Source organism: Phytohabitans flavus (genome assembly GCF_011764545.1).
Lineage (GTDB): Bacteria > Actinomycetota > Actinomycetes > Mycobacteriales > Micromonosporaceae > Phytohabitans > Phytohabitans flavus.
The window spans coordinates 8,110,403-8,340,241 of sequence record NZ_AP022870.1; the positions used below are offsets into that span (position 1 = coordinate 8,110,403).

A 229,839-nucleotide genomic window follows, 5' to 3' on the forward strand; every position below is an offset into this window, starting at 1 on the left:
TCATGGGGCGACGGCCCTCGTGCATCAGCATCTTCGGCCAGAGATGCCAGAGCATCGAGGATGCGACGAACTCGCCCGCGGCTTCCCGGGTCCGTTCGTCGCCGGCCTCATCCGCCCACGTAGTGCCCAGATCGGCGGCTACGACGACGATGTCCGTGCCTTTGCGGCCGTCGTCGAACCCCGGCAGCCCGAGCTCTGCAGACATTTGCGCTGCGGCGGCGCCGGTGAGCGGGTCGGGGATGTCGTCGTCCGCCACGGTTCCCCACCAGTGGCGGCCCGTGTACCGTCGGTCCGACTCGTCGTACCAGCTCTGTCCTAGGGCGGCACCCATCAAGCGACGTGAAGTCGGTCCATCACCGACGGTCTGGGTATCCATGAGGATCGTGGTCACGCGGCTGAGCCGGAAGAAGATTCCTTTTCCGAAACCGTAGGTGCCCCGCCGAACTCGTGGTCGCTGGGCTCGCCGACGTTGCGGATGAACTGGACGAAATCTGGCCGTTCGGAGTCGGACGGACGCTGACCTGCGCGCAGCGGTCCGCCCAGCCCCACCGTTCCACGGTCGGACACGACCAGCAGGGTGGTGTCCGGATTCAGGCTCGGGCTCAGATCGATCGCAGAGTTCGGGTGCGGGGAGGGAGAAGGAGACGCCGCCAGGCATGAAGGTCCTCACCGATACGGCGGATGCTGACCTGAAACTGCAGCGGCACGTCGTCGTCTCGACTACGGGCATCCCAGCTGTTTTGTGCCGCTTCGCGGACGAGCACGGTCAGCGGGTCGAGCGTCGGTGCACCCAGCTGCCTGGCGATGCCCTCGGCAGCCGCCGAACCCTCTGGCGCAAACTTTTGTGACCACCATCGAGGTTCCGGCCTCACGCGGCATCGCCTGCCAGCCGTTCCATGGACACGGTCCTGCCGTGTTCCAGGACGAGGTCTCGTGAGATCCGGTAGGACAGGTGGGACAGCCCTTGTGGGAGCGAGCCGAGGACCAGCGAGCCGCGGACGAGCTTTGGGAAGGACGTGTCGACCGCCACTCGGACGGCCTCGGTCACAGTCAACGCCTCGACATCCGGTTGTCCGGGGAGCGGCGCCCAGCCGGTGGTGTCGAGTAGTTCGTCGAAACCGGCAGGATCTGCTGCAAGTTCTCGGACCTGCCGTGTCAGCTCCGTGAGCGTGGTGCCGTCAGGATCCTCCACGACCTCAAGGACGACGAGATCGAGCGGTCGGCCATCATGGTGGGCCATTTGTTCGATACCGTGCACGACGACGTGGTCGCTTGCCCTGCCGACCGCTTTGACCTCGATACAACGTCGAAATGCCTCGAAGTCGTGCGGCGCGCGGAGCGGTCCGGTCCATGTGCCCACCGTCCGAGGGTCGACCTTTAGCAGGGAGCGGAGCACGGTCAGCTCGGCGAAGAGCGCCCGCCGCGCTTCGGTACCCATGCCCCGTAGGGACTGTGTGCGGAACAGTCGTCGCCATCGGTCGATCACCCCGAGCGCAGCGATCCCGGGTTGCTCAGATCTCTCGATCTCCTGCAACACGTCCGCGATCAGGCCGTCGAACTCTGCATTGAGCTCTGGTTCGGCGCACCAGACGTCGATGTAGCAGTGTCTCTGTCCCCCGAACACCAACCAACGTACGGCGGCCCGTAGGTTCGAGGGCCGTGTGTCGCCGGCCAGTTGCTCGTCCTGAACCGGAACGAGCAGATGGCGCAGGGCGTTGGTGTCCACCGCGACCCTGCAGTCGGCCCCATGCAGGATGAGTTCCAACGGGTACGACGCCAGCTCCGAGTCCTTGGGCGGACGCAGGACCGCCCAAGCGCGCTGAAGCTCGCCCGGCATCTCGTCAGCCGTCATTCGGCTGCCTGCTCGGTGTCGTTGTCCAGCGCGTCATCGATGTCGGTCCGTTCGACGTCGGTGAGATCGACGGACACGTACGTCGCCCGGACACGGTTCTTGGTCTCGGCGGCGCCGGGGAAGACGATGCCCATGCCGATGACCACGTCCTCGGCGTTGAGCGGAACGCGTGCAGGGTCTGGCTTGGCGTCCCTGGAGCGCTGGACCGGCTCGCTCTTGGCGTTGATCGGATACAGCACGAGAAGACCCCGGTCCCGGTGGACCTTGTCCTCGTTCCGCTTGCGCACGAGCGTCGCCTCGGTCGCGCTGGCTAGTTCGTCCGGCGCGAGCCGTAGGTCCAACCCTCGGTCCCGCCGGCTCATGAGGGTCTTGATGTCCGCAGGGTTGATGCCGGCACGCGCGAGTCGGGATCGAATCACGGTCCCGACAGAGAGACCTCCGAGATCGACAGGTACTTCGCCGCCGCCGACGATGGCCACCGACCAGTATCGAAGTGACGGCGTATCGCTGTCCAGCCGTTCCTGGATGTACTTCAGCATCAACTTGCGGTCGAGGTCCGGCGAGTCCTTGTGCATCTCGTATCGCGACAAGAACGACTGGATGCTCGCGACCGGCACGTCGCGGAACAGCCGCACATCACCTTCCTGTCCGAAGGATCCGTTCCGCTGTGCGTCCTGGACGAGGTTGGCGGCGGCCTGCAGGTTCCCGGCCAGCCAGTCTGCATTCCCGACCAAAAAGTACCGCGTCTGCAGACGACGACCCGCGAACGAGATGTACGAAGGTTGCGCGGCACCCATCTTCGCGGTAATCCGCAGGACTGGATGGGTTCGGATACGGACCGCGATGTCGGTCGGGGTCAAATTTTCGCGCTGGTACCTGTCGATGTCGTCCCGCATCTCGTATTCCACCGTGGCGAGATGGCGGAATGCCGACTCCAGCGACGGTGTCGTCCAAATCCTGGGCAAATCCTCGAATCCGGTCCGGAAGCCGAACCACCGCCCCATCTGCAGCAGTGTGTCGTATGCCGTTGCGCCACGCACGAAGAAACTCGAAATGAGTCCTTCGAGGGTCAGGCCACGGGACAGAGTGTTCCCGCCGACTGCGATCGCCGTCACGGTTCCCTTGGTGTAGTCCAACCGGTCCGTGCTTTTGTAGTTGTCGAGGATGACCTGCGTACCTTCGACCACGTCCTTGAGGTGGGGAAGAAGTTCGTGGAATTCGTTCTGCTTGCGCCCCCAGTCCTCGGACGGAACCGCTCCCGACTCGCGCTCCCACAACTCGGCCCACCTGCTCGACGCCGGCTCCTCGCCGTCGAGCTCGTCGAGCGACCTGCGTCGGAGTCCGTCGAGAACGGGTTTGAACGCCTCGTGCACCTCGGTCTTGACGGAGGTGTGGATGAGCATCGTGCTGTGGCCGAGGTCGCCGCGGGCGCGGCGGGCGGCGGTGGCTAACCAGAACCAGAGGATCGAGTCTTCGAGCTCGTCCGTCAACGTGGGGACGAACCCGGCTGCCGCGGCCTTTCCTGCGGGCCTGAACAGGGAGAGATCCGCCTCGGGGACCGTCCGGATCATGTCGTAGCCGTCCGGTGCGGTTTCCGGGTCCTCTCCCTCGACCAGGTTGCGGCCGAACAGCTTCTCCGGCCCGAAGTATCCGTCCGGTATCGGCAGGTTGAGGATGAAATCCTTCGGATAAAGATCCTGTTCGTCGGACGGGTCGATGAACACGTTGGCAAACGGTGTAGCTGTGTACCCGATGTAGGTGCATCGTGGCATCAACCGGAGCAGTCTGTTGATCAGCGGGTTGATACGGCCCGTGGCGACCGATGCCTGGTCCGCCTCGTCGTCGATCACCAGGACCCGAGCGTTCTGCAGCTCCCGGCGACCGTTGTCCCGTTCCAACCATTTGATCAGGCGGGTCAGGACCGTCGCGTTCTTCTTGACGACCGCGAGCACCGCTTTGTCGGAGGTCAACGATGCCGACGGTTCGTGCGAAGGTATCCTGAAGTCCTCTGACTCGTCGGTCAGGGCCCACCACCGGTCCGGGTTCAGGTTCTTCAGCTGCTGATTCAGTCTGATCTGCGTCTGCTTGCGCAGGCCGTTGTGGATCCCGGACAGGATAATGATCAAACGGTAGTCCTCGTCGGCGAGCTTCGCGGCGACGGAGGTGAAGTTCGTCGTCTTGCCGCTCTGGACGTAGCCGACCACGAGCCCACGAGAGGACCATTTCTTCCTCGAGGGTCTCGGCGTGTGTGCGACGACGATGCTCGACGCGTTGTTCAGCGATCGGACGACGTCATCGCTCATCCGGGCTTCGCGTACCAGCTCCTGGCGCAACGCTGGCCAGTACCAGTCGTCGATCCCCGGGCCGGAGTACCATTCATCGCGGCCAGCGGCGATGATGGGCGGGCCGCCGTTTGTGATCTTTTCCATGTCGTTCACGAACTGCTGTCTGTATTCCTCGACGAGCTCCGTCGGCAACTGCTCGGAGAACCGCTTGACGGCCGCGTCGAGGTCGTACTTCTTCGCCCATCCGGCGAACACGTCATAGAAGCTCATGGGCCCTCTCCCGCCACTCCCTCGGGAGGTTACCGGAGATACATGCCGTGACCGAGGCACTCGGGGCACATCCTCTACCCGATCCGCTCGACCGACCGGGTAGGTTGGCGGATGTGTCGACCCCGACCATGGTCCCGAGTTCGACCGGTGTCTCATCCCGGATGAGCCGACAGCGTCGGCGCGACACCGGACCGGAGCTTGCCATTCGTAAGCTTCTGCACGCCAGAGGTTTCCGCTACCGAGTCGCGTGGCCCATACCGGACATGCGTCGCCGCACGATCGACATCGCGTTCACACGGGCTCGTGTCGCCGTCTTCATCGACGGCTGCTTCTGGCATGGGTGCCCTCAGCACAGGACCCTGCCCGCCTCCAATACGGAGTGGTGGTCGCGCAAGCTCGCGACCAACACTGCTCGTGACGCGGTCACCGCTGCCCACCTGGCGGACCTCGGCTGGACGGTGGTACGGGTGTGGGAGCACGAGAGTGCAGTCGAGGCGGTGGAGCGAATCGTTGCGCGTATGAGATCGGTAGCCGCCTCGGCCGAACGTGTGTCCGAAGGCAGCGGCGCGCCTGAACAACGCCCACTTGCGTGACCCGTACGATGATCGCGACCAGACCCCCTGGCACCGATCGATCTCGCAGGAGGAAACGTGGCCGGCTGGGACAGCGGCAAGACCACCGACCTCTCTCCAGCTGATGCCCTCCGGCTAATAGACTTATTCGCAGGTTGTGGCGGACTCACCGCCGGTTTCCACGCGACTGGCCACTACAAATCCGTGGCGGCCGTCGAGAACGACTTCGCAGCCGCGTGCACGTACGCCGCAAACTTCGGCGAGGAAAACATACATTGGGGCGACATCGCCGAATGGGTTCGGGGCGATCTGCCGGCGGCGGATGTTGTCGTCGGTGGCCCTCCATGCCAAGGATTCTCCAGCCTGGGATCGCGACGCATGGACGACCCGCGTAATGAACTTTGGCGGCATTACGTCGACACGCTCGTCCAGGTGCAACCAAAAGCATTCGTCCTGGAAAACGTTCCTCAGTTCGAGCAGTCAGCCCAGTTCAACTCGTTTTGCAAGGAGACCCGATCGCGCGGGCGGCTGCGGAACTACGTGCTGCACCGTGCCGTGGTCAAGGCGACGGACTTCGGCGCACCACAACTACGCCGGCGTCTAATCGTCATCGGCACCCGTACGGACCTGGCCCCGATCGAGGTCCCATCGCCACGCGTCGCCGAGAAGGACTGGAAGACCGTTCGTCATGCGATCGGCGACCTCGTCGGGAGCGTCGACCCAGAACAAACCTCTCTGCCCGGCACGGCCGAGACGTTCTTCGGTCGTAGCGTGAGCGGGATTTACAAGGCGACGGACCTGGACTTCGCTCGCAACTACACAAAGCTCTCACAGGATCGCATGAAACACATCCCAGAGGGCGGCAACCGGTTCAACCTTCCCGACCGGCTCAAAGCGCCGTGCTGGATCGGCCATGCCCGCGGTTCACACGACGTCTTCGGCAGGCTGCGATGGGAACGGCCCTCGGTGACGATCCGAACGGAGTTTTTCAAGCCCGAGAAGGGGCGCTATCTGCATCCGACGGAGAATCGTGCGTTGAGCCATCACGAGGCGGCGCGCTTACAGGGATTTGACGACGATTTCGTATGGTGCGGGTCGAAGATCGAGATCGCTTGCCAGATCGGTAACGCAGTTCCGGTTCAACTTGCACGCGCACTCGCGGATCACATCTCGGAATCCCTGGATGAGTCTGCTTGATGCCAAGTAGGAGGCCGCCTCTAGGAGCAATGCCGTTCAGATAAGGCCGTCTGGGCAGGCCAGTAACGGTGTCGGTGGGCCGGGGTGACGAGTGATTCGGTCGGTGGGACGTTTGACTCGGTAGGAGTTGTGTCGGGCGCGTTTGATGACGCGGGGGCAGGTCCGGTTGCGGCGGGGCGGGTTGGGCTGGCTGCGGATTTCGGTGAGCGCGTCGGTCAGGGCGTCGGAAAGGTGTTCAGGGGTGATGGCCGCCTGGTCGGTGACCTGGCGGCGCACAACGCGTAGACCTTTGACGAATGACATCCGGTCCGGGTCGTAGCCGGCGGGGTCGGCGGCATCCAGGAGCAGCGCGCGGATGGCGTAGTGCGCCAGCAGCAGGCCCCACATTTGTTGTTCGGCCAGGTCCGGGGTCTTCGAGCGGAGGACCTCACCGCGACCGCGTAGGTCGGTCTTCAGTTCGTCCAGCGCGGATTCTTCCTCCCAGCGCTGGTGATACGCCTCGGCCAGTTCCACGGCGGGCACCTCGTGCGGGTCGGTGATGGTGGTGACCACGACGATCAGGTCGCCGTCGGGGTTGCGGTCCGGGACGGTGTACTCGACCACCCGGACCAGCCGGGCCAGGTCGCCGGGAACATCGTGGCCGGCTCTGGCCTGCTCGACCAGCCGGGCCCGCCGGGCGGCGCTCAGACCGGGAGCGTAGATCAGCGCCTGGTAGGAGCCGTCGGCCAGCCAGCGCAGGTGCCCGACGGACACCGACGCGCCGATCCGCCAGGCCAGATCGGCACCAGTAGCGGCGAACGCCTGGAACAGTTCGTAGGAGTACAGGCCGGCGTCGGCCATGACCAGCATGCCAGGACCGACCGCTGCGGCAAGGTCGGCGGCCAGGGTGCGTTCCCCTGTCCGGCAGCCGCCCAACACCGCGCCGACGATGGCGTGACTGCCGCACTCCGCGAGCGCGGCGACGTGCAGCTTCGGATACGCCGACGCTTTCGGCCCGGACCCCATCCGACCGAACCGTTCCACATTCTCCGCGGTGTCGGCCACGTCGAAGCTGGTCGCGTCGATCGCCATCAACCGGCGCCGGCCAAGCCAGGCGCCTTTCGTGCCGGCCATGGCCAGCGGCACCGCGGCCCGCTCGAACAACGCTTTCACCGGCTCTGGCCCGAGTCGCTGCCGGGCCTGCGTGATCGCCGACTTCGTCGGGACCTGCCAGCCGTCGTCCCAGGAACCGAGTTTGCGCAGATTACCGACCAGCCGACGCATCACCTCGTCATACGACTCCGCGAAAAACAACCCCATCGCGATCACGTAGCGGATCATCACGTGCGCCGGCAGCCGCCGCGACCGCTGCTCCCGCCGAGACGTGCGATTGAGAACCTCCTCAAGCAGGTCACGGCTGAACCGGGCCGACACCACACCCAGTCCGACATGATCGGTCAACCGACCCCACGCCTGCGTTTGCCCCACCGATGACGTCACGGCCAGCCACCGTACCGGCCTCCACAATCGACCCCAGCTCAGCACCCTCACCTCGACTGAAGCCCTATCTGAACGGCATTGCCTCATGGCTCATTCCCGGGCTCTGAGCTTGTTCTTTAACCTCCGACGCCGTCGATGGTTGATCGTGTCCTTTGTGGACTTCGGCGTGTCGGTGCTCGACGTGGAACGGCCACCGTCCGATGATCTTTCGGTTCCCTGGCAGGACACGAAAGAGCGGATGGTGGCCGTGGCCACGATTGTGGACTACCTCGGTGGGCTGGTGTTACCCGACACGCCCGCAACGCCGCTGCCGGCAGCGTTGGCGCCGGCAGCGCGGCTGGCAGCGTTCCGCCGGGGTTTCTCCCAGTGCCTGAGGGCGCGGACGGATGCGTTGTTCGAGCTGACTGACGCCGTGTTGTGCGCGGACGGGCCGGTCACCAGTCTGGTCGAGCTGTCGCTGACGGCCGAGCACCGACGCGGTCACGGCGCTCTGTATGACGGCCTGAACTGGGGTGACATCGACATCGCCCGGCTCCGTAGAACGCTGGCCGGGCTGCCGCTGCCACGCACCAACGACGGCCGGATCGTGCTGGCGGTCGATGTCAGCAACTGGCTGCGCCCGGAGGCGGTCACCTCGCCGGACCGGCTGTTCTGCCACGTCTACGGCCGGGCCAAGGGCCAGGCGCAGATGATCCCGGGCTGGCCGTACTCGTTCGTGGCCGCGTTGGAGTCCGGCCGCACCTCGTGGACCGCGGTGCTGGACGCGCAGCGGCTCGGCCCGGTCGACGACGCCACCGCGGTCACCGCCGCCCAGCTCCGCGACGTCGTAAACCGGCTCATCGAGGCCGGGCACTGGCGCCAAGGTGACCCGCAGATTCTGATCGTCGCGGACACCGGCTACGACACCGCCCGGCTCGCGTTCGTGCTGGCCGACCTGCCCGTGCAGTTGCTCGGCCGGCTCCGCGCCGACCGGGTACTCCGGCTGCCCAAGCCGCCCTCGCGGCCGGGCAGCGTCGGTCGTCCACGCAAACACGGGCCAGAGTTCCGGCTGGACACCCCGCACACCTGGCCGGCAGCGCAGCACCAGACGACCACCGCCACCACCCGCTACGGCACCGCCGTAGCGGCCAGCTGGAACCGGCTACACCCACGCCTGACCCGCCGCACCTGCTGGATCGACCACGAGCAGGACTTACCAGTCATCGAGGGCACCCTCATCCGGCTCCAGGTCGAACATCTGCCCGGCGACCGCGACCCCAAACCACTCTGGTTGTGGTGCTCCGCCGTCAACGCCACCGCCGCCGACCTCGACCGCTGGTGGCAGTCGTTCCTACGCAGATTCGACCTGGAACACACCTTCCGCCTGTTCAAACAAACCCTCGGCTGGACCCGCCCGAAACTACGCACCCCACAAGCGGCAGACCGCTGGATCTGGCTGATCATCGCCGCACACACCCAACTACGCCTGGCCCGACCACTAGCCGCAGATCTACGCCGCCCCTGGGAACGACCAGCCGCACCCGACCGACTCACCCCAGCCCGCGTCCGCCGCGGGTTTCGGAACATCCGCCCGAACACAGCCCTACCAGCCAGCGCACCGAAACCCACCCGCCCCGGCCCGGGCCGCCCGTCCGGCTCACGAAACCGACGACCCGCACCCCGCCACGACGTCGGGAAAACGGTCAAACGCGACCTGACCATCACCGCCCACAAGCAGCGCACAGGTTAAAGAACAAGCTGAGATCGCAGGCATCGAGGCGTGGACAGTCCGATACGCACAACGCTTGAGCGGTTCGTGGGTCTGGCAGCGCTGGCCGACCCGGGTCGGCCAGCCCGAACTCCTGGCTCGACGCGAGGGTCTCACCGGCATGCTCAGGCACCACTCGTAGAAGCGTTCGCCGTTGCTTCAGCGGCGGCCTGTCGACCACGCTCATCGCTCAACAGGGGAGAAGATCTCGGTCGAAGGGTGGTACCGCCAACCGATGCGACCGAACACCATGTGCCGGTGAATCACGCGCGCCTCGTTCCGATGCTCAAGACCATGCGCTACGCCCAAGGCGCGAGCAGGGTCGATGTCGAGCTGGACGGCCATCTCAACTATCACTTCGTCACCACCTCACCCGCCGCCGCGCACGGTCGGAAGCTGATGCTTGAGGCTGGTATCAATGCGGCGGCCATAGTCGAAACTGCTGACGGGCCTCGTCGACCTGTGATCAGCCTGCGGTCAAGTCCATGGAAAGCGGGCCATGCCACCAATCCCTGGCATGACGAGTTCGACCTCGACCACGGTCACGTTCGCTACTACGGCGACCATAAACCGTCCACCATGGGACTTCCTGGCGCGACAGCGGGCAACCGGGCTCTGCTTGACGCATGGACGCTGCACGCCGCTACCGACCCGCGTGGGCGTCTCCAAGCACCACCGCTGCTGATCTATCGGTCCATCACGGTCAACCGGGACGGTCGCAGTCTTGTCAAGGGCCATATTGAGTTCTGTGGTGCCGCGATCATCGAAAGGCTCGAACACGTCGTGCAACGTGACCCGGAGTCAGGGCGCAGCTTCCCCAACCTCGTACTGGACCTGGCAGTCATAGACCTTGTCGACACAGGTGACGCTCTCGACATGCGCTGGATCGACGACCGACGTAATCCAGAACTCGACGCGGAGCGGGCCGCTCGGCACGCGCCCGCATCGTGGCGGCGCTGGATCAGAGACGGCAAAGCCGCGATCCCTCGCGTGCGACGGCGTGTCGTGTCATCCCGTGTCCGACCGGCGGAGGACCAGCTTCCAACTCCCGGTTCCACCGAGGCAGAACTCTTGCAGCGCCTCTACACCTACTTCGATGGACGCAAGCACGCCTTCGAAATGCTCGCGGCTCGGGTCAGTGCCCAGATCCTTAGTGGATCCGGCGCCCGCTACCACGACGGATGGCTCACCCGGCCTGGCGGTGACGGCGGCGTGGACTTCGTGGGGCGGCTCGACGTCGGCACACCTGCGAACAACACGCCTCTCGTCGTCCTCGGGCAAGCGAAGTGCATAACCCCTACCTCATCAATCAGTCCTGACCAGGTCGCGCGGGTCGTCGCACGCCTACGACGCGGGTGGATCGGTGTGTTCGTCACGACCGGGGTTTTCACGAAGCAGGCACAGATCGAAGTGATCGACGACCAGTACCCTCTCGTTCTGGTCGACGGGAAGACGCTCGCTGAACAAGTACTACGGATGGCGGCTGCGGACCACAACGGTGACCTCGACGCGCTCCTCACATCGGTCACGGCGGACTACGACATTGCTATCACGTACCGACGACCCAACGAGATTCTGCTCGGATAGCCCGCAGCGGTGCACATGGCGAACCAGAGGCTGTGCCACGCCGTTCGGTATCCGTCCATACTGATCAGGGGCGCGTGCCGCAGCCGTTCGCCGTCACGACAGGGTTCCAGCCCGCCGACACGAAATGCCAGGCGACCGGCCCACGGTACGGATCACCGCACTGGTCGACTCGACACACCAGGCAGGCGCTAAGATGTCGGGCTCAGTACTCGTCGCCGACGTCCGGCCGTGGGAACCAGCTGTCGATCGGGACGCGCCCAAGATAGGTGTAGCTGACGACGTCCGTGCCGACCGGCGCGAAGAGCTCGCGAGCCTCGTTGATGTAGATGCTGCCTCCTGCCCTCTTGTACCTGGACCACCCACGCACGACCTCGCTGGCGGACGCCAGATAGTCGGACAGGTACTCGTCGCGCACTCGCCCGGGACGGATCTGTCGGCGGCAGTAAACATCGTCGCCGGTGGCATTCAACGTGTACTTGACGCCGACGCGAGGGCCGGTCCAACGGTCGCCCGGTGAAAGATGACCGGACGCGATGGGGGAAATCCTCGTCCCGTCGAGATCGAACTCCAGGAACGGGTCGTAGCGGCCCGCGTACCAGGTCCCACCTCCCGCCTTGACAAGTACATGTCGCCACTCGTTGATGTAGAAGACGCCGGAGGGCGGCTCACTACGCTCGCTCTTGGCTTGGGCGACCAGCTTGACGAGTCGCGGATGCTGATCCGTCGTCAGCAGTGCCCGTTCCCGTCTGTCGACGACGTAGACGAGTCGGATCTGCCCGTCGGCGGTCACCCGGTACTTGGCGTCGGTCTTCGTGGAGCTCGGCTCAATCCAGGGGTATGCCTGCCGCTGGTGTGACACCACTATTGCCACCCTCAGTTCTGGTTCGGACAAGGAATCAGGGCTGACTCGGCCATGCGAAGCCGCCGGGCACGCGGGCGAGGAAGCGGATCTGGCCCCCGCTCGTGTAGTAGGCGTCCCCAGCCTCGTTGACGTGGAATTGCAGACCGCTTTCGCCCGTGTGGCGCCACGCGTTCAGCACACGAACGGCGTTGTCGACCAGATCTGCCGGACCATCAGACGGGTCGACCACCGCCCACTCGCGGCCGCCGGCGACTCGTCGCTCGATGACACCTCCCGACTTCTGTCTGAGGTGGTAACTGCCGCCCCCCGGTCGTTGGGACCGCTGTACAGAACGCCAGGTTCGGGCGCATCAGCCGGTGCAACACTTGGCGTATCGACGTCCGCCGCCGGTACGGGCTTGAACGGCTCGACGAGCTGTCCGACCAGCCAGGCTCGCATCGCACCGCCGTCGAAATCAGGAACCACGACGAGTCGGTGGCGACTCGAAACGCGGAACCGTCCGCCGCCGCCTTTGACTGCGGCGACCAGCCGAGCGACGTCCTGCGGGTTGGCCACTAGCTCGCCGGTGACCGTCGTGACGGAGCCGCGGGAATCAAGGCGCCATTCCGAAGCCGGCAGATCGGGTGTCCATGGCACGGGCTCCGAGGGCAAGGTCCGGCCGAGGCTCTGCCAGAACTGGTCCTCCGTCGGTCTCGGCGTCCTGGGTGGTCCTTCGCGGTCCTCCGGCTCCGTGGCACCGGCCCGCCATAGCCGGTACCGGTTGACGGCCTCGCCTGTCAGGTCGGACCAGTCCTCCTTGGCGTAGATGGCCTCGTCGACGGTGTCGTGGAGGTAGACGATGTGCATCTCGGCGTTCTTGCTGACTCCGTCGAATCGCCGTCGCAAAACTCGACCAAGGGCCTGGACTCGCTGCCTGACGCTGGAAGAGGAGGCCACAGAGATGCCGACGTCGGCGTCGGGCACGTCGATGCCCTCGATCAGCGACTTGACACTGACTAGGACGGGCGTCGAGCCTCCGGCGAAGCGTGCGAGAGCCTCCCGGCGGTCGGCCTCGGGCAGCCGCGAGTGCTCGAGGCCGACAGGGAACCCCAGACCGACCTGGGTCAAGCGGTGATGCAACTCGACCGCCTCGTCGATGCGTTCGTGGAACAACAATGCGCGGGGCGTGTCGGCCCGCCGGGCGAGACCGCTCAATATCTTCGTCACGACACGCGCGCGTTCGCTCGCGCGATACAGCAGGTCCTTCCGCTGGGCCACCATGCCCACGTAGGTGCGTGCCAGCGCGCCTATGTCGCCTGGCCGTCCGGTCGCCTGACGTGCCAGAGCGCCCGGGACGCCCAGGTCGTTCAGCCGGTCCACCAGGTCGTCGATACGTCTGGTCAGATGTTCGTAACGGCGGCGCTCCTCCGACGTCAGCTCCACCGCGTGGTGGTGCACCGTGTAGTCCGGGAGCCATCCGACCTCCCGGGCCGCCCGGAGGTCGAAGCGGTAGACCAACGGACCGAGTTTCTCACCGAGGACGTGATCGTCGTACTCGATCGGCCGCCCGTCGTCGTCGACATCGTCACGCTCAGCAGTTGCGCTGAGGCCCAGCCGGAAACGCCCTTTCGTGCCCAACACACGGCTGAATCGAGGCGCGCCTGCGCGGTGACACTCGTCGACGACGAGCATGATCGGGGCCACAGCAGCGGTCGCCAGGTCGGGGAGCCGTTCTGCTGCTGTGTTTAGAACGCTGATCAAGATCCTTTTTGATTGCAGTTCGTCCTTGTGATCGCCGTCGAGGCGACCCACATCCTGCGGTTCCAACCTCGTGTGGCGCAGCACCACGTCGCGCCATTGGCGGGCGAGAGCGACCGTCGGCACCACGATGGCCACACGAAGTTCCGGTTCGACCAGGGCTGCCCGGCGGATGCACTCCAGGGCGATGAGGGATTTGCCTCCGCCTGTAAAGATCTCCAACGTTCCGCGGTAGGCGGACGCCTGCCGGTGCGCGCCAGCCCATGTGTCTACGGCCTCGATCTGCCAGGGTGCCAGCTCCACGCGTCGTGGATCGGCCAGGCGGTACACCGACCCGTCCGGCTCGCCGTCTCGGCAGTCGCCCTTCGAAGGGTTTTCCGGCGTGCTCATATCCGCTCCGCCGACGCGGTACGAAGCGCGTCGACGACATCGCCGAAAAGTCCCGGAGTCGTGTCGTCGCCGACCACCAGCACGCGGTCGAGCAGTACGTTCGAACGCTCGCAGGACGTTTCGGCGACCAAGCAGCAGCCGTGGCAGCCAGCGAGGTTCAAGCTGCCCAATCCCTGCCCTCGGCTCTCTCGGCACACAGGGTCTGCGGAGCACCAGGACGCTTCTTCGAGTGCTGACAGCAGCGTCTGCGCAAGGCGGGGCGGCTCGCCCTGTCGCACAAGTCCACCGAGGGTACCTTCAGCATCGCCAGCGGCCGTATAGATCAGAAACCCGGCTTCCGGATCCGGGCCGACGGCGGAGTAGACGCGTTCACGGAGGGACGCCGCCGAATAGCCGCAGGAGAAGGCCAACCGCCGGATCAACAGGTGCGCGAGGGTGTGCAGAAGCACGGACCTGGGTGACACCTCGACGAACCGTGATCCGATGTGGCTGTCGCGCCGGCGCCGCTCCAGGATCTTCGCACGGGCCACAACGGTGTCATTCTGCTCCCATGAGCTCAACCGCTGCTCGGCGAGGGAGAGGAAGATCCCCTCGCCGAACGACTCGACCGCCGGCAGCCAACGCGCGCGACCGCGACGTCCGAGGTGGACAGGAACCACGTCCGCAGCAAGATCGTATCGGCGGTACCCGTGCAGGACCCGGACCTCCCGTAGGCGGTGGACCAACACGACATCCCGGACCGTGTCGGCGAGCAAGCTGTGCACGCGATCGCCACCACCGACTACGAGCTGGGTGGAGGACACGACGAAGTTCGGGCTTCCGGTCGGTTCTCCGCGTGCGGCTGTGGCCTGCATGAAGGCCTGCCACTCGTCGTTCAGCAGCCCTGCTCCGATTCGGCGGGCGTCCGCCCCGGCGTCGCCACCACCATCGGCGACGCCACGAGCGACCCGCAACACGAGGTCCTCGGTCACGCCGAGGTCCTCCGCGATCAGGCCGATCAGTATCGAAGCGCGCGGCCCATCGGGAGCAGTACGAACGTCGTCGAAGTTGCGGTGCTGCCGGATCTCGGCCTCGACGTTGCGGGTGGAAACGGATGGCTCAGGGATGTCCAGCGCGGTGGTCGTTTCCGGAAGTGTGACGTTGGTGGCTCCGCGCTGGAGTACCTCGAGCCGTTCGTCGCACGAGAAGCTGCCCTGTTGCCATGGTTGGGATCCGGAGCATCGCACGCCGATTCGCTTCAGGGAGTCCCGGCTCGGCAATTCGCCGAGGTGCCGGGACGCCCGGCAGGTCATGCAATGGACCACCAGGCTGGACAGTCCTTCGGACCCGCCGCTTCTTGTGTCGAAGCGTAGCTCAGGTCGGCGGCACCGCCGCTGATCCTCGGTGTCCGCCTGCGAATGCGCCCACCGGTCCCAGGGAACGTCCATGGCATGTCCGCGTCGTGCACAGACCGCGATGAACCGCATGGGCACCATGTGCCCACCGCAATGTGCGCATTTCGGCGCCTCGCCGATCTCCTCATGGCCACGGGCGAAGCGCATGCGTCGACACTCCTGGCAGAAGATCCAACGTGGAAATCGTTGGTAGGGAATCCCGGGCGTGTGCTTGGACGGGTAGGAGGGGACGCTGGGTGGCGAGCGCAGCTCCTTGACGCCGAGAGCCTCTTCCAGCCGCCGTGACTCGACCCTTCTGGTCTTGGCGTAGGGCCATTCGCTGATGTCGACGCCCATCAGGGACTCTCCCAAGACGTCGAAGACGGAGCCCACCCCGAACGGGGAGACCACTTGGCTGAGTCTGACGGTCCTCATGTTGGACCCGCCCCCTTGTTCACAGCGACTCCCCCACGGCCACCACGCGGACCTGCCGGTCGACCGATCGCATCGAGTGCATCAGCTCCCATCCGTCCCGCTGCTCCCCAAAGTCTTTGAGCAGCGCCGGGCCGTCCTTCGACTCGTACTTCAGCCGCTCGCCAAGTGACTCGGCTTGCCGGCTGCGGTGTTCCCATTCGCCGACGAGTCGATGCACCTCGGCCTCGGCCTGCTCGGCCTCATCGGGATCGGCCTTGCGTGCGACCGCGCAGAGCTTTGCCATGGCTGCCTTCGCGAGTGGGTCATCGGCCCGGAAATCACCGGCTTCGTCATTGCCGCGTAGACCCACGCCGTGCCTGACGAGGAGAACGAGCGCCGCCCGAAGGGACCTGTTGCGCGAGGCGAGTGACCAAGGGGTGACGCTCGTCGGCTCTACGTGGCGATAGAGCGCCTGGTGGTATGCGCGGAACGCCTCGTAGTGAGAACGGTCACGAGGCTTGCTCGCTCGCAGCAACGTCACCACTAGTCCGGGCACGTTTGCCCGTCCGACACGGCTTGTCGCCTGGATGTACTCGGATGTGGTCTTGGGTTGTCCGTTCATCAACATCATCCCGAGCCGGCTGATGTCGATACCGACCGACAGCATGTTGGTCGTCGCGATGAGGTCGACGGCCTCGGGGTGCTGGACCGGTCGTTCGAGCCGCGCCAGGAGCTTGGGGAGCTGATTGGCGTGCACGTTGCTCGTCAGCTCCACGATCCCGCCCCGACGCAGGCTGCGCGACGGGCGGTCCTCGCTGTCCCGGGCGCGAAGCATGCTCTCGACGTCGTCCCGGGCGATGGTGACGGTGCGGCCGAGTTCACGCAGGCTGTTGTGGTAGGCCACGACGGTCCAGTACGCGTCCAGCGCATCACCCTCCAGACCGAGATAGCGGGGCCCCTGCAGCAGTCCGACGCAGGTGAGGACGGTGGCGAAGGCCTGTGTGTGTGCCTGGGGCATGAGACCGACGTAGAGCCTGCCCGGAGCGTCGTGATCCGTCTCTGCAAAGAAGCTGTTGTCGGCGGTGAGGCCGCTCGGCGGGAAGAGCGCCACGTCGGAACCGAAGAGGCCACGCACCTGATCATTCGCCGCCCGGATCGTCGCGGTGGACGCCACGATCTTGGGTCGCGATCCCTGCCATCCGATCAAGCTCTGGACGGCGGATTCATAGAGCGCGACCGTGGTGCCCAACGGTCCGGACAGCAGATGCAACTCGTCTTGAATCACCAGACTGGGCGGGTCGTAGGGCACGCTGTCGAGGCCGAACAGCGACCCCGCGTCCTTCACCCAGGGAAGCCGTGCCAGCTTGTCCACCGTCGCGACGAGCAGTGTCGGGGGATCCTGAAACATCTGCTCGTCGACGACACTCACGGGGAGCAGGTCGTGGAAAGGGCACTCGTCGTGCGGGCAGAACAGTTCGAAGCTGTGCTTGTTCGACCGCACACCGTATGCGCCGGCGTCGTGCTGTCGATTGCGCGGGAAAAGTGGGGTGCCACACCAGGGACAGGACTGGATCTGGAAAGGGCTCTCCGGTTCTTGTGCCTTCCTGAGTTCCGTCGTGGCCTGGTGGGCGTCCTGAAAGCTGTTGGGCGTGGTTTCGCCCCCGACCCAGAGGCCGATGCTGAACGGCGGTGTGTCCCGAAGTTCCGACCTCCTCTCGCGCAGCTGCTCCAAGGCACACATCAGCGTCGCGGCGCGTTGGAACTGCTGGGCGGTCAGCAGCCGCAGGGTGTACCGCGTGAGGACCGCGGTTCCGCCGCCGCGGATGCCGCCGTACAGGCGGCGTCGGATCATCTCGAATGCGGCGAGGCCGAGGTACGCCTCGGTTTTACCCCCACCGGTGGGGAACCAGATCAAGTCGACCGTCTCGCGGTCGTGGTGCGTGTCCAGGGCCGTCGACGCAAGCGACAACAGCTGAAACCCGAGCTGGAACGGGTGCCAGGCAGGTTCTTCGACGGGAAGCTGTCGTGCCGCCAGCGGAGCACCCCGACTGCCCGGCAACCTCCTCGCGTGGCTGCTCTGCAGCATCTGCTCGCGCATGGCGAAGTTTGCGAGCCTGAAGGCGAGCAACGGGCGTCCGTCGTTGTCGTCGCCCAGCAGGTCGATGCCCTCCCTCATTCGGTCGGCCGCGCGCTGCATCCGTCTTAGCAAGCGATCGGCGGCCGGCTGGTGTCGTTCCTCGAGGCTTTTCGCCTCCGTCCCACGTTCGCCGATCCACTCCTCATAGGCGAGGACGAATTCGTCCAGTTCGGCGCAGAGCAGTTCGACCGGCAAGGTCTCGTCGGCCAGACGCGCCAGGCTGAGGATCGGCAGATTCAGCCCTTTGGCCCTGACAGCGGGGACGATGGTAGCCGGGAGCATGTCCGTCGATACGGCGGTGACGGAGCTGTCGGAGCCCGACTCCCAGGTCACCGAGCACCCGTGGCCGACGCCGTACGCGCGGCGCTCGCGATAGAGCAGGCGGAGTTCCTCGTCTTCCTCCTCGGCGCTGAGCTCCTCGCTGGTGGGGTAGGGCAGGATGCTTCCTCCGATGGCCTCACACCGGACGCCGACCTGGAAGAGGCAACGATCGGTGGCAGGCGGGGAGTCCGCCTCGTCCTGTATCGCGAGATTCTCCAACGCGACGGTCACGAGCCACCGGTCGCCGGCAGGTCTCCATACCGCCACGAGTCGGGCACGGTTCTCCAGGACGTCGTGTCTCTGAACCTGCTGTTGACCATCGCTGGCCGAGAAGGTGACCGGCGCCTGCACTAGCTGTCGCCGCCGCCAGCGATCCGTGTCGATCCCGCCCGTAGATCTTTCCGCTTCGTAGACCGCTGCTGTGACCGTGCACTCTAAGGCGACGGCATCGCACAGGAACGAGACTCCTGCTGAGGCGGGGTGCCAGGCGTTGGCGAGCTCGACGGGCTCGTCCAATTCGTCGTCGTGTGGGGCGTCGCCCAGAACGCTGCCGTCGAGCGCTTCTGCCGAACCGCCCCGGGGATAGAGGGTGCCGACGAGGTAGATGCGATCGGGCCAGCCCTGGACGACCTCCTCCTCACCGCCCGCGGGCCCGAGGTACTGCTGTCGTAGGTAGTGCACCAGGTCGTCTCTGGTCGCAACCAGCTCGTGGTCCTGCATCAGTTCGGTCCTCCTGGGGCCGGCCCCTCTGCAATCTGTCGCCAAGCTCGATCCGAAACCGCCAGCCAGAGGCTGATCCGTGGTCGGGTCATTGCCACGTACAGTCGTGCTTTGGACAGGGGATCGTGAGTGTCGTCCACGTCCACCACGCAGACGTGAGCGGCTTCCAGTCCCTTGATTTCCGCGGCGGTGACGAGCCGTGCGGCGCTCACTGCCGGGCCGATGCCTCCGGCGGCTGCAACGAGTCGTCCGTCCCTGTAGGCCTTGGTAGCCGTCGCCGTACTGTCGGATGCCTGGTCGCACATGGTCACGACGGCGACGTCGGCCATGTCGACGTCTTCTCTCCGCAACCGCTTTAGTTGGGCGTCGAGCGCGAGTGCGGCTGCGCTCCTGTCTGGACAGCGCTTGTACTCCACCGGCGGTCCTTCGCCGGCGCGGGCGACCCCGAGGTCCGCGGCTGTGACTGTCTGCGTCTGGTGAACGACGGTCGCGGTGTTCCGGCAGTTGAACGGCAGTTCGACCACCGATGAGAGCGCCGCCAACTCGTCGAAGCACCCACGGTCGAACGTCCCGTCCACGTTCGCCTGATTGTTGGGGTCGCAGAACGCGCGCCATCGTCCTGATGACCAGCCGCCGACAATCAGGGCGTCCAGTTGCAGCAGGGACTCGACGTTCAGGATGTCCTGCGCCTCGTCGACGACGAGTACGTCCACAGGGTCGCTGTCGAGTGCTGCGTCGAACGGGACGAACATGACGTCCGTACCGCGGAGCTGGTCCCTGAGCGCCGTTACAAGCGGTTCGGAGCGACAGGTGAGCATGACGCGATGGCCTTGCCGCGCGGCACGCCGGGCCGTTTCGGCGGCCAACAGGGTCTTGCCCGAACCGGCTCCGCCGATGCAAAGGATCCGTGGGTTGCGCTCGGCGCCCAGCAACAAGTCGTACTGGCGATCGGCCAGCCGGACGTACTCGTTCTCGAGGCCGACGACGCTGGTTCGGAGGGTCGGGACGCGGTCGAAATCGGGCCGGAGCACTCTCAGCAGGTCGCGGTACGCTCCTCCGCGGACGGGTCGACCAACCTTCTTCTTCCAGAATCGGCGCGTTTCCTCGAGGGCTTTCTCAATGCCCGTCACGCTCATCGAACGGACACCGGCGTGCTGCTGGGGTTCCCACTCGAAATCGTCACCGAGTTCCTGGTCGGGCGTCACGACGAGGTACCCGAATGCGACGTCCAGGGCGGGAAGCCGGCCCTGCAGCCGCGATTCGAGTGCGAACATCGCGGAGCGTGCCTGCTCGAACGGGCCCTCGCGTTTCTCGGTCATCTCGCCGTAGCGGTCAGTCACGGTCCACATTCCGCCGTGTCGGCCCAGCCGACCGCCCTTGACCTCGACGACCAGGACCGCGTCGTCCCATACGACCAGGAAGTCTACCTCCGACATCCGCTTGTACTCATGTACAGGTAGATGCACCGAGTAGAGACACGTTGCCGGCTCCGGCAGCTCGGCCTGTGCGAGCAGCTTGCCGACGCGGAGCTCGGCGGTGCTTCCGATACCGGCGAGCCGGTCGAGGTTGGGAATCAACCTCACCTGAGTCGACTCCCCTGCCGCTCCCAAAGATAGTCGAACTTCTGGTATGCCAGGCGTTCGCCGAACTGCCCGAAGGTGTCTTCGACGTTGACGATCAAGCACTCCTTTTTGCCGCCGTTCGCCGGCCCACGCAAGCCTCGACCGACCATCTGCAGATAAGCGTTCGGGCTGAACGTCGGCCGGGCGATGTACAGGGCCCGAACGCTTGGCGCGTCGAAGCCCTGGGTGAGCACGTTGCAGTTGGTCAAGACCCTGATGCTGCCTGCGCGGAAGGCCTCGATGCTGCGACGTCGCTCCTGGATCCGGGTCGCGCCGCTCACGGCTGCCGTGTCGATGCCGCGCACCCGCAGCAGTGCGGCGAGCACCTGTGCCGACAGCACGGATGAGGTGAAGACAAGCACGGGCCAGTCGTCGCGCAACGAGGCGATGTCGTCCAGCAGCCGCAGTGTCCGGGCTTCGTCTCTGCCCAGCCGGTCCAACGCACCCTGTGGCAGCTGGCCGGTCTTGCGCGCATACTCGGTTTCGGTCGCGTCGAGTTCCACGTTCGCACCGTCAAGGACACGGTGCTCGACCCGCGACAGGACGCCTTGAGCTTGCAAGATGCCGTACGGGTCATCTCCCAGGGCGTCCAGCAAGCGGTTGTTGAAGCGCGCCGCGAGTCGTTTGTTCGCTTCTTCGCCTGTGCCCTTGAACGGGGTGGCCGTCAGGCCGAGGAGCGGACGAGTGGTCTTGCGCGAGTCGAGGCCGAGCCATCTCAAGGTGGCCGTGTAATCCTTGCCGGTCGCCTCATGGGCCTCGTCGATGACGACCACGGACGGATCGCTCAGCCATTCGTAGTCGTCCTTGTCCCGGCAGACGTCGAGCTTGGCGTTCGTCGCGATCACCACCATAACCTCGTCGTCGCTGGATGCGACCTCGTTCCGGCTCCAGAGCCGGCACAGCCGGAGCGGCCTGCGATCTCCGAATTGCCTCCAGACCGCGCTCCACGTCTGGACCGCCTGTTCACAGAGCTCCTCCCGCTGCGCGATCCACAACAGCGGTCCGGTCAGGCCGTCCTCGACGAAGGCGTGCACCAAGGCTTGAACGGTGACGCGGGTCTTCCCAGCGCCCGTCGGCAGGAACAGCAGCGCACGGTTCGGATGCTTGATGAGCTCCCGAATGTCTTGAGCCAGTTTCTCCTGGTAGGGGTGCAAGCGATTCAAGTCGGGGGCCCGGGAACGGTGAGGTCGGCTTCCAACTGCTGCCCTCGCTCCCCTGCGTACTCGGCGGGAAAGCCGAGTTGCCGGACGAAGCTGACCGCCGGTGGAGAACCTGCCCATTGGGTCGGTACAGGGAACCCGGCTTCCTCCAGTTCGTGGCGGAGCTCGCGCAGCACGTCATACCCATGTACATGGAGCAAGAGCTCCGCCAGTTGGTGGTCGCCTCCGTCCTCTCCGATGCGTCGAACGGCCTGGAGCAGGCCGGCGGGCAACTTCGACTCGATGGTGCGCGTGTCGACAAGCCTCAGGAGTTTCTTGGCAGGATCACGCTCGACGCGGCATGTCGCGATGCGTGACTTGATCTGCTCATCCTGCGCGTCGCTGAGAATGCGTGTGATGCTGGGGTTGGAGAGCTGGAGTTGGAACTCCTCGGCGAGTCGAACCAAGAGGTCCTCGTCCTCGAGGCTCGCCAGGTAGTAGACAGTATTCCCGTCTTGCGCGAGGTCGACGGGTTCCCGGTCGATGCCGCCTGTGGCCGTCACCTCCCTCGCCAAGCCTTGACACTCCACGAGCTCGAGCCCGTCTAGGCGCCCGCTAGCAAGGGGGCGGAGCCCTCGGAACCGGTCGAGGAGGATCACCGGCCCTCCCGGCGTCTCCGGAACGATCTCGACCCTGAGTTGCGCGGAAGCTTCCCGGCAACCCCAATTGTCGATGAGCAGTTGTGCAGCCTCGGGGTTGTCCACGGCGACGTACGGCAAGCGCCGTCCCGACAAGGCTCGAAGTTCCTCCTCCGCATGCACAAGGAGAACTTCTTCTGGCGCCGCCAGCACTCCTGACGTTCCGGACAATGCTGGTATCTGCGCGGGGGTCTCCTCGAGAAGGGAGCGTGCGGCAGCGGTCAGCAGTTGTCCGAGCCGCCACGCGTCGGCTTGGACAGGTACACGGGTCATGAACTCGCGCCAGACGCTGGTCGGCACAGCATCGAGCGTCTTCGGCAGGGCAAGCTTCTCGGCCGCTGCGCACTGTGCGACCGGGAGCAGGGGGGAGTACTCGATGAGTGCTCTACCAAGGGCCTCCTTCGCTGGGCGCGACCCCCAATCCGTGGCCAACAGACCGTACGTGCTCGCGGCCCAGAGGTGAGGCGCCCGTACCTCTCGGACGAACGGGAAAAGGCGACGGTTGGAATGTCCCAGCCGAACCCGCTCCGGTGCCTCCGCCTCGAGAAGCGCATGCGTCCATGCCTGCCTCGACGCAGGGTCCTGGGTATCCGCAAAGCGTCGAAGCAGATGCAGCGGTCCAACGGCCTCAGCAGCGTCGAAGTGAAGCAGCTCGAGGTCGGGACGGCCGCGAGGCGGCATATCGCGCAGATACAGGTCTCGCACGATACGCAGGTACTCCAAGTATGTGGGGTCGTGCAGCGTGGCGTGGGCAACAGCCGGTCGAGCGACCACGCCTACCGCACGAAGAAGTGCCGTATGCAATTTGTGAAACTCGGTGTCCACCGTAAGCGAGGCGCTGCGGGGCTCGACGACCTCAGGGATGACGACGTTCCCTACGGTGTGCCAGGACTTGTCCATGCAACGAACACAGAGGCGACGGCCGAGGGTGACGTGGTTCTCGAGCAAGCTCTGTGCTTCCCCCACGGAAACGTCGTCGACGAGCTTCCAGAATGCGGTCCATGCGTGGTCACCCCAGCCCCGGTCCACCTTCTGCAGGAGCTTCCTGAGCTGCAGTGCTGGCTCCACATTCCGGAACCCGAGGCTCCGCAAGGCGTCCTCTGTATCGTGGCCGTCCAAGAACGACGCGCGGACCAAGCTGAGGCCAGCGGTGGAACTCAGGACATCGCCTCGCAGGAAGACGTCGTCTGTGCGGTCGAGTCGCTGCAGATCGCCTGAGCTGTCCGGCAGGACGCGGGCGGCCAGCATGTCCTGCCGGGTCAGGTCGTCCCGAACGGTCGCCACGATCTGCAGTGCTGACCAGCACTGCTCGTCGGTGCCGTTCGGCACCACCATTTCGAGCCATCCGGCGGCGCCAACCTCAGACTCTGAGGCTCTGTTGTCCTCGACCCGTACGAGCGAGCGCAGGCGTGCTCGGCGTGTCGGTGTTTGGTAGCACGACCAATGCGGCACATGCGTCGGTCGGCCGGGAGCCGCGTGCCATGCGCGATGCGTGGCCGGCTCGAGACGCAGATCGAAGTGAGGCACACGCAGGCTTGTCGGGGGTTGTAGCTGCCCTTCGGCGTCCGGAACGCACCGCGTCTGTGCGGCTATGCGCGGGACTCGATCGGTCAGGTACCGATCGGCGTGATTGTGGGCCTCCCGCCCCCGCGCAGGGAGGTAGTCGAAGTGTCTGGCAGGGTCATCGCGCGTCGCAAGCGTGGTCACTCCGGCAACGATCAACTCTGCGGCGACCTCGCAAAGCTCCTTGTTGAAGACTCCGGTGAGCAGGTTCGTGCGGTCGTCGTTGACCCTCCATGGCGCGTTCAGGATGCCGCGTGCAGACGTCTCATCCGCCAGCGGGAAGTAGGCCCAGAAGCGGCCGAGTTGCTGCGAGTCGGCCAACGGAACGGCGTACGAAACTCGAATCTCCTCGCGTCGAATCGCCTCGCTGACCTCGGCCAATGCCTCGTCCGAGGGACGGTAGGTACGGTGCCACACCCGCCAGTCGGCTTGCTGATCGGCCTCACCCTCGAGACGCAGATCGCCGGACGGCTGCTCCACGCATCTGTGCTCGATCTCGAACCGTGAGTCGGTGTCTCCGTCGATCGTCAGGCGTAGGGCGGACACGTTCGGCACGAACAGTAGAAACTCGCGCGGGAAGTCGCGCAGCTCCTGCTCGAGACGCGGGCGGTCGTTCGACAGCGGAAGGCGGACCACCGTCTGCGCCCAGGAGGCAAGCTCCCGCAGGATCTCGTCCGTCTTCATCTCGTAGTCGATGTCGACGAGCGATGGAAGGCGCAGGACGGGGAACCGCCGGGCGTCCGGCGCGACGGCAAGGAGGTCAAGCCGTGACCTTTCGGCGTCGAAGTGGAAGCAGACCGACCTACTGAAGACGGCGGGGTGGTGGCTTACCCCGAGGACGGACTTGAAACCTAGACCGAACCGGCCGATCTCTTCGCCGCGCTTCGGACTCAGGAAGGCGTGGCTAACGGCCTCGAGACCGGCCTGCGTGAAAGGCTCGCCTTCGTTGGCGCAGTACAGCGTGTCGTCCGTCAAACGCAGTTCGACGCGTCCCCGTACGCCGCTGCGATGCAGCGCATCTGCGGCGTTCTGGACCAGTTCCAGCAGCTGCCGCTCCGCATACCCGCCGGTTCGATAGCTGTCTTCCTGGTTGGCGTGCTCTGCGACCAGCAGGGGGTTGGCCCGGTATGCCTCAAGAACCCGCCGCCGATGGTCCTCGATCCAATGCACAAGAGCGGGATCGGACTGTCCCCATCTCCGGTCCTCACTCATTGCCACTCTCCCGGGCCGAGAGGACCGCTGCAAGAGAAGTGTCTGAAGGTTTCATCGTAGTCCTGCGCCACAATCGCCCAGCATTTCCAGCAGTCCTATTTTGCATCGACTAGTAGCTCATGAGGCTATCGATGGTGACGATGCTCAAGAAGCAACCCAAAGACGGTGATTCCGTCACATGGCTCATTGTCCACTGCGAACGACCGAGGCCATATCGTCCGGACGTGCCTAGATGTCGAGCTGGTTCCCAACGAATACGAGGGCCTCGGCCTCTACCTCCGGTCGATCACCGGTATTGACCGCGAGGCAGCCAGCGCCGCCCTCGACCGGTTCCAGCGGGGCGCAAACCTGAACGCCAGCCAGCTACACTTCCTCAACCTGCTCACCGACTTCCTCGCCCGGAACGGCCTCGTCAACGCCAGCCAGCTCTACGAAGCCCCCTTCAGCGCGTGGTCAGCGGCGGGCCGGAAGACCTGTTCCCCGAGGAGGATGTGGACGCGATCGTCGCGATGCTTCGTGACGTGCGGTCGACAGCCGTACCTGTCGCGGATGCAGTCTGAGCACAGTAGGTCGCCGGCGAAGTGAGTGCTGCCGTGCAGCCATCCGCATCGGATGAGAGCACACCATCGGGCTCGCGTAGTCGGCGCGGTTGCGGACGGCTTGAGGAGCTAGGCGTGTGTGCGGGCGAACACGGCTGCCTCGGCGATCAGCGAGGGCAGTTCCGGTGGTGTGGCGAGCGCGGCGATGTCGGCGACGGCGACCCAGGTGCAGCCGCCGACCTCCTCGGCTTGATGGGTGACCTCGGTCGTCAGCGCCCGGCAGACGTAGACCATGTCGATGTGCTCGTGTGCGCCGACCTTCCGATCAGTCACGGGCATCGTGATGATCGTGAACGGTGACGCGACGGACCCCACTGCCGGGTGCCGGAACGGTTCCTCCGTGATGATTTCTACGTCGATGCCGGCTTCCTCGCGGACCTCTCGGACTGCGGCTTGGGCTGGGTCTTCGTTGGGGTCGACGTGCCCGCCGGGGTACAGCCAGAGGCCGATCTTATTGTGGTGTACCAGGAGTACCCGGTCGGCGTAGTCGAAGACGACGGCGGAGGCCGTGAAGTGCCGGATCTCGGTCACGGTGACTCGCTTTCGCGCTGGGCGATGGCGGCGACGCATTCGGCGATCCACCTTAGTGCGGCAGCGTGCAGTCCTGGGTGTACCGGGAGCTGGATCGTGGTCGTGGCGAGGTGTTCGGCGTTGGGGCACGGCCTGGCGTACGGGGCGAATAAGGGCTGCTGGTAGAGCGGCCGGTAGCCGTAGCGGATCGAGTCTGGCGGGAGGCCGGCGTCGGCGAACCGGTGTGCGACCTGCGTGCCGGGCCCGTCGGTGGTCAGCACCAGGTTGTAGTAGTTCGGCTGGTCTCCGTTCGGGTAGGTCAGCTCGGTAAGCCGTCCGCCTTCGGGTAGCTGGTCCAGGATCTGGTGGGCGTTGGCGTGGCGGGTGGCGAGCTGTTCGGGTAGGCGGGCGAGGCGGAGTAGACCGATCGCGGCGAGCGGGCCGGCGAGCTTGTAGTTCACGCCGTGGGTATTGCCGCGCAGGTGCCCGAGCCGGGTGTAGTGCTCGATCCGTTCGTATAGATCGGCCCGATCGGTGAGCACGAATCCGCCCTCGCCTGTGGACAGCAGCTTCCGGTCGTGGGTGGAAAAGCAGCCGATCGTGCCAGTGGTGCCGGCGTACCGGCCGCCGGTGATAGTGCCGTGGGCCTGGGCGGCGTCCTCGACCACCGGCACGCCCGCGTCGGTGAGCAGTGCTCGGGCGTCGGTGTCGTCGGTCGGGTAGCCCCATAGCGGAACCGTGATGGCCGCTTTGGTGCGTGCGGTGAGTATCCCGCTTACATCGTCGGGGTCGAGTGCCAGTGACCCAGGGAGCACGTCCACGATGACCGGGGTGGCTCCGCAGGTCAGGATCGGCATCGCGGTGGGGATCGGCGCCACGGCCGGCACGATCACCTCCGTTCCCGGACCTATTCCGAGCGCGACCAGCGCGGTAGGCAGGGCGGAGCTGCCCGAGTTGACCGCGACGGCGTAGCCGACATCGAAGAAGTCACGCAGCGCGTTCTCGTAGGCTTCGACCTCTGGCGCGCCGCCGGAGAGCGTTCCGCCGTCGAATAGCTCGGCGAGCGCGGCCAGTTCGGCTGACTCGACCGGCGTGTACCGGTCATTGACCGGGTGCGTGGCGTCGAAGGCGGCCGGCTCGTGCAGGTCAGTTGTCATAGGTCAGCACCACCTTGATCGTGTCCTGTGGGTTGTCGCGGATGAGTGCGTAGGCGTCACCTGCCGAGCTGAACGGCACCCGGTGCGTGATCAGGCCATCCACGTGGAGCGCGCCGGAGCTGACCAGGTCGCGGGCGGTCCGGTTGAGCCGGTCCAGGTCCCACAGGGGGTGCTGGCGGTGGGCGCAGCCGTTGACCGTCATGGACGAGATCAGGGTGATCCGGTTGCGGTGGTACTCCTCGCCGAGCCGGAGCCCGGGCTGCTCGCCGTGGTATGACGCCACGGTGGCCACGCGCCCGCCGGGGGCGAGGGAGCGGATCGCCTCGTGCAGGCCGCGGTAGGAGCCGGACGCCTCGATCGCCGCGTCCGCGCCGGCAGGCCCAGCGATACGCCGAACCTCGGCCGCGACATCGGTAGTTCTCGCGTCGACCGCGTACGCGCCCAGGGACAGGGCGGTCTGCAAGCGCAGCGGATGCTGGTCAACCCCGATGACCTTTGCCGCCCCTGCTCGCTGTACGAACTGGACGGTCAACAGGCCGACCGTGCCGAGGCCGGTGGCGACGACTGTGTCGCCGAGTTGGATCGCCGCGTCGTGCACGCCGCCGAGGGCCACCCGGGCCAGTGGCCAGAACACCGCCCATTCGACCGGCACATCTGCCGGCACCAGCCCGGCACGGGCAACGTTGCTGGCGACGATGTGCCCGTCCGCGTGTGGCCGGTCCAGATACACCGCGTCCCCGACCTTCACGTCGGTAACGTTCGAGCCGATCTCGGCCACCTTGGCGACCGTCTCGTATCCGGGCGCGACCGGATAGTCCCGCCCCGCGCCGTCCAGGTACACCCGCCGATCGGCATCCCAGGTACGGTGCTGCGCTGCTGCCTCGCCCCGCAGCCAGGCCATCTCGGTGCCGTGGCTGACACCGGACAGCACCGTGCGCGCGTACACCTCATCCGCGCCCAGCGCTGGCAGCCGTTCTTCGATGACCTCCACCCGGCCAGGCCCGGCGAATAGCAGCCGCCGGCAGGCGGCGCCGCGGTCCAGGGACGGTGCCTGAGTCACTGGTTCTGCGCTGACCACAGCCGTTCTCCTCTGCTGTCCAATGCCTCAAATACGTGATCTGCCAGTTGCGCGACCACGGCGTCGTCGAAGACGTCGAGACCCGCAGCGTCCACGGCCAGGACCGGCGTGCCGCAGCCGGGCAACACCGCGTCGAACGCTGCCGAAAGCGCCGCGAAGTACTCCTCGGTCAGGTCGCGTTCCATCTGCCGTCCCCGCCCCGCAACGCGGGATGCCAACGTCACGGGGTCGGCGCGCAGATGGATCAGCAAGTCGGGTGTGGGGAGGTCGCTGGCCCACAACGCGCACGTGCGCGCCACCCGTTCTTGATCGGCCGGCTCAAGCGTGGCCGCGGCAAACGCGGTGGTCTTCACCATCGACCAGTCGGCAAGTATCGAGCCTCCGGCCGCGAGGTGTGAGCGGATCTCGCGGAGCTGGACCACCCGCAACGCGACGAAAGTCAACTCGGTCAGCAGACCATGCCTGCTCGCCTCCTCTGAAGTCGCAGCGGCGTACAAGCGTGGCAGGAACGGGTTGGCCTCAAACGGATCGAAGAACGGCTTTGCGGAGACCAGCTCGGAGAGTCGGCTGACCAACGTGGTCTTGCCGACACCGGTCGGTCCTTCCACCGCGACGAAGAACGGTGATCTGCCCGCCCCCACCGGGTTGGCCGCACCGTTTCTGGGGTGGGGTACCAACCTCAAGCCCTCGCTAACCATCGAATCCACATAGGACATATGGCCGCTCCTATCTTGCCTTGTGTAGCTCCCGTCCCGAGTTAGGGCGCGGCGGGGTCGTAGCGCACGCCGATGGGTAGGTGGTCGGATGCCCGGCGCGCTGCTGGGGTGTTGATGGCGTAGTAGTCGTGGATGGCGTCGAGCATGCGTGGGGTGGCCAGGATGGCTCGATGGGCTAGCCGTTGTGGAGTTGGTCGGGCCAGTGTTCGGTGCTGACCGGTCGTGGCTGGTCGAGCACGGTCGATGGGTCGTGCAGGCCGCCTTGGGTGAGGATGTCGGCGGTATCGCGGTTGGCTAGGACCAGCTCTGTTGGTTCGTCGTGGTCCCAGTGGGGTTCGGGCCGGACCAGTTCGCTGCCGCACCGGTCGGTGTAGTGGTGGGGGTTGTTCCAGTCGGCTCCGACCAGCCCCATCGACCCGGTCACCGCCTTGACCAGCCGTGCGGCTTCGTCGGGGCGTTCCAGCCCGCCATCGCGGGGCGGGGCGTGGTAGCTGCGTGCCGGATCCGGTGGCCGTCGCCGACGTTCAGTTCGACGCTGATCAGCGCGTGCCACCAGTCCGGCCCTTCATGGACGTGCAGGCTCGCTGGTGTGGCCAACAGCGGGGCCGCCACATCAGCCCGACAGCGAGGTCGCCATGGCTGCCTCGGACCGCCGCGATGTGGCCCGTGCGGTCTTTGCCGAGGGTGCAGACCATGCCGGTCGCGGCGGCCAGCCGCTTCAACGTCAACTTCGGCGTCCGACCGGACAGTCCCTGGACGACGACGGGGGCGGCGTCCCGGATCACCTGCTCCACCAGCCGGTACCGCGGCTGCTCCTCTGAGCTGTCGTCGAGCTGGTAGTGGCGCACGTTTGTAGGTGATGAAGGTGATCGCGAGCCTGTCTCTCATCAAGGCAGCAGTCACCTGCTGCTCAGCTCCTCGGTCTTGACGTGCCGGGCGGGACCGCGGTGTGGGGCGATGATGCGGCCGTTGGGCAGGATCTCGCCGGTGTCCTCGAACACGACCAAGCCGTTGCACAGCAGACTCCAGCCCTGCTCGGGAAACGAGGCGATGATCCGGGCCGCTTCCCGGTCGGTCGCATCAACCGATGGGCAGGCGGGCTGGTGTAAACACATTGGACGGTCCCCCAAGTGCCGGTTGGTGGAATGGGCTGCGTTCTGCCCGGTGGTCGCTTTCGTGGCGCATCCGGGACGTGCGTCAGACAGCTCGAATCGTCAGGTTGAAGGGATGTTGGGCCGGCCAGGCGCGCCGCGAGCCAGGTTGAGCGGGGGCAGGGATCCCACATCCTGCGGCGCGCCTGCCGGATCACCCGGCGGCACGGAGACCCAGGTCGCGTGCGACCGAGGAGATCCTTGTACGCGTTGGCGGAGGTAGCCGGAGCCGCCTACGCCGAGGTGCCTTCGGTAGCAGTCAGTCGGTGGGCCTGGCGTCGGTCGGTGCGGAGCTATGGCTCAGGCCGGCGAAGAACACCTGGTAGACGTGTACGAGGTTGTCAGCGAGTTCCTCGCACTGAGCCTGGTCGATCTGGATCTGGTTACGGTCGGCGTAGGCGGCGATCCGCTGCGCCGCGACAGCGACGACCGTCTTCGCGGCGTCGGAGTTGATCGGGAGCATCACGCTGCAGCCCCCTGCCCCTCTGGGTTGGTCGACCGGCGGCCGCCGGCGAGGTCGTCGGCGGTCTCCTGCATAAGTTCGATGGAGCGGGTCGGTTCCAGGGTGGTCTGCTTGAGCTTGTCGAAGGTGTCGAGGTAGCGGTCGGCGTCGTCGGCCTCGATCACCAGCCGGCCGGTGAAGTGCTCCACGATCGCGACCGGTGGATAGGGGCGCAGCATTTTGCAGACGGTGAAGGGGCCGTCCAGGCCGGGATGCCAGCCCCAATTTGCAGGCAGGACCCGTATGTCGACGTGCGGCCGTTCCACCGTCTGGGTCAGGAACTCCAACTGCTGCTGCAACACCAACCGACCGCCGACCGTCCGGTGCAGGACCTGCTCTTCCAGCAGGACGCTCAACCGGGTACGCGGCTGGTCCTCCAGCTGCTGCTGCCGGCCTACCAGTCGGGCGACGATCTGGTCGACGCGGCGCCCGTCCGGCACCGTTTGCCGGACGATCGTCTCGGCGTAGTCCCTCGTCTGCACCACATCCGGCACCAACAGCGGGGCGTAGATACACAGCTCTTCGGCCTTGGCCTGCAGCCACCACGGATCGATCGGCAAGAACCCCCTGCCCTCGTCCGGCAGCAGGCTGTCGTAGCGGCCGCCGGTGGGCTCCCACTGGTTGATCTGCCACGCCGACTGCGCCAACTCGATCAGCTGCGACCGCTGCACCTCGTCGTAGACGCCGTACACGTCCAGCAGGGCGATGACGTGGTCTCGGCGGAACGGCCACTCCGCCCGCTCATAGCGGGCGAGGGTGGAGAATTCGACGCCGAGATGGGCGGCGATGTATTTCAGTGTCAGTCCACGGTTTTCCCGCAAGCCCCGCATCCGCTCACCCAGATACTGGGCGCGGATGGTCTGCACGAACTGTTCCCGTTTCGTCGGCACGACCGTGCTCCTCCTTCATCTCAACTGGTCGAATCGATAGCAACGTCATAGGCGCGGCGGCCGATCACCGCCGCCGACTCAGCCGGCCCCAACGCGGCACCCCAAAGCTGGTCGAACAAGGCTGCGTACTGCTCGGCTACTGGGCCTTCGTGGATGGCCACGCTGCGCTGCTGTCCGGTGCAGGCCACCTGCCGCGGATAGGGCTCGGGCAGCCCGAACACGGTGAACCAGCCGTCTGCCCATGGCACATAGGCGGCCTCTGCCGGCAGCACCCGCATCTGGACGCGGTCACCACCGTCCAGCTTGGCCAGGTGTTCGAGCTGGCCCGGCAATGTGCCAGCCGGGCCGCCGACCGGTCGCCGGAACACTGACTCGGCCAGCACGGTTCGGACCCTCGTCACCCCACCGTCCAAGGCCTGCTGCCGCTCCCGGTGGGTGCGCACCCACCAACCCAACTGCGTGTCCGAGACCGGCTCGCACTCGCGGCGGACGACCGCCTCCGCATACTCCGCAGTCCGCAGCAGAGGCGGCACCAACACCGGGCCGTAGCAGCTGATCTGCTGCGCGATCGACTCCAGCCACAGGAAGTCCAACATGGACACGTCAAGGTCAGGGCCAGCGAAGTCGTCCTGCCACTGTGGCAACCGAAACACGAACCGCGCCAACCCCAACAGATGATCCCGCTCGACCCGGTCGAGAACCCCGTACAGGTCCAGGAGCGCGGCCACCTTGTCGAACTGGAACACCCGCCGCCCATGCTCAAGATGCGCAAGCTCCGCGTAATCAACGCCCAGATACGAGGCGGCGTACTTCAGCGTCAGACCACGATCCTCACGAAGCTCACGCAACCGACCACCCAGCCACCGCGACCGCAGCGACGACACATCACGATCACGACGCGACGGCATGCCGACCTCCACACCAGACCGCCACTGCATGCCAGCCCGACTTGGCGTTTCCACAACAGAGCCGACTGCGGCGCCGCGGATCGGGGCGCGCATCGTCTGTCGTCATCGCGGCGGCGGTGATAACGTCCCGCGCCAGCATGGCCACCTCCATTCAGGAGATCATCGGTTGGACATCCGTGGCAACCGCTGGGCAACAGCGTGCCGGCGAACAAAGCGCCCCCTCCATGCCAGACATCCGCCGATCCAGTGCCATTGATGCGACACACCGCGACCACCGGCGCTTCAAATGGCTGAGCCCCAGGACCGTCGCCCGGCCTGCGGCGTGCATCATCGGCCCAGCCATCTGGGCCCGACAGCCAACTTCGACTGGCTACGGTGCCGGTCACCGAATCGCCTTCCATAACGGCGGCTCGATATGCGCCCCAAGGCACGAACATGGCCCCGGCGTTTACGATCCCGCTGCGACGGCAGCACCGAAGAGGGGTCAGCTGCCTTTGGCATGACATCTGCCTGCCATTTGTTCGCGTCACGCCGTTGCCGTGTCGCGTTCGTTCGCTGGCTGGCCTAATGTCGAAACGTGGCTGTGCTGCCCCACCGAACTCTTTTGGAGAAGCTCGTCCGGGAAAACCGCTGGACGATCGACGAAACGTGTCACGCCTTCGAGAAGAAGGCTTACGACCTTGGCGAGCAGGCGAGCCTGTCACCCCGTCAGCTGGCCCGCTGGATGGGCGGCCAGGTCGACCGCCCCCGGCCAGTGATGCAGCGGGTCGCAGAAGAGTTCTGGGGACACGACTTCGCCGTGCTACTGGGTCCACCTGACACCGCGGATCTCGCAGCTGGCCGGCCCTCAAATACCCCGGGCGAACCGACGCTATCGAACCCCTAGGCCATGACGCCCCGACCGCCGCTGTGGCGCTCGGGCAAGCTGCGGGCAGCGATCCCGACCGCGGCTATGGCACGACGTGGGAGGCGGCAGAGCGGCCCGGCCACGTTGTCGGATGGCAGCGGACGCCGGAGCCCATCCGCCGCACAGTCGGCGTTTGGGGGCTCGACGCCAACGCTTTGGTCACCGGCCGGTCGGTGTCGGCTAGTCTCGATGGACTAGCGGAGGGTGACGGGCTGGAGAGCAGCGTGCAGCGGCGGATCTTGCTTCAGCAGGTGCTGGCCACGCTCGCCGTTGGTCCTGGGCATGCTGTCGACGCGGTCCGCGAGGGCCTTGCCGCTTCGCTGCCGGAGCGTCCCGCCGGCGAGTTGGACGTCGCCGAGTGGGCTTCGGTTGCGCAGGACTACGAGCACGCCTACTACAACCAAAGCCCGCGCGCCTTGGTCCTCGACCTGGCTGCCGACCTTGCCGATCTACAACGCGACCTCGGCGCAGCCGCCGAACCGGTCCGACCGGAGTTGTCGCGTATCGCGGCCCTGCTGACTACCTTGATGGCCATGTCGCTGGTCAATCTGGGCCAGTTCCGATCGGCCCGTCGCTGGTGGCGCACAGCGCGACACGCCGCGGACTCCTCCACCGACACTGCGATCCGGGTCTTGGTGCGAAGCCATGACGCAACGCACGCCATCTATGAGCAACGCCCCCTCAGACTTGCCCTGCATCGAGCCGACGAAGCGATCGCCATCAGCGGCAGATCCGTCCACCCCGGCACTGCCGAAGCCCTGGGCGCACGGGCCCAAATGCTGGCACTGCTGGGCCGGGCCGGCGAGGCACGGGACGCCATCGAACATCTCAACCAGGCGTTCAATCGTCTACCAACGGCCGTGACCAGCACGGCCACCATCCTGTCCGGCTGGCCGCAACGCCGGCTCTGGCACACCACCAGCTACGTCCATACTCACCTCGGCGACGTCAACGAGGCCGCGACAGCCCAGGAACAGGCGCTAGCTCTCATCCCAGGCACGGCACCGCGGTCACGGGCACAGATCCAGCTCCACGCCGCCCGTCGCCTCATTCAGGCCGGCCACATCACCGACGGCACGCGGCACGCCCAGGCCATCCTCACCGCGCTCCCGACACCTCAACGCACCGCCCTGGTCACGGGGGTGGCTCGTCAGGTGCTCGACGCTGTACCTGGCAAGGAGCGATCACGACCAGCCGTCAAAGAACTCGACGAACTGCTGAGGCCGGTGGGCCAACCGAGGATCCACCCATGACCAGCCGCGAAGGCAGCCAGCTGCGACGGCACGACCCGGCCGAGGTCGACCGCCTCCTAGACCCGATCGTCGAACTCTACAGCGAGGTATACGCCGAGCCGCCGTACAACGGCGGGCCACTGTTCAGCCGCGAACGCTTCCTCGATCGCACCAACCGTCAGAAGGACAACGACGGGTTCACCTTGGTGACCGCCCATACCGGCAGCGAACTGGACGGCTTCGCTTTCGGATTCCCTTTCCCAGCCGGCGGCTGGTGGCGGGGCGCCACAACACCACAGCCGCCAACGGAGATCCTCCACGTTCCCAAGTTCGCCGTCATCGAACTCGTAGTACGCAAGACGCGACGCGGCCACGGCCTGGGCCATTTCCTCATGAACGCGCTGCTTGACGGTCGCCCGGAACCCTACGCCATGCTGCTGGCCGAACCAGACGCACCTGCCCGCACCATGTACCAACGTTGGGGCTGGCAACAAGTCGCCGCCGTACAACCCGCCGACGACGCCCCATGGCTAGCCGCGCTAGTCATACCCCTGCCGCATTGAGCCCCGCCAAGGTTGTGGGCTGGGTCAGTTGGGCGCGCAACACACTCTTGGGGCTTCGTCTAGGACGGCGATGCGAATGACCATGGACGAGCTGACTCAGCTCCTGCGACAGATCGAGCGGTCCGCGTTCCGGCTGGAGACACGCAGTGAGTACAACGCGCCCGGCGAGGCCGCACTGTTTCGCGCCTTCTTCGAAGGGAAGGCACTGCCTCCGCGAAACCCGGAAACCGATCCCTGGCTACGGATGACAGCCGACAGCGTCAACGCGGGACGAATCTGGCGCCGTGTACACGTCGTGCAGCGGCCCCTGTCGCGCTACTTACAGTTCGAGCTGATCGGATACCTGGGCAACCAGCTCGCCGGCGAGGACATCCGGATCGCCAGCCGCGACGACCAGCCCGGACCGCTCGACGAGCTCAACCTCGACTTCTGGATGCTCGACGACGGCACCGTCTTCGTCATGCACTACGACCAGGACAACCGACTCGTCGACATCGAACCCGCAACAACAAACGCCGACGCCTTCCGCAAGCAGCGAGACCTGGCCCTGGCCCACTCCATTCCGCTCGCCGACTACCTGCCAACCGCCCGCGACGAGCTGCTTAGATCCTCCTGGTGACTGCCCCCGACCGCGCGAGCTAGCAACCCGACTGCGCGCAAGGCCGCCGGCCTGTCCGCCACGCAGCTTGCAGCCCAGCTCGGTTGGTCACAGTCCAAAGTCTCCAAGATCGAGAATGGGCGTACCAAGCCAGGTCGCCGACGTCAACGCCTGGCTCGCCGCGGTCGACGCTCCCACTGGCCAGCGTCCCGAGCTGCTCGACATGTTCGTCGTCGCCGAGGCCGCCCTGCGCTTCCGTCCCGGCGATCCGAGCATGCTCGTCGTCCAGTACGACAAGATCCTCTCGACCTGCACACTCCCGCAATCGACCTTGCAATCCTCCCAATCGGGACGTCGTCCTCGACGCTCTACGCCACCCGTTCGTCATCTACAAACTCCCCGACGACACGGCCGCCGTCACGATCGAGACGTACACGCGCGAGCTGACACTGACAGACCAAGAGGAGGTCAGCTCATACGAACACGTGTACCGCACTCCAAGCCGATGCGCTCCAGGGTGGAGAAGCCCAGCGCTTCCTCGCGTCACTGCGCGATGAAGCCGCAGCTAACCTGCCCGCCCGTCCGTCATGATCAATTAAGTCGGAACAATGGTGAGGCAGAAACTGCTCAGACGGTTGTAGCCGCCCTCACCCGGAGCCGTGGGGCTCGCTGCGGCGGTACATGCTGGCTTTGCACCTTCTGATCAGCAGTTCCTCGCCGTGGCATCCGGTGACCGCCCAGCGTAGATCGTGGTGTCCACGAACCTGCCTGCTGTGGCCATGCCGTGCGCCGTGCGAGTGGTCGAGCCAGGCCAGGTGCGGTTCGATCCGGCGTGGGGTCGGTCATCCTTGGGCGCATGGTTGATGCGGTCGAGCGTACTGCGGTCTGCTACCCGTTCGCGGAGCGCCTGGACCTGGTCGAGGAGCTGCACGGGCATCCGGTGGCCGATCCGTATCGGTGGCTGGAGGACATGGATCATCCGCGAACGGCCACTTGGTCGGCCGCGCAGGACGAGTTTGTTCGAGGCTCACCGGGCGGCCTGGCCGGCGCGGGAGAATCTGCGTGGCAGGCTGGCGGAGCTGCTGTCGGTGGGCATGGTGTCCGCGGCGGTGTGGCGGGGCGGTCGCGGGTTCTTCCTACGCCGCCGCGGGGACCAGGAGCACGCGGTGCTGCTCGCCGTAGAGCCGGACGGCGCCGAGCGGGTGCTGGTGGATCCGATGGAGGTGGACCCGTCCGGCATGACCACGCTCGACTACTGGTGCCCGTCGCCGGACGGCACCCGGCTGGCGTACACGTGCTCGACCGGCGGCAACGAGGACTCCGAGCTGTGGGTGGTCGACGTCGCGTCCAATGCGCTGATCGAGGGGCCGATCGACCGGGTCCGCTTCTCCACGGTGGCGTGGCTGCCCGACGGAGAGTCCTTCTATTACACCCGCTACCTCGGCCCGGGCTCGGTGGACGGCGACGACCCGCGGCTGCACCGGCGGGTGTACCTGCACCAGGTAGGCAGCGACCCGGCTGAGGATGTGCTGATCGCGGGGGAGGTGCGCTGCGTGGTCGGTACTTCTACGCAGACGTGTCGGCCGACGGGCGGTGGCTGGTGGTGACCGCGTCACAGGGCACCGACCCGCGTAACGACGTCTGGATCGCCGACCTGGCCGCCTCGCCGGCCGACGCGCCGGACCTGCGGGTGCTGCAGGAGGGCGTAGACGCCGCCACCGCCCCGGTGTTCCGGAACGGACGGCTGTACGTGTGGACAAACCGGGATGCGCCACGTGGCCGGCTGTGCGTCGTCCCAACCGACGACTTCTCGTACTCGTCCTGGCAGGATCTGATCCCCGAGGACCCGGAGATCGTCCTGAGTGGCTTCGCGTTCCTGGACGGCGTCGAACTGGACCCGCCGACGCTACTGGTCGCGCACACCCGGCACGCGGTTAGCGAGCTGGCTCTGCACGATCTGGGCAGCGGTGAACGTCGCGGCCCGGTGGCGCTGCCCGGTATGGGCAGCGTGGTCGAACTGCGGGATCGTCGCGACGGCGGCTGCGAGGTGTGGTTCACCTACACCGACTTCACCTCACCGGCCACGGTGTACCGCTTCGACGGCCGCGATGGCGGCGTCACAGCGTGGGCCCGGCCGCCGGGCGCGGTCACCATGCCGGCGCTTGCCACGCGCCAGGTCGAGTACGTGTCGAAGGACGGCACGACAGTCCGGATGTTTCTTCTCTCTCGCGCCGACCTGCCCGCCGGCCCACACCCCACGGTGCTGTACGGCTACGGCGGCTTCAACGTCTCCCAGACGCCGTACTTCTCCGCGACCGCCGTCGCGTGGGTGGAGACCGGGGGCGTGTGGGCGGTGGCGAACTTGCGCGGCGGCGGCGAGGAGGGCGAGCAGTGGCACCGCGCCGGGATGCTGGCCAACAAGCAGAACGTGTTCGACGACTTCCACGCGGCCGCCGACTGGCTTGTCGACAACGCAGTCACCTCGCCGGAGCTGCTCTCAATCATGGGTGGCTCCAACGGTGGCCTGCTCGTCGGGGCGGCGCTGACGCAGCGGCCCGAGGCGTACGCGGCGGTGGTGTGCTCGGCGCCGCTGCTGGACATGGTGCGTTACGAGCGGTTCGGCCTCGGTCCTACCTGGGCCGGCGAGTACGGCACCGTCGAGGACCCCGAGCAACTCGGGTGGCTGCTGGGCTATTCGCCCTATCACCACGTCCGCGAGGGTGCCCCGTATCCGGCGGTCCTGTTCACCGTGTTCGACGGTGACACCCGGGTGGATCCGCTGCATGCCCGTAAGTCCGCCGCGGCCCTGCAACACACCAGCACCGGCAGCGGCGCGATCCTGCTGCGCCGCGAGCGCGACGTCGGGCATTCCGCCAGATCCGTCTCCCGCACCATCGCGCTCTATGCCGACGAACTGGCGTTCCTGGCCGCAGCCACCCATCTCTAGCACCGCGGGGTTGTCACATTCGATCGGGCGTGGCGATAACCGGCAGGTGCGGGCCTTGACGCAGGACTCAGGTGGTGAGGTCGCATAGGGCCAGGCGGCAGCCCAACGACGCGAGCCTGATCGCCCGCACTGATTTGTTCGCAAGGCCTCCGACTTCATCTACCAACCGGGGTTCGTCAGACGTGGCGAACACTTCCCAATCTGACAGACGTCTGACACGCGGATCTTCGAGGGCTCGGCGGCGGTGGACCGCCACGCGCAGCGACACAGGCTGGCGTGGGGGCGTTCTTGGCCGGGTCCACCGTCGCTCGTAGTCCTTCGAGGAAGCCGGTGAGGATTTCGGCGTCGGCGTCGACCGGGTCGCCGCGGTAGCCGGTGGCCAGTTTGTCCGGCCATCGCGAGCAGTGCCGGCATGGCCATGCTGACCGCCGCGATCACCCACTCGGGCCTGCCGTGGCGGGCGCGGCGGATCAGCTCCCGCCACATGGTGTCACGCACCGTGTAGGCCGACGGGTGTGCTATCAGCCGGTCCCGAAGTGCCGGCAACGGCACGGCACCCGCCGGCACTTCAAGATCAGGGCCGGCATCCTTCGGTGTGCCGGCACTGCCAGCCGGTGCGCGCGGCATTGTGCCGGCAGTGCCGGCGGGGAATGTGCCGGATGCGCCGGCGCCGGCGAGGATGGCGGCACAGTCGAGGGTCAGGGTCAGTCGTGCCCGGGTCGACGGTCAACGCCGCGAAGGCGCGGTCGGCGGCCTGCCGCGGTGAGGCCGGCCAATCGTCGAGGCGGTCGGACGCGCTCATGTCGAAGACTCCAAACACGGAAGGGCGCAGGGCAGGGTGCCGTGGACGCGGCGGCGAGGTGCGCCCAGTGCGCCACAGCCGTCTGACAAGGGTCTGACAGTGCAGGTCAGTGCCGGTTTTCGCACCCCCTTTGCCGCCGCCGGCCCGGTCTGACAAGACATCGACTGTCAGCACTGAAAATCTGACAAGCCATCGACTGCCAGAAATGTTCTGGATCTGACAAACCAGCATTGACCTGCACTGTCAGGTCGCCGGGAGGCTAGGAACGCACCCGCGACCGCTCGGGCTTCGGGTCACCGTCGTCGGACCTAACCGGACCGCTTGGCCACCCGGGCGGGGTGATCGCAGATCTGGGAGGTGTCTGACAACGACGCCGTTGTCGGATCCATTGGCCGCCGTGAGCAGCTCGTGGCCATACCGATCGGCCCAGCTGCCACGCGTCCGTTGACACCGGCGGCACTGGCCACCGCGGCACCCGTTATGCTGCACCGCCGACCGGCTCGGCACTGCCGGCACACCGCCCCGGCGTACGGCGATGCCGTGATGCCGGCACCGTGGCACAGCCGCCACCCGTCCTGTCGTTGCCCTGCTGCCGCAGTGCCGGTAGGGCTATCCGAGGCCCGGCTCGGCGAGTGTCGGGCCGGCATGCCGCGGTTGTACCGGCGCGCGGCGGCCGGCCGGCGCGGCTGTGCCGGCACGCTGCGGCATGTGTCAGCGCTTGAGTGCCGGACACGTAGCGTGACCGTCGATCGGTGCCCCGCGGTGGACTGGCGGAGCCTGATGACGGCGCGCTGGCGCACCTGCGCGGCGGCGCCGGGCGAGGATGCCGACGCCACGGAGGGCCGGCGCTGCGCAGCCGGGAACCGGCGCATCCGGCGCGCCAGCCGACAGTGATGTCACGCTCTGCTGCCGCCTGAATGGGGTTCAGCCCGTGACCTGCTCTGACAGGAGGGGACCGCCGCGCTGTCAGACACGCAACGTGTCTGACAGCGGGATTTGTTTGCGCAGGGGTTGTGTTTGTCAGATCGCTGTGAGATTGGGAAGTGTTCGCCACGTCTGACAAACCCCGGTTGGTAGGTGCAGGCGTCATCGGCCGTCGATCGATGACCGGCGGCGCTCGCCGGCCGGGGGTGAGGCTCGGCCGGCACGGGTGGGCGTCCGATGGCGCCACGGGCGGACGGCGGCGTACTCCCGGGCCGCTGACGGCGACTGGTCCGGACCGGTGGTGCTGGGTGCGATGTCCGTCGGCGTCGGGGGCGTTGAGGCCGGCGCGCCGGCCCTGGACGTGAGTGGCCAGCGGCGGTCGCTGTGCCGGCATTGCCGGCACGTATCCCCCGTGCCCGTCGGACGGCGTTAGGCCGCTGCAGTGCCAGCACATTGCGCCAGCGTCACATCGGGCGGCAGTGCCGCTGGCCAAGGGAACGCCGCGGCGCCGCGCCCGTTGTCGGCGCTGCGCCGCAGCTACCCGGCCGGTGCGGTGCCCGAGCATCCCCCGATTTCGCTGGTGCCGGATGGTGGCAGGTCGGGTCGGGTTGGGGTCGGTGCGGCCGTCAGTGCTGCGGTCCCTTTCCGGGTCAGTCTTCAGACTGACCCCGACACGGACCCGTCGCCTTCTGTCAATGCAGGCAAGGCGGCTGCGACAGATTCCCGTCCTGCTCAGAAAGACCTCTCGGGTCTTCTCCCACAGGGGGCCACATTTCCATGTCCACCCCCTGTTTCGTATCGACAGAATTGAGAGTCCTGCTGTGCCTGACCATGTTCTGCGCGCGCAGTCCCTGCTGACCGCCCGCGACCATCTGCTGCTGGAATGGTTGTACGACCACGGCGTGCTGACCACGTTCCAGATCACCCACGCCCTGTTCCCGTCCCTGGACTTCGCCCAACGCCGCCTCACCCGCCTGACTGGCCTTAGTGTGGTGGACCGGTTCCGGCCGTTCAAACCTGACGGCGGCTCCTTCCCGTACCACTATGTGATCGACCAGTTGGGCGCGGAAGTCGTCGCCGCGCAACGCGACGAACCACCACCGCGGCCCGGCTACGGCCGGGCCCGCCGCCGGCGGTGGACGTCCGCCCGGACCATGGCGCACCGGCTCGGGGTCAACGGGTTCTTCACCGACCTGGCCGGCTATGCCCGCACCCATCCCGGCCATGCGCTGGTGCGGTGGTGGCCGGAGTCGCGATGCGCCCGGCCGGGCGCGTTCACCCGCCGCGACGACCCGACCGACCTCAAGGCCCGGCCGACACCGGTGCACCCCGACGGGCACGGCATCTGGCAGATCGGCGACCGGCAGGTGCCGTTCTTTCTGGAGTTCGACACCGGCACCGAGCCGATCACCGAGCTCGGCCGCAAGCTCGTCAGCTACTGCACCCTGATGGTGCGGGGCGGGCCGGCTTGGCCGGTGCTGTTCTGGCTGCACGCCACCGACCGCGCCCTGCACCTGCACCAGGAAATCGCCGAACTGGACCTGCCCGACCTGCCGGTGGCCACCGGCACCCGCGACCACGCCACCGCGGCTGGGTTGGGCCCGGCCGGCCGGGTGTGGTGGCTGCACGGCCACCCCGGCCTGCTCACCCTGGCCGACCTCGCCACCGCCATCGCCCACCTGGAGGACGAAGGCGAAGACGCCGAAACCCGCTAGCCCGCGCCCTAAAGCCCCAGCGCACCACACCTGCTGCCGCCGACCGCATCGTCGGGCGGCGGCAGTCCCTGTCCAGCGCCACCCCGTCTGGCGGCACCGACGCCGCCGGGCGGCACCCCATCCGCCGCGCTGCATGAGTGCGGTAGCTACCTGGAGGTACCGGTCGTGACGACCACCCACCCCAACCCGTTCACCGTCCCCTCGCCCAAACCCGTCCCCGCCGACCTGTTCCTCGAGGAGGTCGGGCGGACCACCGGCCGGGACCGCTGGGCGACCTTGATGATCGCCGAGCACCGCATCCTGACCACCGCCCAACTCACCGCGCTCGGCTTCCACCCCGACCCGGCCGGCACCGAACGCCGGCTGCGTATCCTTTCCCGCCGCGGCTGGCTGGCCCGCTTCTCGATCGGCCCCACTCGCACCAACACCATCGAGACGGTGTGGTGCCTCGGACCGCTCGGCGCCGTCCTGGCCACACCACCGGCCGACCCGATCCCCAGCCCGGCCCGCACCTACCGGCAGCAGCAGCGCCTGTGGGCGCATCCGCACCTGGCCGAGCTGTGGGACGTCAACCAGTTCTTCGTCAACCTCGCCACCCACGCCCGCAGGAACGCCGAGACTGATCTGCGGGCCTGGTGGTCACCACGCACCTGCCACGGCGTACTCACCCCCAGCCGCCACCCCGCCTGGCACGGCGAGTACATCCACCACCAGCAACGGCACGGGTTCTGGCTCGAACCCGACCCCGGCGACACCCCCATCCCTACCCTGGCGAACCGGGTCCACCGCTACCCGCCCATCGCCGAACGCACCGGCCTGGCCACCCTGCTGTACCGGGCAGCCGACCCGGACCGGGAAGCCGCCCTGCACAGGCAGCTGGCCCGGCTCAACCTGCACCAGCTGACCGTCGCCACCACCCACCCCGACGCCGGCCACCCCGCCGACACGGTGTGGCAGCCAGTCGGGGCAGGGCAGCGGGTGGCGTTGCACCAGTTACCGCACACAGAGCAGCTGGAGCACCCCAACGACGAGGCGCTGTTCCTCGACGCGGCGAACCTCGCCGAACACCCCATCCACGACCCGAACCGACCCGGTGACGAGTCCATCGTCGACGGCGGATACAGCTACACCCGGCAGCCGTAACACCCACCGCTCGGGCCTGTCCGCCATCAAACGCGCACAGGCCCGACCGCGTGGACACAGCTCGCTGTGCCATACCGGATTCCCGCCCTGCCGGCCGGCAGCAAAAGTGGACGAGACGGCCAGAGGCGCTCGTCGACCCTATCGGCCGCTGTGCCCCGCAGGCAGCACCTCGCATGTACGACGGGCCGGAGCTGCGGGATCGGAGCCCGACGGCCACGCCTTCGACGGCCAATGCTGCTGAGACGACACCAACATCGCCCAAAGCACAAGGAGCCACGTTGAGTAACAACCGACGAAGCCGGACCAGCCGCCGCGCTCGTCCCGAACCGGGCGGCGAGGTGACCTGGACGCCGGAGGCGATCCGCGCCCTCGGCGCGTCCACCAACCTGCACACCGCTGCACAGATCTTCGGCCTCGCGATGAGCACCGCCTACCTACTGGCCAAACGCGGCCAGTTCCCCGTTCCAGTCATTCGCGCCGGCACCCAGTACCGGGTACCGGTCCAGCCCATCCTCGCCGCCCTACGCCTCGAACCCGGACCCGACCATCCTCCGTGATCGCCCCGGTTGCGTGCCGGCGCGCCGACCTACCGCCGCGGCGACCTGCACACCCGCACGCGTGGTGCGCCGCGACTTGATCGTCTCGGCGAGGCACGCGTGGATGTCAATCGACAAATCCGCTGCCCCCCGTGGGTAGCGCCAACCCCATGTTGAGCAGGAGAAAGCCCGATGTCGGAAGGATCCATCTCCAAGCGCTGCGGCTGCCGCGACCCCGGCAGCGGCAAGCTGCTGGGCAACACCTGCCCGAAACTGCGCCGCCCCAACGGGACGTGGAGCCCTGACCACGGGCTGTGGCAGTACCAGCTTGAGCTTCCCGTTACTGCTACCGGCGGGCGGCGGCAGCTACGCCGCGGCAGCTTCGACAGCTACCGCGCCGCCGCCGACGAACTCGACCACGCCCGGCAGCTACTCGCCCTCGCCGGCCGCGACCGCGACCGACGTCTTGAGGTCGCCGACCTGATGCAAGCCGCCGCCAAAGCCAGGCAGCCGCTGCCCGACCTGGACAGCATCCGGATACGGCTACGCGCCAACGCCGCCCTGACCGAAGCGCCGACCGTGGCCACCTACCTCACCGAATGGCTCACCGGCCTGACCATCGACGACAACACCCTGCGCGGGTACGCGTCACACGTGCGCGTCCACCTCATCCCGCACCTCGGCGACATCCGCCTGGACAAGCTCAAGGCCCGCCACATCAAGGCTATGTTCACCGCGATCGAAGCCCGCAACAACGAGATCCGCGCCGCCAAGACCAGCGACGACCCGCAGATCCGGAACAGCGTGCGCGGTGTGCGACCGACCGGGCCGGCCACCCGCCACGGCATTCGCGCCACCCTGCGCAAGGCCATCAACGACGCCCTCGCGGAGGAGCTCATCGCCGGGATCACGAACCCGGCCACCCTTGTCAAAACCCCGGCCGAGCGGACTAGGCCGATCGTGTGGGAGCCCGAACGCGTCGCCCGCTGGCAACAGACCGGTCAGGTTCCCGGCCCGGTCATGGTGTGGACCGACGAGCTGCTTGTCCAGTTCTTGGACTACGCCGCCGAACACGACCCGGATCTGCACCCGATGTACCACGTCATGGCCTACCGCGGACCACGCCGTGGCGAAGCCTGCGGCCTGCTCGACGCCGAGGTCCGCCTGGCCAAGAAAGAGGTGACGATCAACAACCAGATCGCCACCCACGGCCGGACCACGAAACAGAAACCCCGAAAAGCGACGCCGGGAACCGGGACCTCGTCCTCGACGACGACACCGTCAAAGTCCTCACCGCCTACAAGGCCCGCCGCGCCGCCTGGAAACTCGCCGCCGGCGCCGACTGGCCCGACACCGGACTGTTCTTCGTCCGCCCCGACGGCCGGGCATGGCATCCCAACCTGGTCACCCAACGCTTCCGCCGACTGCTCCGCAAAGCTGGGCTACCACCCATCCGGCCGCACGACCTGCGCCACGGCGCCGCCACCATGGCCCTCGACGCCGGCATCGACATCAAGGTCGTCTCCGAACAACTCGGCCATAGCACCACCACGCTCACCCTCGACACCTACACCAGCGTCGTCAAACGCCTCCACCACGAAGCCGCCAACGCCGTCGCCAACAAAATCAAACAACGGCGTGACAAGACCGCCTGAGACGCGTTGCGTCCGGAGCATGGCGCCACGCGAACGCGCAACGAACACAACGGGCCCGTCCAGGACACACCTGGACGGGCCCATTTCGTGTTCGCCAAGCCCACTTGAGACGCCTAGCAGACGTCCGCCGGACGCGGGGCCCGTAGGAGGCATGAGGCTTAGGCCATGATCTCCAGGGCCGCGACGAGCAGGTCGTCTTTCTCGGCGCGGGCGTGGACCAGAAGCTCGTGAGGGTGGGGCGTGGTTACTTCCAGCTGCGCGGCAAGTTCGTTCAACCGTGCGGTCAACTCGTCGCGGCGGCGGATGCCGCCGGCCCGTACGATCGCTCCGGCCCGCACCAGGACGGCCCGCCGCCGGACTGCGGCGTCGTCACACCAGAGCTGCAGGAACGTATGTTTACGAGTCTCGAACGAGCCGAGTTTCGCCCACCCGAACTGGTCCCCGAACAAGCGCGCAGGCAGTGTGGCCCGCAGTGTGCCGTTCGGCAGCCGGTGTGTTGAAACATCGTGGAAGCCCGTCCCATCGAGCCACTCACGCCATACCCGCTCGGCGTCAGCCGGTACCTCGGCGGCCAGCACGTCTTGTAGGATCGGGGCCAGAACGCGCGACAGTAGCGGGTCCGGTCCGTCTAGCGCCTTGATGAACACCAGCGGCGACTGCACGCATTCCACGACGTACACCGGCAGCCACTCCTTCGTCACCTCCAGTGGCGCGGCGTCGGTCAGTGTGAGCGGGACGTTGAAGTCCTCGCGGTCCGGCCGCCGCAGGAGCTGGTCGAGAGAGTCCGGCCGGAATGGCGCCGGGCTGTTGATGACGTGAAATTCGGTGCGCCCGTTGAGCTTTAGCTCCGGGGAGTCGAGCCAAACGGTGCCGGTGTAGTGGGTACGGGGCATGGGCGCACCGGTGAATCCGTCGAAGTAGAGCCGCTGCCGGTCCTCCTTGAGGACGTAGCGGCAACCGTCGGCGACGGACCGGTGGCCTAGGTCGGTCAGCGTCAGCTGCTCTCCGGCGCGCTGCGCGTGGCCGATCGTGGTCAGGAACGCGACGCCCCGCTCGACCAGTGCGGGCTCAACACCGAAGAAGCCGGCCAGGGAGGGTAGGTCGTTCAGGCCCGCCTCCGCGATCGCGCGGGACAGGTACTGGTCGAACACCTCGTATGGCTGCGCCTCCCGGATGGTTGTCTTGATCTCCACGCCCCATACCGGCAACAGCAGTGGGAAGATTCTGAGCGGCTGTACGCCGGGCAAGGCATTGACCCGTTCGACGACGCGATTCTGGGGCACGTGCGCGTCCGGCGTGGGCGCCCGGCGAGGCGGCTGACTCACGGCAACCGGTCCCTGAGCTGGCGGGAGGGGACGACGTCGCCGTGGCGTTGCACGTAGGCGAGCAGGTTGCTGGCCAACACTCGGAAGCCGGGATCCTGGGCCCGAACGAGCGTGCTGAAGTCGCCGATCAGGATCAGCTGTTCGCGGGCGCGGGTGACAGCGACGTTGAGCCGGCGCAGCTCGCTCAGGAAGCCAACCCGGCCAGCGTCGTTGCTGCGGGTGAAGCTGTAGAGAACGATGTCGCACTCCCTGCCCTGGAAGGTGTCGACGGTGCCGATTCGGTCGACGATCGCCGTCTCGCCCAGCATCGCTCGCAGCCGCTGGGCAAGCAGCGCGACCTGGGCCTTGTACGGTGCGATGACCGCCCACTCTCGGCCGTGCCGCGCGTACCACTGCACCAGGTCCAGAACGAGGTTCGCTTCGGCCACGTTGTCGCACCCGGCCACCTGCCACGTCTCTGACCTGCTTCGGCGACGCTCGGTCCGTTCCCTGGGCGGAAGGTCCGCGGTGTCGATCAGGGCGAGTGGGCTACGGAAGACCGGCGACGGCGGGCCGGGCTTCGTATCCGTGCCGAGCTTGCCCTCGTAGAACTGCGCCGAGACGAAGTCGGCAAGCACCTGCGGCATCCGACGCTGCCGGTCGAGCAGCACCTGGTGGGCCGCCGGGGCGCGGGTGATGAGCCGTTCGAACGCGCTGCGAGTCAGCAGGTCGGTGAGCTGCGCGGGATCCCCGCCGGAGGTGGCTGGATCGCGGCGCTGGAGCCACTGGCGGACCTCGTCGTCTACGAACGGCGGCAGCTGGCGGTGATCTCCCACCAGCACTGCACGCCGCGCATGCACCAGCGGCACGAGGGTCGAGGCGAGCGGTATCTGTCCCGCCTCATCGATGATCACCAGGTCGAACTCCAGGTCGCTGATCAAGTTTTTCTGGACGCCGACGCCGATGCAGGTCGCGCCGATCACGTCGGCGTAGCGGATCAACTCCGCGTGTAGCTGTTCGGACGGCTCGGTGAGCTTCTGCCGCCAGTCCTGCAGCAGCCTTGCCCGGTTCTGCAGCATCGGGTGTAGCCGCCGGCACCAATCAGCGAAGGCCAACAGCTCGTCGATGCCCTCGGGCACCGGAGGAACGGGCACCACGCCGGCGAGCAGCCTGGCGTACCGCCGTGCCGGCTCGGACGCACCGTCCTGGGCACGGCTTAGAATGTCCGTCGCGGCGGTGACCTGCCCGGCAGCGTGCCGCACCGCCGGATCCTCGGTGACGGCCCGCCGCAGCTCGGCGGTCCGGCTGGTGAACGTCTGATGAGCCTGAGCGAGCACAGCGCGTGCCTGGTCGGCCCGCGGCGTCAACTCCGCGAGCCGTTTCTGACGCCGGCCGGCCCGCCACCTGTACACGAAGCCAAGCAGCCCTGTCACTCGATCCTGGTCGCGCTGAAGCTGCGTCGTGAGCTTTTGCACCTGCGCCGAAAGCGTCGCCTCCTCCTTCCTGGCCACGTCCCACGCCAGTCGACTCTGCTCCACGAGTGGCGCAAATCGGTTCTCTACGCCGGTTACCGCGGCCTGGTGGCTCTCGACCGCAGCGGCATGTGCGGACCGCGCATTCGCTGCGGCGGTCAGCGCATCATCCAGCCGGCGGAGCCAGCCCGTCGCGGGTGAAGGCTCGGACGACCAGGGCGCAAGCCGCTGTGCCATGGCGTCGGATTTGGACAGCACCCGCTTCTGCAGGGCAACTGCGGCGGAGGCCAGCGTCTTGTGCATGACGGCATTGCCGATGCGTTCCTCGTTGCCGACTCGGATGACGGTGAGCACGGCAGGCAGCTTCTCGACTACGTTGTCCACCGCCGTGTTTCCCTGCGAGGCGACCAGCACCCGCTCACCGCGCGCAGCCGCGGCTCGGGCGATTTCCACGATGGTGCGGGTCTTGCCTGTGCCCGGCGGGCCTAGCACGAGCAGCATGTCCGGCACGGACAGGGCCCGTCTGAACGCCTCCAACTGGCCGTCGTTCAGGTCTTCGACCGGCTGCGCTGCGGCGGTCTCACCTCGCGGCCCCGGGTACGGCACGAAGGCCAGATCCGCCATCAGCGCAAGCAAGCGTGGATTGGGCGTTTGCCCGGCCCGCAGCTTGGCGATGGCGTCGCGCTGGATGCGGGGGATGAGATCACTGCCGCTGACCACCAGCTCTCCCTGGGCCGGGATGCGACGCCGGTCCACAGCCATGTCGAAGCGAACAGTCAGACGTTCGCCGTCAACCGTCTGCACCCTGCCGCGCAAGTCGGGCGCCTGGCGCAGCTCCACCATGGCACCGCGCTCGACCTGAGCCGGTAGAGAAGTCAGGAACACGTATATGCCGGCGCCCGAGCGGCGGGACTCGGCGGCACTCTTGACCTCGTAGTACGCCATCAGCGGCCGCGCCTGGTCCTTGGCCACGTCGATCTGGCGGCCGCCTTCCACGACGGTCTCCAGCGCGTCGCAGAACGCGTCGTGCGTCGACGGCCGCCGCTCGGTCGTGGGCTGTCCCGGCTGGCCGCGCAGCTGCTGCCAGGCGTCTCGGATCTGTCGGTCGGGCGCCAGACAGCCAGGCGGCACGCCGTTCAACATTGGGCTGTAAATCCACCCGCGCGGCGCGATGCGCAGCGCGCTGCGGGCCAGACGGCCATGGTTTTGGAGGTTCATCGGCTCGATGAACTCGAGGAAGAACACGTCCCCGTGCTGCGACGGCCGCACGGCGATGCAGCAGCGCCGGGCGTAGAACCTGATCCAGCCGCCTTTTCCGCCCCGCGGCTGGTCGACGCTGACCGGGACGCCGCCAGCCGGTACCAGCTGGTTCAGCTCCGCGACCAGCGGCACCACATCGGGCAGGAACGGGAACCGTTGCCGGGTCTCCGCGTACTTGGTGGCGAACGTCCGGCCCGGGGTCAGCGCGATAGGCGCGGGTGGAACGAGGACCACCGGCTCGCCGCTCAGCACACGACCGCCCCACCTGACCGCAGCACGACACCGAATCCACCAACCAGCTCCTTTGCCGTGAGCCGCTGGGCGGGTATGGGCGCGAGGCCGGCCAACAACGGCTCGTCGAGGGTGGGCGACAGCTCGGGCCGCAACAGGCTCGGCGGTGCCGGATCCGGCACCGCCGGCTGGCCGACCGCCAGGTGGTAGACAATCGCCGCCAGCTGGTACACGTCGGTCGCCGGCCCCGGCGGCTGCAGCACCGGCCGCTCCTGCTCGGGTGCCCGGTAGTCGGGCCAGCCCTCGCCCGCGGCTGGTGGCACCGCAGCCAAGCCGACATCGCGCAGCCGCAACTGCCCGTCCACAGTGATCAGCACGTCAGGGTGCAGCGCCCGGTGCGCGAGGCCGAGGCGGTGCAGACCGCCGAGCGTGCGGACCACTCCTGGCAACGCACCCAGCAGCGCGTCCAGCGCAAATCCAGGGAACGGCGCAAGCCCGTACGCGGCATGCAGTGGCGCCCCCTGCGGCTGCTCGAAGATGAACGTCAACTGGTGCGCGTCGGTGTGCTGGCTGAGGCAGCGAGGCAGGCCCGGTAGAGCGGACTGCAGGTGCTCCTCCCGTACCAGTTGTTCCCTTCGCGTCTCCGCAACCTGGCCAGGCCGCAGTACGTCGAGGCGGACCAGCCGGACTCCTTGCCCCGGTGACCCGAGCTGTCGCCCGATCGCCCGTTGCTCCCGGTACGAACGGTCCGCCGGCTCACTCACCTGCACCGGTTCGTGGACGAGGTACCGATCGGTGCCGAGCCGAACCTCGTCTCCCCCTGCCATCTCTCGTCCTCCCTAATGGGCTCTCTGACCGATGGTGCTCTCGCATGCAGCAGCCGCGGCATCCGACCGGCGTACTCCGCGTGCGTGCGCAGCACCAGATCGCGGAGATCGCCAATCAATAGCGTCTGTTCTTCGAGTCGCGGCGCCGACCTCTCGGTGACCATGCGAAGGGTGCCGGTCAACCGGCCGATCCGCTCCTCGGGTGTCGGCGGCTCCTCAGTGGCGACCGCTCCGATGCGGTTTACGAGTGTGCGATAGCACTCCTCGGCGTACCGAGGATCCCGGTCCAATAACGACAGGGCGCCCTCCATGTCCCTGACCCCGACCGCAGTGATCTCAGCTCGTCTGGGCAGCGGCGGATCGGGCATCGCCAGCACCCGCTGAAACCGCGCTACCTCGTCCACATCCGCGTCGATGTAGTCACCGAGCTTGTGTGCCAGTTTGGTGGCCGCATCCGAGCTGATCGCAGCGTTGGAAGCGAAGGCACAACGGCACCGTTCGCCCTCCTCGCGCCACACCATGTGCAGATCCCGCACGACCTCCCTGAGCTGGCTCATCTGCCACTCGCCCTGGCCGGGATCGCGGTGCTTGATCGACACCAGCTCGGGCACGCCATCGCGCGGAACTGCGACGTAGTCGGTCGACCACTCCACGACGACCGCGTGCACTTCTTCCGACAGTAGGTTGTGGATGCACCGGAGGGCGACGCATTCGTCCTGGTAGCGGAAGCGCGCACGGGTTGGGCGGGCGGTGTTGCGGGCGTCGTAGAAAAGATCATCGGGCTTGCCGGGGATGGCGCCACTCGACCACCCTAGATGTACACATCGACATTAGGCAATCACCCTGAGCGATCTCTTGGTGGAGCATCAGGACTGGCGACTTAGGCCTTGGGCGTAGCAGTTTGCCATGCGGCGGCCCGTGAATGTGGGCGCCTTGAGCGCCTTCTTGACGAAGAGCAGTTACCCGGTCGGCGAGGTGCGCAGCTGCTGCTCATGATCTTAGCGAGTTGCCACATGCAGGCCGATCTCCTCGACCAGGCCGGACCTGCCGTCCAACTGCGTGCTGTGTCGACGGCAATGGGTCGTGAAGGGTCGGGTACGCGGCGGTAGCGGGATCGGTATGGCGCCACTTTCCAGAACCTACGCCAGGTCGGGAGGAGCGGCCGCAGTGGTAACGCTATGTGGTGAGCTGACGGGGCTGCCGTGGCGCCTACCGCGCCTGCTTGGAGCGGCAGGCGCGCGCCTGTGTCGGACTCTGCAGTCTCGGAACCTGCGCGGGGAGGTTGTAGGTTTTGTGCGTGCCACAGGAGAATGTCATCCAAGCAGGCAGAGGACCCAGACCGACCGAGGTCCCCGCCCCCGCCCGCTGCACCCATCTTCGGCGCGATCCCCGTGGATATCCGATCATCGCAGCCATCCCGCAGGAACCGAGCAAAGAGGACTACGGGGCACTATCCGAGCAGCGTAAGCTTGTCGTTGCGACCTTCGACCTATGTGCGATATGCACTATGCCGTTTCGCGACGAGCTGCGTTGGCAAGTCACCTTCGACGACCAGTTGCAGCACATGGGCGAGACCCCCACGTTCAACGAAGCGCCGGTGCACGAAGTGTGCGCGCTCTACGCGGCCCAGGTGTGCCCGTTCGTCTCCTCGCCCCACGCTAGGCTAGGCGACGCATTCCGCAAGGGCCAGCGACGCCCCGAAACACTCGTGCTGACCGGCTTCGACCGCACCGCGGCGGTGTTCGGCCGCGACAGCGAACTCCAGGTGGGCAAAGCCATTCTCATGTTCGAGATGGCCGGGCTGCACCGCACGTACCACTTGACCGGCGCCGGTGATGCCCGCGACGCGTACGAGGCCGCGTTGCGCGATGAGACCCGAATCGAACTCGACGATTCCGAGCGGCGCATCGTCGACATCCTGTGCGCACCAACTCCGGAGGGTGAGGACTCCGGCGCCGTCATGGCCGGTGCCGCGTTGTTCATCGGGGCAGCGTTCTGCCCGCAGATCCGCCGGGTTCAGGCGATGAAGAAGTTCACGCAGGCCCGAGACGACTTCTACTTCCAGCTCGCAGCGAACTTCCTTTTCCAGCCCGACATGATGGCCAAGTTTGAAGACGGGGAGGATCCCTCGACCGCAGCGGCCACGTCCTGGTTCCGCACACGCGAGAGCCTGCCTGTCGTCCTGCAACAATGGCGAACCGACGGCGCACGCCGAGTCCGAGACGTCACAGGTCGGCGCCCGCGCCTTCCCGGCACGACCCCTGCTGCGCCTCGCGACGAGGCCGCGATCCGTCGACGCAAGGAGGCCGAGGCGGCTCTACGAAAGGCTCGGCGGAAGAAGCGATGACGGTCGTGCGCGGCAGCCCGTTCGCTCCTGCATGGCCGTGCCGAGGTCGAGCCGCGGGAGCGGAGATGATCGGTCCTTGGACAGGTGCAGCAGTGGGCTCGGTTGACGGCTACCCGGCTGAAACCTCATCGAGCTGCACTGCCGGGTGTTACACCTCCAGCGCGGCTATTTCGAGGCACAGTCCTTCCAGCGCCGCGTCGTACCGCCGGCGCTCAAATCGGAAGGGCCCAAAGCCCGCGTAGTCGCGGGTCGGCCGGTGTGGCTGCTCGAACGCGTCCCAGGTCACCGACCGTTCGGTGACCGCGATCCTGGCCGTGAGCGGCCAGCATCCCCACTCGCCACACTCACAGCCGAGCAGTGGAGTCTTCGGTCCCATCGTGCTGGTGGACCGGCCGTGGAAGTGCTTGTCGAGCGGACCGAACCGGAAGAACGCAGGGATCAATCCGCCGTAGGCAGCGCCCGCCGGCTGCATCCCGGCCGCAAGCTCGAACACGTCCACAAGGTCGGTCAGCAACGCCCCGTCAACCGCCGGAACGACCTCATGGACGTTCAGGTCATCGCGGACCCGAATCAGGAACTGGACCCTACCCACCCGGTGCGCCTCTCGCATCAGGCAGAGCCGTCCGATCGCACTACAGCGGCCGGCTCCAGTCGCACGTCATGCCAGCTCACCCAGCAGTCCGACTGCTCGGTCGCGATCTCGCTGCCGCAGTTGCCGCACACGAGATTCGGACCATCGAGGCCATCGAGCCTGCAACAGCCGTTGCGGCGGCTGCGGTCTGGATGGAGCACGAGGCCACGGACATCGCCAGGGTTGACCAGGATCGTGCCCGTCGGCCCGTCGGCCCGTCGGCCCGTCGGCCCGTCGGCCCGTCGGCCCGTCGGCCCGTCGGCCCGTCGGACACCAGCACCTGCGGATCGTTTGGTGTCGGCACGTACTGCGGCCCGAACCGTTCCAGATCAATAGCGAACTGACCCGGAGGGATCTGCGGCACGGGCTCGCCGTCCTCCTTGTCGACCGGCACCGGCGGATCGTCCAACAGCGCTGTCTCCATGACGTCGCCGGTCACGATCGCTCCGCAAGTCCGGCAGCCAAACACCACCACTCCATGATCGCACCCCTACGCCTCCGTGGCCTGCGTGGCGCCTCAGACTCCTGCACCTCCCTTGAGTCGAGAACGCCCGACTCTTCGCCGCCCGAACGCGCGACCCGTTGCCCAGCTCGTAGGCGGCCTCGGCCACGCCGACACCCGCACGCAGCAGTCGACGTGCCCAACCGATCCCGCGCTGAACCTGGCCGTCGATCAGATACGGGCTGAGCTGATCGAGCATCTCGACCGCCGGTGGGCGGGTGCCGGACAGGCGCGCCGCAGCGGCATTGGCGGCGCGCTCCGCGACCGCGCCGACGATGCCTTCCGAGTGGGCGTGGGTGACCTCTGCCGAGGCCAACGCCTGCCGGGCCGCCCGGCGCGGCTGATCAGCGTGGTAGGCCCCGAGCGGGGCGACCCACATGGCCCCGTTGCCGCACGACCCCTGCCCGCCGAAGGCTGACCCGGCTGCCTGCCGCCAGGGCAGACCGGCGCGGACCTCGTGCAGGATCACCACCGCCCCGGCGCCGTAGTCGCGACACGGCTCGCGCCGATCGGCGAACTGCGCGGCCAGCCGATCCTGCTCGATGTCGCCGTGTTCACGCAGCTTGGCGACGATCGTGCAGGCCATCTCGGTGTCGTCGGTCCATTCCCACCGACCGGCCGGCGAGCGATCGGCGACCAACTCCGGCAACGACCGGCCGACCACGAAGAACTGAGCGCCGAGCGCATCACCGACCGACAAGCCCTGCATGCTGTCATAGCAGAGATCGACCCGCACGGGCTGTACAACACCGTCGCATCCCGACCCGATCATGCCCGACAGGCCTCGCCACCACCAGCACCCGCGCCTCCACCCAGCTCCAACGGCGACGCCCTCAAAGCGCGCCAGCCGCGGCATGAACGCGCATCCGATCATGTGCACGATCGGCCGCAAACAGGATGCGAGGTGGGTACAAACCTGGCGATCATCATGGCGTGGGATCGGAGTTCGAAGCGGACGGCCCGCGCAGGCGGTTCGAGGACAGATTGCATGACCTGCGCGGCCGGCGTCTGACGGCGGTCGACTACTGGGACGTCCACAACTTCGGTCCGGAGCCCGCGCCATGGGACTACGGCGACTGGCACCACGCCGTCATGGGCGTTGAACTCGGCACCAGTCTCGGATTCATCACGGTGACCTGGACCAGCACGTTCCATCCTTACGGGGTGGAGGTCTTCCTCGAGCCAATCGAAAACCACCTTGTTCTGGGCACACCTTGCCCGCAGCGGGTCGGCCCCGACGCCGGCGCCATGGGCCCCTGGGCTCCGCTGCTCGGATCACCGATTTGCGGCGCTGCCGTCCACTGGGAGCGGATCCAGATCGGGTCGAGCCGTCGGGCGGACGGCAGCATCGCGGCGCCGTCATACGCGGTCGACGTGCCCGTCGCCCTGCGTCTGGACTTTGCCGCCGCAGCGGTCTGGTTCGTTGCAGGCATCCCGCAGCTGCCCGACCTCCGAACCGTCTTCATCCCCGGCGACGAGATCATGGTCGTCTTCTCCGACGAGAAGATGCGCGACATCGGCCTATACGACCCCATGTTCCTTCAAGCACCCGCTGACCAGACCGGCCCGAACGAGGCCTGAGCGTCCAACCCTGATCAAGAGCGCATGGCTCTCGCAGCGCACGACCGGCGGCAGATGAGGACGCCGCCGCGACTGACGATAACTCCGCAGCCGGCAGTGTGCTCAGAAGCCTCGGAAGACGCCGTCCTGACCAACCGAACGCGCGAACTCGAAGAAGTCCATGTTTGCGATCGACAGGTTGTTTCGATTGACTGGACCTGCCGGGGCGGTGTTCTGAATGGTCCTGACTGGTCCCTCGCGTTCAGATTGACGGCCAGCAGGGGACGCTCTGGCAGCGAGAAGGTAACGGCATCGACGACGAACAGGACCGGATGCCTGTACTGGTGCGGGTAGGCGCGAGGGTAACGCGCTGTGATCGCCCTCTCGTTCAGGCTGGTGAGCGCTGGAGTCCTCGACGAACTCGACGTTGGCCAGGAAACCCTCTTCCGTGGCTGACGATCTCTTCCTTGAGCTGCTCCCAGCCTTCGTCGTCGGAGAAGTCCGCACGTACGACAGGAACGCACCACGTGCCCGGCAGGTCGACCACGGCCACAGCGTAGCGGGAATTGGGCACCTTCCATCACGACCGGGCACACGCTGCCGGCAGATGCGCACACCTCATCTGGTACGCGGGTGAGGTCAGGGATGGCGCGCGGCACGATTGTTCGCGAGTGAAACGCAGTCTATTCTCGGCGCGTCTGAACTTGGGGCGTCGAGCCGTACACTCTCCGGCATCGAGCGCCAACGACGGTCTGGCCGTTGCGCGCCCGCGCCGGGGAGGAGATCGCGTGCAAGACCCTTCGGACTCGATGGAGCGCGCCGTGCCTGAGGAGAACGGTCAGCGCAAAGCCGTCGACTCGCCTGTTGTGGACAAACCGGCACCCGACTCGGACATCGACTCAACGACGGCATCGACGGTCCTAGCGGAGGTGCTCCCAGGAGTTGCTGTCGTCTTCGGTGAGGTCCCGGCGGTGCTCAAACTCGAATTGATTGACTTCGGGCTCGTGTCGGCCGCCGACCGCACGCAGATCTCCACGTTTCTCGCCTCGATCGGCAACACGGCTACCGTGGCCGGCAACCTGGGGAACGCATTCGCCAGCGCACAGGGACTCTACCGGCTCAGCAGCACGACACAGGCCCTACTGAAGGCTGGCGGAACGCTCGCGGTCAAGGACGGCGCGAACCTCGGCGCGATTTTCGCCAACGGCAAGATCGTCGGTTAGGCCCGGCTCATCCCCGTGTCTGCGGTGGGCGCGGCGCAGCTCGCGGCTACGATCGGGCCGGCACTGGCCATGATCGCCTTGCAGATGCAGCTGAGTGAGGTCGCCGGTCTTGCCAGGACCAACATCGCGCTGACAAACCAGGTACTCACGACCATCCGCCACGAGCAGTGGGCCGAACTGACGGCGCTTGTCGCTAGCATCGATCGCGCGGTCGACCGGGCGCGAGAGATCAAATCGGTCCCCACCTCTTTGTGGAACAGCGTTGCGGGCACTGAACCGGCTCTGCGTAAGCAGCGTGACCTGTACCGGCTGAATGTCAGCGATCACATCCGGCAGATCCGTCACAACACACAGGGCCGCCGTGTTTATCTCGGGACGAACGCCGAGGCGATCCTCTTCGACGCACACGCCCTGCTGTCTTCACTTAAGGCATGGACCGGATATCAGGCGCTCCACGCCGCGCGGGCTAGGGCCGCTGGAGCCGATGACCTCGACGAGGCATGCCTCGTCGAGGTCATCGCGCGCGACACCCGCACGGCGCTCGACTCCGCTCTGTCCGAGGTGACCAGCCTCGTCGAGGCGCTGACCCGGGAACTACGCATCATCGTTGAGCTTCCCGGACGCGGCACACTGCCGCTGTCGGGCAAGCGGAAGGACTCGACCGCGGTCCGCCAAACCTCCGCCGGTCTGCTGGAGGCGATCCAGCCGCTCGCCAATGCCCTCCGTCCGCCGGCCCCTCCGCTGGAGGTACTGGACGCCGTCTGCGCACCCGAATCGCTGGATCTCGAACCGTATCTCCGCGTTCTGCGGTGGTTCCTCGATGACGGTGAGACCCTCCGCGTCCTCGGCTTCCCCGATCAGCCCGAAGCTTCCGATCCCCTTTCATCGATCCTGAATGGAGCGATGGGGAAGCTGGCAGCCGCGAGGGACAAGGCGCCGGCAAAGACACTTGTCGCCGTCACCGATCGCCGGATCATCACGGCCAAGACGAACACATTCCTCGAGCAGGGCGAGATCCGTCAGGAAATCCCGATCGAACGGGTGCGATACGTCCGAGCAGCGACCAGCCGGGACAAAAGCTCACGCTCGGCGATCGACCTCATCACCCGCGACGAGAACATCCGATGGCACTTCCAGGTCGACATCGAAAACACTCAGGTGGACACGCTTGCCGCCGTGCTCGCCGAGTCGATGACTATCCCGGACATCGAACGCGAAGAGCTTCAACGGCGGAGCCACGCTGCCATCGGGGCGGGCAGTAAGGGCGAAATCGTCGGCACGACGTCTACGGAGCCGACTGGATCCGAGGCGACGACCGGCATCGCCGAGTAGGCCTCAAGCCCAACTGACGAGGATCCGCCCCGTCCGCACGTACCGGGCCTGGTCGCGTGCGGTGGTGGGCATGGGTGCCCGGTGCGGGCACGATGAATGGAGCGGGTGAGCAGCGTTCCAGTGTGATCGATGTTCATCCGCTCCATCCGGTGCAGTGGTGGCGGCTGACCGACGCAGACATCGGCGCTACCTCATGGATCAGGTCGGCACCTGGCTCCAGGAAGGCCCCGAATGCCCGCTCATCGACTATATGCGTACCTGATTCTGGCGGCTGACTCTTGCTCAGGTAACACGGAGTAGGCGCCAAGCGAGCCTTCGATGGTTGCGCGAGCAGTCGGCCTGGCACTGCCGACGATCTTGGTGACGACTGCTGCTGTCAATAGGTGACAGCTGCCGTTGTCCGCCAGAGCCGCCGAGCGCGCCCGGACGGATCGAGCGCAGCGGGCAACTTGACCTTGCGGGGAAAGGTGGGGCGTCGATAGGTGCGGTCACCACCCGGCTGGCCCGTAGGACGAAGTCTTCCAGGCCCTGGGGCCGTCGTTCAGGGTGGTGACCCCAGCCAGCCGCTGGCGTCTACGAAGGCTGGCCGCGCTGGCCTCGCCAGCGAAACGTGCCCCTCGTTCGCCGGCTGAGCTGGCCCGGGAGCGTCACGCGGCGCGCTCTCCCATCGAAAGCAACGATTTTACATGTGCGCTCGGATGTGGCAGCAATGGAGTTCAGCGCCGGTCGGCGGCTGTCGGTGACGATCAGCAGCGATCGGCACGGCACAAGATCATGTCTGGCTGTGCGATCGGGTTGTGCTCCGCCGGTCGGGGTTGGGACGGTCGGTGGCCGTCGGGGCTCCCCGGCGCCCGTCGGTAACCGCTGGCGGGTACCCTGGGTTGCCGCGCCCTCGTAGCTCAGGGGATAGAGCATCGGTTTCCTAAACCGTGTGTCGCAAGTTCGAATCTTGCCGGGGGCACCACCTCTTCAGCGTTCATAGTCAGCTCTTGGTGGGCGAACGCGAACACGGGGACTCGCTGACGTGGGATGGCACACTCTGCGGCATGACGTTCACCATGGTGACCGGCGATCTCTTCCAGCTCGGCCTTCCCGCCGTCGGGCACGGTTGTAACTGTGCGGGGGCGATGGGGGCGGGCATCGCGGTTGAGTTTCGGCGGCGGTTTCCGGACATGTACGAGGAGTACCGGGAGCTTTGCCAGAACGGTGACTTCCAGCTTGGCGACATCTTCGTCTGGGAGGCGCCCGACGTCGTGGTCTACAACCTCGCTACCCAGCCGATCCCGCGGCCCTCGGCCACCCTCGACGCGATCGACACCAGCATCCGGGCGGCGCTGTCCGACGCTGCCAGCCGGGGGTTGCCGCGGCTTGGCGTTCCCCGGATCGGTGCGGGGCTGGGCGGGTTGAAGTGGGTCGACGTCGCCGAGGTCCTGGCCAACGCCGGGGAGGAGAGCCCGGTCGAGCTGGTCGCGGTGTCACTGCCAACGCCGTCTTAGGGAGGGGCCTCCACGGCCGGATCGGCCTCACGGCGGCGAGCGGCTTTCGTTGCAGGGCGGGAAGCGAGAGCGGCCTCCACCTCAGCAGGCGCCCGCGCTGGCGAGTGGCCTTCGCCTCGGGCGCGGACCTGCCTCAGGACCGGCCAGCACGTGAGGACGAGGCTGCGAGCGCGAATGCGCGCACCATCGGGTGGGCGTCGGCTAGCTCGGGCTGAAACAGTGTGATCAGGAAGAACGGGTGCTCCGGTAGCTCGGCCACCCTCACATCGCCTTCCTCGTCCCAGCCGGTGAAATGCATTCCGCCGGCGCGTAGCGCCTCCAGCCTTGACGGGGCCAGGCCGTACCCGCAGAAGTATCGCTCCACCGTCCTTGTCGTGCCGAGTAGGCGGCCGGCCAGAGAGTTGGGCTCCACGCGCACCGATGCCTCGTGGCCGGCCAGCGAGCAGGCGAGCGGCACGATCAACACGTCGTCCGACGTGGGGTTGGTCTCGCCGTGTTGGGCGGTGGTCATGCCGCAAACGTCCCGCGCGAATTCCAGCAGTGCGTGCTGGAAGCCGCCGCATGTGCCCAGAAACGGGATGCCTCGCTCGCGGGCCGTGCGTACCGCGGTCAGCGCGCCTTCCTCACTCCGGTACGGGCTGCCGGGCAGCAGCCAAACGCCGTCGAAGCCGGCGATCGTCTCCTCGTCCACCTCGTCGGTGGGAATCCAGTACGCGTCGAGGTCGATGTGGTCGCGGGCGCGCAGCGCCGCGAGCAGCTTGGGGATGCGGACATGCGAGCGAACGTGCGGCGAGCGGTCGCCGACCAGCGCGAGGCGGGTGGTCATGCCAGCATCTTTCATCGGGTACGGCGTTAAGCGCCAACGATGATTTGCGCACTCTCGATAAGCGATACTGATGTCGTGGACCCGCACCTTCTCCGCACGTTCGTGGTGGTGGCGGAGCGTGCGTCGTTCTCGGCGGCGGCGCGGCACCTCGGCTACACCCAGTCGGCCGTGTCGCAGCACATCGCCGCGCTTGAGGACGACCTCGGCGCGACCCTGCTGCACCGCCGGCCCGTCACGCCGACCGAGGCGGGTGCGCGCCTGCTGGAGCACGCCGCCCCGATCCTGTTGCGCCTCGAGGCGGCGCGGGCGGACGTGCGCCGTACCGCTGAGGAGCCGGCCGGGGTGCTGCGGGTCGGGGTTTCCGCGCTCGCGGCGTACCACGTGGGGTCCGCTCTTGACGAGGTGCGGAGGGCGCGGCCCGGTCTCGACCTGGTGCTCCGCGTGGCCGGGCGGGACGCGGTGGTGGCGGGTGTCGCGGCGGGTGACCTCGACGCCGGCCTTGTTGACGGGGTGGCGGCGCCGAGCGATCCGCTGCGGCTGGGAGACGTGGGGGTGCTGACGACCGTGGCGGTCGCCGAGGAGCCGTGCGCGGTGCTGCTGCCGGCCGGTCATCCGCTGGCGAGGCGGGCTGGGCTGCGGCTCGACGACCTGGTCGACGCGCGGTGGATCGACGCGCCGGACGTGGGCGCGCCGCTCGCCGACCTGCGCGCGGCGGTGGGGAGCGACGGCCTACGCGGCGGCGTGCGTTACGAGGGGGCTGACGTCGAAACGCTGGTCGCGCTGGTCGCCGCCGATCATGGGCTTGCGATCTTGCCAGCGCGCCCGACAAAGCAGCCAGCAGCCCAAGCGCCAGCGCGCCCGACAAAGCAGCCAGCAGCCCAAGCGCCAGCGCACCCGACAGAGCAGCCGGCAGCGCAGGCCCCAGAGCGGCCACCAGCGCGGACGCCTGAGCGCCCGACAGAGCAGATACCAGAGCGCCAGGCAGCACAAGTAGCCCCGGTGCCGCTCACCAGTCCCCGGCTTGTCTATCGCACCGAGCTTGTCCACGGGCACCTCGCCGGAGCGGCTGCCGATTTCGCCGCCGCCTTGACCGGATCGTTCCGCATCCGGGCATGATGGTGCCTTCTGGCTGGCCCTCCCGCGAGGTCAGGATCGGAGTATGAAGAGCGCACTCATCGTGATCGACGTCCAGGAGTCGTTCCGGCAGCGGCCCAACTGGGCGGCCACCAACCGCCCGGACATCGCCGACCAGGTCGACCGCCTCGTCTCGGCCGCCCGCGGCCGCGGCGAGCTGGTGGTCTGGGTGCTGCACAGCGAGCCTGGCACGGGCGACGTGTTCGACCCGGCGCTCGGCTTCGTGCGGCTGATGGACGGGCTCAAGCCCGACGAGGGCGAGCCGACGCTGACCAAGACCTCGCACAACGCGTTCACCACGACAAACCTCCAGCAGCTGCTCACCACCCGCGGGATCGGTACGCTCACCATCTGCGGCATCCGCACCGAGCAGTGCTGCGAGACCACCGCGCGGGTGGCGTCCGACTTCGGGTACGAGGTGATGTTCGTGATCGACGCGACCGCGACCACCCCGATCGAGCACTGGGACGCGCCGGCCGGGCGTTCGCTAGTAGAGATCCTGGCCGACCCGTTGACGCTGGGCGTCGAGGAGATCGTGGAGCGTACGGAGTACGCGCTCGCCGGCCGCTTTGCCACGATCAAGACGGTGGACGAGCTGACCACATCGTGACCCACGTCGTCTTCCTGCTCGTCCCGGACGTGCACCTGCTCGACCTCGCCGGTCCGGCGCAGGTCTTCCACACCGCGGCAGAGGACGTCGGGTACGACTACCGCCTGACCTACCTGGCCGAGCAGGAGGATGTGCCGACCGCGCAGGGCGTACCGCTGCGGGCGAGCGTGGAGTGGCCCGAGCTGGGGCCGGACGACCTGATCGTGGTACCGGGGTGGCGCGCGATGGCCCTCGAAGGCACCGGGCGACTGGCGGCGGCGACGCTGGACCGCCTGGTCGCCCATCACCGCGCGGGCGGCACGGTCGCGAGCGTGTGCGCGGGTGCCGACGCGCTGGGGCGGGTGGGGCTGCTCGACGGCCGCCGCTGCACCACCCACCACCACCTCCAGGACGAGCTGGCCCGCCGCTACCCGCGGGCGGCTGTGGTGCGGGACGTCCTGTACGTGGTGGACGACCGCGTGGTCACCTCCGCCGGTATCGCCAGCGGCATCGACCTCGCGCTGCACCTCATCGCGATGCGGCACGGGCCGGGGGTCGCCGCGCGGGTGGCCCGGGAGATGGTCGTGTACGCCCGGCGCAACGGCCACGAGCAGCAGTCCAGCGCCATGCTCCGGCACCGGGCGCACCTCAGCGAGGTTGTGCACCGGGTGCAGGACCTGATCGACGCCCGCTTCGCGGACCGGCTCTCGCTGGCCGACCTGGCCGCCGCGTCGGGCGTCAGCGAGCGCACGCTCACCCGCGTCTTCGGGCAGGCGACCGGCACCACCCCGCTGCGCTACCAGCAGCTGCTGCGGGTCGAGCGGGCCGAACACCTCATCGGCCACGGCTCGACGGTGGAGTCCGCGGCCCGCGCGGTGGGCTTCCAGGACGCCCGCATGCTGCGAAGACTCAGGAGCAGGGAAACCCCATAGAAAGCCCTGTGGAAAACCGCAACGCTAGCCTCGCCATGTGGTCTGGACGTGGGTGCGGGTGGGCATCGGCGTACTGCTCGGCGCCGTCACTGGGCTCGTCGAGCTCGTCTACCTGATCTGGGCCGGCATCATCCTCATCCCCGCGTGGCCGCAGCCGCGTACCCGCCGGGCTGCCGTGCAGCGCATCCAGGCCGGCGCCCGCAACCTGGCCGAGGTGGAGCGGTGGCGGCTTGCCGCGTTCCTGCGCGCGGAGAACGCCAGCGACTACACCGGCGCCCGCGCCGTCGAGTACCTCGCGCTGCGGTGGGCGGCCGGCCTGCTCGGCGGCGTACTCCTGCTGCTCTTCCTCTACGGCGTCGCGGTGTGCATCATCTGGGCCCGCGACGTGTTCGTCGGCCGCAGCACGCTGCTGCTGGTCGGGGCCCAGGTGGTGCTGGGCGTGGTGGGGCTGTTCCTCAGCGTGCAGGGGTTCCTCGGGATCGCCGCGATCGAGCGGCGCCTGGCCCGGCGCCTCCTCGGCCCGAGCGCGCGTGAGGTGCTGGAGCGGCGGATCACCGAGCTGTCCACCAGCCGTGCCGGCGTGGTTGCGGCCGTCGACACCGAGCGCCGGCGGATCGAACGCGACCTCCACGACGGCGTACAGCAGCGTCTCGTCGCGCTCGGCATGCTGCTGGGACGGGCCCGTCGCGCGCCGGACAGCACCGAGCTGCTGGCCCAGGCGCACGAGGAGACCCAGCACATCCTGGACGAGTTGCGGGACGTGGCGTGGCGGGCGTACCCGGCGGCGCTGGACAACCTCGGCCTCCACGAGGCACTGCTGCGGGTGGCCGAGCGCGCCGGCATCCCTGTGCGGCTCCACTACGAGCTGGGTGAGCGCCCGCCCACCGCAGTCGAGACCGCCGCGTACTTCGTGGTCTCCGAAGCCGTCACCAACGCGGCCAAGCACGCCTACGCCCAGGAGGTCGTCGTCGACATCGCACGCACTGACAAGCTCACCGTCCGGGTACGGGACGACGGCGTGGGCGGCGCCGATCCGAGCGGGAGCGGCCTGTCCGGTCTTGCCCGGCGGGTGGCCGCACTGGATGGGGAGTTCACTGTGGACAGTCCGGCCGGCGGGCCGACCGTGATTATGGCGGAGCTGCCATGCGGGTGACGCTTGCCGAAGACTCCACGCTGCTCCGCGAGGGCCTGGTGCGGCTGCTCGCCGAGGAGGGGCACGAGGTGGTGGCCGCGGTGGGCGACGGTGACGCGCTCCTCGCCGCCGTCGCCGCCGACCAGCCGGATGTGGTGGTGGTCGACGTACGCATGCCGCCCACCCACACCGACGAGGGCCTCCGCGCCGCGCTCGAGATCCGGGGCGGTGGCCGGGCGTGGGTGTGCTGGTGCTGTCCCAGTACGTGGAGAAGCGCTACGCCGTCGACCTGCTCACCGGCCAGCCCGAGGGAGTCGGCTACCTGCTCAAAGACCGCGTGGCCCAGGTGGGGGAGTTTCTCGACGCGCTGGTACGGGTGGGCGGCGGCGGTGCCGCGTTCGACCCGGAGGTGGTGCGGCAGCTGCTGGCCCGTACCACCCACACCGACCCGATCAGCCGCCTCACCGAGCGTGAGCGCACGGTGCTCGACCACATGGCGCAGGGCCACACCAACGCCACGATCGCCGAACAGCTGCACGTGTCGCAGAGCGCCGTCGAGAAGCATGTCAATGCGATCTTCGACAAGCTGGATCTGTCGCACATCACCGGGTACAGCCGGCGCGTGCTCGCGGTACTCAGGTACCTCGGCTCCTGATCTTCCGGACGCGGCCCGTGACGAACCACGCCACCGCGACAACGACGGCGGCGACCACCACCCACTGCAACCAGCTCGCGTAGGTCTCGACCCGCTGCCAGTTTTCGCCGAGCAGGTAGCCGGAGAGGATGAAGACCGAGTTCCAGATCGCGCTGCCCAGCGCGGTGAGCACGACAAACGAGGGCAGCGGCATGCGCGAGACCCCGGCCGGGATGGAGATGAAGCTCCGAAACAGCGGGAGCATCCGCCCGAAGAACACCGCCTTGGTGCCATGCCGTCCAAACCACGCTTCGCTGCGATCGACGTCCGATACGTCGATCAGCGGAATGCGAGCGGCGATCGCCCGCATGCGCTCGCGGCCGAGCAGCGCGCCCAGCCCGTAGAGCGCCAGCGCGCCGGTGAGCGAGCCGATGGTGGTCCACACGATCGCGGCGACCAGGTTGATCTCGCCCTGGCTCGCGGTGAACCCGGCGAGCGGCAGGATCAGCTCGCTGGGCAGCGGCGGGAAGAGGTTTTCCACCGCCACGGCGAGGCCCGCGCCGGGCGCGCCAAGGGTCTCCATCAGCCCGACGGCCCAGCCCGCGATGCCGCCGGGCTCACTTTGCTCGATCATGATCCTGCTGTAATTACCGCTCGACGCCACTTCCATGCTTGGCCCGCGCGTACTTCGGCGCCCGCCGAAACTTCCGGCGCGCATGATGGGGTGCGTGACACCACCCCTGGCCAGGCTCGCAGGGCTGCTCGCCGACGGCACGCGGGCCACGTTCTGCACGGCTCTGCTCGACGGCCGGGCCTGGACGGCGGGCGAGCTTGCCCGCTACGCGGGCGTCGCCGCATCCACCGCCAGCGAACACATCACCCTCCTCGTCGCTGGCGGCCTCCTGGCCGAGGAACACCAGGGCCGCCACCGCTACGTCCGCCTGGCCACGCCCAGGGTGGCTGAGCTGATCGAGGAGATGTCCGTGTACGCGGACGCGGGCTCGCCCGCACCCCCGAAGTCCCTGCGCGGCGCGGTCGCGAGCGAGGCGATGGCCAGGGCCCGCACCTGCTACGACCACCTGGCCGGGCGGCTGGGCGTGCGGGTGACGGAGGCGATGGCCGCCCGCGGCCTCCTGAGCGTGGAGGCGGGTTTCGCGCTGACCGACAGCGGCCGTGAGTGGCTGGAGTCCGAGGTGGGAGCCACGCTGGGCGGCGGCCGTCGCCCACTCGTGCGCGCCTGCCTCGACTGGACCGAACGCCGCCCCCACCTGGCAGGCGCCGCCGGCGCGGCACTGTGCCAGCGCCTCCACGAGCGCGGCTGGCTGGTGCGTATCGGCACCCAACGCGCAGTGCGGGTGACCCCGATGGCGAGGTCGGCCTGCGCGACTTGCTGGGGCTATCGGCCGCCGACCTGACCTAAGCTGCGCCGACTAGGATCGTGACGCGATGAAGCTGAAGCTGGACTTGCACGAGATCTTCAACCGCGGCCAGGACATCGACCGCGCGCTGCGCGGCATCATCGACGAGGCCGTGGCGAAGAAGGCCACCCTGGTCGAGATCATCCCGGGGAAGGGCTCCGGCCAGCTCAAGAAGCGCGTCCTGCGGTTCCTGGATCAGAAAGAGATCAAGGAGCTGTACCACCGGGTCGAAAAGGACTCAAAGAACTTTGGCCGCCTTTTCGTCCACTTTCGCTGGAAATAACCAAGATTTGAGCTACCGCGACGCTCGTCGTGGTCCAGACCGCTGCTCCCGCGGCCTCACCCTCCGCGCTTCAAGACCCAACCCCGGCCGCCTCCGGCCGGACGCTATCTAGCAGATCTTGGTACTTACCGGCCCCGGTGGAGCCTGTCGCAGAATCGCCAGATTCGCTTGAAATGAGGGTCTTGTTGACCCTCGCCGGCCGCCGTTCGGCGGCCAGCGGCGGACACAGCCGTGTTTTTCTCGACACACGCTGTAGTCGGGCAATTTTGCGACAGGCTCGGTGGGGCAGTCACGTACCACGATCGCCGGCGTGATCCGACCCTTCACGCAAGGACGTCGATCTTGGTCGATGACTGCGGAATTCCTTGATCGGCGTACATAGTGTCGTGTCGCGCTGCGAGCGTGGCGAAAAGTTTCCCCTCCAGGGGCAAAGAATCGCCACGGACGGCCAGAGTACCCGCCGATCAAGGCCACGCCCTTTCCCCGACAGCGCCGGCCATTCGCGACCATCGCCCTGGTCGGGGCGATGGGATCAGAGCACGCGGCGATCGTGGTCCTTAGCTGTGGCTTAGTCGCAGTTAAATGTCGCAATCGCTGGCGTGCTCCGACCCCGACGTGCCGATCAACGCTTTTGAAGCCTGCGACATGCGGACAAACTAGCCAAGCGCCATGCCCAAGGTGCCGCTGTGGCCAAGCCCGCGAGATCTAGTCGACTTCCTGTCGTCCTGGCGGCAGAAAGTCGACTAGATCCAGAGTTTCCGTCGGGAGTGCGCAGACTCGGCGCCGGAAACCATTCCGGGGAAAGTTGTGGTCGCTATGGCAGCAACAGATTTCCCCAAAGCCCGACCGGCCCTCAACGACCCGACCCAACCCGGCACTCCGCGCAGCCCCCGCACAACGCCCAAGTCATCGCCTCGACCAAACTAGGCTGAGTGGCATTGACGGCACGCGTCGCGGTAGCTCACATCTTATTGGGCAATGAATGTGAAGCCACCATTGTGGACGGAACCGATGACCGCGACTCCGAAAAGATCTCTAGATCGGTTTGTCGGGCGTGGTTGGGTGCGCGGCGATCTGGTGCAAGTGTGGGCAGATCGTGATGGTTGGGGTGACGCTGGTCAATTCACCAGCCCGAGGTGGCGGATGTGTCCGCAAGGAGGAGATCGGTCCATTGACACGTCTGAAACACGTTGACAACATGGAGCGATGGTTGGGAGCGCTCCCATCTGCCGATGCCCCACCCATCGGAAGGATCAACGTGACCAGACCCATTGGACGGCTCGCCATAGCCGTTGCGGGCGCCTTGCTCGCCACCGGCCTCACGGCCTCCGCCGCGCAGGCTGAGGGGCCCGAACAGATTGTCAACGGCACCTTCGACAATGGGCATGCCCCCTGGTGGGGGACTGCCAACATCACCCTCGACTCGAGCAGTGGCCAGCTCTGCGCCGGCGTGCCGGGCGGTACCACGAACCCGTGGGACGTGATCATCGGGCAGGACAACGTGCCCCTGGTCAGCGGGGAGACGTACGCCTACACCTTCTTCGCCACCGCCACCCCTGCCAAGGTGGCCAAAGCGCTCATCCAGCTGCCCGTCGACCCGTGGTCGCAGTACCTGAGCGCGAACCCGGAGCTGAGCGTCTCCGGTAACCAGTACACGTACACCTTCACCTCTCCCGTGGATCTGCCGAACGCGCAGGTCGCCTTCCAGATCGGCGGGAGTGCGGATCCGTGGCGGTTCTGCCTCGACAACGTCTCGCTGACCGGCGGCGCCGTGCAGGAGCCGTACGAGCCGGACACCGGACCTCGGGTGCGCGTCAACCAGGTCGGCTACCTCCCCAAGGGGCCCAAGAACGCCACCCTCGTCACCGAGGCGACCGCGGCCCTGCCCTGGCAGCTGAAGAACTCGGCCGGCAAGGTGGTCGCGTCCGGGCGCACTGCGCCGCGCGGTGTGGACGTCTCGTCGGGGCAGAATGTGCACAGCCTCGACTTCGGTCGCTACACCAAGGCGGGCACCGGCTACACCATCGTGGCGGACGGGGAGACAAGCCACCCGTTCGACATCGGTGAGGGTTTCTGGCAGAAGCTGCGCACCGACGCGCTGAAGTTCTACTACACCCAGCGCAGCGGCATCGAGATCCTCGACAGCCTGCGCCCTGGGTACGGCCGCCCGGCGGGCCACGCCGGCGTCGCGCCCAACCAGGGTGACACCAACGTGCCGTGCCAGCCCGGCGTCTGCGACTACACGCTGGACGTCTCCGGTGGCTGGTACGACGCTGGCGACCACGGCAAGTACGTCGTCAACGGCGGCATCTCCGTGCACCAGCTGATGAGCGAGTACGAGCGCTCCCGCGAGCCGTGGACCCTGCGCGACGGCACGCTCGACATCCCGGAGAGCCGCAACCGCGTGCCGGACATCCTCGACGAGGCGCGGTGGGAGCAGGAGTTCCTGCTGAGCATGCAGGTGCCGGCCGGCAAGCCGCTCGCGGGCATGGCCCACCACAAGATCCATGACCAGACCTGGACCGGGCTGCCGCTGCTGCCGCACGTCGACGACCGCCTGCGCGAGCTGCACCCGCCGTCGACCGCGGCGACGCTCAACCTGGCGGCCACCTCGGCACAGGCCGCGCGGGTCTTCAAGCCGTACGACCGGGCGTTCGCCCAGCGCAACCTCGCGGCCGCGAAGACCGCGTGGGCCGCCGCCAAGGCACACCCGGGCGTCATCGCCGACCCGGCCGACGGCAACGGCGGTGGTACGTACAGCGACCCGGACGTGAGCGACGAGTTCTACTGGGCGGCCGCCGAGCTGTACATCACGACCGGCGACCGCGAGTTCAAGGACTTCGTGCTCGCCTCGCCGCACCACACCGCGGACATCTGGCGGGAGCGCGGCTTCGACTGGGGCAACACCGCCCAGCTCGGCCGGATCGACCTGGCCACCCGCCCCAACCACCTGCCCGACCGGCACCGCGTACGGGCGTCGGTGGTGCAGGGCGCCGAGAAGTACCTGGCGACCCAGAAGGCGCACCCGTACGGCATCCCGTACGCGCCGAGCGACAACGTGTACGACTGGGGCTCCAACAACCTCGTCATCAACAACCTGGCGGTTCTCGCGACCGCGTACGACCTGACGGGCAAGGAGCGCTACCTCGACGGCGTGCTCCAGGGGATGGACTACATCTTCGGCCGCAACGCGCTCAACCAGTCCTACGTGACCGGGTACGGCGAGGTGGCGTCGAAGAACCAGCACAGCCGCTGGTACGCCCGGCAGCTCAACCCCGACCTGCCCAACCCGCCGGTCGGCACGCTCTCCGGCGGCCCGAACTCGTCGATCCAGGACCCGGTCGCGCAGCAGAAGCTCCAGGGGTGTGCCCCGCAGTTCTGCTACATCGACGACATCGAGTCATGGTCGACGAACGAGCTGACCATCAACTGGAACGCCCCGCTCGCCTGGATCTCCGCGTTCATCGCGGACCAGGACCGGGGCTAGACAGGCACGGTCGTGGCTACCGCCACCAGCTCGCTGGTGTGGAATCCCGCGATTCCCACATCCGGCGGACGGGGGCGGTAGCCCGGCAGTCCGGTGAGCCCGTCGCTGCCGTCCATCACCCGCAGGCTCACCCGGCCCGCCGGGCCGCTGGACGGGCGCAGCACCAACTCCACCTCCACGCCCTCGGGCGGCGGGGCGTGGAAGACCATTCCGAACGACCAGCGTTCGCCCTCACGGCCGACCGGTGCCGGCTGGCCGGCGACCCGGGCCGAGACGACCGTGGCGGTCGCGGCGTCCACGTGCAGCGAGAGCAGCCGTACGGGGCGCTGCGGCCGCACGCGGAGGCGTAGGTGCCGCTCGCCCGAGGCGCCGGGCAGCGGCTCGACGTCCACTGTGGGCGGTTGCAGCGGGGCCACCTCCGCAGGTCCGGTGCGGAAGTCGTCGTCGCCGAGCCCGGGGAAGTCGGGCAGGGGCGCGGGATCACCGGAGACGTACTGCGACGTCCACTCCTGCTTCGTGCTTTCCTCGCTGAGCCACACCGCCTTGCCGGTACCGGTGTCCAGCGCGTACATGAGCTGGGTCGGCGACGGGTGCCGCGCGTCGAAGCCGTCCACCGACAGGCCCACGACCGTGAACACCACCACGGCCAGCCCGCCGGCCACTCCCGGGTACATCGCGCGCCGCCGGGCCAGCATCGCGGGCATTCCGAGCTGCCCGCTGGCCTCGGCGAAGAGCAGGTCGACCACCGGCAGCGCGGCCAGCCCGAGCAGCACCGCGAAGAGCGCGCCCACGCCGCCCATCGCCAGCCCCAGGGCGGGGAAGAGCAGGACGACGGTGGGTACCAGGATCACGGTGGCCACGGCCGCGCCGGCGGCGAGCGCCACGACACCGATCCGGGGAACCGCGAGCGCGAGCAGGCCACCTGCCGCGGTGGCGAGGGCGGGGAGTGTGGCCAGGTACGCGCCACCGGGCGCCACGAACGCCAGCAGGAGGCCGAACACCACCAGCCAGCCGAGGCCGCCGATCGCCAGGGACGCGGGACCGACGCGGCGACGCAGCAACGCGTACCAGGTGAAAATGACCGCGGCGGAGAGCGAGATCATCGCGAGCCGGAACCACAGCGGACGGTACGGATCGGTCATTTCGGTGTATCCGGGCCGCACCGCCGCGACGATCACCCACAGCACCTGGGCCAACACCGGTGCGAGCAGTACCGGGATGAGGCCCAGGGCGAATCCGCCCAGCACCCTCGGCCACGTGGTGCGCCCGCGGCGGCGGGCGAGCCAGGCGAGCGCCGCGGTCGCGACAAGCGCGGCGAGCGCCAGCGGCCAGGTCAGCCAGCCCGGGTAGCGGACCAGGCCACCGGGGACCGGGAAGTACGTGGCGTCGCCGTCGGCCTCCACAGTGGACAGGTCGAGTCGCCCGAACTCGCGGGCCAGCGCGAGCGCGTTGTCACCGTGCTGCTGGAGGCTCGCCCGGTTCATCGTGGCGGGCGTGTCCTGCGGCGTGTGGTAGACCGCCGCGCCGTCGATGTACGCGGAGTTGAGGCCGGCGAACCCCTTGTCGAGGAACGCGGTGAAGTCGGTGTCGTTCGGCAGCAGCCGGTACACCTCGACCGCGAACGACGTGCCCACGGGGTGGGGCGCGGCCCGGCCGAAGACGCTCACCAGCGCGGCGTTGCGGCGGGACGTCTCGAACGTGATGACCGGCCCGCTGCTGCCGCGCGCTTCGAGGTTGAGCACCACCCCGCCGTTGGCGGCCAGCGGGTGCGACGAGACGAACGCGGAGGCGCCGCAGAGGCATGCCTCCTCGGCGTCGGTCAGCACGAACACCACGTCGTTGCGCGGCCGTGGGCCGCTGGTCAGGGCCCGCGCCACCTCCAGGATCGTGGCCACGCCGGCGCCGTCGTCGTTGCCGCCCGGTCCTATTTGTACCGAGTCGTAGTGCGCGACGAGGAAGACCCGACCGGTGGACGCGGTACCGCGCAGCGTGGCCACCACGTTCCGCACGTGGGCGAACGTCGCGCCACCCGCACCGCCGGAGAGTTGCCCCGCCTCGGTACCCACCGTGTCCTGCACTGCCGGTGACAGGCCGAGGTCGCGGAGCGTGGCCACGATGCGCTCGCGATTGGCGTCGTTCGCGGCGCTGCCGGCCACATGCGTACGCGCACCGAGCGCCTCGACATGCGTGTACGCGCGGCCGGCGCTGAACTCCTCGGCTGGCGCGTCCGCGTCCCGTGGACCCGGTGGCCGGATGTCGAGCAGGGTGATCGCACCCACGGCGACCAGCGCGGCAACGGCCGCCAGTGCGGCCAGCCCACGGCGGTGGGGCGGATGAGTGCGCGGTCCGCGCGGGGCACTAGATCCACGGCCATGGCTGACATCATGCGTCCCGAACGCCATCCCGGCACCCTCCAAGCACGGCGGGTCGCCGGTACCGCCATACGTGGCCTAGCGTGTTGGCATGGCTCTCGCCCGCGTGCACATATCGCGCTCCCCAGGGGTGCGGCGATGACCGTTGTGCCGCCGCGGGCGTATCCCTACGGAGGGGGCGATCCGGGCGCGAGCGTGCCGAATGGTGAGCGCCTGCGCGTCCTCCTGGTGGAAGACGACGAGGCCGACGCGTTTCTCGTCGGCGAGCTGCTCGCGGAGGCTGACGCCAAGGTGGACCTCGCCGTGGCCACGAGCCTCACCGAGGCGCGCGACCGGATCGGCGGCATCGACTGCATCGTGCTCGACCTCGGCCTGCCCGACGCGCAGGGGCTCGACGGGCTGCGCGAGGTGCTGGCGCTGACCGACCAGGCCGCGGTCGTGGTGTTGACCGGCCGCCAGGACGAGCACCTCGGCGTCGGCGCGGTGGCCGAGGGCGCCCAGGACTACCTGCTCAAGGGCCAGGTCGACGGGGTTCTGCTGACCCGCGCGCTGCGCTACGCGGTGGAGCGCAAGCGGGCCGACGACAATGCGCGGCGGCTGCGCGAGGTGGAGCTGCGCGCGGAGGAGTCGGCCCGACTTGAGCGGGGCCTGCTGCCGCAGCCGTTGATGACCACCGAGCTTGTCCAGACGCACCCCTTCTACCAGCCGGGGCGGCACGCGGCCGTGATCGGCGGCGACTTCTACGACGTGGTGCAGGCCGGCGACCGCCTGCACCTGATCGTGGGCGACGTCTGCGGCCACGGTGCCGACGAGGCGGCGCTCGGCGTCGAGCTGCGGGTGGCCTGGCGGGCCCTGATCCTCGCCGGTGTCCCGGACGACGCCGTGCTGCCGGCGCTGGAGCAGGTGCTGATGAGCGAGCGCAGGGCCCGCGAGATATTCGCGACCGTCGCCACGGTGACGCTCGATCTGCCGGCCAACCGCGCTACTGTTCGGCTCGCCGGGCACCCGCCGCCGCTGCTGCTCTCCAGTGGCAAGGTGGAGCCCGTGCCCGCGCCGCACGGGCTGCTGCTCGGCGTGCAGCCCCGGCCGCCCCGTCCATACGACCTGGAGTTCGACGGTGAGGACTGGTCTCTGCTGATGTATACGGACGGCCTCATCGAGGGTCGGGTCGGCCGAGGCAACGAGCGTCTCGACGTCGGCGGCCTGTGCGCCCTGCTCGCCGAGCCGGAGGCCCGCGACGTGGCGCTGCCCGCGCTGCCACAGTGGCTGATCGGACGGGCCGAGGACGCCAATGACGGTCCGCTCGTCGATGACGTCGCGATGCTGCTGGTGACGAGGGGTTCGGGTCGGTGAAGGGATCCTGGAGCCTGCGGCGCAGGGTTACCGCGCTCTGTGCCGTGGTCGGGGGGCTGCTCGCGCTGGTCGCCATCGTCGCGTCGGGTACCGCGGCCGCGTCCCGCTCGCAGGTCGACACGCTGGCCAACCGTGCCACCCCGCTCCGCAGCGCGTCGGAGGCGCTGCTCACCGCGCTCGTCGACCAGGAGACCGCGGTACGTGGCTTCGCGCTCAGCGGAAACGACATGGACCTCCAGCCGTACACCAACGGTATTGCCGAGGAGCGCCGGCTGACGGATGCCATGACGGCCCTGATCGGCGACGAGCAGGGCATCCGGGAGCGCTTGGCGCGGGTGACCACGGCGGCGGCGGAGTGGCGTCGCGAGGTCGCCGAGCCGGTGGTCGCGGCGGTGCGCGACGAGGGCACCGCGACCGCCCAGGCGCTCATCAACGACGCGTCGCGGCAGCGTTTCGACAACGTGCGGGCCACGGTGGAGGACCTACAGGGCGAAATTCGCACGTTCCGCAACGAAACGGCCGACCAAGCGAAGACAAGCAGCACCATCCTCGTGGTACTGCTGATCGCGGCCACGGTGATCGTGCTGCTCGCCGGCATCGCGCTGCTCGTCTCGCTGCGCCGGCTGGTGATCGAGCCGTTGACCAGCCTCGCCGAGCAGGTCCGCGCGGTGGCCGGTGGGCAGTACGACCAGGCGATCGAGACCAACGGCCCGCCCGAGCTCGCCACGCTCGCCGCCGACGTCGACGGCATGCGTCGCAAAATCGCGTCCGACCTCGCCGAGGTGCGGGAGGCGCGGGAGCGGATCGAGTGGGTCAACGGCCAGCTCCAGAGCCAGGCCGAGGAGCTGATGCGCTCCAACCGCGACCTGGAGCAGTTCGCGTACGTGGCTTCGCACGATCTCCAGGAGCCGCTGCGCAAGGTGGCCAGCTTCTGCCAGCTGCTCCAGCGGCGGTACGCGGGCCAGCTCGACGAGCGCGCCGACCAGTACATCGCCTTCGCGGTGGACGGTGCGCAGCGGATGCAGCGGCTGATCAACGACCTGCTCGCCTTCTCCCGGATCGGGCGGATGACCTCAGGCTTCACCGACGTCGACCTCAACGCGCTGATGGCCGACGTGGCCAGCCAGACCGAGTCCGCCCGCAACTACGCCAAGGGTGAGCTGACCTGGGACGATCTCCCCACTGTCATGGGCGAGCAGGCGCTGCTCACCACCCTGCTGGCCAACCTGGTGAGCAACTCGATCAAGTTCCGCCACCCCGACCGCCCGCCCAAGGTGCACGTCTCGGCGGAGCGGGTCGGCGCGGAGTGGGAGATCAGCTGCCGGGACAACGGGATCGGCGTCGAGCAGGAGTTCGCCGACAAGATCTTCGTGATCTTCCAGCGGCTGCACGCCAAGGACTCGTACCCGGGCACCGGCATCGGGCTCGCGATCGCAAAGAAGATCGTCGAATACCATGCCGGCCGGATCTGGGTCGCCCCCGATGTCACCGAGGGTACGGTGATCAGGTTCACGCTGCCGGTGCTTGCCGGGAGTGAGGAGGAGCCGGCGGGCGAGAATGAGCCGGTGCGAGACAGCGAGGTGAACGCGTGACGGTGCCCGCCGACGGGAGGAGCCCGATCGAGGTCCTGCTGGTCGAGGACGACCCCGGCGACGTCCTGATGACGCAGGAGGCCTTCGAGGAGCACAAGCTCCGCAACAAGCTCACCGTGGTCACCGACGGCGACGCCGCTCTCGCATACCTGCGCCGCGAGGGTGAGTACAAGGACGCGGTACCGCCGGACCTCATCCTGCTCGACCTCAACCTCCCTCGCCGCGACGGGCGCGAGGTGCTCGCCGAGATCAAGAAGGACGAGAAGCTCGGGCGCATCCCAGTCGTCGTGCTCACCACCTCGCAGGCCGACGAGGACATCATGCGCAGCTATGAGCTGCACGCGAATGCGTATGTCACCAAGCCCGTCGACTTCGACCGCTTCATCGCGGTGGTCCGCCAGATCGACGAGTTCTTCGTCAGCGTGGTGAAGCTGCCGCCTCGTGGCTGACCTGATCGACTCGGTCGGGCTGCTGCTGCGCGAGGCGGCCGCCACTGTGGTGCTGCCGTCGTTTCAGCACCTCGCCGAGGGTGACGTCGAGGAGAAAGCGCCCGGCGAGGTTGTCACCGTCGCCGACCGGCGCGCCGAGAGGCTGATCGCTGACGGCCTCCGGGCGCTCCTGCCCGACTCCGTCGTGGTCGGCGAGGAGGGCGTCGCCGCCGACCCTTCGGTGCTGGATCTGCTTCGCGAGCCCGGCCTGGTGTGGATAGTCGACCCGATCGACGGCACCGGAAACTTCGCGGCCGGCCACGGCCCGTTCGCCATCATGGCCGCCCTTGTCCGCGGCGGCGCGCCCGTCGGCGCCTGGATCCTCGACCCGCTCGCCGGCACGCTGGCGGTGGCCGAGGCCGGCTCCGGCGCGTACGTCGACGGGGTCCGCGTCACCCTCTCCGCCGAGACCTCCCAGCCGCTGCGCGGGGCCGCGATGAGCCGATTCCTCCCGGCCGACCTGAAAGCCCGCATCCAGAGCGGGCTCCCGGCCATCGACGAGGTGATGCCGGGCCTGCACTGCGCCGGCCGCGAGTACGTCGACATCGTCACCGGTGCGCAGGACTTCGTCCTCTTCTGGCGCACGCTCCCGTGGGATCACGTGCCGGGCGCGCTGCTTGTCGAGGAGGCCGGCGGCGTAGTGCGGCGGCTGGACGGCGGCCCGTACCACCTGGCCGCGGACGGTTATGGCCTGCTGGCCGCAGCCAACGCGCCCACCTGGCGCCGGGTGCACACCGCTCTGCTCAGCTGACGGAGTCGGCCGGCCACTGGGTGCCGACGACCGCGAGCAGCTTAAGCGCCTCGGCGGTACGGCTGCCGGGCGCGGCGCTGTAGATGATGAGGCGCTGTCCGTGGCCGGCGATGTTGAGGGTCTCGCACTCCAGCTCCAGCTCGCCCACCACCGGATGGCGTACCCGTTTCACCGTCGTCCCGTGGCGCACGCAGACCCGTTGCTGCTCCCACCGGCGCACGAACTCCGGGCTGGCCGCGCGCAGGCGGGCGATCAGGCCGTGGATGCCGGGATCGTCCGGGTACTGGCCGGCGGCCGCACGCAGCTCGGCCACGCACTCGTCGGCGAAGGCGGAGGTATCGGGGTCGGCCAGCGCGATGGCGGAGATCTCGCCGCCGAACACGTTCCAAATCATGTTGCGCCGGCCCGGTGGCCAGGTGTCGGGATCGCCGAGCAGAGCGGCGGCTGTCGAGTTCCAAGCGAGGATCTCGTACTTGGCGTCGATGACATACGCCGGAGTGTCGTCGAGGCGGTTGATCAGGTGGATCACGCCGGCCGGCACGTCGGGGCTGGGGCCGGACGGGTGTGCCGGGATCTCGCCGACCAGGTGGTAGAGGTGGGCGCGCTCGGCGTCGTACAGCCGCAGGGCGCGAGCCAGCGCGGAGAGCACCTGCCGCGACGGGCGCGGGCCGCGGGCCTGCTCCAGCCGCGCGTAGTAGTCGACCGAGATGCCGGCCAGCCGCGCCACCTCCTCGCGCCGCAGTCCCGGCGTGCGGCGGCGCGGGCCGGCGGGGAGGCCGACATCCTCGGGGCTTACGCAGGCGCGACGGCTGCGCAGGTAGTCGGCGAGCTGTCGGCGGTCCATGCCGACCATCATGTCCGCCGGCTGTGGCCGGAACCAGGGACCAGCAGTCCGTGGTTAAGGCGTGCTCTCCTCACCGAGGGAAGGGCGCCGCAGGTTTGTCGCCATGAGTGAAAGCAAGGTCGCCCTCGTGACGGGGGCCAACAAGGGCATCGGGTACGAGATCGCGCGCGCCCTCGGCGAGACCGGCGCCACCGTCCTGGTCGGTGCGCGGGACGCGGAGCGCGGTGCGGCCGCCGCGGAGAAGCTCTCCGCCGACGGGGCGGCAGCGGTCGCGCTGCAACTCGACGTCACCGACCCGCTCTCGGTCACGGCCGCGGCAGCGCTGGTCGAGCGGATGTACGGGCGGCTGGACATCCTGGTCAACAACGCCGCCGTCCTCATCGAACGGGGGCAGGCGCCGAGCCGGACGCCGCTGGAGATGCTGGCGCGTACGTACGCCACGAACGTGTACGGCGTCGTCGCGGTGACCAACGCCATGCTGCCGCTGCTGCGCGAGGCGCCGGCCGGGCGCATCGTCAATCTCTCCAGCGGGCTCGGCTCGATGGCGCTGACCGGCGACCCGGAGGGGCCGTACCCGGGGCGTGGCTGCTGGCGTACAACTCGTCGAAGAGCGCGCTCAACTCGATCACGGTCACGTACGCGAACGAGCTGCGGGACACGCCGATCAAGGTGAACGCGGCCGACCCGGGCTACTGCGCGACCGACCTCAACGGGCACTCGGGACCGCGTACGCCGACGCAGGGCGCGGTCGCCGCCGTACGGCTGGCCACGCTCCCGGCGGACGGCCCGACGGCCGGCTTCTTCGACGACGAGGGCACGGTCCCTTGGTAGATCGGCACTACTAAGATCGGCGAGTGTCCACGTACCTGGAGAGTCTCTTCTCGCTGGCCGGGCGCGTGGCGCTCGTGACGGGTGGCAGCTCGGGGATCGGCCGTGCCATCGCGGAGGCCTTAGGCCGCGCGGGCGCCAACGTGGTGCTTGTCGCGCGGCGGGAGGCGCCGCTGGCGGCGGCCGTCGCCGAGCTCGGCACGGTCGGCGTGGAGGCAGCGGCGGTTGCCGCGGATCTCAGCGACCGCGCCGCGCTGCGGGAGGCGGCGGAGGCGGCGGTCAAGTGGTACGGCGAGCCGGACATCCTGGTCAACTCGGCGGCGATCAACCGGCGACCGCACCTGTCCGAGCTGACCGAGGACGACTGGGACGCGACGATCACCGCCAACCTCGACGCACCCTTCCTGCTCGGCCAGCGCTTCGGCCCGGCGATGGCGGAGCGGGGCTGGGGCCGGATCATCAACATCGCCTCCCAGCAGTCGGTGCGGGCGTACGGCAACAGCGGCGCGTACGGTGCCGCGAAGGCGGGCCTGGCCGGGCTGACCCGCTCGCAGGCCGAGGCGTGGTCGCGGCACGGCGTCACGTCGAACGCGATCGCGCCGGGCATCGTGCGTACGCCGCTGACCGCCGAGCTCTTCGCCGACCCGGCCCGGGTGGCCACGGCGGCCGGCCGCACGATGGTGGGGCGCAACGGGGAGCTGGACGACTTCGCAGGCGTGGCGGTCTTCGTCGCGAGCGAGTCGAGCGCGTACGTGACCGGGCAGATGCTCTTCGTGGATGGCGGGTTCTCCGTAGCGTGACAGGGTGGCCCGCATAGCACAGGTGAGCCTTAATTCTGAGGCTCGTGTGACTTAAGTGGCCCGTGAGTCCGGTACGCTCAGGCACCGTGCTTCATCGTCCCCTGGCTGTGGTGCTCGGTCTCCTTCTGGCGTGGGTCGCCACCGGGCCGGCCGCCGCCGCGCCAAATACTGACGACGAGGGTGCCTCCAAGACCCTGCGGGTCCAGCTGGAGGCGGCCAACAAGGGGCACATCGAGGCCAAGGCCAAGCTCGCCAACTCGAAGAAGCGCCAGCTCGAGCTCAACCTCCAGCTCCAGAAGGTCGAAGAGGACCTGGCGGTGACCGGCGGCGAGGTGGCCGCGCTGGCCGCTGAGTCGTATCGGGTCGGCCGGCTGACGCCGATCAACCTGATGCTCAACAGCGCCTCGCCGAATGAGTTCTTGCAGCGGGCGTCCGGGCTCGAGCTGCTCGCCCAGCGCGACGGCAGCGCGATGCGCCGGCTCACCGAGGCGCGCGAAGAGGTCACGCGCACCAAGGCGGCGATCGACAACGAGGTTCGCGAGCAGGCCAAGCAGGTCGCCGTGATGGCGGCGAAGAAGAAGGACCTGGAGAAGGCGCTCGGCATCGGCCAGGCCGGCGGATTCGTCAACGCCGACTCGCCACTGGCCCAGCCCGCCCCGCGCAACTCGGACGGCTCCTGGCCAAGCGAGCGCTGCATCGTCAACGACCCGACCACGAGCGGCTGCATCACGGCCCGCACGCTGCATGCGTACAACCAGGCGCGGGCGGCCGGGTTCAAGCGGTACACGTCGTGCAAACGCAGCGGTGGCGGTGGCGAGCACCCGAAGGGCCGGGCCTGCGACTTCTCCTCGGCGGAGACGACGTTCCTGAATAGCGACGCGGTCGGCGACGACCGGACGTATGGCAACAACCTGGCGGCGTACCTCGTGAAGAACGCCGACCGGCTAGGCGTGCTCTACGTGATCTGGTATCGGCAGATCTGGTCGCCCGGCTCCGGCTGGAAGTCGTACAGCGGCAGCGGCGGTGCCGCGGCGGAGCACACCAATCACGTGCACCTCTCGATGATCTGACTACCCTTTCTGCGTGATGGAGCCGATCCCGCAGACCGCCGCCCCGCTGCCCCCCAAGCTCGCGGCCACGCTTGTATTCCTCGCCAGCGGCGCCGTCCTGGTGCTGGAGACGGTCGCACTACGGCTCGTGGGGCCGTACGTCGGCGTGACACTCCAGGTGACCAGCGCGGTGATCGGCGTCGCGCTTGGCGCGATCGCGTACGGCGCCTGGCTGGGCGGCTTCCTCGCCGACCGGCAGGACCCGCGCCGCCTCCTCGCCCCGGCGCTGGTGCTCGCCGCCATCGCCACCGCCGTGACGCTGCCGATCGTGCGGTGGGCCGGCGAAGGGCTGCGGGGCAGCGCCGACACCGGCATCATCCTGCTCACGGCGCTGGCCGTCTTCGTGCCCGCCGCGCTGCTGTCCGGCATCACGCCGCTCGTGGTCAAGCTCCAGCTCGGCGACCTCAAGCGCACGGGCCAGGTCGTCGGCAAGCTCTCCAGCATCGGCACGCTGGGCGGTATCACGGCCACGCTTGTCACCGGCTTCGTGCTGGTCGCCGCCCTGCCCACCACCGTGATCATCCTGAGCCTGGCCGTGCTGCTCGCGGCGTTCGGCATCGGACTCGGCGTGTACCTCCAGCGCCGCGACCCGGTACCGGCGCCGCCTCGGGCCCGCGCGGTGCTCGCCATCGTCGGGCTGGCCGGCGCGGGACTGTCCACTGTGGCGCCCAACCCGTGCGACATCGAGACGGCGTACCACTGCGCGTCCGTCGTCGAGGATCCGGCCAACCCGTTCGGCCGCCTGCTGATGCTCAACTCGGCCCGCCACTCGTACGTCGACCTGGGCAACCCGGAGCACCTCGAGTTCGCGTACACGCAGTGGATCGGGGCGGTCGCCGACTCGATCGCGCCGGAGGGCCAGCCGCTCGACGCGCTGCACCTGGGCGGCGGCGGCTTCACCATGCCGCGCTACCTCAACGCCACCCGGCCGGGCGGCACCAACGAGGTGTACGAGATCGACGGCGGGCTTGTCGACCTGGCCCGCGACGAGCTGGAGCTGCGCACCGGCCCCGACCTCATGCCGGTCGTCGGCGACGCCCGCGTGCTGGTCACGGCCCGCCCGGCGGCGACCGTGGACTTCGTGGTGGGCGACGCGTTCGGCCACCTTGTGGTGCCGTGGCACCTCGCCACCCGGGAGATGGCCGAGCAGATCCACCGCACGATGCGGCCCACCGGTGTGTACGCGCAGAACGTCATCGACTACCCGCCGCTCCGCTTCATCCGGGCCGAGATGGCGACCGTGGCCGACGTCTTCCCGCACGTTGCATTGATCGGGCCGCCGGAGGCGCTGGCCGGTGAGGAGGGGGCCAACTTTGTGATCGTCGCCTCCGCCGCGCCGCTGCCGATCGAGGCGATTCGCGCCCACTTGACCGGTAGCGTCACGGAGCCGGTCACTCTGCTCGCCGGTGCAGATCTGGATGCGTTTGTACGGGATGCCCGGGTGCTCACCGACGACTTCGCACCGGTCGACCAACTCCTGGCCGGACCGTGACCTTTCCGCAGGTGTAGGCGCCGCCCGGCGGGGCAATTGCCATGACATGACGGTGCTGGGTGGTCGGTACCGCCTCACCACGCGACTCGGCGCGGGCGGTATGGCGGTGGTCTGGCGGGCGTACGACGAAGTCCTCGACCGGCCGGTAGCCGTGAAGGTGCTCGCGCCACGGGTCGCCGCGGACCCCAGCTTCCGCTGGCGGCTGCGTGCCGAGGCGCAGGCGGCCGGCAAGCTCTGTCACCCGCACATCACGGGCGTCTACGACTACGGCGAGCAGGACGGCGCTCCGTACGTCGTCATGGAGCTCATCGACGGACAGTCGATGGCCGCGTCGCTCGACCTCGACGGGCCCCTGCCTTGGCCCGAGGCGGTCAAGGCGTGCGCCGAGGTGGCGTCCGCGCTTGCCGTCGCACACGCACACGGCGTGGTACATCGGGACGTGAAGCCCTCCAACGTGATGCTCACCGCGGGCGGGGCCAAAGTCGTCGACTTCGGTATCTCCGCGTTGATCGGCGCGAGCGACGTGACGCCCGAGGGCGGCCTGCTCGGTACGCCCGCGTACCTCGCGCCGGAGCGGATGGAGGGCGGGCAGGTCTCGCCGGCCACCGACGTGTACGCCCTGGGCCTGCTCCTCTACCGCGCGCTGACCGGGCACCTTCCGTGGGAGGCGACCACCACCACGCAGATGCTGCGCGCTCACCGGTACACCGATCCCGGGCCGCTGCCGCCGGTGGAAGGGCTGCCCGAAGCGGTAGCCCTGCTCTGCCGGCGGTGCCTCGCCAAGCGGCCGGAGACACGGCCGAGCAGCGCGGAGGCGGCGGGTGTGCTGGCGTCGTTCTCCACGCCGTCCTGGATACCCGTCGCCACCCCGGCCGCACCGTCGCGCAGCCGCCAGTGGGCGGGCGCCGTGCTGGCCGCCGCCGCGCTGCTCGCGGTCACCGGAGGGCTGTGGGTCAACGGAAACCGGAGCTCTTCGGGTACCTCCGGCACGGGTGCGGCCGCCGCGTCGGTGGTGCTCCCGAGGAGCCCATCGGGAAGCCCGCCAAGGCCTGCTCGGTGACGTACTCGTTGAGGCGCGACTCCGGCCGCGAGTTCCGCGCGGACCTGACCTTGACGAACGCCGGCGGCCAGCCGGTCGAAGGGTGGCGGCTGACGTTCGCCTTCCCGGGCGACCAGCGGCTCACCGACGCGCGGCGGGTCGACTTCGCGCAGTCCGGCCGCGATGTTGTGCTCGAGCCGGACCACGAGCAGCCGATCGACGCGGGTGAGTCGTTCTCGGTGGGCGTGACCGGCCGGTACCAGAAGGCGAACCCGCTGCCGACCGCGTTCGCCGTGGACGGTACCGAGTGCGAGGCGCTTGTCTCAGGCGCGCCGCCAGCCACGCCCGGACCGACCGCCCGCTCCGGTTCGGGCGGGTCCGACGACAGGTCCGGCCCGGGTGCCTCTTCCGACGACGACAGCTCGGGCAAAGGCAAGGGCAGGTCCGGGCACGGTGACGACGACGAGGAGGACGACTAGCCGCTAGGTAGCGGCGGCGAAGCGTTGAACCTGCTCGGTCGTACCGGCCACGATGAGTACGCAGTTGCCGGGCAGGACGGTGTCCGGTGCCGCGTACACGAAGTCGGTGCCGGGCTTCTTGACCCCGACCACTGTCACGCCGTACCTCGTGCGTAGCCCGATCTCGGCCAGCGTGCGGCCGGCGGCGTCGCGGGGCGCACGGGTCTTGGCGATCGCGAAATCGTCGTCGAGCTCGATGAAGTCGAGCATGCGGCTGGTGATCAGGTGGGCCACCCGCTCGCCCATCGTCGCCTCGGGATAGATCACGTGGTGCGCGCCGACCGACCGCAGGATCTTGCCGTGCTTGGTCGAGATCGCCTTGGCCCAGATCTCGCGTACGCCGACCTCGGTAAGCGCGAGAACGGTCAGCACGCTCGCCTCGATGTCGGTACCGATGCCCACGACCGCCCGGCCGAACTCGGTCATCCCGATCTGCCGCAGCACCTCCTCGTCGGTGGCGTCGGCCTGCACAACGTGGGTGAGCCGGTCGGACCACTGCTGTACCAGCTTCGGGTCCTCGTCGACGCCGAGCACCTCGTGACCCAGCCGGGTCAGCGAGTCGGCCACCTGGCCGCCGAAGCGGCCCAGCCCGATCACCGCCACGTTTTCGTCCGAGGTCGGCGCCTTGGTCTTCTCAGCCAACGATGGGTCGCTCCTCCGGGTACCGGTACAGCCGGCCGCGGGTGTTGAGCGCGAGCGCCGCGGCGACGGCGATCGGGCCCACCCGGCCGACGTACATCAACACGATCAGTGCGAGCTGTCCCGGGCCGGTCAGCTCGGCGGTCAGGCCGACGGTGATGCCAGCGGTGCTGAACGCCGACATGGCCTCGAAGAGCGCCCGGTCGAGCGGCACGCCCGTGGTGAGGGCGAGCAGTGCCAAGGTACCGCCGGCGGCTGTGGCGAGGCCGAGAAGGGCGACCGTCGTCGCCTGCCGCTGCGTCGACTCGGCGATGCGGCGGCGCCCGACCACGACGTCGCGCTCGCCCCGGACCTCAGACCAGATCACGTACGCGAGCAGGAAGAACGTGGTGACCTTGATGCCGCCGGCGGTGCTCGCGCTGCCGCCGCCGACGAACATCAGGCCGATGATCATCGCGGTCGTGTCGGCGTGCATCGCGCCGTAGTCGACCGTGTTGTAGCCGCCGGAGCGGGGGATCGTGCCCTGTACGAAGGAGGCGAGGATCTTCTCGGCGACCCCGAGCGGCCCGAGCGTGCCCGGGTTGGCCCACTCGAAGCCCAGCACGGTGGCGAAGCCCACCACCAGCAGCACCACCGAGCCCCACACGGTCAGCCGGGTGTGCGTCGACCAGGCGGATGGCCGGCGCAGCTCACGGCCGATCTCGTACAGCACCGGCACGCCCAGGCCGCCGACGATCACGCCCAGCGTCAGTGGCACGCAGATCCACCAGTCGCCGACGAACCCGAAGAGGCCGTCGCTACGCAGCGAGAAGCCGGAGTTGTTGAACGCCTGGATCGCGTTGAACGCGCCCTCCCACAGGGCCCGCCCCAGCGGGACGTCGTACGTGAGCCAGAGCCGCCCGGCGACGATCGCCGCGATCACCGCCTCGCTGGCGAACATCACGACCGCGGCGAGCACGAGCACCGCGCGTACCTCACCGAGGGCAAGCCCGGCGCTCGTCTCGGCCCGCGCCATCAGCCGGCTGCGCAGCCCCAGCCGCTGGGAGACGAGCAGGCCGAGCAGCGTCGCCATCGTCGCAATGCCGTACCCGCCGACCTGGGTGAGCAGCGCGATCATCGCGTGCCCGAAGTCCGACCAGTAGGTCGCGGCGTCCACCGGGGACAGTCCGGTCGTGCAGATCGCCGAGGTCGAAGTGAAGAGCGCGGTCATGAACGACGGCGTGCCCGGCCCTCGGCGGGAGATGGGCAGCATCAGCAGAACGGTGCCGACGGCGATCACGCCCAGGAACGCGAGGGGCACGATCCGGGCTGGGTGTTGCAGGGTACGGCGCATCAGGCATGTTCATATCACGGCTGATCATTGGACAGTCTGGCTTCGTCCGGGGCGGCTTGACTCTGGCCGTGCGTACCAAACTTCCAGTAGTGGTCCTGGCCGGCGCTATGCTGGCGACCATCATTGCCGTACCTACCGGCGCCGTCGCGCACCGCGACGAGGAGCCGACTGTCATCGGACACCGTGGAGCCAGTGGCCTCCGTCCCGAGCACACGCTCGAGGCGTACCGGCTGGCGATCGCGGTCGGAGCCGACTACATCGAGCCCGACCTGGTCTCCACCAAGGACGGTGTCCTGGTGGCCCGCCACGAGAACGAGATCTCCGGTACCACGGACGTCTCCACCAAGCCGGAGTTCGCCGGCCGCCGGGTGACCAAGACGATCGACGGCGTGGCCGTCACCGGGTGGTTCACCGAGGACTTCACGCTCGCCGAGCTGAAGACGCTCCGCGCCAAGGAGCGGCTGCCGCAGGTGCGCCCGACGAACACCGCGTTCGACGGTCTGCTTGAGATCCCGACGCTCCAGGAGGTCATCGACCTGGCCAAGGCCGAGAGCCGCCGCCACGGCCGGACCATCGGTATCTACCCGGAGACCAAGCACCCGACGTACTTCCAGGAGATCGGGCTGCCGCTGGAGGAGCCGCTGGTTCGGGTCCTCAAGCGCAACGGGCTGACCGAGAAGAAGGACGCCGTTATCGTGCAGTCCTTCGAGACGGCCAACCTCCGCAAGCTCGACAAGATGATCGACGTGAAGCTGGCCCAGCTGATCAACGCCTCCGGCAAGCCGTACGACTTCGTGGTGGCGAACGACCCCCGGACCTACGCCGACCTGGTCAAGCCCGAGGGTCTGAAGTGGATCAGCCGCTACGCCGACGGCGTGGGCGTGGAGAAGAGCCTCATCGTGCCGCGGGACGCGTCCGGCAAGCTGATGGCGCCGACCACGCTGATCCGTGACGCCCACCGCAACGACCTGATCGTCCACGGGTGGACGTTCCGGGCGGAAAACCAGTTCATGGCGACCGACTTCCGGATCGGCACCGACCCGAACGCGCGCGGTGACATCTACGCCGAGTTCGCCCTCTACTACCGTCTGGGCATCGACGGCGTCTTCAGCGACCACCCGGACACCGCCGTGGCCGCTCGCGTCGGCTTCGCCAAGTAAGCAGTTCAGCAGCTCTAAGGTGCCGCCGGCCTCGTGGGGCCGGCGGCACCGCTGCTTTCCTGGAGCCTGGCCAGCTCCGCACCCACGCCCGGCGGGAGCGTGGCGGTGGGCGCCTCGTCGGCCGTGGGCACTGCGGCCTGCGGGCGGCGCAGCCGCCACAGCACGCCGAGCAGCAACATCGCCGAGAACGCGAAGACGATGCTCGCGGTGAGCAGGGTCGAGGAGAGCGAATCGGACTGGCCGGTGGGATTGAGCGGCGGCCGGGCCGCGACGCGTTTCGTGGGCGTCACCGGCGGTACGGGAGCCTGCTGAACAGGCGGCGCGGTCGTCTCGTCGGCCGGGGGTTCCGTGACGGGCAGCGCCGGCGGTGTCGTTTCGGGCGGCGGGGCCGTCGTGGCGACGGCGTCGACCACGACTGTCGTCGCACGGGCGCTGTCGAGCAGCTTCCCGTTGACCGCGTGCGCCGAGACTTCGAGCTCGGCCGGACCGGACGGCGTGCCGTCCAGGAACGCGATCCGGTAGCTTGCCGCCACTGTGGTGTCCGCGCCGCAGATCAGCTTGGAGTCGACGAGCGGGTCGACCGCCTCGACCGTGCCGTCCGCGGATGACGTGTCGCGCAGCGCGAGCGCCTGCCCGGACACCACCCGCTCCATGCGGACGTGCTCGGCGGCGAGGCCGTCCAACCGTACGGTGATCGTCCGCCGGGTCTGCGTGCAGCCATTGTCCGAGCGGCTCACCACGAGGTCGAACCGCGCAGGCGCGCCGCCGACGGTAACGGTCCGGGCCGGACCGTCCAGCTCGACGGCACAGCACTTCTCCTTGCCCCGCTCGCCCTTGGCTGCTTTGCCGGCGGCGGCCGGCTTGTCCTTGGTGGCTGGCTTGTCTTTTGTGGCCGCGAACGTGGGCACGGTCAGCGCCAACCCGGCAAGCCCGAGGCCCACCACGGCAGCCCGCACCACGACGCGTCGTCCGCCCGTCACGACGCCCAGGCTAGGCGCTAACCGACGTGTCCGGAAAGGACGACTATTAGCGTCTTCTGTCGATCAAAGTAAGGAGTTTCAGCCCAGAGTGCTGAACCCGCAACTCCCTGTCGGGAACCCTCGGACCTGTGCCTCCAGCCACCGCCGTGAATCCCCGGTATCCGAGCCGCGTCAACGCCGCTCTCTGCGCCGGGCTGCCTGACCTGCGCGCGTTCGGTAGTCGACAACGCCCATCTGGGTAAGCCAGTACACGTCCGGTCGGCGAGCGACGGCGCGCGCTCCGATTTCGGCAAGGTTGGTCGCAAGCAGGTCGACGATCTGCTGGCGGGTCGCCTCACCTGGGAAGAGGAACATATGGATCTTCGCATCGAGGTAGGCCTGCAACTCAAGTTCGCGTACCAGGATGTGTTGGTCTCGGCAGAAAACAACCCAGCCGGTCGCGCCCACAAGCGTTAGCCATTCCTCGTCGTCGAGGCCTCGGTCCAACCTTTCCCGGCCGAATACGGAGGCCGGTGTATGAACGGTGTATCCGAGATCGCTGATAAATCGCCGTACCGTGCGCCCGGCCATGTTTTCGTCGATGTAGAACTCAGGCGGCGCGGCCCAAGAGGATGCGTGCGGCGGTGCGGACGTCGCCGATTGGGAGGCCGAACTCCTCCGCGACGATTTCAGCGCTCTCACCCGCCCTCATCATGCCGGCGACGTCCGCTACGCGGACTCCAGTGCCGGCGAAGATCGGCTGTCCGAACGAACGTCGTACATCGACTACAACCTTTGATGGCTGCCAGTGGCGGAGCGTGAGCTCGATCGGGAGGCGCTCATCGTCCCACGCCACGTACTGAAGGTGGTCCTGAACGATCTCTCGAAATACGTGCTGACCGGTGTCGCCAGCGATAAGGCCGTGGCCGGCCCGGCTTCGAGAAAAATCCCAGAGAACGTCGATGCCGTCAGTTGCCAGCTCGGGCGCGACCAGCACGTATTCGCGACCGAATTCCCTCTGGAGCTCCTTGAGGGCCGGTCGGATCCGCTGGGGCGGACGCCAGCGTCTCGCAGGGCATCGAGGACGTGGCCCTCGGCGAGTGCGATGAACGTCACCGGTAGCGGTGTCCGCCCACGGTCAAGAACATGCAGCAACGGCTGGCCGAGCCCGTAGCCGCGCGCCCAGCGGTGGAAAGTCTGCTTTGGCACTCTTAGATAGCGGCCAGCCTGCGACAGGTTGAGCAGGCCCTCGGTGAAGCGGACATCCTGCACGTCGACCGCCTCCTCTCGTCCCGGCCACAGGCTACCGCGCTATACCGGGCTCTCCCGGGAATGTTTCAGACCGTCGCATAATCAGTTCAGGGTTCGCGAGGCTTATACACCCGAGCGGTGGTCTGGGGTGGCCTTGATCGGCGTGCGTGGGGCGGCCGTATCCGGGCGCGGCTGATAGGAAGGGGCGATGCGGGAACGAGCCGAAGCCATCCTCCAGCGCCTCGCTGGCGACCACGCCAAGCTCCGCGAAGACCAGTGGCGGGCGATCGAGGCCCTGGTCGCGGGGCGTCGGCGGGTGCTCTGCGTGCAGCGCACCGGGTGGGGCAAGTCAGCGGTCTACTTCGTGGCCACCGCGCTCCTGCGGCAGCAGGGCACGACCGGGCCGACCGTCATCGTCTCGCCGCTGCTGGCGCTCATGCGCAACCAGGTCGAGGCGGCGGGCCGCGCCGGCATCCGGGCCCGCACGATCAACTCGGCCAACCTGGACGAGTGGGACCAGATCACCGACGAGATCCGGGCCGGCGCGGTCGACGTGCTGCTGATCAGCCCGGAGCGGCTCAACAACCCTGACTTCCGCGACACCGTGCTGCCCCGGCTGGCCGCCACCACCGGGCTGCTCGTGGTCGACGAGGCGCACTGCGTCTCCGACTGGGGGCACGACTTCCGGCCCGACTACCGGCGGCTGCGCACGTTCCTCGCCGGCCTGCCGGAGCGCACGCCGGTGCTGGCCACCACCGCGACCGCCAATGCCCGGGTCACCGCCGACGTGGCTGACCAGCTCGGTGACGCGCTGGTGCTGCGCGGGGCGCTCGACCGCGACTCGCTGCGCCTGGCTGTGGTCGACCTCGCCACGCCGGCGCACCGCCTCGCCTGGCTGGCCGACCACCTCGACCGGCTCCCCGGCTCGGGGATCATCTACACCCTCACGGTCGCGGCGGCGGGGGAGGCGGCCGAGTTCCTCCGCTCGCGGGGTACCCGGTCGCGTCGTATACCGGCCAGTCCGACGACGCCGAGCGCCGTGCCGCCGAGCAGGACCTGCTGGACAACAAGGTCAAGGCGCTGGTGGCCACGTCCGCGCTGGGGATGGGCTTCGACAAGCCGGACCTGGGCTTCGTGGTCCACCTGGGTGCGCCGCCGTCGCCGATCGCGTACTACCAGCAGGTGGGGCGTGCCGGCCGGGCGGTCGAGCAGGCGGAGGTGCTGCTGCTGCCCGGCGCCGAGGACGCCGCGATCTGGCGCTACTTCGCCTCGCTCGCGTTCCCGCCGGAAGACCAGGTGCGCACCGTGCTGGCGGCGCTCTCCACCGACCGTCCACTCTCGACCCCCGCGCTGGAGCCGATCGTCGACCTGCGGCGTACGCGGCTGGAGCTGATGCTCAAGGTGCTCGACGTCGACGGTGCGGTCCACCGGGTGCGCGGCGGCTGGCTCGCGACCGGCGACCCGTGGACGTACGACGCCGCACGGCTGCACCGTGTCGCCGAGGCGCGCACCGCGGAGCAGCAGTCGATGCGCGAGTACACGGCGACCGCGGGGTGCCGGATGGAGTTCCTGCGGCGGTGCCTCGACGACCCCGGCGCGGTCCCCTGTGGACGCTGTGACAACTGCACCGGGCCCCGGTTCGGCGCCGAGGTGTCGGCGCCCGCGCTCGCGGCGGCACAGGCGTTCCTGGGGCGGGCAGGGGTCGAGGTCCCGCCGAAGAAGCTGTGGCCCACCGGCCTTGAGCAGGTCGGCGTCCCCTTGCGCGGCAAGATCCTGCCCGGCGAGCAGGCGGCGAGCGGCCGTGCCGTGGGCCGCCTCTCCGACCTCGGCTGGGGCTCCCGGTTGCGTACTGTCGCCGGCCCCGACTCGCCCGACGCTCCGCTGCCCGCGGACGTGGCCGGCGCGGTGGTGGAGGTGCTCAAGACCTGGGCCCGCGGTGATGACCCGTGGCTGGCGCGCCCGGTCGGCATCGTGGCCGTCGGTTCGCGCCGGCACCCGCGACTCGTCCAGAGCCTCGCCGAGCACATCGCGACCGTCGGGCGCCTGCCGCTGCTCGGGGTGCTGCCGCCCGCTGGCGAGGGCGGCGGCGCGCGGGGCAACAGCGCCCAGCGGGTGCGCACGCTGCACGGCGGGTTCGTGCCGCCGGACGATCTCGCCACGCGACTGGCCGCACTGGACGGTCCGGTGCTGCTCGTCGACGACCTGGTCGACTCGGGCTGGACCATGACGATGGCCGCCCGCCAGCTCCGCCTGGCCGGCGCACCGCTGGTCCTCCCGCTGGCGCTGGGCGTGAGCGGCTAGCCGTGCTGCCGACAAAAGCCGCGTAATGTGGCAGAGGCATTGAATTACATCGAACCGCGATACTTGTACGCGTGAACAACAGCCGCGTCGCCTTCATCGTCGCCGGGTTGGTGGTCGCCATCCTCGGCGGCTTCGGGCTCGGCCGGCTGACCAGCGGAGACGTGGCCAGACCGACCGCGGCCGTCGCAGCGCCGACCGCCGCCGCCGACCAGACCCACTCGCCTGGCGCCGGCCCGCACACCCACTCGGCCGGTGGCGGGAGCGGGGCCGCCGCGGGCGGCCTGGAGATCAGCGCGAGTGGGTACACGCTGGTGCCCGAGGCCACCGCGTTCACCGCTGGCCTGGCCGGCGAGCTCGCCTTCCGGATCGTGGACAGCGGGCAGCGGCCGGTCACCGACTTCGCGAGCGTGCACGACAAGCCGCTGCACATGATCGTGGTGCGCCGCGACCTGACCGGCTACCAGCACCTGCACCCGACCATGGCGCCGGATGGCCGCTGGACCGTGCCCCTCACGCTGCCCGAGCCGGGGGTCTGGCGGGCGTACGCGGACTTCACCGCCAACGCCGCCACCGGGCAGACCGCCGTCACGCTCGGCACCGACCTCACCGCGCGCGGCGACTACGTGCCGCGCGCCCTGCCCGACGCCGCGACCCAGGCGACCGTCGACGGCTTCACCGTCAGTTACCAGGGCACGCCGCAGACCGCTGCGATCCAGCCGCTGCTCTTCACCGTCGCGCAACCTGCCGCACCGGGCACGAAGACCGCCGCGCCGGAGACGCCGGGCGTGGAGCTGGAGCGCTACCTCGGCGCGTACGGCCACCTTGTGGTGCTGCGTGAGGGCGACCTCGGCTACGTGCACGTCCATCCCGAGCCGGAGCTCGTGGGTGGCGCGGTGAAGTTCTGGCTGGCCGCGCCGAGCCCGGGGCGCTACCGGATGTACTTCGACTTCCAGGTCGCCGGGAAGGTGCACACGGCCGAGTTCACGCTGCGGGTGTGAGGAGCCGCTCCAGCGCCGGCGTCACGCCCCACTCGGCCACCATCCGCGCGTACTCCTCGCGCTGCGCCTCAGTCGGCGGCGCGTCCGTGCGGCGGGCGCGGAGCAGCAGGTTGCGCGGCGTGTGGCGGGAGTCGACGAACTCCACCACCTCGACCTTGTAACCGCGCAGGCGGAGCAGACCCGCACGCAGCGCGTCGGTGAGGACGTCCGCGAAGCGCTCGCGGAGGATGCCCTGCCGGGTGAGCAGCGGGTACGGCTCGGGAGCCCCGTGCCGCGCAGCTGCGCCGCGATGTCGTGGTGGCAGCACGGCGCGGCGAGCACCCACTGGGCCTCCCACCGGACCGCCCGGGCGAGCGCCTCGTCGGTCGCGGTGTCGCACGCGTGCAGTGCCAGCACCAGGTCGGGCTGGAAGTCGACCTCGGCGTCGGCGATCGTTCCCGCCACGAACCGCACCCGGTCGGCGCAGCCCAGCCGCTCCGCCAGCTCGGTGTTGCGGCGGCGCTGGTCCTCGCGCACGTCCACCCCGACCACGTCCACGTCGACGCCCTGCCCAGCGAGGTACCGGTACGCGGCGAACGTCAGGTACGCGTTGCCGCAGCCCAGGTCGACCACCCGCAGCCGCTCGGGCAGGGGGGACACCGAGGCGGCGAGCGCGCGCAGGAACGCGTCCACCTGCCGCCGCTTGGCCGCGTTGCCGCCGATCGCGTCGAAGAGCGGGTCGCCCGGTTCGAGCAGGTACTCCTTCGCCCGGTCGTGCGCCTCCGGCTCAGCAGGGCGGTCGGCGGCGGCCCGGTGCACCTGGGCCTCGCCCTTCTTGGTCACCCGCAGCTGGACCGTCGCGTCGGCGGTCTCCACGTGCCAGTTGCCGAACGGCTCGGCCAGCAGTGCGTCCACCGCCGCGCCAGCCTCGGGACCGGGCACCACGTTGCGGGTGTGCGGGCGGGCGCCGTCGTTGGTGACGATCTGTAGCCGGGTGCCGCCCTTGAGCGTGACCGGGCGTACCTCCGCGCGGACGACCGAGGGGACCTGTCCCCGCCGCCGGCCAGCGGCGACGGCCCGGGTGAGCCCCGGGTCCAGCAGTAGCGCCCGCACTTCGGCGAGCGCGTCGTCGAGCGGGCGCACCATGTAACGAAGCCTATCTACCGACCTGGGGTTGAACCCTTGGGAGCCCTCCCACGTAATGACGTGCGAAGCGGACGGCACTCAGCCGTCGGACGGCGCTTCTCCACACAGCAGGAGAGTGCACGCGCATGTCCAGGAGCAGAGAGATCAGCCGCCGCTCGAAGATCGCCATCACCGCCGGTGTGGCGCTCGCGCTCTTCGGCACGGGCATCGGTGTCGCCGCCGCTGGGGGCGAGTCCGCCGCGCCGACTGTCGACTGCCCGGTAGTGGGCGACAAGCTGCCCGCCGTTCCGGCGTCCGCGCAGGCCGAGGTGTCGCGAAACCTCGCCCTGCTGAACACCCAGATCGAGGAGGCGAACCGCCGGCTGGCCACCAGCCAGGGCGAGGGCGGCCCGAACTTCGTGCAGAACGCGATCCTCGGCCCGCTGAAGGACAAGCGCGCCGCCACGATCGACCGCATCTCGATCGCGATCGGCCGGCAGGGTACGCGGCCCCAGGGTCTGGAGTCGCTGGCCACGTGCACGCTGGGCACGGCTGGCGGGGGCGGGGCGGCCGAGGACCCGGAGGCGCCGGCGGGCGAGCCCCCAGCCGAGCAGCAGCCGCCCGCCGCCGAGCAGCCGGACGACCAAGCACCGGCCTCCGGCACCATCAGCTGCCCGGACGTGGCCAGCCAGCTTCCGGCCGTACCAGCCGGCGCGCGGGCCGAGGTCGACCGCAACCTCGCGCTGCTGGACACCCAGATCGCCGAGGCGAACGCGCGGCTGGTGAGCACGGTGGGCCAGGGCGGCCCGAACTTCGTGCAGAACGCGATCCTCGGTCCGCTGGAGGACAAGCGGTTCGCGACGATCAACCGGATCGCCACCGCCATCGGCCGCATCGACGCGCGTCCCGTGGGTCTCGACGCGCTGGCACCCTGCACGGTCAGCTGACCCACGGCTCCCTGGCGCGACCCGCAGCGCGCCAGGGTTGAAGGGCCCCTCCACCGGAGGGGCCCTTTCCTTAGATATTGAGCTACCGCGATGTCCGTCGTGGTCCGGACCGCTGCTCCCGCGGCCTCACCCTCCGCGCCTCACAACCCCAGCCCGCACGGCGGGCATCGGGGTCCGCCGACCCGTCCCTGACCCGGATGCTGCTCAGAACCCGTTCGTCGAGTGGTCGGGCATCTGTCACCACACTCCGGTGGCTTCGGGCGCGAAACGCTCACCGTCGCGGCTGCGCAACGGCTGCGCGACCGCCTACCATCCGGGCATGGCCTACCGCGCGAAAATGGCAGCCGCGCTTTCCGGCGCAAGCGTCGGTCAGCTCGCGCGCTGGCGCAAAGGCGACAAGCCGCTTCTCGTTCCCGAGGTCTCTACCGATCCGATCTTGTACTCGTTCCGGGATCTTGTCGCGTTGCGCAGCTTCACCTACCTGCGTGAGAAGGTGTCCCTGCAGAAGATCCGCAAGGCGCTCGGCAACCTGCGGGAGCTCGGCGGACTCGATCACCTCTCGCAGTACAAGCTGGTGGCCCACGGCGTGAGCAGTGTCGTGCTGGTCGCCCCGGACGGCGACCACGGTGTCGACCTCGTCGACCGGCCAGGCCACCACGTCACAGTGCTCGCGATCGGCGACGTGCTTGAGTCGTTCCCGTTCCGCGACATCGAGGTGCCGAGCCTGCGCCGGCCCCAGCCGAGGATCAGCGTGGATCCCAGCGTGCGGCGGGGCACACCGGTCGTCGCTGGCACCCGTGTCTCCTACGACCTTGTCGCCGGACTACTACGGGATGGGGTGCCGGCGGAGGAGGTAGCCGACTACTACCCGAGTGTCACCGCCGAGGCGGCTCGGGACGCGCTAGCGTTCGCTGACCACGTAGACGGCATATCCCAGCGAGCGGCCTGATGCTCATCCTGCTCGACGAGGACGTTCCCCATCAGGTAATCGACGTCCTCCAGCATGTGCTGCGCCAGCATCAGGTTGATCACATTCATGGGATCGGCTGGTCGAAGAAGAAGGATCACTTCGTCTACAAGGATGCGAAGCAGGCCGGCTACGACGTGATCGTGACTAACGACGACCACCAGATGTCCGACCCGGACGAGTGCCGAGACGTCCGTAAGTCCGGGCTACACCGGGTGTCGTACAAGCACCGAGGCAAGGGGCTGCCGGGTTTGGCGTTAGCGACGGCGAGCATCATCGCGGCGATGCCGGACATCATCGTGGAGTTGGAGAAGACCGAAGGGCAGCGGCTAGTAGAGATCACGCAGATCGACGCGAGGCACCGTCGGTACACGATTACGGACCCGAACCGGAACCCACCCAAGTATTGGCGCTGAGAACACGACGATCGGGCCAACGCGGCGAAGGCGTGTCGCAGCTGACCGCCTCGCACGAGGTGGCGGTCAGCTGCGGGTGGTCGCGGTACTTGCCGGGCTGGGGCGCGTCGGCGTGCTGAGGTCACACCGTGAGCGCGTCGGGCGCCCCACCTCGGTTGGCGTGTTAGTCGGTGGCGGCCTCAGCGGCGCCGCCTGAGCCGCCACTGCGGCGGCGACGGCGGCGGCGGGGCTTGGCGGCGGCGGTGGGTGCCTCGACGGTGGTAGCGCCGGGCTCGACGGCCGTGGCCTCCTGCTCCGCGCCCGAGACGACCTCGCCGGCCCGGCGGCGCCGGCGCTGGCGGCGCGGGCCGGTGGGCTCCCCGGACTCAGACGGATCTCCGGCGGGCTCGCGCCCGTCACCCGTACCAGAGCGGGAGCGGGATCGACCGCGGACCGCTGGCTGGCCGCGGCGGCGCCCACGACCCCGGCCACCCAGGTCTTCCTCGGCCTCGGCCGCGAGGCCGGCCCGGGTGCGCTCGGCGGTGGGCAGGGTGCCCGAGATGTCGGTGGGGATGTCGAGGTCGGTGTAGAGCCACGACGAGGTGTGGTACGTCTCCGGCGGCTCGGCCATCTCCAGGCCCAGCGACTTGTCGATCAGCCGCCACCGGGGCATGTCTTCCCAGTCGACGAACGTCACGGCCACGCCGCTGGCCCCGGCCCGGCCGGTGCGCCCGATGCGGTGGGTGTAGGTGTCCGGATCTTCCGGGCAGTCGTAGTTGACCACGTGGGTGACGCCGGAGACGTCGAGCCCGCGGGCGGCGACGTCGGTGGCGACGAGCACGTCGATCTTGCCGGCCCGGAACGCCCGCAGCGCCCGCTCGCGCGCGCCCTGCCCCAGGTCACCGTGGACGGCCGCGGCCGCGAAGCCGCGGAAGTCGAGGTCTTCGGCGACGCGGTCGGCGGACCGCTTGGTGCGGGTGAAGATCATGGTGAGGCTCCGCCCGTCGGCCTGGAGCACGCGGGAGAGCACCTCGATCTTGTTCATCGGGTGGGTGCGGTAGGCGACCTGCTTGGTCAGCGGCGACGCCCCGGTCTCGGCGCTGTGCCCGGCGTGGATCGTCACCGGGTGGCGCAGGAAGCGGCGGGCCAGCGCCACGATCGGATCGGGCATCGTGGCCGAGAAGAGCATTGTCTGCCGGTCTTCGGGCAGCATCGCCAGGATCTTCTCGACGTCGTCGAGGAAGCCCAGGTCGAGCATGCGGTCGGCCTCGTCGAGGACCAGCGCGTGCACGCGGTCGAGGCGGAGGCGCTTCTGCTTGGTCAGGTCCAGCAGGCGGCCGGGCGTGCCGACCAGGATCTCCACGCCCGAGCGGAGCGCGTCGATCTGCGGCTCGTACGCCACGCCGCCGTAGATCGGCAGCACCCGCACGCCACGGGTGCGCCCGGCGGCGGCGAGGTCCTTGGCCACCTGGAGGCCCAGCTCACGGGTAGGGACGACGACAAGCGCCTGCGGCACGCCGTCGCTGCCCTCGGCGGGCGCGAAGACCCGCTCCAGCAGCGGCACGCCGAAGCCCAGCGTCTTGCCGGTGCCGGTGGGCGCCTGTCCGATCAGGTCCGAGCCGCGCAGCGCGATCGGCAGCGCGTACTCCTGGATCGCGAAAGCCCTGGTGATGCCGACGTTCGACAGCGCCTCGACGGTCTCCGGGCGGACGCCCAGATCGGCGAAGGAAGGGCTGTCGGGGCGGACCGGGGCTCGGGTGATGGTCTCTTCTTCGATCTCGCTCATGGAGTTTTAGGGGTGCCCTCTCGTGGTGCGCCCCGTTTCGTCCTAGGGCGCTCATTTCGGTCTGGCGCGGGCCACGCGCGATCGCGGTGGTCGATGCGATCGCGGGCCGCACGCGCTGCTGGCTGGGGTAGGAACGATCTCTGGCCAGCGGCAACGTGCGCAATGCTACCTGACGTGGGCGAACTGTGCTCAGATTGTGTCCGCCGAACCTGCGCTCGGCCCCGTAGAAGGGGACGTCGAGCCCGGCGAGAAACGATCAGGGCTAGTAACCTGCGGGCGTGACAGAAGTCTCCAAAACTGTGTCCGAGGTCTTCCAGCCGAGCCCTGCCGTCGTCGAGCTGCTCGGCATGGTGGCGTACGCCGAGCTGCTCGCCTTCGACCGGATGGCAGCCGACGCCCGGCTCGCCCCCGACCTACGGCGCCGGGCGGTGCTCAGCGAGATGGCCGCCGTGGAGATCGTCAACTACCGCCGCCTCGAGACCCGTCTCACCGAGCACGGCGCCGATCCGGACCGCGCCATGATGCCGTACGTGGCGGCGCTACAGGAGTACCACGAGCTCACCGAGCCGAAGGACTGGCTGGAGGCGCTCGCCAAGGCGTACGTGTGGGACGGCATCGCCGACGACTTCTTCCGCGAGGTGGCCGCCTTCCTCCTGCCGGAAGACCGTGACCTGGTGCTCGACGTGCTACACGACTCGCAGTACGAGGACTTCGCCGCCAAGGAGATCAGGGCCGCGATCGCCGCCGACCCGAAGGTGGCCAACAGGCTCTCGATGTGGGCCCGCCGCCTGGTCGGGGAGGGGCTCTCCCAGGCGCAGCGCATGGCCGGCGACCGGATCGCGCTTACCGTCCTGATCGTGGAGGGTTCGGAGGATCAGGCGGGCGTACAGGCGCTTCTGAAGCGGCTCACCGCGGCGCACACCGCTCGGATGGCCGCTGTGGGTCTCAACAACTGACCGGACCGCTCTCGCGGCCGCGCTCGGCGGCCGCGGGAGCGCGGTGCTTGCTAGCGGGCGGTGAAACCGACCGCGCGCGGCGCCGCCTCGGCGATCTCGACGTACGCCACCTTGGAGACCGGCACGATGACCCGCCGGCCCTTTTCGTCCTGAAGCGCGAGGACGCCGCTGTCGGACGCGATCGCGTCGGTCACGATCTTCTCTACCTCGGTCGGCGTCTGCGCGCTCTCGATCACAAGCTCGCGCGGTGCGTACTGCACGCCGATCTTGACCTCCACGTGACCCTCCTCTATCGCGGCGGATGCTCCGCCGGTGCAACGGTATCCGACCACCCCATGAGTACCCCCGCTCGGCTCGCGCGCCGCATTACGCCCTGCGCGGAGCGCGGCACTCAGGTGGGCTCGTCCTGGAGCGGGAAGCTCGCGATGCCCCGCCAGTTCAGTGCCGCGACGAGCGCTTCGGCCTCGGCCTTCGGCACCTTGCGGCCGGCGGCCAGCCAGAACTGCGCGGCCGTCTCCGCGGCGCCGACCAGGCCGGACGCGAGCAGCTCGGCCCGGTCCCGGCTCACGCCGGTGTCCGAGATGATCGTGTCGGTGATGGCCGCGATGCAGCCGCTCTCCACCCGCTCGACCCGCTCCCGGACGGCGGGCTCGTTGCGCAGGTCGGACTCGAAGACGAGCCGGAACGCCTCGCTCTCGTGGTCGACGAAGTCGAAGTACGCCTGGACGGCGCCCCGGACCCGCTCCTTGTTGTCGCTGGTGGCGGTCATCGCACTCTGTACCTTCGCCACGATGGCGTCGCAGTGCGTGTCGAGCAGCGCCAGGTAGAGCTCCAGCTTCCCGGGGAAGTGCTGGTAGAGGACCGGCTTCGAGACACCCGCGCGCTCCGCGATGTCGTCCATCGCGGCCGCGTGGTACCCCTGCGCCACGAAGACCTCCTGCGCCGCCTCCAGGAGCTGCTTACGGCGCGCGGAACGCGGCAGGCGCGTGGGCCGGCCCGTCGCCGCCGTGCTGCCCGACCCAACGGCCATGCCGTCACCTCGACTTTCACGCATGAAACTAAGACTTTCGGCCAATCCGACGGATCGGTAAACATCGACCTACCGTCGAACTAGCCGCACGTTGCGGCTTATCGCTGCTGTCAGCACACGGTAGCCTCAGCGAGGGCAACCGAGGAGCGCACGGTGGACGAAACAGGGCAACCCGGTGGCGTCACGCCGGGAGGTAACGGCAACGGCGCAGGTCCGCACGGCGATCGTGCGGACCACGGCGGTAAGGCTGACGGCGCTGGCCAGCCCCGGCTCAACGGCTGGGCGGCGGCCGACGCGGTCTGGTCAAACGCTGGTGCCGCGCTGGAGCCCGCCCCGAGCCGGTCCAGCCGACCTGGCGCACCGGGCCGGCCGACGGCTGGGCCGACGCCCCACGCTACGCCGACCTCCTCGCCCCGATGAGCCCCGCCCCGCGCCAGCAGCCCCAGCCCCCGGCCGCTGTCAACGGCTCCGACTCCGCCTCGCTCGCCATGCGCGTGCCGGCGAGCGCCCCACCGTACCCGTACGAGGGAGATCTCGAGGACGCCGCCCGAGGGGCCGCGAGCCTGCCCGAGATCTCGCCGGTGCCGCCGATCGCGGTCGACCGCACCGTGCCGCCGGTCCAGGCCGCACCCCCGCCGCAGGCCGAGGCGCCCCGGCGCGGCGCCGACGTGGCCCGGCACGGCGCTGGCGAGGAACTGCCCACCCGCCGCCCGGCTGCCGCCGCCCGGGAAAGCGCCGCTCCCGCCCAGCCCCCGAGCGTGCCGCCGGTCGCGCCGCCCCGGCCGTCGTTCGGCCCGGCCGCGCCTCGCTCCCAGGCCGCCTCGATGACGCCCCAGCAGTGGCGGGAGGCGCGCGACGCAGGCAAGGCGGCGGGCGCCGCGGACATGCCGCCCGGGTTTCGGCCCCAGCCGCCGTTCGAGCGGCCCACCTACGACACCGCGCTCTACGAGCGCCCGGTCTCGCCGCCCGCACCTGCCCGCCCGGCGCCGCCGCCACCACTGCCTCGGAGCGGGCCCGCGGCGCCGACCCGTGCGGCCGCGAGCTGGGCACAGGAGTGGCCGCAGCCGGATCCGGTGCCCGCCGAGCCCCGCGCGCCGGGTCGCCCCACCGATCTGGCCAGCGAGCCGGTGAGCGCTCCGCCGCGCGTCGCGCCCGCTCCGCCGGCCACACCGAGCCAGCCGGCCACAAGCCAGGTCACACCGCCGCCACCCGCGCGAACACCGGAGCTGGACGCGCTCCCGCAGCGGGTGCCGGCCCAGCCGGACGTACCCACAGCACCGGAGCCGCCCGCCGAGCCCCCTGCTGACGGACCTGACCTAACCCGGATCTGGAGCCACTTGCAGCGCGACGACACGCCACTTCGGGAGCGCCCCGAGGGCTTCGACGTGCAGGCGATCCTGGGCGCCGTGCGGGGGGTGGAAGGCGTGCGGGACGCCTCGCTCCGTACCACTGCGGCGGGGGCACACAGCCTCCGCCTCGACCTCGCCGACGGCGCCGATCCGGCCGAGGTCAGCCGCATCGTCGCGCGCCTGCTCCAAGATCGGATGGGGCTGGCCGCCGCCCCGAAGGAGCCGTCCGGCACGAGCGAGGCCGTCGCGCCCGCTCGCACCCGCACCGAGCCCACGGCCACCGGTTCCTACCCGGCACCCGCCGGTTCGTACCTCCCAGCCCAGCCGGGCGGCCCGGTCGCTGAGCAGCGACGGCCGGCCCCTGAGACGCCGCGCCGCCGGGCCCGCCGGGCGCGGGAGGAGAGCCCGTTGGGTCAGAGCGCCCCCGTCGAGGCCGTGTCGCCGCGACCGTTGCCGCCGGGCAAGCCGGGTCCGCGCATCGTGATTGACGAGGTGCAGGTCAGCACGTTCGGGCTGGACGCCACCGTCGAGGTCAAGCTCGCGGCCGACGAGCGGCGGGCCACCGGTCGGGCCAATGGCCCCGCCGTGGATGCGTATGTGCTGCGCCTCTGCGCCGAGGCGAGCGCGGCCGCGGTGGACGATCTGCTGAGCACCGCCGAGCAGGTGGGCGACCGGGGCAAGTGCTTCGTCGAGCACGCGGCCGTGGTGCCGTTCGGCAGCTGCGAGGTCGCGGTCGCCGTGGTGCTGCTGGTCTGTGGGGGCTGGGTCGAGCAGCTAGCCGGCTCCGCACTCGTGGCCGGCGATCCGCGCCAAGCTGTCGTGCGTGCGACACTCAACGCCGTAAACCGCCGCTTGGAGGCATTACTCGCCTAAAGAAACGGCATCATCCGCCGTGCTCGGGGCATCATTGGTCGATGAAGCGCGCGCTGCTCGGAGCGGATGAGTTGTTCCCGGCCGACCGGGAGGCGCCGCCCTGGCCGGGCCGGTCGGAGATGGTCGACGGAGCCAATGTGTTCGTACGCGAGACGCCGGCCCTCATGCCCGGCGCCGAGCCGGCACTCTACGTGCACGGCCTCGGCGGGTCCGCGACAAACTGGACGGACCTCGCGGGGCTGCTCGCCCCCGGCTCGAAGGGCACGCGATAGACCTGCCGGGCTTCGGGCACAGCGATCCGGCCAGCAGCTACACCATCGCCGCCTTCGCCGATCGTGTGATCCGCTGGATCGAGTACTCCGGCCGGGGTCCGGTGCACCTGTTCGGCAACTCGCTGGGTGGGGCGATCTCGGTCCGCGTGGCCGGCACCCGGCCCGACCTCGTGCGCTCGCTGACGCTCGTCTCGCCGGCGATGCCGTTCCTCGATCCACGCCGCTCGACCCAGAGCCGGATGCTGCCGCTGCTCGCCATCCCGCGCGGCGACCGGATCGCGATGCGCGTCCTGTCCCGGATCAAGCCGGAGGACATGGCCAACCAGGTCATCGCCACCTGCTTCGCCGATCCCACCCGGGTGAGCGAGCAGCGCCGCCTGGAGGCGGTCGAGGAGATCCGCATCCGGTACGAGCTGGCCCACTACATCCCGGCGTACCTCGGCTCGATGCGCGGGCTGATCTCCAGCTTCCTGCGGGCGTACCTGCCCGGGGCTGGCTCGCTGTGGCGCATCGCGTCCAAGATCACCGCACCCACCCTCGTGATCGGCGGCCGCCAGGACCAGATCGTCGACATCCGGGTGGCGCCGACCGTGGCCCGGGCCATCCCGGACAGCCGGTTGCTGATCCTTGACCAGGTGGGGCACGTGGCGCAGATGGAGGTGCCGCGGGTGGTCGCCCGTGCGGTTGTCGCGATGCTCGACGAGGTGCGCGAGCCCGCTGCGGCCCGCCCGAAGCGGCTGAGCCGCGCGGTGCGCGCAGGGGTGGCGAGCGTCCGATCCGAGGACCGCCGCGGCAACCAACACGGCCCCGCCCGGGTCGCGCCGGCGTGAGTCGCACCCTCGCCGTAAGCGCCGGGATCGCCCTGCTGGCGGGTCTCGCGCTCCTGGGCCTGGGGGTGTTTCCCATCCACCTCTCGCCCGCCGCGCCGGTGCCGCCGTCCGTTCGCGAGACGCTCGCCGTGTCGCCGTCATCCTCGGCGCCGCCGCTGGCGTCGCCTTCTCCTTCCGCCTCACCAAGCCCGGCGCCGCCGGTGCTGCGGCTCGACGTGCCGGCGCCGACCAAGGGGACCGGCGGATTCGAGTACGCGACAAAGGGCGGCCCGATCCGCGGTCGCTCCGGCAAGCTCATGCGGTACCGCGTGGCGGTGGAGCTGGGCTCGGGCATAGACGTCCAGGAGTTCGGCGCGGCGGTCGACGGGGCGCTCGGTCGCCCGCAGAGCTGGATCGGCGGCGGGCTGCGCATGCAGTGGGTGGCGCGCGGCACGCCGTACGACTTCACCGTGCACCTGGCCACCCGGGAGACCGCCGGCCGGATGTGTGGGGCCGGCGGAGTCAACATCACGGTGCGCGGCCGGCCGTACACCTCCTGCCGGATCGGCGGCGGCGTCGTCATCAACCTGGACCGGTGGCAGCACTCGGTGGACCACTTCGTGGCGGCCAAGGTGCCGCTGTCGGTGTACCGCGACTACGTGCTCAACCACGAGGTCGGGCACCAGCTTGGGCACCGGCACGAGCTGTGCCCGGGCCGGGGGCGGCCCGCGCCGGTGATGATGCAGCAGACGCTCGACCTGAAGGGGTGCAAGGCAAACGCCTGGCCGTTCTTGAACGGCCGCCGCTACGCGGGTCCGCTGAAGTAGCCCGGCCGCCTGCCCGGAGGCTGCCAGGCGTACGCGTGGCCGTACCTGGCCGGTCGCAGGTATTCGGGTCCGGCGATCCCCTGACGGCTCGGATATTCCCCGATCCCGCCTTCTGGGCCGTGGGCCACGTCATTGCCCCGTACCGTCACCAGCGAGCAACAATGGTGCGGTTAGTGCTCTCTCTCAGCCTTTCGGGGAGTCCACCGTGTCGCTGCCCCCGCTCGTCGAGCCCGCTGCCGAGCTGTCCGTCGACGAGATCCGCCGCTACTCACGCCACCTGATCATCCCGGACGTCGCGATGGACGGGCAAAAGCGGCTGAAGAACGCGAAGGTGCTCTGTGTGGGCGCCGGTGGTCTCGGGTCGCCCGCGCTGATGTACCTGGCGGCGGCCGGTGTTGGCACGCTCGGCATCATCGACTTCGACACCGTCGACGAGTCCAACCTTCAGCGGCAGATCATCCACGGCCAGTCGGACATCGGCCGCCCGAAGGCGGAGTCGGCGGCCGAGTCGGTCCGCGAGATCAACCCGTACGTCAACGTGGTCATCCACAACACGTCGCTCGACCGTGACAACGTGCGGGAGATCTTCTCGCAGTACGACCTGATCGTCGACGGCACCGACAACTTCGCCACCCGCTACATGGTCAACGACGCGGCCGTGCTGCTCGGCAAGCCGTACGTGTGGGGCTCGATCTACCGCTTCGACGGGCAGGCCTCGGTCTTCTGGGCCGAGCACGGCCCGTGCTACCGCTGCCTCTACCCGGAGCCCCCGCCGCCCGGCATGGTCCCCTCCTGCGCCGAGGGTGGCGTGCTCGGCGTGCTCTGCGCGTCGATCGGCTCCATCCAGGTCACCGAGGCGATCAAGGTGCTGACCGGGGTCGGCGACACGCTCGTGGGCCGCCTGATGGTCTACGACGCGCTGGAGATGTCGTACCGGAAGATCAAGGTCCGCAAGGACCCCAACTGCGCGCTCTGCGGGGAAAACCCGACGGTCACCGACCTGCTGGAAGACTACGAGGACTTCTGCGGCGCGGTGTCGGTCGAGGCCCAGGAGGCGACGGTCGACGCCACGATCACCGCTCGCGAGCTCAAGGACTGGCAGGACTCCGGCAAGGACGTCTTCCTGGTCGACGTGCGCGAGCCCGCTGAGTACGAGATCGTGCGCATCCCCGGCGCCACGCTGATCCCCAAGGGCGAAATCCTGTCCGGCGAGGCGCTGGCCCGATTCCCGCAGGACCGCCAGATCGTGCTGCACTGCAAGTCGGGCGTCCGCTCGGCCGAGGCGCTGGCCGCGATCAAGGCGGCGGGCTTCAAGGACGCGGTGCACGTACAGGGTGGCGTGCTCTCTTGGATCAAGCAGGTGGACCCTTCGCTACCGGCCTACTGACCTGGTCTTTAGCCTGACCTGCGGAGGCGCGACCCCGACCGCGCCGGTAGCGTTTCGCCCGTGGTCGACATCGACGGCGCGATCGGGTTCGTGGTGGCCCGCGGGGACGCGGTGGATCGTGCCCGCCTGTCGTACCTACGGACGGGCGCCGTCCCCGGCGAAGACATCCTCACCACCGCGGAGATCGGCCAGGCGCCTGCCGGCGGCTGGCCGGCCAGGTGGGGGGCCGAAGTCGGCTCGATCGACGCGACCTGCTTCCGGCTGGCCGAGCTCGACGACCTTGGCGCGCTCGGCCGCCCGGCGGCGTGCCGCGCACTTGACTGGCTGGCAAGCCGCCAGCACGACAGCATGTGGGAGGAAGACGAGTCGCTGGCCCGCGAGGCACCACCGTGGGCCCAGCCCGGCGACCCCGAGGCCAGGCTCTACCTGACCGCGAACGCCGCTTTCTGGCTCACCGTCTCCGATCTGGACGCCGGCTGGGGCGGCGGCCGGTACGGTGCCCAACTCCGTACCGCCGCCCAGGCGATCACCGCGCACATCGGCGAAGACGGTTCGTGGAAGTCCTTCCTGGCGAGCGCCTGGCTGAGCGTCGCGGTGCTGCACCGGCAGGAGATGTTCTACGAGTCGGCCCGTATCCAGATCACGCTCGGCGACCGCCTCGGCCAGATGAGCCCGGCCGACGTGGCCTCGATGGCATCCACGCTGCGCCGCGTGGGGGTCGCGGTGGACGAGTGGCTACTTACCGCGGCCCGGCGGCGGCTCGCCGAGACCCAACGCAGCGACGGCGGCTGGACCAGCGACGACGGCTCGGCGTTCGACGTACACACGACCCTCGCCGCCATCCGCGCGACGCGCTAGTCGCGGTCTTTCGGGGCGGCCACCAGGGGCGCGGTCAGCGTCGCGGCGTCCGGGGCCGCGAGCGGATCCGGCCGGGCCACGCCGCCGATGCCTGACTGCTCGCCGGCGATCTTCTCCTGGAGGCGGAGGATGCCGTGCAGCAGCGCCTCGGGTCGGGGTGGGCAGCCAGGCACGTATACGTCGACGGGGATGATCTGGTCGACGCCCTTGGTCACCGAGTACGAGTCCCAGTACGGGCCGCCGCAGTTGGAGCAGGCGCCGAACGAGATGACGTACTTGGGCTCGGGCATCTGGTCGTAGAGGCGCTTGATCGCGGGCGCCATCTTGTCCGTCACGGTGCCGGAGACAACCATGAGGTCAGCCTGGCGGGGGCCGTGCGCGAACGGGATCACGCCGAGCCGGATGAAGTCGTGCCGGCCCATGCTCGTGGCGATGAACTCGATGGCGCAGCAGGCCAGGCCGAAGTTGAAGACCCACAGCGAGTAGCGCCGGCCCCAGTTGAGCACGAACCGGATCGGCTCGCCGAGCACTCCTGGCAACTGCACGACCCCAAGTCAACCACAGCCGGCGCGTTTGCCGGCAGCTCAGAGCATGCTGCGGGCTAGGGCAAACCACCCCCAGGAGGTACGGGCGCCGCCCGCCCTACCTGTCGGATATCCGTCCGGCTACGGGGTTGATGAGCACCTCCCACGCCTTGGGTACGAGCACCAGCAACCCCCGCGACGCCCGCCGCGACCCCCATCGTGTCGGTGAGATACGGGAGTAACAGCAGCCCCGGCACGGTGCTGAAGGTTCCGGTCGCCAACGAGCCCAACGCGTACCCGGCGTGCACCCTGCGTGGCAACGCGGCACTCATAGGCGCGGATGTTATCCATCTGCACGCACAAGGCGGAAGTTGGTTCTACGCTGCGGCGCGTGACTATTGGTGTCCCGACGGCGGCTCGCCGAGCCGCGCCGCCCCGAGAGGAGGCGATGCGCGTGCCTGCCGGCGTAGCCGCAGGTCACCCGGCCACAGCCGAGGTCGGGCTGCGCATCCTCGCGGCAGGTGGATCGGCGGCCGATGCCGCGGTGGCGGCCGTGCTCGCCACTACGACCAGCGAGAGCATCCTGACCGGGATCGGCGGGGGCGGCTTCGCCACGTACTACGACGCTTCGACACAGACCGTGACGTGTCTGGACTTCTTCTGTTCGGTACCGGGACTCGACGTGGACACCGTCCCAGGGCCGATGCTGCCGATCGAGGTGTTCTTCGGCGGCGTACCGCAGACGTACTCCATCGGCGGCGCCAGCGTCGGCGTGCCCGGCGTGCCGGCCGGCTGCGGCGAGGTGCACCGGCGCTGGGGCCGGCTGCCCTGGCAGCGGGTTGTGGAGCCGGCGATCACCCTGGCCAGCAGCGGGGTCGTACTGCCCGCCGCGCAGGCGCGCACGCTTATATCGGTCTCGCCCGCCCTGCTGCCCGGCGAGGGCGCGGCGATCTACGCACCCACCGGCGCGCTGCTCCAGGGCGGTGACCTGCTGCACCACCCCGGCCTCGACCGGGCGCTCAGCCTCCTCGCCGAGGAGGGGCCGGGCATCTTCTACACCGGCCGGCTGGGGCAGCTGATGGTCGACACGGTGCGGGCGGCCGGCGGTGCGCTCGGCCCGGCCGACCTGGCCGCGTACCGGGTGCTGGAGCTGGAGGTGGGGCACGCGCTGGTGGGCGGCCGCCACGTGTACGCCCGGCACGACCTCAACGGCACCATCGACACGCTCGCCGCGCTCCCCGCCGACCTGGACGCGATGTCCCGCCCGGCGCGGGCCGTGGCCGTGGCCGACGCGCTGCGCACCTGGGGCCGCCAGCGGCTCGGGGACACCACGAACATCTCGGTGGTCGACCACGAGGGCGACGCCTGCGTGATCACCACCACCCTCGGCATCGGCGCCGGCCTGTGGCTGCCCGGCCAGGGCATCAACCTCAACTCGATGCTCGGCGAGGGCGAGCTGATCACGCCCGACCTGGAGCCGGGTGGCCGCGTGAAGTCGATGATGTGCCCGCTCGTGGTGGTCGACGACCGCGGCGAGCTGGTGGTCGCCGCCGGCTCCGCGGGCGCCTCGCGCATCCGTACCGCACTCGTCGACACGCTGCTCGGCGTGCTAGTCGACGGCCTAGACATGCTCTCGGCGATCGCGCGCCCAAGATTCCACGTAGTCGACAACACAGTCCACGCCGAACTCGGTTACCCAGAGGACGAGCTAACGGCGCTGGAGGCCGCCGGCTACGAGGTCAACCGCTGGCCCGACATGAACCACTACTTCGGCGGCGTAAGCGCCGTCGGGATCGCCGGCGCCGCCGGCGACCCAAGACGCGGCGGGGTCGGCGCAGCCGCCTAGCCCCTCCCTCGCAGTTGATCAGGGACTTCGTGGGCGTGGCGGGCGGCGTGTCGCTCCACCAACTCCCTGATCAGCCGGCCAGGTCGGGGGACCAGGCCGCGTGCCGCATGTCTACGCGGCCGTTGCGCATGGGGGTGGCTTCGGCTATCAGCCTTGCCATGGCTTCTAGTTCGTGGCCGGGCACCACGCGGCCGGCGTTGTTGACGACGCGGTGCCAGGGGACCGGGCCGCCGTACTTGGCCATGATCGAGCCGACCAGGCGGGCGGAGGAGCGGCCGGAGCGGTCGGCCAGGTAGTCGGCGATCGCCCCGTACGACATCACGCGCCCGCTCGGTATGCGCTCGACGAGGGCCAGCACCTCCTCGACGTACTCCTCCGGAGTCATGGCAAGACAGCCTATGCAGAATGGTTGGGTGCGCGAAGCAGTCACCTCAGCGCGGCGGGTCGTCGTCAAGATCGGCTCATCCTCGCTGACCACGGCTACGGGCGGCCTGGACACCGCGCGGGTCGACGCCCTCGCCGACGTGCTCGCCGGGCTCTGCGCCGAAGGCCGCGAGGTTGTGCTCGTCTCCTCGGGCGCGATCGCCGCCGGCCTCGCGCCGCTGGCCATCCCGCGCCGACCGCGGGATCTGGCCACCCAGCAGGCGGCGGCAAGCGTGGGGCAGGGGCTGCTCATCGGGCGGTACACGGCGAGCTTCGACCGCCATGGCCTCGTCGTCGGCCAGGTCCTGCTGACGGTGGACGACGTGACGCGGCGCGTGCACTACCGCAACGCGTACCGCACGCTGCGCAAGCTCCTCGACATGCGGGCCGTCCCGATCGTCAACGAAAACGACACGGTCGCCACCGAGGAGATTCGCTTCGGCGACAACGACAGGCTGGCCGCCCTCGTCGCCGCGCTGGTGCACGCCGACCTGCTCGTGCTCCTCACCGATGTCGACGCGCTCTACACCGGCGACCCGGCGCGGCCGGACACCCGCAAGGTCACCGACGTGCACGGCGAGGCCGACCTGGAAGGCATCACGCTCGGCCGGCCCGGCAAGGCCGGCGTGGGCACCGGCGGCATGATCACCAAGGTCGAGGCCGCGCGCATCGCCACGGGGTTCGGCATCCCGGTGGTGCTGACCGCCACCCCGCTCGCCCCTGCCGCGCTGGCCGGCGAGGAGGTGGGCACGCTCTTCCATCCGGTAGCGCAGCGGCCGACCGCCCGTCTCTTCTGGCTGGCCCACGCCACCTCGCCGCGCGGCCGGCTGCACCTCGACCCGGGCGCGGTGCAGGCCGTGGTGACCCGGCGCAAGTCGCTGCTCGCCGCGGGTATCACCGCGGTAGACGGTGCCTTCACGGCCGGCGACCCGGTCGACCTTGTCGACTCGTCGGGCGCACCGGTCGCCCGCGGCCTGGTCAACTACGACGCCGTCGAGCTCCCCACGCTGCTCGGGCGGTCCACTGTGGAGCTCGCCGCTGCGCTCGGCCCGGGATACGAACGTGAAGTGGTCCACCGCGACGACCTGGTCCTGCTTTAGACGGTGAAAGGGAGAGTCAGATGAGCGTCCACGAGCAGGCCCAGCGGGCCCGCGAGGCGGCCACCGCACTGGGCACCGCCACCCGGGCCACGAAGGACACGGCGTTGCTGGCGATGGCCGACGCGCTGCTCGCCCGTACCCCGGAGATCCTGGTCGGGAACGCGGCGGACGTGGCAGCGGCGCGCGAAGGCGGCCTGACCGCCGCCATGATCGATCGTCTCTCCCTCACCGAGGGACGGGTCGCCGCCATGGCCGAGGCGCTGCGCCAGATGGCCGCGCTGCCCGACCCGGTCGGCGAGGTCGTGCGCGGCTCGACCCTCCCCAACGGCCTGGAGCTGCGGCAGATCCGCGTGCCGTTCGGCGTGGTCGGCATCGTCTACGAGGGCCGCCCCAACGTCACCGTCGACGCCGCCGGCATCTGCCTCAAGTCCGGCAACGCCGCGCTGCTCCGCGGCTCGTCGTCGGCCGCCCGCTCCAACGCCGCGCTGACCGCCGTCCTCCGCGACGCCATCGAGGCCGCCGGCCTCCCCGCCGACGCCGTGCAGCTGCTGGACGCCAGCACCCGCGACTCGGTCAAGGAGCTGATGCGTGCGCGGGGCCTTGTCGACGTCCTCATCCCCCGCGGCGGGGCATCCCTGATCAAGGCGGTGGTCGAGGAGTCGACCGTCCCGGTCATCGAGACCGGTGTGGGCAACTGCCACGTGTACGTGGACGCCGCCGCCGACCTCGACAAGGCAGTCGCCATCGTCATGAACAGCAAGACCCAGCGACTGTCCACATGCAACACTGCCGAATCGCTGCTGGTGCACGCGGCGGTCGCGGACGCCTTCCTGCCCCGCGTGCTGGCGGCGTTCGCCGAGGCCGGCGTGACGGTCCACGGCGATCCCCGCGTGGCCACCTACTCGGACTCCGTCGTGCCGGCGACCGAGGAGGACTTCGCCGCCGAGTACCTGTCCGCGGACATCTCGGCCGCCGTCGTGGACTCACTCCAGGAGGCGGTGCGGCACATCCGCCGGTACGGCACCCAGCACACCGAGGCGATCGTGACCGAGTCGGTGGCGGCCTCCCGCGAGTTCGTGGCGCACGTGGACGCGGCAGCGGTGATGGTCAACGCCTCGACCCGCTTCACGGACGGCGGCGAGTTCGGCTTCGGCGCCGAGATCGGCATCTCGACGCAGAAGCTGCACGCGCGCGGACCGATGGGCCTGCCCGAGCTGACCTCCACGAAGTACGTCGTGACGGGTGACGCCCACCTGCGCACCTAGGGCATTCAGACCAAGGAAATTTGGGCTGCCGCGGCGTCCGTCGTGGTCCGGACCGTCGCTCCCGCAGCCTCACCCTTCGCGGTTGGCGAGCCCACCCCCAGGGCGGGCGAGCCCGCCGCCACCGGGGTCCGGGTTCCTGCGGGAGTCGCGGCCCAGTGGCTCTCGAGCTGGGCGCATCGATGCGCCCAGCACCCTGGCGGCAGGGGTCCACGTCCGAAGCCAAGGGTGGTGGCGGGTCTGTTGTTGGGCGCGGCCACGCGCCCAGCTCGACAGGCCGCGGAGAGAGGAACCTCGGGGGTTGGGCTTGGACCGCGGACCTGGCAGCGGAGGTCGGGGGTTTCGGCGAGCGTCAGCGAGCCGCCGACCTGCGCGGTGCCCGCGGGAGCATGCGGTCTGCGACTGACGCGGACCGGGGAAGATATCCGTCTCAAGAAAAATCTCCGTCGGTGTCCACGCAATCCTCATTGTGCTCGGCCAGCCGCAGTACCAGGAGATTGGCCGGCCTAAGGGCGTGTAGCCCGCACGTGCGAGGTGTTGGCGGCGGAGGTCTAGCCTGCGGACTTATGAACAATGATCAGCGTCCGGCCAAGATCGTCGACGTGCTGCTGGCGGAGTTCGGCGAGCTGATGGCGCTGGACCCGGCGGCCTTCCGGCGCAAGTTCCGGAAGATGGCCGCCTCCCCGTTCGCGTTCTACCGGGGGAGCGCTGCCCTCTTCTACGCGGACATGACCGGCGACTTCGCCGATCGGCGGTTTCTCGACGAGTGGACGAGCCGGGTGTGGATCCACGGTGACCTGCACGCGGAAAACTTCGGCACGTACATGAACTCGTCCGGCCAGCTGGTCTTCAACGTCAACGACTTCGACGAGGCGTACGTCGGGCCGTTCACCTGGGACCTCAAGCGCTTCTCGGCCAGCGTGGCGCTCATCGGGTACGCCAAGGCGCTCTCCGACGCGGTGATCAGTGACCTGGTGACGCGGTTCGCCAGCGCGTACCTGACCGAGCTGGGGGCGATCGCCGCCGGTGGTGACGACGCGATCGGCTCGATCACGCTGGAGAACGCGGACGGTGTACTGCGTACCGTGCTCCAGCAGGCGCGGCTCAACACCCGGGTCGACCTGCTCAAGGAGCAGACGACGATCGACAACTACGAGCGGCGCTTCTCGCTCGGCGACGGCGTGTACGAGATCGACGCCAAGACGCGGGCGACCGTGGTGGCCGCGTTCGAGCAGTACCTCACCACGCTGCCCGAGGCCACCGCCTCGCTGCGACCGGTCTCCACGCACATCAAGGACGTGGTGCTGCGCAAGGGCGTGGGCATCGGGTCGGCCGGGCTGCCGTCGTACAACCTGCTGCTCGAGGGGCACACGCAGGCGTTGGAGAACGACGTCGTCATCTACATGAAGCAGGCCCAGGTGCCCGCCGTCGCGCGCCACATCACGGACGAGAAGGTGCGGGGCTACTTCAGGCACCAGGGGCACCGTACGGCCGAGTCACAGCGGGCGCTCCAGGCGCACGCCGACCCGTGGCTGGGCTTCACCGAGCTTCAGGGCGTGGGCCAGCTCGTCGCGGAGGTGTCGCCGTACGCCGCGGACCTGGACTGGTCCGACGTCAACGAGCCGGACGAGCTGGCCGGCGTGGTGAGCGACCTCGGGCGGGCGGTGGCCCGCATGCACTCGGTCGCCGACGACGAGTCCAGCCACGACCTTGTCGACTTCTCCACCGAGGAAACGATCGTGGCGGCGGTCGACCGCGACCCGGAGGGGTTCGTCGCGCACCTGGTCGACTTCGCCCACGAGTACGGCCTCCGTGCCCGCGAAGACCACCAGATCTTCGTGGACCTCTTCCGGAACGGGAAGCTACCCGGCCTCTGACCCCGTAGCTTCCGCGATCAACGACTCGACCTCGGCCTCGAAAAGGAGGCCGGGGTCGAACCCCATCTGCGTGAAGTGACCTTCCACCTCCAGGCTGACCACGCCGTGCATGCGGGTCCAGCCGGTCACGCCGAGCCGTAGCACCGGCCCCGACCAGGGGTGATCCGGGTCGCGGTCGGCCAGGCCCGCCTCGAACTGCCCTTCCAGCACCGCCGCCCGCGAGCCCGGGTGGAGCGCCGCGATCGGCTCCAGGAACGCGCCCAGCGTCCGAGTGGCCGCCTGGGTCGTGTGCGCCGGTGCCTCGTATCCCGGGACAGGCGTACCGAACAACAGCAGGTACCGGTGCGGCTGGGCGAGCGCCCACTCCCGGAATGCCCGCGTGAGCGCCCGGATCCGGTCCGCCGGCTCCGCCCCGCTGCCGCCGCGCCCGCCGCCTCCACCGCGTTCGCCAGGTCGTTGTACCCGTCGCTGATCAGCTCGGTGAGCAGATCGTCCCGCCCAGCGAAGTACCGGTAGAGGGCCGGCCCGCTCATCCCGAGCTCCTTGCCGATCGCGTTCAGCGACAGCGACTGGGGCCCGGCCGCGGCGATCTGCCGGAGGGCCGCCGCCTTGGCCTCCTCGCGGGTCTGCGCCCGAAGTCTCTCCCGGCGGGTTGCGGTCTCCATGCGTCAGAGTCTAACCTGAGTTAGAGCTTCTAACTAATCCAAGAGCATGTAACCAAGCAGAGAGGATCTAACCATGAAGACGACTCAGGTGGTCATGCCCCACGCCGGCGGTCCGGACGTGCTCGAGTTCGCGCAGCGCGACCTGCCCGAGCCGGGCCCGGGTCAGGTGCGGATCAAGGTGGAAGCGGCAGGTGTCGCGTTCGCCGAGGTGCAGATGCTGCGCGGGCGCTACTACGCCCAGCCGAAGTTTCCGTTTGTGCCCGGATATGACCTGGTCGGCGAGGTCGAGGCGGCCGGGCCTGGTGTCGCGCTCGGCGGCCGCGTCGCCGCGATGACCCGCACCGGTGCCTGGTCCGAGCGGGTGGTGCTGCCGGCCGCGCACCTCGTGCCCGTGCCCGAGGAGCTGGACGCCGGCGAGGTGGTCGCCCTGATCACGAACGGAGTGACGGCGTACCAGATGGTCCATCGCGTGGCCAAGGTGGCCGCGGGCCAGACGGTGCTGGTGCACGGCGCGGCCGGCGGCGTCGGCACGCTGCTGGTGCGGCTCGCCCTACGGGCCGGCGCGCGGGTGATCGGCACCGCCTCGCCGGGCAAGCACGACAAGCTGCGGGAGATGGGCGCGACCCCGCTCGACTACCGCGACCCGCTGCTGGTCGAGCGGGTGCGCCAGCTCGCGCCCAGCGGGGTGGCCGCGGTCTTCGACCACGCAGGCGGCCCCGGCCTCAAGCGGTCGTGGGCGATGGTCGGCCGCGGCGGCATCCTGATCGCGTACGGCAGCGCGTCCACCCTCGACGACAAGGGATGGCGGCTGGCGCCGTACGTGAGCACGCTGGGCCGCCTGCTGTGGTGGAAGCTGTTGCCCAACGGTCGCCGCGCCCAGTTTTACGGGATCAGCCACCGCGTCAACTTCGACGAGGATCTCGCCGCGGTGCTCGACCTGCTCCGTACCGGCGAGCTCAAGCCGCGGGTGGCGGCGCGGATGCCACTCGCCGAGGCACCCGAGGCGCTGCGGATGCTCGACGACCGCGCGGTGGTCGGCAAGATCGTTCTAAAACCCTAAAACCACCTTGATGTCCCCGTCCCGGGGGGCGTACGCCTCGGCGTATCCGTCCACCGGGACGCGGCGCGTGATCAGGGCGGACAGCCAGGCCCGGTCGGCCTTGTCCAGCGCGTCGGCGGCCGCCTTCCAGTGCCGGCGGTTGGCGTTGACCGAGCCGAAGACCACGTTGTTCTCCAGCACGACCGCTCGGCTCAGCGCGCCGGCGTCGACGCCCACCCGCTCGCCGATCCGCGACACCCCGGTCAGGCACACCACGCCGTCCCGCCCGACCTTGTCGATCACCTGGACCACCACCGGCGCCGCCCCGGTGCACTCCACGATGATGTCCGGCTCGAAGTCGAGGTCGCCGACCTCCCCAGTGTGGTACGTCGCACCGAGCCGGCCGGCGAGCTCCGGCTTGGGCCCGTCCTTCGCCCGGTCCAGCATGTGCACGGTCAGGCCGCGCTCGACGCCGAGCATGGCGGCGAGCAGCCCGATCGGCCCGGCGCCGGTGACAAGTACCGTCTGCGGCTCCCAGTGCGCCCGGGTACCCACCGCGGCGATGTGCTCCCAGGCCTTGGCCACGATGCTGGTCGGCTCGAGGAGCATGCCGACGTCCTCGAGCGCCGGGTCGAGCGGCACCGTGAACGCGGGCTCCACCCGCCACCGCTCGCGGGCGAAGCCGTGCCGCGCCTTGATCCCGCACTCGGTGTACAGCCCGTTGCGGCACATGTCCCACTCGCCGACCGCGCAGTTGGGGCAGGGCACCGGGTCGGGGTGGCGCACGATGCCGGCGACGAGATCGCCCGGCTGGTAGGTGCGGGTCGGGTCCTCCAGCACCCGGCCCAGTGACTCGTGGCCGAGGATCAGGTAGTCCTCGCCGGGAGGTGCCTCGCCGTAGTCGGCCGCGATGATCTCCCGGTCGGTGCCGCAGACGCCCACGGCCAGGGCCTCGACCAGCACCGCGCCTTCCGTGATCGGTGGCTCGGGTGCGTCCTCGATGAGCCGGAGTGAGCCCTTCGTGCCTGGTGTGATGGCGATTGCCCGCATGCGCTCATTCTCGGCCCTTTCTGCTTCTCGCGTCTTGCTTCTCGCTCAGGATCACGAGATAGTTGACGGAGTCAAAGGAATTGTTGAGGTGGGCAATGAGTGATCCGGTGAGTGACGTACGGGCGTTCAACCGCTTCTATACGCGCCTGATCGGGGTGCTTCAGGAAGGGATGTTGAGCACGCCGTACACGTTGACCGAGGGCCGCCTGCTCTTCGAGCTCGCGCATGGCGAGGCCGTCGAGGTGGTCGACCTGCGCCGCCGGCTCGGCCTCGACGCCGGCTACCTGAGCCGCATCCTGGCCCGCTTCGAGGCGGACGGCTTGGTGCGGCGGTCCCGCTCCACCGTCGACGCCCGCCGCCAGGTGATCGAGCTGACCGAGGCCGGGCATGCGGTCGCCGCCGACCTGGAGCAGCGCAGCGACGCGCAGATCGCCGAGCTGATCGGCAGCCTGGGCGAGGTCGACCAGCGGCGGCTGCTGGGCGCGATGGGCACGATCCGCGAGCTGCTCGGCGAGCGCCCGCGGGCCGATCTCGTGGTGCTTCGCCCGCCCGCCCCCGGCGACCTGGGCTGGGTGGTGCAGCGGCACGGCGCGATCTACGCGCGGGAGTTCGGCTGGGACGAGTCCTTCGAGGCGCTCGTGGCCCGCGTGATCGCCGACTACGCGGCGGCCCACGACCCGCGGCGCGAGGCGGCCTGGATCGCCGAGGTCGACGGCGAGCCGGTCGGCTGCGTGCTGTGCGTGCGCCGGGACGACACCACGGCCCAGCTCCGCCTGCTCCTGGTCGAGCCGACCGCCCGCGGGCTCGGCGTCGGCAGCCGGCTGGTGGAGGAGTGCCTGCGCTTCGCTCGCCGCGCCGGTTACGAGCGGATCATGCTGTGGACCTACGACAGGACCGTCGACGCACACCGCATCTACAAGCGCCTGGGCTTCACCCTCGACGAGGAGAAGAAGGCGCGGGCTTTCGGCCACGACATGGTCGACGAGATCTGGTCCCGGGATCTGTAGCCACGGATCAGAGCACCTCGTCGGACAGCTGCGGAAAGACCTTCGACACCTTCCCCAGCAGGTAGTCGCCGTAGGTACCCGAAAATGCCCGGGGATCCGCGCCGTCCCAGCGGGGCGCGCCTGCCGCGGTGGTCCGGGCCCGCGCCGGGAGCGCCGGCACCTCGGCGGTGAAGTCGGGATCGAAGAAGAAGGGGTACGAGAGGCGGTCGCGGCCGCTCACGTTGCGCACCCGGTGCAGCGTCGAGCGGTACCAGCCGCCGGTGAGCCGTTCGAGCATGTCGCCGATGTTGCACACGAAGGTGCCGGGTAGCGGCGGCGCGTCGATCCACCCATCCGGCGTGCGCACCTGTAGGCCGCCGTTGTCGTCCTGGGCGAGGAGCGTGAGCAGGCCGTAGTCGGTGTGCTGGCCCACGCCCCACTCGTCGCTCCCAGGCGGCGACGGCGGGTAGTGGAAGATCCGAAAGAGGATCGTCGGCTCGGCGGTGTAGCTGGACGCGAAGTAGTCGGCGGGCAGGTCGAGGCTGCGGGCCACCAGCCGCAGCACCGCCTGGGCCACGCCGGTGAGGGCGTCCAGGTAGGACAGCACGGCCGGGCGCAGCTCCGGTACCCGCTCCGGGAAGAGGTTGCGGCCGTGCAGCGGCAGCCCGGCGCGGACCCGTGGGTGGTCGTCGGGCAGCTCGCCGCCGAAGTAGACGCCCTCCTTGAGGTCCGGCCGCCCCGAGGTCAGCTCGCCGCCCACCGGAAAGTACCCCCGCCACGCCCGCCCACCGAGGTCCATGGAGATCCGCATCTTGTCCGCTTCGGGCAGCGCGAAGAACGCTCGGCTCGCCGCGTCCAGGTCGGCCAGCAGCCGTGGCGGCACGCCATGCCCGGTGACGTAGAAGAACCCTGTGTCGCGGCAGGCCGCCTCGATCGCGTGAGCCGGGCCGTCACCGGGTAGGGAGATGTCGATAACGGGCAGCGATGGTATGGCGGTCATGTGCCTATCCTTACGCTCGTGGCGTACCTGGTGGTGGGCGAGAGTCTGGTCGACCTGATCAGCCGTGGCGGCTCGTGGAGCTTCGCCGCCACGCCGGGCGGGAGCCCGCTCAACGTGGCGGTCGGGCTTGCTGCCGAGGGGCATGAGGTCCGGTTCGCCAGCGAGGTGGGCAGCGACCTGTTCGGCGGGCTGCTCCGGGCGCACCTGGAGTCGTTCGGGGTGGTGCCCGACGAGCTTGTCGAGACCCCGACCACGAGCGTGGCGTTCGCGCGGGTCGACAAGGCCGGCGCGGCCACCTACGACTTCCGCTTCACCTGGGCGTACGCGGGCAAGCCCGACCTCGCCGGCATCCAGTGCGTGCACGTCGGCTCCCTCGCCACGGCGGTCGGTCCCGGCGACGCGGCGGTGCTGGCGGTGGTCGAGGCCGCCACGCGGGCCGGTGCGCTGGTGTCGTACGACCCGAACATCCGCCCCGCGCTGGTCGGGGAGCGGGCCACCGCGCTCGCCCGGGTCGAGGAGATCGTGCGGGCGGCCGACGTGGTCAAGGTGAGCGACGAGGACCTGCGCTGGCTCTGCCCCGGGGAGCCGGATGTGGTGGTGGCGCGGCGGTGGGCGGCGCTGGGCCCGAGGCTGCTCGTGGTGACCCGGGGCGGCGATGGCGCGGTGGCCGTACACGATGGGCTCGTGACAGTCTGTGCCGCGCCGCCCGTCACGGTGGCCGACACGGTCGGCGCGGGGGACGCGTTCACCACCGGCCTGCTCTCCCACCTCGGCGACGACCTGGGGCCGGAGTCGGTGACCCGGGCCTTGCGGTACGCCAGCGCGACAGCCGCCGCCGTCTGCTCCCGCCCTGGCGCGCTACCGCCGCCGCAGGCCGAGGTCGAATCGTTGCTCCCCGCCGCGGTCACCTCCACGACCACCGCTTAGGACTGTCAGACGACTAAAATGCCCCGCATGACGCCGGACGAGGTCGGTGCGCGGCTGGTCGAGGTGCTCGGGCCCGCCCCGGACGTCGTGGCGTCCGTCTCCGGCGGTCAGTCTTACGCGCGGGCGACCGTCGATGTGCCGCCGCGCTCCTGGGCCGCGGCACTGCTCGCGGCGCGCGACGACGCGGAGCTGGTCTTCGACTTCTTCGACTGGCTCTCCGCGGTCGACGAGCTCGACGAGGGCTTCTCGGTCGTGGCCCACCTCTGGTCCACCACGCAGCGGCACGGCGTGCTCGTCCGTACCCGTGTGCCGCGCGACGCGCCCGCCGTCGAGTCGGTCGTGGCGGTGTTCCCGGGTGCGGCGTGGCATGAGCGCGAGACGCACGAGATGTTCGGCATCGACTTTCCGGGGCACGGCGAGCTGCGGCCGCTGCTGCTGGCGCCGGAGTTCGAGGGGCACCCGCTGCGCAAGGAGTTCGTGCTGGCGTCGCGGGTGGCCAAGCCGTGGCCGGGCGCGAAGGAGCCGGGCGAGTCCGGGCACGGCGGCGGCAAGCGCGCCCCGATGCGGCCGCCGGGGGTGCCGGCACCGGGCGAATGGGGGCCGGCCTGATGCCGCTCTGGCTGGAGCTGACCATCCGGGTCGCCGGCGTGGTGATCGCCTTCCTCACGCTGCCGCTGCTCGTCGGCCAGGCCGAGCACAAAGTCATGGCTCACATGCAGGGGCGGCTCGGCCCGATGTACGCCGGTGGCTTCCACGGCTGGGCCCAGCTGATCGCGGACGGCGTCAAGTTCGTGCAGAAGGAGGACGTCACACCGAGCGCCGCCGACCGGCCGGTCTTCCGGCTGGCGCCGGTTGTCGCGCTCATGCCGTACCTCCTCGCGCTCCTCGTCATCCCGCTCGGCCCCGGTGACCTGGTCGGCGAGCCGCTCGACATCGGGCTCTTCTTCGTGCTCGCGGTGGTCGGTGTGGGCGTGGTGGCGGTGCTGATGTCCGGGTGGGCGTCGGCCAACAAGTACAGCCTGCTCGGCGGCCTCCGCGCGGCGGCTCAGCTGCTGGGGTACGAGCTGCCGCTGGTGCTCGCCGCCGCCAGCGTGGCCATGGCGGCCGGCACGCTCTCGCTGCCCGGCATCGTCTCGGCGTGGGAGCCGTGGTGGCTGCTGTGGCAGGCGCCCGCGATGGTGGTCTTCTTCGTGGCCGGGGTGGCGGAGATCCGGCGGCCGCCGTTCGACATGCCGATCGCCGACTCCGAGCTGGTCTTCGGGTATATGACGGAGTACACAGGGCTTCGCTTCGCGTTCTTCCTCCTCGCCGAGTACGTGGGCATCGTGGTCATCGCCGCGCTCACGACGGTGCTCTTTCTGGGCGGGTGGCAGGGCCCGTTCGGCGACGAGTACCTCGGCTGGCTGTGGACGTTGATCAAGGTCTTCGCGGTGTCCTTTGTGATCATTTGGCTCCGCGTCTCGTACCCCCGACTGCGCGAAGACCAGCTCCAGCGGCTGTGTTGGCTGGTCCTGGTGCCGTTGGCGCTGGGGCAGCTGGTGCTTACCGCGGCGGTAAGGGTGGTCATGTAAGCTGCGCCACCGTGGTCAATGTGGACACCGCGGTACGACAGTTTGTTGCCGACGTCTGGAACGGCAACCAAGAGGAAACGGCGTACGACCTGATCGCCTCCGACTGCCCGGGACTCGGCGAGAGCGGCCCCCGAGGCGTGCTGGCCTGGCACGGCGAGCGCCGCGCGGCGTTCCCGGATCTGCGCTACAAGATCATCGATTTGCTGGTGGACGGCGAGCGCGCCGCCATCCACTGGCGGGCGGCCGGCACCCAGACCGGCCAGTTCGGTCCGGTGCCAGCCACGGGCGAGGTGGTCAGCTACTCGGGCGCCACGTTCCTGCGCTTCGACGGCGACGGCAAAATCAGCGACGTGTGGAGCGTCAACGAGCTCTTCCAGGTGCTCCAGCAGCTCGGCGTCGAGTTCATCCCGCCCGGTAGTGCCGAGGAGTCAGCCGACTCACCAACGAACTGATGGGCCAAGGTTCGTCGATCTTCACAACGTCGGCGAACTGGCCTGTCGGCTGGTAGATCTCGTCGGTGAGGTCGATCTTCTGGGTGTGTACCACGATGACCTTGTCGGTCTCGATCCGCCAGTAGTACGGGATGCCCGCCTGAGCGTAGAGGGCTGGCTTGGTGATCCGGTCCATTGTCTGGGAGCCGTCGGAGACGATCTCGACGGCCAGCATCACCTCGTGCGGCTCGTACTTGGACGTCCGTCGTTGGGTACCAGTTGTCACGAGAACGTCTGGGATGAACGACCGACGCTTGCTTACCCGGATCTCGACACCCTGAGTGACCTGGAGGTCGTCTGGACAGCTCTCCTCTAGCGCGACCATCAGTCGCCCAGCGATGATCTGGTGAATGTTGGTCGGGGAGGGCGACGTCATGAGCACTCCGTCGAGTAGTTCGCGCCGGTAGCCGTCCTCCGGGAAGGCGTCCAGGTCATCAGTGGTCCAGCCACCTGCCATGGGCGCACTGTAGGCCGATCAATCGTGGTGCTCGCGCCCCAGCGACAGACGGGGCAGGATATGCGGCATGGGCGTGCCTGGCGAAGGGCTGGCGAAGGGGCTGGCCGTCACCCTCAAGACGATGACCCGCCGGTCGCACACGCAGCAGTACCCGGATGTGGAGCCCGACCTCCCGCCGCGGTCGCGCGGGGTGATCGCGCTGCTGGAGGAAAACTGCACGGTCTGCATGCTGTGCGCCCGCGAGTGCCCCGACTGGTGCATCTACATCGATTCGCACAAGGAAGAGGTGGTCGTGCCCGGCGCGGCCCGGGCCCGCCAGCGCAACGTCCTCGACCGATTCGACATTGACTTCTCGCTGTGCATGTACTGCGGGATCTGCATCGAAGCCTGTCCCTTCGACGCGCTCTACTGGACGCCTGAGTTCGAGTACGCCGAGTACGACATCCGTGACCTTCTGCACGACAAGGAGCGGCTCGGGGAGTGGATGGCCACCGTGCCGCCGCCGCCCGTCCATGACCCCAACGGCGAGCCGAGCAAGGAAGAGTCGGCCGCGGCCAAAAAGGGGCGAACGTGACGGCCGCCGACGTACTGCTGCTGGGGCTCGGCGCCGTGGCGGTGGGCGCGGCCCTGCTCGTGGTCACCACCAAGCACCTCGTGCGCGCCGGCCTGTACCTGGTGGTCTGCCTCGGCGCGATAGCCGGCCTCTACCTGGTGCTCACCGCGGAGCTGGTGGCGTGGGTGCAGGTGCTCATCTACGTGGGCGCGGTCGTGGTGCTGCTGCTCTTCGCGGTGATGCTGACCCGCGCCCCGATCGGTGCCTCCGACGACCTCGACCGCCCCGGCTGGCCGGCGTTGCTCGTCGGTGGTGGGGCGGGCCTGGGGCTGTCCGCGTTGCTGATCGACGCGTTCCGGTGGACCACAGTGGACCTGCCTGAGGCAGGCACCGCCGAGCGGCTCGGCAGCGCCATCTTCGGGTCCTGGGTGCTGCCCTTCGAGGTCCTGTCCGTGCTGCTCCTGGCTGCGCTGGTGGGAGCGATCGTGGTGTCGAGACCAGACATCGGATCAGACCGATGAGGCCGGTCATCCCGTACGTCACCGCGGCCCTACTCTTCGGCATCGGCGTCTACGGTGTGCTGCGCCGGCGCAACGCCATACTCCTGCTGATGTCAGTCGAGCTCATGCTCAACGCGGTCAACCTGATCCTGGTCACCGCCGACACCACCGTGCGCGCCGCGCTGCCGCACACCGGGCAGGTCTTCGCGCTCTTCGTCATCGTGATCGCCGCCGCCGAGGTGGGGGTGGGGCTGGCGATCGTGCTCCAGCTGTACCGCCTGCGCGCGACAGTGTCCGTCGACGAGGTGCCCCTCGAGCGGGTGGACGCATGATTCCGGGGGTGCTCCTCCCGGCCGTCCCCTTCGCCGCCGCGCTCGTCGGCCTGCTGCTGCCGCTCGGAGCCCGCAAGGCCGCGGCGACGGTGGGTGTCACGGGAGCCGCGGCCGCGCTGGTCATCGCGGTGCTCCTCGACAAGACGGAGAGTAGCCGCGAGTGGGTCAGGATCGGCGACCTCACCGTCACGTTCGGTGTGCGGATCGACCAGCCCGCCGCGCTCGTCGCTATCGCGGTCGGCGTTGTCGCGCTCGCCGTGCAGGTCTACTCGATCACTTACCTGGCCGACGACGAGCGCTACCCGCCGTACGCGGCCCAGGTGAGCCTCTTCACCGCCGCCATGCTGCTGGTGGTCGTGGCCGGCGACCTGATCATGCTGCTGGTCGGGTGGGAGGTGATGGGCATCTGCTCGTACCTCCTCATCGCCCACAACCGCCACCTCCCCGAAGCTCCCGGCGCCGCCGTGAAGGCGTTCATCCTCACGCGCGTGGGCGATGTCGGCTTCTTGCTCGGTATCGCCGTGCTCGGGATCGGCGCGGGCACGTTTCGCATCGCCGACGTGCTGGCCCACGACTACAGCGCCACCACGCTCACCGTCGCCGGCCTGCTGCTGCTCGCCGGGGTGGCGGGCAAGAGCGCGCAGTTCCCGCTGCACACCTGGCTGCCCGACGCGATGGCCGGCCCCACGCCGGTTTCCGCGCTCATCCACGCCGCGACGATGGTGGCCGCCGGCATCTACGTGGTGACGCGGCTCTACCCGCTCTTCACCGGTACCGCCCTGGCGGTCCTGGGCGTGATGGCGGCGATCACGATCCTGCTCGGCGCGCTCGCCGCCACCGCCCAGGACGACATCAAGCGCGTACTCGCCTGGTCCACCGTCTCCCAGATCGGCTACATGGCCGGCGCGCTCGCGGTCGGTTCCACGGCCGCCGCGCTCTTCCACCTGCTGACGCACGCGGCGTTCAAGGCACTGCTCTTCCTCGCCGCCGGCTGCGTGATCCACGCGGTGGACAGCAACCTGATGTCGCGGATGGGCGGGCTGCGGCGGGACATGCCGGTGACGTTCTGGTCGTTCGCGATCGGGCTTGGGGCGCTCGCCGGCCTCCCGCCCCTCGCCGGCTTCTGGAGCAAGGAAGGCATCATCAACGCCGCCCACCACCCACACGGCGCCGCGCCGGAGTGGGTGGGCTGGCTTGTATGGCTGGCCGCGCTGGCCGGCGTCGCGATCACCGCGCTCTACGCCACCCGCCTGCTCAAAGGCACGTTCCTCGGCGAGGCGAAGACGCACGGCCACGAAGCCCCGCCGCTCATGCGCTGGCCGGTCGCCCTCCTCACCATCCCCAGCGCGCTCCTCGGACTCGCGATCTTCTGGCCCGCGTTCCGCGAGGCCATCGGCCTCGAAGAGGCCCACATCGATGCCTGGGTGCTGCTCCCGGTGGCGCTGCTGGCCGCCGGCGCCGTCCTGGGTTGGCGCGGCGTGCCGACCGTCCCGGCCTTCGCCCGCGCCTTCTGGCTCGACGAGGTCCAGCATTTCCTTCTGGTACGACCGGTGCGGTTCGCCGCCCGCGGACTGCGACTCGCCGACGAGGCGGGCGTCGACGGGGCGGTCGAGGGCACCGGACGTGCCGCCGTGCGCCTCGGCCAGCAGGTCGCCTCCGCACACCGCACCGGCCTGCCACGCGCCGCTACCGCGGTGCTCGCCGCCGCCGTACTCCTGGCCGCCCTGGGGGTGATCCTGTGAGGTGGCTTTTGGTCGCGGTGCTCGCGGTCCCCGCGGCGGGCGCGCTGCTCGCGGCCTTCCTGCCCAGCCGCGCCGGGCAGGTCGCCGGCACCGTGGCGGCCGCGGTCACGCTGGCCCTGAGCGTTCCGCTCTACCGGGACTCCTGGTTCTCGTACGGCCCGGCCGCCGTCCGCCCCTGGCACGAGGTCGACCTCACCTGGGTGCCCGGCCTCGACCTGCGCTTCCACCTCGGCGTCGACGGCGTCTCGTACCCCCTCGTCGTGCTCACCGGCCTCCTCACGCTGCTCTGCTGCGCGTACACGCTGTGGCGGGCGCCAGCCCCGGGGCTGAGCCGGTCGCGCTCGCTTCGCTCGCTGGCCGCCCCGGGCGGCCGGCGCGATCCGGCCTCGTCGCTGCGCTCCTTGGACCGGATCTTGCCAGCCCTGGGGCGGGGTCACACGCTTGTGGCGCTGCTGCTGGTGATCGAGGTGGGCATCCTCGGTACCTTCCTCGCGCTCGACCTCGTGCTCTTCTTCGTCTTCTTCGAGGTCGTACTCCTGCCCATGTACGCGGTGATCGCGGTCTGGGGTGGCGACGACCGGGCGCACGCGGCGCGCAAGTTCGTGCTGTACACGCTCTTCGGCTCGGTGCTGCTGCTCGTGGGCGTCTTCACTGTCGTGGTCTCGGCCGGCACCGCGGACATCGTCGCGCTGACCGGCGGGGGCGAGCTGTCGCGGGGCACCCAGATCGCGGCGTTCGTCCTGCTGGCGATCGCGTTCGCGGTGAAGAGTCCACTGTGGCCGCTGCACACCTGGCTGCCGGACGCGCACACCCAGGCGCCCACGGTCGGCAGCGTGATCCTGGCCGGTGTCCTGCTGAAGATGGGGACGTACGGCCTCATCCGGGTCGGGGTCGGCGTGGCACCCGAGGGCGCGCGGTGGGCCGCCCCGGTGCTGGGGATCCTGGCTGTCGCCGCGATCGTGGCGGGCTCGCTGGTGTGCCTGGCGCAGACCGAGATCAAGCGGCTGATCGCGTACTCCAGCGTGGGCCACATGGGCTTCGTGCTGCTCGGCATCGCCACGCTCACCACCACCGGCATCCAGGCCGCGCTGATCGGCAATGTGGCGCACGGTGTGATCACCGGTCTGCTCTTCTTCCTCGCTGGGGCGATCAAGGAACGGGCACACACCGGCGAGCTCGCCCAGCTCGGCGGGCTGCGCGAGCAGTCGCCGTGGCTGGCCGGCCTCCTTGCCTTCGCCGCGATCGCCTCGCTGGGGCTGCCCGGTCTGGCCGGCTTCTGGGGCGAGGCGTTCGCGGTCGTCGCCTCGCTGGACAAGGGCGGTCCACTCTGGACGACGCTGGCGGCGGTGGCGGCCGTGGGCGGCGCGCTCACCGCCGCGTACTTCCTGCGCCTCCTCCGCCGCGTCACCCACGGCCCGGCCGTCGGCGTGCTGGACCCGCCCGGCCTGGCCCGAGCCGAGGTGGCCGCCTGGGCGCCCCTGGTCCTGCTCGCGCTGGTCGTCGGCCTGCTGCCCGCGCTCGTGCTCGGCATGGCCGGTGATCCGGTAGGCGCTTTGGTCGAGGCGGTGGGGTCGTGACGCAGTCCGTTGACCACGTCGCGCTGTTGCCCGCTTACCTGGCCGCCGGCACCGCCGTACTCGTGCTGCTCACCGACCTCATCGTGGCCCGCCGCGCCGCGGTGCTCGCGATGGCCGCGCTCGGCGCGCTCGCCACCGCCGCGGGCGCGATAGCGGTGGGGGTCGGGGACGACCGCCAGACGTTCTGCGTGCCGGATGCCTGCTCGTTCGTGGCGAATGACCGTTCCGCCCTGATCGCCGCTCTCTTCGCGCTGCTCACGCTCGGTGTGATCGGCCTCTCCGCCGCGGCTGTTGCTGGTGGCTCCGCTGGCGCGACCGCTAGGGACGTGCCGCCGGGGGAGTACGCCTTCCTGCTCGCCTGCTCGATGACCGGCGGCGTGGTGCTCGGCTCGGCCGGTGACCTGATCACGCTGATCGTGGCGCTGGAGACGCTCACCCTGCCGCTGTACGTGCTGGTGGGCCTGCGCCGCCGCACCGTGGAGAGCGCCGAGGGCGCGGTCACGTTCTTCGTGGTCAGCGTGGTGGCGACCGCCGTGACGCTGCTCGGCGCCGCCCTCTTGTACGCGGTGAGCGGCCGCGTGCACCTTGCCACCCTCGCAACCGGCCTGCCCGACCTCCCGCTCACCGGCGCCGCGGTGGTGCTGGTGCTGTCGGGGCTGGCGTTCAAGGTGGCCGCCGTACCGTTTCACGCCTGGGCCCCGGCCGCCTACGACGGCGCCCCGGTCCCGATCGCCGCGTACCTGTCCACCGCCTCGAAGCTGGGCGGGGTCGTCGCGATCCTGTACGCGGTGGTCGACGGCCTCCGCCCCGCGCTCGACCTCGCCGGGCCGGCCCTCGCGGTACTAGCCGTGCTCACGATGACGGTCGGCAACCTTGTCGCCCTCCGGCAGACCCGCATGGTGCGGCTGCTCGCCTGGTCGTCCGTGGCCCAGGCGGGGTACATCCTGGCGCCGCTCGGGGCGTTCATGCTCGCGGAGGGGCGCACGGGCGAGGCGCTGTCCGTGGCCGTCGCCGCCACCGTGGCGTACACCGTCTTCTATGTGCTCCTTGAGATCGCCGCCTTCGGCGCGGTGGTGGCGCTGCGCTCCGGCGACGACGGCGGACAGATCGCCGACTACCGAGGCGCCGCGCGTACCCATCCGTGGGTGGGTGCCGCACTGGTGCTGGCGCTGATCGGCCTCGCCGGCCTGCCCCCGGGCCTGGCCGGGCTCTTCGCCAAGGTCGTGGTGGTGCGCTCGCTGCTCGACGGCGGCGCCGGCTGGCTGGCCGTGGTCGTCGCGCTCAACGCGGTGATCGGCCTCGCCTACTACGTACGCGTCGCCGCCGTGCTGTACGGGCCGACCCCTACCGAGGGCACCCGGACCCGGATCCCGTGGGCGGTGGCGGCGGCTCTGGGCGCGGCCACGCTGGCGGTAATAGTGATGGGCTTCGCTCCCCAGCTCGTGCTCGACCTCGCCTGACCTCGGCACTTTTCAGCAAGGTCACAGGAATGTGCGGATGATTGGAGGGGCATCAGGTTGTTACGCCTGGTGCCGGGGCCCAGGAGCGGTCCCGGGTCCTAAAGGAGTGAGTGATCGTGCACAGGCACTGGAACGGTCTCAAGACGGCCGCTCTGCTCGGCCTGCTCTCCGGTATCGTCCTGGCTCTTGGTTACTGGTTCGGCGGCAGCGGTGGACTTGTCATCGCGGTGATCATCGCGTTGGGCATCAACGCCGTCAGCTACTTCTGGTCCGACAAGATCGCGCTGCGGTCGATGCGGGCCAAGCCGGTCAGCGAGGCTGAGTTCCCCGCCCTGTACCAGATGGTGCGGGAGCTCTCGACGCAGGCGGGCCAGCCGATGCCCCGGCTGTACGTGAGCCCCACGATGCAGCCCAACGCCTTCGCCACCGGGCGTAACCCGCGTCACGCGGCGGTCGCGGTGACGCAAGGCATCACCCAGATTCTTGACTACCGTGAGCTGCGTGGCGTCATCGGCCACGAGCTGTCGCACGTGTACAACCGCGACATCTTGATCTCCAGCGTCGCCGGCGCGCTCGCGACCATCATCACCTTCGTCGCGAACATCGCGCTGTTCCTCCCGCTGGGCGGTGGGGACGACGACGAGGGCGTCAACCCGGCGGTGCTGCTGCTGATGGTGATCCTGGGCCCGATCGCGGCCTCGGTCATCCAGCTGGCGATCAGCCGGAGCCGTGAGTACCAGGCCGACGCCTCCGGTGCGCGGCTGACCAACGACCCGCTGGCGCTCGCTTCGGCGCTCCGCAAGATCCACTACGGCGCGCAGAAGCTGCCCCTCCCGCCGGAGGGCCAGCTCACCAGCACCGCGCACCTGATGATCGACAACCCGTTCCGGGGCGGTGGCATCGCGTCGCTGTTCTCGACCCACCCGCCGATGGGTGAGCGGGTGCGTCGCCTGGAGGAGATGGCCGCCAACTCCGGCCCGGTGCAGTTCCAGCGGTAGTCCGTACCTCTCTTTACGGGCCCGGGGGTCACATACCCCGGGCCCGTAAACGTATGGCCCCTTGCAAGGGATCTTGGTTAGGGTCTGTGGGGCTGTCGGTCATTACCAGGGAGGTGCGCTGTGGCGGCGCTGCGCCAGTACTCGGCGGTGTGGCGGATCCCCGGGGCACCGCTCCTGCTGGTGGTCGGCATCGTCGCCCGGCTGGGCATCGGCATGACCCCGCTGGCGCTGCTGCTCCTCGTGGAGGGGACCACCGACCGGTACACGGCGGCTGCGATCGCGGGCGGCATCTACGCGGTGGCCGGCGCCGCCCTCAGCCCGGTGGCCGGGCGCGTCGCCGACCGGATCGGCCCGTCGCCCGTACTCCTGCTGACCGGCATCGCCCACCCCGTCGCGCTCGGTGTGCTGCTGGTGGCGAGCCGCATGGACGCGCTGCCGGCCGTCTTCGCGGCGTCAGGTGTGGCGGGCGCCACGTACCCGCCGCTGACGGCCGCCATCCGCGGTGCCTGGAACGACCTCACCGAGCCCGGCCGTGGCCGCCATCACATCCGCGGCGCGGCGCTTGCCGCGGAGACCACGCTCTTCGAACTCGTCTTCGTGATCGGCCCGCTGCTCGTCGCCGGCTTCGTGCTCTTCGCCACTCCGGCGGCCGCCATCGTGGGCGCAGCCGTCCTCACGCTGGTCGGCACGGTGGTCGTCGCCCGCGGCAGGATCATGCGCGACTGGCGCCCACACCCGGCCGGGGAGCACACCCGCGGCCTCGGCCCGCTGCGGATCAGCGGCTTTCCCGCGCTCCTCGTGTGCGTGTCCGGCCTCGGCGTGGCGTTCGGCGCCGCCGGGGTGATCGTTCCCGCGTACGCGAGCCGGCACAGCGACGGCGACAGCCTCGGCGGCCTGCTGCTCGCGGTCTGGGCGGTGGGCAGCGCCGCCGGCGGCTTCTGGTTTGGCACCCGCCCACCGGTACGCAACCAGGCGAGGCAGTTTTCGCTGCTGCTCGCGGCGCTGGCGACGACGTTCGCGCTGTACGCCGTCATGCCGCACCCACTCGCGCTCGGCATCGCCCTGGTCGCGGGCGGCGCCACGATCGCGCCGGCTCTCACGCTCGAAAACAACATGGTGGGCCGCATCGCGCCGGTCACCATGCTGAACGAGGCGTACACCTGGGTCATCACCGTCGCGGTCGCCTCTGCCGCGGTAGGTGGCTCGGTGTCCGGGCTGATCGTCGACCAGCCCGGAGGCGTCCCGTGGGCGTTCCTTTTCGCCGGCGCCGCGGTGGGCGTCGCGGCGGTGGTGGCCGGACTCCCGGCCGGCTCGATAGCCCGGGCCGACGCCCAAGCGACGGCCCGGATCGACCAGGCGGTGGCGGCGACGGCTACCGGTAGTTCGTGAACTGGAGGGCGATCCCGAAGTCGGACGACTTGAGCAGGCTGATCACGGCCTGAAGGTCGTCCTTCTTCTTGCCGGTGACGCGCAGCATGTCGCCCTGGATCTGCGCCTGGACGCCCTTCGGCCCCTCGTCGCGGATCGCCTTGCTGATCGCCTTGGCCTTCTCCTGGTCGATGCCCTGGATGATCTTGCAGTCGATCTTCGACGTCTTACCCGACGTCCGCGGCTCGCCCGCGTCCAGTGCCTTGAGCGAAATGTTGCGCTTGACCAGCTTGTCCTTGAACACCTCGAGCGCCGCCCGGACCCGGTCCTCGGTCTCCGCCTGGAGGCTGACCGCCTCCTCGCCCGACCAGGAGATCTCCGCGCCCGTGCCGCGGAAGTCGAAGCGCGTGGTGAGCTCCTTCTCCGCCTGTCGGAGGGCGTTGTCGACCTCCTGCCGGTCGACCTTGCTGACGACGTCGAACGACGGGTTGGCTGCCATAGGTCATGCTCCTGCTTTGTGGCGATATGAAGGTGTTCCGGGGCCAGTGACCCCCTGACCGTACCCGGTTGCGAGACCGCCCACCGCAACCGCTATCCTTGCTTGCGCTGCTGCGATCACCGCAGCGGCACGCCCTAGGCGGGTTGCCCGAGCGGCCAATGGGAGCGGACTGTAAATCCGTCGCGAAAGCTTCAGAGGTTCGAATCCTCTACCCGCCACACCTAGGGAATAACGGCCCCGGACCAGCCCGAACGCTGGCCGGGGCCGATCTTGTTAGGTCCGGGCGTGTCCAGCTCCGTCCGGCCGTCTACGGCGTGTTGTGGGCAGATAGTGGGCGGGTTGATCTTGTCCCTGACCTGCGCCTTCCCAGCCATCCCGTCCGCCGTCGACCCACCCTGCGGGGAGCGGGCCAGCCCCAGGGCGACAAGGTGGAGCGCCCCACCGGACGAACGACCTTGTCGCCCTGGGGCTGGTCTGCTCGGCTCTGCCTGGGTCGACGGTGGGCGGGATGGCGTCGCCACCTCCCGGGGCCGGAAGCGCCTGGGGTGTGGTTCTGGTAGCGGGCGGCGTGAGCGCGGCTCTCCGGGCCGCTGGGGTGGTTTCCCGCCCCGGCCGCGGAGCGGTCCGGGGCGGCTTCCCGCCGGCGCGGGCTGCCGCGCTCGCGCCGCCCGCAGGGCGGCGCCTTGATCCCAAAGAGACCAATTCGGCAGCGTTTGGCGGCTAGCCCTCGCGCGCTGGCTGAGTCCTCCGCGCGTCGATGTATAGGCGCGTATCGGGCAAGCAACGACACCGCAGCACGCAGAACGCGGCCTAGTCGTCGAAGAGATCGGCAGTCGAATCCCCACGCCGAGAGGTCGCTGGCGTGGTGGCTGAGGCGCTGCTTGGCCAGCCGCATCGCCCTTGCGGCGTGGGGTGCAGCTTCCCGAGCGGCGTCGTCTAAGATCGCTGCTATGAGCAGCTGAGGTACCGGTCCCAGTATTGTCGGACCGGCCTCCTAGGGTAGCGCCAGCTGGAGGGGAGCAACGGCGGAGCGAGACGCGTGGAGGGACGAGTTGTGGCAGGCTGTTGGTGAACACGACCTCCGGTAGCCGTCTCCTCGACGCGGTCTACGAGGGCCTTGACTACCAGCGTGGACGTCTACTTCAGGCGACGCCCTCGCCTGGCGCCGCCGTCTCAGTCGAGGACTGGGTTGACGTCGGTGACTGGCTCTTGCTAGCAAGCCGCATGGGTGCAGACCGCCTCTTCTTCGTAGAGGAAGATCCCGTCCTCGTATTCACCGCGCTGCCGGACAATGCGTCGTTGCACCAAATTGTGGAGGCTTACAAGCAAGCATGGTGTCTCACAGGACCACGGTATCTGTTTCTCGCTACAGGTGACGAGGTCCGCGTCTACAGCCTGTCTCAGCCACCACCGAAAGATCTCAGCGCGTGGGTTCGGTTCGAGCCCCTTCGAATCGTGACATCTTCCGTGCAGATCGTAGAGGTCCTGCGGGAATTCCAGCGTGACCAAATAGAGAGTGGTCAAATCTTCCTCAACGCCGAAGGTGCTGGTCGTGGGCGTGCGGATGCGACACTACTACGAGATATCTCCGCAGCATCGCAGCGACTCGTGGAAACTGGCTTGGACCTTCGCACAGCCCACGGTCTGATAGAGCGCCTAATTCTGGTTAGATATCTTGAGGACCGTGGAGTGATCACCTCAGAGTATCTTAAGGAAGTAGCAGGAGGTCGTAAGCGATGGAACCGCCTCCTTGATCGCGATGTCGAGCGCCCAAACCTTGGCACCCCAAGCGTCTTTCTTCGTGTGCTGTCCGATATTCGACTTACTAACGCGGTATTCGCTCGCCTTGAACGCGATTTCAATGGCGACCTGTTCGCCTTGACTGATCATGAACAAGTTGTAATTCAACAGCGACATTTGGATGTTGCGCAACGCCTGTTAAGCGGGGGCACCGACACCGAGGACGTCCTTTTCCTCTGGGCCTACGATTTCAGTGTCGTCCCTACTAGCTTGATCAGCAACATGTATGAGCAGTTCTATCATGACGAAATCAATCCAGACAAGGCAACAGGCACACACTACACGCCAGCCGAGCTTGTGCAATTTGCGTTGGCACAGACACTTACTCCGGAGACTCTCCGTCGGACGCCGAGGGTAATTGATCCAGCGTGTGGGTCCGGTGCCTTCTTGGTGGAGGCTTATCGTTACTTGGTTCGCTTCAGCGCATCTGTGGCAGCCAGGTCACTTACGCCAGCCGAATTGCGGCGGATACTTGTCGAACAAGTTGCGGGCATTGACACAAATCCTGAGGCCATTCGCCTGGCTGCCTTTAGTCTCTACGTGGCGTTCCTGAACTATCAAACACCCCAAGATATTCGTCTCGCAGGACCTCTGCCGAGGTTAGTCTGGTCTGGGGCCTCCGATTCGCCTGGTTCGCTCGTGATAGTGGACGCCTTCACTCGGAGCAGAGCCAAAGGTGGTGACGGGCAGGGCACGCTCGTATCGTTTGAGCGCGACGCACTACCTTGGCCGGACGGCCACTTTGATGTCGTAATTGGGAATCCTCCTTGGACCGAGCCGCCGAGTAAGCGAAACCCGGTCCTAGAAAGATGGCTAAGCGACGGCGGGTTCTCCGTCGGCGAACGCAATCCTTCGCAAGCATTCATGTGGCGTTCCCTGGCGTTGCTAAAGCCTGATGGCGTAGGAACCCTGCTCGTCGGTGCGACGGCCTTCCTTAACTCCCGAGGACCTTCGCGGATTTTTCTCGGATCTTGGCTTGATCATGTGCGTTTACGAATTCTCGTAAATTTTACCGACGTGAGAGGCGTGTTCTTCTCACGCGCCGTTGCGCCGTTCTATTTGGTGTCGTTTACGCCGGGTAAGGCGATTAACAGTAAAGACACGGATGAGTCTCCGGTTGAGTACTACTCAGCTCGGCCTTCAAGTGTCCTAGACCGGACTCACTCAATGGCGTTTGCTCGACTCGACCGCCGTCTTGTTATTCAGCGATCGTTGCGAGAGAAGCCCTATATCTGGAAGGTCTACGGCTGGGGCAACCACAATGACGCCGCGCTCATGACACGCCTTGATTCGGAGCAGACACTTGCGGACTTGGTACCTCTGTCGCACAAGCCGGGCTATGGGTACCAACGAGGTTTGAAGGCTCCGTCTGCCGCTCTACGTGGCCTTAGGTCCTTAAGGACTTTCAAGCCTTGGGGTGTGCTCGAAGATAGCTGGTTTGAGAGTAAGCCAAGCGGCGTCAAGCGGGATCCTTCCGATGAGATCTATCGCGGACAACGTATTGTTGTCACACAAGGAGTGAAGGCGGGCTTCGGCCCTCTCGCTCGTCTAGCGACAGAAGACTTCTCCTTCCGGCATATCATTTATGCCCTGCCGCTCCGGGGTGTGCCGCCGTGGGTAGCTAAGGTTGTGCTTGCCACCCTGCTTTCCTCTCTCGGCCGTTATCGATTGTTTATGCTATCTGGGTCATGGGGCGTTTGGCATGATTGTGTTTACATCGAAGACGTGTTGCGGCTTCCAATTCGGCTTCCGAAAGAGGGGACGAGCGAGTTCAGCGTCTGGTCACAGCGGTTGACCAGCTTGCGGAAGCAACCGACGAGCCGATGGAGGACGGGCTTTTCTCATTAATTAGCCTTGAGCGAGGCGCTGGAGGGCTGCGTCCGTCTGCTCAGGAGGTTTTGTCGCGGATCGACGATGCGCTTTTCGACGTCTTCGAGCTAACAGATGGAGAGCGGGATCTGGTTCGCGACTTCTTCGCTTATACTCTTCCGCTTAATCAATTAAGAGCCAATTCGTCGGCACTTGGCCCCGTAGGTCCTGCCAAACTTGAGGTCGGCCTCTATGAAGACCTAGACAGATTGGGCGAGCACCCGCTGGCGACATATCTTCGCGTTTTCCTTGGCAAGTGGTCAGCCGTACTTCCGCAGGGCGGCGAGTTCGCCTGGGTAGTCACCGCCGGCCTCGATATTCCCGCTATCATGGTCGCCTTGGTCCCTACGCGCAGGGGCGAACTGCCGGACAGTGTTGCCGTCGATGCCAGTTGGCGTTCGCTTATGAGGAGGTTTGCTGCGGCTGCGGGCGAAGACCGGGGCGGACGCGTCCTAACTGAGGGCGTTGTTCGTGCCGTTACAGACACTGAGATTTTGGTACTTAAGCGGAATGAGCGTCGGCTCTGGTCGGCTAGCGCTGCTCGCGAGGACGCAGAAGCTACGATGTTCCGTGTAGCAGTGGCGGGCCGGTAGTGCCGGCCTTCTCGATCATGGACTTGGACCCGTGGCGCGCACACGAAGAACTCGTCCTAGCTATCTTGCGAGAGGCGCTGAGTCGCTTATCGGTAGAGACGGGTTGGTATGGTGCCGGAGAGCTGGACATAAATCGTAGGCTTTACCAGCTTTTCGTAGTGGTAAATCGAGAAAGAGCGCTCCGCGGGGAACGCTCTCTCGATCACTCCCCGCAGTACGACGCAGGTATACCGCCGCACGTTGACGATCCAAAGCTCGCTCCGCATGAGTATAAGCGACCAGACTTTCAAGTATCGCTTTGTGATCACTTGAGTCACGACTCTTCTAACTGGGTTCGCCATTACACCGTGGAATGTAAGAGACTGCATCCCCGTGAAGGGGAAGGGACTTCGTAGAGCAGTACGTTTCTCAAGGCGTTAAGCGATACATCGACCCGCAGCACAAGTACGGGCTCCGGACACGCAGCGGAGCGATGGTGGGGTATTTGCAGAGCTTGGCGTATGAGGTCGCACTGGAAGGAGTCAACTCACACGTTACGAAGCTCCCGCTGGCGGAATTGCAGTTGTGTCAGCCGGCATCGTATGATCCTTACATCCTTGATCACGAGTTCGAGCGATCCTTTCCTGAACTCAGTTTTCGCCTTACGCACCTGTGGACTGCTATGCAATCTGCGATTGATACCGATACTGCTGCGGGAGCCTCCGCCTCGGCGAACTAACGCGATGGCGTAGTTTGTCGGCGGGCTCTGGCGAGCGGCGGAAGCTTGGAATCGGACGCCCTTCTGGTGTTACGTAGGCAATATCTCGTATTCAATCTCTGCTCGATCAGCAGGTAACACGATTTCGTTGGCGACCTCAATGATCTGTTCTCGTGAGTAGGTGCGGCGAGTAAGTGCTAGCACCGGTACGCCAGAAAGTAGTCTTAGCGCGCTAGCTTCTTCGGCGGTGGGCATGCGGGCACGTACGAGTTCACGGATTTTGGTCACGTTGATCCCGATGCTACTCAATTGTGTCGTGATACTGCTTAGCCACGGTTCTGGTGTCGGGTCAGTGAGCGGCGTTCCGGCAACCACGCTGAGCAGGTAATTGGAGATTGCGAGTTGCTCTGGTACGCCGTGAGCCCAAAACAATACTCGGCGCTGTAAAAGCGGAGTTCCCGCTGCAACTCCAAAGAGTCTGGCGAGGGTAGGTGTGGCAGAGACCTCGTCGAGCCTGACGTCGGCCCGGAGGGAGGTTTCAGGTAGGTCGCTAGCGTGGACGGCGTTTGGGCGATAGCGGTCGGCGCTGAGTCGGCGGACCGGGTGCTGTGGGCGGGCGTAAGTGCCGCGGCCGTGTTCGGTGACGACTAGGCCCTCGGCACGGAGTGTCGCGATGGCCTCACGGGCTGTGCCGCGGCTGATGCCGAACTCCTGGACCAGGGCGCTCTCAGGCGGCAGCAGTGCGCCGGCCGGGATGGCGCCGGCCTCGATGCGGCGGCGTAGCTCCTCGGCGACCATGCGGTAACGGGGTGTTCCTTGGTGCGGGGTTGGCACGAGGTTCACCGTACCTGTCAGCCGTGTTTTCGACCGACGACAGCTCTACACGTCGACACGTCTAGACAAGTCATCTGGACGTGGGTACCTTTACGTCGTGCGGTCGGGACGGCAGCCAAGGGTTGGCTCGTTTGTCACCCGTCCCGACCGCACCCGTCATGGGCCGGGATCGATCCCTTCGGTGCGACCCCTCTGGAGGAGAGAGGGCGACCGCACTCCGGCCCGCCCGAGAGCGGCGCACGCGGCACGCACGCAGCTCTCGCCACCGGGGCGGCGGCCGGCGTCATCGGCACGACGTCGGCCGTCGCCCCTTCCTTGTCGGACTGTCAGGGGGAGAGGGAAGCGATGCCAACGAAGCGGGAGAACTTCGCGCAGAGCCTCCGGGCGCAGTGGCTCGGTGTACGGATGCGGGAACACCGCGAGCGTCACAAGCTGACGCTCCAGGATGTAGCTCCGATCGTCGAGCACGAGTTCTCGACGATCGCCCGGTACGAGCGGGCGCTGTGGCCGTTCCCGCTGCCGGTGTTGACGATGCTGCTCGACGTGTACGGCATCGTGGACGAGCGCGAGCGCGATCTGCTCACCGAGGCCGCCAGGCACTCTTGGCGGATCAACAGGTGGGACGCGGACACCGGGCCGAGCGAGGTCGACGTGCCGTTCATCGACTACTCGTGGGTGCAGGCGCGGGCAAGGGAGATCTGGGTCTACGGGGCCACGTACGTTCCCGCGCTCCTGCAGACCCGCCCATACCTGGAGACGTTGACACGCGCCAAGGAAGGCGACGCGCTGCCGGGGTTCAAGTTCGTCAACCTGGTCCGGGCTCGTATGGACCTGCAGAAAGTCCTCACCACGCGGCCGCCCGTCCAGGTACACGCGCTCATCGAGGAGGCAGCCCTTCGCCGACCGGTGGGAGGGGTCGACATGCTGCGCGACCAGCTCGAACACCTCGTCAAGCTGGGTCAGCGCGCCAACGTCCAGGTGCAAATCCTGCCGCCCACGGTCGGCGAACACCCCGCGCTTGATGGCCCGTTCACCGTCCTGCACATGCGTGGGGAGTACCCGCCGGTGGTGTACCTGGAGCACCTCGGCGGACGGATGCTCCTGGAGAAGGAGCGGGCCGCGCGGTATGTCTCGGCCTACGAGCGTCTCCAGGAGATCGCGGGTAGCCCGTCCGCCTCGACCTCGCGCATTGAGGCACTCGCCGCTGACATCGATGATGCGGTGCAGGTGTCCTGATGGGGCGCCGTTCCGCGCCGCTGACCGCCGCGCAGATCTGGGGTAACAGCGCCGCACGCGCCGTCGTTGAGGACGGCTTGGAAGCGACCCGGCAAGCGCACGCCGATGACGGGAGCGGGTACTGCCGGTCCGGCTGCGGCCTGTACCCCTGTTTGATCCGCATGCAGCTCGACCGAGCGGCTGAGATCCTCGCCGCGAAGCTGCCCGGCGAGACGACACGGCAGACGTATCTACGTCTAGGGGGTAATGTGATCTCCGTGATGCCCCGCGATTGGCGCCCCCGGTACCTCCAGCTCGCCGAGGAACTACGCGGACAGATCAACCGTGGCGAGCTGGCTCCCGGCACCGCCCTACCCAGTGAGACCGAACTAGCCGATACCTACTCTCTGTCGCGGACCAGTGTCCGCAACGCCATACGCCAGCTCCGCGAATGGGGCTTGGTCCGGGCCGAGCAAGGCCGCGGCACCTACGTACGCGCGCCGCGCCAGCGGATCCGCCGGCGCAACACCGAGCGGTACCAGTGGGAGAAGAACCGCGTCCTAGCCGACGAGGCCGAACGTCGCAGCACCGGCGGCACGGAGCACGACACCGGGCTGACCGTCGATGATCTGAAGTTCCACGCGGAGTACGTGCGGGTCGACGCCGACGAGGAGATGGCTGCGGCGCTCCAGGTCGAGCCCGGCACGCCGTTGCTGCGCCGCGTGTACTGGACAAGCTCGCGGCACGAGTCTGCGCCGCTGTCCATCTCGTACTCGTACCTCGTCTACGACATGGTCAAGGGCAACCCTGACCTGCTGACCGCTGACAACGAGCCGTGGCCGGGTGGCACGCAGCACCAGCTCCACACGGTCGGCATCGAACTCGACCGCATCGAGGACGTCATCCGCGCCCGGCCGCCATACCCGGACGAGGCCGAACTCCTCGACATCGAACCCGGAGTCTCAGTCATCACCTTGCGCAAGACCTCGTACGACACAGAAGATCGTGTCGTGGAGGTGGCTGACGCGGTGTTCCCTGGAGATCGCACCGAGCTTGTGTATGCCACCAAGCTCACCCGGTGGGCCGCTTGACCCAACTCGTCTCGGTCATTACCCCCGTACACGCACCGAGCGTCGGCTACCTCGCCGAGGCATACCGGTCGCTGGCCGGGCAGGTGATGCCGGACGGCTGGGCCTGGGAGTGGCTTGTCCAAGAGGACGGACAGACCGGCCTCCTCCATGGCGTGCTCCCGGACGATCCCCGGATCAGTCCCGGCGCCGGCCGCGCTGGCGGCCCTGGCGTAGCCCGGACACTCGCCCTGGCGCGGGCCGCTGGCGAGCTGGTCAAGGTGCTCGATGCTGACGACCAGCTCCTGCCGGGCGTGCTCGCCCGCGACATCGACACCCTCACGCGATACCCACACATCGGCTGGACGACGTCCCGCGTACTTGACCTGCTGCCGGACGGGTCCACTGTGGGGTTCGAGCACGACCCGCCGGACGGCCCGATTGCCCGCGGTGAGGTGCTCGACTTCTGGCGCACCCATGACTACCGGGCGTCCGTCCACCCGGCGGCCCTGTGCCTGCGTCGCGACCTGGTTCTAGCTCTCGGGGGCTGGATGGCGTTGCCAGCCTCCGAGGACACTGGCCTTCTCATCGCCGCGAACGTTGTCAGCGACGGCTACTTCACCGCCGAAGCCGGGTTGCTCTACCGCAAATGGCCCGGCCAGGTCACGAACCAGGCGGCACACCGCGAGCCTGCCGAGTACGCCGCGCGCATGCAACTCATCGACGCACGCGCCAACGCGCTCGACTCGTTGTTGCCTCGATCAGGAGGTCAGCAGGCGTGACCGAGGGCAACCTGAGCGGCGAGAGCCGTGATCGCAACCACTAGATAGAGCACCGTCAGGATGGGGGCGCTCCACCTGAGCGGCACTGGCAGCGCGCGTACCGATGGCCAGACTCCGCCGACCGCGCGGCGTCGCGCAAGGATCAGCGTGAACGCGAGGCTCACCAGGATCGGCACATAGGGAACGCTCATCAACAGCGCCTCAGGATCGTCGATGCTACGTACGAGAAACAGCCCCGCAAGGATCGCCGGAACGATCCGGAGAGCGATCGGCGTGTGAGCGGAACGATTCGTCTCCATCGGTCTGCCGGCCATCGACCACGTAGTCACCCAAACGGCGCCGGCCATGATCGCAGCCAACCCGGTAGCGATCATCAAAGGAAACAGGTACTCCGGCCCGCCCGACTCCCAACAGTCTGCCGCGATCAAGCGGGAATCCCTTCTTCCTTTCTCCGGCTGCGCAACGGCGTAGACAGAGTGTCGCTGAGACGTGGAGGGAACCACACCAACCGATCGGATGCTTGCTCGGCGACCGGTTGTGCCGCTGGGTGGATGGTGGAATACGCGCTAAGCCCGTTTAGTGCGGATCCCTGGTATCTGGAGAGGAGCAACTTGTAGATACGTCTGCCAAGTGGCTACCTTGGTCATGCAACTTGGCAGACATGTCTACAAGATGGGAGCGGAGCGGATGGCTCTGAAGGGTGGGGTCCGGTTCTCGGTGCGGTTCGAGGACGTGTTCCCGCACGGCTGTGTCCTCGTGCCGGACTCGATCGCTGAAGCGCAGGACTTCGACGAGCGGACTCGGGCGCGTACGCCGAGCATCGACAAGCTGACCGGCCAGCGGGTCTGGCAGTGCCGCGTCATGGACATGGACGAGGAGCTGCGTGGCCGGTCGCGGGAGGTCTCGGTCAAGATCCTGGCCGACGTCCAGCCGGTGCCGCCGGTCGGCCCGTTCCAGGCGGTCGAGTTCGAGGGCATGACGGTCACGCCGTACGTCAGCAACACCGGTCGCCTGAGCTACTCGTACCGCGCGACCGGGCTGCGGGCTCCGGTCACGGCGGCCGAGTCGCGCCGGAAGGCGGCGTGATGGGTGGCGCATGCGTGCAGACCTGTGCGCACGTGTTCCCGGAGACCGAGGTGTGGTTCCGCAGCTACCCAGCCGAGCGGCGGGTCACGTTCCACATCGGACCGAGCAGCAACGACATCGTGCTGTTCCTCGACCCGGCCGACATCGACCGGATGAGCGCCGTGCTCGCTGAGGCACGGCAGTCCCTACAGGCGCCTGTCATCAGGACGGCGGCCTGATCGAGTGTGGCGCGGGGCGGTCTTGATGCCGTAGGAAGCCGGACCGCCCCGCCGCCCTCCCGCGAAGGAAGGCGAGTTCATCGTGGTGATGAAGACCCCGCTGGTCAACTTCCGGCGGATGTCCGTGCCCACCCCGTGGTGGGTGGTGCTGACCCTGGCCGTGCCGCTACTGCTGTTCCGGCTTTGCCGCCTGGTCGTGCGCAACCGCCGGCTGCTGCCCGAGGTGGCCGCGGTCGTCGTGCTGGTGTGGGCGTGGGCGGAGTACGGCTGGGCGCCGTTGCTCCTGGGCGCATCCCTGGCTGCCGGCCTGGTCGGTCTGTGGTTGTGGCGGTGGCCGGAGTCGTGCCGGCGCTGGCTGGTCCTGCCGATGCTGTCCCGCTGGCGGCGGCTGTGGGCGTACTGGCGGCAGTGGGACGAGGCAATGACCCTCTGCGGCCTGGTCAAGACCTACGACGGTGGGCGCAAGGTGCCCACGCTCCTGTCGGTGCGCTGCACGTACGCGACTGACGAGGTGCGGCTACGGATGCCACGCGGCCAGAACCCAGAGATCTACCACAAGGCCGGCTCGAACCTGGCGTACTCCTTCGGCTCCCGGCACTGCCGCGTCTTCTCTGGCCGGCGCACCTCACCGCCGATCCGCGATGGTCGCTGGGCGTGGCTGCTGCGGTTGGTCGACCGGGTGCGGTTCCGTGACCGGCCTCGGCATGTGTGGCTTGTGTTCATCCGCCGTGACCCGCTGACGCAGGTCGTGTCGCCGCTGCCGGTGCAGGCTCGGCCGGACTTCACCGCTCTACCGCTGGGCCTCCGCGAAGACCTGGAGGTGTACACGCTGCGGCTGCTCGCCACGCATCTGCTCATCGCGGGCGCGACCCGGATGGGCAAGGGCTCGGTGATCTGGTCGCTGGTGCGGTCGCTCGCAACCGCGATCACGTCGGGTCTCGTCCGGGTGTGGGCGCTCGACCCGAAGGGCGGCATGGAGCTGTCTATCGGCCGGCCGCTGTTCGCCCGGTACTGCGACGACGACTGGCCGGCCATGGCCGACCTGCTCGACCGGGCCGTGGCGAAGATGCGCGAGCGTCAGGCGCGGCTGCGGGGCAAGGTCCGCGTGCACACGCCCACCGTCGACGACCCGCTGATCGTGATCGTCATTGACGAGATCGCGGCGCTGGTCGCCTACCTGCCCGACTCCGAGCTTCGCGGCCGGATCAACGCATCGTTGGCTCTGCTGCTTTCTCAGGGTGCGGGCCTCGGCGTCCTGGTCGTCGCCGCGGTGCAGGACCCGCGCAAGGAGGTGCTCTCGCTCCGGGATCTGTTTCCCACGCGGATCGCGCTCGGGCTTACCGACCGAGCACAGGTTGACCTGGTACTCGGCGACGGTGCCCGCGACCGAGGCGCGCTCGCCGATCAGATCCCGCTCACGTCCAAGGGCGTCGGCTACGTGCTGCTCGATGGCCAGCCTGAGCCGGCGCGGGTCCGGTTCTCCTACATCAGCGACGACCTAATCCGCGACATGGCAGCGACCTTCCCTGCACCGGCCGAGCCGCAGAGCGTCACGGTCCACACCTACCGGCCGTCGCCTCGACCGGCGTCCGGGCCGCTGCTGCCCAGCAAGCTCCGCGCCGCGCTGGAGTCCACACAGGACGGGGAGGCGGCATGACGAGGCGCTACTACCGGTTGCGGACACCAGCGGGCGGCCCGACGACGGTCCGCGTCACCGAGGGCGCAGACCTGTACCTGGCGGTCGGCTCCGGCCGGCGGCGCATGTACCTCACCCCGGACGAGGCGTGGGCGCTGTGGCGCTGCCTGTCCGAAGCGGTCGCCTCCACAGGCGAACCGCCGTCCTGGATCCGCGTACACATCGCAGCCACCAAACGCTGAGGCTGGGGAGGCTCATCGTGAAGCTCGTTCGCCGCGAGCGGGTGGAGGTTGCCCTGCTCGTCCTGATCTTGCTCATCGTCGCCGTGTTCGCTGGGGCGGCCTCGTTCACCCATGTCAAGGAGTGGACGATGGCCAACTCCCCGGCAGGTACCCCGGAGTGGTTCGGCTGGGCCAACGCTGTCATCTCCGAACTGATCCCGGCCGCCGCGCTCCTGGAGATCCGTCGTCGCCGTCGCACTGGCGGTTCAGTCGGGTACCCCATGTTCCTCATCGTCGCTGCCGTCGCATTGTCCCTGTCGGCGCAGCTCGCGGTCGCCAAGCCGGGCTTGTCCGGCTGGCTGCTCTCGGCGGTGCCGGCGCTGGCGTTCCTCGGCCTGTCCAAGCTCGTCCTGACCGCGCCTGCCAGCGCACCTGTAGCCGCACCGGTCGCCGCGCCCGTGGAAGAGCCGGCTCCGGTGGTCGTCCGTGGGAACGGGCAGATCCTCGCCGCCGAGGTGATCCGATGAACGGTCTAGGTAGGGCCTGGTCCGCTGCCCGTATCCTCGTCTCCGAGATTCGCGCCCGCCGCGGCAACGTGACTGTTCCTGCCGATTGGCGGGTCGTTGGTCATTGCCCGACCTGGTGCGCTGGTGACCACCGTTGCGCGGTCCTTGCGGGCAGCCCTGCCGGCGAGCACCGCAGCAAGACCATCCTCTGGCGAACCCCGTACGGCAGGCTCTCGGTCATCGCGGTGCAGGACGCGATCGGCCACCGGCGCGTCGAGCTGGGCGCCTCAGTCGAGCTGGATACCCGGTACGCCACGGACACCTCACACGTGCTCGTGCCCGCGATCGACCTCGTGATCCGCGCGGTCCTTGCCGGACAACCGGGCCGCACGGTTCCGATGCCGAGGCAGGCGCGGGAGGTACGCCCATGACGGCACCCACCCTGCCCGGCATCGCACAAGACGACTCACCACGACCAGGCTCGCGCGCCGCAAGGCTCGCGCTGCCTATGAGCGTCAGCGTCCTCAAGGACATGTGCGCCGAGTACGGCGTGTGCCTGGGCCCGGTCAGCCTCCGCCGCACGGACCTGGAGACCGGCCAGACCGAGGTCATCGACCTGCCGTGCGGCGCGACTCGGGAGGACAAGTGCGCACCCTGCGCCAAGCGGGCTCGGCGTCTGCGTCGCGTCCAGATCCGGGAGGGCTGGCATCGGACCGCCGAGCCAACCCCCGCACCTGAGCCGGCCACGCCGGCGCAGCGTGAGCTGATCGCGGTACGGGCACACTTCGAGCTCGCCCGCGACGAGGCGACCCGGGCGGCCCAGTGGGACCAGGTCGCCGACCTGGACGAGGCCATTCGTGAGGTAGAGGAGTGCATCGCCGCCGAGGGCCTGCGCGGCCGGGTCGCACCGGCCCACGACGAACCGCGCCGGCGCGTCCGCTCCACCAAGCGGCGGCAGGATGCGCCCGACCTGCCGCGCCAACGGGTAGAGCGGCGGACAGTCGGTCGGATTTACACGGCGCCGGACGGCAGCGAGTACCGGCCGTCCATGTGGCTGTCGCTGACCCTCGACTCGTACGGCCGGGTCCGCAACGACGGCACCCCGGTCGACCCGGACACCTACGACTACCGGCGCGCCGCCTGGGACGCCGTGAACTTCCCTCGGCTGCTCGACCGGTTCTGGCAGAACCTACGGCGCTGCGTCGGCTGGAACGTGCAGTACGCCGGATGTGTCGAGCCACAGCGCCGACTCGCCCCACACGCCCACTTCGCGATCCGCGGCACCATCCCGCGCGCGGTGCTGCGCAAGGTCGCCGCCGCGACCTACCACCAAGTGTGGTGGCCACCCGTCGACCAGCTCGCCTACACCCTCGACCGGCTACCGGTCTGGGACTCAAATGCATGGGTCGACCCGGACACCCGCGAGCCGCTGGCCACCTGGAGCGAAGCGCTCGACACCGTCGATGAGCCGGCCCACGTGGTCCGGTTCGGTGCCCAGGTCCATGCCGAGGGCGTCACTGCCGGGACCACCCACGCTGACCGGACGATCGGCTACATCACGAAGTACATCACCAAGACTGTCTCCGACTGCCACAAGCCAACCACCGACCGGCAACGCGACCACCTCGACCGGCTCTGGGCCGAGCTGCGCACCATCCCGTGCTCGGACCGGTGCGCCAACTGGCTGCTCTACGGCATCCAACCCAAGAAAGCACACGGCAAGCTCCGCCCGGGTCGCTGCAAGGGACGCGTCCACCAGCGGGACACGCTCGGCATCGGCGGCCGGCGCATCCTCATCTCCCGCGACTGGTCCGGCAAGACCCTCGCCGACCATCGCGCCGACGCTCGCGCCTGGGTCCGCCACCTCCTGGGCGTCAGCGTCACGGCGGAGGAAGCCGACCCGGCGTCCACTGTCGACCAAGACGGGCCGAAGCCTTACGGCTGGGAGTACGCCCGCCCCGACGACCCGGACGTCTCACCGCTGCAACACCGACTCCTCCGCGCACTCTCCCGGCGCATGCAATGGAGATCCGCACTCCTCGCCGCCCGCGATCGGGCCGAGCAGGACTCGCCCACTGTTTCGGCAACCGCGACGGGGAGGAGGAGAGCGCATGCCGGAGGAGCTGTTGACCGTGCGTGAGGTGATCGCGGAGCTGCGGGTCTCGCGGTCCACCTGGTTCTACTGGCGCCAGACCGGCAAGGGGCCGCGCGTGATCAAGCTCCCCAACGGTGAGCTGCGCGTACGCCGGTCGGCTCTTTCCCGATGGCTCGGCGACCTGGAGGGCGACCGGGCATGAAGAGCTACGAGATCAAGATCTGGGAGATCACGGCGCGGAAGGATCGCAAGTCGCGTCCATGGCGCGTGCGCTGGGCGGTGGCCGGCGAGCGGTTCGAGGAGCTGTTCCGAACCAAGGCTCTCGCCGACTCGTTCCGCTCCGAGCTGGTCAAGGCGGCCAACGCTGGCGAGCCGTTCGACACGACGACCGGGCGGCCTGCCTCCGAGGCCCGGGCCAGGAACACCACGACCTGGTACGCGCACAGCCGCACATACGTACAGATGAAGTGGCCCCGGGCTGCGGCGAAGTCGCGCCGCGGGATCGTTGAGGCGTTGACCCAGGTGTCCATGACCCTGAGCAGGGCAGGTAAGCGTGGGCGTCCGGAGGACGAGGTGCTGCGGAGGGCGCTGTATATATACGGCCTGAACCCGCGCCGCTGGTCCGAGGAGGTGCCGGCGGAGTACGCGGCGGCGCTCGCCTGGCTGGATGGCGCGTCCCTGCCCGTGGTCGACCTGGATTCGGCGGCGACGGTGCGGCGCGTGCTCGACGGGCTGTGCCTCAGGCAGGACGGCAAGCCGGCGGCGGCTGCGACCGTCGCCCGCAAGCGCGCGGTCTTCTACAACGCCGTGGGTTACGCGGTCGAACTGGAGCTGCTCGGCGCCAACCCGATCGACCGCGTGCAGTGGACGGCGCCAGAGGTCGCGCAGGCCATCGACCGGCGGGTGGTCGCCAACCCGGTGCAGGTGGCGGCGCTGCTCGACGGGGTGCGTTCTCTCGGCAAACGCGCCGAGCGGGTCGTGGCGTTCTTCGGCTGCCTCTACTACGCCGGCATGCGCCCATCAGAGGCGGCCGATCTGCGGCTCGGCGACTGCGTGCTGCCCGGCAAGTGCCTCGACTGTGGGGCGACGACGGATAACGCGCTGACCCCGGCGTGCGCTCACGACAAGATCGAGCATCAGTGGGGCAAGGTGACGCTGGCGGAGACTGCGCCGCTTGCGGGCTCGCACTGGACCGATGACGGGCGGCCGTACGAGCGGCGCGGGCTCAAACACCGGGCGCGCAAGGAGACTCGATCGGTCCCAATCCCTCCGCGGCTGGTGCAGCTGCTCTGCGAGCACGTGAAGAAGCACGGGACCATGCCGGACGGCCGGTACTTCGGCGGGCTGCACGGTGGGCCGCTGGCCAGCTCGATCTACGACCGGTGGTGGAAGCTCGCTCGGGAGAAGGCGCTGACTCCGGCCCAGGTCGCGTCGCCCCTGGCTCGGCGGCCGTACGACCTGCGACACGCGGCAGCCTCGCTTTGGCTCAACGCCGGTGTGCCACCAACGGAGGTCGCCCGGCGACTCGGTCACGGCGTGGCAGTCCTGCTCCGCGTGTACGCCAACTGCATCGATGGGGGAGAGGACGGCGCCAACGACCGGATCGGCGGCGCGCTGGGATGATCCGGCGCCCACTACTTCCGTCTCTGTTGTTTGAGACGCGGCCGCAACTTGCGGCCTAGTCACCTGACTAGGCAATCTCGCTCGTAGCGGCGAAACTTGTCGGAGGCTACCGCTACGGTAGCCCCAACCTAGAAGGAGGCGACCATGGCTACGGACACCCAGACGGACCCGGCCGCCACCGTGGATGAGATGACCCCCGAGGAGCAGCGTGCCCTCCTTGAACGAGAGGCGCGGCGGAACCTCAACATGAGTGCCGACGAGTTCGCAGCGAAGTGGCGTGCTGGTGAGTTCCAAGGCAACGAGGACCCGAAGGTTACCCAGGTGGCTATGCTGCTCCCCGATGCCTGGTAGCAGCCCATATGAGGCGTTCGGCGCCTTCGTCGGGCCCCTCGGTGAGGCGTTGAGCTGTGTTGTGCGTGGGAAGATCACAGCCTCTGCCGGCGGCAAGAACGATCTGAACAAGGTTCACGAACTCCACCTCACCGGTATCGCGGGTGATGGTTACGTGCGGCTACGTGGCGATCGACGGATCGAGATGCGTGCACGGATGTTCTACGAGATCATCAGGGATCCCCGCCCCGGCTACGGTCCGTTTAGGATCACAACGAGGGGCTACGACTACTCCCTCCGTACGTCTGACGGCTTGGCCGTGGTCGACTACCACTGGCATCCGTTGGGTCAGTCCCACGAGAAGGACCCACACCTGCACATCGGTGCCGCTCAGCTCCGTCCTGATTCTGTCCTGAGCAACAAGGACCACCTGCCAAGCGGGCGGATCACTGTGGAGAGCGTCGTCCGGGCCGCCATCGCGTCTGGGGCGACTCCGCTTCAGCCCGACTGGGAGACGCGACTCGCCGGCACGGAGTACCGCCATGTGCTCCACCGCTCCTGGCACTGAGGCTCCCGGGTGGGTGTGGGCGGATCGTGGGCGTGGGCTTGATCTGCCCTACGGCCTGGTGGAGAAACACCAGCTCACCGGCCCTGTAGCTAGTTCGAACCCGGGCCCTCTGTAAATCCGTCGCGAAAGCTTCAGAGGTTCGAATCCTCTACCCGCCACACCTAGGGAATAACGGCCCCGGACCAGCCTGAACGCTGGCCGGGGCCGATCTTGTTGTATCCGCCGCCGCGCGGGTCCGTCCGGCGTGCCTCCTAGGTCTCTCGCGTACCGGCCCCTGCGGCCGATGATCTCTACGTAGTTGGTCCGGTGCTCAGGGATGCGCGGACCGTCTGGGCTGTCTCGACCTGACGCGAAGGGCGCGCTGTGGGGCCTCGCGGCGTGGTCATGCTTTAGGCTGATGTGCTCATCAGCCATTCGGCTTGATTGGGGCAAAGTGTCGGCGCTCACGTAATTCCCCACCTGTAGCGGTCTGACGCTCACGTAATTCCCCACCCGCTCGCTCACCTAATTCCCCAGGTGAGGCGCCTGGGCGCCTAGGGCTCCCAGTGGGGTGGTCCTCGCGATCTTGAAGAGTTCTCCCTTGTCCGGGTGACGGGTGAGGGAGCTGATGGCGAGGAGAACGTTCGACGTGGTCGATGTGACCGAGATCTTCATCCACTGGTACGCGGGCCGGTCGATCAGCGAGGTGGGCACGTCGCTGGGTGTGGATCGTAAGACGATCCGCAAGTACCTGGCCCCGGCGGTCGCGGCTGGGTTCGTGCCGGGTGGGCCGGCGATGAGTCAGCAGGACTGGGCGGCGCTGGTGACGCGGTGGTTCCCTCAGTTGGCCGATACCCGGTTGCGGCAGGTGACCTGGCCGCAGATCGCTAAGCATCACGAGTACATCACTGCCCAGCTGAAGTTGGGGGTGACGCAGGCGACGATCCACCAGCGGCTGCGGGACGAGCACGGCCTGACCGCGTCGGTGGCGTCGTTGAAGCGGTATGTGGCGGCGAACCTGCCGGAACAGGTGCGCCGGGACCGGGTCGTGGTGCTGCGCGATGAGACGGACTTCCCGCCGGGTGAGGAGGCCCAGATCGACTACGGGCATCTGGGCCATTGGGTAGATTCGGCGACCGGCAAGCGGCGTCGAGTGTGGGCGTTCGCCATGGTCCTTGCGTGTTCGCGGCACATGTTCGTGCGGCCGGTCCTGACCATGGATCAGCGGGCCTGGACCGAGGCACACATCGAGGCGTTCGCGTTCTTCGGTGGCACGCCGCGGCGGCTGGTGCCGGACAACCTGCGCACCGGGGTGGACAAGCCTGACCTCTACGACCCGAAGATCAACCGCTCCTATGCTGAACTGGCCGCCCACTACGGGGTGCTAGTCGACCCGGCCCGACGCGGCAAGCCGCGGGACAAGGCCCGCATCGAGCGGCCGATGCCGTATATCCGGGACAGTTTCTGGCGCGGTCGCCAGTTCGCGTCGCTGGAGGCGATGCAGGCCGCTGCGACCCAGTGGTGCGCCGAGGTCGCCGGCCGCAGGTCCTGCCGGCCGCTGGGCGGTGCGGCGCCGGCGTCCGTGTTCGCGGCTGTCGAAGCAGAAGTGCTGCAACCGTTGCCTGGCAAGGCGTTCGCGTTGGCGACGTGGTCGACGGCGGTGGTGGGACCGGACATCCACGCCAAGGTCGGTAAGACGATCTACTCGGTGCCGTGGCGGTTCATCGGCCAGCGTGTCGACGCCCGCGAGACACCGCTGGTGGTCCAGATCTTCCACAAGGGACAACTGATCGCCACGCACGGCCGCAAGCCACAAGGCAAGCAGACCGACTTCGGGCACTATCCGCCCGAGAAGATCGCGTTCCGGATGCGGACGCCGACCTGGTGCCGCACCCGCTCCGCCGAGATCGGCCCCGCCTGCGCTCAGGTCATCGCCGGGCTTCTGGAGGTCAACGCTCTGTTCCGGCTCCGCGCCGCGCAGGGCGTGCTCGGACTGGCCGACAAGCACGGCACCGCCCGTCTCGAGGCCGCCTGCACCAAGGCGATCGCGGCTGGCGACCCGTCCTACCGCACGGTCAAAGGCATCCTGGTCGCCGGCGCCGAGACCGACCCGCCACCACCGTCCGCTGGTGACGGCGGCGCCGCAGCGCACCTGCACGGCCCTTCGCAGCTGTTCGCGAACGTCATCCCCCTGCCCACCCCGAACGTCACGCTCGACATGGACACGGTCATCGCGGACGACGACCGCGGCGACGCTGGTGACGACGAGCAGCCCAGCGCCGCAGCGGGAGTGCTGGCATGACCGACCAGACCACCACGGCGACGGCGCCGCAGCCGGCCTACCCGCTGCCCCAGCCCGGCGGAGCAGATCCCCGGTTCACCTACGGCCTGCTGCACGACGTCGCCGAAGTGTTGCAGCGCAACGGTTTTCCCCGCCCGGCCGGCACCGACTGGGCCGACCTGATGGCCGCCCTGCACCACTTCCTCTACCAGCCCAAGGAGACCTCGTGACCATCGTCGACACCGCGCTGCACGACAGCCTGCGCGCGTTGAAGCTCTCCGGCATGCTGCACACCCTCAACGCCCGCCTGGCCCAAGCCCAAGCCGGCGAGCTCGGCCACCTGGAGTTCCTGCAGGTGCTCTGCCACGACGAGATCACCCGCCGGGAAACCATGGGCATGCAACGCCGGCTGCGCCGCGCCCGCTTCGACCAGACCACCACCCTGGAGGAGTTCGACTTTCACACCAGCCCGAAACTGCCCGCCGCGCAGATCCGCGACCTGGCCGCGCTGCGCTGGCTGCAGGCCGGCGAGTCGGTCATCCTGCACGGCCCGGTCGGCGTCGGCAAAACCCATATAGCGCAAGCCCTCGGGCACCTCGCCATCCGCCGCGGCGCCGACGTCCGCTTCACCAAAACCAGCCGCGCCCTAGCCGACCTCGCCGGCGGCCACGCCGACCGCACCTGGCCCCGCCGCCTCGCCGAGCTCGCCCGTCCCGCGTTGCTGATCCTGGACGACTTCGCCATGCGCGAACTGACTGCCCAACAGGCCGACGACCTCTACGAACTCATCTCCGAACGCGCCCAGGCCGGCCGGTCCTTGATCGCCACCTCGAACCGGTCACCGGCCGACTGGTATCCGCTGTTCCCCAACCCCGTCGTCGCCGAATCGCTGCTGGACCGGCTCATCAACACCAGCCACCAGGTCTTCATGAACGGACCCAGCTACCGCCCCAACAAACGACCCGGCCGAGCCGGCTCGACAACACCGACCGGCACCAAGTAGAACATCAACCGAGGGCCACACCCTGGGGAATTACGTGAGCCCAGACCCGGGGAATTCCGTGAGCGACGACAGGGCAAAGCCGCATCCGAGTGGTTTCTCGTTTGGGTTTGCATATGCGCGGCCCGTCGCAGCTTTACTGCTGAATCGGGAAGTGGATTCGCGTTCCAACGCCGAATGTCGTCGTGCCAGAACTGTGCCGCTACAAAACGGGTAGATGAATGTCGTTGCTTACGCGCCGGTTGCCGAATAGGGTTTGATAAACGTCAACGATTGAGCAGATGCAACCGGCGGTCCGGGAAGTTCGGATGATGAGGGTCCCGCTGGGTTCAAGATCCACTTGCTCCAGGTGGCGCTAGCTGCGGGGAAGGCCAGCGCAAGGTGGGGCGAGGTAGGTCGAAGGTGAAGGGCGGGCAAGTGCGGACAAAGGTGATGGAGTGTCATAGCCCACAAATCCCACACAAAGCGAGCGACGCCCTTACAGCAAGCTGGGAAAATCCGTCCTTTCTCAACTGGTTCTGGACACTGGCTGGGTGCCGTGAAATCTTGCACGAAGCGCCGTTCCTAAAGTTCAGCTAAGTTTTCGGTCAGCCGTTCAGCCATGTTTTTCGCGCAGTGTGGTTCTAAGCCGTCGATCAGGATGTGTCTGCGGCCCGGGGTGTGGCACGATCAGGTCACCCCAAAAGTTCGCGAGTCACATGCGGTTAACCCGACGGGAGCGTTCAATGCGTGCACGTAGACTGAGCCGTCTAGCTGGCTTGGTCCTGGCGCTGGCCGTGACCTTCGGCGCAGCCCATTGGCTTGGCGGCAGCGGAGGCGGCTTCAGCACCATGGAGTACGACTGGAGCGGGCCGCTCCTTGAGTACGACTGGTCCAGCTTCCCCCTCCCCTGAGCCGCATGACCTCGCGGCAGGCAGCGAAGCGGCGGTCGGCGGAAAACGCCTGGTTGATCACAGGCCCCCTGGCGATCCTGGCTGTCGTAGTTACGACCGGGCTCGCCATGGTCGACGACTCGGTGAGCGTCGGCGACGCCAGCATCGCGGCCCTACTTCTGGCGATCTCGGTGGGCGCCGAGGTCGCGATCTTGCCGTTTATCGTCCGACGGCACGGTGTGATCGTCGCGATCAACGAGATTCCGCTGGTCCTGGCGTTCTTCTACTTGTCGCCGCCGATCGTGGTGCTGATCTTCTTCGTCGGTGCGGTAATCAATCAGTACCACCGCCTGCTCCGGCGCCGGCTCGCACCGGTAAAGCTCTGGTTCAACGTGGCCAAGTCCGCCGCGGCCACGGCGCTCGCCGGTGCGGTGCTGCTGGCCCTCCCGCCGATACAGGGCGTAGGCCCGGGCACCTGGGGCATCCTGTTCGCCGCTGTCGCCACCTACACGCTTGTCACGTTCATCGCCGTGATCGGCGTCTTCGCGATCGTGCAGGGGCTGGCGGCCGCCCGGGAGGTGCTCCGCACCGGCATACGGACGCTGGTCATCACCGTCGGGGTCAACGTCGCGGTCGGCCTGATCATCCTCATCGTGCTCAGGGTGACCCCGTGGTCCGCGCTGCTGGTGCTCGGGCTGGCAATCGTGCTGGCGGTCTTCTACCGGTCGTACGCGCAGTTCCTGGGCCAGCACCGCACGCTTTCCCAGCTCTATGACCTGAGCCGGGCGATCGGCAACGGTGGCCAGGAGAGTGGCCTCGCTGACGATCTCCTCTTCCGGGTGCGTGCTCTCATGCAGGCCGAGTACGCCACCCTGTGGCTGCCTGCGCAGGGCCGGCACCCGGAGGTGCTGCTCTCCGCCCGGATCGACGACTCCGGCCTGCTCGACATCGCGCCGACCCTGCCGCTGGCCCGCAGCAAGGCGCAGGAGAGCGGCAGCACCGTCGCGGTCACCCCGCAGTTCGAGACGGACGAGGGGCTGCGGCGGGCCCTGCGCGAGAGCGGCGTCAAAGACGTGATCGTCACGCCTCTCCGCTCCGGCCAGGCGGTGATCGGCACGCTCGAGGTGGTCAACCGGCTGAGCGACACCGGCCACTTCACAACCGGTGACGTCCGGGTGCTGGAGACGATCGCGGCGCACGCTGGCGTGGCGGTGGAAAACTCGCGGCTTGTCGACCGGCTGCGCTACGACGCGTACCACGACGGGCTCACCGCCCTCGCCAACCGGCGGCGGATCACCGAGGCGCTGGAGGAGTCGGTCGTCGTGCGGGCGCCCGGCGAGGTGGTGGCGCTGCTCCTCTTCGACGTCGACCGGCTGCGCGACGTCAACGAGTCGCTCGGCCACGCGGCCGGCGACAAGCTGCTCGCCGAGGTCGCCCGCCGGCTGCGCGCGACCGCACCGCCCGCGGCGCTGGTGGGGCGGGTCGGCGGAGACGAGTTCGTGGTGACGCTCCGCTCCGAGAGCATCGAGGCGGCCGCCCAGCTCGCCGTCGACCTGCGGGAGCAGGTGCGCGACCCGATCGAGTTCGGCACGCTCACGCTCGACGTCGACACGGCCGTCGGCGTTGTCGTACACCCGGATCACGGCACCGATCCCGCGACGCTGCTTCAGCGGGCCGACGTGGCCGCGACCGTCGCGAAGTCGGTGCCGGGTGGTGTCCAGCTCTTCAGCGCGGGTCTGGAGTCGCGGTCGGTGCGCCGCTTAGAGCTCGCCGGCGACCTGCGCCGCGCGCTCGACAACGACGAGCTTGAGGTCTACTTCCAGCCCAAGGTCACGCTGTCCGACCGGCGGCTGGTGGGCGTGGAGTGCCTGGCCCGCTGGGAGCACCCGGCGCATGGCGCGGTCTCGCCGGAAGACTTCGTGGCGGTGGCCGAGCACACCGGCCAGCTCGGCCGGCTCACCGAGGCGGTGCTGAAGGAAGGGCTGCGGCGCTGCCGGGAGTGGGCCGACGCGGAGCGCCCGCTCGCCGTCGCGGTCAACCTCTCCCCGCGTACGCTCGTGGACCCCGGTTTCCCCGCCCGCGTCGACGCGCTCCTGCGGGAGTATGGCGTGGCGGCCGAGCAGGTCACCTTCGAGATCAAGGAAGACGGCGTCACCGGGGGGCCCACCGACCGCCCGCTGCCCACGCTGCGGCGGCTGCGCGAGATCGGGGTGCGGCTGTCGGTCGACGACTTCGGCACCGGCTACTCCTCACTCTCGTACCTGCGTCGCCTGCCGGTCCACGAGGTGAAGATCGACCGCTCGTTCGTGCAGGGCATGGCGACCGACGCCGGCGACCTGGCGATCGTGCGCGCTGTGGTGGCGCTGTCGCTCCAGTTCGGCCTCACGGTGGTGGCCGAGGGCGTGGAGAGCGAGCTGACGCTCGACCTGCTCAAGGAGATGGGCTGCGAGATCGGCCAGGGCTTCCTCTTCAGTCGCCCGCTGCCGTACGAGCGGCTGGAGGCGTGGTTCGGCGCCCGCACGGAGGCGGAGCCGACTCCCCTCGGCGAGGTCCGCCGCCTCCGCGCTGTGACCTAGAGACCCAATCAGAGGGCTACCGCGACGTCCGTCGTGGTCCAGACCGTCGCTCCCGCGGCCTCACCCGCCGCGGTTCACAACCGATCCCGCCTGCCGCCGCCTGCCGGCGGCTGCGTGGGCTTGTGAGGCGGCGGGTGAGGCCGCGGGAGCAGCGGTCCGGACCACCGCGGACGTCGCGGTAGCTCCGATCTATCTTGAAGCCTTTCGGGGCGCGGCGGCCCAGCGGACCCGCAGGCGACACGGCTATCCCGATTTCGTCTGGGGAAGGGCTACGTGTACTCTTACCCAGGCGCACGCGCCCCCTTAGCTCAGTCGGCAGAGCGTCTCCATGGTAAGGAGAAGGTCTACGGTTCGATTCCGTAAGGGGGCTCAGCGGGTCACCTGGACCCACCTCGGCGGTGTAGCTCAGATGGCAGAGCAAGCGGCTCATAATCGCTGTGTCGCCGGTTCAAGTCCGGCCACCGCTACGCACGTAACGGACGCCACTGGCGTCCGCTTCGCTTGTACGGGTATCCTAGTGGGCCGGTAACGCGAAGACCCAGTTGACGAGGAAGGCACTCCGCCGTGGCCAAGGCGACCGACGTCCGTCCAAAGATCACTATGGCGTGTGTGGAGTGCAAGGAGCGCAACTACATCACGCGTAAGAACCGCCGCAACGACCCGGACCGCATCGAGCTGAAGAAGTTCTGCCCGCGTTGCGGCAAGCACACGGCGCACCGCGAGACGCGCTGACGCCGGATAGACCTTAGGTCGCGCGGGTGGGCATTCGCCCCCCGCGCGTTCTCGTTGGCGCCCACCTTTCGCAAGACGGTGCAGGCTTTGGCGGACCGGTGGGACGGTAGGTTCGCTCCATGCCTCTGGACAAGTCCTTCATCGGCCGGACGTACCCGCCGACCGCTCCCTACCAGGTTGGCCGGGAGAAGATCCGCGAGTTCGCGAAGGCTATCGGCGCGACCGACCCGCTGTACCTCGATCCGGAGGCTGCCCGCGCCGCCGGGTACACCGACGTCATCGCGCCACCCACGTTCCCTGTGATCATTAGCATGGCGGCCAGCCGGCAGATCGTCGACGACCCGGCGCTGGGCGTCGACTACAGCCGTGTGGTCCACGGCGACCAGCGCTTCGCGTACCAGCGGCCGGTCGTGGCCGGCGACGAGCTCGTCTGCGTCAACAGCGTCGAAGAGATCTTGTCGCGCGGTGGCCACGACTTCCTGACCACCCGTACGGACGTGAGCACCTCGGCCGGCGAGCCTGTGGTGAGCGTGTGGTCCAAGCTCGTCGTGCGCGGGGAAGGCTGAGATGGACGCGGGGAAGGCTGAGAGGGAAGAGCTGCCCACGCAGACCTACCGGGTGACCCGGGCCGACCTGGTGCGTTACGCGGGCGCCTCCGGCGACTTCAACGTCATCCACTGGAGCGAGCGGCTCGCCACCAAGGTGGGCCTGCCGAACGTTATCGCCCACGGCATGCTCACGATGGCGCTGGCCGGCCGGGCGGTCACCACCTGGGCCGGCGCGCCCGACGCGGTGGTCGACTTCAGCGTGCGGTTTAGCCGGCCGGTACCGGTGCCGGACGACGACGAGGGCACGGAGGTCGAGTTCCGGGGCGTGGCCAAGGGCGAGACCGAGGACGGGCTCACCCAAATCGACATCACCGCGACGTGCCACGGGGAGAAGGTGCTCTCGCAGGCGCGGGCGATCGTCCGCCGTCAGCGTGCGTAGACGGGTGCCAGGTTGGGAATCTCAGGGGCGTACCCGTACACTGGTGCGCCGTGGGGTAGCTACCCCTGCCCGGGCGTGCCTGGGGTGGGATCGCTGCCTACACAGGGGTGTGGCGCAATTGGCAGCGCAGCGGTCTCCAAAACCGCAGGTTGCAGGTTCGAGTCCTGTCGCCCCTGCGCCTAAGGCCTGACCGGCCCCGGGACGGGTCCCGCCGGCTTCGCTGGCCGAGGCTCGTCGCCGGGACCGGTGGGGCAAAGTGTCAAACCACCCCCCACGGAGGGCGAAGTGGCCGAGAGCAAGCGGCGCGGCGAAGAGCCAGCGGACGACGACTTCGACGACCTCGACGAGTCGTTCGACGACGCTGTCGACGACGATGCTGACGACGACGAGGACCAGCCGGTCTCGCGCGGCGGTACGGCCACCCGTGAGCGTCGCAAGACCGAGCCCGCCGATAAGCCGAAGGCGAAGAAGGACGTCACCCGAGTGGGGATGTTCGGCCGGCTTATGCGGTTCTTCCGCGAGGTGGTGGCCGAGCTTCGTAAGGTCATCTGGCCGACCCGCAAGGAGCTGCTGACCTACACCGCCGTCGTGGTGGTGTTCGTCGCCTTCATGCTGGCGATCGTGGCTGGCCTCGACTACGGGTTCGCCAAGGGCGTGTTGTTCGTCTTCGGCAACCAGGAATAGACATAAGACGGAAGTGAGCGAGCGTGCCTGAGTACGACGAGACCGCTGCGGCGGCCGACGAGCAGTCCGCGGTGGCTACCGCCGCCGAGCCGGAGGCGGTCGAGGCCGACAGCGAGCCGGAGTACGCGCCGGTCGCAGAGCCGGACGGTGACTACGACCCGGTGGCGGAGCTGCGGCAGAAGCTGCGCTACGCACCCGGCGACTGGTTCGTTGTGCACTCCTACGCCGGCTACGAAAACAAGGTCAAGACCAACCTCGAGACCCGGATCACGAGCCTCGACATGGAGGACTTCATCTTCCAGGTCGAGGTGCCGACCCGCGAAGAGGTCGAGGTCAAGAACGGCAAGCGCCTCCAGGTGCAAAACAAGGTCTTCCCGGGCTACATCCTGGTGCGGATGGAGTTGACCCCGGAGTCCTACTCCTGCGTGCGCAACACCCCGGGCGTGACCGGCTTCGTCGGTGCGACCGACCGGGCCGACCGCCCCGCGCCGCTCTCGCTGGACGAGGTGCTCAAGTGGCTGGCACCTGCGGTCGAGACCGAGCAGAAGAAGGCCAAGCCGGAGGTCAAGGTCCTCGACTTCGAGGTCGGCGACTCCGTCACCGTCACCGACGGCGCCTTCGCCTCGCTGCCGGCCACGATCAGTGAGATCAACGCCGACCAGCAGAAGCTCAAGGTGCTGGTGTCGATCTTCGGGCGAGAGACGCCGGTCGAGCTCAACTTCAACCAGGTCTCGAAGATCTAAAGCGGTCGTCGTCAGGGCCGGCCTATCGGGCCGGCCCTGCCCACTGGGCACCGCTCCGGACCGTCGCGCTATTCTTTAACGTCGGCCTGTCGGCTGCGCTTGACCGTGCGCGCCAACCGGTCGTCATCCACATCACCACCACGCCCAGGAAAGAGCCATGCCTCCCAAGAAAAAGCTTGTCAAGACGTTCACGCTGCAGTTGCCGGCGGGCCAGGCCACGCCGGCGCCGCCGGTCGGTCCGGCGCTGGGCCAGCACGGCGTCAACATCATGGAGTTCTGCAAGTCCTACAACTCGCAGACCGAGTCGCAGCGGGGCGACATCGTCCCGGCCGAGATCAGCGTGTACGAGGACCGCAGCTTCACGTTCGTGCTGAAGACCCCGCCCGCCGCCCGCCTGCTGATCAAGGCGGCCGGTGTGCCGAAGGGGTCCGGCACGCCGCACACCGAGAAGGTCGGCTCGGTCACCCGCGCCCAGCTGCGTGAGATCGCCGAGAAGAAGATGGCGGACCTGAACGCCAACGACCTCGACCACGCCGAGCGGATCATCGCCGGCACCGCCCGTTCCATGGGCATCACTGTCAAGGAATAAGCAACAGCACTCGTGGGAGGGCCCGACCGGGGCCCGCCGAGACCACAGGAGAAATCAGCAGATATGCCGCACAGCAAGAATTACCGCAAGTCTCTCGACCTGATCGACCGGTCGAAGCTGTACACCCCTTCCGAGGCGATCAAGCTCGCCAAGGAGACCACCACGGTCAAGTTCGACGCCACGGTCGAGGTCGCGATGCGCCTCGGCGTCGACCCTCGTAAGGCCGACCAGATGGTCCGCGGCACGGTCAACCTGCCGCACGGCACCGGCAAGACGGTCCGCGTGATCGTCTTCGCGGCCGGCGCCAAGGCCGAAGAGGCTGCGGCCGCTGGCGCCGACGAGGTGGGCACCGATGAGCTGGTCGCCCGCATCCAGGGCGGATGGCTGGAGTTCGACGCGGCGATCGCCACGCCGGACCAGATGGCCAAGATCGGTCGGATCGCGCGGATCCTGGGCCCGCGCGGTCTGATGCCCAACCCCAAGACGGGCACCGTGACCATGGATGTCACCAAGGCTGTCGCCGACATCAAGGGCGGGAAGATCACCTTCCGGGTGGACAAGCACTCCAACCTGCACCTGATCATCGGCAAGGCGTCCTTCACCGAGGACAAGCTGGTCGAAAACTACGCGGCTGTGCTCGACGAGGTGCTCCGCGCCAAGCCGTCGGCGGCCAAGGGCAAGTACCTGAAGAAGGTCACCGTCACCACCACGATGGGCCCCGGCGTGCCGATCGACCCCAACGTGACCCGCGGCCTCGTCAGTGAGGCAGCGGCGGCGGAGGCCTGATCCTTCTTCGCGGAAGCGGCGCGTTCCCCCGGTCGGGGAGCGCGCCGCTCTCGATTTGGCGGGTAGCGGCTGTACCGCGTACCCTTGCGGCGAAGTACCACCCGAAGACCGCTGGTCACCGCGCTCCGGCGCGGTCGAAGGTCCCGTTCGACGGGCGACCCGCGCAGGGCGATGTGCGAGCAAGCGTGACATCATGTCCCGCCCCGTGCGCCCTCTGCGCCGGGGCGTTTTCGTTGTTCAGGCCCGGGAGCACCAGCCAGGCGCAACGAGAGGAGGGACATGGCGGACAAGCCGGTTCGGGCCGACAAGGCCACGGCCGTCGCCGAGCTCACCGAGCACTTCCGCAAGGCACAGGCGACCGTGCTGACGGAGTACCGCGGCCTCACGGTCGCGCAGCTCACCAACCTGCGGCGCTCGCTGGGTCAGACCACGACGTACTCGGTCGCGAAGAACACCCTGGCCAAGCGCGCTGCGACGGAAGCTGGCATCAGCGGCCTCGACAAGCTGTTCACCGGTCCTACCGCGCTCACTTTCGTTTCCGGCGATGTGGTGGAGGCGGCGAAGGGCCTGCGCGAGTTCGCGAAGGCCAACCCGGCTCTGATCATCAAGGGCGGCGTGTTCGAGGGCAAGGCGATCTCGGCTGACGAGGTCAACAAGCTCGCCGACCTCGAGTCCCGCGAGGTGCTGCTGGCCAAGCTGGCCGGCGCCATGAAGGCGAACCTGAGCAAGGCCGCGGCCGTGCTCCAGGCCCCGCTGACGAAGACCGCTCGTCTGGCGGCCGCACTTCAGGACAAGCGCGAGAAGGAAGAGGCCGCTCAGTAAGGCGGCGAGTCAGCTCCTTGGGTGCGGGCGTACGAGGTGACGGCCAATCCCGGGAAATCGAAACAACCAAGGAAGGACGCCAGACACCATGGCGAAGCTCAGCACCGACGAGCTGCTCGACGCGTTCAAAGAGATGACGCTGATCGAGCTGTCGGACTTCGTTAAGCAGTTCGAGGACACGTTCGACGTCCAGGCCGCCGCGCCTGTCGCCGTCGCTGCCGGCCCGGCCGGTGGCGCTGCCGCCGCGCCGGTCGAGGAGGAGAAGGACGAGTTCGACGTCATCCTCGAGGCCGACGGTGGCAAGAAGATTCAGGTCATCAAGGTCGTGCGTGAGCTGACCGGCCTGGGCCTCAAGGAGGCCAAGGACGCGGTCGAGGCCGCCCCGAAGGCGATCCTGGAGAAGGTCAACAAGGAGACCGCCGAGAAGGCCAAGACCAAGCTCGAGGCCGAGGGCGCGAAGGTCTCCCTCAAGTAAGTGGGTGGTCGGCGCGAGGCCACAGGCACGCGCTGAGCCATCGAATGTTCACCCTGACGTAAGTGAATGTTGGGCGCGAGGCCGAGGATGCGCTTAGCGACCCGACGCTCACGCTGAAGTAAGTGGTCGTTGGCCAGCAAGAAATCTCGCGCAAGCTCTCCAGTGGGCTCCCCGTTACCCGAAAAGGTGGTGACGGGGAGCCCACTTCATGCATACAGAGTGGAAAGTCGGGCGTGGCGGCGATCACGGTGGTCCGACCCGCGGCAGAACCCTTGACGCAGCGTTTGCTGGCAGGCACGCTGACATCAGCAAGTCCTTCCGCGCTTGCAACGGCCACCGGCTGGGTAAGGCGGCGTAGGTCCACCATTGGTGAGATCGCAACGCAGCCGACCGGCCGGCACCGGGCTCGCGTGCCGCGTTCTGAGCGGCCTGGAGGCACCGTGAGGTGCCACGAGGTGCGTTCCGCGTCGCGCTGCCATGGTGGGCTGGACAGCGGTTAGCCGTTCGGCTACACTGCTAGTTTGCGCTGCCTTCCGACTTTAGCCCTGCCCGGATTGTCCAAATCTGGCCGTTCGGATCGGGGTCAGTCGGGGTGCGCGCGCAACGGCCGTTTTGCAGCACCGGTCCTCGGAAGGACGCATCTTGGCAGCTTCCCGCCCTGCGAAGACCAGTCGTACGTCGAGCGCATTTGCTCCCCGCCGGATTTCATTCGGCAGGATCACCGAACATCTTGAGGTCCCCAACCTCCTCGCCATCCAGACCGAGTCCTTCGACTGGCTGGTCGGCAACGAGGCATGGCAGGGCCGGTCGGCTGATGACCCGCACGCCCGCTCCGGTCTCGCGGAAATCCTCGACGAGATTAGTCCGATTGAGGACTTCTCGGGCACCATGTCCCTTTCCTTCTCCGCCCCCGCTTCGACGAGGTCAAGGCCTCGATCGAGGAGTGCAAGGAGAAGGACCTGACGTACTGCGCTCCGCTCTTCGTGACCGCGGAGTTCACCAACAACACCACTGGCGAGATCAAGAGCCAGACGGTGTTCATGGGTGACTTCCCGATGATGACCCCCAAGGGGACCTTCATCATCAACGGCACCGAGCGCGTGGTCGTCAGCCAGCTCGTCCGCTCGCCGGGCGTCTACTTCGACAAGCAGCCGGACAAGACGTCCGACCGCGACCTCTCCAGCGTCAAGGTCATCCCGAGCCGGGGTGCCTGGCTGGAGTTCGACATCGACAAGCGCGACACTGTCGGCGTCCGTATCGACCGCAAGCGCCGCCAGGCCGTCACGGTCCTGCTCAAGGCCATTGGCTGGACCAACGAGCAGATCCGCGAGCGGTTCGGCTGGTCCGAGCTGATGATGACCACCTTGGAAAAGGACCACATCGCCGGCCAGGACGAGGCGTTGTTGGATATCTACCGCAAGCTGCGGCCTGGTGAGCCGCCGACGCGGGAGAACGCCCAGACCCTGCTCGACAACCTCTTCTTCAACTCGAAGCGGTACGACGTCGCCAAGGTCGGTCGTTACAAGTTCAACAAGAAGCTCGAGATCGACATCCCGATCAACAAGGGCACGCTGACCGTCGAGGACATCGTCGCCACGGTTGAGTACCTCTGCCGCCTGCACTCGGGCGAGGAGGGCTACGAGGCCGACGACATCGACCACTTCGGCAACCGGCGCCTCCGCACCGTGGGCGAGCTGATCCAGAACCAGGTTCGGGTCGGCCTGTCCCGGATGGAGCGGGTCGTCCGCGAGCGGATGACCACGCAGGACGTCGAGGCGATCACGCCGCAGACCCTGATCAACATCCGCCCGGTCGTGGCGGCGATCAAGGAGTTCTTCGGCACCTCGCAGCTGTCGCAGTTCATGGACCAGACCAACCCTCTGGCGGGCCTGACCCACCGCCGGCGCCTCTCCGCGCTGGGCCCCGGTGGTCTGTCCCGCGAGCGGGCCGGCTTCGAGGTTCGCGACGTGCACCCGTCCCACTACGGCCGGATGTGCCCGATCGAGACCCCGAAGGTCCGAACATCGGTCTGATCGGCGCGCTGGCCACGTTCGGCCGGGTCAACCCGTTCGGCTTCATCGAGACGCCGTATCGGAAGGTGGAGGATGGCCGGGTCACCGACCAGATCGCCTACCTGACGGCCGACGAGGAAGACCGGTACGTCAAGGCCCAGGCCAACTCGCCGCTGAAGTCCGACGGCAGCTTCGCCGAGGATCGGGTGCTGGTCCGCCGAAAGGGCGGTGAGGTCGACTTCGTCCCGCCGTCCTCGGTCGACTACATGGACGTCTCGCCGCGCCAGATGACGTCGGTCGCGACCGCCATGATCCCGTTCCTCGAGCACGACGACGCCAACCGGGCGCTCATGGGCGCCAACATGCAGCGCCAGGCGGTGCCGCTGGTCAAGGCCGAGTCGCCGCTGGTGGGTACCGGCATGGAGTACCGGGCCGCCGTCGACGCCGGTGACGTTGTCGTCGCCGAGGTCGGTGGCGTGGTCGAGGACCTGTGCGCCGACTACGTGACGGTGCACCAGGACGACGGTCACCGCCGCACCTACCTGCTGCACAAGTTCCGCCGCTCCAACGCCGGCTCCTGCGTCAACCAGAAGCCGGTCGTCTTCGAGGGCGACCGCGTCGAGGCCGGCCAGGTCATCGCCGACGGTCCGTGCACCGACGAGGGCGAGATGGCGCTCGGGCGCAACCTGCTCGTCGCGTTCATGCCGTGGGAAGGCCACAACTACGAGGACGCGATCATCCTGTCGCAGCGCCTCGTGCAGCAGGACGTGCTCACCTCGATCCACATCGAGGAGCACGAGGTCGACGCCCGCGACACCAAGCTGGGTCCGGAGGAGATCACCCGCGACATCCCGAACGTCAGCGAGGAAATGCTCGCCGACCTCGACGAGCGCGGCATCATCCGGATCGGCGCGGAGGTCGTGCCCGGCGACATCCTGGTCGGCAAGGTCACGCCCAAGGGTGAGACCGAGCTGACCCCCGAGGAGCGGCTGCTCCGCGCGATCTTCGGTGAGAAGGCGCGTGAGGTCCGGGACACCTCGCTGAAGGTGCCGCACGGCGAGACCGGCACGGTCATCGGCGTCCGCACCTTCTCCCGCGAGGACGGCGACGAGCTGCCCCCGGGCGTCAACGAGCTGGTCCGCGTCTACGTGGCCCAGAAGCGCAAGATCCAGGACGGTGACAAGCTCGCGGGCCGCCACGGCAACAAGGGCGTCATCTCCAAGATCCTGCCGGTGGAGGACATGCCGTTCCTCCAGGACGGCACGCCGGTCGACATCGTGCTCAACCCGCTGGGTGTGCCGAGCCGGATGAACATCGGCCAGGTCCTGGAGACCCACCTCGGGTGGGTGGCCAAGACCGGCTGGAAGATCGAGGGCGAGGACACCGACTGGAAGCGCGCGCTCACGTCGATCGGCGCCGACTCGTCGGAGCCGGACACCAACGTGGCGACGCCGGTCTTCGACGGCGCCAAGGAAGCGGAGATCAGCGGCCTGCTGGCCAGCTCCCTGCCCAACCGTGACGGCGTTCAGCTCGTCGGCGGCTCGGGCAAGGCCCAGCTGTTCGACGGCCGCTCGGGTGAGCCGCTGCCGGACCCGATCGCGGTCGGCTACATCTACATCCTGAAGCTCAACCACCTGGTCGACGACAAGATCCACGCTCGCTCGACCGGTCCGTACTCGATGATCACGCAGCAGCCGCTGGGTGGTAAGGCGCAGTTCGGTGGTCAGCGCTTCGGTGAGATGGAGTGCTGGGCGATGCAGGCGTACGGCGCTGCATACGCCCTCCAGGAGCTGCTCACGATCAAGTCCGACGACGTGCTCGGCCGCGTGAAGGTGTACGAGGCCATCGTCAAGGGCGAAAACATCCCAGAGCCCGGCATCCCGGAGTCGTTCAAGGTGCTCCTCAAGGAGCTCCAGTCGCTGTGCCTCAACGTCGAGGTGTTGAGTAGCGACGGTGTGGCGCTGGAAATGCGGGAGACCGACGACGAGGTCTTCCGGGCGGCAGAGGAGCTGGGCATCGACCTGTCTCGGCGGGAGCCAAGCAGCGTCGAGGAAGTCTGAGGTGTGAGTCGGGGGCCCAGCGCCCCTGACTCACCTATGAGCTGGCAAGAGATACGACACGACTCGAGGGACATAAATTGCTCGACGTCAACTTCTTCGATGAGTTGCGCATCGGCCTGGCGACAGCTGACGACATCCGCCAGTGGTCGCACGGCGAGGTGAAGAAGCCAGAGACGATCAACTACCGCACGCTCAAGCCGGAAAAGGACGGGCTCTTCTGCGAGAAGATCTTCGGTCCGCAGCGGGACTGGGAGTGCTACTGCGGTAAGTACAAGCGGGTGCGCTTCAAGGGCATCATCTGCGAGCGCTGCGGCGTCGAGGTGACCCGCTCGAAGGTTCGCCGTGAGCGGATGGGCCACATCGAGCTGGCCGCTTCGGTCACGCACATCTGGTACTTCAAGGGTGTGCCCAGCCGTCTCGGCTACCTGCTCGACCTGGCGCCCAAGGACCTCGAGAAGATCATCTACTTCGCGTCGTACGTGGTGACCGGGGTGGACACCGAGGCTCGCCACCGCGACATGTCGACCATCGAGAACGAGCTCCTGGCCGAGAAGCGGCAGGCGGAGAACAGCCGCGACTCGGAGATCGAGAAGCGCGCCGCCAAGCTCGAGGCCGACCTGGCCGAGCTCGAGGCGGAGGGCGCCAAGGCCGACGTGCGGCGCAAGGTCAAGGAGTCTGGCGAGCGCGAGATGCGCCAGATCCGCGACCGGGCGCAGCGCGAGATCGACCGGCTCGACGAGGTGCTCGACACGTTCCGCAAGCTGGAGCCCAAGCAGCTGGTCACCGACGAGCTGCTCTACCGGGAGCTGCGCGACAGGTTCGGCGAGTACTTCAAGGGCGGCATGGGCGCCGAGGCGATCAAGGCGCTGCTGGAAAACATGGACCTGGACGCCGAGGCGGATCACCTCCGCGAGGTCATCCGGTCCGGCAAGGGGCAGCGGAAGATCCGGGCGCTCAAGCGGCTCAAGGTCGTGGCGGCGTTCCTCAACACCCGCAACTCGCCGCTCGGCATGGTGCTCGACTGCGTGCCGGTGATCCCGCCGGACCTGCGTCCGATGGTGCAGCTCGACGGTGGCCGCTTCGCGACCTCCGACCTCAACGACCTGTACCGCCGCGTGATCAACCGGAACAACCGGCTCAAGCGCCTGATCGACCTGGGCGCGCCCGAGATCATCGTCAACAACGAGAAGCGGATGCTCCAGGAGGCCGTCGACGCGCTGTTCGACAATGGCCGCCGCGGCCGTCCGGTCACCGGCCCGGGTAACCGGCCGCTGAAGTCGCTGTCCGACATGCTCAAGGGCAAGCAGGGCCGCTTCCGGCAGAACCTGCTGGGTAAGCGCGTCGACTACTCCGGCCGTTCCGTGATCGTCGTCGGCCCGCAGCTGAAGCTGCACCAGTGCGGCCTGCCCAAGCAGATGGCGCTGGAGCTCTTCAAGCCGTTCGTGATGAAGCGCCTGGTCGATCTCAACCACGCGCAGAACATCAAGTCCGCCAAGCGGATGGTCGAGCGGCAGCGGCCGGTCGTGTGGGACGTCCTCGAAGAGGTCATCGGCGAGCACCCGGTGCTGCTCAACCGGGCGCCGACGCTGCACCGCCTGGGCATCCAGGCCTTCGAGCCGCAGCTTGTCGAGGGCAAGGCGATCCAGATCCACCCGCTCGTCTGCACCGCGTTCAACGCGGACTTCGACGGTGACCAGATGGCGGTGCACGTGCCGCTGTCCGCCGAGGCCCAGGCCGAGGCGCGGATCCTGATGCTCTCGTCGAACAACATCCTCAAGCCGGCCGACGGCAAGCCGGTGACCATGCCCACCCAGGACATGATCATCGGGCTGTACCACCTGACCCACCTCACGCCGGACGCGATGGGTGTTGGCCGGGAGTTCAGCTCGGACGCCGAGGCGCGGATGGCGTTCGACAACGGCGAGCTCAACCTCCAGGCGCCGATCCGGGTGCGGCTGCGGGACGTCGTCGAGGTCGACAACGGTCCTGGCCAGCCCCGGTGGAATGCTCCGGAGGAGTGGACGCCGGGCGAGCCGCTGATCGTGGACACCACGCTGGGCCGGGCGCTCTTCAACGAGACCCTGCCCAAGGGCTACCGGTACGTGAACTACGAGATCCGCAAGGGTCAGCTCTCGGCGATCGTCAACGACCTCGCCGAGCGGTTCCCGAAGGTCGCCCTCGCCGCCACGCTGGACGCGCTCAAGGAGGCCGGTTTCCACTGGGCCACCTGGTCCGGCGTGACGATCGGCATGGAAGACGTCATCGCGCCGCCGCGCAAGCCCGAGATCATGGAGCGGTACGAGAAGGAAGCCGACCGGATCGACAAGCAGTACCAGCGCGGTCTGATGACGGCCGAGGAGCGCCGCGGCGAGCTCATCGAGATCTGGACCAAGGCGACCAACGAGGTGGCCAAGGACATGGAGACCTCGCTGCCGCAGGAAAACCCGCTGTGGAAGATGATCAACTCGGGTGCCCGCGGTAACCTGCTCCAGCTCCGCCAGATCGCGGCGATCCGTGGCCTGGTGGCCAACCCCAAGGGCGAGATCATCCCGCGGCCGATCAAGTCCAGCTACCGCGAGGGCCTCTCCGTAGTGGAGTACTTCATCTCCACCCACGGTGCCCGCAAGGGTCTGGCCGACACCGCGCTGCGTACGGCGGACTCGGGTTACCTGACCCGGCGTCTCGTCGACGTGTCGCAGGACGTGATCATCCGCGAGGAGGACTGCGGCACCGACCGGGCCATCCCGATGACGGTCGGCATGACCATCGACGGTCAGCTGGTGGTGCACGAGTTCGCCGAGACCGGCGTGCACGCGCGCACCCTGGCCGACGACGTCAAGGGCGCCGACGGCACTCTTGTCGCCGAGCGGGGCACCGACCTCAACTCGATCGTGGTCGACAAGCTGGTCGCGGCGAGCGTCGAGACGGTGCGTGTCCGCAGCGTGCTCACCTGCGAGTCCAAGCTGGGCGTCTGCGCGGCCTGCTACGGCCGTTCGCTGCCGACCGGCAAGACGGTGGACGTCGGCGAGGCGGTCGGCATCATCGCCGCCCAGTCGATCGGTGAGCCCGGTACCCAGCTGACGATGCGTACGTTCCACACCGGTGGTGTCGCCGGTGAGGACATCACGCAGGGTCTGCCGCGTGTTCAGGAGATCTTCGAGGCGCGCGTGCCCAAGGGCAAGGCGCCGATCGCCGACACGCCTGGCCGGATCCGGATCGAGGATGGCGAGCGTTCGCGGAAGATCATCATCGTCCCCGACGACGGGAGCGAAGAGATCGTCCACGACAAGATCTCCAAGCGCGTGCGGCTCCGGGCGCACGACGGAGACCACGTCGAGGTCGGCGAGAAGCTCACCGAGGGCACGATCGACCCGCACGAGCTCCTGCGGATCCTCGGCCCGCGCGCGGTGCAGGTCCACCTGACGCAGGAGGTCCAGGAGGTCTACCGCTCGCAGGGTGTGCTCATCCACGACAAGCACATCGAGATCATCATTCGGCAGATGCTGAAGCGGGTCACGGTGATCGACTCGGGTTCCACCGAGTTCCTGCCGGGTGTGCTGGTCGACCGGGCCGTCTTCGAGTCGGAAAACCGCCGGCTCGTGGCGGAGGGTGGCGAGCCCGCCGCCGGTCGTCCGGTGCTCATGGGTATCACCAAGGCCTCGCTGGCAACCGACTCCTGGCTCTCGGCGGCCTCCTTCCAGGAGACCACCCGGGTGCTGACCGACGCGGCGATCAACGCGCGCAGCGACTCGCTGATCGGTCTCAAGGAGAACGTCATCATCGGAAAGCTCATCCCGGCCGGTACCGGCATCAGCAAGTACCGCAACATCCGGGTCGAGCCCACCGAGGAGGCAAAGGCCAAGGTGTACTCGATGACCGGCTACCCCGAGACCGACTACGGCTTCGGGCCGGCAAGCGGACAGGCCGTGCCGCTGGACGACTTCGACTTTGGGTCGTACCGGTAAGTCCTGTTAGTCGCGAAGCGCCCCGCACGTTACGTGCGGGGCGCTTCGCTATGTGAGCGAGCTTCTGAGCGAACCTTCAGGCGGCCGTTAGTAGTCTTGGTGCGTGACCACAACGCCGGCGGCACTGCGGCACCCACTCGATCCCGAGCCGATGCGCTCCACCAAGGCCGGCGCGGTCTTCGCCCTCGGGCTTGTCGCGCTGCTCACCGGCCCGTTCGTGGGTGGGCTGGTGCCGGCCAGCATCGCGATCGTGCTGGCCGCGCAGGGGCGCCGCGAGGCGTTCCGCTCGGGCGGTTACCTGACCGGCTCCGCGTGGCTGCGGCGCGGCGAAAAGCTGGCCTGGATCGGCGTCGCGCTGGCCGCGACGTCGCTGGTTGTCGCCGTCGTGATCGCCGTGGTCGACTTCGCCGGTCAGCCGGCGGGGCACGACTTCGCGCCCGGAGTCGACTAGCGTGACGGTGTTTCCGGCCGGCAGGGTCGATGACGAGGGGCGGAGTGACGGACGACGCGTCGCGGTCGGCGCGGCCCGAGGATCCGCCCTCCCAAGCGGGCGAGCCCGTGGATTCGCCTTTCGGGGAGGCCGGCCGCACCCTAGGTGCCGCCGGGCGGCCGATCGGAGAGGCTGGGCGCCCGATCGGTGAGGCGGACAGCGGACCGTCCGACGGCCCGACGAGCCCATCGGAGAGCGCGCCGGGGGATGGCCGTCCGGAGCGGGGCGAGGAGCCGAAGGACACTCCGGGCTGGCGGCCCGCTGGGGAGGCGCTTCGCCCCTCGGTGCCGAGCTCGCCCGAGATCGCCGGACCTGCCGGGGTGACCCCCAGCCACCCCCGGCGTGGGCACCGCACCCGGGGCCGCCCTTCATACCCCCTCGGCATCCTGGGCCGTCCTTTGCACCGCCGCCACCGCCGCCAGGCTGGCCGGCCGTGATGCGACCCGCGCCGATGCCGCAGCCGGTCGGGGCGGTGCCGGCGCAGTGGGGGCGGCCCGCACAGTGGGGGCAGCCGGCGGCGGTTCCGCCGCCGCCGCGCGAGGCGTGGCTGGCACCGCAAAAGGTGGAGGCGATACCGGGCACGCAGTTCGCGGTCGTGCACCTGAATGTCCCGCCGACGACGTCCGGGCTGGCCATCGGTTCGCTGGTGGCGGGAATCGCTTCGATCCTCGTGTCGTTGGTAGTGGTGTGCTTCGGCGTGGCCGGTGCTTCGGCCGGCTGGGGCGCGTGGGTGGCGGGCGCGTTCGCCATGATCGCTGGCCTCGCCGGCGCCGCCGCCGTCGTGCTGGGGCTGTTCGCCCTGCGGCAGATCCGGCAGGCGGCCGCCGCGATCCGGTTCACCGGCCGTGGTGTGGCCATCTCCGGGCTTGTGTGCGGCGCGGTCGGGCTAGGACTGACGCTGCTCGGCCTCGGTACCTCCCTGCTGATACAGGTGAGTGCCTAGGCACGAGTAGCCCCGCGGGAGAGCGGGTACACTGGACTACTGGAGTTCTCCTCCGCGGGTGAGACGGCAAAGACGGGGTCCCCGTTTTGACCTGTGCACCCTCGGTGGGTACTCTTTCCCCTCGTGCCCGGGCGTGCCCGGGCAATCCGTGCGTGCGCCCTCAAGTGGGCTGCGACACGGGCAACGAGACAAGCGTGGTGCACGTGTGAGCGCGCATCGCAACCGTGTGCCGGACGACACGCCCGACCGCGGGTGCCGGAGGGACGAGGGCCACCCGGCGAAAACGGCCAGGTCAGCCGCGTGCCGGCCGGCGAAAAAGTACGGCACACAGACACAGGCACGCACAGAGGAAGCAAGGGAGCGGAGAAACCCGGTGCCCACGATCCAGCAGTTGGTCCGCAAGGGCCGGCAGGCCAAGACGAGCAAGACCAAGACCCCGGCGCTGAAGGGGAGCCCCCAGCGGCGCGGAGTGTGCACGCGTGTGTACACCACCACCCCAAGAAGCCGAACTCGGCGCTGCGCAAGGTCGCTCGTGTGAAGCTGAGCAGCCAGATCGAGGTCACCGCGTACATCCCCGGTGTCGGCCACAACCTCCAGGAGCACTCGATCGTGCTCGTGCGTGGCGGCCGTGTGAAGGACCTCCCCGGCGTCCGGTACAAGATCGTCCGCGGTTCGCTGGACACCCAGGGCGTCCGCAACCGCAAGCAGGCGCGCAGCCGCTACGGCGCGAAGAAGGAGAAGAGCTGACATGCCGCGTAAGGGCCCCGCGCCGCGCCGACCGCTGATTGCTGACCCGGTGTACAACTCCCCGCTCGTCACGCAGCTGGTCAACAAGATCCTGATGCGCGGTAAGCGCCAGCTCGCCGAGCGCGTCGTTTACGGCGCCCTCGAGGGCTGCCGGGAGAAGACCGGCACCGACCCGGTCGTGACCCTCAAGCGCGCGATGGACAACGTGAAGCCGACCCTCGAGGTCCGCAGCCGCCGTGTCGGTGGCGCGACCTACCAGGTGCCGGTCGAGGTGCGCCCCACCCGGGCGACCACCCTGGGTCTCCGCTGGCTCGTGCAGTTCTCCAAGGCCCGGCGTGAGAAGACCATGATCGAGCGGCTGCAAAACGAGCTGCTCGACGCGAGCAACGGCCTCGGCGCCTCGGTGAAGCGGCGCGAGGACATGCACAAGATGGCGGAGTCCAACAAGGCCTTCGCCCACTACCGCTGGTAACCGCCAGCCCCCGACGAGACGATGAAGTAGGGATTATCGTGGCTGCCGCCGACAACGCGCTCGCCAAAGTCCGCAACATCGGCATCATGGCGCACATCGATGCCGGTAAGACGACCACGACCGAACGGATCCTGTTCTACACCGGCATCACGTACAAGATCGGCGAGGTCCACGAGGGCGCCGCCGTCATGGACTGGATGGAGCAGGAGCAGGAGCGCGGTATCACCATCACTTCCGCCGCCACCAAGTGCGAGTGGAAGGGCCACACCATCCAGATCATCGACACGCCCGGCCACGTCGACTTCACGGTCGAGGTCGAGCGGTCGCTGCGCGTGCTGGACGGTGCGGTCGCCGTTTACGACGGTGTCGCCGGCGTCGAGCCGCAGACCGAAAACGTCTGGCGCCAGGCGGACAAGTACCACGTGCCGCGGATGTGCTTCGTCAACAAGCTCGACCGCACCGGCGCGGACTTCTTCCGCTGCGTGCAGATGATGATCGACCGGCTCAACGCCACGCCGCTCGTCCTCCAGGTCCCGATCGGTACCGAGGGCGACCACATCGGCGTCGTTGACCTGATCAACATGCGTGCGCTGACCTGGCGCGGCGAGACCCAGAAGGGTGAGGACTACGCGGTCGAGGACATCCCGGCCGACCTCGCCGACCAGGCCGCCGAGTGGCGCGAGAAGCTCCTCGAGACGCTCGCCGAGGTCGACGACTCCGTGATGGAGAAGTACCTGGAGGGCGAGGAGATCTCGGTCGACGAGATCAAGGCCGCCATCCGCCGCGCCACCATCGGCTCCAAGGCCAACCCGGTGCTGTGCGGCTCGGCGTTCAAGAACAAGGGCATCCAGCCGATGCTGGACGCCGTCGTCGAGTACCTGCCGTCGCCGCTGGACATCCCGGCGATCGAGGGCACGGCGACCGACGGCGAGACCCCGCTCGTGCGTAAGCCGTCTGTGTCCGAGCCCTTCTCCGGGCTGGCCTTCAAGATCCAGACGGACAAGCACCTCGGCAAGCTGACCTACGTGCGGGTCTACTCCGGCAAGCTCGAGTCCGGTTCCCAGGTGATCAACTCCACCAAGGACCGCAAGGAGCGCATCGGCAAGATCTACCAGATGCACGCCAACAAGCGGGAAGAGCGTTCGACGGCGCAGGCCGGCGACATCATCGCTGTGCAGGGTCTCAAGCAGACCACCACCGGTGACACGCTGTGCGACCCGGCCAACCCGGTGATCCTGGAGTCGATGACGTTCCCGGAGCCGGTCATCCAGGTCGCCATCGAGCCGAAGACCAAGGCCGACCAGGAGAAGCTGGGCACCGCGATCCAGCGCCTGGCCGAGGAGGACCCGACCTTCCGCGTCGCCAACGACGAGGAGACCGGTCAGACGGTCATCTCCGGTATGGGCGAGCTGCACCTGGACATCCTGGTCGACCGCATGCGCCGGGAGTTCAACGTCGAGGCCAACATCGGCAAGCCGCAGGTGGCGTACCGCGAGACCATCCGCCGCAAGGTGGAGAAGGTCGAGTACACGCACAAGAAGCAGACCGGTGGTTCCGGCCAGTACGCCAGCGTCCTCGTCAGCCTTGAGCCGCTGCCGCTGGACAACGAGGCCCCGACGTACGAGTTCACCAACGCGGTGACCGGTGGCCGCATCCCGAAGGAGTTCATCCCTCGGTGGATGCCGGTGCCCAGGACGCCATGCAGTACGGCGTGCTGGCGGGTTACCCGCTGGTGGGCCTCAAGCTGACGCTGGTGGACGGGAAGTACCACGAGGTCGACTCGTCCGAGATGGCGTTCAAGATCGCTGGCTCGATGGTGCTCAAGGAGGCCGCGCGCAGGGCCGACCCGGCGCTCCTCGAGCCGATGATGGCCGTTGAGGTCACCACTCCCGAGGAGAACATGGGTGACGTCATCGGCGACCTCAACTCCCGCCGGGGCATCATCCAGGCGATGGAGGAGCGCGGGGGTGCCCGCGTCGTCCGCGCCCTGGTCCCCCTGTCGGAGATGTTCGGCTATGTCGGCGACCTGCGGTCGAAGACCCAGGGCCGGGCGAGCTACAGCATGCAGTTCGACTCTTACGCCGAGGTGCCCGCGAACGTCGCCAAGGAGATCATCGCCAAGGCGACGGGCGAGTGAGTCTGAGCCGAGCCCAGCTCGGCTCAGCCATGGCGACGGGTAAGTAGTCGGACCCGCACCAGACCGGGCCTGATGGCCGCACAGTTGCAAGACCAAGCGTACGAACCAAGAAGTCCACAGGAGGACACCAGTGGCGAAGGCGAAGTTCGAGCGGACTAAGCCGCACGTCAACATCGGCACCATTGGTCACATCGACCACGGTAAGACGACGCTGACCGCGGCCATCACCAAGGTCCTGCACGACAAGATGCCCGACCTGAACCCCTACACGCCGTTCGACGAGATCGACAAGGCGCCGGAGGAGAAGGCCCGCGGTATCACCATCTCCATCGCGCACGTCGAGTACCAGACCGAGGCGCGGCACTACGCCCACGTCGACTGCCCTGGTCACGCCGACTACATCAAGAACATGATCACCGGTGCCGCGCAGATGGACGGCGCGATCCTGGTGGTGGCGGCGACCGACGGCCCGATGCCGCAGACTCGCGAGCACGTGCTCCTGGCCCGCCAGGTCGGCGTGCCGTACATCGTCGTGGCGCTGAACAAGAGCGACATGGTCGATGACGAGGAGCTGCTCGAGCTCGTCGAGCTCGAGGTCCGCGAGCTGCTCTCGAACCAGGAGTACCCGGGCGACGACCTGCCGGTCGTGCGCGTCTCGGCGCTCAAGGCGCTCGAGGGCGACCCGGAGTGGACCGACCGGCTCATGGAGCTGATGAACGCGGTCGACACCGCGATCCCGCAGCCCGAGCGTGAGATCGAGAAGCCGTTCCTCATGCCGATCGAGGACGTCTTCACGATCACCGGTCGTGGCACCGTGGTGACCGGTCGCGCCGAGCGTGGCGTGCTCAAGCCGAACGAGGAAGTCGAGATCGTCGGCATCCGCGAGAAGTCGACCAAGACGGTCTGCACCGGTATCGAGATGTTCCGCAAGCTGCTCGACGAGGCCCGCGCGGGCGAGAACGTCGGTCTGCTGCTGCGTGGCATCAAGCGCGAGGACGTCGAGCGCGGCATGGTGGTCGTGAAGCCGGGCACCACGACTCCGCACACGGAGTTCGAGGGTCAGGTCTACATCCTCTCCAAGGAGGAGGGTGGCCGGCACACCCCGTTCTTCCAGAACTACCGGCCGCAGTTCTACTTCCGCACCACGGACGTCACCGGCGTCGTCACGCTGCCCGAGGGCACCGAGATGGTCATGCCCGGCGACAACACCTCCATGTCGGTGAAGCTGATCCAGCCCATCGCCATGGACCAGGGCCTGCGCTTCGCCATCCGCGAGGGTGGCCGCACCGTTGGTGCGGGTCAGGTCACCAAGATCATCAAGTAAGCTGAGTAACCCCGATTAGACCTGCCGTGCGGTAGTACGGCATACTAGTCAGGTTGCGTACTTCGTGGGGTGGCCGGCTGCCCAGCAGCCGGCCATCCTCGCGGGTGGCCGGGGGTGTTGACACGCCCGGTGCCTTGATCCCCGCAACCAACCAGGATCGGCTCCAGCTTTTGGGGCGGAGTCTGGCCCAGGCACGCGACACGCCCGACCGCGGGGGTCGGTCAAGGGATGGACAGCCATCCGCAACACAGCGGCATCGAGAGAAGGAAACGAAGCCACCATGGCGGGACAGAAGATCCGCATCCGGCTCAAGGCCTATGACCACGAGGTCGTCGACTCCTCGGCTCGCAAGATCGTGGAGACGGTGACCCGTACCGGTGCTCAGGTCGCGGGCCCGGTGCCGCTGCCGACCGAGATCAACCGCTACTGCGTGATCCGGTCGCCGCACAAGTACAAGGACTCTCGCGAGCACTTCGAGATGCGCACGCACAAGCGTCTGATCGACATCATCGACCCGACCCCCAAGACGGTCGACTCGCTGATGCGCCTCGACCTGCCGGCTGGCGTCGACATCGAGATCAAGCTGTAGGGACTGCGAACTCATGGACAGGCAAGTTAAGGGCATCCTGGGCGCCAAGCTCGGCATGACCCAGGTCTGGGACAACAACAAGGTTGTCCCGGTCACCGTGGTGCAGGCCGGCCCGTGCGTCGTGACCCAGGTGCGGACCGCCGACAAGGACGGGTACCCCGCGGTACAGCTGGCATTCGGCGCCGTCGACCCGCGCAAGGTCAACAAGCCGCGCACCGGCCACTTCGAGAAGGCCGGCACCGCGCCGCGGCGCCACATCGTGGAGCTGCGCACGACCGACGCGGGTGAGTACGAGCTCGGCCAGGAGGTCACCGTCGAGGCGTTCGGGCGGGCACCGTCATCGACGTCACCGGTAAGACCAAGGGCAAGGGCTTCGCCGGCGTTATGAAGCGGCACGGCTTCCACGGTCTGCGCGCCAGCCACGGTGTCGAGCGCAAGCACCGCTCGCCCGGCTCGATCGGCGCCTGCGCGACCCCGGGTCGCGTCTTCAAGGGTGTCCGGATGGCCGGTCGCATGGGCAGCGTGCGCTACACCGTGCAAAACCTCACCGTCCAGGCGATCGACCCGGAAAACAACCTGCTGCTCGTCAGGGGCGCGATCCCCGGCCCGGCCGGCGCGCTCGTGCTGGTCCGCACCGCGGCCAAGGCGAAGCCGAAGGGTGGTGCCGCGAAGTGAGCACTGTTGGCGTTCTGACCCCCGAGGGCACGACGGCAGGCACCGTCGAGCTGCCCGCCGAGGTGTTCGACGTACAGGCGAACATCCCGCTGATGCACCAGGTCGTGGTGGCCCAGCTCGCGGCGGCCCGCCAGGGTACGCACAAGGCCAAGACCCGCGGCGAGGTCGCCGGTGGCGGCAAGAAGCCGTACAAGCAGAAGGGCACGGGCCGCGCCCGCCAGGGCTCGATCCGCGCGCCGCAGTTCACCGGCGGTGGCGTGGTGCACGGCCCGGTGCCGCGTGACTACAGCCAGCGGACCCCGAAGAAGATGAAGGTCGCCGCCCTGCGTGGCGCGCTCTCCGACCGGGCTCGCGAGGGTCGTCTGCACGTCGTCGAGGCGTTCGTCACCGGCGAGACGCCGTCGACCAAGGCCGCGCTCAAGACGCTGCGCGCCGCGAGCGAGCGCAAGCGCGTGCTTGTCGTGCTCGGCGCCGAGGACGAGCTCAACTGGCTGTCGCTGCGCAACCTCGCTGGCGAGGGTGTGCACCTGATCGAGGCCGGCCAGCTCAACACGTACGACGTGCTGGTCGCCGACGACGTCGTGTTCACCAAGGACGCGCTCGCCGAGTTCCTGGGCGAGAAGCCGGCGGCGGACGAGACGGAGGCCGACAAGTGACCACCATCCCGGATCCGCGCGACATCATCGTCGCGCCGGTCGTGTCCGAGAAGAGCTACAGCGTTCTGGACCAGAACTGGTACACGTTCCTGGTCCGGCCGGACGCCAACAAGACCCAGATCAAGATCGCTATCCAGCAGATCTTCAACGTCCGCGTGCTGACGGTCAACACCGCCAACCGCGAGGGCAAGCGCAAGCGCACCCGCACCGGGTGGGGCAGCGCAAGGCCACCAAGCGGGCGCTGGTGAAGCTGGCTGACGGTGACCGCATCGAGGCCTTCGGCGGCCCGGTCAGCTGAGGGGTTGTAAATCATGCCGATTCGTAAGTACAAGCCGACGTCGCCGGGCCGCCGCGGCTCCAGCGTCGCCGACTTCGCTGAGATCACCCGGTCGACGCCGGAGAAGTCGCTGCTCGTGCCGCTGCCCAAGAAGGGCGGCCGCAACGCGACTGGAAAGATCACCACGCGTCACCAGGGTGGCGGGCACAAGCGCCAGTACCGGCTGATCGACTTCAAGCGGGTCGACAAGGACGGCATTCCGGCGAAGGTCGCGCACATCGAGTACGACCCCAACCGCACCGCGCGCATCGCGCTGCTGCACTACGCCGACGGCGAGAAGCGCTACATCGTCGCGCCGAAGGACCTGAAGCAGGGCGACCGGGTCGAGTCCGGCCCGGGTGCCGACATCAAGCCCGGCAACAACCTCCCGCTGCGCAACATCCCGGTGGGTACCCAGGTCCACTGCGTGGAGCTGCGCCCGGGCGGCGGCGCCAAGCTGGCCCGCTCGGCCGGCGTCGGCATCCAGCTGCTCGGCCGCGAGGGCGCGTACGCCACGCTGCGTATGCCGTCGGGCGAGATCCGTCGCGTCGACGTGCGCTGCCGTGCGACCGTCGGCGAGATCGGCAACGCCGACCAGTCCAACATCAACTGGGGTAAGGCCGGCCGGATGCGGTGGAAGGGCAAGCGCCCGACCGTCCGTGGTGTCGCGATGAACCCGGTCGACCACCCGCACGGTGGTGGTGAGGGTAAGACCTCCGGTGGTCGTCACCCGGTCAACCCCCAGGGCAAGCCGGAGGGTCGCACCCGCCGCAAGGGTCTGCCGAGCGACCGGCTGATCGTTCGCCGTCGTTACGCCAACCGGAAGCGGGGTTAATCCCACATGCCACGCAGTCTCAAGAAGGGCCCGTTCGTCGACGACCACCTGGTGAAGAAGGTGGAGACGCAAAACGACAAGGGCTCCAAGAACGTCATCAAGACCTGGTCGCGGCGTTCGACGATCATCCCCGAGATGCTCGGGCACACGATCGCGGTGCACGACGGGCGCAAGCACGTCCCGGTGTTCATCACCGAGGCCATGGTCGGGCACAAGCTCGGCGAGTTCGCGCTGACCCGCACGTTCAAGGGTCACGAGAAGGACGACCGCAAGAGCCGGCGCCGGTAAGCGGCAGGACTACGGATAAAGGATCAAGGGGTTACAGCGATGCCAGTTAAAGGCGACGCTCCGGCGCTTCCGGGCGCGCGGGCGGTTGCGCGGCACGTGCGCATCTCGCCGACGAAGGCGCGCCGGGTGGTCAACCTCGTCCGCGGTCTGCCCGCGCAGGAGGCGCTCACGGTGCTGAAGTTCGCGCCGCAGGCGGCTAGCGAGCAGGTGTACAAGGTGCTGGCCAGCGCCATCGCGAACGCCGAGAACAACGAGCGGCTGGACCCCGACGCGCTGCTCGTCAGCGAGGCGTACGTCGACGAGGGACCGACGCTCAAGCGGTTCCAGCCGCGGGCGCAGGGCCGGGCGTTCCGGATCCGCAAGCGCACCTGCCACATCACCGTCGTGGTGGAGGCTGTCGCGGCTGCGGCGCCACGCAAGGCCGCGGCGAAGAAGGCGGCGCCGGCGAAGAAGGCGGCCCCGGCCGAGGCGACGAGCTCGCCGGCCGAGACGAAGGCGGAGAACACCGCCGAGGAAGGGACCGAGTAATGGGTCAGAAGGTTCACCCGCACGGGTTCCGGCTCGGCATCTCCACCGACTGGAAGTCCCGCTGGTACGCGGACAAGCTCTACAAGGACTACATCGCCGAGGACGTGAAGATCCGGCGGATGATGTCCAAGGGCCTGGAGCGCGCCGGCATCTCCAAGGTCGACATCGAGCGCACGCGCGACCGGGTGCGGGTCGACATCCACACCGCCCGGCCGGGCATCGTCATCGGCCGCAAGGGCGCTGAGGCCGACCGCATCCGCGGCGAGCTCGAGAAGCTCACCGGCAAGCAGGTACAGCTCAACATCCTCGAGGTGAAGAGCCCCGAGTCGGACGCGCAGCTCGTCGCGCAGGGCGTGGCCGAGCAGCTGTCCAGCCGGGTCAGCTTCCGGCGGGCGATGCGTAAGGCGATGCAGTCCGCGATGAAGAACCCGATCGTGCGGGGCATCCGGGTGCAGGTCTCCGGTCGCCTGGGCGGCGCCGAGATGAGCCGTACGGAGTTCTACCGCGAGGGTCGGGTGCCGCTGCACACGCTGCGGGCCAACATCGAGTACGGCTTCTTCGAGGCGCGTACCACCTTCGGCCGGATCGGCGTGAAGGTGTGGATCTACAAGGGTGACGCCGTCCCGGGTCGCGAGGCCCCGGCCGAGCCCGGTCCCGCGCGTCCGCGTCGCGAGCGGGGCGACCGTCCCGAGCGTCCGCGCCGTGGCCGTTCCGGCTCGTCCGGTACGACCGCCGGCGGCACCGAGGCGGGCCGTGCCGCGGCCGCTGCGGCTGCCGAGCAGTCCGCTGCGGCGTCGGCCGCTCCCGCGGAGGCCGCGCCGGCCGCCGCTACGCCCGCCCCGACTGAGCAGCAGGAGGGCTGACACATGCTGATGCCGCGTAAGCCCCCGAAGGGCTTCCGCAAGCCGCACCACCCGTCCCGCTCCGGGGCGAGCAAGGGCGGCAACCGGGTCGTCTTCGGCGAGTTCGGTATCCAGGCACTGGAGCCCGCCTACGTGACCAACCGGCAGATCGAGGCCGCGCGTATCGCCATGACCCGCCACATCAAGCGTGGCGGCAAGGTCTGGATCACGGTCTTCCCGGACCAGGCCCTGACGAAGAAGCCGGCGGAAACCCGAATGGGTTCCGGTAAGGGTTCGCCCGAGTGGTGGGTCGCCAACATCAAGCCGGGTCGGGTCCTGTTCGAGATGTCGTTCCCGAACGAGACGATCGCGCGCGAGGCCATGCGCCGCGCGATCCACAAGCTCCCGATGAAGTGCCGCATCGTGAGTCGCGAAGTGGGTGAGGTCTGATGGCAGCGGGCACTAAGGCCGCCGAGCTGCGCGAGCACTCCGACGAGGAGCTGATCGCGCAGCTGCGAGAGGCCAAGGCGGAGCTGTTCAACCTCCGCGTGCAGAGCGCGACCGGGCAGCTGGACAACAACAAGCGCCTGCAGGTCATCCGCAAGGAGATCGCCCGGATTTACACGATCATGCGCGAGCGCGAGCTGGGGCTCTCGGCCGCGCCGACTGAGGTGATTGCGTCATGAGTGATAACACTGCTGCTGCGGCGGAGACCACAGCCACGCCTCGGGCCCGGCGCAAGGTCCGCGAGGGCCTGGTCGTCAGCGACAAGATGGACAAGACCGTCGTGGTCGAGGTCGAGGACCGGGTCAAGCACGCGCTGTACGGCAAGGTGCTGCGGCGTACCAGGAAGCTGAAGGTGCACGACGAGCAGAACTCGTGCGGCGTCGGCGACCGGGTGCTGCTGATGGAGACCCGCCCGCTCTCCGCCACGAAGCGCTGGCGCGTCGTGGAGATCATCGAGAAGGCCAAGTAGTCAGCCGACCGTTCCGCCAAGCTCCGGGCCACCGGAGAACTGGCAGACATAGGAGATAGACGTGATTCAGCAAGAGTCGCGACTGCGCGTCGCCGACAACACGGGTGCCCGGGAGATCCTGTGCATCCGTGTGCTCGGCGGCTCGGGTCGGCGCTACGCCGGCATCGGCGACGTCATCGTGGCCACGGTCAAGGACGCGATCCCGGGCGCGGGTGTCAAGAAGGGCGACGTCGTCAAGGCGGTCGTCGTCCGCACCGCGAAGGAGAAGCGGCGGCCCGACGGGTCGTACATCCGCTTCGACGAGAATGCCGCTGTGATCATCAAGGACGGCGGTGACCCGCGTGGCACCCGTATCTTCGGCCCGGTCGGCCGCGAGCTGCGGGACAAGCGGTTCATGAAGATCATTTCGCTCGCACCGGAGGTGCTCTAACCGTGAAGGTTAAGAAGGGCGACACGGTCGAGGTCATCGCCGGTAAGGACAAGGGCGCCCGGGGCAAGGTCATTCAGGCCATGCCGCGGGACAACAAGGTCATCGTCGAGGGCGTCAACCGCGTCAAGAAGCACACCCGCATCCGCACGACCCAGCGTGGTGCCAAGACCGGCGGCATCGTCACCCAGGAAGCGGCGATCCACGTCTCGAACGTGGCGGTCGTCGACTCCGACGGCAAGCCGACCCGCGTCGGTTACCGCTTCGACGAGAACGGCCAGAAGATTCGCATCTCGCGCCGTTCCGGTAAGGACCTGTGATGACTGCCCCGACCGAAACCAAGATCCGGCCGCGCCTCAAGGAGCGGTACCGCAGCGAGACCGTGGCGAAGCTGAAGGACCAGTTCAGCTACGCCAACCCGATGCAGGTGCCGGGCCTCGTGAAGATCGTGGTCAACATGGGTGTCGGCGACGCCGCCCGCGACGCCAAGCTGATCGACGGCGCGGTCCGCGACCTCGCCACGATCACCGGGCAGAAGCCGCAGGTGCGCCGGGCGACCAAGTCGATCGCGCAGTTCAAGCTCCGCGAGGGCATGCCGATCGGCGCCAAGGTCACGCTTCGCGGCGACCGGATGTGGGAGTTCCTGGACCGGCTGCTGTCGATCGCGCTGCCGCGTATCCGTGACTTCCGCGGCCTCGACGCGCGCAAGCTCGACGGCAACGGCAACTACACGTTCGGTCTCACCGAGCAGTCGGTGTTCCACGAGATCGACCAGGACCGCATCGACCGGGTCCGGGGCATGGACATCACGGTGGTCACCACCGCGAAGACCGATGACGAGGGCCGGGCGCTGCTGAAGCTCCTGGGCTTCCCGTTCAAGGAGAACTGACAACATGGCGAAGAAGGCCCTGATCCTCAAGGCCGCCAAGAAGCCAAAGTTCTCGGTGCGCGCGTACACCCGCTGCCAGCGGTGCGGGCGGCCGAAGGCGGTGTACCGCAAGTTTGGTCTCTGCCGTGTCTGCATCCGGGAGATGGCCCACCGCGGTGAGCTCCCCGGCGTGTCCAAGGCTTCTTGGTAACCAACTCTCTTCGCCGTAGGCCCGTGGGCAGCGCCCCGGGAACCGCGGCGAGAAAGGCAGATCTGAACCGATGACGATGACCGACCCGATCGCAGACATGCTGACGCGTCTGCGCAACGCCAACCAGGCGTACCACGACCGGGTGACGATGCCCTACTCGAAGATCAAGGCGAACATCGCCGAGGTCCTCAAGGCCGAGGGCTACATCTCGTCCTGGATGGTCGAGGAGCCCGAGGAGGGCGCCGTCGGCAAGCGACTGATCGTCGAGCTGAAGTACGGCAACAGCCGCGAGCGCAGCCTCGCCGGCATCCGGCGCGTGTCGAAGCCCGGCCTCCGGGTGTACGCCAAGTCGCCCGAACTGCCGCGCGTGCTCGGCGGCCTGGGCGTGGCGATCATCTCAACGTCTCAGGGCCTGTTGACCGACCGGCAGGCCCGCAAGCGAGGGGTGGGCGGGGAAGTCCTCGCCTACGTCTGGTGACGGGAGATAAGTAGACATGTCGCGAATCGGACGTAAGTCGATCCCCGTTCCCACGGGCGTCGACGTCACCATCGACGGCCAAACCGTGCGGGTCAAGGGCCCGAAGGGCGAGCTGTCGCACACTGTTGCCGAGCCGATCACCGTGGAGCGCGGTGACGACGGCCAGCTGCACGTCAACCGGCCCAATGACGAGCGCCGCGCCAAGGAGCTGCACGGCCTCTCCCGTACCCTGGTCGCCAACATGATCGTCGGCGTCACCGAGGGGTACCGGAAGAGCCTGGAGATCAACGGCACCGGTTACCGCGTCACCGCCAAGGGCAAGGACCTGGAGTTCGCGGTCGGGTACTCGCACCCGGTGCTGGTGCCGGCGCCGGAGGGCATCACCTTCTCGGTGGAGCGGCCGACGCTCTTCCACATCGCCGGGATCGACAAGCAGCAGGTCGGCGAGCTCGCCGCCAACATCCGGAAGATCCGCCCGCCGGAGCCGTACAAGGGCAAGGGCATCAAGTACCAGGGTGAGGTCATCCGCCGCAAGGCTGGAAAGGCAGGTAAGAAGTGAGCGCGACTCTGCTCAAGCGTCGCCGCGGCGTGGCCGCGAAGCGCGCCGTCGGGCGGGCGCGCCGGCACTTCCGGGTCCGGAAGAACGTCTTCGGCTCCGCCGAGCGTCCGCGCCTGGTGGTCACCCGCTCGCTGCGGCACATCACCGCCCAGATCGTCGACGACAACAAGGGCCACACCCTGGCGTCGGCGTCGACCCTGGACGCCTCGATCCGGGGTGGCGAGGGCGACAAGAGCGCTCTCGCCGGCAAGGTGGGCGCCCTGCTCGCCGACCGCGCCAAGGCCGCGGGTATCTCCAAGGTCGTCTTCGACCGCGGTGGCAGCAAGTACGCCGGGCGCATCGCCGCTCTGGCGACGGCCGCCCGCGAAGCCGGACTCGAGTTCTAGGAAGGAAGACCACATGCCTGGTCAGCAGCGCCGGGGCGGCGGGTCCGGCAACTCCGAGGGTGGCGGCGGCCGTCGTGAAGGTCGCGGTCGCGGCCGCGGCGAAGGCAACGCGCCTGTCGAGAAGACCCCCCACCTCGAGCGGGTAGTCACGATCAACCGTGTCGCCAAGGTCGTCAAGGGCGGCCGTCGCTTCAGCTTCACCGCGCTTGTCGTGGTGGGCGACGGCGACGGCACCGTCGGCGTCGGCTACGGCAAGGCCAAGGAGGTGCCCGCGGCCATCGCCAAGGGCGTCGAGGAGGCCAAGAAGCACTTCTTCAAGGTGCCGCGTATCGCCGCCTCGATCCCGCACCCCGTTCAGGGTGAGGACGCGGCGGGCGTCGTGCTGCTCAAGCCGGCCTCGGCCGGTACCGGCGTTATCGCCGGCGGCCCGGTGCGCGCGGTGCTGGAGTGCGCCGGCATCCACGACGTGCTCTCCAAGAGCCTCGGGTCCTCCAACCCGATCAACATCGTGCACGCCACCGTCGCGGCCCTGAAGAGCCTGGAGTCTCCCGAGGCTGTCGCGGCCCGCCGTGGCCTGCCGGTCGAGGATGTCGCGCCCGCCGCCATGCTGGCGACCCGGGCGGGGGTGACGGCGTAATGGCACGCCTGAAGGTCACCCAGGTCCGGTCCGAGATCGGCGCGAAGAGCAACCAGCGGAACTCGCTGCGCTCGCTCGGGCTGAAGCGGATCAACGACGTGGTGGTCAAGGAGGACCGCCCCGAGATTCGGGGCATGATCTTCACCGTCAACCACCTGGTGAAGGTCGAGGAGGTCGAGTAATGACGATCAAGGTCCACCACCTCCGGCCGGCTCCCGGCGCCAAGACCGCAAAGACCCGGGTGGGTCGCGGTGAGGGCTCCAAGGGCAAGACCGCCGGTCGCGGTACGAAGGGCTCGAAGGCTCGCAAGAACATCTCGCCGGCGTTCGAGGGTGGCCAGATGCCCATCCACATGCGCCTGCCGAAGCTCAAGGGCTTCAAGAACCGCTTCAAGGTCGTCTTCCAGGTGGTCAACCTGGAGCGGCTGGCCGAGCTCTTCCCCGACGGGGCGAGGTCGGTCCCATCGAGCTGGCCAACGCCGGCGCGGTCCGCAAGGGCCAGCTGGTGAAGGTGCTCGGCACGGGCGAACTTGGTGGCGTCAAACTCCAGGTGTCGGCGCACGCGTTCAGCGCGTCGGCGAAGGAGAAGATCACCGCCGCCGGTGGCACGGCAACCGAGCTCTAGGAACGAAAACGTGGCGTCCGTCAGTTGCTTCCTCGCGACTGGCGGGCGCCACGTCTACTATCTGACGTTTCGTCCCGGTAACATAGTGAAGCGTGTATGTCCCCGGGCGCATCTGCCCGAACTCACACCGTACTGTTAGAGTCCGTTGCCAGTATGGATGTCGGGTGACCGCCCGACGCCCGAACCGTCCGCCACGACCCGGCGGCCGCCTCGCGCAGGAGGAAGACGTTGCTGTCCGCGTTTCTCAGTGCGTTCCGCACGCCTGATCTGCGCAAGAAGCTGCTGTTCACGATAGGCATCGTGGCGATCTACCGGCTGGGTGCGACACTCCCCAGCCCCGGCGTGTCGTATGGCAACGCCCAGCGGTGTATCGAGGCGATGGAAGAGGGCACGCCGGGGGTCTTCACCCTGCTGAACCTCTTCTCGGGCGGCGCATTGCTCTCGTTGTCCGTATTTGCTCTCGGCATCATGCCGTACATCACAGCATCGATCATCCTCCAGCTGCTCACCGTGGTGATCCCACGTCTGGAGCAGCTGCGCAAGGAGGGCCAGGCCGGCCAGGCGAAGATCACGCAGTACACCCGGTACCTGACCCTGGGGCTGGCGGTGCTGCAAGCCTCGGCGTTCGTCGCGCTCGCCCGGTCCGGGCAGCTCTTCAACAACCAGTGTGACCAGTGGCCGCTGATCCCGAGGGCACGGGGATGCCCATGTGGATCACCTTGGTCACGCTGGTCATCACGATGACCGCCGGCACCGGCGTGGTGATGTGGCTCGGTGAGCTGATCACCGACCGCGGCGTCGGCAACGGCATGTCCGTCCTGATCTTCACCTCGATCGCCGCCCGTCTCCCCTCCGAGGGTTGGACGATCAAGGAGAGCCAGGGCTGGGGCAAGTTCTTCCTCGTGCTCGCGCTCGTCCTCGTGGTCATCACCGCGGTCGTCTTCATCGAGCAGGCACAGCGCCGCATCCCGGTGCAGTACGCGAAGCGCATGATCGGTCGCCGGATGTATGGCGGCACGTCCACCTACATCCCGCTCAAGGTCAACCAGGCGGGTGTCATCCCGGTCATCTTCGCGTCGTCGCTGCTCTACCTGCCGCAGCTGGCTCTCCAGTTCGGCGACCCCAACAACCTCAACTCGTTTGAGGCGTGGGTGCAGAACCACTTGGCCAACCCAGCCGACTGGGTGTACATCGTCGTCTACTTCTTCCTGATCATCTTCTTCACGTACTTCTACGTGTCGATCACGTTCAACCCGACTGAGGTCGCGGAGAACATGAAGAAGTACGGCGGCTTCGTCCCGGGTATCCGTCCGGGCAAGCCCACTGCCGAGTACCTGGACTTCATCCTCAGCCGGATCACCCTTCCCGGCGCCATGTACCTTGGCCTGATCTCGATCCTGCCGAACTTCTTCTTCATCTGGCTGGACAGCAGCCAGTACCAGAACTTCCCGTTCGGTGGCACCGCCGTGCTCATCATGGTCGGCGTTGGCCTGGAGACCGTGAAGCAGATCGAGAGCCAACTGATGCAGCGGAACTACGAAGGGTTCCTGCGGTAGATGCGCCTCGTACTGGTCGGTCCTCCAGGGGCGGGTAAGGGGACCCAGGCCGAGTTCATCGCCGCCCACCTGGCCGTGCCCAAGATCTCGACTGGGGACATCTTCCGTGCCAACGTCTCCCAGGGCACGCCCCTGGGGGTGGAGGCTCGGCGATACATGGACGCTGGTCAGCTCGTGCCCGACGAGGTGACCATCAACATGGTGCGCGAGCGGCTAGCCGAGCCGGATGCGACAGACGGCTTCCTGCTCGACGGCTTCCCGCGCACCGTGCCCCAGGCCAACGCGCTCGACAAGCTGCTGGCCGACTTCGGTACGGCGCTCGACCTCGTCATGGAGCTCGTGGTCGACGACGACGAGGTGATCCGGCGGCTCTCCGGCCGGCGCACCTGCCGGGGCTGCGGCAAGATCTGGCACGTCGAGTTCGACCCGACCTCGCGCGAGGGCATCTGCGACCGGTGCGGTGGGCAGCTCTTCCAGCGCGACGACGACAAGGCCGAGACGATCGCCAAGCGGCTGGAGGAGTACGCGGAGAAGACCTCCCCGCTGGTCGACTACTACGGCGCGCAGAACAAGCTGGTGGGTATCGACGCCACCGGCCCGGTCGAAGACGTGACCGTCCGCGCGATCGACGCCCTCCGGTCGTACGGGGGCTGACCCCCCAGGTTGCGCCCGCGGGCCAGGATTACAGCTAGCCTCGAATGATGCCGCGCCACCAGCTGATCCAAATCAAGACGCCAGCGCAGATCGAGAAGATGCGGGCCGCAGGCCTGGTCGTGGCCGCCGCGCTGGCCCGCATGCGCGAGGCGGTCGCGCCCGGGGTCTCCACCGCAGACCTCGACGCGCTGGCCGAGGCTGTGATCCGGGGCGCTGACGCGGTGCCCTCGTTCAAGGGCTACCACGGCTACCCGGCCTCGATCTGCTCGTCGGTCAACGAGCAGATCGTGCACGCCATCCCCTCGCCCAAGCAGGTGCTGCGCGAGGGCGACCTGATCTCGATCGACTGCGGCGCGGTGCTCGACGGCTGGCACGGGGACGCGGCGATCACGGTACCGGTCGGGCAGGTTCGGCCCGAGCTGCTGCGGATGGCCGAGGTCGCCGAGGACGCGATGTGGGCCGGCATAGCCGCCGCCGCGCGGGGTGCCGCCTCGGGACGGGGACGGCTCACCGACATCTCGTTCGCCATCGAGGTCGCGATCAAACGCTCCGGCGGGCGGTTCGGGATCGTCGACGGCTACGGCGGCCACGGCATCGGTACCGAGATGCACCAGGACCCGCACGTGCTCAACCACGGCCGGCCGGGACGGGGGCCGAGGCTGGTACCCGGCCTGGCGCTCGCCATCGAGCCAATGATCACGATCGGCTCGCCCAAGACGGAGGAGCTCGACGACGGCTGGACCGTGGTGACCCGGGACGGTTCGATCGCCGCGCACGTGGAGCACTCCATGGCACTGCTGGACGACGGCGTCTGGGTCCTCACCGCTCCCGACGGCGGCCGCGAGCGCCTCGGTAGCCTCGTCACCGCCCGCGAGCCCGCCCCCGCCTAGGGTGGCGTGCGCGCGGCTCAGGGTTGAGCCAGGGGCGATCGGCGTAGCCGCACCAGGGCGCCGGGTGGGATCCTCGTACGTATGGACCAGCGGGACCGGATGCGCGCCGCCGACACCGATCGCGAGGCTGTCATCGAGCGGCTGCGCACCGCGCTCAACGAGGGGCGGCTGGAGCTGCACGAGTTCGACGAGCGGGCGGCCGAGGCCTACCGGGCGAAGACCTACGCCGACCTCGATCGCTTGCTCCTCGACCTGCCCGGCGTCGCGCCGGCGAGCCGTTCGCACCTCGCCCCGGCCCCACCGCCGCCCCCGCCCGCTCCGCCGCCCGGCACCGTCCCCGCTGGCTGGCCACGCTCTGGGGCACCTGGGCCGCCGCGGTCGGCATCAACCTGATGATCTGGATCCTGGTGTGCCTCTCCAAGGCCGACCTTGTGTACTTCTGGCCGATGTGGGTGGCCGGCCCGTGGGGCGTGCTGCTGGTGATCGCCACGATCGGCGGACTGAGCCGGGGCGAGCCCCAGCGCTGGGCCGAAAAGCAGGCCAGTAGGCAGGCCCGTAGGCAGGAGCGCAGGCGCCGCCGGGGTGGCTACTGAACGGTGTCGGCTCGGTTTGCTGTCAATACGTGAAGCGGCGTACACTGACTAGCTGGCGCGCAGCGTCCACTCCGGCATGCCCACCCGCGCTTCTGTGGGTCACCGGAGCCGCGGCTGGCGCGGGTGATCTCTATCACTCGCGATAAGACGGTGCGAGCCTGTCCGAGAACCCGACGTCAGGACAGCGGAGGACATGCCCAAGAAGGACGGGGCCATCGAGATCGAGGGCCGGGTCATAGAGCCACTCCCGAATGCGATGTTTCGGGTTGAGCTTGCCAACGGCCACAAGGTGTTGGCTCACATCAGTGGCAAGATGCGGCAGCACTACATCCGCATCCTGCCGGAGGACCGGGTCGTCGTCGAGCTCTCGCCGTACGACCTCACCCGCGGGCGCATTGTCTACCGCTACAAGTGACCGTCGAGTCGACCACGAGGTCTCGACCGGCTGAAAGTGATTGCCAACCGTGAAGGTCAAGCCGAGCGTCAAGAGGATCTGCAACAAGTGCCGGGTGATCCGCCGGCACGGCCGGGTCATGGTCATCTGCAGTGACCCGCGCCACAAGCAGCGCCAAGGCTGACGCACCCAAACAGAAGAAGCTCGTCCCAGCCGCGGAAGTTCGCCGATCATCGGCGCGACTCGCGGCTGACCCCCGGTCGGAGGCCGGGGCCCGCCCGGGCAGGCGGGGTGGGACGGGCACAGACCTCCGTGAGACACACGAGGAGTACGCCCGCACATGGCACGTCTAGTCGGCGTTGACCTCCCCCGCGAAAAGCGGATGGAGATCGCGCTCACCTACATCTTCGGGGTCGGTCGGACCCGCGCCGTCGAGGCGCTCACGGCGACCGGCATCAGCCCGGACAAGCGCGCCAAGGACCTCACGGACGAAGAGCTCGTTCAGCTCCGTGACTACATCGAGGCCAATTTCAAGGTCGAAGGTGACCTGCGCCGCGAGGTTGCCGCAGACATCCGCCGCAAGGTCGAGATCGGCTGCTACGCCGGCATCCGCCACCGCCGCGGCCTGCCGGTCCGCGGGCAGCGGACCCGTACCAACGCACGCACTCGCAAGGGTCCGAAGCGGACCGTCGCCGGCAAGAAGAAGCCCGGCAAGAAGTAATTAGGAGCGCACACACATATGCCACCGAAGGCTCGCGCCGGGGCCGCAGTCAAGAAGGTCCGGCGTAAGGAACGCAAAAACGTCGCCCACGGGCAGGCGCACATCAAGAGCACCTTCAACAACACCATCGTCTCGATCACGGACCCGACCGGTGCGGTGATCTCCTGGGCATCCGCCGGTCAGGTGGGCTTCAAGGGTTCCCGCAAGTCGACCCCGTTCGCCGCGCAGCTGGCCGCCGAGGCGGCCGCCCGCCGGGCCATGGAGCACGGCATGCGCAAGGTCGATGTGTTCGTGAAGGGTCCGGGCTCCGGCCGGGAGACCGCCATCCGTTCGCTGCAGGCCGTCGGCCTCGAGGTCGGCCAGATCGCCGACGTCACGCCGCAGCCGCACAACGGGTGCCGTCCGCCGAAGCGTCGCCGGGTCTGAGGGAGAACTAAGAGAGATGGCTCGTTACACCGGTGCTGACTGCCGCCGTTGCCGGCGGGAGAAGATGAAGCTGTTCCTCAAGGGCAGCAAGTGCGACGGTCCGAAGTGCCCGTTCGAGTCCCGGCCGTTCCCGCCCGGGCAGCACGGCCGCGGCCGTACCAAGGAGGGGAGTACCTGCTCCAGCTCCGCGAGAAGCAGAAGGCCCGCCGCGTCTACGGCGTGCTGGAGAAGCAGTTCCGTGGCTACTACGACGAGGCCGTGCACAAGCCGGGCAAGACCGGTGAGGTGCTGCTCCAGATCCTGGAGTCCCGGCTGGACAACGTCGTGTACCGAGCCGGCTACGCCAAGTCTCGCGACATGGCCCGCCAGCTCGTCAAGCACGGCCACTTCCTGGTCAACGGCAAGAAGGTCGACGTCCCGTCGTACCGCGTCAAGGAGCACGACATCGTCGAGGTCCGGGGCAAGTCGAAGGAGATGACCCCCTTCATCGTCGCCCAGGCCGAGGCTGGCTCCAAGGGCGTTCCGGCCTGGCTGGAGGCGATCCCCAGCCAGATGAAGATCCTCGTGCACACCCTCCCGGCCCGGCAGGTCATCGACACGCAGGTCCAGGAACAGCTGATCGTCGAGCTTTACTCGAAGTAAGGCTTGTGGCCGGCGCGTCGTCCTGGCGCGCCGGCCGTCACGTGGGCGGCTGTCAAATAGCGGGCAGCCCCGACCGAAGGAAGAAACACAGTGCTCATCACCCAGCGGCCGACTCTCTCCGAGGAGTCGATCAGCGAGACCCGTTCGCGGTTCACCATCGAGCCGCTCGAGCCCGGCTTCGGCTACACGCTCGGTAACTCCCTGCGCCGTACGCTGCTGTCGTCCATCCCGGGCGCGGCCGTGACGTCCATCAAGGTCGACGGCGTGCTGCACGAGTTCACCACGATCCCCGGTGTCAAGGAGGACGTGGTCGAGCTGGTCATGAACATCAAGGAGCTGTGCGTCAGCTCCGAGCACGACGAGCCGGTCAGCATGTACCTGCGCAAGCAGGGCCCGGGCGATGTCACGGCCGGTGACATCCAGCCCCCGGCCGGCGTGTCCGTGCACAACCCGGACCTCAAGCTCGCCACGCTGAATGGCAAGGGCCGGCTCGACATGGAGCTGACCGTCGAGCGGGGTCGCGGCTACGTCACCGCCGCGCAGAACAAGCAGGCCGGCGCCGAGATCGGCCGCATTCCGGTCGACTCGATCTACTCGCCGGTGCTCAAGGTGACGTACCGCGTCGAGGCGACCCGAGTCGAGCAGCGCACCGACTTCGACCGGCTGATCATCGATGTCGAGACCAAGGCCTCGATCGGCCCGCGCACTGCGCTGGCCTCCGCCGGCTCCACCCTGGTCGAGCTCTTCGGCCTGGCCCGTGAGCTGGACGAGACCGCCGAGGGCATCGACATCGGCCCGTCGCCCCAGGACGCGCAGCTCGCTGCCGACCTGGCGCTGCCGATCGAAGAGCTCGACCTGACCGTCCGGTCGTACAACTGCCTCAAGCGCGAGGGCATCAACACCGTCGGCGAGCTCATCGGCCGTACGGAGGCGGACCTTCTCGATATAAGGAACTTCGGTCAGAAGTCCATCGACGAAGTCAAGATGAAGCTCGCCGGGATGGGTCTGGGGCTGAAGGACTCGGCTCCGAACTTCGACCCGGCGCACGTCGTGGACTCCTTCGGCGAGGTGGACTACGACTCCGACGACTACCGCGAGACTGAGCAGCTCTAAGCGGCTGCCGGCACGAACGAGGAGCACCAGACGATGCCCACGCCCACGAAGGGCCCCCGCCTCGGCGGTAGCCCCGCGCACGAGCGGCTGATGCTGGCCAACCTGGCCACGTCGCTGTTCCGGCACGGAAAGATCACCACCACCGAGACCAAGGCCCGGCGGCTGCGGCCGCTCGCCGAGCAGCTGATCACCAAGGCCAAGCGCGGTGACCTGCACTCCCGGCGGCGCGTCCTGACCGTGGTCAAGGACAAGGACGTGGTCTTCGAGCTGTTCGACCAGATCGCCCCGCGGTACGCGAACCGCCCCGGCGGCTACACCCGGATCGTGAAGACCGGGCCGCGCAAGGGTGACGCCGCGCCGATGGCGATCATCGAGCTGGTCGAGGAGCTGGTGGTCGCCGAGGCGCCGGCCAAGGCCGCCAAGGCCGCGAAGCGGACCGCCCAAAAGGCCACGGCCCAGCAGGACAAGGTCGAGGCGCTGGCCCCGGACGAGGAGCCGACCCCGGTGTCCCAGGCGGACGAGGCCGGGACCGACACCACGCCCGAGGCTTCCGGCACGAACGCGCCGGGCGCCGACGACAAGGCCAAGGACTGACGGCTAAAGCACCGTGGCAGGGCGCCCCTCACGCTGGTGAGGGGCGCCCTGCCGCATCTTGGGAGGTGGGATGACCCGGGTACGGCTGGACGTGTCGTACGACGGCACGAGCTTTTCCGGCTGGGCCGCCCAGCCGGAGCGCCGCACCGTGGCCGGGGTCCTCACCGAGGCGCTGGAGCGGCTCCTCGGCCCGGACGCGGCCACCGGCCTCACCGTCGCCGGGCGCACCGACGCCGGCGTACACGCGACCGGCCAGGTGTGCCACGTCGACCTGCCTGACGAGGATTGGGCCCGGCTGGCACCCACGCTCGTACGGCGGCTGGCCGGGCTGATGCCGCCGGACGCACGGGTACGGGCGGCCCGCGAGGTGTCCGGTGACTTCGACGCGCGCTTCTCCGCGACCTTCCGGCGGTACGAGTACCGGGTCACCGACGCGCCGTACGGGGCCGAGCCGCTGCGCCGCCACGCCACGCTCGCCTGGCCCCGACCGCTCGACGTGGACACGCTCAACGCCGCGGCCAAGGGTTTCCTGGGCGAGCACGACTTCGCGGCGTACTGCAAGCGCAAGGAGAACGCCACCACGATCCGGGCGATCAGCCGGCTCGACTGGCGGCGCGATCCGGACGGCACGCTTGTGGCGACCGTACAGGCGGACGCGTTCTGCCAGGCGATGGTGCGCAGCCTGGTGGGGGCACTGCTCACCGCCGGGGATGGGCGCCGCCCGGTCGACTGGCCGGCCAGCCTGCTCAGCCACCGCGAGCGATCCAGCGAGGTGACGGTCGCGCCGGCGTGTGGTCTGACGCTGGTGGCGGTCGGCTATCCCGAGGACCCCGAGGAGTACGCGAGCCGCGCGGAGCTGACCCGGCGGCTGCGGGGCTGAGACCGCCGCCCATTTCTCCATGCACTGTCCCGCGCAAGGCCGCGTGTGAGAATGCTCGGCGTGACCGGAGAGCACTACTTCAGCGCTCAGCCCAGCGTGGGCGAGCGCCGCCGCGACGTGGAGTTCACCGCCGGCCGTAGGGAGTACACGCTGGTCACCGCCGGTGGCGTCTTCTCCGGAAACCGGCTCGACCCTGGCACCGCTGTACTCCTGCGGAAGGCCCCGCTGCCCGCGGCCGGGGCCGCCGGTCCCTTCCTCGACCTGGGATGTGGCTACGGCCCGATCGCCTGCGTGCTCGCGGCGTCCGCACCGAGCGCGACCGTGTACGCGGTCGACGTCAACGAGCGGGCCCGTGCGCTCGCCGCCGAAAACGCGGCCCGGCTCGACGCCGGCAACGTGCGGGTGGCCGCGCCGGAGGAGGTGCCGGCGGACGTGCGGTTCGCGGAGATCTGGTCGAACCCGCCGATCCGCGTCGGCAAGGCGGAGCTGCACACGATGCTCGACACGTGGCTGCCCCGGCTGGCGCCGGACGGCGTGGCGTGGCTCGTGGTCGCCCGCCACCTGGGCGGCGACTCCCTACAGCGGTGGTTGGAGGAGCGCGGGCACCGGGTCGAGCGGCACGCGAGCCAAAAGGGGTACCGCGTCCTGAAAGTCGCGTCCCTGAAAGTCGGATGACCGGCGCCGGTGCCATCAGGAAAAATGCCGGCGTGGGTTACGTGGACGTCGCCGGTGTTGGGCACACTCTCCCGGATGGGCGGGAGCTGTTCCACGACGTCTCGTTCCGGGTCGGCGAGGGTGCGAAGGTGGCGCTCGTCGGTCCCAACGGCGCCGGCAAGACCACCCTGCTGCGGATGGTGGCCGGCGACCTGCCGGTGGTGACCGGCGCGGTCGCCCGGGCCGGCGGGCTGGGCGTGATGCGCCAGTTCATCGGCATGCTGGGCCAAATTGGGCCCGCCGCAAGCGGCGTGCCGCGGGACCAGACCTCACTGCGCGACCTGGCCCTGTCGCTAGCGTCGCCGCCGCTGCGGGCCGCGGGCGAGCGGCTCGCCGCCGCCGAGGCGGCGGTCCACGACGACCCGACCGAGCGCAAGCAGATCGCGTACGCGAACGCGCTGGCCGCCTGGGGCGAGGCGGGTGGGTACGACGCCGAGGTGCTCTTCGACACCGTGGTGGTGCTCGTGCTCGACAAGCCCTGGGACGAGGTGCGTGACCGCCCGGTGCGGACGCTCTCCGGCGGCCAGCAGAAGCGCTTCGCCCTGGAGTTGCTGCTCCGCGGCACCGACGAGGTGCTGTTGCTCGACGAGCCGGACAACTTCCTCGACGTGCCCGGCAAGCGGTGGCTGGAGGACCGGCTGCGCGAGTCGGCCAAGTCCGTGCTGTACGTGTCGCACGACCGCGAGCTGCTGGCCCGTACCGCCGACCGGGTTGTCGCGGTCGAGGGTGGCAGCGCGTGGGTGCACCCGGGCAGCTTCGCGTCCTGGCACGAGGCGCGCGCGGCCCGGCACGACCGGCTGGAGGAGCAGCGCCGGCGCTGGGACGAGGAGCATCAGAAGCTGCGCGAGCTGATGCTGATGTACAAGCAGAAGGCCGCGTACAACGACGGCATGTCCTCGCGCTACCAGGCCGCGCAGACCCGGCTGCGCAAGTTCGAGGAGGCGGGGCCGCCGCCGCTGCCGCCGCGTGACCAGGACATCCGCATCCGGCTGACCGGTGGGCGCACCGGCAAGCGGGCCGTGATGTGCGAGCAGCTCGAGCTGGACGGCCTCACCTACCCCTTCGACCTGGAGATCTGGTACGGGGACCGGGTGGCCGTGCTCGGCGCCAACGGCACGGGCAAGTCGCACTTCCTGCGGCTGCTCGACACGCCGTCCGCTGTCGCGCACGCCGGGGTGGTCCGGCTCGGCGCCCGGGTACGCGCCGGTCACTTCTCGCAGACGCACGACCATCCCGAGCTGCTGGACAAGACGCTCGTCGAGATCCTTTGGCGCGGCGACGACCACCGGAACGGCATGGACCGGCACGCCGCGATGAAGGCGCTCCACCGGTACGACCTGGCCGGGCAGGGAGACCAGCGGTTCGGCACGCTGTCCGGCGGGCAGCAGGCGCGCTTCCTCGTGCTCCTGCTGGAGCTGTCCGGGGCGACGCTGCTGCTGCTCGACGAGCCGACGGACAACCTCGACCTGGCCTCCGCCGAAGCGCTGGAGGAAGGGCTCGGCGCGTTCGAGGGCACGGTGGTCGCGGTGACCCACGACCGGTGGTTCACGCGGTCGTTCGACCGGTTCGTGGTCTTCGGCGACGACGGCGAGGTGACGGAGAAGCCCGAGCCGGTCTGGGATTGAACCTTTACGACCGCAGCTACGAACTACTCGGTATGAGATGGGTGGGGGCCCTGCTGGCCGGGCTGTGCCTGGTCCTTCTCGTGCCCGCCGCCCCGGCGAGCGCGCACGCCGCGCTGGTTTCCACCACGCCCGAGCAGGGTTCGGTGATCGGCTCGTCGCCGACCAAGGTGACGCTCACGTTCAACGAGCCGGTGCGCGTGATCCCCGGCAAGACGCAGGTCATCGCCCCGGACGGCAAGCGGGTCAACACCGGCGACCCGGTCGCGTCGGACGGCACGCTGTCGCTGGACGTGCGGGTCGCCGACCGCCCGCTCGGCACGTACCTGGTCAGCTACCGCATCATCTCGGCCGACGGGCACCCGCTGTCAGGCGGCTTCATGTTCTCCGTGGGCGCGCCTTCGCAGACCGCGCCATCCGCGCTGGACGACGATCCGGCGGTGGGTGCGCTGCTGGGAGTGGCCAAGTACGCCGGCTATGTCGGGCTCACCCTCGTGGTCGGGCCGCTGCTCTTCATGTCCGTACTCTGGCCGCGCCGCGCCTCGACCCGTGGCCCGATGCGCCTTGTGTGGGTCGGGCTGGGACTCGTGGGCGTGAGCACGGCGGGCTCGTTCTGGCTACAGGCGCCGTACACCTCGGGTGCCGGCCCGCTCGACGTGTCGGTGGCCGAGCTGCGGGACGTGGCGCTCAGCTCGTTCGGCCTCTGGTCCGCGGTACGGCTTGTCGTGCTCGCCGCGATCGTGGCGCTGCTCCGGATGCGTTCACCAGTGCGGGCGTCGCTGCCGGTCCGCGCGCCCGCCCGCGTGCTCGTCGGTGCCGGCGGGCCGCCGGTGCTTTCCGAGCCGCCGCTTTCCCCGGGCCGGTCCGCGGTGCGGCGGTCGCCACTCCCGCTCGTTCTGCTCGGCGCGCTCGGGCTGCTCACCTGGCCGCTCGCCGGACACGCGGCCGCCTCACCGGTGCCGCCCGTGTCGGCGGTCGCGGACACCGTGCACCTGGCCAGCATGGCGGTATGGCTGGGCGGCCTGGTCGTGCTGGTCGGCTTCGTACTGCGGCGGGGCTGGGCGGATAGCCGCGTGCTCGGCGTGATCCTGCCGGTCTGGTCCCGCTGGGCGGCCGTCGCGGTGTGCTGGCTGGTGCTCGGCGGCGTGGTGCAGGCGGTCGTCGAGATCGGTGGGCTGGGCGCGCTCTTCGACACCCGGTACGGCCAGCTCATCCTTGTCAAGGTCGGCCTGCTGGGCGTGGTACTGGCGGTCGCGTTCTTCTCCCGGCGCCTGGTGCTGCGCCGCTCGCCGGCCCGGCTGGGACGGCTTGTCGCCGCGGAGCTGGGCCTGGCGGCGATCGTGCTCGCGGCCAGTTCGGTGCTCGTACAGACCACGCCCGGCCGCTCGGCGGACATCGAGGCACAGGCCGCCGCCGACGCGGTGGGCTTCTCGACGACGCTGAACAGCCCGATCTTCTCCGTGCAGTTCGAGATCTTCCCGGTGCAGATCGGCGAGAACAACACGCTGCACGCGTTCGTCTACACGCCCGCCGGCAAGCCGGTCGCGGTCGCCGAGTGGCGGGTGACGGCCGCCCTGCCGGAGAAGGGCATCCCGCCGATCCCCAACGACGTGGTGTCCATCCGCGACAACCAGGGCATCGGCGCGATCACCTTCCCCTACCCCGGCAAGTGGGAACTGTCCCTGACGATCCGCCTGGACGACCTGAACCAGGCAACGGTAAAGACCACGGTGGACGTACCCGCCAGCTAGGGCCTGTTTCAAAATCCTTGCCGGGCTGCGCCGGGTCCAGACGACGACCGGCGGCGTCGGGCGTAAGGCCGCATACAACACCGGTATGCGACCTTGCGCCCGACTTGCCGGATCGCCGCCTGGATCCCGGCTCGCCTCGACAATTCTTTTGAAACAGGCCCTAGTTAAAGGCGTGTCTCACACGTCTTCCTCTTTACGGGGCCGTAAACGGCGTCGTACTCTCGGCAAGGAGTGACCCACGGGAGCCCGGTGCACCGGGCTGAGAGGGGGCATGCAGCCCTCGACCGTCGAACCTGATCCGGGTAATGCCGGCGCAGGGAGGAGAGCTGCATGTCGTCGTTTCCTCGGCTTCATCTCATCACCGACACCCGTCCCGGACGTGAGCCGCTCGCGGTCGTCGAGGCCGCTCTCGGCGTGGCGGGCGAAGGGCTCGCCGTGCAGGTGCGAGTGGAGGATGACGCCACCGATCGTGAGGCATACGAGCTGGCCACGCGGGTAAGGGCGCTCTGTGCTGAAGCCCGGGCGACCTGTTTGGTCAACGACCGCCTGCACATCGCGCTGGCGGTCGGCGCGGACGGCGGGCATGTTGGCGCGCTCGACCTGCCGGTCGAGGCGGCACGGCGGGTCCTCGGGCCGCACGCGATCCTCGGCGCGACCGCGCGGGAGCCGGCGACCGCCAAGGCCGCCGTCGACGCCGGGGCGAGCTACCTGGGCGTCGGGCCGGCGTACGCGACCACGTCCAAGGACGGCCTCCCGCCGCCGATCGGGGTCGAGGGGATAGCGGCGGTGGCCGGCGCGGTGGGCGTACCCGTGATCGCGATCGCGGGGGTGACGGCCGAGCGGATACCCGAGCTGCGGGCGGCCGGCGCGTACGGGGTGGCGGTGATTGGCGCGCTCTCCCGAGCACCAGATCCAGCTACGGCCGCCAAGCAGCTCTGGGACGCCCTCCGATGAAGGACGTCACCGTCGTCGGAGCCGGCCCCATCGGGCTGGCGATCGCCTGGCGGTGCGCCGCGCGCGGCATGGCGGTGGAGGTGGTGGACGACGGGCTGCCGGGTGCCTGGCACGCGTCGGCCGGCATGCTCGGGCCGGTCGCCGAGGCGTACTTCGGCGAGGCCCAGCTCACCGCCCTGCTGGTCGAGTCGGCGAAGCGATGGCCCGGGTTCGCGGCCGAGCTGGGCGCCGAGGAGATCGGCTACCGCGCGGAGGGCACGCTCGTCGTCGCGCTGACCGGGGACGACCTGGCCGAGGCGGAGCGCCTGCGCGCGTACCAGGCGGGTCTCGGACTCCCGATCACGCCGCTGCGACCCACGGAGCTGCGCGACCGCGAGCAGCTTCTGTCGCCGCGCGTGCGCGGCGGGGCGCACGCGCCCGACGATCACCAGGTCAACCCGCGCCGGCTGGTGCCGGCGCTGCGCAAGGCCGCGACCGCCGCGGGCGTGGCCATCGTCCGCGAGTCCGGGCCCGCGGGGGTCACCGTCATCGCGGCCGGCACCGGGTCGGCCGCGCTGACCGGCCTTCCGGTCCGCCCGGTCAAGGGCCAGATCCTCCGCCTCCGCGCGCCTGGCCACCAGCCGCCGGGCTTCTCCCACGTCATTCGCGGGTACGCGGATGGCCGCCACGTCTATCTCGTACCGCGACTCGACGGCGAGGTCGTCGTGGGGGCGACCGTGGAGGAACGCGCTGACGCGCACGTCACCGCCGGCGGGGTGGTGGAGCTGCTCCGCGCGGCCGCCGATCTAGTGCCAGAGATCTACGAGTACGAGCTGGCCGAGGCGATCGCCGGCCACCGCCCCGGCACGCCCGACAACGCCCCGCTGATCGGCCCCCACAGCGACGGCGTGATCGTGGCGACCGGCCACTACCGCCACGGCATCGTGCTCACCCCGCTCACCGCGGACCTCGTCGCCGACCTGGTGGAGACGGGGCAGCTGGATCCGATTCTGGGGCCGTTCGCGCCCGGGAGGTTCGCATGAAGGTCGTCGTCAACGGAAACCCGCAGGCCCTGCCCGACGGGGCGACCGTCGCGGACGTCGTGCGGGTCGTGACACAGGTCGCGCGCGGCGTCGCGGTCGCGGTCAACGGCGAAGTGGTGCCGCGGGCCGGCTGGCCGGGCGCGGCGCTGCGCGACGGCGACCAGGTCGAGGTGCTGACCGCCGCGCAGGGGGCTAGCGTGAGCGGGAGTCGCGAGGCTACGGGCCTCGACCACGACGGCGGACGAGCGCCGAGCGACGGAGCGTGGTCGGCGCCGCAGATCGCTGGCGTCGAGCTGCGGTCGCGGCTGATCCTCGGCACCGGGGGCGTGTCCAACCTGGACATCCTGGAGCGGGCGGTCAAGGAGAGCGGCACGGAGCTTGTCACCATCTCGCTGCGCCGGGTCGACAGCGCCGCGACGATGAGCGGCGGCCTGCTCGACATGCTCGACCGCTGCGGCGTACGGGTGCTGCCCAACACCGCCGGCTGCTACACCGCGCGGGAGGCGGTGAAGGTGGCGCACCTGGCCCGCGACGCGTTCGAGACGCCGTGGGTGAAGCTCGAGGTGATCGGCGACGAGCGCACGCTGCTGCCCGACGGGGTGGAGCTGCTGCGGGCGGCCGAGGAGCTGGTGGCGGACGGGTTTCAGGTGCTGCCGTACACGACCGACGACCCCATCCTGGCCCGCCGCCTCATCGACGTGGGCTGCGCGGGCGTGATGCCGGCCGGCTCGCCGATCGGCTCCGGCCTGGGCGTCTCCAACCCGCACCACATCCAGCTGATCCGCCAGTCGGTCAACCTGCCGGTGATCCTCGACGCGGGCATCGGTACCGCCTCCGACGCCGCGCTCGCGATGGAGCTCGGCTGCGACGCGGTGATGGTGGCCAGCGCGATCACCCGTTCCGCCGACCCGGTGCGCATGGCCGCGGCGATCCGGCACGCGATCGAGGCGGGGTGGCTCGCGGCGGGGCGGGGCGGATACCGCGGCGCTTCCACGCGCTCGCGTCCACCCCGGACGAGGGCAGGCCAGCCCTGTGATCCCCGACCGGGTGGTGGTCCTCACCGACCGGCGGATGTCGCGCCGGCCGCTCGTGGAGACCGTCTCTGCGGCCGTCGAGGGCGGGGCCCGATGTGTCGTACTCAGGGAGAAGGACATGGCCCCGACGAGCGCGCGACGCTGGCGGCGGCCCTGCGCGCGGTGCTCGCGGACGTCGACGGGCAGCTGATCGTCGCTGGCCCGGACCCTCTCGGGGGAGCGCCGTGCACCTCGCCGCGGCCGGGCCGTACCCGCCGCCGGACCTCCCGCTTGTCGGGCGCTCCTGCCACGACGAGGCGGAGCTGTCGCGGCTCTCGCGCGAGCACTACGCGATGGTCTCGCCGGTCTTCCCCACGCCATCCAAGCCGGGGTACGGCCCGCCGCTCCGGCTCGACGGCCTCGCGCGGCTGGCTGCCCGCTCGCCGGTACCGGTGCTCGCGCTGGGCGGCGTCACCCCGGAGAACGCGGGCGGCTGCCTCGCCGCCGGTGCCGCCGGGGTGGCCGTCATGGGCGCGGTCATGCGGGCGGACGACCCCGCGGGGGTGTTTCGTCAGCTTCGCGGTGCGGCGCTGTCCGTCAAGACCGCAGCCGGCCGCGGCGGGGTGTGGTGATGACACCTCAGATCGCGCTCAGCATCGCCGGCTCCGACTCGGGTGGGGGCGCCGGCATCCAGGCCGACCTCAAGGTCTTCGCGGCGCTTCGGGTGTACGGCACGTCGGTCGTCACCGCGGCGACCGCGCAGAACACCTGGGGCGTGCAGGACGTGTACCCGATGCCGGGCAACGTCGTGAGCGCCCAGCTCAACTCGCTCCTCGACGACCTACCACCGGCCGCGACCAAGACCGGCATGCTCGCCACCGCCGAGGTCGGCGCGGCGGTGCTGGCCAAGGCCCGTGCGGGGCTGCTCCCCAACCTCGTCGTCGATCCGGTGCTCTCCTCGTCGAGCGGGCGGCGGCTCGGCGTCGTCGGCGCGATCGAGCGGCTGCTGCCGTACGCGCTTGTCGCCACCCCCAACTGCGAGGAGGCGTCGGCGCTGGTCGGCTGGCCGGTCACGACGCCGGCCGAGATGGCGGGCGCGGCCGGGCAGCTCGCGGCGGGCGGGCCGAAGTTCGTGGTGGTCACCGGCGGCGACCTGGTGGCCGGCGACGAGGCCGTCGACGCGGTGTGGACGGAGGCGGGCACGCGTTTCCTGCGGTACCCGCGCATCCACACCCGCAACACGCATGGCACGGGCTGCACGTTCTCCGCGGCGATCGCCGCGCGGCTGGCGCTGGGCGACCAGGTGCTCGACGCGCTGGAGTTCGCGAAGGAGTACGTCGCGCGGGCGCTGGCCGGCGCCCGGGACTGGAAGCTGGGCGCCGGCACGGGCCCGCTCGATCACCTCGATTGGAAAGCGATCTAGCCGTTGTGGACTAGGGAGGCAGGATGTCAGCGCGTCGGAAGGTGTACGTGGAGGGGTCTCGCCCGGACATCCGGGTGCCGTTCGCCGAGGTGGACCTGACCGGGGGCGAGCCGCCGGTCCGGCTGTACGACACGTCCGGCCCCGGCTCGGACCCCTCGGTCGGGCTGCCGCCGCTGCGCGGGCCGTGGATCGCCGAGCGGGGGGACGTGGCGCCGGTGCGGGGTGCGGGTACCCCGCTGGGCGGTTCTCGTCCGACACAGTTGGCCTACGCACGCGCCGGCACGGTCACGCCGGAGATGGAGTTCGTGGCGCTCCGCGAAGGGGTCCCCGCTGAGCTCGTGCGGGACGAGATCGCGGCCGGCCGGGCAGTACTGCCGGCCAACGTCAACCACCCCGAGTCCGAGCCGATGATCATCGGACGGCGCTTCCTGGTGAAGGTCAACGCCAACATCGGTACCTCTGCGGTCACCTCCTCGATCGCGGAAGAGGTGGAGAAGCTGACCTGGGCCACCCGCTGGGGCGCGGACACCGTGATGGACCTGTCCACCGGCAAGCGGATCCACGAGACCCGCGAGGCGATCATCCGCAACTCGGCCGTGCCGATCGGTACCGTCCCGATCTACCAGGCGCTGGAGAAGGTCGGCGGCGACCCGGTGAAGCTCTCCTGGGAGGTCTTCCGGGACACCGTGATCGAGCAGTGCGAGCAGGGCGTCGACTACATGACGGTGCACGCGGGCGTGCTGATGCGGTACGTGCCGCTGGCCGTCGAGCGAGTCACCGGCATCGTCTCCCGCGGCGGCTCGATCATGGCGGCCTGGTGCCTCGCGCACCACGAGGAAAACTTCCTCTACACCAACTTCGCCGAGCTCTGCGCGATCCTGTCCCGGTACGACGTCACGTTCTCGCTCGGCGACGGCCTGCGCCCCGGCTCGATCGCGGACGCCAATGACGAGGCGCAGTTCGCCGAGCTTCGTACGCTGGGCGAGCTGACCACGGTGGCGTGGGAGCACGACGTGCAGGTCATGATCGAGGGCCCCGGCCACGTGCCCATGCACAAGATCAAGGAAAACGTGGACCTCCAGCAGGAGGTGTGCCACGAAGCGCCGTTCTACACGCTCGGGCCGCTGACCACGGACATCGCGCCCGCGTACGACCACATCACCTCGGCGATCGGTGCCGCGATCATCGGCATGTACGGCACCGCGATGCTTTGCTACGTCACGCCGAAGGAGCACCTCGGCCTGCCGGACCGGGACGACGTGAAGGCGGGCGTGATCGCGTACAAGATCGCCGCACACGCCGCCGACCTCGCCAAGGGGCACCCGGGCGCGCAGGCGTGGGACGACGCGCTTTCCAAGGCGCGCTTCGAGTTTCGCTGGGAAGACCAGTTCAACCTGGCCCTCGACCCGGAGACCGCCCGGGCTTACCACGACCAGACGCTCCCGGCCGAGCCCGCCAAGACCGCGCACTTCTGCTCGATGTGCGGCCCCAAGTTCTGCTCGATGAAGATCACGCAGGAGCTCAAGGCGTACGCGGAGAAGGGCATGAAAGAGAAGTCCGAGGAGTTCGTCGAGGCGGGCAGCCGGGTGTACCTACCTTTGGCTTAATTGTCATAAAAGTTCATATTTAAATGGCTGACTGCGGTAGTTGAACTCTGTAGCATGTCCGGATGCTGACGCCAACACCCCTCATGCGCCTGGTGTCCGGATTCTGGAGCTTCAAGACGTTCGCTGCCGCAGTCGAGCTTGACCTGTTCACGAGGTTGGCCGGCGGCAAGAGCATCACCGTCGAGAAGGCTGCCGCTGAACTAGGCCTCGCCGAACGCCCCGCCGACCTCCTCTTCGCCGCCTGCGCCTCGCTCGGCCTGCTGGAGCGCGACGGCGACGGCTACCGCAACTCCGCGCTGGCCGAGGAGTTCCTGGTGGCCGGCAAGCCCTACTACTTCGGCGGGCAGGTCCGTTACTGCGACCGGCGTACCTACCTGGCCTGGCACCGCGTCGGCGAGGCACTGCGCACCGACCGGCCGCTGACCTGGGACCCGGACACGCAGGAGTCGATGTTCGAGACCGAGGACCCGCAGCTGCTCGCGCTCTTCTGGGAGGCGATGTACTCGACGTCCATCTTCACCGCCCGCGCGCTCGGCGAGGCGTACGACTTCGGTGCGCACTCGCGGCTGCTCGACGTGGGCGGCGGCTCCGGCGCGTACCCGATCGAGCTGTGCCGCCGGTACCCGTCGCTGCGCGCCACCGTGTTCGACCTGCCGCACGTCGTCCCGATCGCCGCGGAGAAGGCCGGGGCCGCAGGCCTCGCCGACCGCATCGACACCACGGCCGGCAACTTCCTGCACGACGAGGCCCTGCCGAGCGGCTACGACGTGATGCTGTTCAGCATGATCCTGCACGACTGGGACGAGGCGACAAACCGCGAGCTGCTGGCCAAGAGCTACGCCGCCCTCCCGTCCGGTGGCGCCGTGGTGGTGTCCGAGCTGCTGCTCAACGCCGACCGTACCGGCCCGGCCTCGGCCGCGCTGATGGGCATGAACATGCTGGTCGAGACCGTCGGCGGCCGCAACTACTCGGAGACCGAGTACGCGGACTGGCTCACCGACGCCGGCTTCGTGGACGCACACGTCGTCCACTTCGACGCGCCGGGTGCCAACGGCGTGGTGGTTGCCACCAAGCCGTGACGCGTGTCGCGCGCCTATGCGGGACGCGCAATGCGGGGCCGTCCGTTGGGGCGGCCCCGCTTCGCTTGGTCGACCGGCTGAGCGGGAGCTGTCAGCGGGACGGGTCGCGGCGGTCCGGATCGCGGCTGGAGAGGCCGCTGACCCAGTCCACATACTCCTCGTCGCGCGGCTTTAGCACTGGCTCAGGCCGAGGCTGGCCGCCGCGCTGGGTGGGGACGTCGATCTGGCTGGGCGGCTCGACGGGCTCGGGGGTGGGGCTGCCGCGCGACGGCGCCCGAAGAGGCCGCGGCGCTGGCGGGGGACGGCTCGTCGGCGGGCTGGTCGGCGCGGGTGTCGCGGTCGCGGTCGGGCGCGGGATCACGGCGACCGCCGCGGTCGTTGGGCTGGTCTTCCGGGCCGGCGTAGACGGGGATCTCGCCGGTGGAGTAGCCGGCCGCCCGGCGCCCGGCGGAGAAGGCGGTCGCTGCCTCGGCGGCTCCCGGGTCACGCGGGCTGGGCCGGCGGGCCGGGCGTGCGGGAGACGGAGGCGCCTGCGGCGGGGCTGGGCGGGGAGAGGGTCGCGGCGGGGACTGCGGCGGGAGGTCGGCCGTCGGCTCGTCGAAAAATCCGCCTCTGGAGCCTCCGCGAGGGCCGCCGCCTGAGCTGGGCTCGGGCGCCGAGGAGAAGCTGTCACCTCGGCCACTTGGCGGCTCGACCACGGGCAGCGATGCGGTCGTCTCCTCGGCGGTCGAGCCCGCGGCCGATGTGGACGGAGCCGGCGACGGCTCTGCGCTGTGCCGGGGAGAGGGACGCTCCACCCCTCGGCTGGCGGCTCGCGGAAGACCGGCTCGATGCCGGGCTCGCGGGACGGGTGTGCGGCCGCATCCTGCTCTTGCGGGGCGGCTGCCGCGGTCTCCTCGGCCGGCTCGGCGGGGCGGCGGCTGGGACGGCGGGCGACCGCCGCGAGCACCGAGCCCAGCGTGCCCGCGCCGACCGCGACCAGAGCGCCCCAGTACGGCGCGGCTTGGAACTTGTCGGTCTCGGTGCCAGGGCCGGCCACCAGGTAGGCCAGGCACAGCATCGCCGGGCCGATGATGCCGGATGGCCCGGTCGCGGTCGGTGGGCGGCCCAGCCAGCGGCCGAGGCCCGCGCAGGCGGCGCCGACCGCCAGTGCGAGCAGGGGCATCGTCGCGACCGCCGAGCTCTGCGCGGCACCCGAGCTGAACGTGGCCAGGTCGAGCACGCCCAGGCGGAGGTTGGGCAGCGGGTCGTCGGGGCCGAGCGACGGGATCACCGAGACGAGCGCGAGTGCCCACGCGGCGGCGCTGACCACCCCGACGTTCCACAACAGAGGCTGGTGGCTCAGCGCGGCCAAGGCGACAAACACGCCCGCCACCGCGCCCAGCGCGGCCGAGAGGCCGATGACCAGCACCGGGTCGGTGTCGCGCACGATCGCGAAGCGGGCCGGCTGCATGCACAGCGGCACGAGCACCGCGGCGCCGATGCCGGCGAACAAGGAATACGCGATACGGGAGCCGGTGCCGCCCTCGTAGCCGTGGCGCCGGGCCATCCGGTCGGCGGCGACCGCACCAGCTACCGCCGCCACCATGGCGAACCAGCAGACCCAGGCCATCTGGGCGGTCCACTGGTTTTCCTGGTCGACTGGGAAGGTGCGACTCAGCCGGACGATGCCGAGGCCGAAGGCCACGCCGAGCTGGCTGGCAGCGGCGAGCATCGCAACGCCGAGCGCGGCGAGGAGCACCCTGCTCCAGGTACGGATGGCCATGTCAGGCACGTTACGGCCCCTTGACCCGGCCCGCTACCCGGCCGCTCGTGGCTTGACGCACTTCCCAGAGCCCGCTGAAAGTCCCTTAAGAATCGAGCCGCTGGGGTCAGACCTTCTGCCGTGGACGCTTCGCCTGCGACGGCACCGGGTGTGCCTCCGGCGCCTCTGGCGGGCCGTCCGGCGTGAGCAGCAGCTCGTGCAGCTCAGCACTGCACCGGGCGACCTCGTCAAGGTACGCGTTGTGGCCCAGCGAGCGCGGCCGCGGGATCTTGACTTCGACGATCCGCCGGAGCCGGCCGGGGCGCGGGCTGAGCACGACGACGCGGTCGGCGAGCAGCACGGCCTCGTCGATCGAGTGTGTGACGAAGACGGTGGTGGCGCCCAGATCCATGTGCACCCGCTGGAGCTCGGTCGAGAGCTCCTCGCGGGTGAGCGCGTCCAATGCGGAGAACGGCTCGTCCATCAGCATCACCTTGGGCCGCTGGATCAGTGCCCGGCACAGCGCTACCCGCTGCTGCATACCGCCGGAGAGCTCGTGTGGCTGCTTGCGGTGGAAGCCGGCCAGCCCGACCATGTCGAGCAGCTCCTCGGCCCGCTTGCGGTGCTCGGACCGCTTCCAGCCGAACATCTCCACCGGGAGCAGCACGTTGTCGAGCACCGAGCGCCACGGCAGCAGCGCCGGCCGCTGGAACATCATCGCGATGTCCTTGCGCGGCTTGGTGACCGGCGTGCCGCCGACGGAGACCTCACCGACGGTCGGCGCGATGAGGCCGGCGATCAGCCGGAGCAATGTGGACTTTCCGCAGCCAGAGCGGCCGATGATGGCGATGAACTCACCCTCGGCGGCGGTCAGGTTGATGTTTCGCAGTGCCTCCACGGCGCCGGATCGCGCCTGGAAGGTCTGGGAAACGCCGGCCAGTCGAATCATCGTGTGCTCCCTACCCGGGCTGCGTCGGTCGGCGCTCGCTCCGCCAGCGAGGCGTCCGCCGGAGCCAGGCTATCGGGAAGGCCGAATGCGGCCCACGTCGCCATGGTCATTTTCGCGCTCCGTGATCACAGGGCGACAACCTGCGGAAGTACCTCGGAAGCCACCAACTCAAGGTGGTCGACGTCAGCGATTTCGATCAACCGCAGGTGCACCCGGGTGACGCCGATCGCCGCGAACTCGCCGATCCGGTCGACGAGCTGGGCGGGCGAGCCGACCACCGGGTCCTCCGGCGGGAGTGCGCTGGGCGCGTGCAGGGGTGCCGCGCGCCGCTGGGCTTCCGCGTCGGTGCGGCCGATGGCCACCACGATGCCCGCCGACATCACGAGGGGCGCCTTGCCGGACTCCGTCCGGCCCACCTTCTCGGAGACCGCGAGCACCCGGTCGAACGCCGCCTTCGACTCGGCGACCGTCTTGAACGGCATGTTGAACTCGTCCGCGTACCGTGCGGCGATCTCGGGTGTGCGCTTGGCGCCACGCCCACCGACGATGATCGGCGGACCGGGCACCTGCACCGGCTTCGGCAGCGCGGGCGCGTCGACGAGCTGATAGTGCTCGCCCTTGAAGTTGAACGGCTCGCCGACAGGTGTGCTCCACAGCCCGGTGATGACCGCGAGCTGCTCGGCCAGGATGTCGAAGCGCTCGCCAGTGGGCGGGAACGGTATGCCGTAAGACACATGCTCCCGCTGGTACCACCCGGTGCCCATGCCCAGCTCGACCCGGCCGCCGCTCATCTGGTCGACCTGCGCCACGGCGATCGCGAGCGGCGCGGGCAGCCGGAACGTCACCGACGTGACAAGCGTGCCGAGCCGGATGCGGGACGTCTCGCGAGCCAGGCCGGCCAGCGTGATCCAGGCGTCGGTGGGCCCGGGCAGCGCGGCGTCGAGCCCCATCGCCTGGTAGTGGTCGGCGCGCAGGTAGCCCTCGAAGCCCGCGTCCTCGGCGAGGCGGGCCAGGCGCAGCTGGTCATCGTACGTAGCGCCCCTGTGTGGTTCGGTGAAGACGCAAACCCGCACGGTAACCGTCCTGTCTCGATCGGATGAGTGGACTTGGGCCGCGGCCAGGTTAGCGGCATCTGGTTACGGCGCGATACCCCGCCTGGGATCGGTTCGTAACCCGATACGCCTTGCGTCGCAAACCCGCCTTTCGCCTACGCTGTGGCGCGACATTCATGAACGGCTTCGCGATCACCCCTCGATCTCGACGCCGTCGCGCTCCAACGCCCCTCCAGTTGGAAGGAATCTGTTCATGAGAAGGGTTACCCGTACGTTCGCGGTAGCCGCCCTGGCCACGGCTCTGGCCGTCGTGGCCGGTTGCAGCTCTGACGAACCGGAAGAGACCAACAACGCGGCCTCGAATGGCGAGACCGTTAAGGTGACGTACCTCACGTCGTTCGGCAACTTCGGGCGCGACGCGTACGGCTGGGTCGCGCTCGAAAAGGGTTTCTTCCGTGAAGCCGGCTTTGACGTGGAGATTCAGAAGGGTGCCGGTACGGGCGGAAACATCACGTCGATCGTTTCGGGGAAGGCCGACTACACCCCGATCGACCTGACCGGTGGTCTGCTCACGTTCGGTAAGGGCACGAAGGACTTCACCGCGGTCGCCGCGATCCAGCAGCGCACGATGGCCGCCATCGCGTCCACGTCGGACAAGAACATCAAGACGCCGAAGGACCTGGAGGGCAAGACCCTCGCGGACACCCCCGGTTCCGTCGTGCGCAACCTGTTCCCGACGTACGCCAAGCTCGCGAACATCGACTACACCAAGGTGAAGTGGCAGAACGGCGAGGCCGCGACGCTGATCCAGACGCTCGCCAACGGCCAGGTCGACGGCATCGGGCAGTTCGTGGTCGGCCGGCCCACGATCGCCGCGGTGACCAAGAAGGAGCCGACCTTCCTGCCGTACAGCGACTACCTGACCGACCTGTACGGCAACGTGCTGATCACCTCCACCAAGAACGCCAAGGAGAAGCCGGAGGAGGTCAAGCGGTTCACCCAGGCGCTGATCAAGGGCCTGGAGTACTCCCTGGCCAACCCGGCGGAGGCCGCGCAGATCCTCAAGGCCAAGGACCCCACGGCGAACCCGCAGGCGGCCCAGGCCGAGCTGGAGCTGATGGGCTCGTTCGTCCGCTCCGCGGGCAGCGGCGAGAAGATCGGCACGATCGACACCGCGCGTGTGGCCAAGAGCATCGCGATCCTGCAGGGCGCGGGTCAGCTTACGGCGCCCATCAAGCCGGAGGAGATCATCTCCGTGGACCTGCTGCCGAAGGTCTGATTCGCTAGCAGAGCGACGCGGGTGTGGCGGCTGGCGGGCCGCCACACCCGAAACACACGCTTGCAAGGAGTAAGACCATGAGCGAGACGTCCGTCGCCGCGCCGCCCGTCGCGGTCGTTGACCGGTCTCGAGTACGGGTGCCTGTCTTCGTCTATCCCGTCGGCGGCTTAGCCGTCACGGTCTTCGCATGGTGGCTCGCCACCAGCGTGCTCGGCCTGGCCCACCCGGTCGTACTGCCGCCACCGCAGGACGTCGTGCGCGGCTTCAACGAAAACCGCGAGTTCGTGCTCGAGGGCATGCTGGTGACCTCGCTGGAGACGTTGGTGGGCTTCATCATCTCCTCGCTCGCCGGCTTCCTGATCGGACTCGTGCTGGCCAGCTCGGTGCTGCTGGAGCGGATGTTCTCGCCCCTCCTGGTGGCCGTGAACGCGGTACCGAAGATCGCCTTCGGTCCGATGCTGGTGGCCTGGCTCGGCTGGGGCCAGCCGCCCATCCAGTTCATGATTTTCGTGATGTGCTTCTTCCCGGTCGTGCTCTCCACCGTGACGGGTCTGACCCGCACGCCCTCCGAGTTCGCCGAGATGGCGCGGTCGCTCGACGCCTCGCGCACGAAGATGTTCCTCAAGGTGCGGCTGCCCGCCGCGCTCCCGCAGATCTTCGTCGGTCTCAAGCTGGCGCTGCCGCTGGCGGCCGTGGGCGCGATCATCGGCGAATTCCAGGCCGGTGACACGGAGCGGCCGGGGCTTGGGTCGATCATCGTGCAGACGCTCGGCCAGGGCATGTCTAGCACGGCCTTCGCCGCGTTTGTGCTGATCGCGACCACGACGATCGTGTACTACTACCTGCTGGTCGGCCTTGAGCGCCTGCTGCTCCCGTGGGTGCGCGCCACCACCGACCGCTGACCCCGAGGGATATCCGGTACGGCGCCGACTGCGCGGCGCCGTACCGGAGCGGGTTTATGGGTTTCAGCTGGTGGCCAGCCGCCAGCGGCCGTTACGGGCCACCAGGACGGTGAGTGCCTGTGGCATCAGGCCGGAATGGTTGTCAGGGGTGATCCGGATCGGCCCGGACAGCCCGTCGAACTGTGAAGTCTCCACAATGGACCGGATGCTCTCGCGGCTCAGCGTGGTGCTTTGCAGCAACGCGTTCGTGACCATCTGGACGGCGTCGGCGGCGAACGACGAGTAGCCGTAGTAACTGCCGAACTTCGCGGTGTAGTCACGGAACCACTGCTTGCGCGCGGCCGTCGCCGGCGTGGTGGCGATGACGTCGTCGATGACCATCGTCTGCGTGAACACCATCGTCGCGCCGTTCGCGGCGCCCTCGTCCGAGAGGAAGAGATCGCCAGCGGCCCCCCGTCGAAGAAGAGCGGACCCTTGAAGGCCACCTCCTTGGCCCTGGTCGCGGCCAGCGCGGCCTGCTCGGCGAGCGTCCACACCACGATCGCGTCGATCCTGGAGCCTCCCAGGAGTGTCCCCATCGCCTCTTTCACGTCCGTATCGGTGGGGCGGACAGCGACACTCTTCACCTTGACGCCGGCGTTGCTCAAGGCGTCGGTAAGGGCCTCCTCGCCTTCTTTGCCGTACGGGTCGTCGGTGCGGAGCAATCCGACCCGCTTGACCTTCCGGTCAGCGGTGATCTCGGAGGTGAGCGCGGCGGCGTTGTCGATCGAGTTCGGCCCGACCTTGAAGATCCAGTCGCGTTGCTCGATCTCACCCAGGCCGGCCGGCGCCAGGGCGATGGTGGGCACGCGCCGGTCCTGGGCGGTCTTCGCCACGTTATTGACGCACAGCGCGCACGTACCCATGATGACGGCCGCGACATCGGGGTTGTTGGCGAACGTGCCGACGTTGGTCAGCGACAGGCTGGAGTCGGAGCGGTTGTCCCTGGCGTCCAGCTTGAGCCTCCGGTTGCCGAGGACACCGGAGTCGTTGACCTGGCTGATTTTCAGGTCGAGCGCGCGCTGGTACGCCTGTCCGATGTCCGCCGTTGGGCCGGACAGCTCAAGGTCGGCACCGATGACGACTTCCTCGATGTCGCCGGCGCCGTCGCCTGACTGGCACGCGGACGCCGATAGAACCAGCGCGGCTGCGGTGAGCGCAGACAGCGTCACGGAGCGTATGGGCCTCAATGTGGTCCTCCATGTGGACGGCCCAGCAGAGCTGGTGTTTTAAGGGCTTGCGACCGCTGTCCGTCCCCTGTGGAGCGACGCGGACCCGCCTGCCGTACGGTGTGAGCGCGCAGTCATTCGAACCTGCAAAACCATGCCAACGGCGGGCGCTGGGGTCAAGCGGAGGGTACCGGTTCCGCGAGACGGCTATCCCACATACTGGTTCGTGAAGAAGTTTGTATCCGTTAACTTTATTGACATCAATGCCTTACAGACTGCTGTTTGCGCAGGTCAAGGGCACATTCCTGGGAAGGGGCGGAGTGGGCGAAGGTTGTAATGGGGACGGTGCGACCGTTTCCTGCCTGACTGAGGCTTCCCAAGTGGGTGCCGTTTCTGGTGAAATCGCGGCCGTGCCGCGTGCGGCGCCAACCGATGCACCCAGGCGTCGGTCGAGCGAGTCGCACGCGGAGACGACGACGGAGGCGATGTCGTGAGCACGGGACCTACGACCCTGCCCGAAAACGGTGCGCAGGCCCGCCGTGCTGCGCGCCGCTGGTTTCCGCGCCTGCGCGACGCGCGGATCAGGTCCAAACTCGCGCTCATCCTCGTGGTGCCGGTCGCGGCGGTCGTCGCGCTGGCCACGGTCCGGTTGGTCGACATCGGCCGCGGCGCCCTCGACGCGAGCCTCATCCACGACCTCACCGCCCTCTCCACCAACGTCTCGGCCGTGAGCCAGGACCTGCACAAGGAGCGGATGGCGGCGGCCGTCTACCTTGCCGACCCGCCGCCGGAGCAGGGCCAGAAGGTCAACTACAAGGACCTGTACAACCAGTCGGTGAGCCGCACCGACGAGCGGATCGCGGCCTACAAGGCGGCGCGGCAGTCGATCGGTGAGGTGCCCGACTCGGTCGGTGCCCGGCTCGACCGGATCGACCAGGACCTAGAGACGTTGAACGAGACCCGCACGGACATGCTCGTCCTCGAGCAGCGTTCGGTCGCCGAGGCGGTGCTCCGCTACGGCAACATCCTCACCGACCTCGTGGCGTACGGGGAGGCGGTCGGCCAGCTGGCCGGCGAGGGCGACCTGGCCGAGGAGTTGCGCGCGCTGGCCGCGTTCGCCAAGGCCAAGGCGGCCAAGGCCGAGGAAGAAGCGGTCGTGTACGCCGCCCTGATCGGCGGCGAGGAGCTGGGCCAGGAGCAGCTCAACTCGTTCCTGAGCACGCTGACCGCCCAGGAGGCCGCGCAGGACGCGTTCAGGCTGGTCGCGAGCAGCGAGCAGCAGGCAATCGCGGGCGCCACGGTTACCGGCGACGCCGTCAACCTGGCGCAGGCGAGCGAGGCGCTGGTGAGCCGCACGGTCGGCCAGCGGCCGGCGCCTGGGCAGGCGAAAGACGCGCAGGTTGCGATCGGCTCGGTGGTCGACCTGATGCGTTACGCCGAGGGAAACCTCGAAAGGCGCGCGCTCGCCGAGGCCGACGACGTCCGCGCGGCCGTGGTCCGCCAGGCGATCGTCGAGTCGATCCTCGTGCTCATCACGCTCATCATCGCCATCGCGCTCGCCGTGGTCCTCGCCCGGTCGCTCAACAGCTCGCTGCGCCGCCTCCGCGAGGGCGCGCTCTCCGTGGCCAACCGCGACCTGCCGGACGCCGTTGCCCAGCTGCGCGACGTGCGCAGCATCGGTGAGGGTGGGCCGGACGAGATCGTCCGACAAGTGCGCGACGCGATTCGATTGCCCAACCGCGACGAAGTCGGGCAGGTGGCCCAGGCGTTCAACGTCGTACACCGGGAGGCGGTCCGGATCGCGGCCGAGCAGGCCGCGCTGCGGACGAGCGTTTCGGCGATGTTCCTCAACCTGGCCCGCCGAAGCCAGGCGCTGGTCGACCGGATGATCGGCGAGCTCGACATGATCGAGCGCGGTGAGGAAGACCCGAAGCGGCTGGCCCAGCTCTTCCAGCTGGACCACCTGGCCACCCGAATGCGCCGCAACGACGAAAACCTGCTGGTGCTCGCGGGTGCCGACTCGACCGCACCGCGGCGCGACGACGCGCTGCTGGTCGACGCGCTCCGCGCCGCACAGTCCGAGGTGGAGCTCTACAACCGCATCGAGTTCGGCACGGTCGACACCGACATCTCGATCGCCGCGCACGCGGTCAACGACGTCGTACGGCTCGTCGCCGAGCTGCTCGACAACGCGACCCGCTTCTCGCCGCCCAACACGGTGGTCGTCGCGGACGCCCGGCGCATCCGCGACTACGTGCTGATCCAGATCGAAGACCGCGGTCTGGGGCTCACCGAAGACCAGTTGGAGGCGCTCAACCAGCGGCTCAGCGCGCCGCCGGCGGTCGACGTGGCCGCGTTCCGGCTGATGGGTCTGGCGGTCGTGGGCCGCCTCGCCTCCCGGTACGGCATCCGCGTCGAGCTGCGCCCCAACGTCGAGGGCGGCACGGTGGCGCAGGTGACGCTGCCGAGCGGCATCGTGGTGCTGCCCAAGCCGCGTACCCGCGAGCAGGTCCTCACCCGCCCGCGCTCGCCGCTCGCGGTGGAGACGAGCCCGGCAGCCGCCGCGCCCGTGTCTGGCGGGTGGTCGCAGCAAGCTATTCCGGCCCGTTCCTCGGCCGCCACCCTCTCCGAGCCCTGGCCGAGCCAGGCGCCGGCGTCGTGGGACACGTCCGCGGTACCGGTCAACGCGACGGCGGCGACCAGCGCGTTCCCGACGATCGGCCAGTCGGCCGGCGCCGCGCTTGCCCAGCCGCAGAGCGGGTTGGGTTCGCCCACGGTGGCGTACCCGACCGTGCAGCCCTCGGCACTGCCGCAGCGCGGCCAGAACGCGGCGATCCCGGCGACCGCCCACCCGATGACGCCCGCCGTACTTCCTCCGTCCGGCCTGCCGGCCGGGCCGGTGGCTGGTTCGCCCGGTGTCGTGCCCCGCCCCGACGACGGCGGCGAGGTGCCGATCTACCGGGAGATGGAAGCGGTCTGGTTCCGGTCGCACGGCCAGGCGTCGACGCAGATCTTCTCGACGGTGAGCCCCAGCGGCGCTACGGCCAGCAGTGCCACGGCCAGCGCGACCAGCAGCTACACACCGGCCGCCGCCAGCCCTGCGAGCTACTCCTCCGGGGGTTCCGGCATGTCCGGTGCGTCTTCGGGGCTCTCCGGCGGCCTCGGCAACGGCAGCTCCGGCCTCGGCAACGGCGGCCCAGCCGGCGGCTCCGGCCTCGGCAATGGCGGGCTCGGCGGCTCGCTGCCGAACCGCGCGCCCGCCGCGGCGCCACCACCGGCCGCGTACGCACCACCGGCGGTGCCACCCGCAACCACGCAAGGTGCAGGCGACCCGGGCATGGGTGGCGTGCCGCGCCCGCGCGGCTCCGCCGAGGAGACCTGGCGCACCGCCGCCGACGAGGGCTGGCGCCGCGCCGAGCGGGCCGCCGAGCCGGCAAACTCGGGTACGACACGTTCTGGCCTGCCCAAGCGCGTGCCCCAGGCTCAGCTTGTGCCGGGTGGGGTCGAGACCTCGACCACCCGCGAGCGCGCCAGGCGTACGCCCGACGAGGTGCGCGGCCTGCTCTCCGCGTACCACCGTGGTGTGCAGCGCGGCCGCTCGGCCGGCAGCCAGGAAAACGGGAGCACCTCTACCAAGGAGACCAGTTGATGACGAGGCCAGCAGCGATGCAGGACATGAGTTGGCTGCTCAGCAACTTCGCCGACAGCGTGGCCGGGATCGCCCACGTCGTCGCGGTGTCGGCCGACGGCCTGCTCCTCGCGTCGTCGCGTGACCTGCCTGCCGACCGGGCCGACCAGCTGGCCGCGATCACGTCCGGTGTGGTCAGCCTCACCGACGGCGCCTCCCGGATGTTCAGCGCCGGCGGGGTGCTCCAGACGGTCATCGAGATGGACAGCGGCTACCTTTTCCTCATGTCCATCAGCGACGGTTCCTCGATGGCCGTGCTTGCCGCTCGCAGCTGCGACGTGGGTCAGGTGGGATACGAGATGGCGTTGCTCGTCGAGCGAGTCGGTGCGGCCTTGTCGCCGGCGACTCGAGAGGCCGTCTCGCGCTAGTCCTAAGTAGATAATGGCGCCGACGCCGCGACGATTACGGAAGGAGGTGACCGCGTCATGGTGGACCAACCACGAGAGGATCCAAGAGGTGCGCTGGTTCGGCCGTACGCGGTCACCCGTGGGCGCACCGAACCTCGCCAGGACATCGCCCTTGAGGCGGTGCTCGTGGCAGACCCGGCCGCTGTGCAGGAGTCGCGGTTCGCGGGCCACGACAAGCACCGCATCGCCACCGTCTGTGAAAACCGTGCGCAGTCGCTGGCCGAGATAGCGGCCTACACCCGGCTCCCACTAGGCGTCGCCCGGGTGCTCGTCGCCGACATGGTGGCGGAGGGCTTGCTGACGCTGCACAGTGCCGCTCCTGTTGAAGCCTATGAGGAGCGGATGGAACTGCTTGAGAGGGTGCTGAGTGGACTTCGCAGGCTATAACGCCATGGGAGCGCGCCGAAACCGAGGGATCACGTCCGCCAAGATCGTGGTCGCCGGTGGCTTCGGGGTAGGCAAGACGACGCTCGTGGGCGCCGTCTCCGAGATCACCCCGCTGACCACGGAAGCGGTCATGACCGCGGCCGGCGTGGGTATCGACGACCCCTCGAAGGTGCCGGGCAAGGAGACCACGACGGTCGCCATGGACTTCGGCCGTATCACCATGGCCGACGACCTGATCCTGTACCTCTTCGGCACACCCGGTCAGACCCGCTTCTGGTTCATGTGGGACGAAATCATCCGAGGCGCGGTGGGCGCGGCCGTCCTGGTCGACACCCGTCGTATCGCGGATGCCTTCGCGCCGCTGGACTACTTCGAAAACCGGAACCTGCCGTACGTGGTGGCGCTGAACGTCTTCGACGGCTCCCAGCAGTACGAGATCGAGGAGATCCGCGAAGCGCTGGCCATCGCACCCCACGTGCCCCTCGTGATGTGCGACGCGCGCCACCGCGAGTCGGTCAAGCAGGTGCTGGTCAACGTCGTCGAGCACGCGATGATGACGCTCCGCGCCGAACGCGGCGGCGGCCGCCGCCCGACCCCGGTCGGCTGACCGTTCGCCCACGCCGCGTGCCACTCCGGCACGCGGCGTCTTTCTGCGTTTCCCGCTCCAGGGACCTTGATTCGACGGGCGCCGGGATGGGTTGTGAATCGCGGAGGGTGAGGCCGCGGGAGCAGCGGTCTGGACCCCGGCGGACGTCGCGGTAGCTCAAATCGTCTTTAGGGTTTGGAACCATCGTCTACTTGGGACACTTTGTCCGGGTGACTTAGTCGACGGGCAGGCGGTAGCCGCGCTTTACCACGGTCTGGACCACGCCGGGCGCGCCAAGACCCGCGCGTAGGCGGGCCACGGCCATCTCCACCGCGTGCTCGTCGGCGCCGCGTGGCAGTGTGCGCAGCAGGGCGGCCCGGGAGAGCACGCGGCCCGGCGTCGCTGCCAGCGCGCGGAGAACCGACATCGGTGCGGGTGCGAGGGGGCGCAGCTCGCCGTCCACCACGGCCGCGTGGCCGCGGAGGGTCAGGACGTGGCCGGCGACCTTCAGGTTGACCGCGCGTTGGGGTAGCTCGTCGACGATCGTGCGGACCAGGGCGCCAAGCCGAGCGCGCGTCGGCGCCACCACCGGTACGCCGTGGCGGCGCAGCGGGGCGGCGGTGACCGGACCGACGCAGGCGGCCAGTACGTCCGAGCGCAGAGCGTCCAGCACCGCGTCCCCGCTCGCGCCGGCGGCTCGCAGCAGCGCGCCAGCGGCGGGAGCCGAGGTGAACGTGACCGCGTCGACAAGCCTCCCGGTGATCAGGTCGACAAGGCGGTGTAGCGGGGCGGGGTCGGTGGGCGGCGCCCAGCGGTACACGGGCACCTCGATGACCGTCGCGCCAGCGGCCTCCAGCGCGGCGGTGCACTCGGGCTGGCGTTCGCCATGTAGCTGCATCGCCACGACCTGGCCGTCGACCCCGCGGTGCTGGAGATGCTCGATGACCTCGTCGCAGCTCTCCGAGGCGGGCGACCACTCGTCGTGCAGCCCGGCCGCGCGGATGGCGCCGCGGGCCTTGGGGCCGCGGGCGACGATGTACGCCTGACCGAGCACCGAGCGGAGCGGCTCGGCCAGCCCCCAACCCTCGGCCGCCTCCAGCCAGCCCCGCATGCCGATGCCGGTGTTGGCCATCACCACGTCCGGCGGGCGCTCCAGGCACGCCCGGGTGGCCGCGCGCAGCTCGGTGTCGTCGGCGAGCGGGACGATCCGCAACGCCGGGGCCAGCACGACCCGCGCGCCACGCCGCTCGAGCAGGGCGGCCAGCTCGTCGCGGCGCCGGTCCGCGGTCACTCCGACCGTAAAGCCGGAGAGCTCGTCCGACATCAGGTGGCGCTCACTTCGACCATGCCGTCCCGCACCCGCACGGCGAACGTGCGGACCGCCACGCCTGCCACGTCGAGGCACTCGCCGGTGCGCAGGTCGTACACCTCCTTGTGCAGCGGGGAAGCGACGGTCGGCGCCTCACCGCGGCTGCCGACGATGCCGCGCGACATCACGTTCGCCCCGGCGATGGGGTCGCGGTTTTCGATCGCGAAGAGCTGGTCGTCGTACGTGCGGAAGATGGCCACCTGGGTGCCGTCGACGAGCGCCGCCACCCCGCGCTCCGGCTCCACCCGCTGCTGCGGGCAGACCGCTTCCCAACGCTCCGTCAGCGTGTCCGTCATTGGCTTACTCCCATGGTCGGTAGACCGAGCACCACGGGTCGGCGCTCGCCCAGTGCCGGGACCGGCTGCCCCCGCTCCACCGCGAAGGTGATCGACGGGTCAGGGGTGTCCGGTGCGTTGACGAAGGAGGTGAACCGGCGCACGCGCTCCGGATCGTCGACGGTGGCTCGCCACTCGTCCTCGTACGACTCGACGTGGCGGGCGATGGCCGCGTCGAGATCCGCGCAGAGGCCGAGCGAGTCGTCGACGATCACCGCGCGCAGGTGGTCGAGGCCGCCGTCCATCGCCTCGATCCAGGCGGCCGTGCGCTGTAGCCGGTCGGCGGTGCGGATGTAGAACATGAGGAACCTGTCCACGTACCGCACGAGATCATCGGTGGACAGATCGCTGGCGAAGAGGTCGGCGTGGCGCGGGCGGAAGCCACCGTTGCCGCCGACGTAGAGGTTCCACCCGCTGTCGGTGGCGATGATGCCGAAGTCTTTGCTCCGCGCCTCGGCGCACTCGCGGGCGCACCCCGAGACCGCCGACTTGATTTTGTGTGGCGCGCGCAGCCCGCGGTAGCGCAGCTCCAGCGCCACCGCCAAGCCGACCGAGTCCTGCACCCCGTAGCGGCACCAGGTGGAGCCGACGCAGGACTTGACCGTGCGCAGTGCCTTGCCGTACGCGTGGCCGGACTCGAACCCGGCGTCGACAAGCCGGCGCCAGATCCGCGGCAGCTGCTCCACGCGCGCGCCGAACAGGTCGATCCGCTGGCCGCCCGTGATCTTCGTGTACAAGCCGAAGTCGCGGGCCACCTCGCCGATCACGATGAGCTTTTCTGGCGTGATCTCGCCGCCCGGGATGCGTGGCACCACCGAGTACGTACCGTCGCGCTGGATGTTGGCCAGGAAGTGGTCGTTGGTGTCCTGGAGCGTGGCCTGCTCGCCGTCGAGCACGTAGCCGTTGCCCAGCGAGGCGAGGATCGAGGCGACCGCCGGCTTGCAGATGTCGCAGCCACGGCCGCGCCCGTGCTCGGTCACCAACTGTGAGAACGTCCGGATGCCGCGCACGCGGACGATTTCGAAGAGCTCCTGCCGGCTGTGCTCGAAGTGCTCGCACAGCGCCTTGGAGAGCTGGACGCCGGAGACGGCCAGGAGCTGCTTGAGCATCGGCACGCACGAGCCGCAGCTGGTCCCGGCACGGGTGCACGCCTTGATGGCCGGCACGTCGGCGCAGCCCTCGTGGATCGCACCGACGATCTGGTCCTTCGTCACCGCGTTGCATGAGCAGACCTGCGCGCCGCCGGGCAGCGCGGCGATACCCGAGCGGGTGCCCGCACCGTCGGACTCGGGGGCGAGCAGCGCGAGGGGCGGCCCGGGCAGCGGCCCGCCGACGCTCGCGCGGAGTGTCGGGTACGCCGAGGCGTCGCCCACGAGCACGCCGCCGAGCAGGGTCTTGGCGTCGTCGGAGAGGACCAGCTTCGCGTACACGCGGGTGGCCGGGTCGGTGAACGTGACGTCGAGGCAGCCCTCGGTCGCGCCGTGCGCGTCGCCGAACGACGCCACGTCGACGCCGAGCAGCTTGAGCTTTGTCGACATGTCCGCACCGGGGAAGGTCGCCTGGCCGCCGAGCAGCCGGTCGGCCACCACCTCCGCCATCGCGTACCCGGGCGCGACAAGGCCGTAGCAGCGGCCCTCGACGGCCGCGCACTCGCCGATCGCCCAGATCCGCTCGTCGGCGGTACGGCAGGCGGTGTCGACAAGGATGCCGCCGCGCTCGCCCGTGTCGAGCCCGGCCGCACGGGCGACGTCGTCGCGGGGGCGGATGCCGGCGGCGACCACCACGATGTCCGCCTGGACCCACGAGCCGTCGGAGAGCGTGAGGCCGTGCACGGCCTGGCCGTCAGTGCGCGGCCGGATCGCGGTGGTCCCGGTGCCGGTGTGCACCTTGACGTCGAGCTCTTCCACGTAGCGCCGGAGCATCGCGCCGCCGGCCTCGTCGACCTGCACCGGCATCAGCCGTGGCGCGAACTCCACCACGTGCGTCGACAAGCCCAGCAGTCGCAGCGCGTTGGCGGCCTCCAGCCCGAGCAGGCCGCCACCGATCACCGCGCCCGTGCGCCGGCCCTTGGCGTGCTCGCGGATCGCCTCCAGGTCGTCGAGGGTGCGGTAGACGAAGACCCCGGGCAGGTCGGTGCCGTCGACCGGCGGCACGAACGGGTACGAGCCGGTGGCGAAGACCAGCGCGTCGTACGGGTACTCCCCGCCGCCGGTGACCGCGACCCGCCGCTGCCGGTCGACCCGCATGACCGGCTCGCCGAGCCGCAGGTCGACGCCGCTGTCCTCGGTGTGCAGGCTCAGCTCCTCGGCCGACACGCCGTCGAAGAACGCGGAGAGCCGCACCCGGTCGTACGCCGCGCGCCCCTCCTCGGCCAGCACCGTCACCCGCCACTCACCCGCCGTGTCGCGGGAGCGCAGCGCCTCGACGAAGCGCTGGCCAACCATGCCGTTGCCGACCACGACGAGACTCTTCACGCCGCCACCTCCGCTTTCGCCGCAGGAGAGTCCACGCGGCGCCGCGGCACCCACCCATCCAGGCGGCCGAATCCGGCGTGACCCTCCGGCGCCGTCCAGAGGGTCACGCCGCACTCGTGCGCGCGGTATCCATGGGTGACGACCTCCCGTGCCGCCACCGGACCATCCGCTGCGCCTGCCATGCCGGAAAGCGTGCCGATGGGCCGTTTCGCGGCCGGGTCCCGATTGTTTCGGGCCTGCTAAGAGGCGTTCACTCCATCCTTCGGATGGGGGACAGGTCGCGAGCTACAGGCGAGCCTGCGCGGCGACGTGTACATCCAGCATCGTGATCAGACGCGCGGTCACCTGGCGCGCCTCGATGTGCAGGCGGGCGATGTTGAGCCCTTCACCTCCCAGCACCGCGAGCAGCGCGGCGTCGCCGACCGCGTACACGGAGAAGTAGCCCCGGTGGCTGCGCACCGTGGACTCCCGGAACGGGCCCTGCCGTAGCGCCAGCCCGGTCTGCCGGCCCAGCCCGAAGGTCGCCGCGGCCAGCGCCGCGAGGTCGTGCGGCTCCGGTCCGTTGCTCAGGTCGTGGAGGAGCAGTAACCCGTCCACGCCGGCGATGACCGATCCCACGACGCCGCTGACCGCGTGCTTCAGCGACGCCATCTCGGCGTACGCCGCCCTGTACGCCTCCTTGTCGGAGGTGTCCGTCATGCCTGTCCCCCTCAATGAAGAGCTGTGTCACACCAGCCGGTGCAGGCCGTCCCGCACCCGCTCTACCGTCCGGCCGTCAGACTCGAACGGATGCCCGGCGTACTTGGCGAACCAGGAGGGCGCCGGATCCTCCTGTGGCGTGCCGCGGTCCCACGGGCCGGTCGTGGAGGGCTTCCGGCGCGGCAGTGCCCCGGCCAGTTGCAGCTCCACGGTCTCCGGTCCCACGGTCTCCGGTTCCGTGGCTTCCGGTATCGGTTCGGAGGGCACCGGTATCACCCTGCCGATCAGCTCCCGGAACTCCCGGCGGGCCATCGCCAGGTTGGCCTCCCGCCGGTCGAGCAGCAGGTGGGCGACGTACCCACCGGCGCCCGTGTCCTCGACGACCCGCAGGACGTGAAACCAGCCGCGGCTGGTCACCAGCAGGTCGTCCATCGCCGTGTCCGGGTCCGTCAGCCGGATCAGCTCCACCGCCGTCTCGGCCATGGCGGCCGCCATCTCCGCGATGCTCTCCCGATCGGGCAGGGCGTCGATGGTCCCCGACCAGAGTGGCTTCCGGGTGTCGATGGCGGTCACGATCACGGCGCGCGCCCCGGTTATCCCTAGCGCATCCCCCAGATGACGTCCTCGATCGACATGACCTACGGCCGCCCTGCCGAGGCATCAGCCACCGAAGCTGGTGTCCAGGCTCCGCATTACCAGCCGGGCCTGGGCGAACAGCATGCCGATGTTGACTGACCGCCGGCATACGACCACCGCGACCATGTCGTCGGTCGCCGTGCCGCGCATGAAGAGATGTACCAGGTTCTCGCTGTTGACCAGGATCTCCCGGAAGTAGTGCCCGGTCCGCTCGATCCCGCGCCGCTTGTTGAAGATCTCCTCGATCATCACCACGTTGCGGCCCTGGAACATGTCGAACGTGGCGGCGGCGAGGAGGTCGAGCACCTCGGACGGGTGGGAGTCGACGGTGTCGACGGCGAGGAGCATGCCGGTCGACATGTCCACGATGCCGGCGGCGACGCAGTCGGGTACGGTCTGCCGGAAGTCCTTCACCACGTTGGTGACGGCCTGGCTGATGCTCATCTCGCTCATCGGCTTAGATTTCGATCGCGGACTCGATCAGGCGCAGCTGGTGGCGCGCCAGACCGAGGTTGGCCCGCGACTTGCTGAGCGCGAGGTACAGGAAGAGGCCCTTGCCGGCGCGCGAGTTGAGCGGCCGGATCAGGTGGTACTGGGTGTCCAGCGTGATCAGGATGTCCTCGATCGAGTCCGGGAGCTTGAGCATCTCAAGCGTGCGCATCTTCGCCCGGACGACGTCCGTGTTGCCCGCGGCGGCCATGCCGAGGTCGAGTTCCGGGGAGCCCCCGGCGATACCGAGGGTCATGCCGCTGGAGTAGTCGACGAGCGCGACGCCGAGCGCCCCCTCGATGCTCATCGCGTCCTTCAGGGCGGTGTCCAGTGCAGCCATGGTTCAGTGCCTCCGATGCTTCTTTGAATGAAGGCGTCACCCGCGGCCCGGCACGAAGAGTCACGTGGGGGTTGCGCCCAGGGGCGGCGGTCGGCCTGACGCCGGTTCCTTACGGGAATCTCGCATGATGATCGCTTCGATGCACCAGCCGCGCCGAATACTGACTGAGGAGTCAGTCAAGGCTCGGCCGAGCACCGAAAATTTGCCCACCACGATGGGTTGTGTGATGGCTGGAGGTGCTGTAGTGGGCTATGCGGTGCGCGTCATGCTACGTCCGGCATGGTCGGAATCGCTGGGAGCGTACCCATAGGCGGTGTGTGCAGGAGGTGTACGCCCAGGATGTCCGCTGGTCATACCGCAGGTATGCTCAGCCGCATGACCAAGAAGGTGACGCTGTCGTTCCCGGACGACACGATCGAAGATGCGAGGCGGTTCGCCGAGCGTGACGGCATGACGCTGTCCGCTTGGATGGACCAGGCCGCCCGGGAAAAGGCGCTGCGCGAGGTGTTCGCCGCGCACGCCGCCGCGGTGCAGCGCGCCGGCTTCGACCTGGAGGCCGCGGCGCTGGCCGACGAGCACGAAGTAGCGATGGTGGACGCAGCGATCTTCCGTGCTGCGTAGGGGTGAGATCTGGCGTGTCGAGGGGGCCCGCGAGCGGCTGGGCCTCGTGATCAGTTCGGACGTCTACAACAGCACCGACGTGCCCATCGTCCTCGTCGCCGAGGTGGTGGAGGAGGAGTTGCTCCGCGACTCACCACTGGCCGTCTCGATGGGTCAGTACGTGGTGATGCCCGACCGGCTCTCGTCGCCGATGAAAAAGTGGTTCACCGAGTGCGTTGACTATGCCGACACCGACACGATGAACAGGGTGTCCCGCGCACTCCGCATCCTCCAGGACCTGTGACGCCGACCGGGGCGCCCCCGCGCGGGGCGCCCCGGTCCTTGGCGGGTCAGACGGACGCGTGCGCCAGGCTCGGCACCTGGCTGATCAGGACGCGGCGGCGCAGGTAGCACCACCAGGTGACGACGAGACAGACGCCGTACATGACGCCGAACCAGGTGAACGCGGTCGAGATGCCGCCGGTCGCGGTGTACGAGTCGCTGATCGCGCGGGGCAGGTAGAAACCGCCCAGCGCGCCGATCGCGCCGGCGATGCCGAGCGTCGCCGCCGACTCCCGCTTGGCGACCGCGAGGTCGGACGACTTCGCCGCGAAGATCGCCGGGATCATCCGGTACGTCGAGCCATTGCCCGCGCCGGCCGCCGTGAAGAGCAGCCAGAACGAGGCGAGGAACAGCCCCATGTTCCCGTTGCCGGCGGCCGTGACCACGCCGTACGACCCCAGGGCCATGAGCGTGAAGCAGGCGGCGGTGACCCGGGCCCCGCCGATGCGGTCGGAGAGCCAGCCGCCGAACGGCCGGGCCAGCGAGCCGATCAGCGGCCCGGTGAACGCCAGTGTGATCGTCGCGGCGCCCCAGTGTGCCGTCGGTGCGTTCGGAAACTGGAGCTTCAGTACCAGCGGAAACGCCGCTGAGTAGCCGAGGAATGAACCGAACGTGCCGATGTAGAGGAAGGACATGACCCAGGTGTGCGGCCGCTTGACGGTGGCGAACTGGGCCCGGAACGGCGTCCTCGCCACGGCCAGGTTGTTCATGAACAGGTACGCCCCGACGGCCGCGGCGAGCACGAGTGGCACCCACATGAGGCCGCCGTAGACCAGGCCGGCGGCGATCACCACGGGTACGAACAGCTGCATCGTGCTGATGCCGATGTTGCCGCCGGCCGCGTTGAGGCCGAGCGCGGCGCCCTTCTGTCGCTCGGGGTAGAAGAAGGAGATGTTGGTCATGGACGAGGCGAAGTTGCCGCCGCCGAAGCCGGCCGTGGCGGCGCAGGCGAGCACCACCCAGTACGGCGGCTGGGCGGTCACCGCGAACGTGAGGCCGGCGAGCGGGATGAGCAGCAGGAGCGCGCTGATCGCGGTCCAGGTGCGGCCGCCGAAGCGGGTGACCGCGAACGTGTACGGGATGCGCATCAGTGCGCCGATGAGGTTGGGGAGCGCGACAAGCCAGAAGCGCTGGTCCACGGAGTAGGGGAAGAGGGCCGGCGGGAGCGCTACGACCACGACGCTCCAGATGGTCCAGACGGAGAAGCCGAGGTGCTCCGCGAAGATCGAGAACACCAGGTTGCGCCGGGCGACCCGGCGGCCGGTGGTGGCCCAGAACTCCCCGTTCTCCGGCTCCCAATGGGTGAGCCACCGGCCCTTCCCGGCCGGGGCAGCCGCGGCGGCGGCCACGGTGGGGGTCAGTGTCGTACTCATGGCGGGCAAGTTACGGAGGCGACTTTGCCGGAGGGTTCCGCTTGCCGTACCCCGGCGGTAAAGCGCGCCGCACCACAGCGGCGGCGGTCGTTGTGAGGACGGGGCCCCGTTTTGCGTCCCCTGCGGGCGACCGGGTATCGTTGCCTGCTGTTGTGCTTATGCCGGACGCGCTGCCGAAGAGCGGCGTCCTCGGCGTGCGCCCCCAGACCGACGACGAGACAAGGTAAACCTGTGCGTACGTACAGCCCGAAGCCGGGTGAGATCGAGCGTCAGTGGCACGTTATCGACGCCTCTGACGTCGTGCTGGGCCGTCTGGCGACCCACGCCGCCACGCTACTGCGCGGCAAGCACAAGCCGACCTTCGCGCCGCACGTCGACACCGGTGACTTCGTGGTGATCGTCAACGCCGGCAAGGTCGCGCTGACCGGCAACAAGCGGCAGACCAAGATCGCCTACCGCCACTCCGGCTACCCGGGTGGTCTCAAGCAGGTGGGCTACGACGAGCTGCTCACCAAGCGCCCCGAGCGCGCCATCGAGCTGGCCGTCAAGGGCATGCTGCCGCACAACCGTCTTGGCCGGCAGCTGATCAAGAAGCTGAAGGTCTACGCCGGCGCCGAGCACCCGCACGCCGCCCAGCAGCCGGTGCCGTTCGAGATCAAGCAGATCGCGCAGTGAGCGCGGGCGAAGGAACAAGCATGACCGACACCATCGTCCCGACCCCGGCGCAGCCGGCCGTCGAGACCGCCCCGGTGCCCGCTGCCCGCGTGCCCCGTGGTGACCGTCCCATCCAGACCGTGGGCCGCCGCAAGGAGGCCATCGTCCGGGTGCGCATCGTGCCCGGCACCGGCAAGATCACCTGCAACGGTCGCGAGCTCGAGGAGTACTTCCCGAGCAAGGTGCACCAGCAGCTCATCAAGGAGCCGCTGGTGACCGCCGAGAAGCTGGAAGCCTTCGACGTGATCGCCAACCTGCGCGGTGGCGGCATCACGGGCCAGGCCGGTGCGCTGCGGCTGGGCATCGCCCGCGCGCTCTGCGTCAACGACCTCGACGACCGCCCGGCGCTCAAGAAGGCCGGCTTCCTCACCCGTGACGCCCGCGTCAAGGAGAGCAAGAAGTACGGTCTCAAGAAGGCCCGCAAGGCTCCTCAGTACTCCAAGCGTTAACGCGCCCGCGGCCCTGGCATGGCGAGGATCGCAATCAAGCGCTGACGCGTTTTGTACTGCTGAAAGACGGCCGGGCTGCCCTGTGACATTGTGGGGCGGCACCGGCCGTTCTGTTGCTCGGAGGAAGTAGGGCAGATGGCGCGTCTCTTCGGTACCGATGGCGTACGTGGCCGGGCCAACGCCGACCTCACGCCCGAGCTGGCGATGGCAGTGGCGGTGGCCGCGGCCCGCACGCTCGCTGAGTCCGATCGCAGTCACCCACCGCTCGCGGTCGTCGGCCGCGACCCGCGGGCCAGCGGCGAGATGCTGGAGGCGGCGGTCGTGGCCGGCCTGGCCAGCGCTGGCGCCAACGTGGTACGCGTGGGGGTGATGCCGACGCCCGGCGTGGCCTTCCTGGTGGGTGAGGCCAAGGCCGACCTCGGTGTGATGCTTTCCGCCTCGCACAACCCGATGCCGGACAACGGCATCAAGCTCTTCGCGGCGGGCGGGCACAAGCTCCCCGACGAGGTCGAGCACAAGATCGAGGCGGCGATCGCGGCGGGCGTGTCGTGGACCCGCCCGACCGGTGGCGGGGTCGGCCGCGTGCACGACCTGCTCGACGGCGCCGAGCACTACGTGCAGCACCTTGTCGGCACCGTGCCGCACCGGCTCGACGGGCTGCGGGTCGTGGTCGACTGCGCCAACGGCGCGGCCTCTGACGTCGCGCCCCTGGCCTACCGCGAGGCCGGCGCCGAGGTGATCGCCATCCACGCCGAGCCGGACGGCCTCAACATCAACGACGGCTGTGGCTCGACCCACCTGGAGCCGATCAAGGCTGCGGTGCGGGAGCACGACGCACACCTGGGCATCGCGCACGACGGCGACGCCGACCGGTGCCTGGCCGTCACCGCGGACGGCGCCGAGGTCGACGGCGACGAGATCATGGCGATCCTCGCCCTGGCCATGCGGGAGAGCGGCGCACTGACCGCCGACACGCTCGTCGCGACCGTGATGAGCAACCTCGGCCTGCGCCTGGCCATGGCGCACGAGGGCATCCGGCTGATCGAGACGAAGGTCGGCGACCGGTACGTGCTGGAGGAGCTGCGGGCCTCCGCCCTCGCGCTCGGCGGCGAGCAGAGCGGGCACATCGTGATGCCGGCCTACGCGACGACCGGCGACGGCGTCCTCACCGGCCTGCACCTCATGTCCCGGATGGCCGCCACCGGCCGCTCGCTCACCGACCTCGCGTCGGTGATCACCAAGCTGCCCCAGGTCCTCGTCAACGTGCCGGTCGGCGACCGTGCCGCGGGTGCTACCGCGGCGCCGGTACTGGAGGCGACCGCCGAGGCGGAGGCCGAGCTGGGCGAGACTGGGCGGGTGCTGCTGCGCCCCTCCGGCACCGAGCCGCTGGTGCGGGTCATGGTCGAGGCGGCCACGGTGGAGACCGCCCGGTCGGTGGCTGAGCGGATCGCCGCGGTCGTACGCGTGGCCAGCCCCGTCTAGGCGCGCAGCCGGCGCACGGCCTCGTCGATAATCTCGGCGCGCTTGCAGAAGGCGAACCGGACGAGCCGCTTGCCCGCCTCCGGGTCGTCGTAGAAGACCTCGGTCGGCACGGCCACCACACCTGTCCGTTCGGGCAGCGAGCGGCAGAACGCCATGCCGTCCGTCCCGCCCAGCGGGGTGATGTCGGTGGTCACGAAGTACGTGCCCTCGGACGGCAGCACGCCGAACCCGGCGTCGGTCAGCCCGGCCACGAGCTGGTCCCGCCGCGCTTCGAGGTCCGTACGGAGCTCGTCGTAGTAGCTGTCCGGCAGGCCGAGCGCCACCGCGACCGCGGGCTGGAACGGGCCACCGTTGACGTACGTGAGGAACTGCTTGACCCGCGTCACGGCGGTGATGAGGGCGGCCGGCCCGCTCGCCCAGCCGATCTTCCAGCCGGTGCAGCGGAACGTCTTGCCGGCCGACGAGATGCGCACCGTACGCTCGCGCATGCCAGGCAGGGTGGCGAGCGGCACGTGCGTGTCGCCGGCGTCGGAGAAGACCAGGTGCTCGTACACCTCGTCGGTCACCGCGTACGCCCCGTGCTCCTGGCACAGCTCGGCGATCTGGGTGAGCTCGGCGCGGGTGAAGACCTTGCCCGTCGGGTTGTGCGGGGAGTTGAGCAGCACCAGGCGCGTCCGTGGGCCGAACGCGGCGCGCAGCTCGGCGGGGTCGAACCCGTACCGGCGGTCGCCCGCCACCGGGCGGAGCGTGACCGGCCGCCGCACGGCTCCGGCGAGCGCGATGGAGGCCGCGTACGAGTCGTAGTAGGGCTCGAAGCACACGACCTCGTCGCCCGCCTCACAGAGCCCGAGGATCGTCGCCGCGATGGCCTCGGTCGCGCCGGCCGTGACAAGCACCTCGCCATCCGGGTCGTACTCCAGGCCCCAGAACCGCCGCTGGTGCTCCGCGACGGCCGTCCGGAGCGCGGGGACGCCGGGGCCTGGCGGGTACTGGTTTTGACCGGTGCGCAGCGCCTCGGCGGCCGCCGCCAGCATCTCTGGCGGCCCGTCGGAGTCCGGGAAGCCCTGGCCCAGGTTGATCGCACCGTGGCGCACGGCCAGCGCCGACATCTCGGCGAAGATCGTGGTGCCGAAGGCCCGCATCCGGCGAACGCCGGGATCGCTGTCGATGGTCGTCATCGGGTCAGCGTAGTCAGATGATCAACTTGGTGCAGGTGGCGGTCGCGAACGTTCCGCTGGCCGACTTCTTCGAGACCTCTTCGCCGTCGATGGTGATCCGGCACTCGATGCTGCCCTGGCCGCCGCCGCTGCGGATGGCCGTGACCGTGACCAGCGCCGCGTCCTCCGCTAGCGTCAGCTCCTTGCGCCACGGCAGGTCGGTGTCGCTGGCCCGCTCCGGCGTGACCCCGTCCGCCTTGAGGAAGACGATGCTCACCGGGCCGTCGCCGGTGACCTCGTACACCACCTTGCCGCCGCCATTACCGCTGCCGGAGTTGTCGCCGGGGCCGTAGTCATCGTCCGTGTCGTCGGGGTCCGGCCTGGTCTCCTCCGCGCGCGGCGTCTCGGCGCCCCGCGTACTGTCCGCGGTGACCCCACCGGGGTCGTCGTTTCCGCCGACCAGCAGCACGCCGGCGACCACGGTCCCTCCGACCAGCAGAACGGCAAGCGCCACCACCACCGCCAGGATCGGCCCGTTCGACCGGGGCGCGGGGGCGGCGGGAGGGGTGGACCGAGGTGTGTCGGGTAATGCGACGTAGGTGGCGACGAAGAGGGTGTGGGCGGTCCCGGCTGGGTCGGCTGCGGTTCGTACGGCGGCGGGTACGTCATCGAGCGGGTTCCCCCGGATAGAGGCTGCGGGAGCCACGGTGTTGCACGATCGCCCCACGGGGCAAGTCCAGTGTCCGTTTCTTCCCCGGATTGCCGCAAACGCTCATGTCGGATGAGTGATACAGGCTCTTTCGAGCAAGCGTCGTGAGCGATAGTGGGTTACGCTCCGGGCCATGTGTGGAATCGTGGGCTACGTCGGCAGCCGGCCGGCGCTGGGCATCGTGCTGGACGGGCTGCGCCGGTTGGAATACCGCGGGTATGACTCCGCGGGCGTCGCGGTGGTGGCCGCGGGTCGCCTGCTGACCGAAAAGCGGGCCGGCAAGCTGGCCAACCTGGAAAAGATCCTGGCCGAGTCTCCCACCGCCGGCATCGCCGACGGCGTCACCGCGATCGGGCACACCCGCTGGGCCACCCACGGCGGCCCCACCGACCGCAATGCCCACCCGCACATGTCCCGCGACGGACGCGTGGCCGTGATCCATAACGGCATCATCGAAAACTTCGCCAAGCTCCGCACCGAACTGGAGGCGGAGGGCGTCGAGTTCGCCAGCGACACCGACACCGAATGCGCCGCCCACCTCCTCGCCGCCGAGCTTGCCAAGCAGGGCGAGCCCAGCGCGGAGGGCCTGGCCGCGGCGATGCGCCGGGTCTGCCAGCGGCTGGAGGGCGCGTTCACCCTGCTCGCCGTCGACTCGGCCGTGCCCGGCGCGGTGGTCGGCGCCCGGCGCAACTCGCCGCTGGTGGTGGGCCGTGGCTCGGGGGAAAACTACCTGGCCAGCGACGTGTCCGCCTTCATCGAGCACACCCGCGAGGCGGTCGAGCTGGGGCAGGACCAGGTGGTGCTGATCACCCCTAAGGGCATCGAGATCACCGACTTCTCGGGCCAGCCCGCGACCGGCAAGGACTTCCACATCGACTGGGATGCCTCTGCCGCGGAAAAGGGCGGCTACGACTACTTCATGCTCAAGGAGATCGCCGAGCAGCCGCAGGCGGTCGCCGACACGCTGCTCGGCCGGCTCGGGGAAAACGGCGAGATCGCCCTCGACGAGGTGCGCCTCACCGACCAGGACCTGCGCGACGTCGACAAGGTCTTCATCGTCGCCTGCGGTACGGCCTATCACGCCGGCCTCGTCGCCAAGTACGCGATCGAGCACTGGACCCGCGTCCCCTGCGAGGTGGAGCTGGC

209 protein-coding genes, 5 tRNA genes, 28 pseudogenes and 1 riboswitch (2 of these 243 only partly in view) are annotated in these 229,839 nt (G+C 68.9%); of the genes and pseudogenes, 173 read left to right on the forward strand and 69 right to left on the reverse strand.

Annotation, left to right across the window (positions count from 1 at the left end):
• Both Pflav_RS35880 and Pflav_RS35885 read right to left on the reverse strand, forming a co-directional pair.
• Positions 1-391, reverse strand: the 5' portion of a protein-coding gene (locus tag Pflav_RS35880) for a hypothetical protein (RefSeq protein WP_173041124.1). It extends 1,037 nt beyond the left edge of the window; only the first 391 of its 1,428 coding nucleotides appear in the window; it begins with the start codon at positions 389-391; the stop codon falls past the left edge of the window.
• Positions 388-567, reverse strand: a complete 180-nt coding sequence (locus Pflav_RS35885) for a hypothetical protein (protein WP_173041125.1) — start codon at positions 565-567, stop codon at positions 388-390. Before Pflav_RS35885 ends, Pflav_RS35880 begins: the two co-directional genes overlap by 4 nt.
• A gap of 89 nt (positions 568-656) precedes the next feature.
• Between Pflav_RS35885 and Pflav_RS35890 the strand changes: the two genes are divergently transcribed.
• Positions 657-848, forward strand: coding sequence for a hypothetical protein (locus tag Pflav_RS35890; RefSeq protein ID WP_173041126.1), 192 nt, complete (start codon positions 657-659; stop codon positions 846-848).
• A 20-nt stretch (positions 849-868) separates the two neighbouring features.
• Here Pflav_RS35890 and Pflav_RS35895 read toward each other — a convergent pair whose 3' ends face one another.
• Both Pflav_RS35895 and Pflav_RS35900 read right to left on the reverse strand, forming a co-directional pair.
• Positions 869-1,852 carry a PD-(D/E)XK motif protein gene (locus tag Pflav_RS35895; protein WP_173041127.1) on the reverse strand — a complete coding sequence of 328 codons (984 nt, stop codon included), beginning with the start codon at positions 1,850-1,852 and terminating at the stop codon, positions 869-871.
• The gene (locus Pflav_RS35900) at positions 1,849-4,407 is read right to left on the reverse strand and encodes a Z1 domain-containing protein (RefSeq protein ID WP_173041128.1); all 2,559 of its coding nucleotides are present in this window, start codon (positions 4,405-4,407) and stop codon (positions 1,849-1,851) included. The genes Pflav_RS35895 and Pflav_RS35900 overlap by 4 nt, the downstream gene beginning before the upstream one ends.
• Before the next feature lie 128 nt (positions 4,408-4,535).
• Between Pflav_RS35900 and Pflav_RS35905 the strand changes: the two genes are divergently transcribed.
• A complete protein-coding gene (locus Pflav_RS35905; protein ID WP_173042829.1) occupies positions 4,536-5,000 on the forward strand; it encodes a very short patch repair endonuclease in 465 nt (154 codons plus the stop codon).
• A 57-nt stretch (positions 5,001-5,057) separates the two neighbouring features.
• Positions 5,058-6,176: a DNA cytosine methyltransferase gene (locus tag Pflav_RS35910; protein ID WP_173041129.1), complete on the forward strand. Its 1,119-nt coding sequence runs from the start codon at positions 5,058-5,060 to the stop codon at positions 6,174-6,176.
• A 237-nt stretch (positions 6,177-6,413) separates the two neighbouring features.
• Here the strand turns inward: Pflav_RS35910 and Pflav_RS35915 are convergent.
• Positions 6,414-7,661, reverse strand: a pseudogene (locus Pflav_RS35915) (IS4 family transposase); the annotation flags it as partial.
• Positions 7,662-7,800: 139 nt separating this feature from the next.
• Between Pflav_RS35915 and Pflav_RS35920 the strand changes: the two are divergent.
• Both Pflav_RS35920 and Pflav_RS35925 read left to right on the forward strand, forming a co-directional pair.
• Positions 7,801-9,384, forward strand: a complete 1,584-nt coding sequence (locus Pflav_RS35920) for an NF041680 family putative transposase (protein WP_232072296.1) — start codon at positions 7,801-7,803, stop codon at positions 9,382-9,384.
• A 276-nt stretch (positions 9,385-9,660) separates the two neighbouring features.
• Positions 9,661-10,989, forward strand: coding sequence for a restriction endonuclease (locus tag Pflav_RS35925; RefSeq protein WP_232072298.1), 1,329 nt, complete (start codon positions 9,661-9,663; stop codon positions 10,987-10,989).
• A gap of 202 nt (positions 10,990-11,191) precedes the next feature.
• Here Pflav_RS35925 and Pflav_RS35930 read toward each other — a convergent pair whose 3' ends face one another.
• The 7 genes from Pflav_RS35930 to Pflav_RS35960 form a co-directional block, all read right to left on the reverse strand.
• A complete protein-coding gene (locus Pflav_RS35930) occupies positions 11,192-11,851 on the reverse strand; it encodes a hypothetical protein (RefSeq protein ID WP_173041130.1) in 660 nt (219 codons plus the stop codon).
• Positions 11,852-12,022: 171 nt separating this feature from the next.
• A complete protein-coding gene (locus Pflav_RS35935) occupies positions 12,023-13,978 on the reverse strand; it encodes a DEAD/DEAH box helicase (protein ID WP_173041131.1) in 1,956 nt (651 codons plus the stop codon).
• Positions 13,975-15,786, reverse strand: a complete 1,812-nt coding sequence (gene drmB, locus Pflav_RS35940) for a DUF1998 domain-containing protein (protein WP_232072300.1) — start codon at positions 15,784-15,786, stop codon at positions 13,975-13,977. The genes Pflav_RS35935 and drmB overlap by 4 nt, the downstream gene beginning before the upstream one ends.
• A 19-nt stretch (positions 15,787-15,805) precedes the next feature.
• Entirely contained in the window at positions 15,806-18,943 is a 3,138-nt protein-coding gene (locus Pflav_RS35945) for a helicase-related protein (RefSeq protein WP_173041133.1), read from the reverse strand.
• Positions 18,943-20,526 (reverse strand): nuclease-related domain-containing DEAD/DEAH box helicase, encoded by a 1,584-nt coding sequence (locus tag Pflav_RS35950; RefSeq protein ID WP_173041134.1) that lies wholly within the window; start codon positions 20,524-20,526, stop codon positions 18,943-18,945. The genes Pflav_RS35945 and Pflav_RS35950 overlap by 1 nt, the downstream gene beginning before the upstream one ends.
• Positions 20,523-21,719: a DEAD/DEAH box helicase gene (locus tag Pflav_RS35955; protein ID WP_173041135.1), complete on the reverse strand. Its 1,197-nt coding sequence runs from the start codon at positions 21,717-21,719 to the stop codon at positions 20,523-20,525. Before Pflav_RS35955 ends, Pflav_RS35950 begins: the two co-directional genes overlap by 4 nt.
• 5 nt (positions 21,720-21,724) lie before the next feature.
• Entirely contained in the window at positions 21,725-25,177 is a 3,453-nt protein-coding gene (locus tag Pflav_RS35960; RefSeq protein WP_173041136.1) for a sacsin N-terminal ATP-binding-like domain-containing protein, read from the reverse strand.
• 186 nt (positions 25,178-25,363) lie between these two features.
• Between Pflav_RS35960 and Pflav_RS35965 the strand changes: the two genes are divergently transcribed.
• The gene (locus Pflav_RS35965; protein ID WP_173041137.1) at positions 25,364-25,762 is read left to right on the forward strand and encodes a type I restriction-modification enzyme R subunit C-terminal domain-containing protein; all 399 of its coding nucleotides are present in this window, start codon (positions 25,364-25,366) and stop codon (positions 25,760-25,762) included.
• An 83-nt stretch (positions 25,763-25,845) separates the two neighbouring features.
• On the opposite strand, the gene Pflav_RS35970 is transcribed toward Pflav_RS35965, so the two are convergent.
• From Pflav_RS35970 to Pflav_RS35995, 6 genes are all read right to left on the reverse strand, one after another.
• On the reverse strand, positions 25,846-26,307 hold the full coding sequence (locus tag Pflav_RS35970) for an NUDIX hydrolase (RefSeq protein ID WP_232072302.1): 462 nt from the start codon (positions 26,305-26,307) through the stop codon (positions 25,846-25,848).
• Positions 26,304-27,443, reverse strand: coding sequence for a DegT/DnrJ/EryC1/StrS family aminotransferase (locus tag Pflav_RS35975; protein ID WP_173041139.1), 1,140 nt, complete (start codon positions 27,441-27,443; stop codon positions 26,304-26,306). Before Pflav_RS35975 ends, Pflav_RS35970 begins: the two co-directional genes overlap by 4 nt.
• The gene (locus tag Pflav_RS35980) at positions 27,433-28,503 is read right to left on the reverse strand and encodes a zinc-binding dehydrogenase (RefSeq protein WP_232072304.1); all 1,071 of its coding nucleotides are present in this window, start codon (positions 28,501-28,503) and stop codon (positions 27,433-27,435) included. Before Pflav_RS35980 ends, Pflav_RS35975 begins: the two co-directional genes overlap by 11 nt.
• Complete coding sequence (locus Pflav_RS35985) at positions 28,500-29,237, reverse strand: deoxynucleoside kinase (protein ID WP_173041140.1); 738 nt, start codon at positions 29,235-29,237, stop codon at positions 28,500-28,502. The genes Pflav_RS35980 and Pflav_RS35985 overlap by 4 nt, the downstream gene beginning before the upstream one ends.
• A 175-nt stretch (positions 29,238-29,412) precedes the next feature.
• Positions 29,413-29,649, reverse strand: coding sequence for a hypothetical protein (locus Pflav_RS35990; RefSeq protein ID WP_173041141.1), 237 nt, complete (start codon positions 29,647-29,649; stop codon positions 29,413-29,415).
• An 8-nt stretch (positions 29,650-29,657) separates the two neighbouring features.
• Positions 29,658-29,834, reverse strand: a complete 177-nt coding sequence (locus Pflav_RS35995) for a hypothetical protein (RefSeq protein ID WP_173041142.1) — start codon at positions 29,832-29,834, stop codon at positions 29,658-29,660.
• 96 nt (positions 29,835-29,930) lie between these two features.
• Here Pflav_RS35995 and Pflav_RS36000 point away from each other — a divergent pair, with 96 nt between their 5' ends.
• Complete coding sequence (locus tag Pflav_RS36000) at positions 29,931-30,077, forward strand: hypothetical protein (RefSeq protein WP_173041143.1); 147 nt, start codon at positions 29,931-29,933, stop codon at positions 30,075-30,077.
• A gap of 59 nt (positions 30,078-30,136) precedes the next feature.
• Here Pflav_RS36000 and Pflav_RS36005 read toward each other — a convergent pair whose 3' ends face one another.
• The 4 genes from Pflav_RS36005 to Pflav_RS36020 form a co-directional block, all read right to left on the reverse strand.
• Positions 30,137-30,352, reverse strand: a complete 216-nt coding sequence (locus Pflav_RS36005; protein ID WP_173041144.1) for a DUF5999 family protein — start codon at positions 30,350-30,352, stop codon at positions 30,137-30,139.
• A gap of 295 nt (positions 30,353-30,647) precedes the next feature.
• A complete protein-coding gene (locus Pflav_RS36010) occupies positions 30,648-30,854 on the reverse strand; it encodes a hypothetical protein (protein ID WP_173041145.1) in 207 nt (68 codons plus the stop codon).
• Positions 30,851-31,780 carry a helix-turn-helix domain-containing protein gene (locus Pflav_RS36015; RefSeq protein WP_173041146.1) on the reverse strand — a complete coding sequence of 310 codons (930 nt, stop codon included), beginning with the start codon at positions 31,778-31,780 and terminating at the stop codon, positions 30,851-30,853. Before Pflav_RS36015 ends, Pflav_RS36010 begins: the two co-directional genes overlap by 4 nt.
• Before the next feature lie 20 nt (positions 31,781-31,800).
• Positions 31,801-32,781 carry a helix-turn-helix domain-containing protein gene (locus Pflav_RS36020; protein ID WP_173041147.1) on the reverse strand — a complete coding sequence of 327 codons (981 nt, stop codon included), beginning with the start codon at positions 32,779-32,781 and terminating at the stop codon, positions 31,801-31,803.
• 484 nt (positions 32,782-33,265) lie between these two features.
• On the opposite strand from Pflav_RS36020, the gene Pflav_RS36025 reads away from it, so the two are divergent.
• The 8 genes and pseudogenes from Pflav_RS36025 to Pflav_RS36050 all read left to right on the forward strand — a co-directional run bounded on the left by Pflav_RS36025 (position 33,266) and on the right by Pflav_RS36050 (position 38,935).
• Positions 33,266-33,574, forward strand: a complete 309-nt coding sequence (locus Pflav_RS36025; RefSeq protein ID WP_173041148.1) for a hypothetical protein — start codon at positions 33,266-33,268, stop codon at positions 33,572-33,574.
• A gap of 23 nt (positions 33,575-33,597) precedes the next feature.
• Positions 33,598-34,848 (forward strand): tetratricopeptide repeat protein, encoded by a 1,251-nt coding sequence (locus tag Pflav_RS36030; RefSeq protein ID WP_173041149.1) that lies wholly within the window; start codon positions 33,598-33,600, stop codon positions 34,846-34,848.
• Positions 34,845-35,390 (forward strand): GNAT family N-acetyltransferase, encoded by a 546-nt coding sequence (locus tag Pflav_RS36035; protein WP_173041150.1) that lies wholly within the window; start codon positions 34,845-34,847, stop codon positions 35,388-35,390. The genes Pflav_RS36030 and Pflav_RS36035 overlap by 4 nt, the downstream gene beginning before the upstream one ends.
• 70 nt (positions 35,391-35,460) lie before the next feature.
• Positions 35,461-36,009: a DUF6879 family protein gene (locus Pflav_RS36040; RefSeq protein WP_232072306.1), complete on the forward strand. Its 549-nt coding sequence runs from the start codon at positions 35,461-35,463 to the stop codon at positions 36,007-36,009.
• Positions 36,010-36,435 carry a helix-turn-helix domain-containing protein gene (locus Pflav_RS36045; RefSeq protein ID WP_269474649.1) on the forward strand — a complete coding sequence of 142 codons (426 nt, stop codon included), beginning with the start codon at positions 36,010-36,012 and terminating at the stop codon, positions 36,433-36,435. It begins immediately after the preceding gene.
• 409 nt (positions 36,436-36,844) lie between these two features.
• Positions 36,845-36,955 (forward strand): annotated as a pseudogene (locus Pflav_RS48200) (hypothetical protein); the annotation flags it as partial.
• A gap of 49 nt (positions 36,956-37,004) precedes the next feature.
• Positions 37,005-37,595, forward strand: coding sequence for a prolyl oligopeptidase family protein (locus Pflav_RS44275; RefSeq protein WP_232072308.1), 591 nt, complete (start codon positions 37,005-37,007; stop codon positions 37,593-37,595).
• Positions 37,592-38,935, forward strand: coding sequence for a prolyl oligopeptidase family serine peptidase (locus Pflav_RS36050; RefSeq protein ID WP_232072310.1), 1,344 nt, complete (start codon positions 37,592-37,594; stop codon positions 38,933-38,935). The genes Pflav_RS44275 and Pflav_RS36050 overlap by 4 nt, the downstream gene beginning before the upstream one ends.
• A 574-nt stretch (positions 38,936-39,509) precedes the next feature.
• Here Pflav_RS36050 and Pflav_RS36055 read toward each other — a convergent pair.
• Complete coding sequence (locus Pflav_RS36055) at positions 39,510-39,737, reverse strand: hypothetical protein (RefSeq protein ID WP_173041151.1); 228 nt, start codon at positions 39,735-39,737, stop codon at positions 39,510-39,512.
• A gap of 1,745 nt (positions 39,738-41,482) precedes the next feature.
• On the opposite strand from Pflav_RS36055, the gene Pflav_RS36060 reads away from it, so the two are divergent.
• From Pflav_RS36060 to Pflav_RS46660, 5 genes and pseudogenes are all read left to right on the forward strand, one after another.
• Positions 41,483-42,376 carry a replication-relaxation family protein gene (locus tag Pflav_RS36060; RefSeq protein ID WP_173041152.1) on the forward strand — a complete coding sequence of 298 codons (894 nt, stop codon included), beginning with the start codon at positions 41,483-41,485 and terminating at the stop codon, positions 42,374-42,376.
• 165 nt (positions 42,377-42,541) lie between these two features.
• Positions 42,542-43,519 (forward strand): replication-relaxation family protein, encoded by a 978-nt coding sequence (locus Pflav_RS36065; protein WP_173041153.1) that lies wholly within the window; start codon positions 42,542-42,544, stop codon positions 43,517-43,519.
• Positions 43,520-43,797: 278 nt separating this feature from the next.
• Positions 43,798-44,076: a DNA-binding protein gene (locus Pflav_RS36070; RefSeq protein WP_232072312.1), complete on the forward strand. Its 279-nt coding sequence runs from the start codon at positions 43,798-43,800 to the stop codon at positions 44,074-44,076.
• A 462-nt stretch (positions 44,077-44,538) separates the two neighbouring features.
• Positions 44,539-44,718: pseudogene (locus Pflav_RS46655) on the forward strand (site-specific integrase); the annotation flags it as partial.
• 362 nt (positions 44,719-45,080) lie between these two features.
• Positions 45,081-45,710 carry a tyrosine-type recombinase/integrase gene (locus Pflav_RS46660; protein WP_232072779.1) on the forward strand — a complete coding sequence of 210 codons (630 nt, stop codon included), beginning with the start codon at positions 45,081-45,083 and terminating at the stop codon, positions 45,708-45,710.
• Between the two features lie 158 nt (positions 45,711-45,868).
• Here the strand turns inward: Pflav_RS46660 and Pflav_RS36080 are convergent, their stop codons facing one another.
• Genes Pflav_RS36080 through Pflav_RS36095 form a run of 4 tightly spaced genes read right to left on the reverse strand, consistent with a single transcriptional unit; the run spans position 45,869 to position 51,472 of the window.
• Entirely contained in the window at positions 45,869-47,035 is a 1,167-nt protein-coding gene (locus Pflav_RS36080; RefSeq protein ID WP_173041154.1) for a hypothetical protein, read from the reverse strand.
• Complete coding sequence (locus Pflav_RS36085; RefSeq protein ID WP_173041155.1) at positions 47,032-49,998, reverse strand: DEAD/DEAH box helicase; 2,967 nt, start codon at positions 49,996-49,998, stop codon at positions 47,032-47,034. The genes Pflav_RS36080 and Pflav_RS36085 overlap by 4 nt, the downstream gene beginning before the upstream one ends.
• Positions 49,992-50,804 (reverse strand): protein kinase family protein, encoded by an 813-nt coding sequence (locus Pflav_RS36090; protein WP_173041156.1) that lies wholly within the window; start codon positions 50,802-50,804, stop codon positions 49,992-49,994. The genes Pflav_RS36085 and Pflav_RS36090 overlap by 7 nt, the downstream gene beginning before the upstream one ends.
• A complete protein-coding gene (locus Pflav_RS36095; RefSeq protein WP_173041157.1) occupies positions 50,738-51,472 on the reverse strand; it encodes a hypothetical protein in 735 nt (244 codons plus the stop codon). The genes Pflav_RS36090 and Pflav_RS36095 overlap by 67 nt, the downstream gene beginning before the upstream one ends.
• Before the next feature lie 839 nt (positions 51,473-52,311).
• Here Pflav_RS36095 and Pflav_RS36100 point away from each other — a divergent pair.
• Positions 52,312-53,151 (forward strand): hypothetical protein, encoded by an 840-nt coding sequence (locus tag Pflav_RS36100; protein ID WP_173041158.1) that lies wholly within the window; start codon positions 52,312-52,314, stop codon positions 53,149-53,151.
• Between the two features lie 148 nt (positions 53,152-53,299).
• Here the strand turns inward: Pflav_RS36100 and Pflav_RS36105 are convergent, their stop codons facing one another.
• Together Pflav_RS36105 and Pflav_RS36110 are read right to left on the reverse strand one after the other, a co-directional pair.
• Positions 53,300-53,743, reverse strand: coding sequence for a hypothetical protein (locus tag Pflav_RS36105; protein ID WP_232072314.1), 444 nt, complete (start codon positions 53,741-53,743; stop codon positions 53,300-53,302).
• Between the two features lie 368 nt (positions 53,744-54,111).
• The gene (locus Pflav_RS36110) at positions 54,112-55,020 is read right to left on the reverse strand and encodes an ADP-ribosylglycohydrolase family protein (RefSeq protein ID WP_232072315.1); all 909 of its coding nucleotides are present in this window, start codon (positions 55,018-55,020) and stop codon (positions 54,112-54,114) included.
• Between the two features lie 197 nt (positions 55,021-55,217).
• On the opposite strand from Pflav_RS36110, the gene Pflav_RS36115 reads away from it, so the two are divergent.
• Positions 55,218-55,865 (forward strand): hypothetical protein, encoded by a 648-nt coding sequence (locus tag Pflav_RS36115; protein ID WP_232072317.1) that lies wholly within the window; start codon positions 55,218-55,220, stop codon positions 55,863-55,865.
• A 102-nt stretch (positions 55,866-55,967) separates the two neighbouring features.
• Here the strand turns inward: Pflav_RS36115 and Pflav_RS49165 are convergent.
• Positions 55,968-56,425 (reverse strand): annotated as a pseudogene (locus tag Pflav_RS49165) (DUF6924 domain-containing protein).
• A 240-nt stretch (positions 56,426-56,665) separates the two neighbouring features.
• On the opposite strand from Pflav_RS49165, the gene Pflav_RS44280 reads away from it, so the two are divergent.
• The 4 genes from Pflav_RS44280 to Pflav_RS36130 all read left to right on the forward strand — a co-directional run bounded on the left by Pflav_RS44280 (position 56,666) and on the right by Pflav_RS36130 (position 59,895).
• Complete coding sequence (locus Pflav_RS44280; RefSeq protein ID WP_197938826.1) at positions 56,666-57,067, forward strand: hypothetical protein; 402 nt, start codon at positions 56,666-56,668, stop codon at positions 57,065-57,067.
• A gap of 24 nt (positions 57,068-57,091) precedes the next feature.
• The gene (locus Pflav_RS36120; protein WP_197938827.1) at positions 57,092-58,399 is read left to right on the forward strand and encodes a hypothetical protein; all 1,308 of its coding nucleotides are present in this window, start codon (positions 57,092-57,094) and stop codon (positions 58,397-58,399) included.
• A gap of 888 nt (positions 58,400-59,287) precedes the next feature.
• Positions 59,288-59,363, forward strand: a tRNA-Arg gene (locus tag Pflav_RS36125).
• An 82-nt stretch (positions 59,364-59,445) separates the two neighbouring features.
• Complete coding sequence (locus Pflav_RS36130) at positions 59,446-59,895, forward strand: macro domain-containing protein (protein WP_173041162.1); 450 nt, start codon at positions 59,446-59,448, stop codon at positions 59,893-59,895.
• A gap of 133 nt (positions 59,896-60,028) precedes the next feature.
• Here Pflav_RS36130 and Pflav_RS36135 read toward each other — a convergent pair whose 3' ends face one another.
• Complete coding sequence (locus tag Pflav_RS36135) at positions 60,029-60,721, reverse strand: CTP synthase C-terminal region-related (seleno)protein (protein ID WP_197938828.1); 693 nt, start codon at positions 60,719-60,721, stop codon at positions 60,029-60,031.
• Between the two features lie 75 nt (positions 60,722-60,796).
• Between Pflav_RS36135 and Pflav_RS36140 the strand changes: the two genes are divergently transcribed.
• The 5 genes and pseudogenes from Pflav_RS36140 to Pflav_RS36160 all read left to right on the forward strand — a co-directional run bounded on the left by Pflav_RS36140 (position 60,797) and on the right by Pflav_RS36160 (position 65,163).
• The gene (locus Pflav_RS36140) at positions 60,797-61,837 is read left to right on the forward strand and encodes a LysR substrate-binding domain-containing protein (RefSeq protein ID WP_173041164.1); all 1,041 of its coding nucleotides are present in this window, start codon (positions 60,797-60,799) and stop codon (positions 61,835-61,837) included.
• A 43-nt stretch (positions 61,838-61,880) separates the two neighbouring features.
• On the forward strand, positions 61,881-62,465 hold the full coding sequence (locus Pflav_RS36145) for a cysteine hydrolase family protein (protein ID WP_173041165.1): 585 nt from the start codon (positions 61,881-61,883) through the stop codon (positions 62,463-62,465).
• A complete protein-coding gene (locus Pflav_RS36150) occupies positions 62,462-63,376 on the forward strand; it encodes a GlxA family transcriptional regulator (protein WP_173041166.1) in 915 nt (304 codons plus the stop codon). Before Pflav_RS36145 ends, Pflav_RS36150 begins: the two co-directional genes overlap by 4 nt.
• A 37-nt stretch (positions 63,377-63,413) precedes the next feature.
• Positions 63,414-64,529 carry a sensor histidine kinase gene (locus tag Pflav_RS36155; protein WP_197938829.1) on the forward strand — a complete coding sequence of 372 codons (1,116 nt, stop codon included), beginning with the start codon at positions 63,414-63,416 and terminating at the stop codon, positions 64,527-64,529.
• Positions 64,520-65,163: pseudogene (locus tag Pflav_RS36160) on the forward strand (response regulator). Before Pflav_RS36155 ends, Pflav_RS36160 begins: the two are co-directional and overlap by 10 nt.
• Here Pflav_RS36160 and Pflav_RS36165 read toward each other — a convergent pair.
• Complete coding sequence (locus Pflav_RS36165) at positions 65,144-65,776, reverse strand: DedA family protein (protein WP_232072319.1); 633 nt, start codon at positions 65,774-65,776, stop codon at positions 65,144-65,146. The pseudogene Pflav_RS36160 and the gene Pflav_RS36165 sit on opposite strands and share 20 nt — an antisense overlap.
• A gap of 94 nt (positions 65,777-65,870) precedes the next feature.
• Between Pflav_RS36165 and Pflav_RS36170 the strand changes: the two genes are divergently transcribed.
• From Pflav_RS36170 to Pflav_RS36180, 3 genes are all read left to right on the forward strand, one after another.
• Complete coding sequence (locus tag Pflav_RS36170) at positions 65,871-66,557, forward strand: ArsR/SmtB family transcription factor (protein WP_232072321.1); 687 nt, start codon at positions 65,871-65,873, stop codon at positions 66,555-66,557.
• Positions 66,558-66,588: 31 nt separating this feature from the next.
• The gene (locus tag Pflav_RS36175) at positions 66,589-66,843 is read left to right on the forward strand and encodes a Smr/MutS family protein (protein ID WP_173041167.1); all 255 of its coding nucleotides are present in this window, start codon (positions 66,589-66,591) and stop codon (positions 66,841-66,843) included.
• A gap of 1,198 nt (positions 66,844-68,041) precedes the next feature.
• The gene (locus Pflav_RS36180) at positions 68,042-70,330 is read left to right on the forward strand and encodes a glycoside hydrolase family 9 protein (protein WP_173041168.1); all 2,289 of its coding nucleotides are present in this window, start codon (positions 68,042-68,044) and stop codon (positions 70,328-70,330) included.
• Here the strand turns inward: Pflav_RS36180 and Pflav_RS36185 are convergent.
• Positions 70,327-72,609, reverse strand: coding sequence for a M28 family peptidase (locus Pflav_RS36185; protein ID WP_232072323.1), 2,283 nt, complete (start codon positions 72,607-72,609; stop codon positions 70,327-70,329). The genes Pflav_RS36180 and Pflav_RS36185 overlap by 4 nt on opposite strands.
• 231 nt (positions 72,610-72,840) lie before the next feature.
• Between Pflav_RS36185 and Pflav_RS36190 the strand changes: the two genes are divergently transcribed.
• Genes Pflav_RS36190 through Pflav_RS36205 form a run of 4 tightly spaced genes read left to right on the forward strand, consistent with a single transcriptional unit; the run spans position 72,841 to position 76,886 of the window.
• On the forward strand, positions 72,841-74,055 hold the full coding sequence (locus Pflav_RS36190) for a PP2C family protein-serine/threonine phosphatase (protein ID WP_173041170.1): 1,215 nt from the start codon (positions 72,841-72,843) through the stop codon (positions 74,053-74,055).
• The gene (locus Pflav_RS36195) at positions 74,052-75,647 is read left to right on the forward strand and encodes a sensor histidine kinase (RefSeq protein ID WP_173041171.1); all 1,596 of its coding nucleotides are present in this window, start codon (positions 74,052-74,054) and stop codon (positions 75,645-75,647) included. Before Pflav_RS36190 ends, Pflav_RS36195 begins: the two co-directional genes overlap by 4 nt.
• The gene (locus Pflav_RS36200; RefSeq protein WP_173041172.1) at positions 75,644-76,096 is read left to right on the forward strand and encodes a response regulator; all 453 of its coding nucleotides are present in this window, start codon (positions 75,644-75,646) and stop codon (positions 76,094-76,096) included. Before Pflav_RS36195 ends, Pflav_RS36200 begins: the two co-directional genes overlap by 4 nt.
• Entirely contained in the window at positions 76,089-76,886 is a 798-nt protein-coding gene (locus Pflav_RS36205; RefSeq protein ID WP_173041173.1) for an inositol monophosphatase family protein, read from the forward strand. The genes Pflav_RS36200 and Pflav_RS36205 overlap by 8 nt, the downstream gene beginning before the upstream one ends.
• Here Pflav_RS36205 and Pflav_RS36210 read toward each other — a convergent pair.
• Complete coding sequence (locus Pflav_RS36210; protein WP_173041174.1) at positions 76,879-77,730, reverse strand: helix-turn-helix transcriptional regulator; 852 nt, start codon at positions 77,728-77,730, stop codon at positions 76,879-76,881. The two genes, Pflav_RS36205 and Pflav_RS36210, sit on opposite strands and share 8 nt — an antisense overlap.
• 103 nt (positions 77,731-77,833) lie before the next feature.
• Here Pflav_RS36210 and Pflav_RS36215 point away from each other — a divergent pair.
• The 6 genes and pseudogenes from Pflav_RS36215 (at position 77,834) to Pflav_RS36240 (ending at position 83,477) form a co-directional block, all read left to right on the forward strand.
• Positions 77,834-78,561, forward strand: a pseudogene (locus Pflav_RS36215) (SDR family oxidoreductase).
• Between the two features lie 23 nt (positions 78,562-78,584).
• Positions 78,585-79,358 carry an SDR family NAD(P)-dependent oxidoreductase gene (locus tag Pflav_RS36220; protein ID WP_173041175.1) on the forward strand — a complete coding sequence of 258 codons (774 nt, stop codon included), beginning with the start codon at positions 78,585-78,587 and terminating at the stop codon, positions 79,356-79,358.
• A gap of 101 nt (positions 79,359-79,459) precedes the next feature.
• A complete protein-coding gene (locus tag Pflav_RS36225) occupies positions 79,460-80,428 on the forward strand; it encodes a coiled-coil domain-containing protein (RefSeq protein ID WP_232072781.1) in 969 nt (322 codons plus the stop codon).
• Between the two features lie 16 nt (positions 80,429-80,444).
• Positions 80,445-81,959 carry a fused MFS/spermidine synthase gene (locus Pflav_RS36230; RefSeq protein ID WP_173042838.1) on the forward strand — a complete coding sequence of 505 codons (1,515 nt, stop codon included), beginning with the start codon at positions 80,445-80,447 and terminating at the stop codon, positions 81,957-81,959.
• Positions 81,960-82,005: 46 nt separating this feature from the next.
• A complete protein-coding gene (locus tag Pflav_RS36235) occupies positions 82,006-83,019 on the forward strand; it encodes a serine/threonine-protein kinase (protein ID WP_173041177.1) in 1,014 nt (337 codons plus the stop codon).
• Positions 83,016-83,477, forward strand: coding sequence for a cellulose binding domain-containing protein (locus tag Pflav_RS36240; RefSeq protein ID WP_173041178.1), 462 nt, complete (start codon positions 83,016-83,018; stop codon positions 83,475-83,477). Before Pflav_RS36235 ends, Pflav_RS36240 begins: the two co-directional genes overlap by 4 nt.
• Before the next feature lie 3 nt (positions 83,478-83,480).
• Here Pflav_RS36240 and Pflav_RS36245 read toward each other — a convergent pair whose 3' ends face one another.
• Both Pflav_RS36245 and Pflav_RS36250 read right to left on the reverse strand, forming a co-directional pair.
• On the reverse strand, positions 83,481-84,158 hold the full coding sequence (locus Pflav_RS36245) for a potassium channel family protein (protein ID WP_173041179.1): 678 nt from the start codon (positions 84,156-84,158) through the stop codon (positions 83,481-83,483).
• On the reverse strand, positions 84,151-85,488 hold the full coding sequence (locus tag Pflav_RS36250; protein ID WP_173041180.1) for a TrkH family potassium uptake protein: 1,338 nt from the start codon (positions 85,486-85,488) through the stop codon (positions 84,151-84,153). Before Pflav_RS36250 ends, Pflav_RS36245 begins: the two co-directional genes overlap by 8 nt.
• A gap of 107 nt (positions 85,489-85,595) precedes the next feature.
• Between Pflav_RS36250 and Pflav_RS36255 the strand changes: the two genes are divergently transcribed.
• On the forward strand, positions 85,596-86,648 hold the full coding sequence (locus Pflav_RS36255) for a glycerophosphodiester phosphodiesterase (protein WP_415624408.1): 1,053 nt from the start codon (positions 85,596-85,598) through the stop codon (positions 86,646-86,648).
• 14 nt (positions 86,649-86,662) lie between these two features.
• Here the strand turns inward: Pflav_RS36255 and Pflav_RS36260 are convergent, their stop codons facing one another.
• The 4 genes and pseudogenes from Pflav_RS36260 to Pflav_RS49170 form a co-directional block, all read right to left on the reverse strand.
• Positions 86,663-87,628, reverse strand: coding sequence for a hypothetical protein (locus Pflav_RS36260; protein WP_173041182.1), 966 nt, complete (start codon positions 87,626-87,628; stop codon positions 86,663-86,665).
• Positions 87,629-87,799: 171 nt separating this feature from the next.
• Positions 87,800-88,198, reverse strand: a complete 399-nt coding sequence (locus Pflav_RS36265; protein ID WP_173041183.1) for a PIN-like domain-containing protein — start codon at positions 88,196-88,198, stop codon at positions 87,800-87,802.
• A gap of 19 nt (positions 88,199-88,217) precedes the next feature.
• Entirely contained in the window at positions 88,218-88,604 is a 387-nt protein-coding gene (locus Pflav_RS44285) for a DUF433 domain-containing protein (RefSeq protein WP_197938832.1), read from the reverse strand.
• Positions 88,605-88,675: 71 nt separating this feature from the next.
• Positions 88,676-88,879 (reverse strand): annotated as a pseudogene (locus tag Pflav_RS49170) (hypothetical protein); the annotation flags it as partial.
• A 187-nt stretch (positions 88,880-89,066) separates the two neighbouring features.
• On the opposite strand from Pflav_RS49170, the pseudogene Pflav_RS36275 reads away from it, so the two are divergent.
• Together Pflav_RS36275 and Pflav_RS36280 are read left to right on the forward strand one after the other, a co-directional pair.
• Positions 89,067-91,159: pseudogene (locus tag Pflav_RS36275) on the forward strand (RecQ family ATP-dependent DNA helicase).
• A gap of 71 nt (positions 91,160-91,230) precedes the next feature.
• A complete protein-coding gene (locus Pflav_RS36280) occupies positions 91,231-92,157 on the forward strand; it encodes a hypothetical protein (protein ID WP_232072327.1) in 927 nt (308 codons plus the stop codon).
• On the opposite strand, the pseudogene Pflav_RS36285 reads toward Pflav_RS36280, so the two are convergent.
• Positions 92,141-93,282: pseudogene (locus Pflav_RS36285) on the reverse strand (class I SAM-dependent methyltransferase). The gene Pflav_RS36280 and the pseudogene Pflav_RS36285 sit on opposite strands and share 17 nt — an antisense overlap.
• Positions 93,283-93,407: 125 nt before the next feature.
• On the opposite strand from Pflav_RS36285, the gene Pflav_RS36290 reads away from it, so the two are divergent.
• The 3 genes from Pflav_RS36290 (at position 93,408) to Pflav_RS36300 (ending at position 95,591) form a co-directional block, all read left to right on the forward strand.
• Positions 93,408-94,208: a hypothetical protein gene (locus tag Pflav_RS36290; RefSeq protein WP_173041184.1), complete on the forward strand. Its 801-nt coding sequence runs from the start codon at positions 93,408-93,410 to the stop codon at positions 94,206-94,208.
• Between the two features lie 319 nt (positions 94,209-94,527).
• Complete coding sequence (locus Pflav_RS36295) at positions 94,528-95,157, forward strand: DUF433 domain-containing protein (RefSeq protein WP_173041185.1); 630 nt, start codon at positions 94,528-94,530, stop codon at positions 95,155-95,157.
• The gene (locus Pflav_RS36300; RefSeq protein ID WP_173041186.1) at positions 95,157-95,591 is read left to right on the forward strand and encodes a DUF5615 family PIN-like protein; all 435 of its coding nucleotides are present in this window, start codon (positions 95,157-95,159) and stop codon (positions 95,589-95,591) included. Before Pflav_RS36295 ends, Pflav_RS36300 begins: the two co-directional genes overlap by 1 nt.
• A 163-nt stretch (positions 95,592-95,754) precedes the next feature.
• Here the strand turns inward: Pflav_RS36300 and Pflav_RS36305 are convergent, their stop codons facing one another.
• Entirely contained in the window at positions 95,755-97,356 is a 1,602-nt protein-coding gene (locus tag Pflav_RS36305; RefSeq protein WP_173041187.1) for a DEAD/DEAH box helicase, read from the reverse strand.
• Between the two features lie 278 nt (positions 97,357-97,634).
• On the opposite strand from Pflav_RS36305, the gene Pflav_RS36310 reads away from it, so the two are divergent.
• Positions 97,635-98,312, forward strand: coding sequence for a ferritin-like fold-containing protein (locus tag Pflav_RS36310; protein WP_232072329.1), 678 nt, complete (start codon positions 97,635-97,637; stop codon positions 98,310-98,312).
• 50 nt (positions 98,313-98,362) lie between these two features.
• Here Pflav_RS36310 and Pflav_RS36315 read toward each other — a convergent pair whose 3' ends face one another.
• Together Pflav_RS36315 and Pflav_RS36320 are read right to left on the reverse strand one after the other, a co-directional pair.
• Positions 98,363-98,590, reverse strand: a complete 228-nt coding sequence (locus tag Pflav_RS36315) for a DUF3107 domain-containing protein (protein ID WP_173041188.1) — start codon at positions 98,588-98,590, stop codon at positions 98,363-98,365.
• Positions 98,591-98,703: 113 nt separating this feature from the next.
• Complete coding sequence (locus Pflav_RS36320) at positions 98,704-99,342, reverse strand: TetR/AcrR family transcriptional regulator (protein WP_232072331.1); 639 nt, start codon at positions 99,340-99,342, stop codon at positions 98,704-98,706.
• A 416-nt stretch (positions 99,343-99,758) separates the two neighbouring features.
• On the opposite strand from Pflav_RS36320, the gene Pflav_RS36325 reads away from it, so the two are divergent.
• From Pflav_RS36325 to Pflav_RS36345, 5 genes and pseudogenes are all read left to right on the forward strand, one after another.
• A complete protein-coding gene (locus tag Pflav_RS36325; RefSeq protein WP_232072333.1) occupies positions 99,759-101,564 on the forward strand; it encodes a Daple in 1,806 nt (601 codons plus the stop codon).
• A gap of 41 nt (positions 101,565-101,605) precedes the next feature.
• Positions 101,606-102,540: pseudogene (locus tag Pflav_RS36330) on the forward strand (alpha/beta fold hydrolase); the annotation flags it as partial.
• 122 nt (positions 102,541-102,662) lie between these two features.
• Positions 102,663-103,472: a DUF3152 domain-containing protein gene (locus Pflav_RS36335; protein WP_173041190.1), complete on the forward strand. Its 810-nt coding sequence runs from the start codon at positions 102,663-102,665 to the stop codon at positions 103,470-103,472.
• A gap of 205 nt (positions 103,473-103,677) precedes the next feature.
• Positions 103,678-104,859, forward strand: a complete 1,182-nt coding sequence (gene moeZ / locus Pflav_RS36340; RefSeq protein ID WP_173041191.1) for an adenylyltransferase/sulfurtransferase MoeZ — start codon at positions 103,678-103,680, stop codon at positions 104,857-104,859.
• A 60-nt stretch (positions 104,860-104,919) separates the two neighbouring features.
• Positions 104,920-105,717, forward strand: coding sequence for a prenyltransferase/squalene oxidase repeat-containing protein (locus tag Pflav_RS36345; RefSeq protein WP_173041192.1), 798 nt, complete (start codon positions 104,920-104,922; stop codon positions 105,715-105,717).
• On the opposite strand, the gene Pflav_RS36350 is transcribed toward Pflav_RS36345, so the two are convergent.
• Both Pflav_RS36350 and Pflav_RS36355 read right to left on the reverse strand, forming a co-directional pair.
• Entirely contained in the window at positions 105,714-106,262 is a 549-nt protein-coding gene (locus tag Pflav_RS36350; RefSeq protein WP_173041193.1) for an NADH-quinone oxidoreductase subunit B, read from the reverse strand. The genes Pflav_RS36345 and Pflav_RS36350 overlap by 4 nt on opposite strands.
• Before the next feature lie 100 nt (positions 106,263-106,362).
• Positions 106,363-106,573: pseudogene (locus Pflav_RS36355) on the reverse strand (MFS transporter); the annotation flags it as partial.
• 59 nt (positions 106,574-106,632) lie between these two features.
• Between Pflav_RS36355 and Pflav_RS36360 the strand changes: the two are divergent.
• Complete coding sequence (locus Pflav_RS36360) at positions 106,633-108,087, forward strand: gamma-glutamyltransferase (RefSeq protein ID WP_332107829.1); 1,455 nt, start codon at positions 106,633-106,635, stop codon at positions 108,085-108,087.
• A gap of 70 nt (positions 108,088-108,157) precedes the next feature.
• Here Pflav_RS36360 and Pflav_RS36365 read toward each other — a convergent pair whose 3' ends face one another.
• Positions 108,158-108,472, reverse strand: a complete 315-nt coding sequence (locus Pflav_RS36365) for an MGMT family protein (RefSeq protein WP_173041194.1) — start codon at positions 108,470-108,472, stop codon at positions 108,158-108,160.
• Between the two features lie 28 nt (positions 108,473-108,500).
• Between Pflav_RS36365 and proB the strand changes: the two genes are divergently transcribed.
• The 3 genes from proB to Pflav_RS36380 all read left to right on the forward strand — a co-directional run bounded on the left by proB (position 108,501) and on the right by Pflav_RS36380 (position 112,749).
• Positions 108,501-109,610: a glutamate 5-kinase gene (gene proB / locus Pflav_RS36370; protein ID WP_173041195.1), complete on the forward strand. Its 1,110-nt coding sequence runs from the start codon at positions 108,501-108,503 to the stop codon at positions 109,608-109,610.
• 20 nt (positions 109,611-109,630) lie between these two features.
• Positions 109,631-110,875: a glutamate-5-semialdehyde dehydrogenase gene (locus Pflav_RS36375; protein WP_173041196.1), complete on the forward strand. Its 1,245-nt coding sequence runs from the start codon at positions 109,631-109,633 to the stop codon at positions 110,873-110,875.
• A 563-nt stretch (positions 110,876-111,438) separates the two neighbouring features.
• A complete protein-coding gene (locus Pflav_RS36380) occupies positions 111,439-112,749 on the forward strand; it encodes a DUF2252 domain-containing protein (RefSeq protein WP_173041197.1) in 1,311 nt (436 codons plus the stop codon).
• On the opposite strand, the gene Pflav_RS49175 is transcribed toward Pflav_RS36380, so the two are convergent.
• Together Pflav_RS49175 and Pflav_RS49180 are read right to left on the reverse strand one after the other, a co-directional pair.
• Entirely contained in the window at positions 112,735-113,142 is a 408-nt protein-coding gene (locus Pflav_RS49175; protein ID WP_269474650.1) for a TetR-like C-terminal domain-containing protein, read from the reverse strand. The two genes, Pflav_RS36380 and Pflav_RS49175, sit on opposite strands and share 15 nt — an antisense overlap.
• A gap of 92 nt (positions 113,143-113,234) precedes the next feature.
• Positions 113,235-113,414 (reverse strand): annotated as a pseudogene (locus Pflav_RS49180) (TetR family transcriptional regulator); the annotation flags it as partial.
• A gap of 73 nt (positions 113,415-113,487) precedes the next feature.
• On the opposite strand from Pflav_RS49180, the gene Pflav_RS36390 reads away from it, so the two are divergent.
• Positions 113,488-114,474 carry a medium chain dehydrogenase/reductase family protein gene (locus tag Pflav_RS36390; protein ID WP_173041198.1) on the forward strand — a complete coding sequence of 329 codons (987 nt, stop codon included), beginning with the start codon at positions 113,488-113,490 and terminating at the stop codon, positions 114,472-114,474.
• Here the strand turns inward: Pflav_RS36390 and Pflav_RS36395 are convergent.
• A complete protein-coding gene (locus Pflav_RS36395; protein ID WP_173041199.1) occupies positions 114,463-115,503 on the reverse strand; it encodes a glucose 1-dehydrogenase in 1,041 nt (346 codons plus the stop codon). The two genes, Pflav_RS36390 and Pflav_RS36395, sit on opposite strands and share 12 nt — an antisense overlap.
• Before the next feature lie 95 nt (positions 115,504-115,598).
• Between Pflav_RS36395 and Pflav_RS36400 the strand changes: the two genes are divergently transcribed.
• The gene (locus tag Pflav_RS36400; protein WP_173041200.1) at positions 115,599-116,510 is read left to right on the forward strand and encodes a bifunctional helix-turn-helix transcriptional regulator/GNAT family N-acetyltransferase; all 912 of its coding nucleotides are present in this window, start codon (positions 115,599-115,601) and stop codon (positions 116,508-116,510) included.
• Positions 116,511-116,517: 7 nt separating this feature from the next.
• On the opposite strand, the gene Pflav_RS36405 is transcribed toward Pflav_RS36400, so the two are convergent.
• Positions 116,518-117,489 carry an isopenicillin N synthase family dioxygenase gene (locus Pflav_RS36405; protein ID WP_173041201.1) on the reverse strand — a complete coding sequence of 324 codons (972 nt, stop codon included), beginning with the start codon at positions 117,487-117,489 and terminating at the stop codon, positions 116,518-116,520.
• 18 nt (positions 117,490-117,507) lie between these two features.
• Here Pflav_RS36405 and Pflav_RS36410 point away from each other — a divergent pair, with 18 nt between their 5' ends.
• Genes Pflav_RS36410 through Pflav_RS36425 form a run of 4 tightly spaced genes read left to right on the forward strand, consistent with a single transcriptional unit; the run spans position 117,508 to position 120,439 of the window.
• Complete coding sequence (locus tag Pflav_RS36410; protein ID WP_173041202.1) at positions 117,508-118,416, forward strand: carbohydrate kinase family protein; 909 nt, start codon at positions 117,508-117,510, stop codon at positions 118,414-118,416.
• Positions 118,417-118,443: 27 nt separating this feature from the next.
• A complete protein-coding gene (locus Pflav_RS36415) occupies positions 118,444-119,025 on the forward strand; it encodes an NADH-quinone oxidoreductase subunit C (RefSeq protein WP_173041203.1) in 582 nt (193 codons plus the stop codon).
• Positions 119,025-119,987: a complex I subunit 1/NuoH family protein gene (locus tag Pflav_RS36420; protein WP_173042842.1), complete on the forward strand. Its 963-nt coding sequence runs from the start codon at positions 119,025-119,027 to the stop codon at positions 119,985-119,987. The genes Pflav_RS36415 and Pflav_RS36420 overlap by 1 nt, the downstream gene beginning before the upstream one ends.
• 20 nt (positions 119,988-120,007) lie before the next feature.
• Positions 120,008-120,439 (forward strand): ester cyclase, encoded by a 432-nt coding sequence (locus Pflav_RS36425; protein WP_232072335.1) that lies wholly within the window; start codon positions 120,008-120,010, stop codon positions 120,437-120,439.
• Here Pflav_RS36425 and Pflav_RS36430 read toward each other — a convergent pair.
• Positions 120,390-120,935 (reverse strand): Uma2 family endonuclease, encoded by a 546-nt coding sequence (locus Pflav_RS36430; RefSeq protein ID WP_173041205.1) that lies wholly within the window; start codon positions 120,933-120,935, stop codon positions 120,390-120,392. The genes Pflav_RS36425 and Pflav_RS36430 overlap by 50 nt on opposite strands.
• A 67-nt stretch (positions 120,936-121,002) precedes the next feature.
• Between Pflav_RS36430 and Pflav_RS36435 the strand changes: the two are divergent.
• From Pflav_RS36435 to Pflav_RS36470, 8 genes and pseudogenes are all read left to right on the forward strand, one after another.
• A pseudogene (locus Pflav_RS36435) lies at positions 121,003-121,497 on the forward strand (NuoI/complex I 23 kDa subunit family protein); the annotation flags it as partial.
• An 8-nt stretch (positions 121,498-121,505) separates the two neighbouring features.
• Positions 121,506-122,009 carry an NADH-quinone oxidoreductase subunit J family protein gene (locus Pflav_RS36440; protein WP_173041206.1) on the forward strand — a complete coding sequence of 168 codons (504 nt, stop codon included), beginning with the start codon at positions 121,506-121,508 and terminating at the stop codon, positions 122,007-122,009.
• Positions 122,006-122,320 carry an NADH-quinone oxidoreductase subunit NuoK gene (nuoK, locus tag Pflav_RS36445; RefSeq protein WP_173041207.1) on the forward strand — a complete coding sequence of 105 codons (315 nt, stop codon included), beginning with the start codon at positions 122,006-122,008 and terminating at the stop codon, positions 122,318-122,320. Before Pflav_RS36440 ends, nuoK begins: the two co-directional genes overlap by 4 nt.
• Positions 122,317-124,062 (forward strand): NADH-quinone oxidoreductase subunit 5 family protein, encoded by a 1,746-nt coding sequence (locus Pflav_RS36450; protein WP_173041208.1) that lies wholly within the window; start codon positions 122,317-122,319, stop codon positions 124,060-124,062. The genes nuoK and Pflav_RS36450 overlap by 4 nt, the downstream gene beginning before the upstream one ends.
• Positions 124,059-125,639: a complex I subunit 4 family protein gene (locus tag Pflav_RS36455; RefSeq protein WP_173041209.1), complete on the forward strand. Its 1,581-nt coding sequence runs from the start codon at positions 124,059-124,061 to the stop codon at positions 125,637-125,639. Before Pflav_RS36450 ends, Pflav_RS36455 begins: the two co-directional genes overlap by 4 nt.
• On the forward strand, positions 125,636-127,099 hold the full coding sequence (locus Pflav_RS36460; RefSeq protein ID WP_173041210.1) for an NADH-quinone oxidoreductase subunit N: 1,464 nt from the start codon (positions 125,636-125,638) through the stop codon (positions 127,097-127,099). The genes Pflav_RS36455 and Pflav_RS36460 overlap by 4 nt, the downstream gene beginning before the upstream one ends.
• Positions 127,100-127,215: 116 nt before the next feature.
• Complete coding sequence (htpX, locus tag Pflav_RS36465; RefSeq protein ID WP_173041211.1) at positions 127,216-128,097, forward strand: zinc metalloprotease HtpX; 882 nt, start codon at positions 127,216-127,218, stop codon at positions 128,095-128,097.
• A 120-nt stretch (positions 128,098-128,217) separates the two neighbouring features.
• Positions 128,218-129,486, forward strand: coding sequence for an MFS transporter (locus Pflav_RS36470; RefSeq protein ID WP_173041212.1), 1,269 nt, complete (start codon positions 128,218-128,220; stop codon positions 129,484-129,486).
• Here Pflav_RS36470 and Pflav_RS36475 read toward each other — a convergent pair.
• Positions 129,470-129,964: a YajQ family cyclic di-GMP-binding protein gene (locus Pflav_RS36475; RefSeq protein ID WP_173041213.1), complete on the reverse strand. Its 495-nt coding sequence runs from the start codon at positions 129,962-129,964 to the stop codon at positions 129,470-129,472. The genes Pflav_RS36470 and Pflav_RS36475 overlap by 17 nt on opposite strands.
• 137 nt (positions 129,965-130,101) lie before the next feature.
• Between Pflav_RS36475 and Pflav_RS36480 the strand changes: the two genes are divergently transcribed.
• Both Pflav_RS36480 and Pflav_RS36485 read left to right on the forward strand, forming a co-directional pair.
• Positions 130,102-130,182 (forward strand) — tRNA-Tyr (locus tag Pflav_RS36480).
• Positions 130,183-131,188: 1,006 nt separating this feature from the next.
• Positions 131,189-133,612, forward strand: a complete 2,424-nt coding sequence (locus Pflav_RS36485; RefSeq protein ID WP_173041214.1) for an N-6 DNA methylase — start codon at positions 131,189-131,191, stop codon at positions 133,610-133,612.
• A 1,401-nt stretch (positions 133,613-135,013) separates the two neighbouring features.
• Here the strand turns inward: Pflav_RS36485 and Pflav_RS36495 are convergent.
• Positions 135,014-135,721: a GntR family transcriptional regulator gene (locus tag Pflav_RS36495; RefSeq protein WP_173041216.1), complete on the reverse strand. Its 708-nt coding sequence runs from the start codon at positions 135,719-135,721 to the stop codon at positions 135,014-135,016.
• 381 nt (positions 135,722-136,102) lie between these two features.
• On the opposite strand from Pflav_RS36495, the gene Pflav_RS36500 reads away from it, so the two are divergent.
• Genes Pflav_RS36500 through Pflav_RS36510 form a run of 3 tightly spaced genes read left to right on the forward strand, consistent with a single transcriptional unit; the run spans position 136,103 to position 138,821 of the window.
• A complete protein-coding gene (locus tag Pflav_RS36500; RefSeq protein ID WP_173041217.1) occupies positions 136,103-136,993 on the forward strand; it encodes a helix-turn-helix domain-containing protein in 891 nt (296 codons plus the stop codon).
• Positions 136,993-138,063, forward strand: a complete 1,071-nt coding sequence (locus tag Pflav_RS36505; RefSeq protein ID WP_232072337.1) for a GntR family transcriptional regulator — start codon at positions 136,993-136,995, stop codon at positions 138,061-138,063. Before Pflav_RS36500 ends, Pflav_RS36505 begins: the two co-directional genes overlap by 1 nt.
• Complete coding sequence (locus Pflav_RS36510) at positions 138,051-138,821, forward strand: glycosyltransferase (RefSeq protein WP_232072339.1); 771 nt, start codon at positions 138,051-138,053, stop codon at positions 138,819-138,821. Before Pflav_RS36505 ends, Pflav_RS36510 begins: the two co-directional genes overlap by 13 nt.
• Here the strand turns inward: Pflav_RS36510 and Pflav_RS36515 are convergent.
• On the reverse strand, positions 138,809-139,249 hold the full coding sequence (locus Pflav_RS36515) for a hypothetical protein (RefSeq protein ID WP_173041218.1): 441 nt from the start codon (positions 139,247-139,249) through the stop codon (positions 138,809-138,811). The two genes, Pflav_RS36510 and Pflav_RS36515, sit on opposite strands and share 13 nt — an antisense overlap.
• Positions 139,250-139,508: 259 nt before the next feature.
• Between Pflav_RS36515 and Pflav_RS36520 the strand changes: the two genes are divergently transcribed.
• The 82 genes and pseudogenes from Pflav_RS36520 to Pflav_RS36915 all read left to right on the forward strand — a co-directional run bounded on the left by Pflav_RS36520 (position 139,509) and on the right by Pflav_RS36915 (position 203,323).
• Entirely contained in the window at positions 139,509-139,907 is a 399-nt protein-coding gene (locus Pflav_RS36520) for a transcriptional regulator (protein WP_173041219.1), read from the forward strand.
• Positions 139,907-140,125 (forward strand): hypothetical protein, encoded by a 219-nt coding sequence (locus tag Pflav_RS36525; RefSeq protein ID WP_173041220.1) that lies wholly within the window; start codon positions 139,907-139,909, stop codon positions 140,123-140,125. Before Pflav_RS36520 ends, Pflav_RS36525 begins: the two co-directional genes overlap by 1 nt.
• 88 nt (positions 140,126-140,213) lie before the next feature.
• Positions 140,214-141,782, forward strand: a complete 1,569-nt coding sequence (locus tag Pflav_RS36530; RefSeq protein WP_232072340.1) for an FtsK/SpoIIIE domain-containing protein — start codon at positions 140,214-140,216, stop codon at positions 141,780-141,782.
• Complete coding sequence (locus Pflav_RS36535) at positions 141,779-142,003, forward strand: spread protein (RefSeq protein ID WP_173041221.1); 225 nt, start codon at positions 141,779-141,781, stop codon at positions 142,001-142,003. The genes Pflav_RS36530 and Pflav_RS36535 overlap by 4 nt, the downstream gene beginning before the upstream one ends.
• Positions 142,004-142,017: 14 nt before the next feature.
• Positions 142,018-142,464, forward strand: a pseudogene (locus tag Pflav_RS36540) (DUF2637 domain-containing protein); the annotation flags it as partial.
• Positions 142,465-142,733: 269 nt separating this feature from the next.
• A complete protein-coding gene (locus Pflav_RS36545) occupies positions 142,734-142,919 on the forward strand; it encodes a hypothetical protein (protein WP_173041222.1) in 186 nt (61 codons plus the stop codon).
• On the forward strand, positions 142,916-144,628 hold the full coding sequence (locus tag Pflav_RS36550; RefSeq protein WP_173041223.1) for a replication initiator: 1,713 nt from the start codon (positions 142,916-142,918) through the stop codon (positions 144,626-144,628). Before Pflav_RS36545 ends, Pflav_RS36550 begins: the two co-directional genes overlap by 4 nt.
• Positions 144,600-144,785 (forward strand): helix-turn-helix transcriptional regulator, encoded by a 186-nt coding sequence (locus tag Pflav_RS36555; RefSeq protein ID WP_173041224.1) that lies wholly within the window; start codon positions 144,600-144,602, stop codon positions 144,783-144,785. The genes Pflav_RS36550 and Pflav_RS36555 overlap by 29 nt, the downstream gene beginning before the upstream one ends.
• Entirely contained in the window at positions 144,782-146,206 is a 1,425-nt protein-coding gene (locus tag Pflav_RS36560; RefSeq protein ID WP_173041225.1) for a tyrosine-type recombinase/integrase, read from the forward strand. Before Pflav_RS36555 ends, Pflav_RS36560 begins: the two co-directional genes overlap by 4 nt.
• Positions 146,207-146,350: 144 nt before the next feature.
• The gene (locus Pflav_RS36565) at positions 146,351-146,557 is read left to right on the forward strand and encodes a hypothetical protein (RefSeq protein ID WP_173041226.1); all 207 of its coding nucleotides are present in this window, start codon (positions 146,351-146,353) and stop codon (positions 146,555-146,557) included.
• On the forward strand, positions 146,547-147,104 hold the full coding sequence (locus Pflav_RS36570; protein WP_173041227.1) for a hypothetical protein: 558 nt from the start codon (positions 146,547-146,549) through the stop codon (positions 147,102-147,104). Before Pflav_RS36565 ends, Pflav_RS36570 begins: the two co-directional genes overlap by 11 nt.
• A gap of 628 nt (positions 147,105-147,732) precedes the next feature.
• Positions 147,733-149,253 (forward strand): annotated as a pseudogene (istA, locus tag Pflav_RS36575) (IS21 family transposase); the annotation flags it as partial.
• 128 nt (positions 149,254-149,381) lie between these two features.
• A complete protein-coding gene (locus Pflav_RS36580; protein WP_173032598.1) occupies positions 149,382-149,594 on the forward strand; it encodes a hypothetical protein in 213 nt (70 codons plus the stop codon).
• On the forward strand, positions 149,591-150,367 hold the full coding sequence (gene istB, locus Pflav_RS36585; protein ID WP_173032803.1) for an IS21-like element helper ATPase IstB: 777 nt from the start codon (positions 149,591-149,593) through the stop codon (positions 150,365-150,367). Before Pflav_RS36580 ends, istB begins: the two co-directional genes overlap by 4 nt.
• A 722-nt stretch (positions 150,368-151,089) precedes the next feature.
• Complete coding sequence (locus Pflav_RS36590; protein WP_173041228.1) at positions 151,090-151,257, forward strand: hypothetical protein; 168 nt, start codon at positions 151,090-151,092, stop codon at positions 151,255-151,257.
• A gap of 5 nt (positions 151,258-151,262) precedes the next feature.
• Positions 151,263-153,812 (forward strand): putative bifunctional diguanylate cyclase/phosphodiesterase, encoded by a 2,550-nt coding sequence (locus Pflav_RS36595; RefSeq protein WP_173041229.1) that lies wholly within the window; start codon positions 151,263-151,265, stop codon positions 153,810-153,812.
• Between the two features lie 297 nt (positions 153,813-154,109).
• Positions 154,110-154,182, forward strand: a tRNA-Thr gene (locus tag Pflav_RS36600).
• A 24-nt stretch (positions 154,183-154,206) separates the two neighbouring features.
• A tRNA-Met gene (locus Pflav_RS36605) sits at positions 154,207-154,279 on the forward strand.
• 97 nt (positions 154,280-154,376) lie between these two features.
• Positions 154,377-154,544 (forward strand): 50S ribosomal protein L33, encoded by a 168-nt coding sequence (gene rpmG, locus Pflav_RS36610; RefSeq protein ID WP_167925014.1) that lies wholly within the window; start codon positions 154,377-154,379, stop codon positions 154,542-154,544.
• A 119-nt stretch (positions 154,545-154,663) separates the two neighbouring features.
• Positions 154,664-155,110, forward strand: coding sequence for a MaoC family dehydratase N-terminal domain-containing protein (locus Pflav_RS36615; protein WP_173041230.1), 447 nt, complete (start codon positions 154,664-154,666; stop codon positions 155,108-155,110).
• A gap of 1 nt (position 155,111) precedes the next feature.
• Positions 155,112-155,531, forward strand: a complete 420-nt coding sequence (locus tag Pflav_RS36620) for a MaoC family dehydratase (RefSeq protein WP_173041231.1) — start codon at positions 155,112-155,114, stop codon at positions 155,529-155,531.
• Positions 155,532-155,634: 103 nt separating this feature from the next.
• Positions 155,635-155,707, forward strand: a tRNA-Trp gene (locus Pflav_RS36625).
• Positions 155,708-155,816: 109 nt separating this feature from the next.
• Complete coding sequence (gene secE / locus Pflav_RS36630; protein ID WP_173041232.1) at positions 155,817-156,215, forward strand: preprotein translocase subunit SecE; 399 nt, start codon at positions 155,817-155,819, stop codon at positions 156,213-156,215.
• Positions 156,216-156,238: 23 nt separating this feature from the next.
• Positions 156,239-156,958 (forward strand): transcription termination/antitermination protein NusG, encoded by a 720-nt coding sequence (gene nusG / locus Pflav_RS36635; protein ID WP_173041233.1) that lies wholly within the window; start codon positions 156,239-156,241, stop codon positions 156,956-156,958.
• A 157-nt stretch (positions 156,959-157,115) separates the two neighbouring features.
• Complete coding sequence (gene rplK / locus Pflav_RS36640) at positions 157,116-157,547, forward strand: 50S ribosomal protein L11 (RefSeq protein WP_173041234.1); 432 nt, start codon at positions 157,116-157,118, stop codon at positions 157,545-157,547.
• 63 nt (positions 157,548-157,610) lie between these two features.
• Positions 157,611-158,333 (forward strand): 50S ribosomal protein L1, encoded by a 723-nt coding sequence (rplA, locus tag Pflav_RS36645; RefSeq protein ID WP_173041235.1) that lies wholly within the window; start codon positions 157,611-157,613, stop codon positions 158,331-158,333.
• A gap of 279 nt (positions 158,334-158,612) precedes the next feature.
• Positions 158,613-159,155 carry a 50S ribosomal protein L10 gene (gene rplJ, locus Pflav_RS36650; RefSeq protein WP_173041236.1) on the forward strand — a complete coding sequence of 181 codons (543 nt, stop codon included), beginning with the start codon at positions 158,613-158,615 and terminating at the stop codon, positions 159,153-159,155.
• Positions 159,156-159,243: 88 nt separating this feature from the next.
• Entirely contained in the window at positions 159,244-159,630 is a 387-nt protein-coding gene (gene rplL, locus Pflav_RS36655; RefSeq protein ID WP_173041237.1) for a 50S ribosomal protein L7/L12, read from the forward strand.
• 642 nt (positions 159,631-160,272) lie between these two features.
• Positions 160,273-163,702: pseudogene (gene rpoB / locus Pflav_RS36660) on the forward strand (DNA-directed RNA polymerase subunit beta).
• Between the two features lie 77 nt (positions 163,703-163,779).
• Positions 163,780-167,667, forward strand: a complete 3,888-nt coding sequence (locus Pflav_RS36665; RefSeq protein ID WP_173041238.1) for a DNA-directed RNA polymerase subunit beta' — start codon at positions 163,780-163,782, stop codon at positions 167,665-167,667.
• Between the two features lie 151 nt (positions 167,668-167,818).
• On the forward strand, positions 167,819-168,118 hold the full coding sequence (locus Pflav_RS36670) for a hypothetical protein (protein WP_232072783.1): 300 nt from the start codon (positions 167,819-167,821) through the stop codon (positions 168,116-168,118).
• A gap of 475 nt (positions 168,119-168,593) precedes the next feature.
• On the forward strand, positions 168,594-169,100 hold the full coding sequence (locus Pflav_RS36675; protein WP_232072784.1) for a hypothetical protein: 507 nt from the start codon (positions 168,594-168,596) through the stop codon (positions 169,098-169,100).
• A gap of 373 nt (positions 169,101-169,473) precedes the next feature.
• Positions 169,474-169,847, forward strand: a pseudogene (gene rpsL, locus Pflav_RS36680) (30S ribosomal protein S12).
• Position 169,848: 1 nt separating this feature from the next.
• Positions 169,849-170,319 carry a 30S ribosomal protein S7 gene (gene rpsG, locus Pflav_RS36685; protein WP_173041240.1) on the forward strand — a complete coding sequence of 157 codons (471 nt, stop codon included), beginning with the start codon at positions 169,849-169,851 and terminating at the stop codon, positions 170,317-170,319.
• Between the two features lie 86 nt (positions 170,320-170,405).
• Positions 170,406-172,102 (forward strand): annotated as a pseudogene (gene fusA, locus Pflav_RS36690) (elongation factor G); the annotation flags it as partial.
• Positions 172,103-172,219: 117 nt separating this feature from the next.
• Positions 172,220-172,456: a hypothetical protein gene (locus Pflav_RS46670; RefSeq protein WP_232072785.1), complete on the forward strand. Its 237-nt coding sequence runs from the start codon at positions 172,220-172,222 to the stop codon at positions 172,454-172,456.
• A gap of 130 nt (positions 172,457-172,586) precedes the next feature.
• A complete protein-coding gene (gene tuf, locus Pflav_RS36695) occupies positions 172,587-173,780 on the forward strand; it encodes an elongation factor Tu (protein WP_173041241.1) in 1,194 nt (397 codons plus the stop codon).
• A 280-nt stretch (positions 173,781-174,060) separates the two neighbouring features.
• On the forward strand, positions 174,061-174,369 hold the full coding sequence (gene rpsJ / locus Pflav_RS36700) for a 30S ribosomal protein S10 (RefSeq protein WP_018347762.1): 309 nt from the start codon (positions 174,061-174,063) through the stop codon (positions 174,367-174,369).
• Between the two features lie 13 nt (positions 174,370-174,382).
• Positions 174,383-175,044: pseudogene (gene rplC / locus Pflav_RS36705) on the forward strand (50S ribosomal protein L3).
• Complete coding sequence (rplD, locus tag Pflav_RS36710) at positions 175,041-175,700, forward strand: 50S ribosomal protein L4 (protein WP_173041242.1); 660 nt, start codon at positions 175,041-175,043, stop codon at positions 175,698-175,700. Before rplC ends, rplD begins: the two are co-directional and overlap by 4 nt.
• Positions 175,697-175,998, forward strand: a pseudogene (gene rplW, locus Pflav_RS36715) (50S ribosomal protein L23). The gene rplD and the pseudogene rplW overlap by 4 nt, the downstream one beginning before the upstream one ends.
• A gap of 13 nt (positions 175,999-176,011) precedes the next feature.
• Positions 176,012-176,851, forward strand: a complete 840-nt coding sequence (gene rplB, locus Pflav_RS36720) for a 50S ribosomal protein L2 (protein WP_173041243.1) — start codon at positions 176,012-176,014, stop codon at positions 176,849-176,851.
• A 6-nt stretch (positions 176,852-176,857) separates the two neighbouring features.
• Complete coding sequence (gene rpsS, locus Pflav_RS36725) at positions 176,858-177,139, forward strand: 30S ribosomal protein S19 (RefSeq protein WP_173041244.1); 282 nt, start codon at positions 176,858-176,860, stop codon at positions 177,137-177,139.
• Positions 177,140-177,178: 39 nt separating this feature from the next.
• Positions 177,179-177,667 carry a 50S ribosomal protein L22 gene (gene rplV, locus Pflav_RS36730; protein WP_173041245.1) on the forward strand — a complete coding sequence of 163 codons (489 nt, stop codon included), beginning with the start codon at positions 177,179-177,181 and terminating at the stop codon, positions 177,665-177,667.
• On the forward strand, positions 177,667-178,530 hold the full coding sequence (gene rpsC, locus Pflav_RS36735; RefSeq protein WP_173041246.1) for a 30S ribosomal protein S3: 864 nt from the start codon (positions 177,667-177,669) through the stop codon (positions 178,528-178,530). The genes rplV and rpsC overlap by 1 nt, the downstream gene beginning before the upstream one ends.
• Positions 178,531-178,533: 3 nt before the next feature.
• The gene (gene rplP, locus Pflav_RS36740; protein WP_173041247.1) at positions 178,534-178,959 is read left to right on the forward strand and encodes a 50S ribosomal protein L16; all 426 of its coding nucleotides are present in this window, start codon (positions 178,534-178,536) and stop codon (positions 178,957-178,959) included.
• Positions 178,959-179,195: a 50S ribosomal protein L29 gene (gene rpmC, locus Pflav_RS36745; protein WP_173041248.1), complete on the forward strand. Its 237-nt coding sequence runs from the start codon at positions 178,959-178,961 to the stop codon at positions 179,193-179,195. The genes rplP and rpmC overlap by 1 nt, the downstream gene beginning before the upstream one ends.
• Complete coding sequence (gene rpsQ, locus Pflav_RS36750; RefSeq protein ID WP_173041249.1) at positions 179,192-179,485, forward strand: 30S ribosomal protein S17; 294 nt, start codon at positions 179,192-179,194, stop codon at positions 179,483-179,485. Before rpmC ends, rpsQ begins: the two co-directional genes overlap by 4 nt.
• Before the next feature lie 61 nt (positions 179,486-179,546).
• The gene (gene rplN, locus Pflav_RS36755; protein ID WP_089244879.1) at positions 179,547-179,915 is read left to right on the forward strand and encodes a 50S ribosomal protein L14; all 369 of its coding nucleotides are present in this window, start codon (positions 179,547-179,549) and stop codon (positions 179,913-179,915) included.
• A gap of 2 nt (positions 179,916-179,917) precedes the next feature.
• Complete coding sequence (gene rplX, locus Pflav_RS36760; RefSeq protein ID WP_173041250.1) at positions 179,918-180,232, forward strand: 50S ribosomal protein L24; 315 nt, start codon at positions 179,918-179,920, stop codon at positions 180,230-180,232.
• A complete protein-coding gene (rplE, locus tag Pflav_RS36765; RefSeq protein WP_173041251.1) occupies positions 180,232-180,801 on the forward strand; it encodes a 50S ribosomal protein L5 in 570 nt (189 codons plus the stop codon). Before rplX ends, rplE begins: the two co-directional genes overlap by 1 nt.
• A gap of 4 nt (positions 180,802-180,805) precedes the next feature.
• Positions 180,806-180,991, forward strand: a complete 186-nt coding sequence (locus Pflav_RS36770; protein WP_173041252.1) for a type Z 30S ribosomal protein S14 — start codon at positions 180,806-180,808, stop codon at positions 180,989-180,991.
• Between the two features lie 70 nt (positions 180,992-181,061).
• Complete coding sequence (rpsH, locus tag Pflav_RS36775; protein WP_173041253.1) at positions 181,062-181,469, forward strand: 30S ribosomal protein S8; 408 nt, start codon at positions 181,062-181,064, stop codon at positions 181,467-181,469.
• A gap of 16 nt (positions 181,470-181,485) precedes the next feature.
• Complete coding sequence (rplF, locus tag Pflav_RS36780) at positions 181,486-182,028, forward strand: 50S ribosomal protein L6 (protein WP_173041254.1); 543 nt, start codon at positions 181,486-181,488, stop codon at positions 182,026-182,028.
• A complete protein-coding gene (gene rplR, locus Pflav_RS36785) occupies positions 182,025-182,414 on the forward strand; it encodes a 50S ribosomal protein L18 (RefSeq protein ID WP_173041255.1) in 390 nt (129 codons plus the stop codon). Before rplF ends, rplR begins: the two co-directional genes overlap by 4 nt.
• Before the next feature lie 13 nt (positions 182,415-182,427).
• Positions 182,428-183,051 (forward strand): 30S ribosomal protein S5, encoded by a 624-nt coding sequence (gene rpsE / locus Pflav_RS36790; protein ID WP_173041256.1) that lies wholly within the window; start codon positions 182,428-182,430, stop codon positions 183,049-183,051.
• On the forward strand, positions 183,051-183,233 hold the full coding sequence (gene rpmD, locus Pflav_RS36795) for a 50S ribosomal protein L30 (protein WP_173041257.1): 183 nt from the start codon (positions 183,051-183,053) through the stop codon (positions 183,231-183,233). The genes rpsE and rpmD overlap by 1 nt, the downstream gene beginning before the upstream one ends.
• Positions 183,233-183,675, forward strand: a pseudogene (gene rplO, locus Pflav_RS36800) (50S ribosomal protein L15). Before rpmD ends, rplO begins: the two are co-directional and overlap by 1 nt.
• A gap of 228 nt (positions 183,676-183,903) precedes the next feature.
• Positions 183,904-185,231 (forward strand): annotated as a pseudogene (secY, locus tag Pflav_RS36805) (preprotein translocase subunit SecY).
• The gene (locus tag Pflav_RS36810; RefSeq protein ID WP_173041258.1) at positions 185,232-185,885 is read left to right on the forward strand and encodes an adenylate kinase; all 654 of its coding nucleotides are present in this window, start codon (positions 185,232-185,234) and stop codon (positions 185,883-185,885) included.
• A gap of 47 nt (positions 185,886-185,932) precedes the next feature.
• Positions 185,933-186,775, forward strand: a complete 843-nt coding sequence (gene map, locus Pflav_RS36815; RefSeq protein WP_173041259.1) for a type I methionyl aminopeptidase — start codon at positions 185,933-185,935, stop codon at positions 186,773-186,775.
• An 81-nt stretch (positions 186,776-186,856) separates the two neighbouring features.
• Entirely contained in the window at positions 186,857-187,168 is a 312-nt protein-coding gene (locus Pflav_RS46675; protein WP_232072344.1) for a DUF1707 SHOCT-like domain-containing protein, read from the forward strand.
• Positions 187,168-187,368 (forward strand): hypothetical protein, encoded by a 201-nt coding sequence (locus tag Pflav_RS46680; RefSeq protein ID WP_232072346.1) that lies wholly within the window; start codon positions 187,168-187,170, stop codon positions 187,366-187,368. Before Pflav_RS46675 ends, Pflav_RS46680 begins: the two co-directional genes overlap by 1 nt.
• Before the next feature lie 193 nt (positions 187,369-187,561).
• Positions 187,562-187,783 (forward strand): translation initiation factor IF-1, encoded by a 222-nt coding sequence (infA, locus tag Pflav_RS36825; RefSeq protein WP_007073013.1) that lies wholly within the window; start codon positions 187,562-187,564, stop codon positions 187,781-187,783.
• Between the two features lie 49 nt (positions 187,784-187,832).
• Positions 187,833-187,946, forward strand: a complete 114-nt coding sequence (rpmJ, locus tag Pflav_RS36830; RefSeq protein WP_043965539.1) for a 50S ribosomal protein L36 — start codon at positions 187,833-187,835, stop codon at positions 187,944-187,946.
• A 156-nt stretch (positions 187,947-188,102) separates the two neighbouring features.
• Complete coding sequence (gene rpsM, locus Pflav_RS36835; protein ID WP_173041260.1) at positions 188,103-188,483, forward strand: 30S ribosomal protein S13; 381 nt, start codon at positions 188,103-188,105, stop codon at positions 188,481-188,483.
• Positions 188,484-188,501: 18 nt separating this feature from the next.
• Positions 188,502-188,909 carry a 30S ribosomal protein S11 gene (gene rpsK / locus Pflav_RS36840; RefSeq protein ID WP_030329919.1) on the forward strand — a complete coding sequence of 136 codons (408 nt, stop codon included), beginning with the start codon at positions 188,502-188,504 and terminating at the stop codon, positions 188,907-188,909.
• 64 nt (positions 188,910-188,973) lie between these two features.
• Positions 188,974-189,488 (forward strand): annotated as a pseudogene (rpsD, locus tag Pflav_RS36845) (30S ribosomal protein S4); the annotation flags it as partial.
• 153 nt (positions 189,489-189,641) lie between these two features.
• Positions 189,642-190,664, forward strand: a complete 1,023-nt coding sequence (locus Pflav_RS36850) for a DNA-directed RNA polymerase subunit alpha (protein WP_173041261.1) — start codon at positions 189,642-189,644, stop codon at positions 190,662-190,664.
• 33 nt (positions 190,665-190,697) lie between these two features.
• Entirely contained in the window at positions 190,698-191,258 is a 561-nt protein-coding gene (gene rplQ, locus Pflav_RS36855) for a 50S ribosomal protein L17 (protein ID WP_173041262.1), read from the forward strand.
• A 70-nt stretch (positions 191,259-191,328) separates the two neighbouring features.
• Positions 191,329-192,138 (forward strand): tRNA pseudouridine(38-40) synthase TruA, encoded by an 810-nt coding sequence (truA, locus tag Pflav_RS36860; RefSeq protein WP_173041263.1) that lies wholly within the window; start codon positions 191,329-191,331, stop codon positions 192,136-192,138.
• Positions 192,139-192,198: 60 nt separating this feature from the next.
• The gene (locus tag Pflav_RS36865) at positions 192,199-192,813 is read left to right on the forward strand and encodes a class I SAM-dependent methyltransferase (RefSeq protein ID WP_173041264.1); all 615 of its coding nucleotides are present in this window, start codon (positions 192,199-192,201) and stop codon (positions 192,811-192,813) included.
• A gap of 32 nt (positions 192,814-192,845) precedes the next feature.
• Positions 192,846-194,477: an ABC-F family ATP-binding cassette domain-containing protein gene (locus tag Pflav_RS36870; protein WP_173041265.1), complete on the forward strand. Its 1,632-nt coding sequence runs from the start codon at positions 192,846-192,848 to the stop codon at positions 194,475-194,477.
• Between the two features lie 32 nt (positions 194,478-194,509).
• Entirely contained in the window at positions 194,510-196,225 is a 1,716-nt protein-coding gene (locus Pflav_RS36875; protein ID WP_173041266.1) for a copper resistance protein CopC, read from the forward strand.
• A 228-nt stretch (positions 196,226-196,453) separates the two neighbouring features.
• Positions 196,454-196,562, forward strand: a riboswitch (TPP riboswitch).
• A complete protein-coding gene (gene thiE / locus Pflav_RS36880; protein ID WP_173041267.1) occupies positions 196,556-197,179 on the forward strand; it encodes a thiamine phosphate synthase in 624 nt (207 codons plus the stop codon). (Overlaps the previous riboswitch by 7 nt.)
• Positions 197,176-198,201, forward strand: coding sequence for a glycine oxidase ThiO (thiO, locus tag Pflav_RS36885; RefSeq protein ID WP_173041268.1), 1,026 nt, complete (start codon positions 197,176-197,178; stop codon positions 198,199-198,201). The genes thiE and thiO overlap by 4 nt, the downstream gene beginning before the upstream one ends.
• Positions 198,198-198,392: pseudogene (thiS, locus tag Pflav_RS36890) on the forward strand (sulfur carrier protein ThiS); the annotation flags it as partial. The gene thiO and the pseudogene thiS, both read left to right, overlap by 4 nt.
• Before the next feature lie 87 nt (positions 198,393-198,479).
• A pseudogene (locus tag Pflav_RS36895) lies at positions 198,480-199,237 on the forward strand (thiazole synthase).
• A gap of 35 nt (positions 199,238-199,272) precedes the next feature.
• Positions 199,273-199,846, forward strand: a pseudogene (locus tag Pflav_RS36900) (thiamine phosphate synthase).
• On the forward strand, positions 199,846-200,637 hold the full coding sequence (gene thiD / locus Pflav_RS36905) for a bifunctional hydroxymethylpyrimidine kinase/phosphomethylpyrimidine kinase (RefSeq protein ID WP_173041269.1): 792 nt from the start codon (positions 199,846-199,848) through the stop codon (positions 200,635-200,637). The pseudogene Pflav_RS36900 and the gene thiD overlap by 1 nt, the downstream one beginning before the upstream one ends.
• Positions 200,638-200,660: 23 nt before the next feature.
• Positions 200,661-202,244 (forward strand): phosphomethylpyrimidine synthase ThiC, encoded by a 1,584-nt coding sequence (gene thiC / locus Pflav_RS36910; protein ID WP_173041270.1) that lies wholly within the window; start codon positions 200,661-200,663, stop codon positions 202,242-202,244.
• 62 nt (positions 202,245-202,306) lie between these two features.
• Entirely contained in the window at positions 202,307-203,323 is a 1,017-nt protein-coding gene (locus Pflav_RS36915) for a methyltransferase (RefSeq protein ID WP_173041271.1), read from the forward strand.
• Positions 203,324-203,414: 91 nt separating this feature from the next.
• Here the strand turns inward: Pflav_RS36915 and Pflav_RS36920 are convergent, their stop codons facing one another.
• The 3 genes from Pflav_RS36920 to Pflav_RS36930 form a co-directional block, all read right to left on the reverse strand.
• Entirely contained in the window at positions 203,415-205,088 is a 1,674-nt protein-coding gene (locus Pflav_RS36920) for a DUF2339 domain-containing protein (protein WP_173041272.1), read from the reverse strand.
• A 106-nt stretch (positions 205,089-205,194) separates the two neighbouring features.
• The gene (locus tag Pflav_RS36925; RefSeq protein WP_173041273.1) at positions 205,195-206,016 is read right to left on the reverse strand and encodes an ABC transporter ATP-binding protein; all 822 of its coding nucleotides are present in this window, start codon (positions 206,014-206,016) and stop codon (positions 205,195-205,197) included.
• A gap of 125 nt (positions 206,017-206,141) precedes the next feature.
• Positions 206,142-207,089: an LLM class F420-dependent oxidoreductase gene (locus tag Pflav_RS36930; RefSeq protein ID WP_173041274.1), complete on the reverse strand. Its 948-nt coding sequence runs from the start codon at positions 207,087-207,089 to the stop codon at positions 206,142-206,144.
• Positions 207,090-207,321: 232 nt separating this feature from the next.
• Between Pflav_RS36930 and Pflav_RS36935 the strand changes: the two genes are divergently transcribed.
• Positions 207,322-208,347, forward strand: a complete 1,026-nt coding sequence (locus tag Pflav_RS36935; protein WP_173041275.1) for an ABC transporter substrate-binding protein — start codon at positions 207,322-207,324, stop codon at positions 208,345-208,347.
• 77 nt (positions 208,348-208,424) lie between these two features.
• Positions 208,425-209,249, forward strand: a complete 825-nt coding sequence (locus Pflav_RS36940) for an ABC transporter permease (protein ID WP_173041276.1) — start codon at positions 208,425-208,427, stop codon at positions 209,247-209,249.
• Positions 209,250-209,312: 63 nt separating this feature from the next.
• Here the strand turns inward: Pflav_RS36940 and Pflav_RS48210 are convergent.
• Positions 209,313-210,478, reverse strand: a pseudogene (locus Pflav_RS48210) (ABC transporter substrate-binding protein).
• 469 nt (positions 210,479-210,947) lie between these two features.
• Here Pflav_RS48210 and Pflav_RS36950 point away from each other — a divergent pair.
• The 4 genes and pseudogenes from Pflav_RS36950 to Pflav_RS36965 all read left to right on the forward strand — a co-directional run bounded on the left by Pflav_RS36950 (position 210,948) and on the right by Pflav_RS36965 (position 215,546).
• A pseudogene (locus Pflav_RS36950) lies at positions 210,948-214,106 on the forward strand (sensor histidine kinase).
• Positions 214,106-214,513 (forward strand): roadblock/LC7 domain-containing protein, encoded by a 408-nt coding sequence (locus Pflav_RS36955; protein WP_173041277.1) that lies wholly within the window; start codon positions 214,106-214,108, stop codon positions 214,511-214,513. Before Pflav_RS36950 ends, Pflav_RS36955 begins: the two are co-directional and overlap by 1 nt.
• A 57-nt stretch (positions 214,514-214,570) precedes the next feature.
• A complete protein-coding gene (locus Pflav_RS36960; protein WP_377307454.1) occupies positions 214,571-214,939 on the forward strand; it encodes a DUF742 domain-containing protein in 369 nt (122 codons plus the stop codon).
• Positions 214,920-215,546, forward strand: a complete 627-nt coding sequence (locus Pflav_RS36965) for a GTP-binding protein (protein ID WP_173041278.1) — start codon at positions 214,920-214,922, stop codon at positions 215,544-215,546. The genes Pflav_RS36960 and Pflav_RS36965 overlap by 20 nt, the downstream gene beginning before the upstream one ends.
• A gap of 214 nt (positions 215,547-215,760) precedes the next feature.
• Here the strand turns inward: Pflav_RS36965 and Pflav_RS36970 are convergent, their stop codons facing one another.
• The 7 genes from Pflav_RS36970 to Pflav_RS37000 all read right to left on the reverse strand — a co-directional run bounded on the left by Pflav_RS36970 (position 215,761) and on the right by Pflav_RS37000 (position 221,867).
• Positions 215,761-216,849, reverse strand: coding sequence for a uroporphyrinogen-III synthase (locus Pflav_RS36970; RefSeq protein ID WP_173041279.1), 1,089 nt, complete (start codon positions 216,847-216,849; stop codon positions 215,761-215,763).
• The gene (gene nirD / locus Pflav_RS36975) at positions 216,849-217,190 is read right to left on the reverse strand and encodes a nitrite reductase small subunit NirD (protein ID WP_173041280.1); all 342 of its coding nucleotides are present in this window, start codon (positions 217,188-217,190) and stop codon (positions 216,849-216,851) included. Before nirD ends, Pflav_RS36970 begins: the two co-directional genes overlap by 1 nt.
• Positions 217,187-219,703, reverse strand: a complete 2,517-nt coding sequence (gene nirB, locus Pflav_RS36980; protein WP_269474572.1) for a nitrite reductase large subunit NirB — start codon at positions 219,701-219,703, stop codon at positions 217,187-217,189. The genes nirD and nirB overlap by 4 nt, the downstream gene beginning before the upstream one ends.
• 285 nt (positions 219,704-219,988) lie before the next feature.
• Positions 219,989-220,402: a roadblock/LC7 domain-containing protein gene (locus Pflav_RS36985; RefSeq protein ID WP_173041281.1), complete on the reverse strand. Its 414-nt coding sequence runs from the start codon at positions 220,400-220,402 to the stop codon at positions 219,989-219,991.
• Positions 220,403-220,429: 27 nt separating this feature from the next.
• A complete protein-coding gene (locus tag Pflav_RS36990) occupies positions 220,430-220,981 on the reverse strand; it encodes a hypothetical protein (RefSeq protein ID WP_173041282.1) in 552 nt (183 codons plus the stop codon).
• 81 nt (positions 220,982-221,062) lie between these two features.
• A complete protein-coding gene (locus Pflav_RS36995) occupies positions 221,063-221,491 on the reverse strand; it encodes a hypothetical protein (RefSeq protein WP_197938835.1) in 429 nt (142 codons plus the stop codon).
• Positions 221,492-221,495: 4 nt separating this feature from the next.
• On the reverse strand, positions 221,496-221,867 hold the full coding sequence (locus Pflav_RS37000; RefSeq protein WP_173041283.1) for a hypothetical protein: 372 nt from the start codon (positions 221,865-221,867) through the stop codon (positions 221,496-221,498).
• A 375-nt stretch (positions 221,868-222,242) separates the two neighbouring features.
• Here Pflav_RS37000 and Pflav_RS37005 point away from each other — a divergent pair, with 375 nt between their 5' ends.
• Together Pflav_RS37005 and Pflav_RS37010 are read left to right on the forward strand one after the other, a co-directional pair.
• Positions 222,243-222,488 carry a hypothetical protein gene (locus Pflav_RS37005; protein ID WP_173041284.1) on the forward strand — a complete coding sequence of 82 codons (246 nt, stop codon included), beginning with the start codon at positions 222,243-222,245 and terminating at the stop codon, positions 222,486-222,488.
• Positions 222,478-222,771 (forward strand): type II toxin-antitoxin system PemK/MazF family toxin, encoded by a 294-nt coding sequence (locus Pflav_RS37010; protein WP_173041285.1) that lies wholly within the window; start codon positions 222,478-222,480, stop codon positions 222,769-222,771. Before Pflav_RS37005 ends, Pflav_RS37010 begins: the two co-directional genes overlap by 11 nt.
• A gap of 46 nt (positions 222,772-222,817) precedes the next feature.
• On the opposite strand, the gene Pflav_RS37015 is transcribed toward Pflav_RS37010, so the two are convergent.
• Positions 222,818-224,182, reverse strand: a complete 1,365-nt coding sequence (locus Pflav_RS37015; protein WP_173041286.1) for an MFS transporter — start codon at positions 224,180-224,182, stop codon at positions 222,818-222,820.
• 231 nt (positions 224,183-224,413) lie between these two features.
• Here Pflav_RS37015 and rplM point away from each other — a divergent pair, with 231 nt between their 5' ends.
• The 3 genes from rplM (at position 224,414) to glmM (ending at position 226,827) form a co-directional block, all read left to right on the forward strand.
• The gene (gene rplM, locus Pflav_RS37020; RefSeq protein WP_173041287.1) at positions 224,414-224,857 is read left to right on the forward strand and encodes a 50S ribosomal protein L13; all 444 of its coding nucleotides are present in this window, start codon (positions 224,414-224,416) and stop codon (positions 224,855-224,857) included.
• A 20-nt stretch (positions 224,858-224,877) separates the two neighbouring features.
• The gene (rpsI, locus tag Pflav_RS37025; RefSeq protein ID WP_173041288.1) at positions 224,878-225,345 is read left to right on the forward strand and encodes a 30S ribosomal protein S9; all 468 of its coding nucleotides are present in this window, start codon (positions 224,878-224,880) and stop codon (positions 225,343-225,345) included.
• A 135-nt stretch (positions 225,346-225,480) separates the two neighbouring features.
• Positions 225,481-226,827: a phosphoglucosamine mutase gene (gene glmM / locus Pflav_RS37030; RefSeq protein ID WP_173041289.1), complete on the forward strand. Its 1,347-nt coding sequence runs from the start codon at positions 225,481-225,483 to the stop codon at positions 226,825-226,827.
• Here glmM and Pflav_RS37035 read toward each other — a convergent pair.
• Positions 226,824-228,005 carry a pyridoxal phosphate-dependent aminotransferase gene (locus Pflav_RS37035; protein ID WP_173041290.1) on the reverse strand — a complete coding sequence of 394 codons (1,182 nt, stop codon included), beginning with the start codon at positions 228,003-228,005 and terminating at the stop codon, positions 226,824-226,826. The genes glmM and Pflav_RS37035 overlap by 4 nt on opposite strands.
• 13 nt (positions 228,006-228,018) lie before the next feature.
• Positions 228,019-228,501, reverse strand: a complete 483-nt coding sequence (locus tag Pflav_RS37040; RefSeq protein ID WP_173041291.1) for an MmpS family transport accessory protein — start codon at positions 228,499-228,501, stop codon at positions 228,019-228,021.
• 325 nt (positions 228,502-228,826) lie between these two features.
• On the opposite strand from Pflav_RS37040, the gene glmS reads away from it, so the two are divergent.
• On the forward strand, positions 228,827-229,839 hold the 5' portion of the coding sequence (gene glmS, locus Pflav_RS37045) for a glutamine--fructose-6-phosphate transaminase (isomerizing) (protein ID WP_173041292.1). The gene runs 859 nt beyond the window's last position; only the first 1,013 of its 1,872 coding nucleotides appear in the window; the start codon lies at positions 228,827-228,829; its stop codon lies off the right edge, out of view.

Coding starts and splice junctions, on each gene's coding strand:
- Pflav_RS35890 (WP_173041126.1), top strand. CDS start 657: ATGAAGGTCCTCACCGATACGGCGGATGCTGACCTGAAACTGCAGCGG.
- Pflav_RS35895 (WP_173041127.1), bottom strand. CDS start 1,852: ATGACGGCTGACGAGATGCCGGGCGAGCTTCAGCGCGCTTGGGCGGTC.
- Pflav_RS35900 (WP_173041128.1), bottom strand. CDS start 4,407: ATGAGCTTCTATGACGTGTTCGCCGGATGGGCGAAGAAGTACGACCTC.
- Pflav_RS35905 (WP_173042829.1), top strand. CDS start 4,536: ATGGTCCCGAGTTCGACCGGTGTCTCATCCCGGATGAGCCGACAGCGT.
- Pflav_RS35935 (WP_173041131.1), bottom strand. CDS start 13,978: ATGAGCACGCCGGAAAACCCTTCGAAGGGCGACTGCCGAGACGGCGAG.
- drmB (WP_232072300.1), bottom strand. CDS start 15,786: ATGAGGACCGTCAGACTCAGCCAAGTGGTCTCCCCGTTCGGGGTGGGC.
- Pflav_RS35945 (WP_173041133.1), bottom strand. CDS start 18,943: ATGCAGGACCACGAGCTGGTTGCGACCAGAGACGACCTGGTGCACTAC.
- Pflav_RS35960 (WP_173041136.1), bottom strand. CDS start 25,177: ATGAGTGAGGACCGGAGATGGGGACAGTCCGATCCCGCTCTTGTGCAT.
- Pflav_RS35975 (WP_173041139.1), bottom strand. CDS start 27,443: ATGACAACTGACCTGCACGAGCCGGCCGCCTTCGACGCCACGCACCCG.
- Pflav_RS35985 (WP_173041140.1), bottom strand. CDS start 29,237: ATGTCCTATGTGGATTCGATGGTTAGCGAGGGCTTGAGGTTGGTACCC.
- Pflav_RS35990 (WP_173041141.1), bottom strand. CDS start 29,649: ATGGGGCTGGTCGGAGCCGACTGGAACAACCCCCACCACTACACCGAC.
- Pflav_RS36000 (WP_173041143.1), top strand. CDS start 29,931: ATGCCGGTCGCGGCGGCCAGCCGCTTCAACGTCAACTTCGGCGTCCGA.
- Pflav_RS36005 (WP_173041144.1), bottom strand. CDS start 30,352: ATGTGTTTACACCAGCCCGCCTGCCCATCGGTTGATGCGACCGACCGG.
- Pflav_RS36020 (WP_173041147.1), bottom strand. CDS start 32,781: ATGCGCGCCCCGATCCGCGGCGCCGCAGTCGGCTCTGTTGTGGAAACG.
- Pflav_RS36035 (WP_173041150.1), top strand. CDS start 34,845: ATGACCAGCCGCGAAGGCAGCCAGCTGCGACGGCACGACCCGGCCGAG.
- Pflav_RS36040 (WP_232072306.1), top strand. CDS start 35,461: ATGCGAATGACCATGGACGAGCTGACTCAGCTCCTGCGACAGATCGAG.
- Pflav_RS36055 (WP_173041151.1), bottom strand. CDS start 39,737: ATGAGCGCGTCCGACCGCCTCGACGATTGGCCGGCCTCACCGCGGCAG.
- Pflav_RS36090 (WP_173041156.1), bottom strand. CDS start 50,804: ATGGCAGGGGGAGACGAGGTTCGGCTCGGCACCGATCGGTACCTCGTC.
- Pflav_RS36100 (WP_173041158.1), top strand. CDS start 52,312: ATGCCGTTTCGCGACGAGCTGCGTTGGCAAGTCACCTTCGACGACCAG.
- Pflav_RS36130 (WP_173041162.1), top strand. CDS start 59,446: ATGACGTTCACCATGGTGACCGGCGATCTCTTCCAGCTCGGCCTTCCC.
- Pflav_RS36135 (WP_197938828.1), bottom strand. CDS start 60,721: ATGACCACCCGCCTCGCGCTGGTCGGCGACCGCTCGCCGCACGTTCGC.
- Pflav_RS36145 (WP_173041165.1), top strand. CDS start 61,881: ATGAAGAGCGCACTCATCGTGATCGACGTCCAGGAGTCGTTCCGGCAG.
- Pflav_RS36165 (WP_232072319.1), bottom strand. CDS start 65,776: ATGATCGAGCAAAGTGAGCCCGGCGGCATCGCGGGCTGGGCCGTCGGG.
- Pflav_RS36175 (WP_173041167.1), top strand. CDS start 66,589: ATGAAGCTGAAGCTGGACTTGCACGAGATCTTCAACCGCGGCCAGGAC.
- Pflav_RS36180 (WP_173041168.1), top strand. CDS start 68,042: ATGGAGCGATGGTTGGGAGCGCTCCCATCTGCCGATGCCCCACCCATC.
- Pflav_RS36190 (WP_173041170.1), top strand. CDS start 72,841: ATGACCGTTGTGCCGCCGCGGGCGTATCCCTACGGAGGGGGCGATCCG.
- Pflav_RS36210 (WP_173041174.1), bottom strand. CDS start 77,730: ATGGACCGCCGACAGCTCGCCGACTACCTGCGCAGCCGTCGCGCCTGC.
- Pflav_RS36230 (WP_173042838.1), top strand. CDS start 80,445: ATGGAGCCGATCCCGCAGACCGCCGCCCCGCTGCCCCCCAAGCTCGCG.
- Pflav_RS36235 (WP_173041177.1), top strand. CDS start 82,006: ATGACGGTGCTGGGTGGTCGGTACCGCCTCACCACGCGACTCGGCGCG.
- Pflav_RS36250 (WP_173041180.1), bottom strand. CDS start 85,488: ATGCGCCGTACCCTGCAACACCCAGCCCGGATCGTGCCCCTCGCGTTC.
- Pflav_RS36255 (WP_415624408.1), top strand. CDS start 85,596: ATGCTGGCGACCATCATTGCCGTACCTACCGGCGCCGTCGCGCACCGC.
- Pflav_RS36265 (WP_173041183.1), bottom strand. CDS start 88,198: ATGGCCGGGCGCACGGTACGGCGATTTATCAGCGATCTCGGATACACC.
- Pflav_RS36290 (WP_173041184.1), top strand. CDS start 93,408: ATGTCCAGGAGCAGAGAGATCAGCCGCCGCTCGAAGATCGCCATCACC.
- Pflav_RS36295 (WP_173041185.1), top strand. CDS start 94,528: ATGGCCTACCGCGCGAAAATGGCAGCCGCGCTTTCCGGCGCAAGCGTC.
- Pflav_RS36300 (WP_173041186.1), top strand. CDS start 95,157: ATGCTCATCCTGCTCGACGAGGACGTTCCCCATCAGGTAATCGACGTC.
- Pflav_RS36305 (WP_173041187.1), bottom strand. CDS start 97,356: ATGAGCGAGATCGAAGAAGAGACCATCACCCGAGCCCCGGTCCGCCCC.
- Pflav_RS36320 (WP_232072331.1), bottom strand. CDS start 99,342: ATGGCCGTTGGGTCGGGCAGCACGGCGGCGACGGGCCGGCCCACGCGC.
- Pflav_RS36325 (WP_232072333.1), top strand. CDS start 99,759: ATGAGCCCCGCCCCGCGCCAGCAGCCCCAGCCCCCGGCCGCTGTCAAC.
- Pflav_RS36365 (WP_173041194.1), bottom strand. CDS start 108,472: ATGACTCCGGAGGAGTACGTCGAGGAGGTGCTGGCCCTCGTCGAGCGC.
- Pflav_RS36375 (WP_173041196.1), top strand. CDS start 109,631: ATGAGCGTCCACGAGCAGGCCCAGCGGGCCCGCGAGGCGGCCACCGCA.
- Pflav_RS36380 (WP_173041197.1), top strand. CDS start 111,439: ATGAACAATGATCAGCGTCCGGCCAAGATCGTCGACGTGCTGCTGGCG.
- Pflav_RS36390 (WP_173041198.1), top strand. CDS start 113,488: ATGAAGACGACTCAGGTGGTCATGCCCCACGCCGGCGGTCCGGACGTG.
- Pflav_RS36395 (WP_173041199.1), bottom strand. CDS start 115,503: ATGCGGGCAATCGCCATCACACCAGGCACGAAGGGCTCACTCCGGCTC.
- Pflav_RS36400 (WP_173041200.1), top strand. CDS start 115,599: ATGAGTGATCCGGTGAGTGACGTACGGGCGTTCAACCGCTTCTATACG.
- Pflav_RS36405 (WP_173041201.1), bottom strand. CDS start 117,489: ATGACCGCCATACCATCGCTGCCCGTTATCGACATCTCCCTACCCGGT.
- Pflav_RS36415 (WP_173041203.1), top strand. CDS start 118,444: ATGACGCCGGACGAGGTCGGTGCGCGGCTGGTCGAGGTGCTCGGGCCC.
- Pflav_RS36420 (WP_173042842.1), top strand. CDS start 119,025: ATGCCGCTCTGGCTGGAGCTGACCATCCGGGTCGCCGGCGTGGTGATC.
- Pflav_RS36430 (WP_173041205.1), bottom strand. CDS start 120,935: ATGGCAGGTGGCTGGACCACTGATGACCTGGACGCCTTCCCGGAGGAC.
- nuoK (WP_173041207.1), top strand. CDS start 122,006: ATGAGGCCGGTCATCCCGTACGTCACCGCGGCCCTACTCTTCGGCATC.
- Pflav_RS36450 (WP_173041208.1), top strand. CDS start 122,317: ATGATTCCGGGGGTGCTCCTCCCGGCCGTCCCCTTCGCCGCCGCGCTC.
- Pflav_RS36475 (WP_173041213.1), bottom strand. CDS start 129,964: ATGGCAGCCAACCCGTCGTTCGACGTCGTCAGCAAGGTCGACCGGCAG.
- Pflav_RS36485 (WP_173041214.1), top strand. CDS start 131,189: ATGGGTGCAGACCGCCTCTTCTTCGTAGAGGAAGATCCCGTCCTCGTA.
- Pflav_RS36495 (WP_173041216.1), bottom strand. CDS start 135,721: ATGGTCGCCGAGGAGCTACGCCGCCGCATCGAGGCCGGCGCCATCCCG.
- Pflav_RS36500 (WP_173041217.1), top strand. CDS start 136,103: ATGCCAACGAAGCGGGAGAACTTCGCGCAGAGCCTCCGGGCGCAGTGG.
- Pflav_RS36505 (WP_232072337.1), top strand. CDS start 136,993: ATGGGGCGCCGTTCCGCGCCGCTGACCGCCGCGCAGATCTGGGGTAAC.
- Pflav_RS36520 (WP_173041219.1), top strand. CDS start 139,509: ATGGCTCTGAAGGGTGGGGTCCGGTTCTCGGTGCGGTTCGAGGACGTG.
- Pflav_RS36525 (WP_173041220.1), top strand. CDS start 139,907: ATGGGTGGCGCATGCGTGCAGACCTGTGCGCACGTGTTCCCGGAGACC.
- Pflav_RS36530 (WP_232072340.1), top strand. CDS start 140,214: ATGAAGACCCCGCTGGTCAACTTCCGGCGGATGTCCGTGCCCACCCCG.
- Pflav_RS36535 (WP_173041221.1), top strand. CDS start 141,779: ATGACGAGGCGCTACTACCGGTTGCGGACACCAGCGGGCGGCCCGACG.
- Pflav_RS36550 (WP_173041223.1), top strand. CDS start 142,916: ATGACGGCACCCACCCTGCCCGGCATCGCACAAGACGACTCACCACGA.
- Pflav_RS36555 (WP_173041224.1), top strand. CDS start 144,600: ATGCCGGAGGAGCTGTTGACCGTGCGTGAGGTGATCGCGGAGCTGCGG.
- Pflav_RS36560 (WP_173041225.1), top strand. CDS start 144,782: ATGAAGAGCTACGAGATCAAGATCTGGGAGATCACGGCGCGGAAGGAT.
- Pflav_RS36565 (WP_173041226.1), top strand. CDS start 146,351: ATGGCTACGGACACCCAGACGGACCCGGCCGCCACCGTGGATGAGATG.
- Pflav_RS36570 (WP_173041227.1), top strand. CDS start 146,547: ATGCCTGGTAGCAGCCCATATGAGGCGTTCGGCGCCTTCGTCGGGCCC.
- Pflav_RS36580 (WP_173032598.1), top strand. CDS start 149,382: ATGACCGACCAGACCACCACGGCGACGGCGCCGCAGCCGGCCTACCCG.
- Pflav_RS36590 (WP_173041228.1), top strand. CDS start 151,090: ATGCGTGCACGTAGACTGAGCCGTCTAGCTGGCTTGGTCCTGGCGCTG.
- Pflav_RS36595 (WP_173041229.1), top strand. CDS start 151,263: ATGACCTCGCGGCAGGCAGCGAAGCGGCGGTCGGCGGAAAACGCCTGG.
- Pflav_RS36615 (WP_173041230.1), top strand. CDS start 154,664: ATGCCTCTGGACAAGTCCTTCATCGGCCGGACGTACCCGCCGACCGCT.
- Pflav_RS36620 (WP_173041231.1), top strand. CDS start 155,112: ATGGACGCGGGGAAGGCTGAGAGGGAAGAGCTGCCCACGCAGACCTAC.
- rplK (WP_173041234.1), top strand. CDS start 157,116: ATGCCTCCCAAGAAAAAGCTTGTCAAGACGTTCACGCTGCAGTTGCCG.
- rplA (WP_173041235.1), top strand. CDS start 157,611: ATGCCGCACAGCAAGAATTACCGCAAGTCTCTCGACCTGATCGACCGG.
- rplJ (WP_173041236.1), top strand. CDS start 158,613: ATGGCGGACAAGCCGGTTCGGGCCGACAAGGCCACGGCCGTCGCCGAG.
- rplL (WP_173041237.1), top strand. CDS start 159,244: ATGGCGAAGCTCAGCACCGACGAGCTGCTCGACGCGTTCAAAGAGATG.
- Pflav_RS36670 (WP_232072783.1), top strand. CDS start 167,819: ATGCGCTCCACCAAGGCCGGCGCGGTCTTCGCCCTCGGGCTTGTCGCG.
- Pflav_RS36675 (WP_232072784.1), top strand. CDS start 168,594: ATGCGACCCGCGCCGATGCCGCAGCCGGTCGGGGCGGTGCCGGCGCAG.
- rpsG (WP_173041240.1), top strand. CDS start 169,849: ATGCCGCGTAAGGGCCCCGCGCCGCGCCGACCGCTGATTGCTGACCCG.
- Pflav_RS46670 (WP_232072785.1), top strand. CDS start 172,220: ATGGGTGACGTCATCGGCGACCTCAACTCCCGCCGGGGCATCATCCAG.
- rpsJ (WP_018347762.1), top strand. CDS start 174,061: ATGGCGGGACAGAAGATCCGCATCCGGCTCAAGGCCTATGACCACGAG.
- rplB (WP_173041243.1), top strand. CDS start 176,012: ATGCCGATTCGTAAGTACAAGCCGACGTCGCCGGGCCGCCGCGGCTCC.
- rpsS (WP_173041244.1), top strand. CDS start 176,858: ATGCCACGCAGTCTCAAGAAGGGCCCGTTCGTCGACGACCACCTGGTG.
- rplV (WP_173041245.1), top strand. CDS start 177,179: ATGCCAGTTAAAGGCGACGCTCCGGCGCTTCCGGGCGCGCGGGCGGTT.
- rpsC (WP_173041246.1), top strand. CDS start 177,667: ATGGGTCAGAAGGTTCACCCGCACGGGTTCCGGCTCGGCATCTCCACC.
- rplP (WP_173041247.1), top strand. CDS start 178,534: ATGCTGATGCCGCGTAAGCCCCCGAAGGGCTTCCGCAAGCCGCACCAC.
- rpmC (WP_173041248.1), top strand. CDS start 178,959: ATGGCAGCGGGCACTAAGGCCGCCGAGCTGCGCGAGCACTCCGACGAG.
- rpsQ (WP_173041249.1), top strand. CDS start 179,192: ATGAGTGATAACACTGCTGCTGCGGCGGAGACCACAGCCACGCCTCGG.
- rplE (WP_173041251.1), top strand. CDS start 180,232: ATGACTGCCCCGACCGAAACCAAGATCCGGCCGCGCCTCAAGGAGCGG.
- Pflav_RS36770 (WP_173041252.1), top strand. CDS start 180,806: ATGGCGAAGAAGGCCCTGATCCTCAAGGCCGCCAAGAAGCCAAAGTTC.
- rpsH (WP_173041253.1), top strand. CDS start 181,062: ATGACGATGACCGACCCGATCGCAGACATGCTGACGCGTCTGCGCAAC.
- rplF (WP_173041254.1), top strand. CDS start 181,486: ATGTCGCGAATCGGACGTAAGTCGATCCCCGTTCCCACGGGCGTCGAC.
- rpsE (WP_173041256.1), top strand. CDS start 182,428: ATGCCTGGTCAGCAGCGCCGGGGCGGCGGGTCCGGCAACTCCGAGGGT.
- rpmD (WP_173041257.1), top strand. CDS start 183,051: ATGGCACGCCTGAAGGTCACCCAGGTCCGGTCCGAGATCGGCGCGAAG.
- Pflav_RS36810 (WP_173041258.1), top strand. CDS start 185,232: ATGCGCCTCGTACTGGTCGGTCCTCCAGGGGCGGGTAAGGGGACCCAG.
- map (WP_173041259.1), top strand. CDS start 185,933: ATGCCGCGCCACCAGCTGATCCAAATCAAGACGCCAGCGCAGATCGAG.
- Pflav_RS46675 (WP_232072344.1), top strand. CDS start 186,857: ATGGACCAGCGGGACCGGATGCGCGCCGCCGACACCGATCGCGAGGCT.
- Pflav_RS46680 (WP_232072346.1), top strand. CDS start 187,168: ATGATCTGGATCCTGGTGTGCCTCTCCAAGGCCGACCTTGTGTACTTC.
- infA (WP_007073013.1), top strand. CDS start 187,562: ATGCCCAAGAAGGACGGGGCCATCGAGATCGAGGGCCGGGTCATAGAG.
- rpsM (WP_173041260.1), top strand. CDS start 188,103: ATGGCACGTCTAGTCGGCGTTGACCTCCCCCGCGAAAAGCGGATGGAG.
- rpsK (WP_030329919.1), top strand. CDS start 188,502: ATGCCACCGAAGGCTCGCGCCGGGGCCGCAGTCAAGAAGGTCCGGCGT.
- rplQ (WP_173041262.1), top strand. CDS start 190,698: ATGCCCACGCCCACGAAGGGCCCCCGCCTCGGCGGTAGCCCCGCGCAC.
- truA (WP_173041263.1), top strand. CDS start 191,329: ATGACCCGGGTACGGCTGGACGTGTCGTACGACGGCACGAGCTTTTCC.
- Pflav_RS36875 (WP_173041266.1), top strand. CDS start 194,510: ATGAGATGGGTGGGGGCCCTGCTGGCCGGGCTGTGCCTGGTCCTTCTC.
- thiE (WP_173041267.1), top strand. CDS start 196,556: ATGTCGTCGTTTCCTCGGCTTCATCTCATCACCGACACCCGTCCCGGA.
- thiO (WP_173041268.1), top strand. CDS start 197,176: ATGAAGGACGTCACCGTCGTCGGAGCCGGCCCCATCGGGCTGGCGATC.
- thiD (WP_173041269.1), top strand. CDS start 199,846: ATGACACCTCAGATCGCGCTCAGCATCGCCGGCTCCGACTCGGGTGGG.
- thiC (WP_173041270.1), top strand. CDS start 200,661: ATGTCAGCGCGTCGGAAGGTGTACGTGGAGGGGTCTCGCCCGGACATC.
- Pflav_RS36915 (WP_173041271.1), top strand. CDS start 202,307: ATGCTGACGCCAACACCCCTCATGCGCCTGGTGTCCGGATTCTGGAGC.
- Pflav_RS36920 (WP_173041272.1), bottom strand. CDS start 205,088: ATGGCCATCCGTACCTGGAGCAGGGTGCTCCTCGCCGCGCTCGGCGTT.
- Pflav_RS36925 (WP_173041273.1), bottom strand. CDS start 206,016: ATGATTCGACTGGCCGGCGTTTCCCAGACCTTCCAGGCGCGATCCGGC.
- Pflav_RS36935 (WP_173041275.1), top strand. CDS start 207,322: ATGAGAAGGGTTACCCGTACGTTCGCGGTAGCCGCCCTGGCCACGGCT.
- Pflav_RS36940 (WP_173041276.1), top strand. CDS start 208,425: ATGAGCGAGACGTCCGTCGCCGCGCCGCCCGTCGCGGTCGTTGACCGG.
- Pflav_RS36955 (WP_173041277.1), top strand. CDS start 214,106: ATGACGAGGCCAGCAGCGATGCAGGACATGAGTTGGCTGCTCAGCAAC.
- Pflav_RS36960 (WP_377307454.1), top strand. CDS start 214,571: ATGGTGGACCAACCACGAGAGGATCCAAGAGGTGCGCTGGTTCGGCCG.
- Pflav_RS36970 (WP_173041279.1), bottom strand. CDS start 216,849: ATGTCGGACGAGCTCTCCGGCTTTACGGTCGGAGTGACCGCGGACCGG.
- nirD (WP_173041280.1), bottom strand. CDS start 217,190: ATGACGGACACGCTGACGGAGCGTTGGGAAGCGGTCTGCCCGCAGCAG.
- Pflav_RS36985 (WP_173041281.1), bottom strand. CDS start 220,402: ATGACGGACACCTCCGACAAGGAGGCGTACAGGGCGGCGTACGCCGAG.
- Pflav_RS36995 (WP_197938835.1), bottom strand. CDS start 221,491: ATGAGCGAGATGAGCATCAGCCAGGCCGTCACCAACGTGGTGAAGGAC.
- Pflav_RS37000 (WP_173041283.1), bottom strand. CDS start 221,867: ATGGCTGCACTGGACACCGCCCTGAAGGACGCGATGAGCATCGAGGGG.
- Pflav_RS37005 (WP_173041284.1), top strand. CDS start 222,243: ATGACCAAGAAGGTGACGCTGTCGTTCCCGGACGACACGATCGAAGAT.
- Pflav_RS37015 (WP_173041286.1), bottom strand. CDS start 224,182: ATGAGTACGACACTGACCCCCACCGTGGCCGCCGCCGCGGCTGCCCCG.
- rpsI (WP_173041288.1), top strand. CDS start 224,878: ATGACCGACACCATCGTCCCGACCCCGGCGCAGCCGGCCGTCGAGACC.
- glmM (WP_173041289.1), top strand. CDS start 225,481: ATGGCGCGTCTCTTCGGTACCGATGGCGTACGTGGCCGGGCCAACGCC.
- Pflav_RS37035 (WP_173041290.1), bottom strand. CDS start 228,005: ATGACGACCATCGACAGCGATCCCGGCGTTCGCCGGATGCGGGCCTTC.